189 protein-coding genes, 1 tRNA gene and 1 pseudogene are annotated in these 223,117 nt (G+C 38.5%); 68 read left to right on the top strand and 123 right to left on the bottom strand.

From position 1 onward, the window contains the following. Positions 1–552 precede the first annotated feature (552 nt). Positions 553–2,100, bottom strand: a complete 1,548-nt coding sequence (locus ACN9MR_RS27435) for an acyl-CoA mutase large subunit family protein (RefSeq protein WP_426327594.1) — start codon at positions 2,098–2,100, stop codon at positions 553–555. A 109-nt stretch (positions 2,101–2,209) separates the two neighbouring features. Then, positions 2,210–2,740 (bottom strand): hypothetical protein, encoded by a 531-nt coding sequence (locus tag ACN9MR_RS27430; protein WP_426327593.1) that lies wholly within the window; start codon positions 2,738–2,740, stop codon positions 2,210–2,212. Between the two features lie 92 nt (positions 2,741–2,832). Between ACN9MR_RS27430 and ACN9MR_RS27425 the strand changes: the two genes are divergently transcribed. Together ACN9MR_RS27425 and ACN9MR_RS27420 are read left to right on the top strand one after the other, a co-directional pair. After that, a complete protein-coding gene (locus ACN9MR_RS27425; protein ID WP_057931114.1) occupies positions 2,833–3,186 on the top strand; it encodes a HesB/IscA family protein in 354 nt (117 codons plus the stop codon). 102 nt (positions 3,187–3,288) lie between these two features. Further along, entirely contained in the window at positions 3,289–4,518 is a 1,230-nt protein-coding gene (locus ACN9MR_RS27420) for an ABC transporter permease (RefSeq protein ID WP_426327592.1), read from the top strand. Positions 4,519–4,835: 317 nt separating this feature from the next. Here ACN9MR_RS27420 and ACN9MR_RS27415 read toward each other — a convergent pair whose 3' ends face one another. The 5 genes from ACN9MR_RS27415 to ACN9MR_RS27395 are packed head-to-tail and all read right to left on the bottom strand — an operon-like array spanning position 4,836 to position 9,474. Further along, positions 4,836–5,573, bottom strand: coding sequence for a tyrosine-protein phosphatase (locus ACN9MR_RS27415; protein ID WP_426327591.1), 738 nt, complete (start codon positions 5,571–5,573; stop codon positions 4,836–4,838). 17 nt (positions 5,574–5,590) lie between these two features. Beyond that, positions 5,591–6,148: a hypothetical protein gene (locus ACN9MR_RS27410; protein ID WP_029275640.1), complete on the bottom strand. Its 558-nt coding sequence runs from the start codon at positions 6,146–6,148 to the stop codon at positions 5,591–5,593. Then, positions 6,149–7,171, bottom strand: a complete 1,023-nt coding sequence (galE, locus tag ACN9MR_RS27405) for a UDP-glucose 4-epimerase GalE (protein ID WP_426327590.1) — start codon at positions 7,169–7,171, stop codon at positions 6,149–6,151. Between the two features lies 1 nt (position 7,172). Next, on the bottom strand, positions 7,173–8,162 hold the full coding sequence (locus ACN9MR_RS27400) for a UDP-glucuronic acid decarboxylase family protein (RefSeq protein WP_057931119.1): 990 nt from the start codon (positions 8,160–8,162) through the stop codon (positions 7,173–7,175). A 1-nt stretch (position 8,163) separates the two neighbouring features. Beyond that, entirely contained in the window at positions 8,164–9,474 is a 1,311-nt protein-coding gene (locus tag ACN9MR_RS27395; protein WP_426327589.1) for a UDP-glucose dehydrogenase family protein, read from the bottom strand. 174 nt (positions 9,475–9,648) lie between these two features. Here ACN9MR_RS27395 and ACN9MR_RS27390 point away from each other — a divergent pair, with 174 nt between their 5' ends. Further along, positions 9,649–10,908 carry a 3-deoxy-D-manno-octulosonic acid transferase gene (locus tag ACN9MR_RS27390; protein WP_426327588.1) on the top strand — a complete coding sequence of 420 codons (1,260 nt, stop codon included), beginning with the start codon at positions 9,649–9,651 and terminating at the stop codon, positions 10,906–10,908. On the opposite strand, the gene ACN9MR_RS27385 is transcribed toward ACN9MR_RS27390, so the two are convergent. The 10 genes from ACN9MR_RS27385 to ACN9MR_RS27340 form a co-directional block, all read right to left on the bottom strand. Continuing rightward, a complete protein-coding gene (locus ACN9MR_RS27385) occupies positions 10,886–11,392 on the bottom strand; it encodes a gluconokinase (protein WP_426327587.1) in 507 nt (168 codons plus the stop codon). The two genes, ACN9MR_RS27390 and ACN9MR_RS27385, sit on opposite strands and share 23 nt — an antisense overlap. A gap of 7 nt (positions 11,393–11,399) precedes the next feature. Next, positions 11,400–12,410, bottom strand: a complete 1,011-nt coding sequence (gene hemH / locus ACN9MR_RS27380; protein ID WP_426327586.1) for a ferrochelatase — start codon at positions 12,408–12,410, stop codon at positions 11,400–11,402. A gap of 498 nt (positions 12,411–12,908) precedes the next feature. Beyond that, a complete protein-coding gene (locus ACN9MR_RS27375; RefSeq protein ID WP_426327585.1) occupies positions 12,909–13,583 on the bottom strand; it encodes a fatty acid desaturase in 675 nt (224 codons plus the stop codon). A gap of 148 nt (positions 13,584–13,731) precedes the next feature. Beyond that, complete coding sequence (locus tag ACN9MR_RS27370; RefSeq protein ID WP_426327584.1) at positions 13,732–14,583, bottom strand: 4-hydroxy-3-methylbut-2-enyl diphosphate reductase; 852 nt, start codon at positions 14,581–14,583, stop codon at positions 13,732–13,734. A gap of 17 nt (positions 14,584–14,600) precedes the next feature. Next, a complete protein-coding gene (locus ACN9MR_RS27365; protein ID WP_426327583.1) occupies positions 14,601–14,882 on the bottom strand; it encodes a Txe/YoeB family addiction module toxin in 282 nt (93 codons plus the stop codon). Beyond that, positions 14,864–15,070 (bottom strand): DUF2683 family protein, encoded by a 207-nt coding sequence (locus tag ACN9MR_RS27360; protein ID WP_426327582.1) that lies wholly within the window; start codon positions 15,068–15,070, stop codon positions 14,864–14,866. The genes ACN9MR_RS27365 and ACN9MR_RS27360 overlap by 19 nt, the downstream gene beginning before the upstream one ends. 32 nt (positions 15,071–15,102) lie before the next feature. Continuing rightward, the gene (locus ACN9MR_RS27355) at positions 15,103–15,777 is read right to left on the bottom strand and encodes a carotenoid biosynthesis protein (RefSeq protein WP_426327581.1); all 675 of its coding nucleotides are present in this window, start codon (positions 15,775–15,777) and stop codon (positions 15,103–15,105) included. Continuing rightward, a complete protein-coding gene (locus tag ACN9MR_RS27350) occupies positions 15,747–16,844 on the bottom strand; it encodes a glycosyltransferase (RefSeq protein WP_426327580.1) in 1,098 nt (365 codons plus the stop codon). Before ACN9MR_RS27350 ends, ACN9MR_RS27355 begins: the two co-directional genes overlap by 31 nt. Continuing rightward, on the bottom strand, positions 16,841–17,464 hold the full coding sequence (locus ACN9MR_RS27345; protein WP_426327579.1) for a 1-acyl-sn-glycerol-3-phosphate acyltransferase: 624 nt from the start codon (positions 17,462–17,464) through the stop codon (positions 16,841–16,843). The genes ACN9MR_RS27350 and ACN9MR_RS27345 overlap by 4 nt, the downstream gene beginning before the upstream one ends. A gap of 112 nt (positions 17,465–17,576) precedes the next feature. Beyond that, complete coding sequence (locus ACN9MR_RS27340; protein ID WP_426327578.1) at positions 17,577–18,083, bottom strand: phosphoribosyltransferase family protein; 507 nt, start codon at positions 18,081–18,083, stop codon at positions 17,577–17,579. 192 nt (positions 18,084–18,275) lie between these two features. Here ACN9MR_RS27340 and ACN9MR_RS27335 point away from each other — a divergent pair, with 192 nt between their 5' ends. Further along, positions 18,276–18,980 carry a head GIN domain-containing protein gene (locus ACN9MR_RS27335; protein ID WP_426327577.1) on the top strand — a complete coding sequence of 235 codons (705 nt, stop codon included), beginning with the start codon at positions 18,276–18,278 and terminating at the stop codon, positions 18,978–18,980. Between the two features lie 132 nt (positions 18,981–19,112). Here the strand turns inward: ACN9MR_RS27335 and ACN9MR_RS27330 are convergent, their stop codons facing one another. From ACN9MR_RS27330 to ACN9MR_RS27320, 3 genes are all read right to left on the bottom strand, one after another. After that, positions 19,113–19,526, bottom strand: coding sequence for a hypothetical protein (locus tag ACN9MR_RS27330; RefSeq protein ID WP_426327576.1), 414 nt, complete (start codon positions 19,524–19,526; stop codon positions 19,113–19,115). A gap of 85 nt (positions 19,527–19,611) precedes the next feature. Further along, on the bottom strand, positions 19,612–21,024 hold the full coding sequence (gene rlmD, locus ACN9MR_RS27325) for a 23S rRNA (uracil(1939)-C(5))-methyltransferase RlmD (protein ID WP_426327575.1): 1,413 nt from the start codon (positions 21,022–21,024) through the stop codon (positions 19,612–19,614). A 141-nt stretch (positions 21,025–21,165) separates the two neighbouring features. Then, a complete protein-coding gene (locus tag ACN9MR_RS27320; protein WP_029275619.1) occupies positions 21,166–21,276 on the bottom strand; it encodes a hypothetical protein in 111 nt (36 codons plus the stop codon). A 214-nt stretch (positions 21,277–21,490) separates the two neighbouring features. On the opposite strand from ACN9MR_RS27320, the gene ACN9MR_RS27315 reads away from it, so the two are divergent. From ACN9MR_RS27315 to crtD, 3 genes are read left to right on the top strand one after another with little or no spacing between them, the layout of a single operon-like run. Next, positions 21,491–21,949 carry a DoxX family protein gene (locus tag ACN9MR_RS27315; protein ID WP_057931136.1) on the top strand — a complete coding sequence of 153 codons (459 nt, stop codon included), beginning with the start codon at positions 21,491–21,493 and terminating at the stop codon, positions 21,947–21,949. A 44-nt stretch (positions 21,950–21,993) separates the two neighbouring features. Next, positions 21,994–23,697: a M28 family peptidase gene (locus tag ACN9MR_RS27310; protein WP_426327574.1), complete on the top strand. Its 1,704-nt coding sequence runs from the start codon at positions 21,994–21,996 to the stop codon at positions 23,695–23,697. A 4-nt stretch (positions 23,698–23,701) separates the two neighbouring features. After that, positions 23,702–25,189: a 1-hydroxycarotenoid 3,4-desaturase CrtD gene (crtD, locus tag ACN9MR_RS27305; RefSeq protein WP_426327573.1), complete on the top strand. Its 1,488-nt coding sequence runs from the start codon at positions 23,702–23,704 to the stop codon at positions 25,187–25,189. 223 nt (positions 25,190–25,412) lie between these two features. Here crtD and ACN9MR_RS27300 read toward each other — a convergent pair whose 3' ends face one another. The 5 genes from ACN9MR_RS27300 to ACN9MR_RS27280 are packed head-to-tail and all read right to left on the bottom strand — an operon-like array spanning position 25,413 to position 29,175. Continuing rightward, positions 25,413–25,913, bottom strand: coding sequence for a shikimate kinase (locus ACN9MR_RS27300; RefSeq protein ID WP_426327572.1), 501 nt, complete (start codon positions 25,911–25,913; stop codon positions 25,413–25,415). Between the two features lie 20 nt (positions 25,914–25,933). Next, on the bottom strand, positions 25,934–26,380 hold the full coding sequence (locus tag ACN9MR_RS27295; protein WP_426327571.1) for a DinB family protein: 447 nt from the start codon (positions 26,378–26,380) through the stop codon (positions 25,934–25,936). A 3-nt stretch (positions 26,381–26,383) separates the two neighbouring features. Then, complete coding sequence (locus tag ACN9MR_RS27290; protein ID WP_426327570.1) at positions 26,384–27,439, bottom strand: ABC transporter permease; 1,056 nt, start codon at positions 27,437–27,439, stop codon at positions 26,384–26,386. 2 nt (positions 27,440–27,441) lie between these two features. Then, positions 27,442–28,593 carry a BT_3928 family protein gene (locus tag ACN9MR_RS27285; RefSeq protein WP_426327569.1) on the bottom strand — a complete coding sequence of 384 codons (1,152 nt, stop codon included), beginning with the start codon at positions 28,591–28,593 and terminating at the stop codon, positions 27,442–27,444. Between the two features lie 36 nt (positions 28,594–28,629). Continuing rightward, positions 28,630–29,175, bottom strand: a complete 546-nt coding sequence (locus ACN9MR_RS27280) for a DUF1599 domain-containing protein (protein ID WP_426327568.1) — start codon at positions 29,173–29,175, stop codon at positions 28,630–28,632. A 99-nt stretch (positions 29,176–29,274) separates the two neighbouring features. Between ACN9MR_RS27280 and folP the strand changes: the two genes are divergently transcribed. Together folP and cdaA are read left to right on the top strand one after the other, a co-directional pair. Beyond that, positions 29,275–30,126 (top strand): dihydropteroate synthase, encoded by an 852-nt coding sequence (folP, locus tag ACN9MR_RS27275; protein ID WP_426327567.1) that lies wholly within the window; start codon positions 29,275–29,277, stop codon positions 30,124–30,126. Positions 30,127–30,344: 218 nt separating this feature from the next. Next, the gene (gene cdaA, locus ACN9MR_RS27270) at positions 30,345–31,136 is read left to right on the top strand and encodes a diadenylate cyclase CdaA (RefSeq protein WP_131532925.1); all 792 of its coding nucleotides are present in this window, start codon (positions 30,345–30,347) and stop codon (positions 31,134–31,136) included. Between the two features lie 387 nt (positions 31,137–31,523). Here cdaA and ACN9MR_RS27265 read toward each other — a convergent pair whose 3' ends face one another. The 10 genes from ACN9MR_RS27265 to ACN9MR_RS27220 all read right to left on the bottom strand — a co-directional run bounded on the left by ACN9MR_RS27265 (position 31,524) and on the right by ACN9MR_RS27220 (position 40,855). Continuing rightward, a complete protein-coding gene (locus ACN9MR_RS27265; RefSeq protein WP_426327566.1) occupies positions 31,524–31,934 on the bottom strand; it encodes a BrxA/BrxB family bacilliredoxin in 411 nt (136 codons plus the stop codon). 97 nt (positions 31,935–32,031) lie between these two features. Next, on the bottom strand, positions 32,032–32,526 hold the full coding sequence (locus ACN9MR_RS27260; protein WP_426327565.1) for a CCC motif membrane protein: 495 nt from the start codon (positions 32,524–32,526) through the stop codon (positions 32,032–32,034). 8 nt (positions 32,527–32,534) lie between these two features. Next, a complete protein-coding gene (locus ACN9MR_RS27255; RefSeq protein ID WP_426327564.1) occupies positions 32,535–32,855 on the bottom strand; it encodes a DUF2752 domain-containing protein in 321 nt (106 codons plus the stop codon). After that, positions 32,836–33,270, bottom strand: a complete 435-nt coding sequence (locus ACN9MR_RS27250) for a YkvA family protein (protein WP_426327563.1) — start codon at positions 33,268–33,270, stop codon at positions 32,836–32,838. The genes ACN9MR_RS27255 and ACN9MR_RS27250 overlap by 20 nt, the downstream gene beginning before the upstream one ends. 18 nt (positions 33,271–33,288) lie before the next feature. Continuing rightward, positions 33,289–34,173, bottom strand: coding sequence for a YARHG domain-containing protein (locus ACN9MR_RS27245; RefSeq protein ID WP_426327562.1), 885 nt, complete (start codon positions 34,171–34,173; stop codon positions 33,289–33,291). 22 nt (positions 34,174–34,195) lie between these two features. After that, positions 34,196–34,822 carry a DUF2306 domain-containing protein gene (locus tag ACN9MR_RS27240; protein WP_426327561.1) on the bottom strand — a complete coding sequence of 209 codons (627 nt, stop codon included), beginning with the start codon at positions 34,820–34,822 and terminating at the stop codon, positions 34,196–34,198. 384 nt (positions 34,823–35,206) lie between these two features. Beyond that, entirely contained in the window at positions 35,207–36,724 is a 1,518-nt protein-coding gene (locus tag ACN9MR_RS27235) for a GH3 auxin-responsive promoter family protein (RefSeq protein ID WP_426327560.1), read from the bottom strand. A 173-nt stretch (positions 36,725–36,897) separates the two neighbouring features. After that, a complete protein-coding gene (gene lptB, locus ACN9MR_RS27230) occupies positions 36,898–37,638 on the bottom strand; it encodes an LPS export ABC transporter ATP-binding protein (RefSeq protein WP_057931148.1) in 741 nt (246 codons plus the stop codon). Between the two features lie 88 nt (positions 37,639–37,726). Next, complete coding sequence (recJ, locus tag ACN9MR_RS27225; RefSeq protein ID WP_426327559.1) at positions 37,727–39,427, bottom strand: single-stranded-DNA-specific exonuclease RecJ; 1,701 nt, start codon at positions 39,425–39,427, stop codon at positions 37,727–37,729. A gap of 102 nt (positions 39,428–39,529) precedes the next feature. Then, positions 39,530–40,855 carry a sulfatase-like hydrolase/transferase gene (locus ACN9MR_RS27220; protein WP_426327558.1) on the bottom strand — a complete coding sequence of 442 codons (1,326 nt, stop codon included), beginning with the start codon at positions 40,853–40,855 and terminating at the stop codon, positions 39,530–39,532. A gap of 112 nt (positions 40,856–40,967) precedes the next feature. Between ACN9MR_RS27220 and ACN9MR_RS27215 the strand changes: the two genes are divergently transcribed. Continuing rightward, positions 40,968–41,735 (top strand): MBL fold metallo-hydrolase, encoded by a 768-nt coding sequence (locus ACN9MR_RS27215; RefSeq protein WP_426327557.1) that lies wholly within the window; start codon positions 40,968–40,970, stop codon positions 41,733–41,735. A gap of 323 nt (positions 41,736–42,058) precedes the next feature. Here the strand turns inward: ACN9MR_RS27215 and ACN9MR_RS27210 are convergent, their stop codons facing one another. Continuing rightward, positions 42,059–42,646, bottom strand: coding sequence for a YceI family protein (locus tag ACN9MR_RS27210; protein ID WP_426327556.1), 588 nt, complete (start codon positions 42,644–42,646; stop codon positions 42,059–42,061). Positions 42,647–42,964: 318 nt separating this feature from the next. Between ACN9MR_RS27210 and ACN9MR_RS27205 the strand changes: the two genes are divergently transcribed. Together ACN9MR_RS27205 and ACN9MR_RS27200 are read left to right on the top strand one after the other, a co-directional pair. After that, positions 42,965–43,414, top strand: a complete 450-nt coding sequence (locus ACN9MR_RS27205; RefSeq protein ID WP_426327555.1) for a hypothetical protein — start codon at positions 42,965–42,967, stop codon at positions 43,412–43,414. 46 nt (positions 43,415–43,460) lie between these two features. After that, a complete protein-coding gene (locus ACN9MR_RS27200; RefSeq protein ID WP_426327554.1) occupies positions 43,461–43,778 on the top strand; it encodes a DUF4157 domain-containing protein in 318 nt (105 codons plus the stop codon). A 589-nt stretch (positions 43,779–44,367) separates the two neighbouring features. On the opposite strand, the gene gcvP is transcribed toward ACN9MR_RS27200, so the two are convergent. Next, a complete protein-coding gene (gene gcvP, locus ACN9MR_RS27195) occupies positions 44,368–47,244 on the bottom strand; it encodes an aminomethyl-transferring glycine dehydrogenase (protein WP_426327553.1) in 2,877 nt (958 codons plus the stop codon). 340 nt (positions 47,245–47,584) lie between these two features. Here gcvP and ACN9MR_RS27190 point away from each other — a divergent pair, with 340 nt between their 5' ends. After that, a complete protein-coding gene (locus ACN9MR_RS27190) occupies positions 47,585–48,433 on the top strand; it encodes a hypothetical protein (RefSeq protein WP_426327552.1) in 849 nt (282 codons plus the stop codon). 236 nt (positions 48,434–48,669) lie between these two features. On the opposite strand, the gene ACN9MR_RS27185 is transcribed toward ACN9MR_RS27190, so the two are convergent. The 3 genes from ACN9MR_RS27185 to ACN9MR_RS27175 all read right to left on the bottom strand — a co-directional run bounded on the left by ACN9MR_RS27185 (position 48,670) and on the right by ACN9MR_RS27175 (position 51,163). Continuing rightward, complete coding sequence (locus ACN9MR_RS27185; RefSeq protein ID WP_426327551.1) at positions 48,670–49,233, bottom strand: hypothetical protein; 564 nt, start codon at positions 49,231–49,233, stop codon at positions 48,670–48,672. Between the two features lie 196 nt (positions 49,234–49,429). Next, positions 49,430–50,320, bottom strand: coding sequence for an EamA family transporter (locus ACN9MR_RS27180; protein ID WP_426327550.1), 891 nt, complete (start codon positions 50,318–50,320; stop codon positions 49,430–49,432). Between the two features lie 126 nt (positions 50,321–50,446). Next, the gene (locus ACN9MR_RS27175; RefSeq protein WP_426327549.1) at positions 50,447–51,163 is read right to left on the bottom strand and encodes a pyridoxine 5'-phosphate synthase; all 717 of its coding nucleotides are present in this window, start codon (positions 51,161–51,163) and stop codon (positions 50,447–50,449) included. A gap of 83 nt (positions 51,164–51,246) precedes the next feature. Here ACN9MR_RS27175 and ACN9MR_RS27170 point away from each other — a divergent pair, with 83 nt between their 5' ends. The 3 genes from ACN9MR_RS27170 (at position 51,247) to ACN9MR_RS27160 (ending at position 54,662) form a co-directional block, all read left to right on the top strand. Beyond that, positions 51,247–52,887 (top strand): ArnT family glycosyltransferase, encoded by a 1,641-nt coding sequence (locus ACN9MR_RS27170; RefSeq protein ID WP_426327548.1) that lies wholly within the window; start codon positions 51,247–51,249, stop codon positions 52,885–52,887. A 1-nt stretch (position 52,888) separates the two neighbouring features. Next, positions 52,889–53,269, top strand: a complete 381-nt coding sequence (locus tag ACN9MR_RS27165; protein ID WP_121287766.1) for a GtrA family protein — start codon at positions 52,889–52,891, stop codon at positions 53,267–53,269. Between the two features lie 412 nt (positions 53,270–53,681). Further along, the gene (locus ACN9MR_RS27160; protein ID WP_426327547.1) at positions 53,682–54,662 is read left to right on the top strand and encodes a polysaccharide deacetylase family protein; all 981 of its coding nucleotides are present in this window, start codon (positions 53,682–53,684) and stop codon (positions 54,660–54,662) included. 115 nt (positions 54,663–54,777) lie between these two features. Here ACN9MR_RS27160 and ACN9MR_RS27155 read toward each other — a convergent pair whose 3' ends face one another. Continuing rightward, entirely contained in the window at positions 54,778–55,119 is a 342-nt protein-coding gene (locus ACN9MR_RS27155; protein WP_426327546.1) for a DUF6370 family protein, read from the bottom strand. A gap of 302 nt (positions 55,120–55,421) precedes the next feature. Beyond that, entirely contained in the window at positions 55,422–56,738 is a 1,317-nt protein-coding gene (gene ahcY, locus ACN9MR_RS27150; protein WP_426327545.1) for an adenosylhomocysteinase, read from the bottom strand. 485 nt (positions 56,739–57,223) lie between these two features. Here ahcY and ACN9MR_RS27145 point away from each other — a divergent pair, with 485 nt between their 5' ends. Both ACN9MR_RS27145 and ACN9MR_RS27140 read left to right on the top strand, forming a co-directional pair. Then, positions 57,224–57,673, top strand: coding sequence for a hypothetical protein (locus tag ACN9MR_RS27145; RefSeq protein WP_426327544.1), 450 nt, complete (start codon positions 57,224–57,226; stop codon positions 57,671–57,673). Between the two features lie 237 nt (positions 57,674–57,910). After that, entirely contained in the window at positions 57,911–58,339 is a 429-nt protein-coding gene (locus ACN9MR_RS27140) for a CBS domain-containing protein (RefSeq protein WP_426327543.1), read from the top strand. Between the two features lie 50 nt (positions 58,340–58,389). Here ACN9MR_RS27140 and ACN9MR_RS27135 read toward each other — a convergent pair whose 3' ends face one another. Beyond that, positions 58,390–58,779 carry a bactofilin family protein gene (locus ACN9MR_RS27135; RefSeq protein ID WP_426327542.1) on the bottom strand — a complete coding sequence of 130 codons (390 nt, stop codon included), beginning with the start codon at positions 58,777–58,779 and terminating at the stop codon, positions 58,390–58,392. A gap of 5 nt (positions 58,780–58,784) precedes the next feature. After that, the gene (locus tag ACN9MR_RS27130) at positions 58,785–59,621 is read right to left on the bottom strand and encodes a M23 family metallopeptidase (protein WP_426327541.1); all 837 of its coding nucleotides are present in this window, start codon (positions 59,619–59,621) and stop codon (positions 58,785–58,787) included. A 254-nt stretch (positions 59,622–59,875) separates the two neighbouring features. Here ACN9MR_RS27130 and ACN9MR_RS27125 point away from each other — a divergent pair, with 254 nt between their 5' ends. Next, the gene (locus tag ACN9MR_RS27125; RefSeq protein WP_426327540.1) at positions 59,876–60,628 is read left to right on the top strand and encodes a hypothetical protein; all 753 of its coding nucleotides are present in this window, start codon (positions 59,876–59,878) and stop codon (positions 60,626–60,628) included. Between the two features lie 230 nt (positions 60,629–60,858). Here ACN9MR_RS27125 and ACN9MR_RS27120 read toward each other — a convergent pair whose 3' ends face one another. The 3 genes from ACN9MR_RS27120 to ACN9MR_RS27110 form a co-directional block, all read right to left on the bottom strand. After that, positions 60,859–62,307, bottom strand: coding sequence for a M20/M25/M40 family metallo-hydrolase (locus tag ACN9MR_RS27120; protein ID WP_426327539.1), 1,449 nt, complete (start codon positions 62,305–62,307; stop codon positions 60,859–60,861). Between the two features lie 247 nt (positions 62,308–62,554). Then, the gene (locus ACN9MR_RS27115; RefSeq protein ID WP_426327538.1) at positions 62,555–63,610 is read right to left on the bottom strand and encodes a TerC family protein; all 1,056 of its coding nucleotides are present in this window, start codon (positions 63,608–63,610) and stop codon (positions 62,555–62,557) included. Beyond that, the gene (locus ACN9MR_RS27110; RefSeq protein ID WP_426327537.1) at positions 63,610–64,581 is read right to left on the bottom strand and encodes a polyprenyl synthetase family protein; all 972 of its coding nucleotides are present in this window, start codon (positions 64,579–64,581) and stop codon (positions 63,610–63,612) included. Before ACN9MR_RS27110 ends, ACN9MR_RS27115 begins: the two co-directional genes overlap by 1 nt. Before the next feature lie 294 nt (positions 64,582–64,875). On the opposite strand from ACN9MR_RS27110, the gene ACN9MR_RS27105 reads away from it, so the two are divergent. The 3 genes from ACN9MR_RS27105 (at position 64,876) to ACN9MR_RS27095 (ending at position 67,185) form a co-directional block, all read left to right on the top strand. Further along, positions 64,876–65,871 carry an alpha/beta hydrolase gene (locus ACN9MR_RS27105; protein WP_426327536.1) on the top strand — a complete coding sequence of 332 codons (996 nt, stop codon included), beginning with the start codon at positions 64,876–64,878 and terminating at the stop codon, positions 65,869–65,871. Positions 65,872–65,930: 59 nt separating this feature from the next. Further along, the gene (locus ACN9MR_RS27100) at positions 65,931–66,575 is read left to right on the top strand and encodes a hypothetical protein (RefSeq protein ID WP_426327535.1); all 645 of its coding nucleotides are present in this window, start codon (positions 65,931–65,933) and stop codon (positions 66,573–66,575) included. A 97-nt stretch (positions 66,576–66,672) separates the two neighbouring features. Continuing rightward, positions 66,673–67,185, top strand: a complete 513-nt coding sequence (locus ACN9MR_RS27095; protein WP_426327534.1) for a hypothetical protein — start codon at positions 66,673–66,675, stop codon at positions 67,183–67,185. A 110-nt stretch (positions 67,186–67,295) separates the two neighbouring features. On the opposite strand, the gene ACN9MR_RS27090 is transcribed toward ACN9MR_RS27095, so the two are convergent. The 6 genes from ACN9MR_RS27090 to ACN9MR_RS27065 all read right to left on the bottom strand — a co-directional run bounded on the left by ACN9MR_RS27090 (position 67,296) and on the right by ACN9MR_RS27065 (position 76,356). After that, positions 67,296–68,261: a YpdA family putative bacillithiol disulfide reductase gene (locus ACN9MR_RS27090; RefSeq protein ID WP_426327533.1), complete on the bottom strand. Its 966-nt coding sequence runs from the start codon at positions 68,259–68,261 to the stop codon at positions 67,296–67,298. Between the two features lie 85 nt (positions 68,262–68,346). After that, complete coding sequence (locus ACN9MR_RS27085) at positions 68,347–69,759, bottom strand: MBL fold metallo-hydrolase (RefSeq protein ID WP_426327532.1); 1,413 nt, start codon at positions 69,757–69,759, stop codon at positions 68,347–68,349. Positions 69,760–70,133: 374 nt separating this feature from the next. Then, a complete protein-coding gene (locus tag ACN9MR_RS27080; protein ID WP_426327531.1) occupies positions 70,134–71,153 on the bottom strand; it encodes an asparaginase in 1,020 nt (339 codons plus the stop codon). A gap of 248 nt (positions 71,154–71,401) precedes the next feature. After that, positions 71,402–72,169: a TatD family hydrolase gene (locus tag ACN9MR_RS27075; RefSeq protein WP_426327530.1), complete on the bottom strand. Its 768-nt coding sequence runs from the start codon at positions 72,167–72,169 to the stop codon at positions 71,402–71,404. 221 nt (positions 72,170–72,390) lie between these two features. After that, entirely contained in the window at positions 72,391–75,288 is a 2,898-nt protein-coding gene (gene uvrA, locus ACN9MR_RS27070; protein ID WP_426327529.1) for an excinuclease ABC subunit UvrA, read from the bottom strand. Between the two features lie 111 nt (positions 75,289–75,399). After that, positions 75,400–76,356 (bottom strand): hypothetical protein, encoded by a 957-nt coding sequence (locus tag ACN9MR_RS27065; RefSeq protein WP_426327528.1) that lies wholly within the window; start codon positions 76,354–76,356, stop codon positions 75,400–75,402. Between the two features lie 456 nt (positions 76,357–76,812). On the opposite strand from ACN9MR_RS27065, the gene ACN9MR_RS27060 reads away from it, so the two are divergent. After that, entirely contained in the window at positions 76,813–77,457 is a 645-nt protein-coding gene (locus ACN9MR_RS27060; protein WP_426327527.1) for a hypothetical protein, read from the top strand. Between the two features lie 3 nt (positions 77,458–77,460). Here the strand turns inward: ACN9MR_RS27060 and ACN9MR_RS27055 are convergent, their stop codons facing one another. Both ACN9MR_RS27055 and ACN9MR_RS27050 read right to left on the bottom strand, forming a co-directional pair. Further along, positions 77,461–78,507 carry a 2Fe-2S iron-sulfur cluster-binding protein gene (locus ACN9MR_RS27055; protein ID WP_426327526.1) on the bottom strand — a complete coding sequence of 349 codons (1,047 nt, stop codon included), beginning with the start codon at positions 78,505–78,507 and terminating at the stop codon, positions 77,461–77,463. A gap of 256 nt (positions 78,508–78,763) precedes the next feature. After that, the gene (locus ACN9MR_RS27050) at positions 78,764–79,546 is read right to left on the bottom strand and encodes a lytic transglycosylase domain-containing protein (RefSeq protein WP_057931183.1); all 783 of its coding nucleotides are present in this window, start codon (positions 79,544–79,546) and stop codon (positions 78,764–78,766) included. 263 nt (positions 79,547–79,809) lie between these two features. Here ACN9MR_RS27050 and ACN9MR_RS27045 point away from each other — a divergent pair, with 263 nt between their 5' ends. The 4 genes from ACN9MR_RS27045 (at position 79,810) to ACN9MR_RS27030 (ending at position 83,858) form a co-directional block, all read left to right on the top strand. Continuing rightward, the gene (locus ACN9MR_RS27045) at positions 79,810–81,342 is read left to right on the top strand and encodes a pseudouridine synthase (protein ID WP_426327525.1); all 1,533 of its coding nucleotides are present in this window, start codon (positions 79,810–79,812) and stop codon (positions 81,340–81,342) included. 169 nt (positions 81,343–81,511) lie between these two features. After that, positions 81,512–82,621, top strand: coding sequence for a lactonase family protein (locus ACN9MR_RS27040; RefSeq protein ID WP_426327524.1), 1,110 nt, complete (start codon positions 81,512–81,514; stop codon positions 82,619–82,621). 18 nt (positions 82,622–82,639) lie between these two features. Beyond that, positions 82,640–83,134 (top strand): SRPBCC family protein, encoded by a 495-nt coding sequence (locus ACN9MR_RS27035; RefSeq protein ID WP_426327523.1) that lies wholly within the window; start codon positions 82,640–82,642, stop codon positions 83,132–83,134. 1 nt (position 83,135) lies between these two features. Next, a complete protein-coding gene (locus tag ACN9MR_RS27030) occupies positions 83,136–83,858 on the top strand; it encodes a phytanoyl-CoA dioxygenase family protein (protein WP_426327522.1) in 723 nt (240 codons plus the stop codon). A gap of 167 nt (positions 83,859–84,025) precedes the next feature. Here ACN9MR_RS27030 and ACN9MR_RS27025 read toward each other — a convergent pair whose 3' ends face one another. The 5 genes and pseudogenes from ACN9MR_RS27025 to tilS form a co-directional block, all read right to left on the bottom strand. Further along, on the bottom strand, positions 84,026–84,472 hold the full coding sequence (locus ACN9MR_RS27025) for a KTSC domain-containing protein (protein WP_426327521.1): 447 nt from the start codon (positions 84,470–84,472) through the stop codon (positions 84,026–84,028). 258 nt (positions 84,473–84,730) lie between these two features. Continuing rightward, the gene (bshA, locus tag ACN9MR_RS27020; protein ID WP_057931188.1) at positions 84,731–85,873 is read right to left on the bottom strand and encodes an N-acetyl-alpha-D-glucosaminyl L-malate synthase BshA; all 1,143 of its coding nucleotides are present in this window, start codon (positions 85,871–85,873) and stop codon (positions 84,731–84,733) included. 165 nt (positions 85,874–86,038) lie between these two features. After that, positions 86,039–86,340 (bottom strand): annotated as a pseudogene (locus ACN9MR_RS27015) (GxxExxY protein). A gap of 242 nt (positions 86,341–86,582) precedes the next feature. Beyond that, positions 86,583–87,071 (bottom strand): hypothetical protein, encoded by a 489-nt coding sequence (locus tag ACN9MR_RS27010; protein WP_029282618.1) that lies wholly within the window; start codon positions 87,069–87,071, stop codon positions 86,583–86,585. Beyond that, complete coding sequence (tilS, locus tag ACN9MR_RS27005) at positions 87,072–88,403, bottom strand: tRNA lysidine(34) synthetase TilS (protein ID WP_426327520.1); 1,332 nt, start codon at positions 88,401–88,403, stop codon at positions 87,072–87,074. 65 nt (positions 88,404–88,468) lie between these two features. Between tilS and ACN9MR_RS27000 the strand changes: the two genes are divergently transcribed. After that, entirely contained in the window at positions 88,469–90,904 is a 2,436-nt protein-coding gene (locus tag ACN9MR_RS27000) for an OstA-like protein (protein WP_426327519.1), read from the top strand. Between the two features lie 142 nt (positions 90,905–91,046). Here the strand turns inward: ACN9MR_RS27000 and ACN9MR_RS26995 are convergent, their stop codons facing one another. After that, on the bottom strand, positions 91,047–91,622 hold the full coding sequence (locus ACN9MR_RS26995) for a non-canonical purine NTP diphosphatase (RefSeq protein ID WP_426327518.1): 576 nt from the start codon (positions 91,620–91,622) through the stop codon (positions 91,047–91,049). A 72-nt stretch (positions 91,623–91,694) separates the two neighbouring features. Beyond that, positions 91,695–92,348, bottom strand: a complete 654-nt coding sequence (locus tag ACN9MR_RS26990; protein ID WP_426327517.1) for a hypothetical protein — start codon at positions 92,346–92,348, stop codon at positions 91,695–91,697. A 209-nt stretch (positions 92,349–92,557) separates the two neighbouring features. Between ACN9MR_RS26990 and ACN9MR_RS26985 the strand changes: the two genes are divergently transcribed. The 8 genes from ACN9MR_RS26985 to ACN9MR_RS26950 all read left to right on the top strand — a co-directional run bounded on the left by ACN9MR_RS26985 (position 92,558) and on the right by ACN9MR_RS26950 (position 99,069). Continuing rightward, entirely contained in the window at positions 92,558–93,040 is a 483-nt protein-coding gene (locus tag ACN9MR_RS26985) for a hypothetical protein (protein WP_426327516.1), read from the top strand. Between the two features lie 54 nt (positions 93,041–93,094). Further along, complete coding sequence (locus tag ACN9MR_RS26980) at positions 93,095–94,453, top strand: peptidylprolyl isomerase (RefSeq protein ID WP_426327515.1); 1,359 nt, start codon at positions 93,095–93,097, stop codon at positions 94,451–94,453. Between the two features lie 5 nt (positions 94,454–94,458). Next, positions 94,459–95,421, top strand: a complete 963-nt coding sequence (locus ACN9MR_RS26975; protein WP_426327514.1) for an AAA family ATPase — start codon at positions 94,459–94,461, stop codon at positions 95,419–95,421. 955 nt (positions 95,422–96,376) lie between these two features. After that, positions 96,377–96,862 (top strand): DinB family protein, encoded by a 486-nt coding sequence (locus ACN9MR_RS26970; protein WP_426327513.1) that lies wholly within the window; start codon positions 96,377–96,379, stop codon positions 96,860–96,862. A gap of 10 nt (positions 96,863–96,872) precedes the next feature. Continuing rightward, positions 96,873–97,460 (top strand): class I SAM-dependent methyltransferase, encoded by a 588-nt coding sequence (locus tag ACN9MR_RS26965; RefSeq protein WP_426327512.1) that lies wholly within the window; start codon positions 96,873–96,875, stop codon positions 97,458–97,460. Next, complete coding sequence (locus ACN9MR_RS26960; protein WP_426327511.1) at positions 97,457–97,960, top strand: hypothetical protein; 504 nt, start codon at positions 97,457–97,459, stop codon at positions 97,958–97,960. Before ACN9MR_RS26965 ends, ACN9MR_RS26960 begins: the two co-directional genes overlap by 4 nt. Before the next feature lie 258 nt (positions 97,961–98,218). Beyond that, on the top strand, positions 98,219–98,740 hold the full coding sequence (locus ACN9MR_RS26955) for a hypothetical protein (RefSeq protein ID WP_426327510.1): 522 nt from the start codon (positions 98,219–98,221) through the stop codon (positions 98,738–98,740). A 140-nt stretch (positions 98,741–98,880) separates the two neighbouring features. Continuing rightward, a complete protein-coding gene (locus ACN9MR_RS26950) occupies positions 98,881–99,069 on the top strand; it encodes a hypothetical protein (RefSeq protein WP_029280597.1) in 189 nt (62 codons plus the stop codon). 78 nt (positions 99,070–99,147) lie between these two features. Here the strand turns inward: ACN9MR_RS26950 and ACN9MR_RS26945 are convergent, their stop codons facing one another. The 5 genes from ACN9MR_RS26945 to cysS all read right to left on the bottom strand — a co-directional run bounded on the left by ACN9MR_RS26945 (position 99,148) and on the right by cysS (position 104,504). Beyond that, positions 99,148–100,032, bottom strand: coding sequence for a glycerophosphodiester phosphodiesterase family protein (locus tag ACN9MR_RS26945; protein WP_426327509.1), 885 nt, complete (start codon positions 100,030–100,032; stop codon positions 99,148–99,150). 226 nt (positions 100,033–100,258) lie between these two features. Then, entirely contained in the window at positions 100,259–101,116 is an 858-nt protein-coding gene (locus ACN9MR_RS26940; RefSeq protein WP_426327508.1) for a nuclear transport factor 2 family protein, read from the bottom strand. 89 nt (positions 101,117–101,205) lie between these two features. After that, positions 101,206–102,186: a M28 family peptidase gene (locus tag ACN9MR_RS26935; RefSeq protein WP_426327507.1), complete on the bottom strand. Its 981-nt coding sequence runs from the start codon at positions 102,184–102,186 to the stop codon at positions 101,206–101,208. A 139-nt stretch (positions 102,187–102,325) separates the two neighbouring features. Further along, positions 102,326–103,006 (bottom strand): aspartate/glutamate racemase family protein, encoded by a 681-nt coding sequence (locus tag ACN9MR_RS26930; protein ID WP_426327506.1) that lies wholly within the window; start codon positions 103,004–103,006, stop codon positions 102,326–102,328. Positions 103,007–103,043: 37 nt separating this feature from the next. Next, the gene (cysS, locus tag ACN9MR_RS26925) at positions 103,044–104,504 is read right to left on the bottom strand and encodes a cysteine--tRNA ligase (RefSeq protein ID WP_426327505.1); all 1,461 of its coding nucleotides are present in this window, start codon (positions 104,502–104,504) and stop codon (positions 103,044–103,046) included. A gap of 447 nt (positions 104,505–104,951) precedes the next feature. On the opposite strand from cysS, the gene ACN9MR_RS26920 reads away from it, so the two are divergent. The 4 genes from ACN9MR_RS26920 (at position 104,952) to ACN9MR_RS26905 (ending at position 107,982) form a co-directional block, all read left to right on the top strand. Next, positions 104,952–105,383, top strand: coding sequence for a GNAT family N-acetyltransferase (locus tag ACN9MR_RS26920; protein ID WP_426327504.1), 432 nt, complete (start codon positions 104,952–104,954; stop codon positions 105,381–105,383). Positions 105,384–105,563: 180 nt separating this feature from the next. Next, positions 105,564–106,457: a lipoyl synthase gene (lipA, locus tag ACN9MR_RS26915; protein WP_029278501.1), complete on the top strand. Its 894-nt coding sequence runs from the start codon at positions 105,564–105,566 to the stop codon at positions 106,455–106,457. Positions 106,458–106,570: 113 nt separating this feature from the next. Then, positions 106,571–107,122 carry an RNA polymerase sigma factor gene (locus ACN9MR_RS26910; protein ID WP_057931209.1) on the top strand — a complete coding sequence of 184 codons (552 nt, stop codon included), beginning with the start codon at positions 106,571–106,573 and terminating at the stop codon, positions 107,120–107,122. Positions 107,123–107,124: 2 nt separating this feature from the next. Continuing rightward, the gene (locus ACN9MR_RS26905; protein WP_426327503.1) at positions 107,125–107,982 is read left to right on the top strand and encodes an anti-sigma factor; all 858 of its coding nucleotides are present in this window, start codon (positions 107,125–107,127) and stop codon (positions 107,980–107,982) included. A gap of 155 nt (positions 107,983–108,137) precedes the next feature. Here ACN9MR_RS26905 and ACN9MR_RS26900 read toward each other — a convergent pair whose 3' ends face one another. The 3 genes from ACN9MR_RS26900 to ACN9MR_RS26890 all read right to left on the bottom strand — a co-directional run bounded on the left by ACN9MR_RS26900 (position 108,138) and on the right by ACN9MR_RS26890 (position 110,928). Continuing rightward, entirely contained in the window at positions 108,138–108,377 is a 240-nt protein-coding gene (locus ACN9MR_RS26900; protein ID WP_426327502.1) for a hypothetical protein, read from the bottom strand. Between the two features lie 220 nt (positions 108,378–108,597). Then, positions 108,598–109,299, bottom strand: coding sequence for an AIM24 family protein (locus ACN9MR_RS26895; RefSeq protein WP_426327501.1), 702 nt, complete (start codon positions 109,297–109,299; stop codon positions 108,598–108,600). Between the two features lie 132 nt (positions 109,300–109,431). Continuing rightward, the gene (locus ACN9MR_RS26890) at positions 109,432–110,928 is read right to left on the bottom strand and encodes an NAD(P)H-hydrate dehydratase (protein ID WP_426327500.1); all 1,497 of its coding nucleotides are present in this window, start codon (positions 110,926–110,928) and stop codon (positions 109,432–109,434) included. A 169-nt stretch (positions 110,929–111,097) separates the two neighbouring features. Here ACN9MR_RS26890 and yiaA point away from each other — a divergent pair, with 169 nt between their 5' ends. From yiaA to ACN9MR_RS26820, 14 genes are all read left to right on the top strand, one after another. Further along, entirely contained in the window at positions 111,098–111,505 is a 408-nt protein-coding gene (gene yiaA, locus ACN9MR_RS26885; protein WP_426327499.1) for an inner membrane protein YiaA, read from the top strand. A gap of 196 nt (positions 111,506–111,701) precedes the next feature. Beyond that, positions 111,702–113,015, top strand: a complete 1,314-nt coding sequence (gene eat / locus ACN9MR_RS26880) for an ethanolamine permease (RefSeq protein WP_426327498.1) — start codon at positions 111,702–111,704, stop codon at positions 113,013–113,015. Beyond that, a complete protein-coding gene (locus ACN9MR_RS26875; RefSeq protein WP_426327497.1) occupies positions 113,015–114,376 on the top strand; it encodes a glutamine synthetase family protein in 1,362 nt (453 codons plus the stop codon). Before eat ends, ACN9MR_RS26875 begins: the two co-directional genes overlap by 1 nt. Positions 114,377–114,497: 121 nt before the next feature. Beyond that, complete coding sequence (locus ACN9MR_RS26870) at positions 114,498–115,646, top strand: iron-containing alcohol dehydrogenase (RefSeq protein WP_426327496.1); 1,149 nt, start codon at positions 114,498–114,500, stop codon at positions 115,644–115,646. Between the two features lie 98 nt (positions 115,647–115,744). Continuing rightward, positions 115,745–116,452 (top strand): gamma-glutamyl-gamma-aminobutyrate hydrolase family protein, encoded by a 708-nt coding sequence (locus ACN9MR_RS26865; RefSeq protein ID WP_426327495.1) that lies wholly within the window; start codon positions 115,745–115,747, stop codon positions 116,450–116,452. Between the two features lie 82 nt (positions 116,453–116,534). After that, entirely contained in the window at positions 116,535–117,899 is a 1,365-nt protein-coding gene (locus tag ACN9MR_RS26860) for an aldehyde dehydrogenase family protein (protein ID WP_426327494.1), read from the top strand. A 3-nt stretch (positions 117,900–117,902) separates the two neighbouring features. Beyond that, entirely contained in the window at positions 117,903–118,292 is a 390-nt protein-coding gene (locus ACN9MR_RS26855; protein WP_426327493.1) for an STAS/SEC14 domain-containing protein, read from the top strand. 115 nt (positions 118,293–118,407) lie between these two features. Then, positions 118,408–119,016 (top strand): hypothetical protein, encoded by a 609-nt coding sequence (locus ACN9MR_RS26850; RefSeq protein WP_426327492.1) that lies wholly within the window; start codon positions 118,408–118,410, stop codon positions 119,014–119,016. Between the two features lie 364 nt (positions 119,017–119,380). Then, positions 119,381–119,614, top strand: coding sequence for a hypothetical protein (locus tag ACN9MR_RS26845; RefSeq protein ID WP_426327491.1), 234 nt, complete (start codon positions 119,381–119,383; stop codon positions 119,612–119,614). 33 nt (positions 119,615–119,647) lie between these two features. Then, entirely contained in the window at positions 119,648–120,292 is a 645-nt protein-coding gene (locus ACN9MR_RS26840; RefSeq protein WP_426327490.1) for a hypothetical protein, read from the top strand. A 335-nt stretch (positions 120,293–120,627) separates the two neighbouring features. After that, positions 120,628–122,577: a beta-N-acetylhexosaminidase gene (locus ACN9MR_RS26835; RefSeq protein WP_426327489.1), complete on the top strand. Its 1,950-nt coding sequence runs from the start codon at positions 120,628–120,630 to the stop codon at positions 122,575–122,577. Between the two features lie 14 nt (positions 122,578–122,591). After that, positions 122,592–123,062, top strand: coding sequence for a CYTH domain-containing protein (locus ACN9MR_RS26830; RefSeq protein ID WP_426327488.1), 471 nt, complete (start codon positions 122,592–122,594; stop codon positions 123,060–123,062). A gap of 228 nt (positions 123,063–123,290) precedes the next feature. Next, complete coding sequence (locus tag ACN9MR_RS26825; RefSeq protein WP_426327487.1) at positions 123,291–123,755, top strand: BON domain-containing protein; 465 nt, start codon at positions 123,291–123,293, stop codon at positions 123,753–123,755. 7 nt (positions 123,756–123,762) lie between these two features. After that, entirely contained in the window at positions 123,763–124,185 is a 423-nt protein-coding gene (locus ACN9MR_RS26820; RefSeq protein WP_426327486.1) for an SH3 domain-containing protein, read from the top strand. 51 nt (positions 124,186–124,236) lie between these two features. Here the strand turns inward: ACN9MR_RS26820 and ACN9MR_RS26815 are convergent, their stop codons facing one another. The 4 genes from ACN9MR_RS26815 to ACN9MR_RS26800 form a co-directional block, all read right to left on the bottom strand. Next, the gene (locus ACN9MR_RS26815) at positions 124,237–124,872 is read right to left on the bottom strand and encodes a response regulator (protein WP_426327485.1); all 636 of its coding nucleotides are present in this window, start codon (positions 124,870–124,872) and stop codon (positions 124,237–124,239) included. A 519-nt stretch (positions 124,873–125,391) separates the two neighbouring features. After that, positions 125,392–126,360: an FKBP-type peptidyl-prolyl cis-trans isomerase gene (locus tag ACN9MR_RS26810; protein ID WP_426327484.1), complete on the bottom strand. Its 969-nt coding sequence runs from the start codon at positions 126,358–126,360 to the stop codon at positions 125,392–125,394. Between the two features lie 201 nt (positions 126,361–126,561). Next, entirely contained in the window at positions 126,562–127,557 is a 996-nt protein-coding gene (locus tag ACN9MR_RS26805; RefSeq protein ID WP_426327483.1) for an FKBP-type peptidyl-prolyl cis-trans isomerase, read from the bottom strand. 44 nt (positions 127,558–127,601) lie between these two features. Then, positions 127,602–128,612: a DHH family phosphoesterase gene (locus tag ACN9MR_RS26800; protein ID WP_426327482.1), complete on the bottom strand. Its 1,011-nt coding sequence runs from the start codon at positions 128,610–128,612 to the stop codon at positions 127,602–127,604. A 242-nt stretch (positions 128,613–128,854) separates the two neighbouring features. Between ACN9MR_RS26800 and ACN9MR_RS26795 the strand changes: the two genes are divergently transcribed. From ACN9MR_RS26795 to ACN9MR_RS26785, 3 genes are all read left to right on the top strand, one after another. Continuing rightward, the gene (locus ACN9MR_RS26795) at positions 128,855–129,274 is read left to right on the top strand and encodes a nucleoside-diphosphate kinase (RefSeq protein ID WP_025144153.1); all 420 of its coding nucleotides are present in this window, start codon (positions 128,855–128,857) and stop codon (positions 129,272–129,274) included. Positions 129,275–129,476: 202 nt separating this feature from the next. Further along, positions 129,477–130,250 (top strand): FKBP-type peptidyl-prolyl cis-trans isomerase, encoded by a 774-nt coding sequence (locus tag ACN9MR_RS26790; RefSeq protein WP_426327481.1) that lies wholly within the window; start codon positions 129,477–129,479, stop codon positions 130,248–130,250. Positions 130,251–130,558: 308 nt separating this feature from the next. Further along, on the top strand, positions 130,559–130,732 hold the full coding sequence (locus ACN9MR_RS26785) for a hypothetical protein (RefSeq protein WP_426327480.1): 174 nt from the start codon (positions 130,559–130,561) through the stop codon (positions 130,730–130,732). Positions 130,733–130,829: 97 nt separating this feature from the next. Here the strand turns inward: ACN9MR_RS26785 and ACN9MR_RS26780 are convergent, their stop codons facing one another. Then, complete coding sequence (locus ACN9MR_RS26780) at positions 130,830–131,120, bottom strand: DUF721 domain-containing protein (RefSeq protein WP_230145835.1); 291 nt, start codon at positions 131,118–131,120, stop codon at positions 130,830–130,832. Then, complete coding sequence (gene recF, locus ACN9MR_RS26775; protein ID WP_426327479.1) at positions 131,113–132,216, bottom strand: DNA replication/repair protein RecF; 1,104 nt, start codon at positions 132,214–132,216, stop codon at positions 131,113–131,115. Before recF ends, ACN9MR_RS26780 begins: the two co-directional genes overlap by 8 nt. 120 nt (positions 132,217–132,336) lie before the next feature. On the opposite strand from recF, the gene ACN9MR_RS26770 reads away from it, so the two are divergent. After that, positions 132,337–132,729 (top strand): hypothetical protein, encoded by a 393-nt coding sequence (locus tag ACN9MR_RS26770; RefSeq protein ID WP_426327478.1) that lies wholly within the window; start codon positions 132,337–132,339, stop codon positions 132,727–132,729. Positions 132,730–132,854: 125 nt separating this feature from the next. After that, positions 132,855–133,520, top strand: a complete 666-nt coding sequence (locus tag ACN9MR_RS26765; protein WP_108197625.1) for a tetratricopeptide repeat protein — start codon at positions 132,855–132,857, stop codon at positions 133,518–133,520. Positions 133,521–134,184: 664 nt separating this feature from the next. Here ACN9MR_RS26765 and pth read toward each other — a convergent pair. The 3 genes from pth to ACN9MR_RS26750 all read right to left on the bottom strand — a co-directional run bounded on the left by pth (position 134,185) and on the right by ACN9MR_RS26750 (position 136,708). Further along, the gene (gene pth / locus ACN9MR_RS26760; protein WP_426327477.1) at positions 134,185–134,745 is read right to left on the bottom strand and encodes an aminoacyl-tRNA hydrolase; all 561 of its coding nucleotides are present in this window, start codon (positions 134,743–134,745) and stop codon (positions 134,185–134,187) included. A gap of 250 nt (positions 134,746–134,995) precedes the next feature. Next, positions 134,996–135,580 carry a 50S ribosomal protein L25/general stress protein Ctc gene (locus ACN9MR_RS26755; protein WP_426327476.1) on the bottom strand — a complete coding sequence of 195 codons (585 nt, stop codon included), beginning with the start codon at positions 135,578–135,580 and terminating at the stop codon, positions 134,996–134,998. A gap of 186 nt (positions 135,581–135,766) precedes the next feature. Beyond that, a complete protein-coding gene (locus tag ACN9MR_RS26750; RefSeq protein WP_426330246.1) occupies positions 135,767–136,708 on the bottom strand; it encodes a ribose-phosphate pyrophosphokinase in 942 nt (313 codons plus the stop codon). Positions 136,709–137,079: 371 nt separating this feature from the next. Between ACN9MR_RS26750 and ACN9MR_RS26745 the strand changes: the two genes are divergently transcribed. Together ACN9MR_RS26745 and ACN9MR_RS26740 are read left to right on the top strand one after the other, a co-directional pair. Then, entirely contained in the window at positions 137,080–140,106 is a 3,027-nt protein-coding gene (locus ACN9MR_RS26745) for a glycosyltransferase family 117 protein (RefSeq protein ID WP_426327475.1), read from the top strand. Between the two features lie 216 nt (positions 140,107–140,322). Then, complete coding sequence (locus ACN9MR_RS26740) at positions 140,323–143,364, top strand: glycosyltransferase family 117 protein (protein ID WP_426327474.1); 3,042 nt, start codon at positions 140,323–140,325, stop codon at positions 143,362–143,364. A gap of 272 nt (positions 143,365–143,636) precedes the next feature. On the opposite strand, the gene ACN9MR_RS26735 is transcribed toward ACN9MR_RS26740, so the two are convergent. From ACN9MR_RS26735 to ACN9MR_RS26700, 8 genes are all read right to left on the bottom strand, one after another. Next, entirely contained in the window at positions 143,637–144,599 is a 963-nt protein-coding gene (locus ACN9MR_RS26735) for an acetyl-CoA carboxylase carboxyltransferase subunit alpha (RefSeq protein ID WP_426327473.1), read from the bottom strand. 523 nt (positions 144,600–145,122) lie between these two features. Continuing rightward, positions 145,123–146,682 carry a S10 family peptidase gene (locus ACN9MR_RS26730; protein WP_426327472.1) on the bottom strand — a complete coding sequence of 520 codons (1,560 nt, stop codon included), beginning with the start codon at positions 146,680–146,682 and terminating at the stop codon, positions 145,123–145,125. Between the two features lie 157 nt (positions 146,683–146,839). Beyond that, entirely contained in the window at positions 146,840–147,241 is a 402-nt protein-coding gene (locus tag ACN9MR_RS26725) for a hypothetical protein (RefSeq protein WP_426327471.1), read from the bottom strand. Between the two features lie 431 nt (positions 147,242–147,672). Next, positions 147,673–150,012, bottom strand: a complete 2,340-nt coding sequence (locus ACN9MR_RS26720; RefSeq protein WP_426327470.1) for a family 20 glycosylhydrolase — start codon at positions 150,010–150,012, stop codon at positions 147,673–147,675. Between the two features lie 205 nt (positions 150,013–150,217). Then, positions 150,218–151,813: a SusD/RagB family nutrient-binding outer membrane lipoprotein gene (locus ACN9MR_RS26715; protein ID WP_426327469.1), complete on the bottom strand. Its 1,596-nt coding sequence runs from the start codon at positions 151,811–151,813 to the stop codon at positions 150,218–150,220. An 18-nt stretch (positions 151,814–151,831) separates the two neighbouring features. After that, positions 151,832–155,110 carry a SusC/RagA family TonB-linked outer membrane protein gene (locus ACN9MR_RS26710; protein WP_426327468.1) on the bottom strand — a complete coding sequence of 1,093 codons (3,279 nt, stop codon included), beginning with the start codon at positions 155,108–155,110 and terminating at the stop codon, positions 151,832–151,834. 188 nt (positions 155,111–155,298) lie between these two features. Beyond that, positions 155,299–156,366 carry a FecR family protein gene (locus ACN9MR_RS26705; RefSeq protein WP_426327467.1) on the bottom strand — a complete coding sequence of 356 codons (1,068 nt, stop codon included), beginning with the start codon at positions 156,364–156,366 and terminating at the stop codon, positions 155,299–155,301. Positions 156,367–157,328: 962 nt separating this feature from the next. Next, positions 157,329–157,883 (bottom strand): RNA polymerase sigma factor, encoded by a 555-nt coding sequence (locus ACN9MR_RS26700; protein ID WP_426327466.1) that lies wholly within the window; start codon positions 157,881–157,883, stop codon positions 157,329–157,331. Between the two features lie 155 nt (positions 157,884–158,038). Between ACN9MR_RS26700 and ACN9MR_RS26695 the strand changes: the two genes are divergently transcribed. After that, positions 158,039–158,539: an RNA polymerase sigma factor gene (locus tag ACN9MR_RS26695; protein ID WP_426327465.1), complete on the top strand. Its 501-nt coding sequence runs from the start codon at positions 158,039–158,041 to the stop codon at positions 158,537–158,539. A 1-nt stretch (position 158,540) separates the two neighbouring features. Continuing rightward, the gene (locus ACN9MR_RS26690; RefSeq protein ID WP_426327464.1) at positions 158,541–159,146 is read left to right on the top strand and encodes a hypothetical protein; all 606 of its coding nucleotides are present in this window, start codon (positions 158,541–158,543) and stop codon (positions 159,144–159,146) included. A 49-nt stretch (positions 159,147–159,195) separates the two neighbouring features. Here the strand turns inward: ACN9MR_RS26690 and ACN9MR_RS26685 are convergent, their stop codons facing one another. The 10 genes from ACN9MR_RS26685 to ACN9MR_RS26640 all read right to left on the bottom strand — a co-directional run bounded on the left by ACN9MR_RS26685 (position 159,196) and on the right by ACN9MR_RS26640 (position 176,942). Continuing rightward, the gene (locus tag ACN9MR_RS26685; protein ID WP_426327463.1) at positions 159,196–161,079 is read right to left on the bottom strand and encodes an alpha-amylase family glycosyl hydrolase; all 1,884 of its coding nucleotides are present in this window, start codon (positions 161,077–161,079) and stop codon (positions 159,196–159,198) included. 136 nt (positions 161,080–161,215) lie between these two features. Further along, a complete protein-coding gene (locus ACN9MR_RS26680; RefSeq protein WP_426327462.1) occupies positions 161,216–162,592 on the bottom strand; it encodes an MFS transporter in 1,377 nt (458 codons plus the stop codon). Positions 162,593–162,821: 229 nt separating this feature from the next. Further along, positions 162,822–164,504, bottom strand: coding sequence for an alpha-amylase family protein (locus ACN9MR_RS26675; RefSeq protein ID WP_426327461.1), 1,683 nt, complete (start codon positions 164,502–164,504; stop codon positions 162,822–162,824). 206 nt (positions 164,505–164,710) lie between these two features. Further along, a complete protein-coding gene (locus ACN9MR_RS26670; RefSeq protein WP_426327460.1) occupies positions 164,711–167,029 on the bottom strand; it encodes a glycoside hydrolase family 65 protein in 2,319 nt (772 codons plus the stop codon). A 69-nt stretch (positions 167,030–167,098) separates the two neighbouring features. Beyond that, the gene (pgmB, locus tag ACN9MR_RS26665) at positions 167,099–167,785 is read right to left on the bottom strand and encodes a beta-phosphoglucomutase (protein ID WP_426327459.1); all 687 of its coding nucleotides are present in this window, start codon (positions 167,783–167,785) and stop codon (positions 167,099–167,101) included. 86 nt (positions 167,786–167,871) lie between these two features. Next, entirely contained in the window at positions 167,872–169,806 is a 1,935-nt protein-coding gene (locus tag ACN9MR_RS26660; protein WP_426327458.1) for a glycoside hydrolase family 13 protein, read from the bottom strand. Between the two features lie 73 nt (positions 169,807–169,879). Continuing rightward, on the bottom strand, positions 169,880–170,890 hold the full coding sequence (locus ACN9MR_RS26655; RefSeq protein ID WP_426327457.1) for a SusE domain-containing protein: 1,011 nt from the start codon (positions 170,888–170,890) through the stop codon (positions 169,880–169,882). Positions 170,891–170,908: 18 nt separating this feature from the next. After that, positions 170,909–172,492, bottom strand: coding sequence for a RagB/SusD family nutrient uptake outer membrane protein (locus ACN9MR_RS26650; protein ID WP_426327456.1), 1,584 nt, complete (start codon positions 172,490–172,492; stop codon positions 170,909–170,911). A 15-nt stretch (positions 172,493–172,507) separates the two neighbouring features. Then, positions 172,508–175,495, bottom strand: a complete 2,988-nt coding sequence (locus ACN9MR_RS26645) for a SusC/RagA family TonB-linked outer membrane protein (protein ID WP_426327455.1) — start codon at positions 175,493–175,495, stop codon at positions 172,508–172,510. A 433-nt stretch (positions 175,496–175,928) separates the two neighbouring features. Continuing rightward, entirely contained in the window at positions 175,929–176,942 is a 1,014-nt protein-coding gene (locus ACN9MR_RS26640; RefSeq protein ID WP_426327454.1) for a LacI family DNA-binding transcriptional regulator, read from the bottom strand. Between the two features lie 286 nt (positions 176,943–177,228). On the opposite strand from ACN9MR_RS26640, the gene ACN9MR_RS26635 reads away from it, so the two are divergent. Beyond that, positions 177,229–177,588 (top strand): response regulator, encoded by a 360-nt coding sequence (locus ACN9MR_RS26635; protein WP_057931251.1) that lies wholly within the window; start codon positions 177,229–177,231, stop codon positions 177,586–177,588. 163 nt (positions 177,589–177,751) lie between these two features. Here ACN9MR_RS26635 and ACN9MR_RS26630 read toward each other — a convergent pair whose 3' ends face one another. Continuing rightward, on the bottom strand, positions 177,752–178,105 hold the full coding sequence (locus tag ACN9MR_RS26630) for a DUF6717 family protein (RefSeq protein ID WP_426327453.1): 354 nt from the start codon (positions 178,103–178,105) through the stop codon (positions 177,752–177,754). A gap of 65 nt (positions 178,106–178,170) precedes the next feature. Here ACN9MR_RS26630 and dinB point away from each other — a divergent pair, with 65 nt between their 5' ends. Continuing rightward, the gene (dinB, locus tag ACN9MR_RS26625) at positions 178,171–179,271 is read left to right on the top strand and encodes a DNA polymerase IV (protein ID WP_426327452.1); all 1,101 of its coding nucleotides are present in this window, start codon (positions 178,171–178,173) and stop codon (positions 179,269–179,271) included. 1,032 nt (positions 179,272–180,303) lie between these two features. Here the strand turns inward: dinB and ACN9MR_RS26620 are convergent. From ACN9MR_RS26620 to ACN9MR_RS26555, 14 genes are all read right to left on the bottom strand, one after another. Then, entirely contained in the window at positions 180,304–182,778 is a 2,475-nt protein-coding gene (locus ACN9MR_RS26620) for a glutaminase domain-containing protein (protein WP_426327451.1), read from the bottom strand. A 209-nt stretch (positions 182,779–182,987) separates the two neighbouring features. Next, positions 182,988–183,827, bottom strand: coding sequence for a PKD domain-containing protein (locus ACN9MR_RS26615; RefSeq protein WP_426327450.1), 840 nt, complete (start codon positions 183,825–183,827; stop codon positions 182,988–182,990). 12 nt (positions 183,828–183,839) lie between these two features. Further along, the gene (locus ACN9MR_RS26610; protein ID WP_426327449.1) at positions 183,840–185,285 is read right to left on the bottom strand and encodes a PA14 domain-containing protein; all 1,446 of its coding nucleotides are present in this window, start codon (positions 185,283–185,285) and stop codon (positions 183,840–183,842) included. 30 nt (positions 185,286–185,315) lie between these two features. After that, positions 185,316–187,019, bottom strand: a complete 1,704-nt coding sequence (locus ACN9MR_RS26605) for an alkaline phosphatase family protein (RefSeq protein ID WP_426327448.1) — start codon at positions 187,017–187,019, stop codon at positions 185,316–185,318. A gap of 30 nt (positions 187,020–187,049) precedes the next feature. Beyond that, on the bottom strand, positions 187,050–188,669 hold the full coding sequence (locus ACN9MR_RS26600) for a DUF5008 domain-containing protein (protein ID WP_426327447.1): 1,620 nt from the start codon (positions 188,667–188,669) through the stop codon (positions 187,050–187,052). Positions 188,670–188,701: 32 nt separating this feature from the next. Beyond that, entirely contained in the window at positions 188,702–189,451 is a 750-nt protein-coding gene (locus ACN9MR_RS26595) for a hypothetical protein (RefSeq protein WP_426327446.1), read from the bottom strand. 23 nt (positions 189,452–189,474) lie between these two features. Next, a complete protein-coding gene (locus ACN9MR_RS26590) occupies positions 189,475–190,998 on the bottom strand; it encodes a RagB/SusD family nutrient uptake outer membrane protein (RefSeq protein ID WP_426327445.1) in 1,524 nt (507 codons plus the stop codon). 11 nt (positions 190,999–191,009) lie between these two features. After that, positions 191,010–194,159: a SusC/RagA family TonB-linked outer membrane protein gene (locus tag ACN9MR_RS26585; RefSeq protein WP_426327444.1), complete on the bottom strand. Its 3,150-nt coding sequence runs from the start codon at positions 194,157–194,159 to the stop codon at positions 191,010–191,012. Between the two features lie 21 nt (positions 194,160–194,180). Then, a complete protein-coding gene (locus ACN9MR_RS26580; RefSeq protein ID WP_426327443.1) occupies positions 194,181–195,269 on the bottom strand; it encodes a DUF5007 domain-containing protein in 1,089 nt (362 codons plus the stop codon). 37 nt (positions 195,270–195,306) lie between these two features. Then, complete coding sequence (locus tag ACN9MR_RS26575; protein WP_426327442.1) at positions 195,307–196,416, bottom strand: fasciclin domain-containing protein; 1,110 nt, start codon at positions 196,414–196,416, stop codon at positions 195,307–195,309. Between the two features lie 11 nt (positions 196,417–196,427). Further along, on the bottom strand, positions 196,428–197,942 hold the full coding sequence (locus tag ACN9MR_RS26570; RefSeq protein ID WP_426327441.1) for a RagB/SusD family nutrient uptake outer membrane protein: 1,515 nt from the start codon (positions 197,940–197,942) through the stop codon (positions 196,428–196,430). Positions 197,943–197,976: 34 nt separating this feature from the next. Further along, the gene (locus ACN9MR_RS26565) at positions 197,977–200,991 is read right to left on the bottom strand and encodes a SusC/RagA family TonB-linked outer membrane protein (protein ID WP_426327440.1); all 3,015 of its coding nucleotides are present in this window, start codon (positions 200,989–200,991) and stop codon (positions 197,977–197,979) included. A gap of 538 nt (positions 200,992–201,529) precedes the next feature. After that, complete coding sequence (locus tag ACN9MR_RS26560; RefSeq protein WP_426327439.1) at positions 201,530–203,065, bottom strand: SulP family inorganic anion transporter; 1,536 nt, start codon at positions 203,063–203,065, stop codon at positions 201,530–201,532. A 152-nt stretch (positions 203,066–203,217) separates the two neighbouring features. Next, positions 203,218–204,276, bottom strand: a complete 1,059-nt coding sequence (locus ACN9MR_RS26555; RefSeq protein ID WP_426327438.1) for an SDR family oxidoreductase — start codon at positions 204,274–204,276, stop codon at positions 203,218–203,220. Positions 204,277–204,369: 93 nt separating this feature from the next. Between ACN9MR_RS26555 and ACN9MR_RS26550 the strand changes: the two genes are divergently transcribed. Continuing rightward, positions 204,370–205,158 carry an AraC family ligand binding domain-containing protein gene (locus tag ACN9MR_RS26550; protein ID WP_426327437.1) on the top strand — a complete coding sequence of 263 codons (789 nt, stop codon included), beginning with the start codon at positions 204,370–204,372 and terminating at the stop codon, positions 205,156–205,158. A gap of 126 nt (positions 205,159–205,284) precedes the next feature. Here ACN9MR_RS26550 and ACN9MR_RS26545 read toward each other — a convergent pair whose 3' ends face one another. Further along, a complete protein-coding gene (locus ACN9MR_RS26545; RefSeq protein WP_426327436.1) occupies positions 205,285–206,175 on the bottom strand; it encodes a helix-turn-helix domain-containing protein in 891 nt (296 codons plus the stop codon). 75 nt (positions 206,176–206,250) lie between these two features. After that, a complete protein-coding gene (locus tag ACN9MR_RS26540; RefSeq protein WP_426327435.1) occupies positions 206,251–207,069 on the bottom strand; it encodes an SDR family NAD(P)-dependent oxidoreductase in 819 nt (272 codons plus the stop codon). Between the two features lie 286 nt (positions 207,070–207,355). Between ACN9MR_RS26540 and ACN9MR_RS26535 the strand changes: the two genes are divergently transcribed. Continuing rightward, positions 207,356–207,970 (top strand): hypothetical protein, encoded by a 615-nt coding sequence (locus ACN9MR_RS26535; RefSeq protein WP_426327434.1) that lies wholly within the window; start codon positions 207,356–207,358, stop codon positions 207,968–207,970. A gap of 126 nt (positions 207,971–208,096) precedes the next feature. Here ACN9MR_RS26535 and ACN9MR_RS26530 read toward each other — a convergent pair whose 3' ends face one another. The 4 genes from ACN9MR_RS26530 to ACN9MR_RS26515 form a co-directional block, all read right to left on the bottom strand. Then, entirely contained in the window at positions 208,097–208,234 is a 138-nt protein-coding gene (locus ACN9MR_RS26530) for a hypothetical protein (RefSeq protein ID WP_426327433.1), read from the bottom strand. 1 nt (position 208,235) lies between these two features. Beyond that, on the bottom strand, positions 208,236–208,574 hold the full coding sequence (locus tag ACN9MR_RS26525) for an L-rhamnose mutarotase (protein ID WP_426327432.1): 339 nt from the start codon (positions 208,572–208,574) through the stop codon (positions 208,236–208,238). Between the two features lie 29 nt (positions 208,575–208,603). Continuing rightward, positions 208,604–210,121: an alpha-L-fucosidase gene (locus tag ACN9MR_RS26520; RefSeq protein ID WP_426327431.1), complete on the bottom strand. Its 1,518-nt coding sequence runs from the start codon at positions 210,119–210,121 to the stop codon at positions 208,604–208,606. Between the two features lie 547 nt (positions 210,122–210,668). Further along, positions 210,669–211,823 (bottom strand): aspartyl protease family protein, encoded by a 1,155-nt coding sequence (locus ACN9MR_RS26515; protein ID WP_426327430.1) that lies wholly within the window; start codon positions 211,821–211,823, stop codon positions 210,669–210,671. 241 nt (positions 211,824–212,064) lie between these two features. On the opposite strand from ACN9MR_RS26515, the gene ACN9MR_RS26510 reads away from it, so the two are divergent. Beyond that, on the top strand, positions 212,065–212,478 hold the full coding sequence (locus ACN9MR_RS26510) for a VOC family protein (protein WP_426327429.1): 414 nt from the start codon (positions 212,065–212,067) through the stop codon (positions 212,476–212,478). Positions 212,479–212,698: 220 nt separating this feature from the next. On the opposite strand, the gene ACN9MR_RS26505 is transcribed toward ACN9MR_RS26510, so the two are convergent. The 5 genes from ACN9MR_RS26505 to ACN9MR_RS26485 form a co-directional block, all read right to left on the bottom strand. After that, positions 212,699–216,235, bottom strand: a complete 3,537-nt coding sequence (locus ACN9MR_RS26505; RefSeq protein WP_426327428.1) for a chemotaxis protein CheB — start codon at positions 216,233–216,235, stop codon at positions 212,699–212,701. 507 nt (positions 216,236–216,742) lie between these two features. Then, positions 216,743–216,819, bottom strand: a tRNA-Asn gene (locus ACN9MR_RS26500). 195 nt (positions 216,820–217,014) lie between these two features. Then, entirely contained in the window at positions 217,015–218,583 is a 1,569-nt protein-coding gene (locus tag ACN9MR_RS26495; protein ID WP_426327427.1) for a SusD/RagB family nutrient-binding outer membrane lipoprotein, read from the bottom strand. Positions 218,584–218,601: 18 nt separating this feature from the next. After that, positions 218,602–221,829: a SusC/RagA family TonB-linked outer membrane protein gene (locus ACN9MR_RS26490; RefSeq protein ID WP_426327426.1), complete on the bottom strand. Its 3,228-nt coding sequence runs from the start codon at positions 221,827–221,829 to the stop codon at positions 218,602–218,604. 104 nt (positions 221,830–221,933) lie between these two features. Then, on the bottom strand, positions 221,934–223,094 hold the full coding sequence (locus tag ACN9MR_RS26485) for a TIGR03364 family FAD-dependent oxidoreductase (protein WP_426327425.1): 1,161 nt from the start codon (positions 223,092–223,094) through the stop codon (positions 221,934–221,936). Positions 223,095–223,117 lie beyond the last annotated feature (23 nt).

Raw genomic sequence — 223,117 nt, 5'->3', positions numbered from 1 at the left:
TGCGATTTCTATAATTTATTGGTTTACAGTGCCTATTCGAATTAAAGGGATGGTCCGTTTAGGGACTACGAATATTGAGAAAATTATCAACATTTTAAACAAAAATTTCAAATAAATCGTAACATACTGATAAGGAATATAGTAGCCCGCTTAACCTCAATTTTTTATGTTGATAACTATTTATTAACACTGGTTATCCACATTAACCATTATTTAACATCAATATACCCTCATCACTTCGAATTGCGGTTGAAAAAGCAAAATCTAAGCCATTTTAGGTACTAGTTAAGCGTTTTAGTCTTTTTTAATCTCGAATAAACTGAAAATCAAAGCCATAAGATAAATAAATTAATATTTAATTAAGTCGATCGCTTAAATTGATTTCTCATTATTTCATTATGCTTTGTTTTTGTATGAATTTTACGACACTCTAGCCCATTATTTTAAGATCAATGAACGAAGTATCTGTTCATTTTATCATCGTTTCATTAAAAGCAAAACACGTTTAATTTTAATCTGGAATAAACACAGAATCAAGGTGCTTAAACTCCTTTAGTAAACGCCAAAATTCCTCCTGAACACATCTGCAATTTCACCAAGAGTAGCATACTTTTCAACCGCATCTATAATCAATGGCATCAGGTTGTCTTCACCTTTAGCCACCTCATGTAATCTTTGCAATGCTTTTTCTACAGCGTCGTTATCGCGGCTTGTTTTTAAATCTTCCAGTTTTTCAGTTTGCAGTTTACGGATTGAATCATCAATAATAAAACCCTCTGTTAAGCCTTCTTCCTCCTGCGTAAACTTATTTACACCTACCGAGATCCTTTCGCCATTTTCAATTTCTTTTTGATATTGGTAAGCTGCATCAGCAATCTCATTTTGCATATAGTTGCTTTCGATGGCATTAACCGAGCCGCCCATTGCATCTATCCTTTCGATATAAGCCCAGGCAGCAACCTCTACTTCATCGGTTAAGCTTTCTACAAAGAACGATCCAGCCAATGGATCTACGGTGTCGGTAACGCCGCTCTCGAAGGCAATGATCTGCTGGGTACGTAAAGCAATTTTTGCAGCCGATTCGGTTGGAAGCGAAAGTGCTTCATCATAACCATTGGTATGTAAGGATTGGGTTCCGCCAAGAACTGCAGCCATAGCCTGATTGCTTACCCTGATTACATTGTTTAATGGTTGTTGAGCCGTTAAGGTCGAGCCTCCGGTTTGGGTATGAAACCTTAACATCTGCGCTTTTTCGTCTGTGGCCCCCAAATCTTTGGTAATTTTTGCCCACATCCGCCTTGCAGCCCTGAATTTAGCTATTTCTTCGAAGAAATTATTGTGGCAATTGAAGAAGAACGATAACCGTTTCGCAAACACATTAATATCCAAACCTTTATCTAAAGCGGCTTTTAAGTAGGTCTTACCATTAGCCAATGTAAAAGCAAGTTCTTGCACAGCGGTAGATCCGGCTTCACGAATGTGGTAGCCAGATATAGAAATGGTATTCCACTTCGGCACTTCCTTGCTACAGAACTCAAAAATATCGGTAATTAACCGCATGGATTGCTTTGGCGGATAGATATACGTGCCTCTTGCAGCATATTCTTTTAAGATATCATTTTGTATCGTCCCCGAAATCTGTTTTAAATCTGCACCTTGTTTTTTAGCCAGTGCAATATACATCGCCAGTAAAATTGAAGCTGTTGCATTAATGGTCATAGAGGTCGTGATGTCTTTTAGCTCAATACCATCAAATAAAATTTCAATATCCTTTAACGAATCGATAGCTACCCCCACCTTACCTACCTCTCCATCAGCCATTTCATGATCAGAATCGTAACCGATCTGTGTTGGAAGATCAAAAGCAACAGATAGGCCAGTTGTTCCCTGAGCCAATAAATAATGATAACGCTTATTTGATTCCTCAGCGGTTGAAAAACCGGCATACTGCCGCATCGTCCACAAGCGACCGCGGTACATATCCTTCTGGATTCCCCTGGTAAAAGGAAATTCTCCAGGCAGCTCTTCCATTGGCTTCGCCTCGGTATATAGTGCTTTTATTTCAATACCTGAAGTGGTGGTGTGCTTTTTTTCGCTCATAATTGGTTAGTTCATTAGTCCAGCTAAGTTGGGTAATTGTTGAAACTGGTTAATTGGTTAATTGTGCATGTTCCGTCTATCAATCTAACAATTAACCAGTTAACCTTCCTTAAAACAGCTTATGAATGTCCTTTTTAATCAACTCGATGGTTAAATCGTAAGGATTTTCATCAATACCCGCCATGTGCTGTAAAATTGCTTTACTCAACTCAATTCCATTTGCATCAGCAGGTAAACCTTGTACTGCATTATTAATCATGGCGATAGTATCGTCTTTTAATTTACGGACCACACTCCAGGTTACGCTATCTACATACAACTGTTGGGTAATATTATGTTGGTACTCTGAACGGATTTCATTTAAAACACCAGCCTGCAGCGTAGCAATGGCAATTCCTTGCTGGTGCAGGCGAACAAGCAGATTTGCAGGGTTAATACGATCGATAAATATGATTAGACGCTCGTGCGCCAGTAAGCGCAAAGGCAAAATATGTGCCCGGCTTTCTTTGTTCAACTCGATGGTTTTTAAGTTAAAGAAACGCTGGATATCGTTCTTTAAAATATAATAAACAGCCATTAGTGCCATGAAAATGCCTGCAAATAAGATCACTATATCAACTAAAATTTGTTGGGTATTCATAAGTATTGTTTAATTACGGTAATATTAACGGACCGTTAAAAGCAAAAATGTGCATTATTATTTATATTTGTAACAGATAAAATTTAAATAACATGAGCACAACAGTTGATACAGCATTTGCACCAGTTACTTTTTCGGAAGGAGCAGCTAAAGAGTTATATAAATTAAAGGATCAGCAGGAGATCAGTGAAGATTATGGATTACGTGTTGGCGTAGAAGGTGGCGGCTGTGCTGGCATGAATTACGTTTTAGGTTTTGATCAGAAAAAAGATGGCGATCAGGAATTTTTTATAGATGGTATTAAGGTTTTCATGAACAAAGCGCACCAAATGTACTTAATGGGCATGATGATCGATTGGCAGGATGGTTTAAATTCACGTGGTTTTACCTTCGTTAATCCTAACGCAACCAGTACCTGCGGTTGTGGCACGAGTTTCTCGGCATAAATAAAATATTATTGTAACATATAGTGCAGTCCCCTTGTCTAAACATCGGGACTTTTTTTATTTTTACAAGCTTTGCCCGCCAAACGCTTATCGCAATACTAAATGAATTACAGAGAAAACATCAGACTGGCATTAGAATCTATTAAAGCGAACCGCTTGCGTACTATGCTTACCGCCTTAATTATTGCCATTGGTTTAATGGCTTTGGTTGGGATTTTAACCACTCTGGATGCTGTAAAGAAAAGTATGACTGATGCTTTTAGTAGTATGGGGGCCAACTCTTTTACCATCAGAAACCGTGGTACGGGGATTAGAATTGGAAATGGCAAACGCCCAAAACCTTTTAAAGCTATCCGCTACGAAGATGCCGTTAAATTTAAAGATAGCCTGAATACACCTGCAACTGTTGCCGTAAGTGTGTTTGCCAGCGGTGGTTCTACCGTTAAATACGGGAGTTTAAAAACCAATCCAAATATTAATGTTCAGGGTATAGATGAAAACGGTTTAGCCTCTCAGGGATTAAATTTATCACAAGGAAGAAATTTTAGTGTCTCTGAAATACAACTCGGAAGCAACGTTTGTATTGTTGGAGGTGAAGTAGTTGAAAAATTATTTAAAGACTCCGACCCTCTGGACAAACTGATCAACGTAGGTAATAACCGCTTTAAAATTGTTGGCATATTAGAGAAAAAAGGATCGAGTATGGGCTTTAGCGGTGATAGGGCTGTCTATGTGCCTTTGCTAAAAGCCAAACAGATTAATGCTAATGCCAATCCATCTTACACCATAACGGTAATGGTACCCAGCAATGAGATGCAGGAAAACATTATTGGCGAATCTACTGCGCTATTCAGAAATATCCGCAAGGTAAAGGTGAACGAAACCAATAATTTCGAGATCACCAAGAGTGATGCCATTGCTCAAACTTTATTTGAAAATCTGGCCTTTGTGGCTATTGGTGGTGTTGCCATTGGAATTATAACCCTGATTGGAGCTTCAATCGGTTTAATGAATATTATGCTGGTTTCGGTTACTGAACGTACACGCGAAATTGGCATCCGTAAAGCTATTGGCGCAAACCCAAAAGTAATTCGCCGCCAATTCTTGATCGAGGCTGTGGTAATCTGTTTAATGGGTGGGGCCCTGGGTATTTTTCTGGGAATAGTTTTAGGAAACCTGATCTCCCTCGCTATGGGTGGTGCATTCTTAATCCCTTGGCTATTTATTATTGGTGGTTTTGTATTATGTGTATTTGTAGGAATCCTATCTGGATATTACCCTGCTAAAAAAGCATCAAAGCTAGATCCTGTAGAGGCATTGAGGTATGAATAGAGTTGGTTCACTATTTCATTGGTCAATGGTTCATTAGTTTCAATGGTCTAAGGAGTTAATTGTTCATTTGGTTGATGGTGTGTTGGTTCATGGTTGATAGCTTAAAGGGCTTAATTGATCATTGTTTGAATCGGTTACCTAAAAAAGTTAGCAGTTAGTCCATACTGGATTTACTCCGCTTGTAGATCCTGACCAGGTAGTAGCTACAAAGGCAATTGAAAATAATATTTATACTTGTAAAACAAGTTCAGGATGACGAAGCTTGTAATTGGCTACGAGCAAAAACCAATGAACGAATGACTAATGAACCAATGAACCTAAAGCAGTGCGTTATTCAATTGCGATTGGGTAAGTAATTGTTGCATTAATGGTGAGCTAAGGCTATCTTCAAGTGCCGCGGCATGTTTTAAATGGTGCATATCGCTTCCAACAAAATCGACCATGTGGTTTTCGACCATTTCTCCGGCTATTTTTTTTGCACCAGCACCATAATAACCTGTTAAAGCAATACCGTTCATTTGCAACAGGCAGCCGGTTTCTCTAATCTGATGATAGCTTTCGAAAGAATTGTAGTAGTAAGGGTAACGCTCAGGGTGCGCCAACACAGGTTGGTATCCGGCATCCTGCATCATCTTTATAAAATCGATCAGGTTCTGAGGCGCATTGATGTAAGATAGTTCGAACAAGAGGTAATTGTTCCCAAAAGTTAACACCTCCTTTTGCCTGATCTTCTTTTCAAGAGTTTCATCCAGGTAATATTCGGCAGCTGCATCAACTTCCAGATCCAGCTCGATTTCTTGCAAGCCTTTTCGCAATGTATCCAGGCCACGGTTGATGGTATCGGGCGTATTCCGAAAATAATCGGCCATGATGTGTGGCGTGGCAATTATCTTCTTATAACCCAAATCCTTAAATTTTTTGGCCAGAAGGAAAGAATCTTTAAGTGTTTGTGCACCATCATCAATCCCAGGAATAATGTGCGAGTGCATATCTGTGCCGATACCGGAGAAATTAAATTCGGGTGCTATTTTTTTCTTTTTAAATAATCCGAACATAATGGTAGATCATAGCTTTAACTTATCTCTTTTGGCAAATTGCTTGCCTCTGCTGCACCAGCTAATTTAGAGGAATAGATTTTATCGAGCAAATTATTTAAGTCTTCACTTAAATCAAACTGCAGGTCTTCGTGCAGTTTTTTGAATTTATTTATGGTTACCGCGACAGTTTTTAAGTAAAATATACTAAAAAGCATCATAAAATCGCGGTAACCAAAAATTGATTTCTTATAATCGAAAGGGATGGCATTGAGGATAAACAGCTTCAATTCTACTTCACCAACCGGATCTTTAGTCACTTTATAAAAATGATTAACGGAGGTGATCATCTTCCGAACCTTTACCAATGCCTCTTTGGCATTTAGTTTTTTCAGTTCCAGTACCTGTTCTTCCACGTCGGCTTTAATCCTTTCCTTCCGATCTTCCAAATCGGTTTCATCTTCTAACAATTTGTAATGAAGATGCTCTGTAAGCACTTTATCTTTGGCTACCAAACGCAGCAATAACTTGTCTTTTTCTTTGACAGGCAATTCTGTTATAGCAGTTTTTAGATCTTTATGCTCCGATAACTTCATTTAAAAAGGGTTAGCCTTGATGTATTTTTCCCATTCCCATGCAGAGCGCATCATCTCATTGATATCAAGATTGGCTTTCCAGCCCAACTCTTTATTCGATTTTTGAACGTCGCCATAAATCTGAACAATATCACCTGCTCTTCTTGGACCGATTTTATACTCAAGTTTTTCTCCGTTCACTTTTTCGAAAGCTGCAATAATTTCTAAAACCGAAGAGCCTTTACCGGTTCCGATATTGAAAACATCGTAATTACCGTTAGGATTTCCTTCTTCAAGTTTCTTAATCGCTGCAACGTGCGCTTTTGCCAGATCAACCACATGGATGTAATCGCGGATGGCAGAACCATCAGGAGTATCGTAATCGTCGCCATAAACCGTAATCGGACCACGTTTGCCAATAGCCGATTGAGTGATGAACGGAACCAGGTTGGCAGGAACACCATTTGGCAATTCGCCGATCAAAGCGGTTTCGTGCGCTCCAACAGGGTTGAAATAACGCAAAGCAATAACATTTAAGCTAGGAGTTACTGCAGCAGTTTCTGCCAATATTTCTTCGGCAATCTGTTTGGTATTTCCGTAAGGCGATTCGGCTTTCTGTACTGGTGCAGCTTCGGTTACCGGTAAAGTTTCTGGCTGACCATAAACGGTACAAGATGAAGAAAACACAAAATTAATCTTCCTGTTAAACGAAGTTAATAGGTTAATTAAACCGTAAAAATTGTTTTTATAATACTTTAAGGGTTGTTCTACCGATTCGCCAACAGCTTTTGATGCTGCAAAATGGATAATGCCATCAATATCAGTATTGTTTTCTGCAAATTCCTGAACTGCTCTATCATCCTGTAAATCCATTTCATGAAAATCGAACCATTTGCCGGTGATAGCATGAAGCTGGGTTAAAATTTTGATGTTCGAGTTAGAAAGGTTATCTACAATTACGACTTCGTATCCTGCGTTGTGTAACTCTACTGCTGTGTGCGAACCTATGTATCCTGTTCCACCAGTAACTAATATTTTTGCCATTTTAACGGTTAAATGTGGTAAAATCTTTATGATCTATCTTTTCCAAAGCCTCTGCAGGCAATGATTTAAAATATTCGTATGTAATTTTCAATCCTTCAGCACGGCCTACTTTTGGCTCCCATCCCAATATCGCTCTTGCTTTGGTAATATCCGGCCTGCGCTGTTTAGGATCATCCTGCGGAAGTTCTTTATAAACAATTTTCTGAGTGGTGCCCGTAAGTTTGATAATTTCCTCACAGAACTGCTTGATGGTAATTTCATCCGGATTACCAATGTTCACCGGCTGTGCATAATCGCTCATCAACAAACGGTAAATCCCTTCAATCAGGTCATCAACATAACAGAAAGAACGTGTCTGACTTCCGTCACCAAAGATAGTTAAATCTTCGCCTCTTAAAGCCTGTCCGATAAAAGCAGGTAAAACACGGCCATCATTCAGGCGCATTCTAGGCCCATAAGTATTAAAAATCCTCACGATCCTCGTTTCTACCCCATGAAAAGTATGGTAGGCCATGGTGATGGCTTCCTGAAAACGTTTGGCCTCATCGTAAACGCCACGCGGGCCAACCGGATTTACATTGCCCCAATATTCCTCTGGCTGAGGATTTACATTTGGATCGCCATATACTTCAGAAGTTGAAGCAATCAGCATCCTTGCATTTTTATTTCTGGCAAGACCTAAAAGATTATGGGTACCCAACGAACCTACTTTAAGTGTCTGGATCGGAATTTTAAGATAATCGATCGGACTTGCAGGTGAAGCAAAGTGTAAAATGTAATGAAGTTTGCCCGGAATATGTACAAATTTGGAAACATCATGGTTATAAAACTCAAAATTCTCCAGTTTGAACAGATGTTCGATATTTGCCATATCGCCCGTAATCAGGTTATCCATCCCGATAACATGATAGCCCTCTTTCACAAAACGATCACAAAGGTGAGAGCCTAAAAATCCGGCGGCACCTGTAATCAATATTCTCTTTTGACCCATTTTAATCTATTAGTTTTCTACCTATGCTGTTATAATAATAGCCAAGATCGATCATTTTTTGCAAATCGTACAAATTTCGACCGTCGAAAACCACTTTATTTTTTAAGATGTTGTCGATTTTGTCAAAATCAGGGTTACGGAAAACCGACCATTCTGTTGCAATCAACAGTGCGTCAGCACCTTCTAAAGCTTCGTATTGGTTTTTAGCATAGTTTACCTGATCGCCGATAACGTTTTTAACATTTGTCATCGCCTCTGGATCGAATACGGTAACGGTTGCGCCGTTCTTAACCAATGCATCGATAATATACAAGGCCGGTGCCTCACGGATATCGTCGGTTTCTGGTTTAAAAGCCAATCCCCAAAGCGCAAAGTGCTTGCCCTTGATGTCGCTTTTGTAATATTTAAGCACCTTATCAACCAGAATTGTTTTTTGTCTTTCATTAACCTCCATTACCGATTTCAGGATCTGAAAATCGTAAGCATAATCATCAGATGATTTTACCAGTGCCTGAACATCTTTCGGAAAACACGAACCGCCGTAACCTACCCCTGGAAAAAGGAAACGTTTACCGATACGGTCATCAGAGCCTATGCCCCTTCTTACCGAATCAACATCAGCACCTACCAGTTCGCAAAGGTTGGCAACCTCGTTCATGAAAGTGATTTTGGTAGCAAGGAAAGAGTTTGCCGCGTATTTAGTCAATTCAGAAGAACGCTCATCCATAAAAAGAATTGGGTTCCCCTGGCGTACGTAAGGGCCATATAGTTCAGTCATCAGCTTTTTCGCCCTTTCGCTTTTAGTTCCTAAAACTACGCGATCTGGTTTCATAAAATCGTCAACCGCTACACCTTCCCTTAAAAACTCGGGATTGGATACCACATCTACTTCAATCGAAGTATTTTCGGCAAAAACAGCCTTTACCTTATCGGCCGTTCCAACCGGAACAGTTGATTTATTTACGATGACCTTATACTCGGTAATCAGTTTTGAAATATCCTTTGCAGCGCCTAAAATATAAGAAAGATCAGCAGCACCATCTCCACCTGGAGGCGTTGGCAAAGCCATAAAAATAATCTGCGCATCTTTTACAGCATCTGCAAGGTTTGTGGTAAAAGTTAACCTTTCTTGTTCTATATTTCTATGGAACAAAAGATCTAAACCAGGCTCGTAAATCGGCACCTCGCCAGCCTGCATTTTTTTTACCTTCGCTTCATTAATGTCAACACATATTACATCATTTCCTGTTTCTGCTAAACAGGTTCCGGTAACTAAACCTACGTATCCGGTACCAATAACGGCTATCTTCATCTGTTAATTTATTAAACAATTAAATTGTTTTTCATCGGTTTTAATGAGCTCGCAAGCTCGGTTATTTTAGCTGCAATGGAGCAATCATAATCTGTCTATTTATTGTATTGAATGATAGGCCAAATTGCGATGACTCCATATATTTTTAAGCTTTTTAAATATATTCGTTTTATCTTGGCACGAAGATATGAAATTACACTAATGCTTTTGCTTTACATAATCGGAATTCGGCTTTACACTTTGCTTATCAGGATATTTTCATTATTCAATCCTAAGGCTAAACTGTTTATAAATGGCCGTAAAAACGTCTATACACAAATTGCCCAGAAAATTAATCCGAGCGAAAAACACATATGGTTTCATTTTGCTTCTTTGGGAGAATTTGAACAGGGCCGACCAGTTTTAGAAAAACTAAAATCGCTTTATCCGGCTAAAAAAATCGTAGTTACTTTTTTCTCCCCTTCAGGATACGAAATCAGAAAAAATTATGCCCTGGCCGATGTATTTTATCTCCCCATTGATACCGCAGCCAATGCCAAACGTTTTATCGCAAGCATTAATCCCGAAATGGCCATTTTTACCAAATACGAATTTTGGCATTTCTATTTTAAGGAATTAAAAGATCAGGGCATTCCTTTATATGTGATTTCAGGGATTTTCAGAGAAAGTCAGGCATTTTTTAAATGGTACGGTGGCTTTTACCGCAATATTTTAAAATCTGTTACTTACTTTTTTGTGCAAAATAAAGAAAGTGAGGATCTTTTAAAATCGATCGGGTTAAATAATGTCACCATAAATGGCGATACCCGTTTCGACCGTGTTTACGAAAATGCGCAATCGCCCAAGCAGCTTAACCTGATCGAAAGCTTTATTGGCAACGCCCCTACATTGGTTTGTGGAAGTACCTGGCCTGAAGATGAAAAAATATTATTGGCTTTACCTGAAAAATATTCCAGCTGGAAGTTTATTATTGCACCACACGAAATCCACGAAAGCCATATCGAAAGTATCGAGAAGCAGTTTCCAGTTGGCAGTATGCGGTTTTCAATTTTTAGTTCGTCTAATCAAGCGCCAAACGCCGAACACCAAACCCTCATCGTAGACAACATAGGCATGCTTTCTTCTCTCTATCAATATGGAAATGTAGCCTATATTGGTGGCGGTTTCGGAACGGGAATACACAACACTTTAGAAGCTGCTGCGTTTGGCTTACCTGTAATTTTCGGCCCGAAATACGATAAATTTCAGGAAGCGAAAGACCTAATCGCCATTGGTGCAGCCAAAAGCATTTCTACTACTGCAGAATTGATTGGTGCTTTTGAGGGTTTTGCAGAAAACAAAGATGCTGCGGAGCAGGCCAAACGATATGTTGGGGATAAAAAAGGGGCGACAGATCAGATTATTTCGATGATTACGAAATCAGATCAGCCTTAGCAATTTCTTCCACAATTTCGGGAATACCCTGATCAATCGAAACCGTTATCACATCTCGTTCATCAGCCTGAGGCTCTTCCAATGTTTCAAACTGGCTTTTCAATAAGCTGCTCGGCATATATTGATGAGAACGTTTAACAATCCGATCGTGGATTAAATCGAAATTTCCTTTTAAATAGACAAAGTGGATTGATGCATTATCAATTCTCAACAGATCACGGTAAGATTTTTTAAGTGCAGAGCAAGCAATAATGCAGCTTGTACCATGGGCAACATGTTCGCGACCAACTTTTGCAATCAATTGAAGCCAATCTAAACGATCAGCATCTGTTAACGGAATTCCGGCGGCCATTTTATCTACATTACGTTGCGAATGCAGGTTATCGCCATCTATAAATTCAGCATTTATTCTCGGAGCTAAAGCTTTACCAACTACAGTTTTACCACTTCCCGAAACGCCCATTAAAATAATAAAGCTCGCCATATTTAAACTATTTAACCATCCCGGCCAAAGCCTCGATAAATATAGGACTATCATTTAAACTTTCTACCAGCTGAACATGTTCGCCACCTAAAGCCTTAAACTCTTCGTGGTACTCTACAGTGATTTCGTAAAGCGTTTCCAAGCAATCGGCCACAAAAGCAGGACTAAAAACCAAAAGACGTTTTTTGCCTTCACCAGCCAATTTCTTCAACACATCGGTAGTATAGGGTTGCACCCATGGCTCTTTCCCTAAACGCGATTGGAAACAAACGGTATATTGATCTTTTGAGAGATTTAATTCTTTTGCAATTAATCTGGCGGTATCATGTCCTTGGGCAGAATAACAGAATTTATTGGTATCGTTTAATGTCTGGCAGCAATCGGCACTTTTTAAACAGTAACTTCCAGTATGATCGCATTTTAACAATTGACGCTCAGGTAAGCCATGGAAGCTGAACAAGACGTGATCATAACTTTCTACATGATGTTTTTTGGCATTTTCTGCAAAAACTTTAATCATCAACTCGTTATCATGGAATGAATTAATAAACGAAATTGGCGGAACCGTTGGCCATTTGCTCACCAGTTCCATTACCAGTTGCATTACTGAGCCGGTACTGGCAGAAGCATATTGAGGAAACATTGGGATGACCTGTATACTTTCTACTAAGCCTGCCTTTAAGTTTGCCAATGCCGATTCGATTGATGGGCTTTGGTAACGCATGGCAAGTTCTACATGATAATCGCCGCCCAATCTTTCCTGAAGCATTTTAGCCTGTAACCTACTGTAATACAATAGCGGTGAACCATTTTCATTCCAGATTTCTTTATATAATTTTGCTGTTTTAGGGCTACGGAAAGGAACAATAATACCTTTAACCAATAATGTCCTTTTCAATTTCGGGATATCGATTACCCGCTCGTCCATTAAAAATTGATCTAAGTATTTTCTAACATCTGCCGTCGCCGGACTATCAGGTGTTCCTAAATTTACCAGTAAAATTCCCTTTTTGCTCATCTATAAAGAATATGTTTCGTGGCGTAAATATCGCCTTTTTATTGTTTTTCCCTATGCTTAAAATGTGATTGCAAACATTTTTTAGTCAAAGAAGTGTTATTTCATACTTCCAAAGGCTATTGAGGAATAGCGTGTGAATCCATAGTGAAAGCTTCCGGTCATAAGTAGTTCAAATCATAAGCAATTATTAAAATTGAACTTTAATTCGCATCAATGTGCTGTCAGATGTTGCCATCTGATAGTTAAATCAAATAAAAATTATATGGAAATTAGTCAGTGTCGGATGGTAACATCCAACACCACGGATATTGAGGAATAGTGTGTGAATACATAGTGAAAACTTCCCGCCATAAGTAGTGCAAAATCATGAGCAATTATTAAAATTGAACTTTAAATCGCATCAATGTACTGTCAGATGTTGCCATCTGACAGTTCGAACAAGTAAAATATTATTTGAAAATTAGTGTCGGATGGTAACATCCAACACCACGACCACCACTATCGCTTCATTTTATGCAGCTGCCACCAGGGCATGCCTGGTTTTTGGTGATGTTCTAAATGATAGCCAAAAAAGTAGCAGGTAATGAAAGCAATAAAATGATTTTTCTGTAAGGTAGAAGAATGATATTCATTATTGTGCTCCCCTTTGTGTGGCAAATAGGTCCCGAAATAAAATAATTGAAAAGTGCTTAATAAGGATGGCAGTACCCAAAACAACAGCAGGTTCCTTTCATCGACCCAAATTTTAAAAACATTATAAGCTATGGCCATAATCACCAATTGGATTACCGTGACATAATTCAGCATGAAACGGAAATACCATTTCCAAAAGCCATGTGGTGCAAAATCCGGATCGTTTTCGGTATGTACATGACGGTGGTGCTGATGATGTTTCGCATACAAACGGTTATAAAAAAAACCTGCGTAGAGAAAAACGGAAAGATAGCCAATAAAATTATTTGCTTTTGGGTTCGGCGATATCGTTCCGTGCATAGCATCGTGGGCGGTGATAAACAGGCCTGTGTATAAATGCATCTGAACAACAATCATCAGATAAACCAAAGGATTGCTCCAGGTAAAATTCCATGTAAGCAAGAAATAAAGAGAAACAAACCAACAGGCAATTACGGTTAACGCAACCAGAATTCCGATATATGGATTTATAGTTTTCAATGCTTCTTTTAATTTATTTCGTCATGCTGAACTTGTTTTACAAGTAGAAATATTATTTTCAATTGCCTTGTAGCTACTACGTGGTCAGCATCTTTACTCGATGTATAGCCCCTGAACTAAATTCAGGGTGACGACTCATCAGAAAAACCTAGTATTTTTCCAAAGCAGCTTTAACCTTTTCCATTAGCCACATTGGTGTAGATGTAGCACCGCAGATGCCAACTTTATCGTTTTCGTTAAACCAGGCTTGATCTAACTCTTCAACATTCGAAATGAAATAAGAATTATCATTATGTTTTTTACAAACATCGTACAGCACTTTCCCGTTAGATGATTTCTTGCCCGATACGAAAACGATTTTATCGTAATGACTTACAAAATCTTCCAATTCTTCGTAACGGTTAGATACCTGCCTGCAAATGGTATCGTTAGCCTTAACTTCATAACCACGGCTCAACAATTCGTCTTTAATGTGATAGAATTTATCGGTGCTTTTGGTAGTTTGACTGTATAAAGTAAATTTAGCTGGTAATTCTACATTGTCTAGCTCAGCCAAATCCTGAAAAACGATTGCCTTACCATCGGTTTGTCCTTGTAGTCCGATTACTTCAGCATGGCCATGTTTACCAAAAATAAGTACTTGCTCATCATCGTCATGAGAGTTTTTGATCCTGTTTTGCAATTTCAGCACAACAGGACATGAAGCATCTATTAAAGTCAGGTTATTTTCTAGAGCCAGTTGATAAGTCGACGGCGCCTCACCATGTGCCCTGATCAAAACCTTTTCGTCCCTTAAGTTTTTTAATACTTCGTGATCGATGATTTTTAATCCGCGATTGGTTAAACGTTCCACTTCTTCATCGTTATGTACAATATCACCAAGGCAATATAAATAGCCTTCATTATCCAGAATATCTTCGGCCATTTCTATGGCATATACTACGCCAAAACAAAAGCCTGATGATTTATCGATGTTGACCTGTAAGTTTAAATTGCTCATTTTTTTCTTAGGATTAGTTATTTATCGTGGTAATGTCCCTTTGCAGAAATTACAAATACAGTAATAATCTCTTCATCGATTCTATAGACTAACCTATCTTTTTTATTTATTTGTCTTGACCAATAGCCTGAAAATCCAAATTTTAATTTTTCAGGTTTACCTATACCGGATGCCGGATGAATGCTTAACTCTATAAAAATTTGCTGGAGTTTTTTAATGGAAGCTTTATCTCCTGATTTATGTATTTCAGCCAATTGTCTTTTAGCTTGATCCGTAATGTCTACAAAATACTTTTCCATATATTTTGAACATCCTTAACCCTTGTTAAACGTCCATTTTTCACATCATCTTCCCCTTTAGCTATTTCATTTATAAATTCAGGGCTATAGCTTTTTTCTTTTTTAAAAGTTACATTCAAAGCCTGTAACACAGCCTCAACTGCCAAAAGTTGCTTTTTATTTTTAGGCTGTACGATTAGTGTTTCCATGCTATAAAATTAATTAAAATAGTATCACAAAATTAAGCAAAAATATTTGTTCCAGTTGTCATGTATAAGACAACAAAAAAGATTAGCTGCGAAGCAAACATAGTAGCCCCAATATATTTTTGTTGTTTTAAGCCCAAAGCATAGTAAAACTTTAACAATATTACCGAAACAATAAACCAGGCTACATAATTCTGAACAGGGATTTCATGCCAGTCCCACTGCCAGTAATTAAATTTCATGGCTACTGGTTCCAAAAAGAAATCGAACCCTATCAGTGTAAAAGCACCAAGAACCGAAGCCAAAATACTATGCCTTATTTTCATACTTTTCATCATTTGCCCAACACTGAAAATAAGGATCACCCAATTTACCCCCATTAGTAATGGAACTGCAGCAACTTTATACCCCAAGGTATCGCCGTAATAATAACTACCAAATATTTTTCCGGTATGCACGCCTAATACTTCCACTAAAAAGCCACAGAGAAACACACCCGAAACCAGTAACAATAAGCGTTTCACATCACCATTGTACGAAAAAACAATTACGGCAAACATCAGCAACAAATGAAAGGGTACCAGTTTGATAAAATAAGGCTGAGCAGCTGGGATTAAGAAACCAATCAAGCCCACCACATGAAAAACGATAATTAGTGCTAACGCAATCCTTTTAACTTTTAAATCGTTTTGATCGTTCTGCCCTTCCATGTGCTCGTTTTAAAAATATGTTTTTTTATAGAAATAAATGAAATTATTAAGAAGAACAACATCTGTAAGGGATGTAAAATCAGGTTTATCAAAACATTTTGTCCGGATAAATAAGAGATCATCATTCTACTTAGTACTATTAAAGTTAATGGTAATACAAGTAAAGCAACATTAAAGTTTAAGATTAAAATTACAGGCCCTACAGTTACCAAAAGCTGGTAAAGTAATAATATTATGATGTTATTACCAAAACCTGCCAGTAAATTTTTACTAAAACCGTTTAAGCTTTCGCCTAAATTCTTGTACATCCTGCAATAGATCAGTCCGTTGGCCAAAAGGGCCTCGGCATTAAATTTTTCCTGTTTTACCAATTTCATAATCTCCACATCTTCTACAACCTGGTGTTTAACCCGCTCGTGCCAACGGTTTTCTTTGTAATTATTGGCATTAAAAAACATACATTGTCCGCTTGCCGCTGCAAATGCCGGGTTTTTCGAAAGTTTAACCAATCGCAAAGGCAATAAATTTAGCAGTATAAAATGCATTAAGGGCACCGTTAACCACTCGCCTATCGATTTTATAGTTTGGTTGGTAAAAACACTTAACAAAGCCAGACCTCCGATTTCCATCCGGTTGATCAGGCTATTGATCAATCCTCTTTTTACTGATTCGTCTGCGTCGATAAACAAAAGATATTTCCCTGTAGCCAATTCACTAAGCTGGTGGCAGGCATAATTTTTCCCAAGCCAATTTTGAGGTAACTCTTTACCGCTTACCACTTTAAATTGCGGATTTGTAAGGCAAAAATTTTCGACTAGCCCGAATGTATTATCATCGCTGTTATCATCTAAAACAATAACCTCATAATTACTGTAATCCTGATTTTTTATAGAAACGAGTAATTCTAAAATATCTGCTGCTTCATTCCTCGCGGGAATTAGGATTGAAACCTTATCATGATAGTGTTTAACCACTCTAGGCAACTTCGGGTTAGAAAGAAAATTGAAAACAGTAACCGAAAACCTGATGACCAGGAAAATTAAAACGGCGTAAATAAAAATTGTCATTCAATTAGCTGAGTTTGTTTAATAACCGATTGATCGTAATGTTTATTATAAGCGCTTTTTAGTAATTGTAAACTTACATATTCTTCATTCTCCCAGTGCTGTAAATAAGTATAAGCAGAGGGCTTTCTTTTTGCAAAATAATCGATAAAGGTGGCGGCAAAAATAATATTGATTTTTTTTTGACTGGCATTAATCATCTGCATCACTCCTTTTTCGAAACTGATATTTTTTAGATGGTTCGAATATAATTTACCCTGGGGGAATACAAGTACTAAGTTTGCAGGATTATCTAACAGTTGGCCTGCATAATTAAGCGTTTCCAAAACATCTTTACCTTTATTTTCGGCAGCAAAAGCACCAAGATACTTTAGAAAACCAACTTTAGTATAGTTTTCGGCATTTACTAAAACGTGGAATTGCTTCTTAAATACTTTTTTATTGATGTAAAAGAGGAAAAAACCATCCCACCAGCTAAAATGATTGGCCAAAATCAATATGGCAGTATCTTGTTTAATTTCCACCTCGCCATAGTTAAAAGCCGAAAAATCTTTTTTGATGATAAACTGGATGTACCAGGAGAAAAAGCTAAAGATCAAATTATTTTTTCTGGGCTGATACATTTTGGGAAATTGCAAAAAATTGGGGTGAATTGCAAATTTAGTGGTTATAGTCCTCGTTTGTAACGAGGATTAGCGAGGTCCACATTTGTAATGTGCTATTATCTCTATTATTTTAACTCAAATATACCCGATCTTCTTCACCTTCCACATCCATTACTACATCTACATGCTCTTTTAAGATGGTAGCCAGTTCAAGACCAACAAAATCGGTGGCAATAGGGAAAATTTTATGGCTTCGATCAACCAAAACTACGGTGCGGATTTTTTTATGTGGGGTATTTAAGAAAACACCTAAACCATAAGCAAGCGTTTTACCACTGTTCAATACGTCATCAACAATAATGATCACCTTGTTTTTCCAATGGCTTTCATCCAGATCTGTTGAAGCAACCAGTTTACTGCTTTCCTTTTGCAGGTCGATACGCAATAAGGTGATCTTAAAGGCAGAAATTTTTTTAAGCACTTTTTCTAACCTTAACGCTAATTTGTAACCACGGTCCCAAATACCTGCAAGCACCACTTCTTTCTCGTTCAGGTTATCCTCTAAAATCTGATAAGCGATACGATCTATTTTCTGCTGAATTTGTTTCTTGTTGAGAATAAGTAATTGCGATGCCATTGTATAAAAGGATTGAATACAAAAAGAACGATTTTAAGGCTGAAATTCAAACTATTTGAAAAATAATTTCGATTGTTTGCAACGTTTTCATCAGAGATGCGTCTAATCTATAACCAAAACACAAAATCGAAGCCATCGTTGCCTAAATGCTGAGTAATGATCGCTTCAGAATCATTTAACGAAAAAACGACTATGAAAACCCTTATCAAATCATCCGCCATTTTATTTATTGTAGTAACCAGCTATATGGCTAAAGCGCAGGAAACTAAAAGTTTCACGGTTAAAAACTTCAATAGTATTGGAGTAAGTAGCGGTATCGATCTGTACCTCACCCAAGGTGGCAGCGAAAGTGTGAGTATAAAGTCGGATTCGGAGACATTAAAAGATATTGTTGTAGAGCAGAGTGGCAGCAATGTGACCATAAAGTTTAAAGATGGCATCAATTGGAGCGGCCTATTTAAAAACCGTTCCATTAAAGCTTATGTAAGTTTTAAAAGCCTAAGTGCAATAGCAGCATCGGGAGGATCAGATGTTTTTACACAAAATCAGATCAAAACAGATAAACTTGCTATTCGCTCGTCTGGTGGGTCAGATTTAAAATTGACGGTTGTATGCAACGATCTATCCATTCAATCAAGTGGTGGCAGCGATCTCGATTTAAAAGGCAAAGCAGAAAATATGACCATTCAATCTAGTGGAGGTAGTGATATCGACGCTTATGAATTAATTACAGATTATGCAAAAGTGCAGGCATCTGGTGGTTCTGATGTAAATCTTTATGTAAATAAAGGCTTAGAGGCCAGCGCAAGTGGTGGTGGCGATGTAAGTTATAAGGGAAATGCTTCACTTAAGAAAACATCAAGCTCAAAAAGTGGAGATGTACACCACGTAAATTAAAAGTTTAGTTTAGTTAATAATAATGCGCTGCTTTGTGGATACAAAGCGGCGTTTTTTATTCTGTGACTGCACAGATTAATAGATTACACAGATTCTGATCATTAAAGGCTAAGCAAGAAACCTTCAGCCTTTTTATCCTCTACTTTTTTTGTACGGGTAGTAAATAAAGTTGGCACCTTCCGGAACAATTACGAATACGCACATAAAATCCTCTGGTTTTTTATACACCTTTAAGAACGGCTCTTTTTTCTCCTTGCTGATGATTCCTTTTTGTACAAACTCTTCTAAAGTAGAAGCTTGTATTGTCCAATCGGTGTTAAGTTCTTCTTTGTTTAAGATAAGTTCGCCAATGTTCACCTCATGCTGATGTGCAATAAAAATTGGGTAGGCAGAGATGCCTTCAACCATAATCTCGATTGCAACTTCTTTAATCGCATCAGCATAGAACTCCAGGTCTTTTTCTAAACTTACCAGCGGACTTTCCTGCTTTTTTTGTGGTGTTCCGTTCTCTTCGGGCGTTGCGCCTAATAATTCTTCTCTATCCATTTCAAGGTAAAAGGTTTATGGTTTAAGGTGTAGGGTTTAATATGACAACATTTGATTTTAAGGCTATAGCCTTAAACCTTTTGCCTTACGCCTTCAACCTTAACAATACTACGTTCTCTACGTGCTGCGTGTGCGGAAACATGTCCACAGGTTTAATGCGCACCACCTCGTATTTCTCTTTCAGTAACTCTAAATCTCTTGCCTGTGTGGCTGCATTACAGCTTACATAAACAATTTTTTCAGACTCCATTTCAAGCAATCTCTGTACTACATCTGCATGCATACCAGCGCGCGGCGGATCGGTAATGACCACATCTGGTTTACCATGCGCCAGGATAAATTCTGAAGTAAGAATATCTTTCATATCTCCAGCATAGAAAATCGTATTATCGATGCCATTTAACGCTGAGTTAAACTTTGCATCTTCAATAGCGGTTGGCACATATTCTACTCCTACCACCTGCTTCACATTTTTTGCAATAAAATTTGCAATTGTTCCGGCACCAGTATATAAATCATAAACCAGTTCATCGCCTTTAAATCCAGCAAAATCCCTGGTAATTTTGTATAGTTCGAAGGCTTGTTCAGAATTGGTCTGATAAAAAGATTTCACCCCAATTTTAAAACGGATGCCATCCATTTCTTCGAAAATATGATCACGGCCAGAGAAAATCACTACATCCTGATCGAAAATAGTGTCATTCTTTTTTTGGTTAACAATATACAGCAAAGAGGTAATCTGTGGAAACTCATTTTTAAGAAAAGCCATCAAACCATCAACCTGTGCCTGTTCGGGATAAGCAAATACTACCGCAACCATCACCTCTCCTGTGCTAGAAGTACGGATAATCAGGTTACGCAAAACGCCTTCATGGTTACGCAGGTCGTAAAACGAAAGATCGTTTTCTAAAGCATATTTACGAACAGCGTTTCTAATCGAATTAGAAGGCTCATCCTGTAGATAACAATGCTCGATATCTAAAATTTTATCGAAACGCAATGGTACGTGAAAACCCAGTGCGTTCATATCAAAATCTTCATCGCGTTCTACATCGGTTTTTTCTAACCAACGTTTGTTTGAAAAAGTAAATTCTAATTTATTTCGGTAATATCTGTTTTTTTCTGAGCCTAAAATCGGTTCCGTTCCTGAGGTATCTATTTTACCTAAACGCTGTAAAGCCGCCTCAACATTTTTCTGTTTAAACTTTAATTGAGCATCGTAACCCATATGCTGCCATTTGCAACCGCCACAGGTTCCGAAATGAGGGCAAAAAGGATCAGTACGCAATGCTGATTTCTCATGAAGCTGATCGATTATTGCTTCAGCAAAATTCTTTTTCTTTTTGGTCAACCGAACATCTACCACATCACCAGGAACGGCCTTATCAACAAAAATGACCAATTCGTCAGCCTTACCAACACCTTTTCCCTCTTCAGCAATATCGATTATATGTACGTTTGGAACAATAGTTACCGTACCAGGTTTTCTTCTACTCATTATTTTGCAAAGATAGAAAAAAGAGGTTAAAGGTAGAAGGCAGAAAGGTGGAGGGTTTAAAACCCGGTTAATCAAGAAAGATTAGGCAATACTGTCTTGTTCGAACGAGGATTGTTCGTTAAGAAAAATTAGATTTCAAAATTATTTTCCAAAAAATTTAAATGCCGCGCCCCAAAAGCCATCTAACCAATTAAATTTCAGGTCAAATTTTTCATCCACCAGTACAGAAAATTCTAATATTTCTTTGCTCATGATAAAAAAACCTATCTATTTTAAGCAATAATACTAAATTTATACCAAAAACTAAAACGGTATAAATTAATTTTATGTTAATTTTACATCAAAAGGTTAAACCGCTCTTTTACAACAACCACAATCGCGATCGATTGATTTTCAGTCCCTTATTTGATAACTAAATAAAAATCCGTAACTTAAAGTATCATTCACATAAAAATGGAGGTTCATTATGAACGTTATCCGTAAAATTGAACATTGGGGAGATGTTCATCACTCAAAATGGCTAGATTATCTTAGGATCGTACTTGGCCTGATCATTTTTGGAAAAGGTGTTTCTTTTGTTAGCGACACGTCGGTTCTTCAGAACATGATTACACAAAACAACGTATTTGGTTTTTCGGGCATGCTTATCAGTGTCGCCATTCATGTTGTTGCATTTGCGCATTTAGTTGGGGGTGTTTTAATTACTTTAGGTTTAGTTACCCGCTTTGCTGTTGTAATTCAGATTCCAATCTTATTGTTTGCGGTGTTTTTTGTTAACCTTACGCCGGGCTTCTCCACACCGAATTCGGAATTGTGGTTTTCGGTATTGGTACTGTTTCTGCTTATCATGTTTTGGGTAGTAGGTTCAGGCCCGTTATCGGTTGATGAAGGGTTGAAACGCAAAACTGGCAAGCGGTACGCCTAGACAAGATTAAATATTCTTAGTATCTTTCGCTTTTACTAGCGATCATGAAAACGAAGATATTTTTTGCACTGCTTTTTGCGGGATTAGGATGTTATGCACAAAATTCCACAGATGAATATTTCAAGCTAACGCGGGCTGGTTTCATAGACAAAAACGCCTACGAAACTACCGCTTTTGTAGAAAAATACTTCCGTGTACCTGGCAATACAGGCTTTAATGCCAGTATCCATTATGTAGAAAATATCCTTAAAAAGGCTGGTTTTGTACAACAGAAGCAGAATGAGTTTGAAGCTCCTTTAACTTATCGCATCGAAAAAAGAGCGATGAAAAACAACACATGGGAGCCCGTTGACGCCAATATAGATATTGTTGGGGAAACAAAACCGCTCATTTCTTACAAAACTAACCGCAATATGATTCCAATCAATTGCGGATCAACAATTACAGGAGGTGTTACAGCTAATGTGGTTTACATTGCCAAGGTATTGCCTGCCGAAATAGAAAAAATGGATCTGAAAGGGAAAATCCTATTTTCTGAGAGCAGCCCATCGCGGCTGCTTCAAATAGCCACAAAAGCGGGAGCGATTGGCGTGTTGGGCTATTCAATGCCAAAGTATACCCAACCAGAGGTACACCAAACTTCAATCCAGTTTGGGAGCATGAAAGCCAATAGTGAGGTATGGACTTTGCTTTTATCTTACGCAGCCAAAGAAAAGTTAAAAGCAGCCTGCTTAAAAGGCGAAACCAAATTAAAGGTGAATATTCAGACTAAAATTTATCCATCAGAAGAATTAACCATCATCGCAAATGTTAAAGGAAGTATAAACCCTAATGAACGTTTTGTGTTCAGTGCCCATGTTCAGGAGCCCGGCGCAAACGATAATGCAAGCGGCGTTGGCACATTAGCCGAAATGGCAAGATTAACAGCAACATTATATCAATCAAAAAAGATAAGCCCGAAGCGTACCCTTACTTTTTTATGGGGCGATGAAATTGTATCAACAAGAAGATATATTACCGAAGATACCACCCGGGCCAAAGGCATTATGTGGGGAATGAGTTTGGATATGGTTGGCGAAGACACTAAAAAAACCGGCGGCTCATTCCTGATTGAAAAAATGCCTGATCCATCGGCCATCTGGACAAGGGGAGCGGATAAACATACCGAATGGGGCGCAGGTGATGTTGCTGAGAAAGATCTTTTTCCACATTATTTTAACGATTTCATCTTTGATATCTGTAAGGCTCAGGGCAAATTTGCCAACTGGACGGTTAACTACAATCCGTTCGAAGGTGGCAGCGACCACACACCTTTCTTACAAAATAAAATCCCAGGATTACTGATGTGGCACTTTACCGATGTGTTTTACCATACGGACAATGACAGGATTGATAAAGTATCGCCAACCGAGATGAAAAATGTTGGGATAAGTGGTTTAACTGCAGCCTATACTTTAATTTCTGCAGACGAAAATACTGCGATAGCCACTGTTTCGAAAGTTAAAACCGATGCTTTAACCCGCTTAAAAACTGAATTTGAACTGAGCAAAAAAGCCATCGCCGAAGGAAAAGCGGTTACTGATGAAAAACACATTGTTGAAGTCTGGTGCAAATGGTATGTAGATGCACTGGCAACGATTAAGGAAATGCCAGTAAAACCTGAAACCACCAGAGTTGGTTCGGCCATTAAGTTTGCTACCAACGAGATCGAAAAACAAACGAAGGTATATTTAGAGGGGTTAAAATAGATTGATGCCTAAACCAAAAGCAATAGTTATCGGCGCCGGAATTGCGGGCATTGCATCGGCAATTCGTCTTTCCGTAAAGGGTTATGAGGTTGATGTTTTTGAAGCTAATTCAAAACCTGGCGGTAAGCTGGCAGAAATAAAAATGAACGGTTTCAGGTTTGATGCCGGACCGAGCCTCTTCACCATGCCACAATATGTAGATGAACTTTTTAAACTTGCGGGTAAAAACCCTACAGATTATTTTGAATACATCAAACTAAAAGAAATTTGCCGTTATTTTTACGAAGATGGTTTAAGATTAAATGCAAACGCAGATCTGGATAAATTTGCAAAGGAAATACAGGAAAAAACAGATTCAACGGTGAAAGAGGTTGAGCGCTATTTAAACAAAAGCAAAACCATTTACGATGTTACCCACCGTGTATTTTTGGAAAGAAGTTTGCATAAAATTAAAAGCTATCTGCACTGGGACACCTTAAAATCTATATTCCGCTTTGGCCAGATTGATGCTTTTAGAACACAGGCAAAAGCAAACCGATCGTTCTTTAAGGATGATAGAATAGCACAACTTTTTAACCGTTACGCTACCTATAATGGTTCCGATCCCTATCAGGCACCGGCCACATTAAATATAATTCCACATTTCGAGTACCACTATGGAGCCTTTCTTCCAAAGAACGGGATGTACAGTATCGTTACTGCCTTAGTAAAATTAGCTGACGAGTTAGGAATCAGATTTCATTACAGCCAAAAAGCTGAAGAAATTATATATGCTAATGGGCCTAAACCCAAAGTACAGGGCGTAAAAGTTAACGATAAATCCTATAAGGCTGATGTTGTTGTTTCGAACTTAGACATCTTGTTTACTTATAAAAACCTGCTTAAAGGCATAGCTCAACCTAAAAAGTTATTAAGCCAGGAACGCAGTAGCTCTGCTTTGATTTTTTACTGGGGCATGGATGGAAATTACAGCAATATGGGCTTGCACAACATCTTTTTCGCTGAGGATTACCATAAAGAGTTTAACGCCATATGGAAAGATAAAACCATCAGCAACGATCCGACAGTATACATCAACATCAGCAGTAAACATATCAGGGGTGATGCACCTGCAGACAGTGAAAACTGGTTTGTAATGATAAACGTTCCGGCTAATAACGGTCAAAACTGGGATGTGTTGATTAAAGAAGCCAAGACAAATATTATCAAAAAGATCAGCCGTTTGTTAAACAGAAATATTGAAAAAGACATTATTTGTGAGCAGATTTTAGATCCCAGAAGCATTGAAAGCAAAACCGGTTCTTATCAAGGTTCTCTATATGGTAACAGTTCCAACAATCAGTTTTCTGCCTTTTTAAGGCATTCCAATTTCAGTTCGAAAGTTAAAAATCTATACTTCTGTGGAGGCAGTGTGCATCCGGGCGGAGGAATTCCTCTTGCATTGTTATCGGCTAAAATAATAGATGATGAAATTAATTTAGTAGTTCATTAGGCAATGGTTCATTGGTCAATAGTTTAATGGCTTATGGTTGATAGCTTATCAGTACAATAGTAATTGGTTAAAGCGATCGCTAAACCTTAATTTTTCTTAACTTCTTAATGATCAAACTACAGGCAAACCGTTTATTGGCTTCTGACCTCGAATTACAGACTTCCGAATATTTGATTGTGAATTATTTAATCGGTGAATTGAATCCAAACCCCAGCCTCCAAACTCAGCTCCTGTTAATCGCTTCTTCCAACTTTTCGCCATCAAGATCAAAAGCATCTACGATTATTTTAGCCTGGGTATAAAAAGGATCGCGCTCCTGGAGTTTCTCTTTTATAAAAACTAGGAGTTGCTCATCATCCAGATCTTTAATCAGGGGGCGTTTTTGTCGGTTATGTAAACGCGACACAAGAGCTGCAGGTTCCATTTGCAGGTATACCGTTACTCCATGCGCATTCATCCATTCCATGTTATCGAAGAAACATGGCAATCCGCCTCCAGTGGCTACCACACAGGTTTCTGGATAATCGAAGGTTTTAAGCATTTCGCTTTCATACTCCCTAAAGCTACTTTCTCCAAATTCGGCAAAATATTCGGCAATGCTTTTGCCTGTTTTTGAAACAATTTCGGCATCAAGATCAATCACAGGGCATTCTAAACGATGTGCCAGCTGTTTAGCTTTTGTACTTTTGCCGCAGCCCATATATCCGATAAGGAAAATTTTCATGTGTGTTCTATTTAACCGACCTAAAGTAAGTGATCGCGTTTTAACATAATATAATCGGTTACAGGTGGCGTAAAACCTTCTTTTTTCAATAAAGTTACAACCTGTCCGCGATGATAGGTAGAATGATTAAATAAATGAAATAAAATTTCATCTAATCGGTTTTCGTACTGAACACCTTGCATGTTGCTGTACAAAATCTTTTTATCTAAAGCACTCTCTTTCAATACCGCTCTAATCAACTTAAAATTTTCAGCCGCAATAGGTTCAAAATTTTCCTTATGATGAATATCCCAAACACCATAAAGTGGTTTCTTGCCTGAAATCCGTTGCGCCCATATATGCTGCGCATTAAGTACATGGCTGAACAATCGTTCTGCATCAGGCATTTCAATTGTTGCGAGCTTAAATATTTCGATAATACGTTGATCGGCAAGCTCAGTATAATTTATAATTTCTTCCTCGTGCATAACCTAATTTAATTTAACTCTTGGGTCAACATAAGCATATAAAATATCAACTAGAATATTGATGACTACAAATACAAAAGCGATAAAAAGAATAGATCCCATCACCACAGGAAAATCAGACATTTCCAATGCGGTTACCGTTGTTCTTCCCAATCCATTGTATCCAAAAATATATTCTACAAAAAAAGAACCCGCCAATAAAGAGGCAAACCATCCCGAAATAGCCGTAATTACCGGATTCATTGCATTTTTTAACGCATGTTTATAAATTATGGCATTTCTACTTAAGCCTTTAGCCCTTGCAGTCCTGATATAATCCTGCGCCAAAACATCCAGCATTGCGCTTCTGGTTAACTGTACAATAATAGCCAAAGGCCTCAACCCAAGGGTAATCATCGGTAGCCATAGGTTTTTTAAGGTTAATACTTCACCATTAAAGGGATCGTAAGAATATAAGCTGCCGCTCATTTTTAGGCCTGTATAATTGCTCAATACAAAACCGAATAACCATGCAATAATAATTCCTGCAAAAAAAGAAGGAGCTGATATACCTAAAATAGCAAAGGCGTTGGCCGATTTATCAATCCACGAATCTTTATAAACTGCTGAAAGCACACCCAAAAACACACCGATTATCGTTGCAAAAATCATCGCTGTTAAAGCCAGGATAAAAGTATTCGGTACCGTTTCTGAAAGGATAGCTGTTACATCGCGTTTGGTCTGGTAAGAACTGCGGAGATAAGGCCATTTTATCACCAGCGCCTTTTTCTCAAAGGTCATCAGTTTCGCATAATGATATTTCTGTTGATTGGTACTATCGTTATCCAGAATGCTAATCGGCGATAAATCGTTAATATATAAAACGAACTGAATAGGTTTGGATCGGTCTAAACCAAATTCTTTACGAACGGCTTCGAGCGATTGTACATCGGCCCTTTGCCCCATCGTCATCCGTGCAGGGTCGCCAGGCAAAATATTAAACAGCACAAAAACAACCAATATTACACCGCCCATTACCAGCAGTCCATACATCAGTTTTTTTAGTGCGTATCCGATCATATCTATTTATCGAAATATTTTCGACTGAGTTGGTCGAAAGTGGGTACGTTGTGAAAATGCCATTTATTGATTACCACTCCGTTCTTCATCAATAAGACACCGGGATTTGCCCTAACCATACTTTTTAAAGGTACAGCATCGGCATAAAAAACCTCCGAAAACAGATTATTCTTTTTGATAAAGGCCTGTGCATCCTGAGCCGAATTGGACGTAAGCAATACCGTACGGATATTAAACTGCTGTGTAGCGTTTAAAGCCAAGGCGTTTAGTTTACCAATAGCGGCCTCGTTTGTAGCATGAAGATCGTAAGCTACAAAGATCAAATTATAATAAGGGTTTTCGATCAGTTCCTTGGTATAATCGGTGCCCGAAGCATCTGTAATATTCAGGTCTTTGATTTTAGGTTCGAAACCTTTTTTAACCAATTTTTTTGTGGGTTCGCCGATAATTTCCCAGTTATTGTCCTTCCAGATTTCAGTTTTAAGATAGGCTTTATCGCTCATATCTTTCTCTTCATTGGTTTTCTTGTTTTTTAAGTGATACATGATCTCAAATTCATCTGGTTTTTCTCCAGGAGGAATAACCATTAATGATGGAATATGTGCACCAACTTTATAGGGCAGAAAATCGATAATCGGCAAAACATTGTAAGTGTACAGTCCAAAACCTAAAGATATGGCTGTTACTGCAAGCGCAATATTTCTTTGAGTAGCTTCTTTTTTGAATAAAGGCTGGATCAGGTTCTTGTTTAAGAAAATAACAATGATCAGCGCTAAAAGAATCAGATCTTTACTGAACGACTGCCATGGGGTAAGCGGAATAGCATCGCCAAAACAGCCACAGCTGGTAACTACTTTGAACGCTGCAGATATAAATGTTAGCAGGGTAAAAAAGATAATGAGAAGCAATAAACCCCAAGCTACCTTTTTACTCCAGAAACCCAAAAGCAATAAGGCACCAAGAACAATTTCTAAAGTACAAAGTAAAATGGCAATACCAGTAGCCATTCCACTAAGGAAATTCATGTGAAAAACTTCAAAATATTCCTGTAGTTTATAGCCAAAGCCAAGTGGATCGTTTGCTTTGATTAATCCTGAAAATATGAATAAAGCACCGACAAAAATCCTGGAGAATCTTAAAAGTATGTTTTGCATCTGTATGTATCTGTTTTTTAAAGGCTATTACGTTATTTACTTAACGCCAAGTTTGATCAGTGCAAAAACCGAATAGTTCAACATATCCTGATAATTCGCATTAACCCCCTCCGAAGCCAGGGTTTGCCCTTCATTATCTTCTATCTGTTTAACCCTAAAAATTTTCATCAAAATCAGATCGGTTAACGAGCTAATACGCATATCGCGCCAGGCCTCGCCATAATCATGGTTTTTGGCAAACATTAAATCTTTGGTTCCTGTTACCTTTTCTTCAAACCGTTTTTCAACTTCGGCATAAGGCATCTCATTCGGGTCGCTTTCGGTCAGTTCGAGCTGTATCATAGCGATAATACAATAGTTTACAATCCCGATGTATTCAGATATCACACCCTCTCCTACTTTACTTACTTTTTTTTCTTCGAGGGTACGAATGCGTTGTGCTTTGATAAAAATCTGATCGGTTATCGAACTTGGTCTTAAAATCCGCCATGCAGTGCCATAATCTTTAGTTTTTTTTAAAAATAATGATCTGCAAACTGCAATCACTTCATCAAATTCGGTAGAGGTATTTGTTTGTGCCAAAGCCAATAATTATTTAGTTTTTAGTGTATTTTTGTCCTGAAAAAACAAAAGCTAAAGATACATTTTTAAAGCGAAACCCAAATCCCGAAAGGGTTTATTATGGCAGAAAAAAACTTTTTTGAGCCCAAACAAAGCTTAAACATTAAAGGTAAGCTTATTGATTTAAGCCGCCCAAAAGTGATGGGTATTTTAAATATCACCCCCGATTCTTTTTATAGTAATAGCCGCACAAAATCAATAGACGAAGCTTTAGCCAAAGCAACCCAATTTCTACACGAGGGTGCTACATTTATTGATATCGGCGGATACTCATCTAGGCCAGGGGCTAATGATATTTCTACCAGTGAAGAGGTCGACCGTTTGGTGCCTGTGGTAGAAAGTTTAGTAAAAGCATTTCCAGAAGCGGTCATTTCTATCGATACCTTCAGGGCAAAAGTAGCAGAGGAAACGATTTCTGCAGGCGCGCACATCATTAATGATATTGCAGCTGGAGATATGGACGAACAGATGTTCGAAACCGTGGCTAAACTACAGGTACCCTATATGATGATGCACATGAAGGGTACACCCCAAAATATGCAGCAAAACCCTGTTTATGGCAATGTGTTATTGGAAGTAATTGATTACCTGGCGAAAAAAGTTGCAGCGCTTAAGGCGCTTCATGTTCACGATGTAATTATTGACCCTGGTTTTGGATTCGGGAAAACAATCGAGCATAATTACGAACTGCTTAAACAGCTGGAGGCCTTTAAAATTTTCAAACTTCCCATTTTAGTGGGCTTCTCGCGTAAAGGAATGATTTATAAAACACTCGGAACTTCAGCAGCAGAGGCCCTGAACGGAACTTCGGTACTCAATACCATTGCGCTACAAAAAGGAGCCGGCATTTTAAGGGTACATGATGTTAAGGAGGCGGTGGAATGTGTGCGGTTGGTAGGTATGTTGAATTAAGCTGCTGCTATAAGAAAATCACCATTGGATAATTATTTGTTATTAGATCCTGAAGTGAATTCAGGATGACGCCTCCACTTAGATTCGTCCTGCTGAACTTGTTTCAGCATCTTCGAGTAAAGACCCTGAACTAAATTCAGGGTGACGATCATTAATAACCAATTTAAACAGTTAACCTAGTATTGTAAACTGAAAACCGTTTTGCTATCTTGCCATTGATGAAAGGATTAGATTTTGATTTCGTAAAATTCACCATTACCGACGTGGTAGACATCGTGCTTGTGGCACTTTTAATCTATTACGTTTATACCCTAATCCGCAATACCTTAGCCGTCAACCTGCTGGTTGGGATGCTGATTATCGCTATATTCTACCGTATTGTTGATGCCTTGCACATGAAGCTGCTTACGGCTATCATCGAGAAATTTATGAGCGTAGGGATTATTGCATTGATTGTAATTTTTCACCCCGAGATCAGGCGTTTTCTCTTACTGATCGGAAAAAATGCTTTTTTACAAAAGAATAAAGCCTGGTGGGGATATTTATTTGGCAGAAAAGAAATTGAAAGGAATAATTTAACCCGCATAAAACCAATTATCGACGCCTGTAAAAGCATGAAGAAAACGCGTACAGGAGCATTAATGGTGTTTGTTAAATTTTACGATGAACAGTTTTTCGCGAATAGCTGTGAACTTGTTGACGCCAAAATATCGAAACGTTTGCTGGAAAGTATCTTTCAGAAAAACAGTCCGCTGCATGATGGTGCAGTGGTGATTTCGGAAAACAAAATTAAAAGTGCAAGTTGTATTTTGCCTTTAACGGATAACGATCAGTTACCCTCACAGTTTGGCTTAAGGCACCGTGCAGGTATTGGTGTTTCTGAAACGACCGATGCCGTTGCCGTAATTATATCAGAAGAAACCGGAGAAATATCGTACGCCAAACAAGGTAGGGTAAGGATGAATGTTTCGTTTGGGGAGTTGGAGAAATTGTTGAATAAAGATTTTTAGTAATCACAGATTTTGGGATTTTAGGTGATTACACAGATTTGGAAAATTGTTATACTGAGTGCAACAAATGATCCCTCACCTATGAAATGCTGAACTTCCGATTAATGGAACAAACACCATTCAATAAAGATCTTTCGACTACGCTCAAGATGACGAACTCTCTAGTCTTAGCGTCTCGCTAAGACTTCTAAATTTATTTAATGTTCTTCAAGTTTCCGTAACAAAAAACCAAAGTCTTAGCGAGACGCTAAGACTAGATGATTGCATTCAGGATGACAAATTAACGAAACTCTTAAACGCAAAAATGGTGAATGTTTCCATTCACCATTTCATTATCATTTAAATCACCTTTTATCGGTGTAATCCTTCAATCTGTGTAATCAATCTTTAGCAGTATTGTTCAAAAGCACCGATCAGGTTATCAGCGATCATTTGTGCCGGACGGCCTTCAATCTGGTGACGCTCGATCATGTGAACCAATTTACCATCTTTAAATAACGCCATTGCCGGAGAAGATGGAGGAAAAGGCATCATGTAATTTCTAGCCTGATCTACCGCTTCTTTTTCCATTCCTGCAAAAACGGTAACCAGTTTATCAGGGTGTTTTTCGTGTGCTGCTGCTGCTCTGGCCGCCGGACGTGCATTTGCTGCTGCGCAACCGCAAACCGAATTTACTACTACCAACACAGTTCCTTCGCCCTTAATAGCTTGATCTACGTCGTCTGCGTTTTTTAATTCTTGAAACCCCACATTGGTTAATTCCTTACGCATGGGTTCTACTAAATATTCTGGATACATTATCTTAGTTTTTTATTTACAATTTCAATGCTACAAAAATAAGAAAATCGAATGGCATGCACCATCCGATTTATATTTTTAAGGTAAAATTAATGACCTATTTCATCCCTTTGATAAAATCATCAAATAGCTGAGGATTAGTGATCGCTCCGGCTATAATTAAAATAACCATCACGATAAATAGTGCACTTAGGATGGTCGCAATCATTCCGCAAATTTTGCCGGCTTTTGCATTTTTATAGGATGATTCTGTATATAATCCTGGATTAAGCTGATACTTTTTCATGTCACCTGCTCCTAATATCCAGGCAATAATACCGAATATCAGACCAAATATGCCATAAAAACAGCAGGCTGGAATAGCTAAAATACCCAGCACAAGAGAAGCTGTAGCGTTTGGCAAGTTCTGTTGACCAAAACCTCCTCCAAACTGACCAAATGGTGGTGGCTGCTGAAATGGCGGTGGTTGTTGGAAAGGTGGTGGCGTTACAGGTCCCTGATTAAGCGGTTGAAAAGGTGCTGGTTCGGGATTTTGATTCTTTGAAAGATCAATCGGCTTATTTTCCTGGGGAGTTTCCTGTTCTTCTGACATAGTTATATTTAGATCAACTGGTGAGTGTATATTTTGTAAATGTAATTGATTAAAATAATTACTGCAACACATGCAAATACGATTTTTATCAGCTGCGCTCCAAACTTAAAATCGACCTTAAGATGAACTATAGTAAATAACATCACAAAAATGAGTGGAATTGTTGCAGGATAAAACTTAATGGAAGCCATTAGATCACCCCGAAATAAAGCCAAAACCGACCGCTGTAAGCCACAGCCCGGGCAATCGAATCCTAAATAAGCTCTAAACGGACAGGTAAATAGATGCTCGCCTATCCAATCAAGAAAACTATGTTGCGGTTGAGCCATCTATATCGCTAATAAATTTGATCTGTGCATCTTTCCAAGCTTTATATTTTTCCAGGTCTTTAAGCACTTGCCTATACACCAGATTTAAGATGTAAATATCATCAACAAATCCTAAAACTGGTACAAAATCCGGAACAACATCTATCGGAGACAAGAAATATACCAGGCCACCCAAAATAGCAATGATCGATCTTTTCGGAATTTCCGTATAATCACCATTCACATAATCTTTTGATACGGCAAACAACAACACCAGTTTAGCCCAAACACCTTCCAGATCACCTTTATTGGTTACTGCCTTTCCCAATGCGTCTTTAATCGTATTGCTGGCTTTGGTCTTATCACTTAAGATTACCGAAGCTTTGCTTTGCGACTTTTTAAAGAAACCCAGTATTTTCTCCCTATTCAATTTCATAGTTAATTGTATTACAAATTAACGGCCAAAAGCATCGTAATTGTCTTCAGCATACTTGGTAAAGCGATCCAATAGCTTAATATTTTTGTTCTCGATAGCTGTTAAATCGTTATCAACATTGTTTTTAATAGGAACATACCATTCTACAGGATCGAAAAAATTTCTGAAAGTCTGTTTTTTAAAGGCATAACCATGTCTGGCGAAAATAGTGTTTTTTATAATCTGCAGATCAAGCTTTCTTAAATTCTTTACATCTTCTTCTTTAAGTGCAGTAGTTGAAGCATTTAATTTAAAAATTTGGTCGGATGCGCTTCTGTAAAAAGTATTAGCCCCTAACGAATCTATACTTCCATCTTCAAGGGTATCTAACCGCTCTACCATTTTGTGATCGCTCCAATCTACATATTCCATTTCCGTTGGCAACATAAGGTTGGCATTATATTCAAAAGCTTTTTTTAACAGCTTAAATTCTTTTCCAGGCCATTTCAGTTCCTTTTTATAAGCGTTCCATTTACCAATTAAGGTGTCGCCAACAAGGGTAATTTCAAATTTCCCATCGTATTTATCTGTACCGGGTTCATCCAGAACGAAGGTGATTTTACCACCATCTTCTGATATTTTACCCAACAATGGGCGGCTGTTGCCAGAAACCACACTTTGTGCAATTACTGTATCTTTAGTTATTTTTTTTATGTTGATATTCAGTTTTTTAACAGCATCAGACATATCTCCTTCGTACTCCAACTCATCTGTTGTATAAAAATCGCCTACCCAAAAGCCATAAAGTTCTTTGTGGATTTCCTGCTGCGCAATGCCAGTTACTTTTTCTTTTTTTGTTTTTTTGGTGTCTCTGCATGATAGCATCAAAAAGGGAATGAGCGCGAATAATAAGATTTTTTTCATCGGTATATAATATATGTTAAGGTCAAATAAATTTCTTTTTAATCAGCCATTCGGCAACTAACAAATTGGGTATCCAGCCTAACCAGGCGATAATCTGGTAAACATCCATTGGGGCCGGATGAAATAAATATACTAAAATAACTTTCCATAGCCTTAAAGTTATCGCAGAGCTTGCCAAAGCAAAATTACGGTACATAAACTTTTTATGGGCTATTATTTCTCTTTTTAAAATAAACAGAATCGCCCTTAGGGTAAACCAGAACCACAAAATGCCTAAAATAATAAATGAGGTTTTAGCCATTAATCCCCCATTTGCAAACCAACCTATAAAAATACCTGAAGGTGCGGCAAGTAACAATACAAAGCCTGCATACAAGTAGCCCAACCATTTATGTATTTTGGGATATTTAGCTAAAATTTCAGGATTAAACTGCGTAAAACCAGCCAGTAGTACAAATATGGCACTGTAGACATGGATGTAAAATATGGGAAGATAGGCTTTGATTCCTGATACTTCAGTCTGTTTGATCTGCAGAAAAGAAACTTCACTGCTCATCGGGATATACCGTAAAGTAATCTGAACCATTAACATAAAGAAATAGGCAAAAAACAATAGCCAGGCCACACGTTTATAGCTAAAGCTTTTCATCTATTTTTTATTGAAGAGTAACTCATAATCCTAAGAATAAAAAAAGATGAGGATGTTTTTCATTGTGAGTAACATTAATAATATAAAAAAAATGTCAAACTGAGCTTGCAAATTGCCTTAAAGGTTCTAAACATGCTAACATTGACAGATTTCAATAGAATAGTCGTCATCTCGACTGTAGCACAGCGAAATAGAGATATCTATGTACCAAATTATTGAAATCAACTTTGAAAGATTTCTCCTCCGAAGGAGTTCCTTTGGAACACTGTGGTCAAATGACGATACTTCGAGCCCATTCACCTTCTTTATCTATCTGTCATTCAAATTGATTTTATATAATAAATTATCCCTAAGACTGACACGCCCAAATGAGATTTATTAAATTTAAGAAGACTTCATCATCTCCAAAATATCATCAACATATTTACGCTCATTGGCTAAACGTGGTACTTTATGCTGTCCGCCTAGTTTATCTTTTGCCTTTAACCAATTATAGAAAGTATTTGCGGGCGCATTATGCACTTTGGGACGGGCTAAAGCCATATCTTTAAAACGTTTAGCATCGTAATCGGAATTCACCGCACGTAGTGTGTTGTCCATAATATCTACAAACTTTTCAAAATCGTTAGGTTGTTTGTCGAATTCTATGATCCATTCGTGCCCCCCTGCTTTTTCATCTTTAAAGTAAATCGGTCCGGCGGTATAATCTTTAATTTCGGCACCGGTTTCCTGGCAAGCTTTGGTTAAGGCTTGTTCTGCATTGTCGATAATCACTTCTTCGCCAAAGGCATTGATGAAATGTTTGGTACGTCCGGTAATTTTAATGCGGTAAGGAGAAAGTGAGGTAAATTGAATGGTATCGCCGATCATATAACGCCATAAGCCACCATTTGTAGAAATAACAATGGCGTAATTTTTATGCAGTTCTACTTCGCCAAGCATTAATGCTTTAGGGTTTTCTTCACAGATATTCTCCATCGGCACAAACTCATAAAAAATACCATAATCCAGCATCAATAACATTTCTTCTGAGTTATCCTGATCCTGAATACCGAAAAATCCTTCTGATGCATTATAGGTTTCGAGATAATACATGTCGTCGGACGGAATCAGCTGTTTAAATTGCTCACGATAAGGTGCGAAGTTTACCGCACCATGGATATACAATTCGAGGTTTGGCCAAACTTCCAGTAAATTTTGCTTTCCGGTAAGTTCGAGCACCTTTTTGGCCAGTACAATAGTCCATGTGGGCACACCTGAAATGCTGGTTACATTTTCGTTGATGGTAGCCTCGGCCATTCTATCCATCTTAATTTCGTAGTTGTCCATTAGGGCGATAGACATATCAGGCGTACGGTAATATTCAGCCCAGATTGGCAGGTTTTTAATCAGCACGGCAGATAAATCACCATAAAAACAATCTTCGTTTAATTGGTTCACCTGATGGCTTCCACCTAAAACCAAACCTTTTCCGGTAAACATCTGGTTATCAGGACGGTTATTGCAATAAATAGAAAGCATATCCTTTCCTCCTTTAAAATGGCATTCTTCCAAAGATTCTGGAGAAACAGGAATAAACTTACTCCTATCACTTGTAGTGCCCGATGATTTTGCAAACCACTTGATATCTGATGGCCAGAGAATATTTTGTTCTCCATTAAGCATACGCTCAATATAAGGTTTTAAGGTATCGTAGTTTTGGATCGGAACACGTTCCTGATATTGTTGTGGGGTTAAAATTGATTTATAATCGTACAGTTTGCCCCATTCGGTATTTTCGGCACTATCAATCAAGTTATGAAACCACTCTTCCTGAACATCGTAAGGATATTTCATAAAAAGCTCGATCTGGTGGATCCGCTTTTTCATTAACCAGGTAAAAATTGAGTTTACAAATGCCATTTTTAAATGTTAAAATTAATGAGCTTCATTTTACCACAGATTTTCACAGATAAGCACAGATTTTTATACGGCGTAAATAATTTTATAGCAGATTGTTTTAACATCGCGATTAGGCAACACACCAAATTAGAATTTGTTTGTTAGCAGAAATACTTTTGTTTGTGATTAAGTTATTAAACATCAAATTTCTTACGTTTCAGTACAAAGTTCGATCCAAGATAAACTTTTCTTACCATCTCGTTCTCAGCCAACACCTCTGGTACACCCTGCTCTAAAATTTTACCTTCAAAAAGCAGATATGCCCTATCGGTAATCGACAGTGTTTCCTGTACGTTGTGGTCGGTAATTAAGATTCCTATGTTTTTATGTTTCAGTTTAGCAACAATACTCTGGATTTCCTCTACCGCAATTGGGTCTACCCCTGCAAAAGGTTCATCCAATAAGATAAAATTAGGGTTTGCGGCTAAGGCACGTGCAATTTCGGTACGGCGGCGTTCACCTCCTGATAATAAATCGCCGCGGTTTTTACGCACTTTATGTAAACTAAACTCGTTTATTAATTCTTCGAGTTTATCTCGCTGTTCTTCTTTGGTCAATTTGCTCATTTCCAAAATGGCCAGGATATTATCTTCTACGGTAAGTTTTCTAAAAACAGATGCTTCCTGAGCTAAATAACCGATTCCTTTTTGCGCCCTGCGGTACATCGGATCTTCGGTAATATCTTCTTCTTCCAAGAAGATACGGCCTTCGTTTGGTTTAATTAAACCAACAATCATGTAAAAGGAAGTTGTTTTTCCGGCACCGTTTGGGCCTAAAAGACCAACAATTTCCCCTTGGCTTACATTAAAAGAAACATTGTTTACAACAGTACGCTGTTTATATTTTTTAACCAGATTTTCGGCTCTTAATATCATATATTGATTGCTCCGTCATCCTGAATTTAGTTCAGGATCTTTCTAATCAGATGTTGAAACAAGTTCAGCATGACGATTTATTTTATAGTTAATTAACTTTTATTCCTTTAATATTTAATTGCAAACGTTTCTTATCACGCCACACGTTTTCCTCTAACGTATAACAAACCGAAAAAGGTACCTTTGGTTGTAAAAGATTTTGAAACTCGGCCAACCCAAATGCAATGCCTTCAAAAATAGGCGAATTTTGTTGTTTTATGTTAATTTTTAAATGATTTGCGCCAACAGCCATGGCTTGCTGTGCGAGATATACATTATGGGTAACAAATATAGGCGCCATATTTTCTGGTCCGAAAGGTCCCATCTGTGATAAAACACGATAGAATTTACCATCTATCTGCGCCAGCTCGATTTCGGCATCAATCCTGATCATCGGCGTAAGCAATTCATCTGTGATACTGGCCGATACAATTTCTTCAAACTTATCAGCAAAGGCATCTACATTATGCTGTTGCATGGTTAAACCTGCAGCAAATTTATGCCCTCCATATTGATCCAGTAAATCGGCACAACCGCTTAAAGCTTCATACAAATCGAAACCAATTACCGATCGGCAGGAACCAGCTACATGTCCGTTAGATTTTGTTAATACGATTGTTGGGCGATAATATTTTTCAGTTAAACGCGATGCCACGATACCGATTACCCCCTTATGCCAGTTTTCGTTAAACACAACGGTAGTTTTTTTGTTGATCAGGATATCGCTTTCACCAATTAAAGCCAAAGCCTCACGGGTAATGTCCTGATCGTAGGTTTTACGCTCAGTATTTTTAAGGTTGATGAGTTCACTTTGCTCCAATGAATTTCCATCTACCTGGCAAAGCAACATAGCAACTGCATGTTTAGCATGATCTATCCTTCCGGCGGCATTAATCCGCGGACCTAAGGTAAAAACAACATCGGTAATGCTGTAATTTTCAGTTTTGCCCGACACTTCCATCAGGGCGCGCAAACCTTCGCACGGATTGGAATTTAATTTTTTTAAGCCGTAATAAGCTAAAATCCTATTTTCGCCAACTACAGGAACAATATCAGCGGCAATGCTTACCATTACCAAATCTAAATATTGCAGATAAGTTTCTTTAGGGAGTTGATGTTTTTGCACATAAGCCTGCGCAAGTTTAAAACCAATACCGCAGCCTGCAAGTTCTTTAAAAGGGTATGCACAATCAGCACGTTTAGGATCTAAAACGGCAATAGCCCGAGGTAGTTCATCTCCGGGCAGATGGTGATCACAGATAATGAAATCGACACCTAAAGTGTTGGCGTAATCAATTTTATCGATAGATTTTATTCCACAATCTAAGGCAATAATCAAAGAAAATCCATTTTCATTTGCATAATCAATCCCTGCGGTAGAAATGCCGTAACCTTCCAGATAGCGATCGGGAATATAATATTCTATGTTTTTAGTGAGCTGAGAAAAGAAGCTGAAAGCCAATGCAACCGAAGTTGTACCATCTACATCATAATCGCCATAGATCAATATTTTTTCGTGATTGGATAATGCAGTTTCAATGCGGGCAATAGCAACATCCATATCCTTCATTAAAAAGGGATCGTGAAGATGGTCAAGATCTGGCCTGAAGAAATCTTTGGCCTGATCGAAATCGCAAATATTCCGCTGTACGAGTATTTGTGCAAGTGAGCGATCTATATTAAGTTGTTCTGCTATTTTATTTACCGTAGCATCATTGCAATCTGATGCCAGCACCCATCTTTTTTCCATTTATTCTGTCTCCGAACAGTAAATATACATTTTAATTGGATATGATGGAGGCAATATCTAATGGGTTGACGAACAAAACCTTTAAAAACAAAAAGTTAAATTTTACTTTGAATTTCCGGGATAGGCCTCATAAAGCTTCATCAAATGCGCTTTCTGATCGGCATACTTTGCATCGTCAATTAAATTCACACGTTCTGCCGGATCCCACGATAAATTGTACAGCTCGGTAAGTTCTTTATTGTCTTTTTTGGTAATCCTCAGTTTCCAATCGCCATCTTTTACACCTTCTAAAACATAATTGTGGTAATAGATCGGTCGGTGAGGCTTAGTATTGTTTTTACTGGTTAGCAAGGTTGAAACTGATTCTCCATCATACACTTTTTGAGGTAATTTACTTTTGGTCCATTCAGCCAGTGTAGGAAAAACATCCAGATTTGAAATGGGCTTGGTTAACTGAGTATTGTTAAGGGTATGCCCTTTCCAATATACAATAAAAGGAACGCGATGGCCACCTTCGTAAGAGATCCCTTTCGAACCTCTAAAAATTCCTGCAGAACCAACATGGTAAAATTTGGTAAAACCATCTTCATACATTCGCTGTGGTGCATTTATCCACGGACCGTTATCGCTGGTGAAGATAAAAATGGTATTATCTGCCTGTCCTGAAGCAACAACCTGCTTCCAGATTGCAGCTAAACCGGCATCCATATCTTCGATTACATCGCCAAGTTCTCCGCCTCCTGAAGGTGTTTTTCTACTTTTTTGTGCTGCAAAAGCAACAGGCAAATGAGGCATATTTTGCGCAAGGTAGAGAAAAAACGGTTTCTTAGCTGTAGCACTTTTTTTAATAAACTTAATCGATTCGCGGGTGTAAGCACTTGTTAAAATACTATCGTGCGGTTTATAGATCTCTGGCTTGGCATTTCTAAATATCTTGATCGTTGTATCGGTTTTAACATAAGGCGCTCTATAATCGTGACTATATAAAAGGCCATAAAACTCATCAAATCCCTTTTTGTTAGGCAACGAAACACCATGATCGCCCAAATGCCATTTACCAACCAAAGCGGTAGCATAACCTGATTGTTTAAGCAGCTGTGCAATCGTAATTTCATCTTCAGGTATGCCACGTTTATCGCCCGGACCTATTGGCCAGGGCAGGTCCATTCTACTACAGTATCTTCCTGTAAGCAACGATGCCCTTGATGGCGTACAGGTTGGCGAGGTGGTAACGAAATTGGTTGCTTTTACTCCTTTCGCAGCCATTTCATCCAAAAATGGGGTTTTGATCAGCGGACTTCCATAACAGGAAATATCAGCATACCCCATATCATCAGCCAATACAATAATTACGTTTGGTTTTTGCTGTGCTTTTAATTGCATCGAAAAACTGCAAGCCAGTAGAAAAATTAAGATTCGGAGATTCATGCTGGAAATTTAAGCATCATATTTTACAAAAAAAGGAAGTATCCAAGCTTTTACCAAAACAAATAGTAATGATTAGATTGTTACCTTTGTAGAAACATTAAAGATCTACATTTTGCAAGTTCACACCCTATTTGAAGGCACCTATTCTGTTGATGCAACGAAGAAATTTGTTCCTTTCGACCCCGCCATACATCATTTTAAAGACAGACCAGCATCACTATTCGTTAACGTTCAGCCTTTTTTGGTTGAGTTAAAAAACGACCTTGTTCTTTTTGATACTGGCTTAGGATTTAGTGATGACCATGGCGAACTGATTTTGCACAAAAATATCCGTAATGCAGGTTTTGATCCTACCGATGTAACCAAGGTGTTAATGTCGCATTTACACTACGACCACTCTGGAGGCATGATCCACAAACAGGGCAATGATAAAGTTGAACTGAGTTTCCCTGATGCAGAATATGTAATTAACCGTGGCGAGTGGGAAACGGCATTTAGCAGCACTTCATCTTCTTACCATACCGATATTTTCGATTTTGTTCAGCGTAACGCACAATTAAAATTTGTAGAGGGCGATGGCGCATTGGATGAAACCATTGCTTACGAATTTACAGGCGCACACTGTCCCAACCACCAGGTTTTCCTTTTAACAGAAGGTAAACAAAAGATATTTTTTGGTGGCGATGTACTGCCTGAACCTGAAGAACTGGTTAAAAATTTTATTGCCAAATATGATTTCGACGGCCGCAAAGCGATGGAATTACGCAAAGAATTTGGTAAAAGAGCAGCCGAAGAAAACTGGGAATGTTTGTTCTACCATGGCAAAAGCACAGCAACTGGTTTTGTTGATGCTGTTGAAGGTGGATTTAAGATAAGATAAGTCTACTCGTTTTTTACCGCAAAGCACACAAAGAGGAAACGCAAAGTACGCAGCGTTTCTTTGTTTACCGCAGAGTGTACAGAAAGAGGCAATAAACACGCATAGTTAGGTGCATTTAGTACCAGGATTTCCCGCAAGATAGATCCTGAAATGAATTCAGGATGACGTTTGTAAATTAATTCGGTGTTCTAGGTGTTAGTCTTCGACTCCGCTAAGGCTGACGTAACTTAGCGCTCCTTCGGGTCAAACTTCGTGTACTTTGCGGTTAAACAAAAAAAGCCCAGACCAATGCCTGAGCTTTAATTTTTCCGAGACGGAAATAATTATTTTTTAGCTACTAATTTAACAGCTAATTCAAAGTTATCATCAATTGCTTTGTCGCCAATGCTATCGAAGAATGATTTAGAACCATATTTGATGTCATATTTAGTTCTATCAACAACGATTTTACCTGCTAAAGCCGAAGCTGTACCATCTGCATTAACTGTTACAGTTGCAGGGAAACTTAGAGGCTTAGTGATGCCTTTGATGGTTAAATTACCTGTTACAGTTACGTTTGCACCTGAACCAGCAACTTTAGTAATTACGAAAGTTGAAGTTGGAAATTTAGTAGTACCAAAGAAATCGTCTGCTTTTAAGTGACCTTCTAATTTAGCGCTTCCATCAGCATCTTTAATTGAAGTCATATCGATAACAAAAGTACCTCCAGTTACACTTTTACCGTTAACGGCTAAAGTACCTGATTGTAAAGCGATTGTTCCGTTGTGTGAACCTGTTACTTTTTTACCAACCCAAGTAATGGTTGATTTTGCTGCATCTACAGTATAAGTTACTGGTTTAGTTGGGTTTTTAAAAGCTGACAATGCTACTACTGCCACTAATAAAAAAATTGAGCTAATTTTTAATTTCATTTTCTGGTTTTTTAAAATTTGATACAAATATAGACTAACTGCCGATTTACTGTTGTTGACCTATGTTAAGTTTTTCAAAAATAATCGGAATTATTTAAAATCATTCTATTGACTGCACAATTATGGGTAAGGTTTAATTTGTTTACTTTTTTATGTGAATAAAGGAAGGTAGAAAGCGGAAGGTTTAAGGTAGAGGGTTTCCTTAGCATTGCCTAAAAAATGTAAATATTTACTACCTACCTATTATACTTAATTTTATTCTATACTGTTCATAGAAAAAATAATCTTCTATATTTAGAAAATAATATTAAATGCTCCATGAAAAATAGAATTTACGCCTCATTATATTTATTCAGCTTATTATTTATTGCAACAGGCTGTAATTTCAACAGCGCTTATTTAAACCGCGAGGAAGATAAAAAAGATGCGGAGAAAGTAGCGGATCAATTTTATACTTTAGTTGAGAAAAATGATTTGAAAAATCTAGGCCCTCTCCTCAGCAATCAATTTAAAGCAGTAACCAGTGCACAAAAATTAAATGATTATTTAACCGGAACGGCCAACAAACTAGGCGATATAAAAAGCAAAAAACTAGATCACTGGGAAACGAAAGTAATCAGAGGCTCAAACCCAGCAGCAAAGTATGTACTATATTATGTTGTAGAAAGGGCAAAATTTCAGGCAAAAGAAACAGTTACCTTAACAGCAGAAAACGACCAGATTAAAATTTTAGGATACAATGTAAATTCTGAAGGTTTATTAAAATAAGAAGAACCCTTGATCTATAAAAGGCATTGAAATCAGCAACTAAATCATGGCCAAGAATAACTTACCCGATAATTTAAAAAAAGGCATTGAAGCGCTTTCAGGTATTTCAATGGATGGAGTGAAAGTACACACGAATTCGGATCGACCTGCACAATTAAATGCATTAGCCTATGCGAATGGTACTGATATTCATTTAGCTGCCGACCAAGAAAAACATTTACCGCATGAAGCATGGCATGTAGTACAACAAAAACAAGGCAGGGTTAAACCAACAACACAATTAAAATCCGATATAACAGTTAAAGACGATCCTGATTTAGAAAAAGAAGCCGATGAAATGGGATCGAAGGCAGCCGATCTTTAAATTATAAATAAGACACCCGCTATTTATATTACTGCGCTTGGCTTTTATATTACTGCATCCGCTTTTTAAAATAACGCACCTTGTTTTTATAATAACGCACCCGCGATTTATATTAGGGCACCTGTAATTTATATTACTGCATTCGGACTTTATATTATCGCACCCCGTTTTTACAATAATGCACCCGTTTAGTTTAAATACAGTATCGCTTAATTGGTTTACCGCCCAGTCCCCTCCTTCCTAAACAGTAGCGAAAATCCTTTTGTTTGCACTTACAGTAAAAGATTGCTTCATTGTTCCTCAGCAATGACGATAATGGGTAATCCACAAAACAAAAAGATTGAAGCGAATTGCAGGGCTGCAGCCTCCGATGGAAAACTGGCATTCATTTCCAAAAAAAAATCTGCAAGCCTTATGAAATAAATCCATAAAACTTGCAGATCAATATGTTCGTGAAGACACGAACCTAGGCATTTATAATTTATCTAAATAGATTGCCACGTCGTTCCTCCTCGCAATGACGATCGGGAGTAATTAAGGCGATGGAAAAGAAAACCCTAAACCCTCAACCTTCCCGCCTTTTACCTTACTAAGGAACGATCTCTTCCAAATAACTCTCTACTGGCGGACATGCACAGATCAATGATCTATCGCCATGGCTATCGTTAACACGACCAACTGATGGCCAGAACTTACGTTCTAACACATAAGGAAGTGGGAACGCAGCTGTTTGACGGCTATAAGCATGATCCCATTCATTGGCAGTAATTACCGAAACCGTATGAGGTGCATTTTTTAATGGGTTATCTATTTTATCTAAAGTACCATTTTCTACCGCAGTAATTTCGTTTTTAATCGCGATTAAGGCATCACAAAAACGGTCTAACTCGTGTTTAGGCTCCGATTCTGTAGGCTCAACCATTAAAGTACCTGCAACGGGGAACGAAACTGTAGGTGCATGGAAACCATAATCCATTAAACGTTTTGCGATATCGGTTACTTCAATTCCGAAAGCTTTGAACGAACGGCAATCTAAAATCATCTCGTGTGCACAACGGCCCTGAGCACCTGAATAAAGTACCGGATAATGTTGCTCTAAACGCGCTTTCATGTAGTTTGCGTTTAAAATAGCATATTTTGTAGCGTTGGTTAATCCCTCAGCACCCATCATGGCAATATAAGCGTGAGAAATGATCAAAATCGAAGCTGAACCCCAAGGTGCAGATGAAACTGCAGAAATAGATTTTCCTTTATCGATATCAACCACAGCATGACCTGGAAGATAAGGAACCAGGTGTTTCGCCACACCAATTGGCCCCATACCAGGACCACCACCACCGTGAGGGATACAGAAAGTTTTGTGCAAGTTTAAATGGCAAACATCGGCACCGATATTGGCCGGACTTGTTAAACCAACCTGTGCATTCATATTCGCACCATCCATATATACCTGTCCGCCATTAGCGTGGATGGTTTCGCAGATTTCGATAATGCTTTCTTCGAACACCCCGTGGGTAGATGGATAAGTTACCATCAAACACGATAAGTTGTCTTTGTGTAATTCTGCTTTTGCTTTTAAATCTTCAACATCGATGTTACCGTTTTCTAAAGATTTCACTACAACAATTTTCATATCGGCCATGGCTGCAGAAGCAGGGTTTGTTCCGTGTGCCGAAGCAGGAATTAACGCTACATTACGATGAAAATCTCCTCTATCGTGGTGATAAGCACGGATAACCATTAATCCTGCATATTCGCCCTGAGCACCGGCATTTGGCTGTAAGCTCATTGCGGCAAAACCAGTGATTTCGCTTAACCATTTATCCAGTTCATTAAAAACCGAATAATAACCCAATACCTGATCGGCAGGTGCAAACGGGTGGATGCGACCAAAGTGAGACCAGGTAACCGGAATCATCTCTGCAGTTGCATTTAATTTCATGGTACAGCTACCCAAAGCAATCATCGAGTGGCAAAGTGATAAATCTTTTGCTTCTAGTGATTTGATATAACGCAACATCTCATGCTCTGAATGATGCGAGTTAAAAATTGGGTGGGTTAAATAAGCCGAAGTACGTTGCAAAGCAGCCGGAATAACGGTTTCTACATTTTCTATCACTTCAACCTGATCTGCTGCCACAGCTTTAACTTTAGCAAAGATTTTAGCAATTAAGGCTACATCTTCGAAAGTACTGGTTTCGTCGAACGAAATAGTTGCAACGTTACCAACATAATTTAAGTTGATTTCGTTATCGATACATCCTGAATGGATACCGCCTTTTAAATCGCCTAAATCGAAACGGATCGTATCGAAATAAGCAGAATTTAACTGCTCAAAGCCTAAACCTTTCAACGTAGAAGCTAAACTGATGGCCAAACCGTGTGTACGTTCTGCAATTGCTTTTAATCCTTTCGGACCGTGGTAAGCAGCATAAAAACCAGCCATAATGGCCAATAATGCCTGTGCGGTACAGATGTTTGATGTTGCTTTATCTCTACGGATGTGCTGCTCGCGGGTTTGCAAAGCCATACGTAAAGCATAATCGCCATGACTATCAATAGTTACACCGATAATACGACCTGGGATGTTACGTTTATATTCTTCTTTAGTTGCAAAAAATGCAGCATGTGGTCCACCGAAACCCATTGGGATACCCAAACGTTGGGTAGTTCCAACTACCACATCAGCTCCCCACTCGCCTGGAGGCGTTAACAAGGTTAAGCTTAAAATATCGGCAACTACAGTTAATTTAATATTTTGGTTGTGCAATGCAGATGCGAAGTCTTTGTAATCGAAAACTTCACCGTTTCCTGCCGGATACTGAACAATTGCCCCGAAGAAATCTTCAGTAGCTACGAAATCTAAATGACTTCCAATAACCAGTTCAATGCCATAAGGGTTAGCACGTGTTTTTAAAATATCGATCGTTTGAGGGAAAAGCAATTCAGAAACAAAGAACTTTTTAGCCGCCTGATTTTTACGCAAGCTATATTGCATAAACATCGCTTCAGCGGCAGCAGTACCTTCATCCAATAAAGATGCATTTGCAATTTCCATTCCGGTTAAATCGATAACCATCGTTTGGAAATTTAACAAAGCCTGCAAACGGCCCTGTGCAATTTCTGCCTGGTAAGGCGTATATTGTGTGTACCATCCTGGGTTTTCGAATACATTACGTAAAATTACACCCGGGGTAATGGTATCATAATAACCTTGTCCGATAAAGCTTTTGAAAACTTTATTCAACAATGAAGTTTGTTTTAAAGCACCAAGATATTCAGTTTCTGATTTCGCTGCAGGCAAGTTTAAAGGTTGTTTTAACCTAATTGCCGTCGGAACAGTTTGTTCAATCAGCTCATCAATAGAATTTACGCCAACAGTCTGCAACATTTCGGCTGTATCTGCCTCATTTGGTGCAATATGGCGATTTTGAAAATCTTCCTTGTAGTGGATATTTAAGCTCATGCGGTATGAATAATAAATTTGCGTGCAAAGGTAGCAAAAACGAAGCTGTATTTCACTATCAATCAGTGTAAAAAAGGCGTCTTATTCACACTTAAAAGCGACAAAATTGGTAGATTTTGTGCACAAACAAGAAGACAAACGTTTGTTCATTTTTAAACGGATACCCGATTATTTGGAAAGCAGGACATGTACTGAAATTAAAATCTGTTTAGCCCATCAACTTCGATCTTTTGTAGTCTGTTAGGCTGAGGCACGAAACATCTCCAATGTAAAATAGAAGCTACCAAAGGAAAGAAAAAAAGCATTTGCATAAATTTGAAAGCATCTACTCCTCGTTTTTATGTCAAAATATAAAAATAACGTCGCACTTTTAGTTCATGCCTGCGATAGTTATGAATTTCTTTATAAAGGTTTTGATTATACTTTCTCAGAAAACTGGGATTTTGAAATACCATGCAATTATTATTTCGCCACAGAAGAAAAAACCGCAGATGTGAATGGCTTCGCAAACATCAAATCGGGCAAAGGCGAATGGGCCGATCGCCTGGTAACGCTGTTGAGTAATATAAACGAAGAATATGTACTCTACTTCCAGGAAGATATGTGGTTAAGCAAACCCGTAAATTCTAAGTTCTTTACAACACTGTTCGAACAGGCAATTGAAAACGATTGGCAACAGGTTAAACTCCATAGTTCTAATGTTTACAAAACTAAAGAAACCACTAATTTTATTGAAGGATTTAATATTGCGGAGATCGATAATGAAGCGTCACTTTTTTTAATGTCGCACCAAATTACCCTTTGGAAAAAAGATTTTCTGCTTGCGCAACTTTATAAAAAAGAACATCCATGGAGGAATGAGCGTAAAGGTACAAGGAGGTTGAAGAAATTAAATCCTTTGATCCTTCATATCGATTGCTTTGCAGAAAACGGCGCGGAGGAAAACAATAAAAATAAAAACCCGTTTGAACGAAGCGAGTACTATGCCGTTTCGTTTAACAGCACCTTAAATCATAACGCCATTCGATTTATCGAGATATTAAGGTCGGGCAGTCAACCTCAAAAAGATTATGCTGCTAAGCTGCTAAACCATTACGATAACAATTTAACCCATGATGGCAAGGAAAGGCCGAAAAAAGAAGATTTGTTTAAAAAGCTTAAAACCTATCTGTGGAAAAAGAATTCGTAATTAATTTGGCATATCATACGGTTTGAAAAGCAATGGCTGTGCTAAAATTCAGGTTTGTTCCTGCCATCCGCTACAATCTTTTTGCTAATTCCTGGTTATACTGAAGGTTGCTGCAAACAAAAAGGATTTTCGCTTCTGTCGGGTTTAAAAACAATGGAAACTGCAAGGAACAAAGGCTGTATGGCGCAATAGGTATTACGCTTTTACCTTTGGTCTTTCGGCATTAGTCTTTGAATCTACTTCTGTACTTTCCAGCCCTCATCTTTACTCAACTTTAATTTATAGGTTTTGGTAATGAAGTTGCTGTTTTTATTGGCGTCTTTATCAAAGGGTTCGAAATCGGTGGTATTCATTTTAAGTGACACGGTAACCTTTGCAGTGCTCGAATTTACCTGAGAAAAATCTACAGGCTTTTCATCGGCTAAAACATATTCTACAACTTTTACAGTTGCTTTATCACCCTCCTGTTTCAACACCAACGGACTTGCCTTATCGGTTAAAGTGATCTGATAAACATAGCTGCTATCTTTTGATAAAAATTTTTTCTTCGCCTCTTTTAAACTTAATGAAACCAACCCTTTACTTGCTAAGGATTTATATTTTCCTAGCTCGAACATATCGTTTGTGCTGTTGAATTTGATCTCCCCAAAATTAAACCTGGCGGTTTTATATTCCGGATTAGCTTTTAAATAATCGGTAATTACCTCAGCAGCCTCATCCTGATTGATGGTAGTTTTGGTCTTACACGCGGTTAACCCAACGATGATAAAAGATAAAATATAAATAGTAAGTTTTTTCATGTGTATATGCTTTATGCTTTTTAAAGATATTTATTTTTAGTTTAACCACAAAAAACGCGAAGTTTTAATCTTTAAGGCTTAAACCACAAAGGCGCTAAGAACGCTAAGTTGCATTCAAGGCCAACAATAAATTCCAAAAGCCCTGCTTTGCGCCCTCTGCGTCGTCACTCTGTGAACTTTGCGGTAAAAAACTAGATTAATCTCGCTTTAAATATTTAAGATTTGGCAAAACCATCGCCGATAAAATTACCACAACACCAACCCATCTTAAAAACGATACCTGCTCTTGTAACACAAAACCTGCCATCATCACGGCAACAGGCAACTCTGCAGCGCTTAATATCGAACTTATGGCTGTTCCAATTCTGGGCACGCCTTCTGCGTAAAATAAAGGAGGAATAACCGTACCGAAAACTGAGATAATCAATCCCCATTTTAACAAACTACCATTTAAAGCACCGTTAAATAAGAATGTTGGCGGAAAAATAATGAATATCAGTATACAGGCACCGGTAATCATCAAGGCACTTTTTTGCAATGGAGCATATTCATTTCCAATTCTACCACTCAATAATAAAAAGCCGGCATAACAAATTGCAGCCAATAAACCGAAACCTATCCCTTTAAGATCCATACTTTCGATACTTGTTTCGGCCATCCCACTTGCTAAAACCGTTCCGCCCAAAACCAAGAGAATTGCCAAAAGCTGTAAACCTGTTGGTTTCTTTTTAAAAATTAGGTATTCCATTAAAATACTCATCCAGATGAACTGCATTAGCAAAATAATCGCCACCGAATTGGGCACCAACTTTACGCACTGATAATAAAAGATACTCACCAAGCCTGTACATGTTCCTGCGATTATCATTTTCCACCAAGCTGTTTTAGGCACAATAGCTTTAGCTTTATAAGTTGCTGTTCTACTTTGGAAGAAAAATAACACCCATAAAATTACGGCACCAAAGAAAGCCTGCGCCCCTGTAACATCGCCTAAAGTATAACCTTCGTGGTAAGCCAGTTTAACAAAAGTAGATAGGATGCCAAAACTACAGGCACCGAAAAAAACAAGGAGAATTCCTTTTAACATATAGTTTATTGTTTAACCGCAAAAGGCACCAAGGATTTCGCATAGAAGCGCAGCGCTTGATTAAACCGATGCACCTAACTTTGCGTTCTTTGTGCCCTTTTTCTTTGCAGTCTTTGCGGTTAAAAACTAGGCCAATTGTTGTAAATATTTCTGAATGGTGGTTTCCAAACCTAAATAAAGTGCATCGCTGATTAAAGCGTGACCAATTGAAACTTCCAATAAACCAGGGATACTTTGCGCAAAATAATGCAGGTTATGTAAATCAAGATCGTGTCCTGCATTAATTCCCAGACCTAATCTGTTGGCATGGTGTGCTGCCGCAATATAATTCACTATTGCCTTTTCGCGATCGGCAAAATAGTTATGAGCATAAGCCTCTGTATACAATTCAATGCGGTCTGTTCCGGTTTCTACGGCTCCCTCAACCATCTCTACAACCGGATCTACAAAAATAGAAACGCGGATACCTTCCTTTTGGAAAACAGCAACCATTTCTTTCAGGTAGTCTTTGTGTTTAACCGTATCCCAACCGTGGTTTGATGTAATCTGACCTTCGGCATCAGGCACCAAAGTAACCTGCGCCGGTTTGTTAGCCAATACCAGATCAACAAATTTATCTTCCCTACAATTTCCTTCAATATTAAATTCTGTCGCAATAACAGCCTTTAAATCGTAAACATCCTGGTAACGGATATGGCGTTCATCGGGCCGTGGGTGCACGGTAATTCCCTGCGCGCCGAAACGCTCGCAATCTAGTGCAACCTTAACCAGATCAGGATTATTACCTCCGCGACTGTTGCGGAGTGTAGCAATTTTATTGATATTAACCGATAACTTTGTCATGAAGCAAAGATAGGGCTTTGCCTCTGTTAATCTTAAACCTTAAAAAAATTTGACTTTTTTTTGCTCATATTTGCTTCTTGTAAATGAACTTAAAAGATACAACACTATATAAATTCCTGATCGTTTTACTTGCAATTGCGAGTATACCGGCACTTTTTGGCGGCGTGATGGAACCCGATGGCGCATTGTATGCTTCCATGTCTAAAAACATCATCCTGTTTAAAGATTGGTTTAACCTTTATGGCCGTGGGGCCGACTGGCTGGATAAACCGCACCTCACTTTTTGGATTTCTGCAGCATCCTTTAAAATTTTCGGAATCTCATCCTTCGCCTATAAATTACCATCATTTCTGTTCGGTTTACTGGGTGCGCGGTATTTATACAAATTAGCCAAAGATATATATGATGAAAAAACCGGATTGATCAGCGCAGTTATTTTTCTGAGTGCTTTACATATCATCACCTCTACTTTTGATGTTAGGGCCGAAATTTATATTACCACCTTTACATTAGCATCTATTTATCATTATTATAAAGCACATCAAAATTCTTTCTGGCACATTGTAGCAGGTTCATTTTTTGCAGCCTGCGCGATATTGATCAAAGGAATTTTTGTATTAATTCCTGTATTTGCTGGTTTTATCATCTACTGGTTGCTTACAAAACAGTACCATCAGCTTTTAAAACCAAAATGGTATATCGCTATTCTTTTGATTTTTGTTTTCATTACCCCTGAGCTGTATTCGCTTTACACGCAATTCGATCTGCATCCTGAAAAAATTGTTTTTGAAAGAACCGGCGTTTCGGGCCTAAAATTTTTCTTTTGGGACAGTCAGTTTGGGCGGTTTTTTAACAACGGGCCAATTAAAGGCAAAGGGGATATTTCGTTTTTTCTACACACTACTCTTTGGGCATTCCTTCCCTGGTCTGTACTATTTTATACGGCCGTAATAAATCTGTTTAAAAGAAAAAATAGAATTGCTTTAGCCCCCGAAAGCATTATGATCTGGGCAAGTGCAGCGGTTACTTTTCTGATCTTTTCGCTTTCTAAATTTCAGTTGCCGCATTATATACTGATTATCTTTCCTCAGTTTTCGATCATCACAGCCTTGTACCTGAGAAAGCTTAGCAGCAAAGGTTTAAAAACCTTCTTTATTATCCAGAACATCATTTTCATTTTAGTTATTGCCTTACTTTCCATCTTAACCTTCTTCTTTGGATTCGAAAACCCGTATTTAATTATCGGTATCCTGATTGTTGTTCTCGCCATCTCTTTCTTACTATTTAAAGGCATTTTATTGGAAACCATCATTGCCAGAAGTGCATTTTTGTCTGTCGGATTAATGATATTTCTCTTCATTTTTTTCTATCCGGCCCTTTTAAAATATCAATCGGGTATGCAGGCAGGTAATTGGTTAAAGCAAAATTATCCTACTGCTAAGCCTGCAGTATTAAATTATATAGATGCATTTTCTTTTGATTTTTATGCCCCTGGTGAGGTAAAATATTTTCATAATTATACCGATCTCGACAAATCAAAAAACCTAAAAGACTTGGTTATATACATTCCAGAACAGGAATTGGCAAAACTAAAAAGCGAGTACCATGCTGAAATTCTAAAATCGTTTGAATATTTTCATACCACGAAACTGACAGGTAAATTTTTAAACGAGAAAACACGCCCTCAGGTTTTAGAGCAATTTTATTTGGTTAAAATACATTAACATGGATTTATTCTTCCGCATCTTAAAATTTGGACTAACGGGTTTTCTCGGGATGGCGATTGATTTTGGTGCAACCTGGTTGTGTAAGGAGAAAATCAAAATAAACAAATACATTGCCAATGCAATTGGATTTACGCTTGCCGTAACCAATAATTACCTGATTAACCGGATTTGGACATTCCAGAGCACCAATAGCCACTGGGGAACAGAATTTAGTAAATTTTTGGTAGTGAGTTTAATTGGCTTGGGATTAAATACTTTTATCATTTACCTTTTTCACCAAAGGAAAAACGGCACCAATTTTTATGTAGCCAAGTTCTTCGCGATTGTAATTGTTTTTGTGTGGAATTTCTTAGCAAATATGCTGTTTACTTTTAGGTAATTTCCCTTTCGCCATTAAGAAATTAAGGTCATTAAGAAAAATAAGCGTAATCTAAGTCATTCTATAGTAGTCACCTGAGAATATCTATGCTTCAAGCCTCAAGAAAAGATTACAAAATAAAGTCCTGAAACAAATCCGATAGCTATCGGATCAGGATGATGGTCGGCCCAAAATTTTCATGCAATTCGCGAAGACTAATGAGCTAATGACTACTGAACGAATGAACCATTCAGGTAACGTTTTTACCAATAAAATAGAACACAACAAGCCATATTAATCCTTTAATCAGGAAGAATAAAAACCCAACTAGCCCCACCCGCTTAAACCATAATTTTACTTTTTCTTTGTTCATGGCGATGTTTGTAAAGATAATTGATTTGACTTAAATTAGAAAGATTTTAAATAAGGAAATATGAAGTTATCTAAACCTTTGCTCCTCACTTTTTTTTATATCTACTTTTTCAGTTTAAAAATTTTCGCGCAAAATTTTGATGATATTAAGCGTTACAAGGTGAACTTTGCGACCGCCGCCCGCGCTAATGAAAAGCTAATTGCAATTAGAAGTTTTTCCGCAAATAATCAAAAATATTTATTGCTGGTGAATCCAGAAACTTTAGATACTAAAGTAGACCTAGCCAGTAATTATACCACAAGCAGCTTACAATTTCAAAACGTATTGGCGATTTTCAAAAATACAGCCTATGTTAAATCAATAGAAGCCGCGGCAGCTAAAGATTTGCAGCTTCAAAATGCGGGGATTGATCATGCCATTCCAAACGAAAAAGGGATTACCTTAACGATCGATCTTTGTCCATCGCATAAGGCTTTAGACAGGATTATTTTTCAATCTGTTTTTGATGAATTTAAAAAGATAGAACAGCCTGCGCCGCTCGCGGTTTCTGTTTCTGGTAAATGGATGCTGAAACATCAGGGTGATTTGAACTGGCTGAAAAGTTTGGTAGAGAAAAAGGAACTGAATATTACCTGGGTTAATCACACTTACAACCATGAAGTAAATAAGTTACCATTATCTGAAAACTTTCTATTGGCTCCAGGTACCAATTTAGATATAGAAGTATTGGAGAATGAAAAGCTGATGCTTAAAAATGGATTAACCCCATCGGTATTTTTCCGTTTCCCAGGTTTGGTATCGGATAAGGCGATTGTAGAAAAAATTGAGGCTTACGGATTAATCCCGGTTGGAAGTGATGCCTGGCTCGCCAAAGGCCAACAGCCCAATGCGGGTAGTATTGTATTGATACACGGCAACGGAAATGAAGAAATTGGGGTGAAAGATTTTATTCAGTTGCTAAAAACCAAACAGACAGATGTAAAAAGCAAACAATGGCTACTTTTTGATTTAAGAGAGGGCTTGGAAAAGGAATTTGAATAGCCTGCTTTTTAACCGTAAAGGAAAGGCGCGGAGCACGCAAAGCTTGGTTCAGATAGTTTTAAATCAGCCTTAGTGCCTCTTTGCGAAAAACTTTGCCCTCTTCGCGGTAAGACAACTATTTCTTAACCGGTAATAACTTTATTTCTTTGGCTTTAAAGCGGTTGTTTACAATTTCGCCGGTAACTTCTGCTTTGCTTACGGCATTGCAAAAACCATGTTCGCTATGGGCATCGCCAAAATCATCAATACCTTTTCCATCAACAAAATAAGATTTACCATCTATTTTCACAGCTAACTCGCAATCTTTACCTTTCATTTTAAACTGACATTCGCCACAAGCAATATCTACTGTTTGTTTAGTAATTACTTTTGCTGTTTCAGCTTTTTTAGGAGCAGTTTGAGCATTTGCAGAAACTACAAATACACCAAGAACTAGTGCAAATATTAATTTTTTCATCTCTTTTCTTTTTTCAAATGTAAGTTTTCAGCAGCAAAAGAACTACAATTCCCTGTAAAATAAACCTGATGGGAACGAACATCCCGATTCTTCCATCGGGATAAAGTGTACAGCAGGACTGATTTCTCCGATGAGCACTGAACTAACGTTTTCAAATATTCAAAAAAGATCATTTGCTCATTAGAAACACCCCATCCTACGGACACCCTCTGGGAGAGGGGAATGAAAAAGGGACATGCATATTGCATATCCCTTCAATATTATGATATTAGTTAGCTGCTAACTAAAAACGGTAAACTGAACTAGTACCTGTATGTATCTGCTTTGAACGGACCTTCTACCGGTACACCGATATAATCAGCCTGGTGCTGATCCAAAACATCTAATTCTACTCCGATTTTTTCTAAATGTAAACGGGCAACTTTTTCATCTAAATGTTTAGGCAAAGTATACACTTTGTTTTCGTAAGCAGCAGTGTTTGTCCAAAGCTCCAATTGAGCCAAAGTTTGGTTGGTAAATGAATTACTCATTACAAAACTTGGGTGGCCAGTTGCGCAGCCTAAGTTAACCAGACGACCTTCGGCCAGGATAATTACATCTTTACCATCAATGGTGTATTTATCAACCTGAGGTTTAATTTCTACTTTAGTATCACCATAAGCGCTATTTAACCAAGCCATATCGATTTCGTTATCGAAGTGACCGATGTTACAAACAATCGCTTTATCTTTTAATGCCCTGAAGTGTTGCTCGCGAACAATATCACAGTTACCAGTAGTGGTTACCACGATATCAGCTTCTTTAATGGCATTAGCCAGTTTTTTAACTTCATAACCTTCCATTGCAGCTTGCAACGCACAGATCGGGTCAATTTCGGTAACAATAACACGTACACCTTGCGAACTTAACGATTCTGCAGAACCTTTACCTACATCACCATAACCACAAACAACAGCCACTTTACCAGCCATCATTACGTCAGTTGCACGACGGATCGCATCAACCAACGACTCGCGGCAACCGTATTTGTTATCAAATTTAGATTTGGTAACCGAATCGTTAACGTTAATTGCAGGTAAGTGCAATGTTCCGTTTTTCATTCTTTCGTACAAACGGTGAACACCAGTAGTAGTTTCTTCTGATAAACCTTTAATTCCAGCAATTAGCTCAGGGTATTTATCAAAAACCATATTGGTTAAATCGCCACCATCATCCAAAATCATGTTTAATGGTTGTTGCTCAGGACCGAAGTGTAAAGTTTGCTCAATACACCAGTCGAATTCTTCTTCATTTAAACCTTTCCAGGCGTAAACCTGAATACCAGCAGCAGCAATTGCAGCCGCAGCGTGATCTTGTGTAGAAAAAATATTGCAAGATGACCAGGTAACTTCAGCACCCAGTGCAGTTAATGTTTCGATTAATACAGCCGTTTGGATGGTCATGTGCAGACAACCTGCAATGCGCGCACCTTTTAACGGTTGTGTTGGACCGAATTCTTTACGTAAGCTCATTAAACCTGGCATTTCTGCTTCGGCTAATTCGATTTCTTTACGGCCCCATTCTGCCAGTGAAATGTCCTTAACTTTGTAAGGGATATAAGAAGTCTCTACTGATGACATAATTATTTGTTTTAAAATGAAATGCAAAGTTACCACATCCCTTTGTGAAAGCCAAATAATTAAAAGTGCAAGCAGGTTTACAGATTGTAAAATCTCTTAGGGATTATGGTAAGAATCTCATTCCTAAGCAGAAACACATTAAAGAGATAATGGTTGATTTGAAAAGCAAAACCAGCAGTTCTTGGGTCAGGTTCAGCCCTGCCATCCACTACAGCTCCGATAGAAAACCTGTGAAACAAGCAAGCACACAAACAAAACACAAACTGATGCTCAAATCGGAGGCTGCCGTTCCTGTCAGGTTTAGATTACATAAAATTGTGCTTCGTTTGTAAAGCTGAGAGCAACATAAAATAAAAATTGATTTACAGCGAATTAAGACAAATGGAAATTTAAAAAGAAAATATAATAAACCAAGTATCGGAAGAATCGATAATGAATTCCTAGTCAGCTTTGGATTAGCCAGTAATTTATGACTAATTTTGGACGTGAAAAAAATATTAACGCCGCTCTTAATTGCAGTTTCTCTATTCGGCTGCAAAAAATATCCGAACGAATCAAGTTATGTAACTATAGCTTACGAAGTTGAAGTTGGGTACCTTGATGGACAAAACAACTGGGTACAACCAACATCCCTGCCTGAAAATTTCGAAGCTGAAATAAGTTTTACCAAACCAGATGGATCAACTCAAATCGAGAAAATTTCTGGTAGCAATCTTGGTGCTGGGGAACAATTAGATTTCGACAAAAATGGGCCTGTCAAAGATTTAAAGCTTACTTGGACCTCTAATTTTGCAGCTTCAAGATTCAGATTTAATAGCGTTATCAGGAGATCTTTCTCAGTTGGTAAAATTACAACAGGACGTCTAGCTTCAGCTAAGAATTCGTCCAACGGTTCTCTGCAGACCACTATAGATGCAAAACCACTTAAATATTGATAAAATATTTATTATTAGTTGGATAAAATATAATTTGAAAAGCAAAACTAGCAGTCTTCAGGTTAGCTTGGTTCTGCCATCCACTGTAGTTCCGGTAGAATAAATCGGAGGCTGCCATTCCCATAAGGTTTAGATCACATTAAACTGTGCTGCGTTTGTAAAGTTGAGAACAACCTAAAATAAAACTTTGATTTACAGATAATTATTTCTTAAATTGTTATAACCAAATTAAGTTTTATGAAAAGCGTAAAACACTTATTAGATACCAAACAGGTACGGATTATCTCGGTATCAGAAAATATTTCTGTTTTAGATGCCTTAAAGGTAATGACAGAAAAGAACATCAGCGCGGTATTGGTCATGGAAAACGATCGGCTACACGGTATTTTTACAGAACGCGATTATGCCAGAAAAATCATCCTTCAGGGTAAATCATCAAAAGACACCTTGATTAAAGAAGCGATGACTGCCAATCCAATCACCATTAGTTTAAGCGACAGCATTGATTATTGCATGGAGCTGATGACAGATAAACACATCCGCCATTTACCGGTTGTAGAAAACGATGAGGTAAAAGGAATGGTTTCGATCGGCGATGTGGTGAAGTTTATCATTGCAGACCAGAAACAGACCATTTCGCAATTGGAAAGCTACATTAGTGGTTAATACTGAGTTGGATTATGTTGGTTGGTGAGGCACCAACCAATAGCTGAGGCCTACGCTTTCACCGCTACTTTATCTTCCGTTTTACCCGATTGGTGCATTTCGAGTTTTCCATTGTATTGTGCGCCTAGCTCAATTTCAACGGCCTCTGTTTTAATGTCGCCATTAACCCTGCCCGTCTTTTTTATTTCCAGGTTTTGAGCTTTTACATTTCCGTTAACGGTTCCGTATATAATGGCCGAACCTGTTTGAATGTCGCCTTTAATCATCCCTTTTTCACCTAAAACAACACCGCCTTCAACATTTACGTTCCCGATTACGGTTCCGTCGATCCTGATTACTGCTTTCCCTTTTAGCTCGCCGGTAATGGTAAAGCCAAGGCCAATCAGGGTTGAAATTTCTTGTTGGCTCAGGTCTTTAATCTGGTTGTTTTTCTTGAACATATTTCTTATAAGGTTAAAAAGGATCTTGGATTTATAACTTTACCATTTTTATGCACTTCATAATGTAAATGAGGCCCGGTTGACCGCCCTGTTGAGCCCGCTTTGCCAATATTATTACCAGCAATTACATTTTCATCAACCTTTACTAAAATTTTAGAGAGGTGGCCATAATAAGTTTCGAATCCGTTGCCGTGTTTAATCACAATACAATTGCCATAACCACCCCGTCTCCCTGCAAAAACCACTTTACCATTTGCTGTACTTTTAACAAAATCGCCATAATTGGCCCTGATATCCAACCCCTTATGCGTCTCCACATTTTCACCACTGAAAGGATTTTCGCGATGCCCATACCCGGATGTGATTGTACCTGAATGTGGATATCCCATAGGTGTATAGGCCACGTTATAGGCAATTTTACTCAGGTAGTTGTCGTAAAATTCGCCGATTTCTTCAGCCGATAAAATATCATCGCTTTGTTCTCCACCTTCATTGCCCGTTAAAATTGGCTTTAACCCTCTTGCCTTTAAGTATTTGTTTATGGTGAGCAGTTTTTTATCGATTGATTGGTAATGCTTTTTCAGGGAAGAAGTATCGATAACAGATAGTTTGTCTTTACTTTTTAAAAGTGCCAGTTCGAGTTTACTCTTGGCTAATTCTGCACTCGAATTACTGCGGATCAGGTAAAATAAACTGAATATAAGTATTAAGAATAATCCTAAAACGCCTAAAATATACTTTTTCCAATGTACAATGTATCCTGTTGGAACTTGAATGGGCTTGCTTGAACTTTGATTTTTATTTACAAAAATTACGGTTGTTCTGCTCCGTTTTCTGTTCATTTTTACTCCGATTTTTTGTTTGGGACTAAAACAAATATATGATTAACAACTACATAGTCAAAAACTAAGCTCAGATTTAACACTTACAGGAATAAAAATCACAACGTATTAACATCGAATTAACCCACACTTCATTGCCCACGCTAGTTAAAAGACAGATTTGTAACATTTAGGTGGTTTTCTCTGTAAAGCCATTTAAGCGATCGGCACAACCAATACTATTAAAAAACTATATTCGTAGACAAAATATTTTAATGAAAGCCCTAATTTATCCGGCAGTCGCACTCCTATTCAACATTATTCTCTTTAATAGTTTCCCCATGGCCGGTGGTGGCGTAAGTATAGGGGCATTATTAACCATTCCAGTCATAGGCCTAATCTCACTTTTACTTACGCTCACCCATTACATATTACGAAGAAAAAAGATTACCAGAAAATATTTTCAACCCATTGGGATCACCTTAACCGTTTTGATCAGTTATTTTTTATTTATTACCGATAAAGGCAACACCCCAATTGATATTATAGGCAGGATGATTAAAACAGCAAGAAATTACAACAATATTAAGCTGACTGATTTCTACTTATACCACATTCCATCCAATGCCGAAAAGATATTAGCAGCAAAGAAAAAGTTTAAAGATCATATTCCTGATACGGCATATACTATTAATGTTTTTAAACCCAACGATTATAAAACAATAGAAACCTTCGGTATTTTTTATAAAAATGGGAAACCTATAGCTGTAAATGAGAATGTTAAAATCAGGCAAATAAACAGGACGGCAATTATGCTCACAAGAATTTTAGGACAGGATAGTTTAAGTTTTGTTCTATCGCCATTGGCAATAAAGGAAGGAGAAAGCAGGATAAATGGTTTTTCGGAAGAAAATCCTAAAAGAAAGCCAGAAGAATCGTTAAGACAGGCTGACATTAACCCTGTTAGTAAAAGAACAACATTAGACCGGCAATTCTTCGCTTACAAAGTGTTTTATTGGTTGCTTTAACAGCAAAATTTAATCGTCATTTCGAACAGAGCCGAGAAATCTTTTAAGGCAGTCTCGCAAAGATTTCTCCTCCGAAGGAGTTCCTTTAGAACACTACGGTCGAAATGACGAATTATCTTACGGGAATTAAGGATATAAAAATCTGTGCAATCCCTACATCTGTGTAATCAACCCGCAGGCAACATCAGTGTAATCAATCCGTAAGAAAAGAGGCAAGAAAATCCATGAATTTATTTCCATCTCCACTCACCAGCAATACTCAAGGGCTCCTTTAGATTCTGCGATTCTAAGAAAGCCCTTAATTCTTCTTCGCCCTGAACACCAACCGGAATTTTCGGTGTATTGGCTAAAGCGTAAGTTAACATGGCGCTGTAACGCACTGTATTTTTAAGTTCCTGCTCATCAACCAGTTTAAAACTATCGCCATCTGAGTGATAGAACGGACCTGAGTTATTCGGCAGTTTACCACCAAAACCACCTCCGGTAGGAATACCTTCTAACATAAACGGTTGATGATCGCTATGCAAACCTGCGCCTGCATTAAACAGATTTTTGAAACCGGTATCAATTTTTACAATATCAGCACCCCAGGCCGTAAATAAATCTTTCATTTCTGCTCGTGAAGTAGAGAAACCTTTCGGATCGTTGGTCATGTCGTAGTTCAACATAAATTTAACCTGGCTTAATGTTTTGTCTTTCTTAGCCTGATCGATGTAAGCTTTAGACCCCAATAAACCTTGCTCCTCGCCCATAAACAGCACAAATTCTACGGTACGTTTGGTTTTTAAATTTAGCTTCTTAAAGGTACGTGCCATATCCATAATAGCAAAAGAACCAATTCCATTGTCGATTGCTCCGGTTGCTAAATCCCAGCTATCTAAATGTCCGCCGACTACAATTTTATCCTTAGGCCACTCGGTTCCTTTAAAAGTTGCCACTACGTTTCTCGCTTTAATCAAACCCGAGAAATTGGTCATGGCAATATGCGCGATCTGTGGCTGTGATTTAATTTTTTCCTTTAAAGCTGTACCGTCTTCCAGTCCAATACAAATAGCGGGAATGGAGATCAACTTACCCGTTACCGAAGCTGTTCCGGTTAAAAGTACACCATCTTTTACGGTGTTAATAATGATCACCCCAATTGCTCCATATTTTGTGGCAATGGCTGTCTTTTCAGAGCGGTGCAATGATTTTGTTCCAGCCGGAGAACCTGGTAATACACCAAGATAAATCAGTGCAATTTTACCTTTAAACTTCTCGGGATTGGCCTGATAATCTGCTTCAAGTCCATTACCTGCATCTACTATTTCACCAGTAACGTCTGCGCTAACCGGCGAATGCGCTAGGGTAACGGCCTTCATTTTGGTCAGACTGTTTTTATCGGCCCCAATTTCCACGCTGATTGTTTTTCTTGCCCAGCTTTCTACTTTGAAAGGTTGAAACTTCACTTCACAACCGTAAGATTTTAATAAATCGAAAGCATACTGCTCTGCTTTTGCGCCATTTGTAGAACCCGTTAAACGATGACCAATGGTTTCGGTTTCATATTTGAGTGTTTGATAAGCTTTTGAATTTTGCTGTACGTCAGCGTTGATCTTGGCAAAAACATCACCAAATTTATCCTGGGCATTTACAAATAAAGTAGTACAAAGTAGCGCTGAAGCGAAAAGATATTTCATTAGGAATAAAGTTTAGTTGCTGAAAATACAAATTTTAGCCAGAGATTGCTAGCTGTAACGTATATTTTGCTCAATTGAGTCGTCATACTGAACTTGTTTTACAAGTAGAAATAGTATTTTCAATTGTCTTGTAACTACTACGTGGTCAGTATCTATTCTGCTGATGCGTTGTCATTAAGACCATGAAACAAGTTCAGGGTGACGATTCGCGTATAGAACGCTGTAAAATTACTATTGCTGATAAAAATTACAGCTTTACTTGCGCCTTTTTCTTCGGAAAAACCAGTGAAGCCACTATACTAATCACTAAGATACTCAGAATCACGATCAAAGAATGCTCGGTAGTAAAGCCCCATTTCTCCAGATAAGTATGCCCCAACATTTTTATCCCGATAAATGCCAATAATACGGCTAATCCGGTTTTTAAATAGTGGAATTTATGGATGATATTCACCAATAGGAAAAACATAGAACGCAAACCCATAATGGCAAAAATATTAGAGAAAAATACAATGTAAGGATCTTTTGTTACCGCAAAAATAGCCGGAATAGAATCGACAGCGAATAAAAGATCGGTAAACTCAACAATCAGCAGCACCAAAAACAAAGGCGTTACCAGTGTTTTATGGTTAATTTTTACGAAGAATTTTTTACCCTCATACTTTGGATGGATAGAAAATATTTTCGAGGCCCATTTTACCACAGGGTGATTTTCGGGATCAATCTTATCATCTTCATCTTTGCTAAAAAACATTTTTACACCAGTAAAAACAAGGAAAGCGCCAAACAAATAGAGTATCCATGCAAATTTTGCAATTAGTGCTGCACCAACAAAAATGAAGATGAAACGCATAATAATGGCACCCAAAATACCCCAGAACAATACGCGGTGATAATATTTTTCTTCAACGGCAAAGGCTGAAAAAACCAGTACGATAACAAAGATATTATCTACAGAAAGTGCATACTCAATTACATAACCGGTTAAAAATTCTAAGCCGAGGTTTTGTCTATAAATTGCTAAACTTCCTTCAAAATCATTAGGAATTAGTTTAATGTGGTGCTGGTGTCGCGTTACAATTTCTTGCAGGTATGCAAAATTCTTTATCCCATGAAGCTGATGCCCTTCGGTTAACAGGATAAAGTAAAAACCGATAGCCAAAGCCACCATAATCAAACTCATCACCCCAGCTTGTTTTAAGCTCACCACATGCTCTTTCCTGCTAAATAGACCAAGGTCTAAAGCAAGAATCAACGCAATAAAAAGAAGAAAACCTAAGCTAAAAAGTAATTCGTTACCCATTATTTTTTACGTTCAGTGGTGTACAGTACAAGTTGTTCTAAACCCGTTCGTGCTTCGCCTGCCTCAAAGCTGTGCAGAATATTAAATGCCTCCTTCTGGTACTCCAGCATTTTCTGGTTCGCGTAATACACACCTTCGTGGGCATTTACGAAATCTATAATCTGCTGAATTTTAACCGGATCGTCCTGATGATTTTTCACCAGGTTAATTATTTTCTTACGTTCAGTTTTTTCGGCTTTATTCAAAGCATAGATTAAAGGCAGCGTTACTTTCTTCTCTTTAATATCAATACCCAAAGGTTTGCCTACATCATCTGTCCCGAAATCGAAGGTATCGTCTTTAATCTGAAATGCAATTCCTACTTTTTCGCCAAACAGGCGCATTTTTTCTATCGTTTCATCATCAGCACCTGCCGAAGCAGCCCCGGCTGCACAACAAGAAGCAATTAAAGAAGCTGTTTTCTGTCGGATCACATCAAAATATAAATCCTCCGAAATATCCATCCTCCTCACCTTTTCTACCTGCAATAATTCGCCCTCACTCATCTGTTTCACCGCTTCCGATACAATTTGTAACAAACGGTGTTCGTTATTGTTTACAGAAAGCAACAATCCTTTTGCCAACAGGTAATCGCCAACTAAAACTGCAATCTTGTTTTTCCATAAAGCATTGATAGAGAAAAAGCCACGGCGCTCGTAAGCATTGTCTACCACATCATCATGCACCAAAGTAGCGGTATGTAAAAGTTCTACCAAAGCAGCGCCGCGATGGGTTGATTCTGTAATGCCACCACATAGTTTAGCAGCAAAAAATACGAACATCGGCCGCATTTGTTTGCCTTTTTGCTTTACAATATAATGGGTAATCCTATCCAGCAACGGTGCGTCGCTATGCATAGATTCTTTAAAGGTTTTTTCAAACGCTTTAATATCAGCAGCAATAGGTGTTTTTATCTGTTCGATTCCCGGCATTAAGTCGAAAAATTTTGATTGCAAACTTAAGCTAATTTCCCATAAAAAGGTAATGTGCAATCGTATTATTAAGGATTTGAAAAGCAATAGCTTAATCTTTAATATCTTTTGCTCCTGTTATTGCCCATAGTCCTCGCCCTCATGCTTCGGGCTGTGGGCTATTTGGTGCCATCAGGTTTAACATTCTGGGGTAATGCAAACAAAAGCCCCTCCATACGATAATTAATTCCTCAGAAATATTAGCTTTATTTAATTTCAAATTTTACATTTAAACCAATATTAGCTGAGCCATAGATGAAAAAACGCTACAAAGTACTTATCGGCCTTTCGGCATTAATTGTTGCAGGCTACTTATTGGGGCCAAAACCTAAAAAGCCGGTTTACAACAAAGAACTTACCCAGGTTCCTGATCTCGAAGATTTAGACCGTTATGTGGCCAGTATCGAATCGATGCACAAAATAAAACCGGGTAACGAAGCCGAAATCATCTGGGCAGATTCCCTGCACAAGCAAACCGAGTATGCCATTGTTTACCTCCATGGTTTTTCGGCATCAAAAACAGAAGGCAATCCGGTCCATATAAATTTAGCCAAAGAATTAAATGCAAATTTATACCTCGCCAGGCTGGCCGATCACGGCATTGATACGCTTGCCCCTATGCAATATTTTACTGCCGACCGCCTTTGGGAAACCAGTAAACAGGCTTATGCTATCGGTAAAAAACTGGGCAAAAAAGTAATTTTAGTGGGCACTTCTACAGGTGGGACCGTCGCTTTAAAACTAGCGGCAACCTATCCGGAGATTAACAGTTTAATTTTATTGTCGCCCAATGTCGCCATTAACGATAAAAATGCATGGCTTTTGAATAACCCCTGGGGTTTACAAATTGCCAGAAAAGTAGTGGGTGGTGATGAACGTAAAGTAGACGATCGTACCGACGAATATAAAAAATACTGGTACACCAATTACAGACTTGAATCGTTAGTAGAGCTGGAAGAATTTATCGAGAGCAGTATGGTAAAAGCAACTTTTCAAAAGGTAAAGCAACCCGTTTTAATGCTCTATTACTATAAAAATGAACTAGAGCAAGATCCTGTAGTGCGTGTAGATGCTATGCTAAAAATGTTCGATGAACTGGGCACACCGAATAATTTAAAAAGAAAAGTAGCTATCCCCAACGCAGGAAATCATGTAATGGGATCTTATATTACCTCGAAAGATCTGCCGAGTGTAGAAAAGGCTATTGAAAGTTTTGTGGGGATTACGTTGACAATACCTGTTAATCATTAAACTTATGAAATGATAATCAACTTTTTAAAGGCGCGAAGATTTAAGAAAGACATACGAAAATGGAAGAAAATATTGTCATGTTGTTAGCAAATGATTTTCCTGAGGTAGCAGATAATTATCTACATTGGACATTCAGCACAGCAGGGCAGCTTGCAAATAAAACAATATATATTTTACATCAAAGCACGGATAATTTCTATTATGAGCGAAACAGAGCGAAACATAAAAAACATTTCTTTTTAACAGGGGTTGAAGTATTGAATAAACAAACAGGAGCTTATATTCCAATAAGATTAACAATTTCCTATAATCTCATTCAAGATATCTCCCTACCACTTAACACAACACTAAGAAGTGAGTATGAATTATCAGAACTCAGGATTAATAACTTGCATAAAGAAGATTTCATCTTAAAAAACACTGAAGAAAAAAAACTTAAAAAAATCCTTTCTAATGTTAGTGAAGAGCAAAAAAAATTATTAGAAATTGAAGATACTATAGAAATTGAGCTCGACGAAAAATATTATTATACAATTATAGATATGGAGGATGGAAACTATATTGCCGTTAACAAAAGGGGGAATGTATTCAGATTAATCCATGATCATGAAGAACCAGCAAAAAAAATATTTCAAAATGTTCAAAAATTGATGGAATCATATTCTGGAGATAAATATGAGTTGCAAAAATATTTAGAACAATAATCATCGTCACTTCCTATTTACTAATAAATAGGAGCTGAAACAAGTTCAGCATAACGGCTAATATATATTTATTAAACAAATCTAAATCTCGCTCTTTATGAAAAACAAACCATTGTTGCTGGAAATTTTATGGATTTTAGGCTGTACCATATTTACAACAATTATAGGTTTTGCTCTTTTTGGAAAAACAATTTTCGGCGACTATGTTGATCTAAATCTGCACGACACTTATTTTGTTATTGCGAACCAGCACTTTTTAATCTGGTTTTTTATTGTTTTCTCTTTTATAGTCTATTTTACTAAAGAAAACAGGCATTCTTTTAAACGAAGATTACCATTTCTTATATTTTTAATCTTGGGTTTAGGATTCAGCATATTAATTGCTAAAGCAAGTCCTTTTTTTCTTTTTTTGCCTGAGATAGGCAAAAATGGATGGACAGTTTATCCTCCATTATCAGTTCATAATAGCGCAACAACGGATATTCTGCCACAGGAAGGATTCTTTTCTATGCTTTTAACGCCAATCAATTACCTTATTTTATTGCAAATTATAGTTATCGCACTAATGTTATTTGCGGCATACAAATATGGAAAAAGTAGTAATAATTAACTAAGAAATCTAAAAAACAAGAGCGAAGAAGGCTTCAGAAGTTTTAACTTGGGTGTAAAGACTTACGAAGTTATTCCATCGCTTATCCCCTGGCTAAACTTCGTAAGAAATTAACTCAAAATATTCTTCACAATCATTTCGGCGTGCACCCTCGAGTTTTCGATAAAAAGTTTGTGCGTATCCAGCCCGCCACAGACTACACCCGCCAGATACAAACCTTTTACATTGGTTTCCATGGTTTCTTCGTTATAAACCGGACAAAGTGTTTCGGGCAGTTCGACACCAAATTTTCTTAACATACTAAAATCTGGTTGGTAACCGGTCATCGCAATTACAAAATCGTTCGGTATTGTTTTTATTCCTTCGGGTGTTTTAATATCTACTTCACCTGCTCTTATTTCAATCAGCTCGGAGTTAAAAAGTGCTTTAACTTCTCCCTCTTTAATCCTGTTCTGAATATCCGGACGTACCCAATATTTCACATGAGGGCCAAGATCGTTACTACGAACAACCATGGTTACATTTGCGCCTTTCCGATACGTTTCTAAGGCAGCATCAACGCCTGAGTTATTGGCGCCAACCACTACCACATTTTGAAATGCATATAAATGCGGGTCTTTATAATAATGCGTTACTTTTGGTAAATCCTCTCCTGGAACGTTCATCAACAAAGGCACATCATAAAAACCCGTAGCCACAATTACATTATTGGCCGTATAATTAGTTTTAGAGGTGTTGATTTCGATAACATCATGATCGTTTTTAACAACTTGTTTTACGCTTTCGAAAAGGTGGATATTTAAATCGAATTTTTCGGCCACGCGGCGGTAATATTCAACCGCTTCATTACGGTTAGGTTTCGGACTGATGGTTACAAAAGGCACACCTCCAATTTCTAACTTTTGAGAAGTAGAAAAGAAGGTCATAAATACTGGATAATTGAACAGACTGTTCACTAAAGCACCTTTCTCTACAATTACATAGCTTAAGTTTGCTTTTTGCGCTTCTATTGCGCAAGCCATGCCTATTGGGCCAGCACCGATAATTAATACGTCGTAATGATTTTGATTTGCCAAATGGTTATATCTTAGATTGTCATTCTGAGCCTGTCGAAGAACCTTAATGGCATTTCAACAAGCTCAATGTGACAATTGCTTGTTATTAAACTTTCATTGCTTTACTTGGGCAGGCGAAATCGGTTCTTTTTAATCCGGTATTTTTAATTGCGCCATAACCGCCTGCAACATCAATCACATTTTCTACCCCACGCGATTTTAAGATGGAAGCGGCAATCATCGACCGGTAGCCACCTGCACAGTGAATGTAATAGGTAGCTTTTGGATTGATCTCGCCAGTCCAGTCGTTAATAAAATCTAACGGACGGCTCAGTGTAAATTCCAGATGCTCTGATTCATATTCACCTGGTTTACGCACATCAAGGGCTGTAATTTCCCCATTAAGACTGGCTTTTTCAAACGCCTCTGCAGAGATTGATTCAATGGTATCGATTTCCTTACCAGCGTCTGTCCACCTTTCAAAACCACCATCCAAATAACCAATGGTACTATCGTACCCTACACGGGTTAAACGGGTTATGGTTTCTTCTTCCTTACCTTGATCGGTAATCAATAAAATTGGTTGCTGTAAATCGGTAATCAAAGCACCAACCCAGGGTGCAAACTGTCCATTAAGTCCAATATTGATCGAATTTGGAATAAAACCTTTGGCAAAAACCTGTGGATCGCGGGTATCGAGCATAATCGCTCCTGTTTGGTTTGCAGTATCTTCAAATTGCTGCGGAGTTAAAGCATTTAATCCCTTCTCATAAACCTCATCAATACTTTCCACCCCACCTTTATTAATGGCAGCATTTTTAGCAAAATATTGTGGTGGTGGCAAAATGCCATCTGTTACTTCGGCAATAAACTGCTCTTTTGTTTCGGCTTTTAAAGCGTAATTTACTTCCTTTTGGTGCCCCAAAGTATCGAAAGTTTCTTTACTCATGCTTTTGCCACAGGCAGAACCTGCACCATGTGCCGGATAAACAATTACATCATCAGCTAAAGGCTTTATTTTTTCATTTAATGAATCGTAAAGCATTCCGGCTAAATCTTCCATGGTTAAATGACCTTTCTGTGCTAAATCAGGTCGGCCAACATCGCCAATAAATAAGGTATCGCCACTAAAAATGCAGTGATCTTTTCCATCTTCATCGCTTAGTAGATAAGTAGTCGATTCTAGAGTATGCCCAGGAGTATGTAAAGTGGTCATGGTTACGTTTCCAATTTTAAACTGCTCGCCATCTTTAGCAATGTGCGATTTAAATTCGGTTTTAGCGGTTGGGCCATAGATGATTTCGGCACCAGACTTCTCTGCCAGGTCTACGTGTCCGGAAACAAAATCGGCATGAAAATGCGTTTCGAAGATATATTTAATGGTTGCCCCTGCTTTTTCGGCTTTCTTTAAGTACGTTCCAACCTCTCTTAGCGGATCAATAATTGCAGCCTCGCCATTACTTTCGATGTAATAAGCGGCTTCTGCCAGGCACCCTGTATATATTTGTTCTATTTTCATGTTATTTACTCAGCGTCGCCCTGAATTTATTTCAGGGTCTTTGAGATGCTGAAACAAGTTCAGCATGACGAATCTACTATAGCAAAAATAGCGCTAAATACCGATAACCGAAATGATGTTGCTCATAATTGCAGAAGTTTTACTTATTCTAGTACAGCGCGCTTAGGTTTCGGAAGCCTGTAAGGTTTTGAAAAGGTGGGTTTTGCGTTAGGGATTGTAAGGGTTCAGTGCCGATCCTTCATCGGCACCGGAGCGAAGCGCAGCCCTGAAAAGCCCGACCCTTGCGTAGCTTGGGTAACGCCCAAATCAGTTTGTAATTGGCAATTTACAGTTTTCGGGTTTAAACTTTTTCCAGGCCTCGCAAGTTTGCTACATTAATCTTTAGTCAGCTCACCTCTTAACGATTCTTCCATCAGTTTGCGGCTTTCTTCTATCGACAAGCCTAAGCCCATAACGAACATTAATTTGGTTACCGTAGCTTCGAAAGTTAAATCATAACCACTTAAAATGCCCATTTTCAGTAATTCTCTGCTGGTTTCGTAGCGACCAAGCTGGACTGATCCTTTTTTACATTGAGAAATGTCGATTATAATCTTTCCATTCAAAATAGCCTGACGTAAACTATCTAAAAACCATTGTGCGGTTGTGGTATTACCCGAGCCAAAAGTTTCTAAGATAATGGCATCTACTTTAGAATCTGTTATCGCCTGAACAGCCTGTGGCGTAATTCCGGGATATAATTTCAGTACACCAATGTTCGAATTAAAATTGGTGTGCAATTTCAATTCTCCTTTCGGTGCTTTAAGAATATAATTTCTGTAAAACTGCAGGTGAACGCCCGCTTCGGCAAGTATGGGATAATTTGGTGAACGGAAAGCTTCGAACTTTTCGCTGTTGTACTTTATAGAACGATTGCCCCTAAATAACTGAGAATCAAAATAAATGCAGACCTCTGGAAAAAGTGCTTTACCATCTTCTTTGGTCGCTGCAATCTCTAAAGCGGTAATTAAATTCTCTTTGGCATCAGTCCTGATTTCGCCAATAGGTAGTTGCGAACCGGTTAAAACAACTGGTTTATCCAGGTTTTCGAGCATAAAGCTCAATGCCGATGCGGTAAAAGCCATAGTATCAGATCCGTGGAGGATCACAAAGCCATCGTATTGATCGTATTTATGATAAACAAGTTCGGCCAATGTTTTCCATATTTCAGGATCCATGTTTGAAGAATCCAATACCGGATTGAAGGAATGCACATCTAAATCATAATCTAAACGGCTTAATTCAGGAACGTTTTCTTTTATCTGCTGAAAATCAAATGGAATTAACATCCCATTTGTAGGATCGTTAACCATACCGATGGTACCGCCGGTATAAATTATAAGTATTTTGGTCATTTGGTTGGGTGAAGGTTGCTCACCGCAAAGAAACTAAAAAATTACAAATGATCAGCCTGTATTTTTAAATTAACAATAAAAAAGCTAAAAACCGTTAATATATTGCCAATATAATAAATTTTAAGCTAATATTTTACAATACAAGAAATCCGCTATAGTAATCATCCTGAACTTGTTTCAGGATCTTAACAATCGACTAAATAGATTGCTTCGTCGGCCCGAAAAGGACTTCTCGCAATGACGATCTCTCAAACCCCAAAAACCTTTTTCGAATTCTCTGTGGTTACATCTGCAATTTCTTCAATAGGAACTCCATAAATATCGGCCAGTTTTTGGGCAACATAGATTAAATAACTGCTCTCATTTGGTTTGCCACGGAAAGGAACCGGAGCCAAATAGGGCGAATCTGTTTCTAAAACTAAGTTAGCCAAAGGAATCTCTGACAATACCAGATCCAAACCTGCTTTTTTATAGGTAACCACACCACCTATTCCTAAATAGAAATTTAAATCGATGGCCTGTTTGGCCTGTGCCACATTGCCAGTAAAGCAATGAAATATTCCCCGTAATTTTTCATCTCTTTCACTTTCCAGAAGTTCGAAAACCTCATCAAAAGCCTCGCGACAATGGATTACAATCGGCAAACCCAAATCTTTTGCCCAGCCGATCTGTTTACGAAAAGCATCTTGTTGAATGGCCAAAGTAGTTTTATCCCAATACAGATCTATCCCGATCTCACCAATGGCATAAATTTTCCGACCAGAAATGCTATTGTAGATTTCGTCTAGTTGTGCTAGGTAATCCTCCTTCACATCACAGGGATGTAAACCTGCCATAGCAAAACAGTTTGCCGGATATTTCGCCACCAGATCATCAATCATAGTAATCGACTTTACATCAACATTCGGTAAAAACAAACGGTTAACATTATTCTCAAAACAGCGTTCTATTAACTGCGCTTGTTTCTCAGCATCCTGCTCGTAATATAAATGGGTATGGGTATCGGTGAAAAGCATTGTTTTAAAATGTAATATGGGATATTTAAAGTGTTCGTTATAAATCACGTCTCGATTTTGTCACGTTAAGCTTGTCGAAACGACTTAATATAAATTTAACCAAGTCCTTCGACAGGCTCAGGATGACAAATTTATTTGTACATAAAGCTCCTGAACCAAGTTTAGGGTGACGATCGCTTAAAGCCTCTGTAACTTCGGTCTTTCTGACCTCCAACCTCGTACTATTTCTTCTTCTTAGACGCTTTGACCTCCGACTTCGAACTACTGAGCTCAGATTCCAAAGCCATTTCCTTTTTCAAAAACTTCCCGGTTAAACTGATCGGATTTTGGATTAAACCTTCTGGAGTACCTTCGAATAAAATCCTTCCGCCACCGGCACCACCTTCTTCACCTAAATCGATCACCCAATCGGCCACTTTAACCACATCTAAATTATGTTCGATTACCAAAATCGTATTTCCTTTATCAACCAGTTCTTGCAATACGCCTAAAAGCACATTAATATCTTCGAAATGAAGTCCGGTGGTAGGCTCGTCTAAAATATAGAAGGTTTTACCGGTATCTTTTTTAGAAAGTTCTGTAGCCAGTTTAACCCGCTGCGCTTCACCACCTGATAAAGTAACCGATGATTGTCCTAAAGTGATATAACCTAAACCAACATCCTTTAAAGTTTTAATTTTTCTATAAATGATCGGGATATTTTCGAAGAAATTACAAGCATCTTCAATACTCATATCCAAAACATCACTGATCGATTTTCCGCGGAAACGGACCTCTAAAGTTTCCCTGTTATATCTTTTTCCGCCACATTCTTCACAAGGCACCTGCACATCAGGCAAGAAATTCATTTCAATTACCTTTAAACCGGCACCCTGGCAGGTTTCGCAACGGCCACCTTTTACATTAAACGAGAAACGGCCTGGTTTATAGCCACGTATTTTCGCCTCGGGCAGTTGCACAAACAGATTTCGGATATCAGAAAACACTCCGGTATAAGTAGATGGGTTAGAACGAGGTGTTCTGCCAATAGGTGCCTGATCGATTTCAATCACCTTATCTATTTCTTTTAATCCGTTAATTTTCTCGTAAGGTAAAGGTTGTTTTTTCGCCCTAAAGAAATGATGATTTAAAATCGGATATAAGGTTTCTGTAATCAAACTCGACTTACCACTGCCCGAAACCCCGGTTACGGCAATAAATTTACCTAAAGGAAAATCTACTGAAACCTCTTTTAAATTATGTCCGGTGGCTTTAACAATCGATAATTTATGTCCATTGCCCTTTCTGCGGGTTTTTGGCGTTTCAATTTTCTTTTTGCCGTTGAGGTAATCTGCAGTTAGGGTATTCGATTTCAGGATCTGTGCTGCCGTTCCTTCTGCAACTACCGTTCCGCCATGGATACCCGCCCCCGGGCCAACATCAATTACCCAATCGGCCTCCAGAATCATATCCTTATCGTGTTCTACCACCAAAACGGTATTTCCAAGATCACGGAGATTTTTAAGTGCATTGATCAAACGTTCGTTATCGCGTTGATGCAAACCGATACTTGGTTCATCGAGGATATACATTACATTCATCAACTGTGAACCGATCTGTGTAGCCAAACGAATGCGTTGTGCCTCACCACCTGAAAGTGTACGGGCTGTACGATCTAAGGTTAAATACGTTAAACCTACGTCTGTTAAGAAACCTATCCTGGCTTTAATCTCTTTTAAAATTTCCTTTGCAATAATATTCTGACGGTCGCTAAGGCGTTCATCTACTTTTTCGAACCAGATATTCAGGTTGAAAATATCCATTGATGACAGTTCGAAAATATTCTTCCCATCAACTTTGAAGTGCAGGCTTTCCTTTTTAAGTCGCGCGCCGTTACATTCAGGGCAGGTTTTCAGTTTACGGAAAGTTTCCATATCATCAACTGCTGCCTCACCCCGTTTTTCGTTCTGCTCTTCGAGCATTTTAATAATACCATCGAAAGTGATATTATAATTCTGAACGTTCCATTTATTGTACTCAACAGCCACATTGATCAGATCGTGTGTACCGTTTAAGATAATATTGATCACTTCATCGCTCAGTTTTTCAATTGGGGTAGAAAGCGAGAAATTATATTTTTTAGCCAGCGCTTTTAACACCTGGAACATCCAGATGTCTCTATATTCACCCAGGGGCGCTAAACCACCGTTTAAAATACTCAGCTTGGGGTTCGGAATCACCGATTCTTTATCTACCACGAAGATATAGCCTAAACCATCGCAACGTTCGCAGGCACCATAAGGCGAGTTGAATGAAAAACTGTTCGGTTGAGGTTCATCGTAAGAAATACCTGTGGTTGGGCACATTAAAAACTTACTAAAATGCGCAACGTTATTATCTTTATCGCTGATTTTGATCACGCCCTTACCCATTTTCATCGCAATCTGTAACGAATCCAGCAGGCGTTTTTTATCCTTCACATCAATGATCAATCGGTCGATCACCACTTCGATATCATGGATTTTATAACGGTCTACCTGCATTTTAGCGGAAATATCCTTTATTTCTCCATCCACACGAACTTTTACATAACCCTGTTTACGGATCTGCTCGAAAAGTTCGCGGTAATGCCCCTTTCTACCTTTAACAACAGGTGCAAGAATATTTACGGCAACGCCATCAAATTTATTGAAGATATTCTGCAGGATCTGGTCTTCACTCATCCGCTCCATCTTCTCGCCAGTATTGTATGAGTAGGCATCGGCAACACGTGCATAAAGCAAGCGCATAAAATCGTAAATCTCTGTAATGGTACCTACGGTAGAGCGCGGGTTTTTGCTGGTGGTTTTTTGCTCAATGGCAATAACCGGACTCAATCCCGAAACCTTATCTACATCAGGGCGTTCCATCCCTCCCATAAACTGGCGGCTATAGGCACTAAAGGTTTCCATATACCGGCGCTGTCCTTCCGCGTAAATGGTATCAAAAGCCAATGATGATTTACCGCTACCACTTAACCCTGTTATAACAACAAGTTGGTTGCGCGGAAAACTAACATCTATATTCTTTAAATTATGTACCCTCGCACCATATACTTCTACATCTTTTTGCTCGCCGAGGTCGATAGATTTATTGCTCATATTTATTAAAAGTTGGAGGCAAAATTGAGCCTTTAAAAAGACAAAATTTCAATCCGCAAAAATGCTAAAAATTTTATCAAAATGAAAGTCAAAACCAATCTTGATTAAGGATTAATTGTCATAATGTCGACTTCTATTTCGTAGGAAACCAGATGATAAGCCAAAGCGGACATAACCGTAATGATCCTGAAAATAGATATTGTAATTATCTTCACCATAATAGCCTACCGCAGCCATCAGAAATACGTTATGCATAAAAGGAAAGCTATAATTAAAATTAATTTCGGCATTTAACCTTTTCTGCGCATTAACCAAGTTTTTAGATGGAATTTTATTTACTGCATAAGAAAGCTCGGTATTTAAACGCCAGGTTTCTTTTTCTGTTTTAACTTTCGGTTTATACTTCGCTTTTTTTTCGATCTCGTCGTATTTTCGCCAGGAGAAGTTATACAATACCCTTGTAAAGCCAAAACCTTCATTTAATGCGGGCTCATACCTAAAGAATTTATACCATTGCAATCCGGCCCGGTGATTAAATGAATAATAACTTCCATCGGCATTGGCTGGCGTTAAATCACCAAATCGATAGGATAAGGTTAAATAATTGGCATTGAAATTCCCAGTTCGGGTATTGATGGTGCCGTCAGGGTTATATGGGGAAGCATCCTGCCCGTTGGAATGATGTGTAAAAGCAAGCTCTCCATATTTATAATGTTCAGGATCGGGATTTAACCTTACATAAAGCGCTCCGCCTAAACGATAGCTTGGCGTGCGGACAGCAGCCGAAAATTCTGTTCTTACACGAACAGTAAAATCCGGAATGACGGAAAATGCAATTGGCGATTTATAACTTCCCAAAAGCACATAAGCGGTAGTAAGCCGACCATTAATTGCATATTTTGAAGGGGCGCCCAACTCTCCACCAGGAGCTGTATAAGCCAGATCGGCATTTTCCTTATAAAGATGAATATACTCCTTATTGGCAAACTCTCTCTTTAAAGCAACTGAATCCTGAGCGAAAGACCGTAAACAGAGGCAGGTTAATAGCGTAAAAAAAGTTTTCGTCATACCAGATAAACGCTGATAATGAGATTACGGTTTTGTATTTTTATAGAAAAGGAATATATTCATACCAATAATCCTAATCTCCAGAAACCCAAGCATAAAAATAGTTAAATGCCTGTCTATATTGATCATATATACCCATTGATCGTTCCTCAAAATTATTATTCGGCGGAGACATGGGATCTTCCCCATCATAATTTAACAGCAGCATAGTTTATTCTAACATAAATAACAAATGAGGCAAAAACATTATACTTATAATAATTTCTAATGAAAACGACTCGAAACAAATATCATCTCTTAAATTATGTTTTTATTTTCTGCTTAGTTGTCCTTTTTGTCAATGATCACTATATCAAGTTCAACTATTCTGGGTGGCTTAGCGGAAAGCTATCAGATGCAGCGGGGATTATCATATTACCTTTAATTTTAGCTTACATCTTTCCCAAAATCGGCAAAATGGCTGTAATTGTTAGTGCTCTATTATTCTTGTTTTGGAAATCGGAGTTTTCTCAGGCACTAATTGATCTTTATAATCAATACAGCTTCGTTGAAACTTCAAGAATAATTGATTATTCCGATCTAGTGGTTTTCGTTTTTCTGCCAGTCCCTTACTATATCATAAACAACATCAATCAGCTGGATTTTATTAAAGTTAATCAAATAAATCCTCTGGCTATTCTTATCCCATCATTTGCAGTATTAATTGCCACCTCTCCTCCCGCCAGCTATTATTATAATAGAAGCGATGCAAATTTAACCTGCTACAACTGCTCTATCAAGGTTAATTATACCCAGGCAGAAATCATCAATAAATTAAAAATGCAGGATATTGTTATTGATAGCATTAAACCATTAGAAAAATCAAGGCTTAGCAAAAATCAAGAAGTTAATTTTTATAAACTAAATCAGCTGATTATTGAAAGGGACACACTCAAAGACTTAGAATTTACGATGCGAACTTTTCAGAGTGGTAAAACTAAAATTTATTTTAAAGGAATGCACATTGCAGACAAAGTAACTGATAGAAAACTTGAGAAAACCTTAAGGGAGTATTATAAAAAGCTATTGTTTAATGATATTAAAAGCAGGATGAAAAAATAGATCCTACCACTCTATCGTTGTTCCGTTCTCTGTCGGATGTCCAGTACAAACCAAAACCCTACCCCTTTCCAACTCCTCATCAGTAAGCACCTCATTATAATCCATCCTTACGCCACCTTTGGTACAGTTGGCCACACAGGTACTACATACGCCACCACGACAACTATAAGGCAGTTTGATTTTATTTTCCAGCGCAACATCTAAAATTCTTTTTGGCCAGGGCACTTCGAGGTTATAAGATTCCCCTCTAAAGTTTAAAATTACAGAATAGGTATTTTTATCGACAAGCTTTTCTGCCGAACCATCATCCTCATCCACCTCATCTTCCGGTAATACAAAAGTTTCTCTTTTAATCTGTTTGATATCGAAACCCATTCCCAGCAAGGTGATCCGGCATAAATCCATGTAAATTATCGGACCACAGCTATAAAACAGCGCATTATTCCGATCAAAATGCAAATGTTCTTTGAGTAGCTTTTCGATATAGAATTTGTTTAGGCGGGCCGTCATTAGATTTTTGCTATTGCTAAAAACCCAAACAATCTTTAATCTATCCGGATATTTCTTTTGCCATTCGTTCAGCTCATCATAAAATAATGCATCCTCCATTGATCGGTTACTATATATCAGTGTAACCAACGATTTTTTCTCGCGCACTAAGGCCGTTTTCAAAATCGAGAATAATGGCGTGATTCCTACCCCAGCAGCGAACAGAAAAAGATCTCTTTCTAAGTTTTCTTCTGGCAAATAACTGAACATCCCTTGAGGCTCCAGAGCCAGGAGAATATCATTTACCGAGGTTTTATGGTGTAAAAATCTCGAAATCTCTCCATTTTCTACCCTTTTCACTGTAATCGCCAAAGGCTCATCCACATCGGGCGAGCTATTAAAAGAATACGACCTTCTTATCTCCTTATGTTTCCCCTGAAAAACCAACGAAATAAACTGACCAGCTAAATACCTTGGGTATGGTTGATCAACTTCCTCAAATTGAAAAGTAATATTATCGCCTGGTTGATTTATTATTTTATTAATGCGCAGTTCGAACATAACACAAAGAAAGGAAATTGATTTATTAGTTCAATCGTTCATTGGTCATTAGTTGTCGTTCACGGGTTCATTAGCCATTGGTTCATTGGTTGGCGTGATGCGGAGAAAATTCTCGCATCAATCAATAACTCCTAAAAAACGTTTAGGGGTTAGCGTTTAGTAAAAAACAAATCTGTGTAATCACTTTCAAAAAAAAGCGTCCCGATTTAAAACCGGGACGCCTTACCAAATGCTTGTCTTTATCTTAATTATTATATTATTCGGCGTTATAGGCCAATAATACTCTCGGTTTTTCGTAACCGTAACGTTTCGGGTGCTCCATAATCTGTTTCATCGAAATCACTTTATAAACATAGCCTCCGGTTTCGCGGTTCAGCTTCATTTTGTAGTAATTATCCTGATTTTGATTATTGATCTGCTTGCGCAGGCGTCCGTCGCCAACATTGTAAGCCGCAGCTACCAATGTCCAGCTTTCTAAACCTTTATACATTTCTTTAATGTATTTGCAGGCAGCAATGGTCGATTTACGCAGATTATAGCGTTCATCAACATTTCCGTTTACTCTTAATCCATAGGTACGGGCTGTGCCAGGCATAAACTGCCAGATTCCGGCTGCACCTTTTGGAGAAACTCCTTCCGCCATTCCAGATTCGACCAAGGCCAAATACTTAAAATCGTTGGGAATTCCGTACGCAGCGAGAATAGGTTCAATTACCGGAAACCACTTTGCTGCTTTTGCATGCAATTTATTGGTTTGTGTATTTCCGTAAGTGTGTGCTGCAAGGATTTTTTTCATTTTGCGTTCTACCTTTTTATCGCCTAATGGCAGGGTTTCTTCTGCAAAATTTAACTGTGCCATTAAAGATAGCGGCTTTTCCGCATTTTCAACTTCCAGGCTATCAGATTTGGGTATTGTAGTGTTTAATTTTTCTTCTTTTAAAAGACTTTTTTGTGCTAAGGGCATTTGGTAAGCGAACACTTTTGCCAAGATAAATAGTGTTGCCACTACCGCAAATGGTACGATGTGTTTCTTTAACATTTTCCTCCTTTTTTTGGTGAACTTATATAAAAACGTTGGCAAAGGTAAAAAATAATGATCACATTATCAAATAGTTACAAAAATACCCCTAAAAACCGGCCCTTAAAGTGCTTTAAACGTGGATTTTAAATTTTGATTTTCAGGCAAATTTTCCTATTTTAGAGGCTATTTTTTTATCTAATTTTTCCGCTCTTAAAATTGTTATATTCATCAATTTTTCATAAATTTGCAACCCGCATTTTTAATGTGGTTAAAAGCGTATCATGATAAATAAAAACAACAGGAACAGTCGGGATGACAAGTCCAAATCAGGCAGTCGGAAAACAGAAGGCAGAAGTAGTTCGGCCGGGTCTGATAGAAGAAGATCAGACGATAAAGACAGCAAATTCAAAAAATCATCCGATTCTAAAGACGGCTTCAAACCCAGAAGCTCAGACGGTAAAGATTTCAAATCAAAATCTTTCGGAGACAAAAAAGACTTCAGGCCAAGAACTGGAGATCGTGATTTTAAATCGAAAGATGGAGAATCAAAAGGGTTCAAATTTGGAGACCGCGAGTTTAAATCAAAAGATAACAACTCAAAATCAGAAGACCGCAGCTTCAAATCTAGAGAAGGTGGATCGAGAGATTACAAACCAAGAACTGGAGACCGCGATTTCAAACCGAGAGAGGGAGGGTCAAGAGACTACAAACCGAGAACAGGAGATAGAGATTTTAAACCAAGAGAAGGTAGTGCAAGAGATTATAAGCCAAGAACAGGAGAACGCGATTTCAAATCTAAGGATGGAGATTCGAGAGATTTTAAACCGAGAACTGGCGACCGTGACTTTAAACCTAGAGAAGGCGGATCAAGAGATTACAAACCAAGAGAAGGCGGCTATAAAGATTACAAATCAAGAGGCAAATCAGATGATTTCAAGCCAAGTGCTGGAAGTTCAAGAGATGTAAAACCCAGAGAGCCGAGGGAAGGCGACACCCGTCCGTTTAGAAAACGCGAGGATGCACAGCCAAGAGATACAGAATTTAACCGCCCAGAGCGCACTGTAATTGCCCAAGGCCGCAAAACAAATGAAGACAAAGGCTTAATTCGCCTTAACAGATATATTTCAAATGCAGGTATCTGCTCTCGCCGTAAAGCTGATGAGCTAATTGCTGCCGGCATTATTACCGTAAACGGAGAAGCCATTACCGAATTAGGGCATAAAGTTGATCCTGCAAAAGATTTAGTACGTTATAACGGCGAGCTATTGAAACGCGAGAAAAAAGTTTACGTTTTATTAAACAAACCAAAAGATTACATCACCACTACCGACGATCCGCAAGAACGCCGTACGGTAATGCAATTGGTTGACAAAGCGAGTCGCGAGCGTATTTACCCAGTTGGCCGTTTAGACCGTAATACAACAGGATTATTGTTGATGACTAACGATGGTGATTTAGCAGATAAATTATCACATCCTAAAAACGGTATCACCAAAATTTACAATATTGAGTTGGATAAAGCTTTATCACAAGGTGATTTAAACAAAATTGCTTTTGGTTTAGAGCTGGAAGACGGATTGATTAAACCGGATAACATTTCTTACGTTGCTGGTGGAACCAAAAAAGAAATCGGCATTCAGATCCACAGCGGTAAAAACAGAATTGTTCGCCGTATTTTCGAACACCTGGGTTACAATGTAGAAAAATTAGACCGTGTAGTATATGGCAATTTAACCAAGAAAGATTTGCCTCGTGGTAGATGGCGCTATCTTGAAGATCATGAATTGATCCAGATTAAACACTTAATAAAATAAGATATAAAAGGCAACCAATGGTTGCCTTTTTTTGTATTGCTATTTTTTACCACAAAGTGCGCAGAGTCCCCTCCCATCGTCTTCGGGCGATAATTAAGAAACATGTTCCATGTTTTCTGGGCTTCCGTGGCCAACTTTCTTTATATTTGTTAATCAACACCATATTTTCATGAAAAAACTCAGTTCATTGCTTATACTTTCTATATTTTCGACCCTTAGCTTCGCTCAAAAAACCAACTATAACCTAATTGTAGGTACTTACACTGCACCAGGAAAAAGTGAAGGAATTTATACCTATAACTTTGATGCTGCGACCGCTGCAACAAGCATAAAAAGCATTACAAAAAACACTGCGAATCCTAGTTATGTTGCCATTTCACCTGATAACAAATTTATTTATGTGGTTAATGAAACCGGAGCAACAAGTACGGTAAGCGCATTTAAATATGATGCCAAAACAGGCGATTTAACTTTTTTAAACAAAGTTGACAGTCACGGTGCTGATCCTTGTTTTATTACCGTTGATGCCAAAAATGTAATTGTAGCCAATTATAGTGGGGGCAGTTTAGCGGTATTCGCACGCAAGGCTGATGGCGCCTTAACCGAAGCTTTACAAACGATCAAGCATACTGGAAAAAGCATTGATCCTAAAGGCAGGCAAGAAAGCGCACATGTACATATGGTTAAATTTACGCCAGACCATAAATATTTAATTGTTAACGATTTGGGTGAAGATCAAATTTATATTTACAACTACAACCCTGCCTCAAAAGAAAAGATATTCACCGTTAAGTCGGTAATTAAAACCACTGCAGGCACTGGCCCGAGGCACATCACCTTTAGTCCAAATGGAAAATTCGCCTATTTAGCGCACGAATTTAATGGCAGCATAACAGTTTTCGCTTATTCGAATGGAAGCTTAACCAAAATCCAGGAAATTGGTACTACGCCGAAAGATTTTAGTGGAAAAATTGATGGTGCCGACATCCATGTTTCGGCTGATGGAAAATTTCTTTACGAAACCAACCGCGGTGATGCCAATAGCATTTCTACCTTTTCAATTCTGCCGACTGGAAAATTGAAATTTATAGAAACAGTAAGCACACTCGGCAAAGGACCAAGAAACTTCACGATTGATCCGACTGGAAAATTCCTATTGATCGGCCATCAATACACCAACAACATTGTTATTTTTAACCGGAATAAAACCACTGGCAAATTAACCGATAGCGGTAAACGCATTGATGTTGGCGCGCCAGTTTGTTTGGTTTTCAATTAATCACCTAAAATTAAGCCAATGGAAAACTTCGATTGGACCAGATTCACCATCAAAATTGCTATCAAAGCAAAACTTGAGGAGATGTACAATGCCTGGACAAAAGCCAGCGAAATTGAGAAATGGTTTTTAAGCGAAGCGGAATTCTCTGACGAGAACAGCGTATTGCTCAACAAAACGCAAAACGTATTGAAAGGGGATAAATACAAATGGATCTGGTACCTGTATGATGATATTGAAAAAGGGAGCATAACTGAAGCTAATGGCAAAGATGAGCTTCAATTTACTTTTGCAGGCGGATGTTTGGTCGATATTAAACTCAGAGAAGAGTTTGAGTATGTAGTTGTAGAGTTGACGCAAAAGAACATCCCTTTAGATGAAAATTCAAGAAGAAATATTCGCTTGGGTTGTCATAATGGCTGGAGTTTTTATTTGGTTAATCTAAAATCTGTTTACGAAGGCGGATTGGACTTAAGAAATAAGGACAACCGCTTTAAACCCATGTTGAATAATTGACATGATGGATTTAGTGGTTAAGGGAAGAGAAATTCAGGAATTAGGATTTTCGGTGGTAGATCATGTATTTACAGATCAAGAAGTTGAGGATATCCTCGCAGCGATTAACAGGACAGATTCTACAAAAGAAACCTTTAGAAAATCGGACGATCTTTTTGCAATACGCCAGTTTTTAAAAGAAGTTCCGGAAACAATCGATCTTATTTTCAATCACAAACTCAAACATATCGTAAAAGAGCTTTTTGGCGAAGATTATTTTCTTGTCAAATCGATCTATTTCGACAAACCCGAAACTTCAAATTGGTTTGTTTCCTATCATCAGGATTTAACAATTTCAGTTAATCAGAAAGTGGAAATAGCTGGTTTTGGACCTTACACTAACAAACATAATCAGTTTGCCGTACAGCCTCCGCTTGATATACTCGAAAGCAATTTCACCATCCGCATTCATCTCGACGATACCAACGAGGAGAACGGTACATTAAAAGTAATTGCCAATTCGCACAGTAAAGGTATTTACCGCCCGGAAACCATAAACTGGAGCATAGAAAAAGAAATGAGTTGCAATGTAGAAAGAGGCGGTGTGATGATTATGAAACCACTATTGCTCCATAGTTCGAGCAGAACAAGCAACAATAAAAAAAGAAGGGTAATTCATTTAGAGTTTAGCAACAAAATATTGCCAAAAGAATTAAAGTGGTCGGAATATTTGAGTTTAATGTGATAGATACTGAAACAAGTTCAGTACAGTAGAACTCACCCAGCGATCGTCATCCTGAGTTTAACTCAGGATCTTATAACCTGATAGATACTGAAACAAGTTCAGTATGACGACCCGAAAAAAAAATGGCCCCGATTTTATCGGGGCCATTCAAATATTATATTCGCTTATTATGCAGGTTCTGCAACTTTGGCTACGTTGCGATATGGGAATTCATTAAAGATGTGTCTGCGGGCAAAACGGCCCGGAGAATCGGCATTAACCAATTTCACGTAGATTGCTTTTGGCACATCGAAATATTCGTAAGCACTTCCATCAAAAAACTGGATATTTAAAACCTGTTGTTTGTATTCGAAATCCTGAATATTCGATAATGTTGTAGTTTGCGTGTACGTTTCAATATTCTGTTCGCGTGTTTCTGGCGCAATACTTACCAGGAAATGGTAAGCTTCGATAATTTCTTTACTTCTGGCTTCTGCATCTAATTTCTCTTCTTCCTGCTGAAATTTATCAGGGTGACAATCTTTCATCAATGTGCGGTACACAGATTTAAGCTCTTTTAATTCAGCATTTTTATCTACGCTCAAAAGCTTTCTGTAATCAACTATTTTCTTCATTTGGGATAACCTATTTTTTAATTTTGTCGAAATGATTTCAGGAATCTTTATCTGCAAAACCGTTTCAAGCCGCAAAGATACGATTTATAATCATTTGATTTTGAGAAAGTTTACATTTGTTAAATATTGCTGATACGCATCATCAACTAATGAAATTCAATAAATCCCTTAATGCTCAAATTATCTATACACAAAAAAAGTTTTGCTATGCAAGCACGGCAAAACTTTCTTATAAATTAAATATGGACTAATTAGCGGCTAATATTTAGCTTGTAATGAGTTTTCGATTACTTCCTTATAATAGTTAACATAAACAGGTAGGATCTTTTTCAGGTCAAAATCTTGTGCCCTTGCAAAAGCATTTTCTTTGAAACGATTCAGGGTTTCATCATCTTTTAATATTTCAATGGCATGAGCGGCCATCGCGTCTACATCCCCAACGTTGCTCATGTAGCCACAGAACCCGTCAACGTTGAGCTCAGGTAAACCGCCTGCATTTGTAGTAATTGCCGGCACTTTACAGGCCATGGCCTCTAATGCGGCCAAACCGAAGCTCTCCGATTCTGATGGCATTAAGAAAAGATCTGAAACCGATAAGATTTCTTCTACCGCATCTTGTTTACCTAAAAACCTTACGTTTTCACAAATATTCAATGATCTGCAAAGCTGCTCATCATAAGCACGCTCAGGTCCGTCGCCTACCATTAATAGTTTTGAGGGAATAACCGCTTGTACTTTTTCGAAAATCCTAATCACATCAGCCGTACGTTTTACTTTCCTGAAATTACTGGTGTGGATTAAAATCCTTTCGTTATTTGGCGCTATTGCTTTTTTGAAGTGACCTTTTGCCTGTAAACTGAAGCGCGAAAAATCTATAAAATTCGGGATTACCTTAATTTCTTTCGTAATCTCAAAATGGTTGTAAGTATCTTCTTTTAAATCTTCTGATACTGTAGTTACACCATCGCTTTGATTAATAGAAAAGGTAACCACAGGTTTATAAGTTGGATCTTTACCCACCAAAGTAATATCAGTACCATGCAAAGTAGTTACCACTGGAATATGAATGCCATAACTTGCCAAGATCTGTTTCGCCATAAAAGCAGCAGAAGCATGCGGAATGGCATAATGAACGTGTAATACATCCAATTGTTCAAAACGGACAACATCTACCAGTTTGCTGGCCAGGGCCGATTCGTAAGGAGCGTAATCAAAGAGCGGATAATCTCTTACCGAAACCTCGTGATAAAACAGGTTGGCAGAAAAGAAATCGAGCCTTGCGGGCTGACTATAAGTAATAAAGTGAACCTGATGTCCCTCGTTGGCAAGTGCTTTACCAAGTTCTGTTGCAACTACTCCACTACCGCCAAAAGTGGGGTAGCAAACAATTCCTATCTTCATTGTACATGTATTGTTGTTATCGCAAATGTACCCGATTTTAATCTATAATGCGTGTCGGCTTATTGCAATAAAAACAGATAGCTTTTTGAGAACAATTGCCGCAGATTCGCAGATTAATTTCAGTTCGAAAATTGAAGCTTAATAGCTTCTAATGATTTTCTTGTACTACAAAGATTTCTCATTAAAATTAATTAACAAACCTATTCCTAGTTTTGATATTGCCAGATAATTCAAAACTTGTGCATAATGTCCATTTATCAACTCAGATTTAGATTTCACCTCGATAATAACATTATATCGACAACAAAATCAGCATAAAATTTATGTTTAAGTATAGTCCCTTTGTAATTTACAGAAAATTCTTTCTCTCTTTCATACTTGATATTTCTATTCCTAAGTTCGAATTCTAGCGCATCTTTGTAGACAATTTCTGAAAATCCTTTCCCCAAAATACGATGTATTTCCATCATAATTCCAATTAACAAATAACATTCTTCCTGAAAAGGATAATCAATATCACTATATGAATCTCCCATAAATATAAGTTTATTTAATCTGCGAATCTGCGGCTAAAACATCTTCCTTTATATCAGCAAACTTTCAATTAAAATGCCAAATCAAAAAACCTCATGTAACCTTTAATAACAGGCAACATAGAAATCACTAAAATGTAAGATGGGGAAAATTGAGGAAATTTCTCCTCAAATAATTATTTTAGGTTTCTCATTTCCTCTTTTATTACAAGGAAAAGTTCGTTGGGCCTTTGGGTACCGATAAAATATTCCAAGCCATCGCGATCGGTTAAAACAACCGCATCTTTACCCGATGAATAAAAACGGATCGTACCTTTTGTGTGCAGGTTATAAACCGGATTATTGAAAAAATAACGACTATAAGTAGCCTTACGAACATCAACGATACTGTTCAAGTCAATCTTAACACGTTTGGTCGTCCAAAGACCATCCAAAATCATGCTACCATTATCTACCACAATTTTGTACTGGATAAGGAAAAGCAAAAGCATAGAAACACCGATGATCCCGAAGCCTACAACAAGAAACAAATCTTGCGTATTGTCGCGATCGCGCTCATAAACGTAGGCGGCAAAACAGAACGCAGCCATAATAAGCCTAATGAAAATACGAACATAATCACGGCCGATGTATTGTTTTTCGATATAGGCGTATTTGCTTTCCACTTATTTAATTTTGAGTTCGAATATAGCAACTTTTTTTGTTGCTGTAGTTAATTTATATCGGTTATCCTGCCGCATACCAGCAATCCAAACAATTTCACCATTTCCGTTAACCAAAATCGGTGTAACGCTTTTCAAATGCAGGGGAACTTTCTCGTCGATAAAATAATCGCTCACTTTTTTGGGATTACGCATACCCAACGGAATAAATTTATCTCCATTTTGCCAATTCCTCAACACCAAAGGGAAAATTAATTTATCAGCATTTACAAACGCTTTATTCGAATTAATTTCGAATTTCAATTCATCTATAAACGTCAACGAAATTTCATCATTAGCAAAAGCAATGTTTTCTGTGGTTGGGTGGATAAACTGATTAGCCGTAACCGATGTATTTTTTTCAACAATAACCAGATCACTTCTATTGATAATGGCCTGATGTGTGGCGCTAAAAAAATGTGTACCACTTAAAGCCCTTAAACTGTCTAAAATTTCCTGCACTACATTTTCGCCAAAATTAAAAGGCTTAAGTAACTCGTAAAGCAAGAGCTTTTGCGGGTTTAATTTCGAAACCTCTTCCAAAGGGATATAAATGCCATCATTCCTTTTATTTAGGATTTTATTTGCGAGTTTCTGAACCTGGATATTTAAAAAAGTCTCCAATTCAGCAAAGCGTGATATATTTTCGGCAAATGTTTTTTCGAGGTTAGGGTTAATCTCCTGCAAATGCGGCACTACCTGTAGTCTGATTTTATTCCGTGTATAATTCGTACTTGCGTTCGAACTATCTTCTACAAAATCGATGTTATTAGTCCTTACAATTTCATCAATCTGCTTCCGGTTTAAAAATAATAAGGGTCTGATCAATAAATCACGTTTAGGTAAAATGCCATGCAATCCGCTTATGCCTGTGCCACGGGTAAGGTTAATGAGTACGGTTTCTACCGCATCGTTCTGGTGTTGGGCCAGGGCTATATAATCGTAGCCTTCTTTACGCCTAATTTCTTCAAACCAGTTATAGCGCAGATCGCGCGCTGCCATCTGGGTAGAAATTTTATTTTCGGCTGCATATTTTTTGGTATCAAAATGCGTTACATAAAAAGGTAATCCTAAATTTTTGGCCAGTAGCCCAACAAAACTTTCATCGCGTTGTGCCTCATCAGCCCGTAAATTAAAATTACAATGTGCCACACCAATATCAATGCCTATTGCTTTAAACAAATGCAACATTAATACCGAGTCTTTTCCCCCGCTTATGGCCAAAAGGATCTTGTTAGCCCGAACAAACAGCTGTTGCTGTTCAATAAAATCCTGAAATTGTTTTACGGGTAACATCCACCAAAAATATTTAATTTTAACTGGTATTCCGAACGTTCGGAACAAAAAACTAACTTTGTAGTGTGCAAAAACTATTTGTCTTTTTATTTCTTTTAATCAGTCCTGTATTTTTATTCGGTCAGCAACCTGCTTCGAAGATTAAAATTGTTTCATTTTCCAAGATAACTGGTGATACCAAGAAAAAAATCAGCTACTTGCGAAACCCTGTTTTTCAACAAGATAATGCAACTTTAAGCTGCGATAGTGCCGTATTTTATAGCGAACGAAACTATTTTGAAGCTTTTAAAAATGTACACATTAACCAGCTTACCACCGATATTTATTCCGATCAATTGGAGTATGATGGAAATAAAAAACAAGCACATTTAACCGGAAATGTCAAGATGATTGATCCCACATCGATTTTGACGACCAACATTTTAGATTATAATACACTTACCAAAATAGGAACTTATACCAGTGGCGGCAAAATTGTAAATAAGGATGTAACCCTTACCAGTAAAAACGGTTATTATTTTAGCGAAAGAAACGTAGCCTACTTTAAATATGATGTGGTAGTAGTTACACCTCAATCGGTCATAAAATCGGATACGATGAGCTATAATACCCAGGATAAATGGACCTACTTTTATGGCCCTACCAATATTAAGGGAAAAGACGATAATCTTTACACCGAAAATGGTCAGTATAATACGATGACTGAGGATGCTTTTTTCGGAAAGAAGAACCTATATACGCAAGGCACCAGATCGCTAAAAGGAGATAGCTTATACTATTATGGTAAGAAAGGGGTTGGCAAAGCAGTAAAAAACATTGTTTTTTCTGATACAAAAGATAAGATGAAAATGTTCGGCGATTTGGGCTATTACTATAAACTGGATCAAAGGACATTGGTTACACGTAATGCATATCTTGGTATAGGCACTGAAGATTCTATAATGGTTAAGAACAAAAAAAGACCTGATAGTTTATGGATGGGCGCAGATACTTTGGAAACGCAGATGGTGCTGCAAAAAACCTTAAAGCTAATCCCTAAAATTTCGATTAAAGCCGACAATCAGGTTGGCGAAGACGATGAAGATACCGGAGAAAAGAAAGAAAAAGGTGAGCCAAAATATAAACCAGAAGCTGAGCCTACCCAAAAAGAAGACAGGAACAAACGTAATTCTAGGAATAACAAGGCCGATAAAAAGAAAAAGAATAAGGGCGGTGCCGAAACGGAAGACCTGCTTAACCTCAAAGATAAAGGCATTGATAGTTTAAAATCGAAAGTAGACTCACTTGGCAAAGGGCTGCCCAAGCTTAACCTCGATAGTTTACAGAAAAACAATCTTTTAAAGAACAAGGCTGATTCCATTATCAAAAACCTGCCTAAACTTAAAACCGATAGTCTGAAAAAGCTGGCTGATAAAGCCAATTCGATAGTGAAAGATGTATCGAAAACAAAAATCGATAGTTTGCAAAAAAAGATTGCCGATAAGGCTTCTCCTATTGTAAAGGACATATCAAAAACAAAAATCGATAGCCTGCAAAAAAAGATAACAAAATCTGGCGCTAAAGATAGTTTAACAAAGGTTTTGGGGAACTTAAAAGCCGGCGCTTTAAAGACTGATACAGCCAAATTTAACCCAGCTGACACCGTTCAAACCCGTATTATTAAGGCTTACCACGGCGTTAAGATTTTTAAAACGAATATACAGGCCAAAACCGATAGTTTGTTTTATACCAGTGCCGATTCTACTTTACGTTGTTACAGTAATCCGATCATCTGGTCGGAAGGCTCGCAACAGGTTGGTGACACGATATTTGTTCAGTTCAAAAATAAAAAACTAAATAATTTACAGGCTTTTAGAAATGCATTTTTAGTAAATACCCCAAAAGATTCGTTAAGGTTTAACCAAATAAAAGGCCGGTTGATGACAGGTTTCTTTACCAATGGAAAATTTAAGAACCTATATGTAGATGGCAATGCCGAAAGCATTTATTATACCCAGGACGACAGCACAAAGGTGTATAAAGAAATGAATCAAACCCTAAGTAGCAGGATAAAGTTCATCTTCAAGGATAAGGAAAATGCAATTGAGGAAATTGTTTACATTAAAGGAATAGAAGGGGCTTTGAATCCCGAAAACACGATTGCAAAAGATCATGTATTAAAAGGATTTTCGTGGAAACCTACTGAACGCCCAAAATCAAAAAAAGATGCCATTGGCTCATCGGGAAAACCTAAACCCAAAGCAAAGGCCAAAACAGTTGCGGGTAAAACTGTAGCTGGTGCTAAAACCACAGCCCCAACAAATAAACCATTAACAACAGCACCTGTGGTTAAGCCGAAAATCACATCAGAAAAAGATAGCTTAAACGTTGATAAGAAATTGCCTCAAGCTAAACCAGCAGATACAGCCAATTTTGGCATTAAACCCATCTTACCGAAAAAGGACTCAGTACAAGTGAAAAAAGATTCTGTTCAGGCGAAAAAGGTAGTTGGTAAAATGTAGTTTCCTTTAACTTTATGCTGAACTTGCTTCAGCATCTATTTAGACACTTTAAGACCCTGAAATGAATTACCTTCGGTGAGCTCGCTAATGCTCGGTTCAGGGTGACGACCTGGATAGATTAATATTTAAAAAAAGATTTTCGTCATTCTCCCTTCAAAAAATCCATCATTTTTTTAAGAGCGATGGCCCGGTGACTGATGTTATTCTTCTCGGCCATATCCATTTCGGCAAAAGTAATATTATAACCATCCGGCTGGAAAATAGGATCGTAACCAAAACCCTTCGAACCTGATAATCCTGTCCTGATTGTCCCCTCTATTATACCTTCAAAAATATGGTTTTTGCCATCTTGCATTAAGGAAATCACTGTTTTAAACCTCGCTTTTCTGTTGGGATTTCCCTCAAGTTTAGCTAAAACCAATTGAATATTGTCTAAGCTATCCCGACTTCCCGAATATCGGGCAGAATAAACTCCTGGTTCGTTATTCAAAGCATCTACCTCTAAACCGCTATCATCTGCAAAACAGTCCAAACCAAAATGTTCAACCACGTAGCTGCTTTTTAAGGTAGCATTTCCTTCAAAGGTATCTGCAGTTTCAGGAATATCAACCAAACAGCCAATATCTTCCAGATTAAGCACCTCATATTTACCTTCAAGGGCAGCACGTATTTCTTCGGTTTTATGTTGATTATTGGTAGCAAATACAAGTTTTTTCATTAGGGTGTAGGGTGTAGGGTGTAGGGTGTAGGGTGTAGGGTTTGAAAGATTAACCGTTTCTTTGTTACTCGCTTATTTAATTTTCTGAAGATGTCCCCAAAGAGTTTTCTTAGCGGTTAAATCGCTATCCAGGTGATGGAGATTCGGAGCAAAGATAATTTTTGTGCTTTCGTGAACGATGATTTCATTCTGCCAGGCAAGGTTTAGTTTCAGGTCGGCAATCTCTACTCCAAAAGATAACATAATAGCAGGTTTAAAAAACCGCTGCAGTTCTGCATAGTCAGTTCCGCTATAATTTGCGTAATTTAAAATAGCAAAATCGGGTGTACCCAAATCTACTGCCTTCACAATTTTCCGCAACAGTTCCCTACCCTGCTCGGTACTTACATCATGCTCATTATCATTAACCAAAATCAACACTGATTTTTTATTTCCACCTAAAAATTTAAACGTTTTTTCAGGAGCTGGTTCGGCCACAATATGCGGAATTTCAGGCGCTTGCGGATAAACTTTAGATACATTTGTAGCATTAATCCCAGGAATTTGTATTGTTTCTGGTTTTAAAACACTTTCTTTTTCTTCAGTAACAGAAACATTTTCGACGGCCAAAACTGGCTCTGGATTACGTAAAGGCAGAATTTCTACGCTTTCATCCTTTACCAAAAAAACCTCTTCAGTAAAAAATAAACGTAAAGCATTCGCATTGTTGGTAACCTGGTTTTCCATTCGTATTTTTGCTGGATAATAATTTCTGTTAAAATTAGTTAAATATCTTATAATAGCGTCGCTAATTGTTACTTTTATCCCTTAAAATTTATAGAGTGCTCTGCGTGAGGAAAGCTTACTGCTTATTTGTTTTCAGCTTTATTTGTAGCATTTCGTTTGCACAAAACGTGGCTGTGGTAAACGGTAAATCAATAAGTACCAAAGAGTTTATGTGGGCATACAAAAAAAGCCACAATGGAAACATCAGCGCTGCATACGATACTTTGCAAGCTTATTTAAACTTGTACATAAATTTTAAACTTAAAGTTTTGGATGCCCGTGAGATGGGCTTGGATAAAAACACAAGCTATCAGGAAGAAATCAAAACCTATGAAGATGCATTAACCACACATAAAAAAGTTGGGGTCAGCAATAAAGACCGCGATTTTTTATTGAATGAATACCGTGAAGGTGTTTTAATGTTCAATGTTTCGGAACAAAAAATTTGGAACAAAGCACAGGAAGACGAGCAGGCGATAAATGAATTTTACACAAAAAACCAACAAAATTACAATAAACCTTTAAGCGAAGTTAAAGGAGAGGTAATTGCCGATTACCAACTAAGTTTAGAAGAAAAATGGCTAAAAAGCCTAAAACAAAAATATCAGATCAAAATTAACGAAAACGAGTTAAAAAAGCTTGCCAAGTTATAACCAACCTGATTTTTTTGACCATAAGTATTAAATTTGCAAAATATAACAAATAGAATGAAGAAAGTTTTTTTAGTAGCAACCGCTTTAATTTGCCTGTTTTTAAACAGTTTCGCGCAAAAGCATACTGTAGACAAAGTTGCTGCTGTTGTAGGAAATAATATTATCCTGCTATCGGATTTAAACCAACAATACACGCAATACCTATATCAGGGAAACCAGCCCAACAATGATATTAAGTGTAAAATATTACAACAAACTTTAACGCAAAAACTGCTTAAGCAACAGGCCGAAATCGATTCGGTAATGGTTGAAGATGGTGCTGTTGATGATGAAGTAAACAAGCGTATGCGTTATAGCATGCAGCGTGCAGGCGGCCAGGAGCGTTTAGAGCAGTTTTTAAACAAATCTGTTCTGCAGTATAAAGATGAGATCAGACCATCGGTAAAAGATGAGCTGATTGCTCAGAAAATGCAACAAAAAATCACCGAAAACATTAACGTTACACCAATGGAGGTCGAAAAATATTTCAAATCTTTAGGTGATAGCATCCCTGAATTTAATACAGAAGTTGAAGTTGGTGAAGTAATTTTAAACCCACAGTTAACCAAAGCAGAAAAACAAAAATTCCGCGATAAAATTGAAGCCCTTCGTTTAAGGGTTAAAAGTGGCGAGGATATGGGTGTGTTAGCTAAAACCTATTCTGAGGATCCAGGTTCTGCTGCCGATGGTGGTGATTACGGTTTTATCGACAGAAATACCATGGTTAAAGAATTTACTGCCTGGGCATTTAAACTGAAAGCCGGAGAAATTTCACCAGTATTCGAAACCGATTATGGTTTCCACTTTTTACAGGTTTTAGAACGTAGAGGTGAGCAGGTACACGTTAGACATATTTTAATTATGCCTAAAACTACACCAGAAAGCTTAACCCGTTTAAAATTGCATGCAGATAGTATTTACAACAACATTATCGGTAAAAAATTAAGTTTCGCCGCTGCTGCAAACCTTTATTCAGATAATAAAGAGAGTAAATACAACGGTGGGATGATGCTTAATGCCGAAAATGTTCAGGCAAGAAGCACCTTTATTCCTGTTGATAAATTAGATCCTTCGGTGTTTTTGGTAATCGATAGCATGAAAATTGGCGGTATTTCTAAACCAGATTTATTCACTGCAGCTGATGGAAAACAGGGATACCGCATTTTATATTTAAAATCTAAAATCCCACCGCACAAAGCAAACTTAGCTCAAGATTTTCCAAAAATCAGAGATGCGGCACAAAGTGATAAAATTAATCGTACTTTAAGCGAATGGTTTGAAAAACGTCGCGAAAGTACTTACATCAAAATCGACGATGAATTTAACACTTGTGATGAATTAAAAATTTGGACTAAAACCACAGCCGCAAAATAACACCAATGCAGTATAAGAACGAAGTAGAAGCTGTTGATGCACTTCATCAATCTTTCAACAACATTAAAGCCGAAATAAGCAAAGTAGTAGTTGGACAAGATGACATCATAAAATCTGTTTTAATCGCCATTTTTAGTAACGGACACTGTCTGTTGGTTGGCGTACCTGGATTAGCCAAAACTTTACTTGTACAAACGGTAGCTTCTGTTTTAGACCTCGATTTTAACCGTATCCAGTTTACACCCGATTTAATGCCAAGCGATATTATTGGCGCAGAGATTTTAGGGGAAGACAGACACTTTAAATTTATAAAAGGGCCTGTTTTTTCTAATATTATCCTCGCTGATGAGATTAACCGTACTCCACCAAAAACTCAGGCTGCCTTACTAGAAGCCATGCAGGAGAAGTCGGTTACCGCAGCCGGGCAAACCCATGTTTTACCAAAACCGTTTTTCGTTTTGGCTACACAAAACCCTATTGAGCAGGAAGGGACTTACCCCCTACCCGAAGCTCAGTTAGATCGTTTCATGTTCAATATTCAGTTAAATTACCCTGCCTTTGCAGATGAATTGAACATTGTAAAAAACACCACTAGTAATAAAACCACGCAACTGCAGAAAATTATCCATGCAGATGATATTCAATATTTCCAGAAATTAATCCGCGATATTCCTATTACTGATAATGTTTTGGAATATGCCGTAAAACTGGCCGCTAAAACCCGCCCTAATAGCGAGTTTGCTACGGATGCAGTTAACAAATACATCAGCTGGGGTGCTGGCCCCCGTGCCTCGCAGTTTTTGGTTTTGGGCGCAAAATGTCATGCCGCCGTAACAGGAAAATACTCACCAGATATTGAAGATGTTAAAGCTGTAGCTGAGCCTATTTTACGTCACCGCATTGTGCGTAACTACCGTGCAGAGGCCGAAGGTTTATCGATCGAAAAAATTATTAAAGATTTATTGTAATAGCTGATCGGAATTTCTAATCCCGACCTACCAGAATCGTCACCCTGAACCGAGCCTTAGCGAGCTCACCGAAGGTAATTTATTTCAGGGTCTATTCATTAAAATTACAGATTCCTGTGAATTACCTTTCTTTAAAAAATAACACCAAATATTAGACTTTGGTTACCTTTTTTACATTCCGGGCATTAAGAATAAAAGAGGTACATGGAAATCGTAAATCCCATCCTTACATTTATATGGCGAAGGATAATTTCATTAATATTCTTAGTTCTTTATATCGTTAGCTGGATATATACTTTCATATTTTTTCATACCCTGCCGGTAAGTACAAAACTAAGATGCGGCATGCCCGATTTTGGTATGATTGTAGGCATCCTATCTCTCACTTTTATCTACTTTGTCACTTTCCTGATCATCACCCTGGTGAGTAAAGGCCGGTCGAAAAAAGAATTCATGGTGATTTCAGCAATTATTCCTTTACCAGTGTACATAGGAATAATCGATATACTGACTTGAATCTTGCTTATCGGGACTACAAATCACGACCAACAAACAAAACCGTCACGTCGATCCCATAGTTATCGGATGAAATACAGCGGAACAGAGATTCTTCGACTTCGCTACCATTTACAGACTCTAAATAAAAACCGTCATCTCGACTGAAACGCAGTGGAATGGAGAGACCTATCTCGAGGTGAGATTTAGCTGCGCTGAGCACTTCGTGGTTCTCGACTTCGCTATGCTCCGCTCGAAATGACGGTAACCTTTAGGAGTTATTTACGTTAACGTGTCTGTCGCTCATATTGACTTTTATGCAAATAAATTATTCCGCCGGTCGGGATTTGTAATCCCGTCTAACGAACTAAGGATTTGAAATCCTTTTATACACCGGTTGGGATTACAAAATCCCGATTAAAAAACAAACTCATCATAAAGCATTATATTTGAGTTAACGATGAAAGACAGTAACCTTACAGGCGCTATAGCTGCGCTGATGGATGAATATAAAAAGGCAGTTGACGAACTGATTGTGGTAATCGAACCAATTAGTCAGCACTTACTAACAAAAACCATTGAGCCAGAAAGTTCAAATACAGATTGTATTTCCATCCAGACTATTTTAACACATGTAACCGCATCGATGTTCAGTTATGCAGTTTATATCGAAAATTCTATTGGATTGAAAACAGTCAGACCGGAACGATTGCAGTTTGACCACATCACACCTTATATCTCAAGGCTCCGGGAAGCACTTAAATATAACGAAGACTTTTTCACCAGATATCCCAACATCACGATGGAAGAGTTCGATCAATCGAAAAAGATAAACACAAGATGGGGACAGAAATACGATGTAGAACAAATGTTAGAGCATGCCATCGTTCATATTTTAAGGCATAGGCGGCAGATTAAAAATGCTTTAATTCAATTTAATTCTTAAAACTAAAAAATTGAGCGCTCAAACCAATTTCTATAACCGGTTTTCATTTTTATATCCACTGGTCGATGTTTTTCTTAAACCTCAAAAGGAAAAATTTTTCAATGAGATTAATCAACTGCCCTATGGAAATCTGCTCGAAATCGGTGTCGGTAATGGATCTCATTTCCCGCTCTATAAAAACCACAAAATTACCGGGATAGAAATTTCTTCTTCGATGTTAAATGTGGCTAAAAAAAATGCAACAAACGAAATAGAATTATTCCAAATGAATGGCGAGGAACTCGAATTTGCAGAGAATAGTTTCAACTATGTCGTGTTATCACATGTTATTGCCGTTGCAGATCAACCCGAAAAATTACTTATGCAGTGCCACAATGTTTTAAAGCCAGGTGGAAAACTTTTAATTCTAAACCACTTTACGCCAAATAATTGGCTAAAATACCTGGATCGCATATTCAATTTAGGCTCTGGCTTATTTCATTTAAAATCATTATTTTACATTGAAGATATTAAGGCGATGGAGCAGTTTAAACTTGAAAAAGAAATCGCTTTAAAACCACTTTCCTATTTTAAAATTTTAACTTTCAGCAAACCTTGAAAAAACATTATTGGTATATTTTCTTTGCCTTGATGACAAGTCTGTTCATATATGTATTTTACAGGACTGATAAAACCTTGGTAAACCAGATCATCATTCAGTTGATCTCCTTCAAAACCTACCAAAGTTTGAAACAGGCCATCACAGCAAACTTACCATTAAACGAGTACCTGATCTATTCACTTCCTGAGGGTTTATGGGTTTTCTGCATCACCTTAACCTCAAAGGAATTTTATTTTGATCTTTTCAAAAAACGCATCAATTGTGTTTTCATTCCACTTTTATTCGTTGTATCACTCGAACTGTTTCAATTATTCCACATTACCAATGGCCGTTTCGACTTTTTCGATATTGGCATTTCATTATTTTTTTGGTTTATAGCAGCTAAAATTATCGATACGCAACAACGTTTAGAAAATCTGTTCCATTCGTTAAATTATAATAGTGCATTTTGTTTATTGAGTTATTGTATCATTTATCTCGCGCACGTAATCCATTAGAAATTTTATTTTAAAATTTGCAATTCACTGAAAATAAATATCTTTGCAACATAATTACAGAAATGCTACGTCAACTACATATCCAACAATTAAGCTTTAGCCCGTCTTGTGGCATAAAGGGCTTGGGTATTGACTTAAATTTCCTTCCCAACCCTTAACGCGGTTTTACGTTTCAACAAACAAAACCCAAATTTAAAAATCAATTTATTACGCATTTGATAAGCATTTAACCGCTCATCAAAATTAATTATATCCGTTATGGACATTTATACCACTGTAGAAGAAAAGTATCTACAGGCCATTGAAGAACTGCACTGGGGGGAATTACCCAAGGCACTTCAGTATTTTAACGAAATTATTGTTTTCGACCCTGATTATGCCAGAGCTTATTTTCAGTTGGGCGATATTTATCAGAATCATTTTAAAGATTATAAAACCGCAGGCTATTATTACAAACGCTGCATTGGGCTGGATCATGACTTCCCAGAGGTTTACAAACCCTATCTGGAACTTGTGATTACACTTAAAATGCACAAATTGGTGAAACAGGTTGCAGAAAAGGCGCTACTTGTACCTGGTGTTTGCGAAGCACACATTTATGAATGTTTGGGCCTACATGCCGAGCAACAGCAAAATTTTACAGAAGCGGCAAACTATTTTAAAAAAGCAGAATTGTTTAATGCCATTCAGGATGAGCAAAGCACTTTACTGGAGCACCAAAACCGTATTAAAAGTAAAATGAACAGCACCAAAGCAATGATTTACGATTTGCAGGGATAAAAGGTAATACCTTTTATCCTTTTTAACTAACCGGTTAATCTTAAAATACAATTCACTGAATTGCCCTTGTTATTTTAATTTTGTTACTATCTTTACCGCACAATTACAAAGCATAAATCTTTAAATCAAAAATATTCGATATGTCAGCTCACGATTCACACGCACCGGTTCAGCAAACAAAAGGCATTTGGGCTTTACCATTAACGGCATGGATTCTGGTTTTATTATTGGTTGTTTATTTCACCAGACCAATCTTTAACCACGAAGAAGCACCTGCTCATCATGAAAAAACTGAAGCAGCGCACGAAAAACCAGAAGCACACCACTAGGATTTTCCAGTTATAAAAGCATAAAAAAAGCGTTCCGATTTAAATCTGAACGCTTTTTTTTGCACCCCTTATTTCTTGCTACTTAAGTTGCCCCATGATGTTTGGAAAATCGGTAATGATGCCGTCTACCCCAAGGCTCATAAAATAATTCACTTCCTTTACCGTATTCACCGTCCAAGGGATAATTTTAATACCCATTTCGTGGCAACGGTCTACCAACCCCTTACCAACCAAAACCGAGTAAGGACTATAAATAGTCGGTTTAAAACCTAGTTTATCAATATAATCTTCAAAGGGTTCTTTTTCATCAATCAACAATGAGGTTTGTACTTTTGGGTATTTCTCGTGCAGATATTGCAGCGTACGCATATCGAAAGATTCGATAATAACTCTTTTGGCAAGTTTTTTCGAATTAATTACATCCATAATCAGCTCTACAAATTCTGCTGGCTCCGGATGAAATTCATTATCACCATTTTTAATCGTTTTTGTTTCGATGCTATATACAGGTTTGGCCAGTTTGTGTTCTTTAACATAAGCCTCAACCGCATCTATTGTTTCAGAAAGCAGCGGTTTATAAGCTTTAAACTTCATCTGCCCAGGAAAACGACTATGGACTTTGCTGCCTACATCAAACTTTTTAATCTCCTCATAATCCATCTTGTAGATGTTATAATTCTTTTGGTCTTTTAAAGTAATCGGCTTACCGTTGGGTAGCAAAGAAATCTCGTTGTTAAAGTAAGGCTCCTGCGAAAGCACCACCTGTTTATCTTTCGAAATCACGGCATCCATTTCTAAGGTAGTAACGCCTAAATCTATAGCTTTTAACATCCCTTCAATGGTATTTTCGGGCATGATACCGCGTGCACCAGCTTTACCCTGCACATCGAATTTCTTTTTTTGGGCTGAAACATGAAAAAACAATAAAATTAGGGTTGAGAGCAGAAGTAATTTTTTATGCATGAATTTTAAACGTAAAATGAATAGTTTTATTGGTGGTAATAATTTTTTTGAGCACAAAAACCGTGCTTCTATTTAATGTTTGTTCCTGCTTTCCGCTATGCTTCAAGGTGCCACTCCATCCGATAACTATCGGATCAGGCTAGGTCGGACCGTAAAGCAAGCAGAACATAGAAATAAAAAAAGGGCCTCTTTTTATGGAGAGCCCTCTTTAATTCACATTTGTTATTTATCTTTCTGCTGGTACAAAGGCCTGCACAATTAAGTTCCAGCTTGCATCAGCTCCCTTTTCATAAACGAAAACATAGTTAAAACTTTCACGTAAATCAGCTTTGTAATCGATAGTGGCAACACCATAGGTATAAGCCAAATCGCTCCCGATTGCTTTATCTACGCCAGTTGTCTTCAAGTTAATTTTGCTGATCATTCCGTTATAAAAAGCAATAATTTTTCCTTTTCCATCAATGGCTTCGTTACCTGGGAAAAGTAAACGTGCATCGTTGGTTAAAAAACCTCCAAATGCTGCAATTCCATGCGTTTTTAACAAAGTATTTAATGTTTTCTCGGTGGTTAAGATAATTTCTTTCCCAGCCTTAATTTCTTTTTCATTTAAGAACTTTGGCGCAACATGATCTTTAGGTTCAATAAACTGTGGCGTAACTTTAGCCAAAGGTTTATTGCTTTCCGTTCCTAAATCAATGGCTAATTTCCATCTGCCGTTTTCCGGCTTCCAGATCGATAAGTATTGACCGTATTTTTTCTCTGAAGTACCAACTTCATATGGCCCTGTAGTGAAACCTAAATCGCCACTACGTGATACTTTTGCCAGGTTTGGGGTCCATGTTACATCATTTTCAGCATTTGCCTTAGCCGCGTAAAACGTTTTGGCATTAACCGGGTTTGGCCTGAACACTAAAGTGCTCGTTGATGAATAATCTATAAAAGCTTCTTTATCTCCATTTTTGGCAATTGACTTAGCAAAATCCTTTTCAGCATTTACTAAAGATTTGGTTGTTCCGTCACTTTTTTGGGCAAAAGCACTTAGGGCTAAAAGCGAAGCTATTGCAGTTGAAAATAATTGTTTCATTATTAATTAATATAATATTGTTTGGCGAATATAAAATTTTCTTTGGTGTATGGTCTTAAAAGTAATTAACAATTACACATTAAGGCCACTTATTTTTCTCTATAAATGGTTTCCAAAACAGTTTGCCCGGTGGCCTTCAACGTATTTTTATCAATATTGGCTAAATTATCCAATTGCGTGTGCCAATTGATATAAAAACCACTGTTATCGTTGTAATGGATAATATCAATAGAAGGAATGCCTGCTTTGTTCATCCAAAAATGATCATCAACCAATTTTCCGCTCGGAATTTTCGTAAAGTAAGAAGCATAACCAATTTCATTACCAATGTCCCAAACCTTGTTTACTACGTTTGGAGCAGCTTGACGCGAGATTTCATCCTGCGTAAACTGCGCGCTACCGCCACCAACCATATCAAGATTAATGCCGTACAAAGCTTTATATCCTGTTGCCATTGCTTTTTTAGCCCAATACTGAGAGCCTAAACACCATGTGGTTTCATCCGGTGTTTCATCATTAGCCTTTCCATAATCTTCTAAATCCCACAACACAAAATCAACCCCAACATCTGGCTGTTTCTGCTGGATCTGACGTGCCATTTCCAAAATTACTGCCACCCCACTCGCGCCATCATTTGCCGCATCGAAAGGTTTCGCATGATTGGTAGGGTCGGTATCCTGATCAGAAAACGGACGGGCATCCCAGTGTGCCGTAATTAAAACCCTCGTTTTTTTACCTGGATTAAAAGCGGCAGCAATATTTTTCAGTTGAAAGCTTTTACCGTCATAAGTTTGTGTTTTCTCACCCTGAATACTTACATCGGCGCCGAACGATTTGAGTTTAGCCACTAAATAATCGGCGCATTTTTGGTGCGCTTCCGTTCCGGGAATTCTTGGTCCAAAATCTACCAGTGCTTTAGTATAGGCATAAGCACTATCAGCATTAAAATCAGGAGAAGCTAAACGCAGAGGCTTTTCTCCATTTTCATCGGCATTTTGGTTTGTTTTATTCTGACATGCCTGAAATGCGATTAATGCGAATAAAGGCAATATTAAAAGTTTTTTATTCATTGTTTAATCTAACGGTAAATTGTTTGAAGTAGTGTAATTATTTCTCATCCCCCTTTGCCCCCCTGACAAATTAATTGCTAGAGAATAGTCCATTCCCCTTTTGAAGGGGGCAGGGGGATTGTAATAAATGCGATCTTAGCTACGAAAGAATAAAATCCACAATTGCCTTGCAATGAATTTTGGTAGTGTCAAATACCGGAACATCAAAGTCAGCCTGACTGATCAGCATTGGAATCTCTGTACACCCAAGGATTATGCCTTCTGCACCATCCGCGATTAGATCATTAATCATTTTGATATATTGCGCCCTGGTTTCTGCCAAAATTAATCCCCTACCCAGTTCTTCTTTAAGTGTAAACTGGATGTAATCGCGGGTTTCTTTTTTTGATGGCACCAATACGTTTAATCCATTGTCTTCGAGCTTTTTAATATAAAATTCCTTTTCCATGGTAAACACAGTCCCCAATAAAGCCACCATTTTAATTCCTGTAGCATTTATGGCTTTAGCAGTTTCAGTACCGATATGAATAATCGGTAATGCAATCTTTTCCTGAAGCTGATCGGCAAAAAGATGGGCGGTATTGGCACATAACACAATGGCTTCTACACCACTGCGCTTTAAACTCTCGCAAGCAGCGAGTAAAAGGTCAAATGATCCCTCCCAGGTTTTATTCTGAACATCACCAAAATTAAGGGAGTAAATTAAACACTCAGCAAAATTTAATCCGCCCAACCGCTCATTTACTCCCTCATTTATAAAACGATAATAATCTATTGTCGATACCCAGCTAATGCCCCCTACTAAACCAATTTTTCTCATTCTTAAAATCGACTTATGACTACAGACTCAAGATTAATTAAGATTTACTCCAGGTGGTTCCCTCTTTGCCATCTTTAAGTTGGATCCCCAACTCTTGTAAGCCAATACGGATACGATCAGAAGTGGCATAATCTTTATTCGCTTTCGCCTCAGTCCTTAAATTAATCACCATATCCAGAACGCCATTTAAGTCGTTACCTCCGGCATCTTCATCTTTCAGTCCCAATATATCAAATACGAAATCGTTAACCAGTTGCTTTAACTTTTCTAATGCTTCTGCGGAGATTTTACCCTTACCATCGTAAACAGTATTGATAATCCTTACAGCTTCAAACAATTCGGCAATCAGAATCGGACTATTAAAATCATCATTCATCGCGTGGATGCATTTCTCTTTCAATGCATCAATATCGAAATCGTTTTGTTCAGAAACCGTTAATTTATCTAATAAACCAATGGCAGCCATCAAGCGGCGGAATCCTTTTTCCGAAGCATCTAAAGCTTCATTCGAGAAATCCAATGTACTGCGGTAGTGTGCCTGCAACATGAAAAACTTAACCGTCATCGGGCTGAAGCCTTTTTTCAATAAAGGATGATCGCCGGTAAATAACTCTAAAGGAAGAAATCCATTACCGGCCGATTTAGACATCCGCGTACCGTTTACAGTAAGCATATTGGTGTGCATCCAATAGCGGGCAGGCTGTTTATGACTGCAAGCCTCAGATTGTGCAATTTCGTTGGTATGGTGCGTTGCCGCCAAATCCATTCCACCACCGTGAATATCAAATTCGGCACCCAAATATTTCGCGCTCATGGCGGAACATTCGATATGCCAGCCCGGAAAGCCCATGCCCCAGGGCGATTGCCATTGCATCAGGGTTTCTGGTTTCGCTTTTATCCAAAGCGCAAAATCTAACCTGCCACGTTTCTCATCCTGTCCACCCAGTTCGCGGGTATTGTTCAGCATATCTTCGAGATTGCGATTGGTTAAAATCGTATAATTATATTCTTCGCTATATTTTTCTACATCAAAATATACGTTTCCATCAACTTCGTAACCGTAACCATTGGCAATTATGATCTTGATCATTTCGATCTGTTCGATAATGTGGCCTGTAGCGGTAGGTTCGATACTTGGAGGCAGCGTGTTGAACATGCGCATTACATCGTGGAAACCCAGCGTATACTTCTGCACAATTTCCATTGGCTCAAGCTGCTCTAATTTTGCACGTTTTGCAAACTTATCGTCGCCCTCGTCCCTATCGCCCTCTAAGTGGCCCGCATCGGTAATATTACGTACATAACGCACCTTATAACCAGCATATTTAAGATACCTGAAAATTAAATCGAAAGATATAAACGTGCGGCAATTACCCAAGTGCACGTCACTATAAACAGTAGGACCGCAAACATACATCCCAACATTGGGTGCATTTAAGGGTTGGAAAAGTTCTTTTTTGCGCGAAAGCGTATTATAAAGCTGTAAGCCAGTATTCATATTGCAAATGTAATATTAAGTTAGAAAGTTAAAACGTTAAAAGTTGCAATGTTTCGCTTATGATTTTTAACTAACATTTATAAATGGTATCCGTGCTGTCAGATGTTACCATCTGACAGTAAACAAAATTTTAATCATTAAAATTGTAATATCAATTTTCCCCAAATATTAGAAAAGGTGCATTACTGCTCATCGGTTAGGGCAGCCCCTCTTTCCCTGTAGCTTCGCCGAAGGGGCTCAGGCTGCCGCTTCAATAGGGTTTAGATTGGTTATTTCTGTGCGTTTGGCATGAAAACCAGCGCTAAACTTGCGAAGTCTGCCAGCCACTGGCCTTGTGAGACTTCGGAAGTTGATCTGGCAAGCGCTGTACCGTCAGATGTTATCATCTGACGGTAAAAACAAAATTTAATCTTTAATTTGTTTCATCTATCAAAACATCGGTAAAAAATGGTTCAGATCAGAGAAATTTTGGAAAAAGATGCCGAAAGCGTAGCCGCACTTTCTACACAACTGGGTTACGAAAGCGACATCAAGCAAGCATCAGCAAGGATTAAACGCATAAATAACAGTAACGAAAACTGCGCATTTGTTGCTTTAATTGATGGCATAGTAGTAGGCTGGATTCACGGTTTTTACACCTTAAGGGTAGAATCCGATCCATTTGTAGAAATTGGAGGCTTAATTGTGGATGAAAATTACCGAAACCTAAAAATCGGGAAGCAGTTAATTGAGCACGTAAATTTTTGGGCAAAAGCGCATCAGGTAAAAAAACTAAAGGTAAGGTGTAACATTAAACGCACCGAAAGTCATCGATTTTACACACAGATTGGCTTTAAGGAAAATAAACGACAGATTGCATTCGAAATGAATGTGGTTTAATTTTTCAATAGCGTCAGATAGAAATATCTGACACCACAAGCAGGTCCTTGCTAAACTTGTGAAGTCTGGTTCCGCCCCTGCCAATTAGCCAACCCACAATTAACCAATTCACCTCAATTATTACAACCTTCAAACATTTCTGCATTGTAACATTTCAATCCTATTCATTAACTTTGTACCATGATTGATTTACCGGTAGTACCTGCTGTAACTGAAGTAAAACGTAAACCAGATTGGTTACGTGTAAAATTACCCGTTGGTAAAGAATATGCACAAGTTCGCAGTTTAGTAGACACGCACAAGCTCCATACCATCTGCGAAAGCGGAAATTGTCCTAATATGGGCGAATGTTGGGGTGCAGGTACGGCAACATTCATGATTTTGGGTAACATTTGTACCCGCAGCTGTTCTTTTTGTGCGGTTGCAACCGGCCGCCCTTTAGCGGTTGATGTTGATGAGCCTAACCGCATTGCCGATTCGGTAAGATTAATGGGTGTTAAACATTGTGTAATTACTTCGGTAGATCGCGATGATTTAAAAGATGGCGGCTCAATCATCTGGGCAGAAACCCTGCAGGCTATCCGCAGAGAAAGTCCAATTACCACTTTAGAAACCTTAATCCCCGATTTCAAAGGTCAGTGGGATAATTTATACCGCGTATTAGAAGAAAGACCAGAAGTGGTTTCGCACAATATGGAAACGGTTAAGCGTTTAACTAAACAAGTACGTATCCAGGCTAAATACGACAGGAGCTTAGAAGCTTTAAAAAGAATTTCAGAATTTGGTTTAAGAACAAAAACAGGTATTATGCTTGGATTGGGCGAAACCGAAGAAGATATTTTCGAAGCCATGGACGATTTGGTTGCCAATGGCGTTCATATCTTAACTTTAGGCCAATACTTACAACCTACACGTAACCACCACCCTGTAGTAGATTGGATTCATCCGGATACTTTCGCGATGTATAAAGAAGCTGGTTTAGCAAAAGGTTTGAAATATGTAGAAAGTGGTCCGCTGGTACGTTCATCTTATCATGCAGAAAAACACCTTTTTCCGATTGAAGGAATTGCATAATTCGCTCATATAAGTAGGGATTTAAAATATTTTTAATCGTACTCCTTGGCGGAATGCGTTTAAAAAACATTTTTTTGCTTTTACTGTTCTGTATTGTATCTTAGTAACCAATAGTGACTGCATTAAAAAAATTAACCCTAACTGAGCCTGAACTTGTTCAAGCGCTGCAATCGAAAGATCCCGCGGTTCTAAAAACACTGTACAGCATGTATTCGTCAGCACTTTATGGCGTTATTTCGCGCATTATCACCCACACAGAGCTTGCTGAAGATGTACTACAAGAAACTTTTGTAAAAATCTGGCAATCTGCTGCACACTATGATAATACCAAAGGACGTTTATTTACGTGGATGATGAACATTGCCCGCAATTTATCAATCGACAAACTACGTTCTAAAGACTTTAAGAATTCACTCAAAAACCAAGATATAGAAAATAACGTAAGTTTCGTTGATGAACAAAACAAGGTAACGTTTAATCCTGATATCCTTGGAGTTAAGCAACTTGTAGATAACCTTAAACCGGATTTACAAGCAGTTCTTGATTTAGTTTATTACAAGGGTTTCACCCATGTGGAAGCCGCAGAAAAGTTAGATCTGCCATTAGGTACGGTGAAAACCCGGATCCGGTTGGCTATTATTGAATTGAGAAGGAATTTTAATTGAGCGTGGAAAATTTAAAAGCATATATCGAATCTGGAGTACTTGAACTGTACGTTTTAGGTGATTTATCACCTGAAGAAGCGTTGCAGATTGAGGAAATGGCATCTCAATACCCTGAGGTAAGAGATGAAATAGCTGCCATTGAGCATGCTATGGAGCAATATGCTATGCAAAATGCTGTAGAGCCATCTGCAGATGTAGAAACAAGACTATTCGAAAAGTTGGGGTTAAGTGAAGTTGAAGAGAATGTGAATGTTCAACCCGAACCAATTTATACAGAAGAACCAAGAATTATACGTTTAGATGGAAGTGACGCCAAAGTAAGAACTTTGCGTTATGCCTTAGTTGCTTGTATAGCTTTATTAGTAATAAGTACTGCAGCATTGTTTATTACCTATAACAAGTTAAATGCCGCGCACGACCAAATTGCAAGTTTAAACCTGGATAAACAAAAATTTGCTGGTGTAGTAAGCAAGTTAGAGTTCGAAAACCAGGGTTTAGATAATATGGCTGCAATGGCCGACAGCAAAGAATGGGCAACCATCAGAATGGCTGGTCAGGCTTTCAGCCCGAACTCGAAAATGAAAGTTTACTGGAACAAGAAAGATAAAAGTGTGCTGATCAACTATGTGGCCATGGATTTACCAAAAACTGATGCAGCACATCAATATCAGTTATGGGCTTTGGTAAACGGGAAACCGGTAAGTTTAGGCGTATTCGGCAAAACGGATTCTACCAATAATGAAGCATTGGTAAAAATGCAGGCCATTCAGGAAGCACAGGCTTTTGCAGTAACGATAGAGCCTATGGGCGGAAGTGTTAACCCAACAATGGAAAAACTAACCGTAATGGGCGGTGTTTAAGTAGAAATTATTTAGTCAAAATATTAAATCCCGACATTGTTAAAATGCCGGGATTTTTTGTTTTTATAACATTAATTTCTCTTTGATGTTTATATTAGAAAACGAACAGTTCCAACTCCGTAGGTGCTGCAGTCCCGTTATACACTCCAATCTTTTTATTGCAAATTAAATACGTCAGGCAATACGTTTAGTCTAATCCATTTTAAGCAATAAAAAGGATTTCCGTTACTACCGGGTTTAGGAAAATGGGGCTGTGGGTTTTGACCTTTCGACTGCCCTTTGTAGGCAATAGTTTTGCGCCCTGCAGCCCTAAATAGGATGAATGACCACGCCTCATAAACCTGATAAGCGGTAAAGCGAATGGCAGGACTATCGTTACCAAAATGCTTCTGCATGTGCTTTCCAAAAAGAGGGCTTATATTATATACTAAGCATAAATCTTGTTGACCAGAGTGAACGAAATGGAGAAGTACGTCATTGCGAGAAGGCTTTTTCAGCCGACGAAGCAATCTTACAACAAGCTACAGCATTAAGATTGCTTCGTGCCTCGCAATGACGAATTTACTAGGTTAAGATTTCAATGCCTTGGTTCGTTTTTCCATAACCCAAGAATTATTAAGATTTCGCTGCGTATTTCACCTCTTCGTAAGGCTGTACCAAAACCCATCCCTCGCCAAAAAATTCTAACTGGAACGATTCACCACTTCCTCTTCCGATAAATGAACCGAAAGTTAAATTGGTTTTAATGTTCGGCGTTAAGTTTTCAGACCAGGCTACCGTAGCATTCGGATCAGTGTATACAGGTTGATTGCCAGTAACCCTTAATAAAATCGGTTCGCCATGTGTGGTAATGGCAATATAGCCACTGCCCGATAATTTAACCTGGAATAAACCACCACTCATCATCCCAGCAATGCTTTTCAGCATTTTTATTTCGTTTTTAATATTCTCTTCTAAAGCCAAAACATCATTACCATTTACAAAAACCGCTTCGTTTTGAAGTTTGATGATCTTTACTTTCTTACCCTCATCGGCCAAATAAAGTTTTCCTGTTCCTGTGGCATGCATCAGTGAGGTGCCCTCGCCAGATATGGCTTTCTTTAACAAACCGCCCAAACCTTTGCTCAGTAATCCTTCTCTTTTAAAATCGATATTCCCGATGTAAGCAACCATCGAACCTGCTTTTGCCAATATTTTTTGATTTTTCAGATTTACCTCCAGCATGGCAGGTTTCTCTAATTCGAAAAAATCGTTTTCACTTGGATTCTCTGCCGATTCCTGAATTAATTCATTCAGTGTGTACTCTTTTTGTGCCATAATAATTTTTTTCCGTTTTTAAGATATCTGTTATTTTAAATATTCCCTTAAACTATAAATTATAACTAGAAGAATAGTAGGTTAATGCTGTTTTTTTTCCACAATTGTGGCTAACTACGCATAACAAACAAACTAATTGGATATGAGCACTTTAATTTCTTTTGATATCCTTTCCGTAACCTGCGAGGCGGTAACCACAAAGTGTTCGTGCGCTAAATGGTCGCCCGCTTTTCCATGAATGTAACAAGCCAAAATAGCGGCATCTGTTGCGGTATATTTCTGTGCTACAAAGCCTGCAATAATGCCAGTAAGAATATCGCCCATCCCCCCTTGCGCCATTGCCGGATTACCTGTAGGATTGATGAACACCTTACCTGTTGGCAGACAGATAAAAGTATACTGGTTTTTAAGCACGATAACGATCTTAAGCTTTTGGGCTTGTTCTGTCGCCGTTTGCACCCTGTCCCACCAGCTGTCATGCTCACCGAATAAGCGATCGAACTCCTTCATATGTGGGGTGATAATGCTATTTGCAGCAAGTTTATCGATTAGATCGGGCCTTTCGCCCAAAATATTTAAAGCATCCGCATCGATGATCATTGCCTGGTTCGCCATGATCAAGCTTTCGAGCAGTTTTTCATTTTCAGCTTCGGCACCTAAACCAGGGCCGATAGCAATTGCCTGATATTTTTTTGGGTCCTCTATCCGTGTATATTCGCCTCTTGGCAGCGCCATTACTTCAGGCAAGGTGGTGTTTAAGGCAGTTAATCCGCTCTGTGGGATACAGGCTGTAGTTAATCCCGCTCCTGTGTGTAAACAGGCCATCGAAGACAGTAAAGCCGCACCCATGGTATTGGTATTTCCAGCAATAATCAGTGCATGGCCATAGGTACCTTTATGGCTGAACAATTTTCGGGGCTGCAGGATCTTTTCAATATCAGGTTCTTCCACTACATAGAAATCTGCCTCTTGTTTTTGGATAAAAGCCTCATCCAGATCAATATCAACCACCTCATATTTTTCAGTCGCCATGGCCGACTCGGGGAAGAAAAAGTTAATCTTCGGCCGTTGGAAACAAATTGTTTTATGGGCTTTTATACCGTTGTAATCTTTAGGTAGCCTACCTTCAGCAAAAAAACCGGTAGGTACATCAACAGCATACACTTTTTTATTCAGCTTGTTAATGGCCTGAACCAGCTGTTCATAATCTCCACTTAAAGGTTTATTTAAACCAGAGCCTAAAATGGCGTCGATAATTAAATCAGCTTTCAGGTTCTTTAAGTCAGAAACCTGGTTGATGATCATTTTTTTGCATCTCGTTTCTTCAATCCGCTGTAGGTTGATGGCAAAATCGTCGCTTTGTTTTTTACTGAAGTTGATGATGTAAACTTTTATATTCTCATATCCATTAGCAATAAGCAAATGGGCAATGGCCAGTCCGTCTCCTCCGTTATTTCCTTTCCCGCAGAATATAGCCACGCTTTTATTGGTATCGAACTCATCTCTTAAAAAAGTTTGAACAAAAGCCCTCGCAGCTTTTTCCATCAGATCTATAGAAGCAATGGGTTTATTAGCAATCGTAAACTGATCGGCATTACGCATTTGGGCAGAAGTAAGCAATGTTCGCATATAACTAAGATAAGATTATACAGCTATAATGCAAAAGATGAGCTTTTGTTTGATTTTTTATACCCAAGGTGCTAACCTTTCAAAATAATTTAAGCTTCTGTCTTTTAATTTTAATACCTTTTGCCAATCTTTAGCGTTGTCTATTGAATTAAATTAAATCTCAAAAACAATGAATCAAAAACCATCGAATGCATTCGTGGCTGCCGCCTGGATTGCATTAGGTATCGGAATGATTGGCTTTATTGTAGGCCTGTGGCGTTCTGATATGCTTCTCAATGAAAAAGGATATTATTTTACCGTATTGATGTTTGGCCTTTTCGCTGTAATTTCTTTACAAAAAGCTGTTCGTGATAAACTGGAAGGAATTCCTGTTACTGAAATTTATTATGGCCTGAGCTGGTTTTCTACCCTCTTAACCATCACTTTATTGGTAATCGGTTTGTGGAATGCTACTTTGTTGCCCAGCGAAAAAGGGTTTTATGCCTTTGCCTTTTTACTCTCGCTTTTTGGCGCCATTACGGTGCAGAAAAATACGAGAGACAGCCAGATTGTGAATAAGAACCGTGATCCGGAATAGCCAAAACAGCATATTCTTAACGAATTTTATTGAAACCAATGCTCAGGCATTGGTTTTTTATTTTTAACCAAAAACGAAATATATTATCTCCTTAACTAAAAAATAATTACTACTTTAAACATCAGATACCGAAGCAAATAGTTTATCATTTTCGAGCAAATCATATAAACCTATTCAAATCTTATATATCCTGCCAATGGAACAAAAAGATAGCTTTAAAAAAATACTTACCCCTTTTATGTTATGGGGTCTTGGTGTAGGATATGTGATTTCGGGAATGTATTTCGGCTGGAATTTAGGTCTCGAACAAGGTGGTACCCTGGGCATGGCCATTGCAACCGTTGCCATTATCGTGATGTATGTAACCTTTAGTTTCAGTTATGCCGAACTGGCCTGCGCTATACCGAAAGCCGGTGGTGTTTTCGATTATGCCAACGCGGCACTCGGTAAAAATATCGGTTTTATTGCCGGCATTGCCCAAATGGTCGAATTTATATTTGCACCGCCAGCTATTGCATTTGCCATTGGTGCTTACTTTAATGCCTTCTTTCCGCAGGTACCTATTCTTAGTAGTGCCATTGCGGTGTACTTTATCTTTACCGCGCTAAATATATATGGGGTAAAAGCCGCAGCTTCGTTCGAAGTGATTATTACCATTTTGGCCGTAAGTGAACTGTTATTGTTCTCTGGCATTACATTGCCTAAATTTCATGCAGAAAATCTGGCCCACAATAACTTTCCAAATGGTTGGAGCGGTGTTTTTGCAGCTATCCCTTTTGCCATCTGGTTTTTCCTGGGCATTGAGGGCGTTGCAAATGTAGCAGAAGAAACCAAGAACCCACAGCGCGATATCAGCAAGGGCTTTGGCTGGGGCATATTTACTTTGGTTGTTTTATGTGTTTTGGTTTTCATATCAACTATTGGCATTGGCGGCTGGGAAGCCATAGTATATAAAAACGGAAAATCGGGCGAAACCTCTGATTCGCCTTTACCACTTGCCCTTTCGATGATCACAGGTGATAACCACCTGATGTATCATTTACTCATCACGGTTGGATTATTTGGTCTGGTCGCCTCCTTTCATGGATTGGTTTTAGCAGCTGGCCGTTCTACTTATGAGATGGGTCGTGTAAATAGTATCCCAGCTATTCTTGGAAAAATTTCTCCTAAATTTCAAACACCCGCAAATGCATTAATTGGAAATATGGTGATTGGCATCATCGCACTTTTATCAGGTAAAACGGCCGAAATTATTATCATTTCTGTATTTGGCGCATTAACTTTATACATCATTTCGATGATTTCGGTAATGGTGCTACGGAAAAAGAATCCCGAAATGGCACGGCCTTTTAAAACACCGGTTTATCCCTTATTTCCCATTATTGCCTTAATTATTTCCTGTGTTTCTTTCATCGCAATGCTGATTTATAATCTTAAATTAGGTTTAATTTATTCGGGCATTGTTTTAGGCATATTTCTTCTATATAAAATCTTTAAAAAGGCAGATTAATGATTACGAGCAAAGAAATTCTGGATTACGTTAAAAATCATCCCTCTGGAAAAGTAAAATTAGCCGTTGCCGATATCGACGGTATTTTAAGGGGGAAATATGTAGCTGCCGAAAAATTCGCATCCCTGGTTGAAGGCCGATTGGGTTTCTGTGATGTTACCTTTGGTTGGGATGCAGGTGATTTGGCTTACGAAAACGGAATATATACAGGTTGGCATACTGGTTATCCTGATGCACAGGTTAAAATCGATCTGACAACATTCCGGAAAATCCCCTGGGAAAATGACGTACCTTTCTTCTTGGGCGATTTTATTGACGATCAGGATCAGGCAAATTATGTCTGTCCGCGACAATTGTTAAAAAAAATCATTGCCCAGTGCGAAAGTGAAGGGTTTTCGCCGCTTTTCGCACAGGAATTTGAATGGTTCAATTTTTTGGAAACACCAGAGACAATACAGGAGAAAGGTTTCGTTAATTTAAAACCTTTAAGTCCGGGCATGTTCGGCTATTCCATTTTGAGGAGCACCTACCGAAACGAATTTATGAGCGATCTGTTCGAACTACTAAATAAATTCGATATCCCGATTGAGGGTTTACATACCGAAACCGGGCCCGGGGTTTACGAAGCAGCCATCAAATATGCTCCTGCCTTGCAAGCTGCAGATCAGGCTATACTATTTAAAACAGCAGTAAAAGAAATTGCCTATAAACACGGTATCCTCGCTACATTTATGGCTAAAATAAGTGAAAATTTACCTGGATGCAGTGGTCATGTGCATCAAAGCCTATGGGATGCAGACAAAAAAATCAACTTGTTCTACGATGAAAAAGATGCAAATAAAATGAGCGAAACAATGAAAAGTTATATCGCTGGTCAGCTGCATTGCCTCCCATACCTTTTACCAATGATAGCTCCTACCATAAACAGTTACAAACGTTTAGTTGAAGGTGCATGGGCACCCACTACAGTAACCTGGGGAATCGATAACCGTACAACGGCATTACGCGCACTACCAGGAAGTAAAAAGGCTTCGCGTTTAGAAACCAGGATAGTGGGCTCAGATACAAATCCTTATCTGGCACTTTCGGCCTGTTTGGCTGCTGGAATGTACGGTGTTAAGAATAAATTAAAACTCGAACAGCCAGCCACCAAAGGAAACGGATATGCCGATTTATCGAACGGCACGCTATCGCGTAATTTGTTTGAAGCAACGCAAACGATGAAAAATTCTGATCTGGCCACAGCATTATTGGGCGGAGATTTCGTTGATCATTTTACGATGACCCGCGAATGGGAATGCAAACAATATGCTAAAGTAGTAACCGATTGGGAATTGAAAAGGTATTTAGAAATTATTTAACAATAGAGTCGTCATTCCGAACTTGGTTCAGAATCTTTTGCAGAATAGATGCTGATCCCCCGATTAATCGGCCAGGACGACGCGAACTTGAGAAACAAAAGGTAACAAAAAAACAATTGTCATGATATTTGATAAAATCCATCAGTTTAATTTCCCTACAACCATCCGTTTTGGCGCTGGCGCAGTAAAAGAGTTGCCCGCCTACTTAAGTAAGAACAATTTAAAGGCACCATTAATTGTAACCGACCCTACTATCGCACAACTTCCCTTTTTTAAAACCATCGTTGAAGATTTAAAGGCAAAGGGTATTGCAGTTGAGGATTTTAGCGACATCCACAAAAATCCGGTAAAAAGTGATGTTTACAAAGGTACTGATGTTTGGGATGCCACCAATCGCGACAGTATTATTGGTATTGGTGGTGGTGCTGCTATAGATGTTGCACGCGCAATCGTACTCCGTGTTAATCACCGTGAAGATTTATTCAAATATGATGATTTAATCGGTGGCGATATTTATGTAACGAACGATGTTCCGCATTTTATCACCATCCCAACCACATCTGGTACCGGAAGTGAGGTTGGCCGTAGCGCAATTATTGCCGATGATGAAACCCACCAGAAAAAAATTCTTTTCTCACCAAAATTAATGGCGCAGATCGTATTTGCAGATCCGGAACTCACCATGGATTTACCTCCATTTATCACTGCGGCAACAGGTATGGACGCATTGACACATAATATGGAAGCTTATTTGGCCAAAAATTTCCACCCGATGTGTGATGGAATCGCACTGGAAGGAATTTCATTGATCAAAGATGCTTTGGAACGGGCAACCAATAATCCTGATTTAGAGAGCCGCAGTAAAATGTTAATGGCTTCGATGATGGGTGCCATTGCCTTTCAAAAAGGTTTAGGTGTAGTGCATTCTTTGGCGCATCCGCTTTCGTCGCTTTTAGATACACACCATGGTTTAGCCAACGCCGTAAATATCCCTTACGGCATGCAGTTTAATATTGCGGGTTTTGAAGACCGTTTTAAAAAAATTGCCCGTACATTGGATCTCAAAGATGAAAATGGTGAAGCTGTTGTAAAATATCTGTTCGATTTAAATACAAAAGTGAATATTCCGCATAAACTGAGTGATATTGGCGTTAAAAATGAACATATCGAAACACTTGCCGATTTAGCCTTTGCAGATTTTGCACATCCTAATAATCCTAAACCGGTAAGCAGAGAAGATTTTAAACAATTGTACTTAAATGCACTTTAAAATAGGATTAAAAGATAACAGGATTTTAGGATTACTAGACCATTAAAATCAGTGTAATCACCTCAATGAAAAAAAATAAATCAGTGGAATTAATTAATATGTCTGATAAAATAATAATTGGTGTTACCGACTGTAGCAAATTCGACATCTATCGCGATTGGGTTTTATCTTACAATAAAAGTGTGGAGGTAATCCGACTCGGGTACAAGCTCAACAATTTCGAAGACATCAAAAAATGTAACGGCATTGTTTTAACCGGAGGGGAAGATGTTCATCCTCGCTTTTACAACCAGCCTGAATATTATCCTTATTGTTATGATGATGATATTGATGAAAAGCGTGATGAGTTTGAATTTAAGGTTTTAACCTATACTGAAGCCAAGTCGGTTCCTGTTTTGGGCATTTGTAGGGGCATGCAGGTGGGTAATGTGTTTTTCGGCGGAACTTTGATCCCTGATATCCCAACCTGGGGAAAATTCGATCATTCAAAAATGCACGATAAATCAGACCGTTATCACGAACTCATCATCAATCCATCCTCATGGCTAAACCAGATTGTGAATACCGATAAGGGCCTTGTAAATAGCAACCACCATCAAAGCACCGATAAAACAGGGAAAGGTTTGGTGGTGAGCGCAATATCGCCAGACGGTGTTACTGAAGCAATGGAGCGGCTGGAACCCGAAGGGAAATCCTTTTTATTATTTGTACAATGGCACCCTGAAAGGTTAAAAGACCAACAGGGTCCCTTTAGCAAAAACATACATAGTGCATTTATAAATTCAATCGTTAACCACAATAAATAATCACTCGGAGACAATGGCTAGCACGGAGTAACAATTATTTTCCGTGATTTATGTGTTTCCGTGGCAATAATCAATAGGAAAAATGCAGATCATTAACCCAGCAACAGAAGAAGTTATTACCAGTTTAGCGGAAGATAACTCATCTACGCTTCAACCCAAATTTAATACTTTAAAAAAGGCTCAACCTCAATGGGCTAACAAAAACCTTAGCGAAAGGATTTCGGTTATCGCTCAGTTTAGTAATTTATTAGAAGTTAAAATTGAAGAACTTGCCTCAGTGCTCACCAGTGAAGTAGGCAAACCGCTCCAGCAATCGCGCAACGAAATTAATGGTGCAAGAGCCCGTATCAAATGGATGTTGGCCAATGCCGAAAAGTATCTGGCCGATGAAGTGATGGTAGATGAACCGGGGATCAAGGAAATCATTAAATACGAACCGCTGGGTGTGGTTTGTAATATCTCAGCCTGGAATTATCCTTATCTGGTTGGTGTAAATGTTTTTATCCCAGCTTTACTGAGTGGAAATGCTGTAATGTATAAACCTTCAGAGTATGCCACCTTAACCGGAATCGAGATTGAAAAATTATTAAAAAAAGCAGGGGTGCCTGATGATATTTTCCAAATCGCTATTGGCGCAAAAGAAACGGGAACAGCATTATTAGCAATGGATTTTGATGGTTATTTCTTCACTGGCTCCTACAAAACTGGGAAATTTATATACGAGAAAGTAGCATCGAAAATGGTTCCCTGTCAATTGGAGTTAGGTGGAAAAGATCCATTATACATTGCCGATGATGTAACCGATGTTGCTTCTGCTGCTATTGGTACTGCCGATGGTGCTTTTTATAATAATGGACAAAGTTGTTGTTCAGTTGAGCGCATTTATGTACACGAGAAAAATTACGATAACTATTTAAATGCCTTTGTTACCGAAGTTAAGGGCTGGAAAACGGGCCAACCAACAACCGATGGCGTATATATTGGTGCTTTAACACGGAAAGAGCAGATTTTGGTATTGGAAAACCAAATTAAAGATGCCTTAAATAAAGGTGCAAAATTATTAACAGGCGGAAAGGCCATTGCGGGAAAAGGTTATTATTTTGAACCAACGGTTTTAACTGAAGTAACCAATGATATGCTGGTGATGCAAGAAGAAAGTTTCGGTCCGATTATTGGCATAATGAAAGTGAAAGATGATGCCGAAGCCTTAAATATGATGAAAGATACAGATTATGGCTTAACGGCATCAGTTTATACAGCCGATCAGACAAGGGCTGAAAAAATACTTTCTCAGCTTGACACGGGTTCGGGTTATTGGAATTGCTGCGATCGGGTAAGCGCAGCCCTACCATGGAGCGGAAGAAAATATTCTGGTATTGGCGCTACCCTATCACACCAGGGATTAAGGGCCTTTACTAAACCAAAAGGCTATCATTTAAGGGGATAATAAATGGGAAGCGACAGCGATAATCAACTTATTGAAGGCGAAATTGCCGATTATTTATTAACTGACGATGGAATACTCATTTCTTACAGTAAAAGCGTTTTACGTACTGTAGAAAATATTTCGGCCAATGTTGCACTGGTGAAGAAAATTACGGGGAATAAGAAAGTCCCACTGTTAATTTACTTAAAAAATTCTCCGGTTCCGGACAAAGAAACGCGAAAGTTTTCTACGGAGCAATTGCCGCAAATTTATACAGCTATGGCGATGGTTTCGAAACCTGGTTTGGCGCAATTGATTATGAAGATCCTATTTAAGTTTCAAAACCCACCTATCCCGATAAAATCATTCACTGATGATGAAAAAGCTATGGAATGGTTGAAAAAGTTTTTGTAATTTAAACTTTAATAATATAATTTACTTTGGTTAATTACCTTGGTTTCTACAACAAAAAACAATATTTTCAAGGCGTTTAATGCTATTTTATTAAATTCACCGCTAATTAACGCTCATGAAAAAAAATATCGCATATTGTCTTTTAATCTGTACCGCATTTTCCTGCCAAGATGTAGAAAGGCCCACAAAAAGTAAAGATGATACCCCTACTGCACTGGCAGAAGAAGAATCTTATAATATCGTTTCGAAGCGGGGCAGAGAAGACCTGATCGACAACCTTTATGCTGAAATAATAGCTAAAGATTTAGTATTAAAAAAAGTTGATGATAACATTAGGGAAATTGAAGATGGCAAAAACGACTCCTTAAAAAAATTCAATAGCTACGACGAAAAAAACCAAGATTATTTTTTCTCAGCAAATGCCCATGTAAAAGAAATTCAAGACTCCGTTTTAAGAAAAACCTTAACAGCTTTAATCGCTAAAAACATGGAAGCATATAAGGTAAGAACTCTTCAATACAAAAAATTAGCCCGTTCAATTGATACTAAAACATCATCACTTAACGACTTGTCGCTAGCTTTAAAAATTTCTAGAACACTACCATTAATAGAAAAATATCAGAAAGAAAATCTACCGGATAATAAATCTATTTTAAATTTATCATCAAAAATTGATCAAACCATTAAACTTGCCGATACACTTTACAAGAAGAAGACACAATGATCCCCTTAGAAGACATCCGCAAAAACTATGAAAAGTATGATGATGTACAATTCTAAAAATTATTTCAGGGGCTAAAGGGTTACGAAAAGAAGTTGTAGCCTTATTGAACGATGAAATCATAAAAAGGAATTTAGATACTAAACTGATCAAATTTGTAGAAGAAGAAACTGACTCTTACGAGGGAGTCGAAAGGAAGAACTTAATTAATGAGATCAAGAATTCTGTTTGTACCCATTGTAACAATGAAAACGAATTATATGGCTATACCTTTAATACGATAATATCCTACCTGATTTGGTATAATCATGAACAAAAAGTTCAGATCATATGTTCAACATGTGCAAAAAGTTTTCGTTTAAAGAGCATGCTCACTACACTTGCATTGGGCTGGTGGTCGAGGCCAGGCCTTTTTGGTACGCCTGCCACACTTATTTCAGATCTCATAGAAATCTTCAGAAAGGAAAAGTACAGCCAGCGGGTAATCGACTATTTCATTGATGAAAATACTGGAAAAATCAGACGTATGGAAAAAGGAAAAGGTATGCTAACAGCTCTTATTAAGAAATTTAACCAAAAAAAGGTAGAATCAGAAGACTAAAATTTGCTATTACACTATTAATAAATTTAATGCATGATCACTCCAGATAGCAATCAGAAGAATTGGTTAATTAAACAGAGCTATTTTGATCGAAAGCCTAAAAATTTATCATTTACGCCACAATCAATACTATTTGGCAGTCAAAAATTATCAGTCCCCACAATAACTGATTTATCTAAAGAAGAGCCGTTAGAATACCGTTTTGGAATTACATGGATTAGAGGATTTGAATTTATCGTAGGAAGAAAGTATCAATTATTGATTAAGAACAGCGATGGGGAAATGATCAAAATAAGTTTCGGCTCTTATTATGGCATCAATAAAGTCCATTTGTATAATCAATATGCCGAAATATTAAACCAATTATGGGAAAGCTATTTCGATGGGTTAGTGGACCATTATTTAGCACTGTTTAGTCAAAAAACACCATTCATTCTGGCAAATGTGACTTTCGAGGAATCTGGCATCAAAATTAAATCCGCAAACTTTATTAAGGAAGAAGAAAAATCGTTGCTTTGGTCTGATGTAGGCACCAAAAATTACCGTACCTATTTTGCCATCTTTTCAAAACAAAACCCATCAAATATCAATAAAGGATATAGTTATTTAGATGATTGGAATACGGGAGTTTTATACAGTGTTATTGAAACGATATTAAAAGGATTTGAGGCAAAATAGTCTCAAAAAGGAACCAATAAAACAACACTATTTATTCTAAAAGATTCTTCACTGCGTTCAGAATGACAAAAACATTTATGTGTCTTCACGAACCATCGTAAACTTAGCTTATCACCTAGCAATACAACCCATTTGTATTTAAGTCTTCGACTCCGCTCAGACTGACAAATCTCTAATTATGGCATAAATTCAATCACGATTTTTATCCAAACCAAACGCTATGTGCTCAGCGCTTTGCTTCTTGAACATTTCCCTCTACACAAATACCTCCAATTAAATCTTTTTTAATAAATTGCGGATTATACTTATTCGGTTAACCCGTTTTAATTATTTTAATGAAAAAAATATTCCTGATTATCTTCTGCTGTTTTTTTGCAGCCAATACCTTCGCCCAATCTATTGTTACAGAAACCGAAATCGGTGATACTGAAAGCGCAGTTGCACAAACACCTCTCGCCATCATCCCCGAGCCGGTATCCTTAATGAAAAAGGCAGGTACTTTTACCTTACCTGAAAATGTAACGATCCAGGCTGTTAAAAGTGGAGAATTAAAACAATCAATCGCATATCTTTCTGACCGGATTACTACTGCTACAGGGAAATTTGTAAGCGCAGTGAGTAATTCAAGTCACCCAACTATTAAACTAATTTTAAATACGCAAGAAGATGCTCAACTCGGCAAAGAAGGTTACAAACTAAATGTTAATCCCACCCAGGTTGTCATTACAGCTAACCAGCCAGCAGGGATTTTTTATGGTGTTCAGTCATTGCTTCAGCTTTTTCCGGCCGAAATAGAAAGTAAAGAACAAATAAGCGGCATCAAATGGAAAGCACCTTGCGTTGATGTGGTAGATTATCCGAAATTAGGGTGGAGAGGTTTAATGTTCGATGTTGCCCGTCACTTTTTCACCAAGCAGGAGGTAAAACAGTTTATTGACGACATGGTACGTTATAAATTTAACCTGTTGCATTTGCACCTCGCAGATGATGAAGGCTGGAGAATCGAGATTAAAGGCTTACCTAAATTAACCGAAGTGGGTGCATGGAGTGTTAAAAAAATCGGGACCTTTGGCGATTTTACACCACCAACGACAGATGAGCCTCGTACTTATGGTGGCTTTTATACACAAGAAGATATTAGGGAACTTGTTCAGTATGCACAAGAACGTTTTGTAAACATATTACCAGAAATAGATGTTCCGGGGCATAGTTTAGCTATTATCGCTTCTTATCCTGAATTATCCTGCACGCCCGATGCAGTTAATTATAAAGTGCGTTCGGGCGAAAAAATTATGGATTGGAGCCGTGGTGCCCCACCAACAGCTTTGGTTGATAATACGCTTTGTCCGGCAAACGAAAAAGTTTATGTGTTCTTAGATTCGGTACTTACCCAGGTAGCTAAACTTTTTCCTTTCGAGTACATCCACATGGGTGGCGACGAAGCCCCTCATAATTTCTGGGAAAAGAACGATCAGGTTAAAGCTTTAATGCTTCGCGAAGGTTTAAAAACCATTCCCCAGGTTCAGGCTTATTTTGAAAAACGTGTAGAACAGATCGTGATTTCAAAAGGTAAAAAGTTTATGGGCTGGGATGAAATCCTTGAGGGTGGTGTATCGCCAACAGCTGCCGTAATGAGTTGGAGAGGGATGAAATATGGCATCCAGGCTGCCAACGAAAAACACAATGTGGTAATGAGTCCCACTGATTTTGCATATCTGGATTATATGCAGGCAGATCCGATTACCGAACCAAAAGTTTATGCCTCATTAAGGTTAAATAAGGCCTATCAGTTTAACCCTATTCCAGCGGGCGTAAATGCGCAGTACGTTATTGGTGCACAAGCCAACCTTTGGACAGAACAGGTATTTACTTTCCGCCAGGTAGAATATATGGTTTGGCCACGTGCATTTGCCATTTCAGAATCGATCTGGAGTCCGATTGAAAAGAAAAACTGGACAAATTTTGTTGATCGTACACAACAGCATTTCAAACGATTAGATTTCGCAGAGATTAAATACTCCCCTGCTATTTACGATCCGATTTTTACGGTAAAACGCAGTGCAGATAAACAGTTAATGATCGAATTAACTCCAGAAATAGATGGTTTGGATATCTATTATAGCTTCGACAACTCCACTCCCGACCGCTTTTATCCGAAATATACAGCCGCATTACAGGTACCAAAAGATGCCAGTATGTTACGTGTAATTACTTATCGAGGCAAACAACCCATCGGAAGATTGATCAGTATGCCTATTGCTGATTTACAGAAAAGGGCAAGATAATACAACAAATTACAATGGGTAAAGAAATAGAGCGTAAATTTTTGATCGATCAGCAAAAATGGGATAACCTGAGCAAACCGGAAGGAAAACTTTTTAGACAGGGTTATTTACTTAGCGATAAAGATAAAACCATACGTGTAAGGGCAACAGAAACCAAAGGCTTTTTAACCATAAAAGGGCAAACGATTGGTGCTACACGGATGGAATACGAATATGAAATCCCGGTTGCCGAGGCTACAGAATTATTGGATAATTTTTCTTTATCTGAGCTTTCGAAAACCCGTTACGAAATCCCGTTTAACGGCAAGCTTTGGGAAATAGATGTATTCTTAGGCGCTAACAAAGGCCTGGTTGTTGCCGAAATTGAACTTAACAGTGAAGACGAAATATTTGCCTTGCCAGATTGGGTAAGCAGAGAGGTTACCGAAGAAGAAAAATATTACAATTCCAACCTGACGATTAACCCATTTAAAGATTGGATTTAAAACATTTAAGACCTTGCAGGTTTTAAAACCTGTAAGGTCTGTTAGTGGATTACAAATCTAGACAAATCAACTATTTAAAATTTATTCAGAAAATAATTAAAAAATTCAGTTTCTAGTTAAACGCATTTCATATATTAGCTTTATCGAAGTCATCCCACCGATAAAAAGGAGATTATTTTAATTTCTAAGCATTGTATTGTCAAATAATATCAATATAAAACCAAAAGGATGAAAACAACTAAATTATTAATGAGCATGGTTATTGCAACTACACTATTTTTTGTGGGCTGTAAACCAAACGACGCGGCCATCCAAGCTGCAATTCAAGCCAAAGAAGCGGCAGGCATTACGGTCGCCGTTACTAAAGGCGAGGTAACTTTAACTGGTGAAGTTGATGATGAAGCCACAAAGACCAAAGCAGAAGAAATTGCAAAGGCAGAAAAAGGAGTAAAATCTGTAATTAACAATTTAACGGTGAAACCAGCAGATGTACCAGTGGTAATTGCCGAAGACTCCGCTTTAATTAAAAATGTTGCTGATGCGACCAAAGATTTCCCAACGGTGAAAGCTGAGGTTAAAGACGGTGTAGTTCTCTTAACCGGCGAGATTAAAAAAGCCTCTCTAATAACTTTAATGCAACATTTGAGTGCATTAAAACCTAAAAAAATCGACAATAAATTAACCGTTAAATAACCTGACCATGGCATTAGCAGATAAATATAAAGCACTAACTGACGCAGCAACTGCGGCAGGCATAGCAGATTTAGCAGTAAGAGAGCAGGATGGGATTTTATACATAGATGGAACTGCCGCCGATGGCGCAACTAAAGACCACCTTTGGGAAGTTTATAATCAGATTGACCCCAACTTTACATCAGGCGACTTGGTTCTGAATGTAAATGTGGCCATTGATGTAGCGGTTACACACGCAAAAGTTATCACAGAGAGCAGTAATCTAAATATCCGTAAAGGTCCGGGAACCGATCAACCAATTGTTGGTAAGGCTGCCCATGGCGAAGTAATTACTCTCGTAAACAGAAGCAACGATTTATGGTGGCTGGTACGAACTAACGATGGCGAAGAAGGCTATTGTTATGCACAATATTTGGAAGCGCAAGCTTAAAATACGAACAGACCCCGCAGGTTTCTGAAAACTCTGAGGTCTGTTTTAAAATTAAATCAGCTGATGTTCGTGCGCAAAATTCAGTAGACCAACAATTGATTTTACACCAGTTTTACGCCAGATGTTTTTACGATGGGTTTCTACTGTATGTTCCGAAATAAATAACATCTTGCCAATATCAGCAGAAGTGTATTCTTTGGCAATCAACCTAATAATTTCAACTTCTCGGGGTGATAAAATATTCACTTCTTCTGTATGGTTTTCACGCTGGTAACCATTAATAAATTTAGCTGTAATGGAATTTTGTATATAGGTTTCGCCAAGCATGACCTTATTAATGGCTTTATTTAGTTCATGTAACTTTACATTTTTTAAAAGATAGCCAGTTGCTCCAGACTTGATCATTTTCGAAATATTGATAAAATCATCCTGCATAGAAAGTACAATGACTTTAATTTTGGGGAATTCTCTTTTAATCAATTTAGTTAAATCAGCCCCTACCTTCTCACAAGCGCTAACATCAGCAATCACAATATGTGGCGTTTTTGTCCTGATCACTTGCTCGGCAAGTGCAGCAGAATTGGCCTTACCAACAACAACAATACTTTCAGAATCACTTAGAATGGATTCAACATTATCTATTAATGCGTCATAATCGTGAATTAAAAAGACCTTGATCTTCTCCATAAAGTTTATTTTAAACGTTAACCATTTTCACCAGAAAGCCAGGCAAAACACTTTGAAGAGATTTTAAACAAAGGTTAATCTCTATTCAAAACCTACCCAATATTCTATCAAAAGCTTTAAATTTTATGTTTTTAACTAAGGTAGGTTGCAATTTTTCTTTGGTTTCTTCAAATAAATTAGCGCACTGTTTTTGTATAGCGGCTAAGTGAAGCCATTGGGAAATACTGTGGTTGTTCTTATTTTGTGTAGAGTAACCATACGAAGCCTTTGCATGGTTGTAATATCCGTCCTTTATAAACAGAATGAAAAATATGCTAAACAGCATTAATTTCAGGCCCAGAAACATAATAGTACTGTTTGAGCACATAGTGATAATAAGGATGATTAATTGTTTTGTTAATCTAATTTAAACAAAAATTTTATTTTGCTACTATAATTATCAATTTCTTAATATAAAAAAAGCGCAAGGCCAGTATTATAATTTACTGATCCTTGCGCTTTTATATTATGGTAAGTATTTTACTTGCTTAGCGGTGTTGCCGCATTTGGTTTAATAATACCTTTCAGTTCTACATCAAATACCAATGGCGTAAATGGATTAATTGGTCCGCCCCCATTTTCACCAAAACCCAATCTTGATGGCAAAATCATTTTGATCTTACCGCCCACACCAATAAGTTGGATACCCTGAATAACGCCTTGCGGCAATTGCCCTAAAGGTAGGCTGCGCGGTACATATTGTACACTTTCTGAGAAGATCCCGGCTTCTTTTGCGATTTTAGCATTCGAAGTATCAAAAACATTTAATGTTCCGTTCGATTTTTTATTGGTAAACTGGCCTGTGTAGTCCATTAATACCGTATCGGTTAATGCTGCTCTTTCCGAGTTTCCTGGAGCAGAAATTACATACTGCAATCCAGATGGCGCAGTAGTTACCTTTAAATCATTCTCGGCAATATATTTGGCAATTTTAGCAGGCTCTACTACTTTATTTTTTTCATTTAGTGCTTTGTACTCCGATTCAAAGAAAAGTCGTTTCTTCGCTTCGAAAATAGAATCGGCATCTTTGCCTTTATGTAATACCTTCTCAATTTTAATGGTGAAAGAAGCAATGTTTGTTTTTAGTCCTTTTGGTTTGGGCTGACCTGAATATTTCTCCATAGAATCCAGGTTCAATTTAAAAACAGCACTGTCTCCTTCTCCAAGCAGTTTCAATCCAGAAGCTAAATCGCCTTTAAACATCGATTTGCTAATGGCAAAGAAAGCAGGACGCTCATTATCGTATGTATTTACCATTACCGAATCGGGATTGGTATTGGTTTCTACCGTTTGAACACCGTTTAACTTTACATAATCGCCATCCTGAATTTTCGGCTTACCTTCACTTTTATAGATCTTGTAAGTCATATCTCCTTCACCCTTTTCGAATTTGTTACAGGCAGACAGGCCTAATGCCGCCGCCAAGAGAATAATAATTCCGTTCCTCATTTAAATTTTATTTATTAAAAAACAGTAGTTATATCTTTTTTTCAAAACGCCTACTATTTTATTAGATCACTACAAAGATAGGTTATAATAAGTTTTTATAAATCTTTGAAACGTTTTATTTCTTAGCTCAGTATTAAAAAATTACAGACAAAAAAAATCCTGCTTAAATAATAAGCAGGATTTTAAAGTATTTTTAAGAAATTATTTTTTAACTACCGGAGCAGGCATTTGAACTGGAGCTGCTGCAGCTGGTTTTCCTTTGATAATATCTTTGATTTCTAAATCGAAAGCAATTGGGCTGAAAGGCATGATACCTACCTGAGGTGCACCTTGCTCGCCATAACCTAAGTTAGAAGGGATAATCACTTTAATTTTACCACCTTTACCAATTAACTGCAAAGCTTCAGTAAATCCTGGGATGGTGCCGCCAACTGGCATTTTTTGCGGGCCGTAAGGTTTGCCTGGTTTAAATTCGTTTTCTGCTTTAGCCAGTTTCTCATCACTTGTATCGAAGATTTTATATTTACCATCTTTACCTTTTTTAGTTACTCTACCAGTATAATCAATTAATACGGTATCGCCTAAAGCTGGTTTTTCTGCACTTCCTGGTTTTTCTATAATGTAGTGTAATCCACTTGCAGTAGTTTTGGTTTCTAATTTAGTATCATCTAAATATGCTTTAAGTTTAGCAGGTTCAGCAGCTTTCTTTTTTTCCGAAGTAGCTTTATAATCGGCCTGGAAAAACTCCTGTGCTCTTTTGTTAAAAGTAGAATCAGCTTCGCCTGCTTTTTTCTTGAACACTTTTTCGATTTTCACCGTAAAAGTGATGTATTTATCATTTTTGAACTGCTCTGGTTTAGGTTGTTTACTATGAACTGCCATAGTATCTAAGTTTACTTTAAAAGTTGCGCTATCGCCTTCTCCAAACAATGTTAAAACATCGTTCATATCACCGGCATACATTTTTTTCTGTGCAGGAAATACTGCAGGAGTTTCGCTATCGAAAGTGCTTGATAAAACTGAATCTTTATCGTTTTTCTGGATAAAATTCATTTTAACGATATCGCCTTCTTTGATTTTCTCGTTACCTGCCGAGTGGTGAATGGTATACAATAACCCACCGGCTCCCTTTTTCTCTTTGTTACATGCCGCTAAACCTAAGGTGGCTGCCGCTAGAATAATAATTCCCTTTTTCATTTATTTAATTTGACTTTTTTAAGTTTATTGTTTTATTTCTTGTGTTAAGCAATCAATTGTTCTTTATATTCTGCTAATATCGTTTTAAATTCGGCTACGACATCAGCTAAAGGTTTTTCTGCTGCGCCACCTGCTGCATTTCTATGGCCACCACCATTAAAATACTTTTTACAGATTTCGTTGGCCGGAAAATCACCTGTTGACCTCACCGATAATTTAACCTTATCCGGACGTTCAACAATTAATGCGGCTAAACGGATCCCGTTAATTGATAATGCGTAGTTTACCACACCTTCAGTATCACCGGTTGCGCTATGGTATTGTGCCAGTTCTTCTTTTGTAACCGAAATAATGGCGGTATTGTATTCTCTTATAACTTCTAACTTGTTTGACAGGCAATAACCCAAAAAGCGCAAACGGTTTTCGCTCGCGTTATCGTATACCAGTTGATGGATTTTCCAATGCTCTGCACCAAGGTCTATCAGATCAGCTGCGATACGGTATACATCGGCCGTAGCTGAGGGAAAACGGAAAGATCCAGAATCAGTCATGATACCGGTATACAAACAGGCAGCAACATCTTTATTAATGCCAGCTTTATCTTCCAATTGATTAACTATAAAATCGTAAACCAATTGCGCAGCAGCACAGGCGTTAATATCCCAGTGACGGTAATCATCAAAATCCTCGGGTTCGAGGTGATGATCGATCATGATTTTTTTTGCTCCTGCTGCTCTAACCAATTCGCCTAGTTCATTAATCCGGCTTAGGGTATTAAAATCAAGGCAAAATATGAGCGAAGCTTCATCCACTAACTTGGCCGCCTTTTCTTGTTCTTCTGTAAAAATTATTACATCACCATTATTTGGCATCCAATGCAGAAAAGTAGGATAATCTGTTGGTGTGATTACCTTAACATGATGGCCTTTTTGAATTAAATATCCATATAACCCCAGAGATGAACCCATCGCATCGCCATCGGGTTTGTGATGCGTGGTGATCACAATTCGTTGTGGCGTAGCCAATAATGTTTTTAATTCAGTTAGTGTAAGCATATATTTTTTGCGCTGCAAAGCTAAGTAAATTTAGATTAGGATTAAAGGATTTTAGGATTAGTAGGATCATAGTTTTAAAAGAGATGGAGATTAACAGGATTATACAACATAAAAAAAGCTCAGTTAGCCATTTGAAGCCTAATTATCCAATACTAATCTCGATTCGCGGCCGAAAAACAATGTTTATTGATTATTCATCAATTAAAACGTATTTTTGCAAAAAAATTGATATCAAAAGCACAATGAGCACTAACAGAACTTTTACCATGATCAAGCCTGATGCAGTAGCAAACGGCCATATCGGATCAATCATTAACGACATTACTAATGCTGGTTTCAAAATCATCGCATTAAAATATACTAAACTTACAGATGAAACTGCTGGTCAGTTCTATGCTGTTCACGCTGAGCGTCCTTTTTATAAAGATTTAGTAAGCTTTATGTCTTCAGGACCAATTGTTGCTGCTATTTTAGAAAAAGACAACGCAATTGAAGATTTCAGAAAGTTGATCGGTGCTACTAACCCAGCTGAGGCTGCAGAAGGTACAATCCGTCAGAAATATGCAAAATCAATCGATGCTAACGCTGTTCACGGTTCAGATTCTGATGAGAATGCAGAAATCGAAGGCAACTTCTTCTTCAAGGCAGACGAACGTTTCTAGTTCCCGACACAAAAAACTTACAATAAAACCCCGAACGTTCGGGGTTTTATTGTTTTATCTATTTTGTATCTTTCGGCCTTAAAATATAATCCGCCATTTTAAACCTGCTGGAATTAATTACACAAAAAATAACCAATGAAACCATTATGATTTACAAATAAATCATTATAGCTTCATCACAAATGAAAACAATTTAATACGAATGAAAAGATTATTTTTAGCGGTATGTCTATCCGGTATCGCTGCTGCATCTTATGCACAAACCAAAACGGCAGCAAAGAAACCTGTTGCTAAAAAACCAACCACAGCTGCAAGTAAAACATCAACCGTTACTACAGGTTTAAAATCTACATTAGATTCTACCAGTTATGCTTTCGGTACTTCAATTGGTGCCGGTTTAAAAACAACTGGCCTTTCTACCTTAAATTACGAAGTACTGTTAAAAGGCTTGAAAGATGCATTTACAGGCGGCAAGGTTATTTTAACCCAGCAGCAGGCACAACAATGCATCAATGAGGCATTGGCGAAGGCATCATCAGTAAAAAATAAAGCTGAAGAAGCAGCAAATAAAATTAAATACGCACCAATTATGAAAGAAGGACAAGATTTCTTAGAACAGAACAAAAAACGTGCAGGTGTACAAACAACTGCAAGTGGTTTACAATACGAAGTTTTAACCGCTGGTAACGGCGTTAAACCACAGGCTACCGATTCGGTTTTGGTACATTACAAAGGCACATTATTAAATGGAAAACAATTCGACAGCTCTTATGATAGAGGCGAACCGATTTCTTTCCCCTTAAATCAGGTAATTAAAGGCTGGACAGAAGGTGTGCAATTAATGCCTGCCGGTTCGAAATATAAATTCTTCATTCCGTACAACCTGGCCTATGGTGAACGTGGTGCAGGGCAGGATATTCCTCCTTACAGCACTTTAATCTTCGAGGTTGAATTGTTAAAAGTGAACGGGAAATAAAAATTTCTATTCGTGCAGTCAGATGTTACCATCTGACTGTTAATGAAATTAAATGACAATTTTTAAGATAAATGTACAGCCAGGTGTTACCATCTGGCTGTTTTTTTGAACTGATATTGAAACAGTTCCTTCAAAAAGCATGTTGAATACCGTGTCAGATGGTAACATCTGACACCACAAAAAAGTAGATTTGGCTATTGCGAAAGATGGTAACATCTTACACCGCAACCAGGACGATTCCAGGCAAATAAGTCATTTACCAAAACTTTCTTCAGTATTCAATGTTAGCTATTACAAATAACATGAATATGAAAAAAGCATTCCCTTTAGCACTGATCGCATTTTTATGCACTACCTTAAGTAGTTGTGAACTAGTAGAAGGTATATTTAAAGCCGGCGTTTGGGTGGGCGTAATTGTAGTTGTAGTAGTGGTTGCACTGCTGATCTGGATTTTGTCGAAGATATTTGGAGGAAGAGGCTAGTTTAGTCCTGAGTCTATAGTCCTTAGTCGGGAGTCTTAGTCCTCATTAAAAAAAATATTAAGGGTATAAGTGAAAATCTTATGCCCTTTTATTATGCTTATAAAAAGATCATATCGGTAATCACCTCGGCGCCAGCGTGTTCGTTCAGTTTTTGGATAATACCCTGGCGCACCATAACCAATTCATTTTTGATTACCGAAGATTCGATACGCAGAAATAGTTTTTTATCGTGGATGTAGATCTGCTTGGTCCTGTTGGCAATAGCGGTGCCCATAATCTCCGGCCAGATGGACAAGATCGAAGTTTCATCGAATTTACGGCGCAAACGGTATACATCCAGCATTTTGCTGATGGCATCTTTTACTGTAACATCATTGGGTTTACGCATTTTGTATAGTTCCGTTATCTACTTCGAACAAAGTTACATCAACTTCTATTTTTTCAAAAATTGATTTTACCCTTTCTCTTCCTGTATCTGTAATAAATATCTGCCCAAAATCATGGTGGGAAACCATTTGCATTAGTTTTTGAACGCGGTTATCATCCAACTTATCAAAAATATCATCCAACAAAAGCAAAGGTTTAAATCCTTTGTTTTTGGCGAGGTATGCGTATTGGGCAATCTTCAAAGCAATTAAGAAAGATTTCTGCTGACCTTGGGAGCCAAACTTCTTTAAAGGCATTCCACTAATCACAAAAGCCAGTTCATCTTTATGGATACCAGTTGTAGTTCGCTCCAGTACACGGTCTTTCTCTACCGATTTCTTTAATAGCTCTTCGAAAGTAGCCTCATTCAATTGTGATTGATAATTCAGCTCTACAATTTCCCTGTTTTCGGTAAGATAGGTATAATATTGGTTAAAGAGCGGAATAAACTCATCCATAAAGGCCTTACGGATTGCAAATATCTTATTGCCGGCCATAATCAATTGCTCATCCAAAATTTCGAGCAGTGTAGGATCGTACTTTCTGGTAATCGCAATTTGTTTTAACAAAGCATTCCGGTTTAACAGAATGCGGTTATAGGTGATCAGCTGATCCAGATAATGTGCATCTGTTTGTGAAATAACATTATCAATAAACTTTCTCCGCTCCTCGCTGCCCTCCATAATCAGGTTTACATCATAAGGAGAAACCATCACTACAGGAAAAAGGCCAACATGATCTGCCAATTTATCGTATTCTTTTTTATTGCGTTTGAACTGTTTTTTTTGGTTGCGTTTTACCCCACAGGAAATTTTTTCGTTTTTTTCGTTACGATCAAAATCGCCCTGGATCATAAAAACCTCTTCATTGGTTTTGATCTGCTGGCTATCGATGGGATTAAAGTAACTTTTACATAGACAGAGATAGTGAATAGCATCGAGCATGTTCGTTTTACCAGAGCCATTATTACCCGTAAAAACGTTTACCGTTTCCGAGAAATGGAGATCTGCATCGGTATAGTTCTTGAAATTTAGAAGGGTAATATTTTTTAACCACATAAATATGTCACAAATTTACCGTTTTTTAGCCTCTTAACACCCATTGTTTAAAATAAACGTTAATAACACTTAAAAAAATTGTACTTTCATAGCAAGGAAAATTAGATGGTTGCACAAAAAATGTTAGAAGGAAATGTTCTATGGTCTTACGATCATGAACTAACCAATGAGGAAAATTCGAGCTGGGTTAAAAAAATAGCAGGCTTATTTTCGTTTTTAAAGCCAATTCACAATCACGAAGGCAATATCCTATTGGCCTCGAATGGTCTTTTTATTACAGGAGACGAACAATTGGAACTTCCCCTATCACATATAGAAGAAGTTTATATGGGCTTCGACGATTTATTTCCAGCTTCATCGGCAAAAAACTTCGGCGCATTCTGGCAGCCCATCAGAATTAAATCTACGGTGAGCCGCTCCGAAAGTCAAACGGTGTACCTGGTGATTAACCACACTGGTATTTTTAGCGACAACCAAACCTGGTTTAACACACTGATTAGCTTGTTACGCTAATTATCATGACGATTTTACAATCTCTGCACGCCTAAATAACTAATGTTTAATCAAATACTTCAAAATAAAGATTGATACTTTGATTGAAAAATGTATTTTTGCAATCTTAAATTTTTTAAACAAACATGTCTACAACAGATAACCAGACAATTCAACCAACTAAAAAAGGTTCATTTTTACAAGAGAATAATAAGAGCTTACTGTTTATTGCAGGTGCTGTAGTTTTATTAGTTTTAATATATCTTTGGTATCAAGGCGTGTATTTAAAAGGTCGTGCTGAAGAAGCCGCTAGCAAAATGTACAAAGCAGAACAATTTGTTGGTGTAGATTCATTATCGAACAGAGCTGTTAAAGGCGAAGGTGGTTACCCGGGCTTAGAGCAGATTGCTAAAGAATACGATAACACAAAATCTGCAAACTTAGCTAATCTTTATTTAGGTGGTATTTACTTACGTAAAGGCGAATATAAACAAGCTATAGAAGCATTAAGCAAATATAGTGCTACTGGCAGCCCGGTTGCGGATCCACTGGCTTTAGGCTTATTAGGTGACGCTTACAGCGAATTGAAAGACTTTAAACAAGCAGCTACTTACTATAAAAAAGCGGCAGATAAAGCAAGTAAATTTACTTCGCCAATGTTTTTAAAGAAATTAGGATTGGTTAACGAAAGCCAAAATGATTTTAAAGGTGCTGTTGAAGCTTATACTAAAGTAAAAACACAATATCCTGAGAGTGCAGAAGCACAGTTAATTGATGCTTACATTGCCAGAGCTCAAGAAAAAGTTAAATAATCATTAACTAAAACATATTTATGAAAAGATCATCGAAAGATGGTCTTTTTTTGTTTAGTATCTTTTCGTCATTTCGACTGAAGCGCAGCGCAACGGAGAGATCTATGAAGAGCAGTCGCTACATTCCTCCACTACGGCCTTATGACGACCAATCTAATACTGTGGCTCACCTAACGATAGACGAGCTATTCTACTAATCATTGTTTTTTTGGGGAAATCAGGGACAGCTATTTTTTGGATGAGACAGCCCCGCTTTACGCTTTACTCCGTTGCACTTCGTGTTCGCTTCAATCGGGTTTAGGTGGCGCAGCCGGCAATGCTATTGGGGGCTGTATGACGCAGAAAGTGGAAGCCATCACTCCTTTGATTCGCCAGATCAGATAGGCTGAGAGGACACAAACCATGGCTCGAAAAGGAAATCTATATAAAACTATGCTATTCAATCTTTAATAACAGCAAAGACACTGCCCATTAAACCTGATTGAAATGGAAAGCCCGGAACCCGATCCTTTATCGGCTGAGGACTTGCAATGAAAAGCAGGACGAACATTAAAAAGAACTTCTGCAATTGCTTTCCAAAAAACCGTCTTAATCTGATCAAAGCAGATTACAGTATAGATGCTGATCCCGAAGCTTCTGGACAGCAGACGATTCTTATAAAAAATTACTTATTAAAAGCTGTCATGGTGTGGGCAGGCCCAACGGTTACAAAACTTTTAATCAGTTCTACGCTTTTATCAATCAACGCAGGGAGTTCTAATTGCTCATTCTTATCAAATAAGCCCAAAACAAAATCCACTTGTCTACCTTTCGGGTAATCGTTACCAATACCGAAACGGAGGCGCGCGTAGTTTTGTCCGCCACAAACCTCTTCTATACTTTTTAAGCCATTATGGCCAGCGCTAGAGCCCTGTAACTTTAACCTCAACTTACCGAGAGGCAATGCAAGATCGTCAACAATGACCAGGACATTTTCCGGTGCTATTTTTAACTCCTTCATCCAATAGTTTACGGCTTTACCACTTAAGTTCATAAAAGTAGTTGGTTTAATTACGTGGAGTTTACGCCCTTTGAAGCTTACCTCCGAATAATATGCCAAACGGATATTCTCGAAACTTCCATCTAAATTTTTAACCAGTTCATCGGCAATATCAAAACCAATATTATGTCTGGTATGTGCATAATCTGGTCCGATATTTCCTAAGCCAACTATAAGATATTTCATGGAGCAAAGATAATAAAAAGGTTGAGGGCAGGAAGGCAGAGCGTTGAAGGTGAAGACTAAAAAGTCCGGAGTCCGAAGTCGGGAGTCTATACCACGAATTTAATTCATTCATTTTCAAACAGCTTCTTAATGAATAGCGGAGTGGTTAGCGTTAGGCGATTAGCGGATTAACATTGGTATAAATAAAAAAAGCGTTCCGAATTAAATCGAAACGCTTCATCTTGAAATCAAGAGATCTTAAGAATCCTGATTATTTTTTACCTTTAGCAGCTTCAGTTTCTGCTTGTTTTAATGCTCTAGACATTGCAACAGAAACGATAGTATCTTCAGGAGTGTTAGTAATTACGTATTTATCACCTTTAAGGTCACGAACACGGAATAAACTACCTACTTCTAATTTCTCTAAGCTTACTTCTACGTTTTGTGGCATATTAGATGGTAATGCTTTAACACGTAATTTACGTAATTTCTGGATTAATTTACCCCCCATTTTAACACCTGGAGAAGTTCCTGTTAATTTAACCGGGATCTCCATAACAATTTCTTTCTCATCGAATAACTGAAGAAAATCGATGTGCATTAATACGTCAGTAAGTGGGTGAAACTGGGTGTCTTTTACGATAGCTTTAGTTTTAGTACCGTTTAAATCGATCTCCACAAAGTTCACATCCGGGGTATAAATAACATCTCTTAAGTCAGCAATAACTACAGCGAAGTGTTGTTGCTCTTTTCCACCATACAATACCGCCGGAACTTTACCTTCGTAACGAAGTTCCTTGGCATCGCGTTTCCCTACGTTCTCTCTTGGAGAACCGCTAATTGCGATTGTTTTCATTTTATTTTTATTTTATATTTATTAGTAGTCAGTATTAAGTATCGAGTATCAAGACCTTAAGCCTTCAACCCGCTACCTTCAACCTTATTTAAACTCTCTTTTTGTTTAACTGGTTAATTGTTGTAATTGGTTAACTGACGGCAAATCTTCAATTAACCGGTTAACCAGTTTATACGATTAACCTCACTATACCCTAAACAGATCACTAATTGAGCCGTGCTCGTTTACATTGGCAATTGCCCTTGCGAATAAACTGGCTGTGCTTAGCACCCTAATTTTCAGACTTTCCTGTTTTAATGGAATTGTATCCGTAACGATTAGTTCGGTTAATACCGAATTTTCTACCGTTTCTATTGCTTTGCCTGATAATACAGCATGCGTACAAACCGCCCTAACACTTGCTGCACCGTTTTCCATAATCAAAGCCGCAGCTTTTGATAAGGTTCCGGCAGTATCGCAAATATCATCGATCAATACAACATCCTGTCCGGTCACATCACCAATAATAGACATCGATTCGATTTCGTTGGCACGTTTACGGCGTTTATCGCAAATAATTACCTCAGCATTAAAAAACTTGGCAAAAGTACGTGCCCTGTACGAACCGCCCATATCAGGCGATGCGATAGTTAAATTTTTTAAGCCTAAGCTTTTGATATAAGGTACAAAGATTACCGATCCATCTAAGTGATCAACCGGAATATCGAAGAAACCCTGTATCTGAGCAGCATGCAAATCCATCGTCATGATGCGGTGGATACCTGCTGATTTTAATAAGTTAGCCACCAATTTGGCACCGATTGCTACACGCGGTTTGTCTTTTCTATCCTGACGGGCCAAACCATAATATGGAACAACTGCTGTAATATAATGTGCTGATGCTCTTTTAGCAGCATCAACCATTAGCAAAAGTTCCATTAAATTATCGCTGGGCTGATAAGTAGATTGGATTAGAAAAACATCACTACCACGGATTGACTCATCAAAAGAAGGCTGAAACTCTCCATCACTGAATTTGTGAATGGTTACGCTACCAAGTGGCTTGCCGTAGTGTTCGGCAATCTTAAGTGATAATCCCTTAGAACCTGTTCCGGAAAAAAGCTTTACCGGGTTAAACTGCAATGGCATGGGTTCGTGTAGTTTACGGTTAAAAAAAATCGGATCATGTCTATTTAAAACATGATCCGACATTAAATTTTAGTTGTCCGACCTGGATTCGAACCAAGACAAACGGTACCAAAAACCGTTGTACTACCCTTATACTATCGGACAAAAACTTCTCAAGGATATTCTCCTCGAAAGGGAATGCAAATGTAGGAACCTTATTTTAAATATGCAAGAGTGATTTTAAAATATTTTTAATTTCTTTCCCGCTGTTCCTGTTTGCGATGCAAAGATAAAAAAATCATCATATAGCGTGCAACATTTTCTTTTTTTATGCGACTTTTTTTTACTACGAACCACTTAAATCATTTATTATCAAAGACTAAAATTAAACTATGAATTACTCAAGGATCAATACCATTGGAGGCTGGCTCTGTTTTATCGTTGCCGCGTTCACCTATATCTTAACTTTAGATCAATCTGTAAGTTTCTGGGACTGTGGCGAATTTATTTCTTCGGCTTTCCGAATGGAGGTAGTTCACCAACCGGGCGCTCCAATAGTTTCCATGATCCAAAGGTTGTTTTCGGCACTCGCTTTTGGCGATAAAACCAAAGTGGCCTATTTTGTTAATATATCTTCGGCACTTGCAAGTGCAGGCACCATCCTGTTTTTGTTCTGGACCATTACTGCACTGGCCAAGAAAACAGTCGTTAAAAAAGGGGAAGAAATCACCAATCAAAAAATCATTGGTATTATGGGCGCAGGTTTTGTTGGGGCTTTGGCCTATGCCTTTTCTGATAGCTTTTGGTTTTCGGCTGTAGAGGCAGAGGTTTACGCCATGTCGTCGCTTTGTAGTGCTATCGTATTTTGGGGAATATTAAAATGGGAATCGCAGGCTGACGAACCAAAGTCAGACCGATGGTTACTTTTTGTGGCTTACATTATGGGGATTTCTATTGGTGTACACATCTTAAACCTACTTACCATCCCTGCCTTGATATTTGTTTATTATTTCAAAAAGACCCCATCGCCCAACTGGCAAAGTATTTTAAAGGTATTTTTTGTTTCGATTGCTGTTCTGGCAGCCGTGCAGTTTGGCATTATCCAGTATGTAATATCTTTTGCTGCAGGCTTCGATTACTTTTTTGTAAATACCATGGGCTTAGGCTTTGGAACCGGCATACTGTTCTTTGCGGTTCTTGTTATAGGGAGTTTGGTTTATGGCATCCGTTATTCCGTTCTTAAAAATAAAAGGGTTTTAAACCTGGCCATGTTGTTTACCGTTTTGCTACTTTTTGGGTATAGCTCTTTTGCATTGCTCATTATCAGGGCGCAGGCTAAACCAAACTTAAATAACTATAACGTAGATAATGTATATTCTTTTTCGAGATATGTTGGTCGCGACCAATACGGTGACAGGCCGCTACTTTATGGAGAAAACTACAATTCAGAAAAAATCGACATTAAAGAAACAGGCAAAATTATCCGTAAAGGCGAAAAAAAATACGAGCTTGCCGGAACAAAATCGGAATATGTTTTTGCCGATAAAACTTTACTGCCACGTATGTACAGTGACAAACCTGAGCACATTAACTTTTACAAAAGCTACATGGGTTTTGATGATGAGCACAAACCTACCTTGATGGATAACCTGAAATACATGTTCTCTTTCCAGACCGGACAAATGTATATGCGTTATTTTATGTGGAATTTTGTGGGCAGGCAGGACAATGAAGATGGGCAGTTTGGTGGAAAAGATGGCAATTGGCTTAGTGGCGTAAAACCATTGGATGCAATCAGGCTTGGTAGTCAAAAAAATCTTCCACCCTCAATTGTAGAAAATAAAGCATACAACAGATTTTTCTTTTTGCCTTTAATTATTGGTCTAATTGGTGCCGTTTGGCATTTTAAACGCAACCAGAAAGATGCAGGAATTATCGGTTTACTCTTCGTATTCACCGGAGTAGCCATTGTTGTTTACCTCAATTCTGTTCCTATTGAGCCACGCGAAAGAGATTATGCCTACGTAGGCTCTTTTTACGCTTTTGCGATCTGGATAGGTTTAGGCGTATTTGGTTTAAAAGATTTTATTTTCCAAAAATTGACGCCTAAGCGAGCTAGTATTTTCGCATCAGTTATTGCTTTGTTTGGAGCACCAATTATCATGGCCAACCAGGGATGGGATGACCACGATCGCTCTGATAGTCACCTAACGAGGGATATGTCTGTCAATTATCTAAAATCATGCGCACCTAACGCCATCTTATTCACCTATGGCGATAATGATACTTATCCGGTTTGGTATGCACAGGAGGTAGAAAATATCCGTCCGGATGTGCGCGTGGTGAATTTAAGTTTATTCACTGCCGATTGGTATATAGATGGGATGCGAAAAAAACAAAATGAATCTGCTCCCCTGCCCATCACCTTAAAACACGAGCAATATGTTGAAGGTACGAGGGATATTATGTACTATCAGGATTATAAGATTGCACAGCATATCGAATTACAGGAAATTTTAGATGTGCTCCTATCCGATCATGATGAAGATAAAGTAACCATGACAGATGGTTCTAAATACAATGTGCTACCCACCAAAAATCTTAAACTGGCGGTAAGTCCGCAACAGGTTTTGGATACAGGAACCGTACCGAAAGAAGATGCAGGCAAAATTGCCAGCAGTATGGAATGGACTTATAATTCGAATTTTGTAACCAAAGGCACCCTGGCTTTATTTGATATTCTGGTGCATAATAATTGGGAGCGACCGATTTATTTTAGCGGCGCAATGCCAAATGAGCAATATGTAGGGCTTAACAAATACCTCTATTTGGAAGGCTTAAACAAAAGGTTACTGCCCTTAAAACCCGACACCGCGATTACGCAAGATTATGACCGTGTAAACCTAAAGCCGATGTACAACAATCTGATGAATGTGTACAGCTTTGGCAACATTAGAAATGCCAACCATTTAGATAGGCAATCTGCTGATGATGTAACCATGTTTTCGAATATGTTTAACGGTTTGTTAAATGGCTTGATAAACGAAGGCAAAATTACCGAAAGCAAAAAAGTGGCTAATAAATATTTTGAGGTAATTCCTGCTAAATTTTACAGTATGCGCCAGGTAATGAGCACTTATTATTTCACCGAAAGCCTTTATCGTTTAAATGATTTAAACCGTGCAAATGCCATGATCAAAAAAACGGCCGATTATGTGGACAGGGAGTTAACCCACCTGGCTGATGTTTCGGAAAGCAAAAACCAGCTATCATCTGAGCAGGATGTACGTTTCTACCTTGGTTATTTAGGCCAAATGGTAAAATTAACCGAGGTTTTTAAACAGGCTGAGCTAAGCAAAAGCCTTGAAAAAAAATACAACGATCTGATTGTAAGGTTTACCCCATTTGCAGCGGGCTAAGCAAAAAACATTCTAAATTTTAACCCATAGGCAGATTTTACTTTTCTGTTTATGGGTTTTTGCTTCTCTGATAAATTAAAATCCTTTATGTTAAAGGCCTTAAGCCGTTAAAAATTGTTAAATCAATCCAAAAATTTACCTGTTTTATCGACTAGAATAGTTAATTTCGGCAGCATTTTTATGTGAAAACAATTTTTAATATCATTAAACAAACCAATGAATTATTCAAAAGTTAATAATATAGTAGGCTGGATCTGCTTTTTAATTGCTACACTAACTTACGTTTTAACCTTAGAGCCTTCTGCTAGTTTTTGGGATTGCGGCGAATTTATCGCATCGGCATTTAGAATGCAGGTTGTTCACCAGCCTGGTGCGCCTTTATTCTTAATGATCCAACGTTTCTTCTCCATTTTTGCTGCAGGAGATTTAACCAAAATCGCTTACTGGATGAACGTAGGCTCGGCTGTTTCGAGCGGGGCAACTATCTTATTCTTATTTTGGACCATCACCGCATTGGCTAAAAAAACAATATTAAAAGCTGGTGAAGAACTAACAACTGGTAAACTGATCAGCATTATGGGTGCAGGTGCCGTTGGTGCTTTGGCTTATACTTTCTCTGATAGTTTTTGGTTTTCGGCAGTAGAATCGGAAGTTTACGCACAATCATCTTTATTCACAGCGATTGTATTCTGGGCTATCCTTAAATGGGAAGCACATGCCGATGAGCCGCGTGCCGATCGTTGGTTATTGTTTATTGCCTATATTATGGGTTTATCAATTGGTATCCACTTGTTAAACTTGTTAACCATCCCAGCTCTTGCTTTTATTTATTATTTCAAAAGAACCGATAAAGCAACAACATCGGGAATTATTAAAACCCTTATTGTTGGTATTTTAATCTTAGCGGTAATCCAATATGGCATTATCCAATACCTGGTTTCGTTTGGTGCTTATTTCGATTTATTCTTTGTTAACACATTAGGTCTAGGTTTTGGAACCGGTGTTCTATTTTTCGCTATTTTATTAATCGGCGCCCTGGTTTGGGGAATCCGTTATTCGATCAAACACCAAAAGAAGTTATTAAACTTAGGTTTAATCTCTACCGTATTAATCATTTTCGGTTATGCATCTTTCTCCATGATTATCATCAGGGCAAAAGCAGACCCGAACTTAAATAACAGTGCACCTAAAGATGCTTTCTCTTTCTTAAGCTACTTAAACCGTGAGCAATATGGCGATAGGCCATTGGGTTACGGTCCTAATTATAACTCTGAAAGAGTAGGCGTAACTGAAGGAAAAACCATCTGGAGAAAAGGAAAAGACAAATATGAGGTAGCAGGTAAAAAAACCGATTACGAGTATAATAACAACACTTTACTGCCTCGTATGTATAGCGATGATCCTAAACATGCAGCTTTTTATAAAGAATGGATGCGCTTAGATGATGCTAAAAATCCTACTTTGGTAGATAATGTTGGTTTCTTGTTCAGCTACCAGATTGGCTATATGTACATGCGTTATTTCATGTGGAATTTTGCTGGCCGCCAGAATGACGAACAAGGACAGGGTAGCGGACATGAAGGCACCTGGATTAGCGGGATTAAACCAATTGACGCCATGCTGAGAGGCAATCAAAGCAATCTGCCACCATCAACTGTTGATAATAAAGCATATAACCGTTTCTTCTTTTTGCCGTTAATTTTAGGCGTTATTGGAGCACTTTGGCATTTCAAACGTAACCAAAAAGATGCCGGAGTTGTTGCATTATTATTCTTCTTTACCGGTATTGCTATCGTATTATACTTAAATCAAAAACCATTAGAGCCCCGCGAAAGGGATTACGCTTATGTAGGATCGTTCTATGCCTTTGCGATATGGATCGGGCTCGGGGCACTCGCCATTAAAGAGTGGTTGTTTAAAAAACTAACGCCAACTGCCGGCGCCATCGGCGCAACAGTGATTGGTTTATTGGCTGCACCAGTAATAATGGCTGAACAGGGATGGGATGACCATGACCGCTCTACAAAAATGGTTCCGCATGATATTGCTTTGGATTACCTACAATCTTGTGCACCAAACGCCATCTTATTTACTTATGGCGATAATGATACCTACCCGCTTTGGTATATCCAGGAAGTGGAGAATGTGCGTCCGGATGTTCGTATTGTAAACTTAAGCTTGTTTGATACGGATTGGTACATTAACGGTTTAAGACAAAAACAAAATGAATCGGCGCCATTGCCTATCACGATGAAACCTGAGCAATATGTACAGGGCGAAAGGGATGTAATGCCATACGATGATTACAAAATTGCCGGTAGTGTTGAGCTTAAAAACGTAGTTGATTTATTGCTATCAAACGATGAGAGCGATAAAGTACCGATGCAGGATGGATCAAAATCTAACTTCTTGCCAACTAAAAACCTTAAAATCACAGTAGATCCGCAGCAAGTAATCAGCACAGGAACAGTACCTGCAGCTGATGCTTCAAAAATTACTACCACAATGGATTGGAAGTTTAACAAAGGTTATGTTACTAAAGGAACTTTGGCCATGTTCGATATCCTTGCACATAACAACTGGAAACGTCCGATTTATTTCGCTTCTACAGTGCCTTCTGAGCAATATAATGGCTTAGATAAGTATTTATACAGTGAAGGTTTAGCTATGCGTTTATTACCGCTTAAAGCTGATACTACAGCATCTGAGGATAGACCAGAGCAATTGAATACGCCTGTATTGTACAATAATGTGATGACTAAATTTAAGTGGGGTAATATGAAAACCGCTAAATATTTAGATCCACAGTCATCAGATGATACTTTCATTTTCACCAATCTCTTCAGCAGTTTAACGAGCAGCTTAATTAAAGAAGGTAAAATTGCTGATGCCAAAAAAGTAGTAGATAAATATTTTGCAGTAATGCCTGATAAATTCTTCGGCATCCGCACGGTGGTTGTGAAATTCTACATGGCTGAAAATCTATATAAACTTGGAGAAACTGCCAGAGCTAATGATATTTTAGACAAATCAGGCGATTATATCAATAAAGAGTTAAACTACCTGGCTGATATTTCACAATCAAAAGGTTTAACCGGATCGCAGAACATTCAAACGGGATTATACTACTTAGACCGAATGATTAAAACAAGTAAGGCTGCAGGTCAGGATAAATTGAGCGATAAGCTGCAGAAAACATTTAACAGTTTAGAAAGCCGCCTGTCGATGTTTTTCCCACAACAGGGGCCACAACAATAATAAGCGGGATCTGAAAATAGCTTACAAAGCAGCTGCATTAATTTGTAGCTGCTTTTTTTGTTGACCAAACCTATCAGGCTTAAACAGGTCGTCATTTCGAGCGGAGTGCAACGCAGCCGAGAAATCTATCAAGATAGATCTCTCCACTCGCTGCGCTTCAGTCGAGATGACGAGAAGTCTAGGGACGATCCGTAATAAACCCTTCGGATTTATCAACAAAAAAATCCCGTTCAGCATTGCCAAACAGGATTCAAATTTATTTTAGTTAATGATTATTCGTTTACAACACCCATCGCGCAGAATTTATCAATCCGCTGTTCGATGAGTTTATCGGTTTTTAGTTTACCTAAAGCAGCTAAATCTTTAACGATATAATCTTTTAAAGTTCTGCCCATTAACTCCGGATCCTGATGTGCACCTCCAAGTGGCTCCGGAATAATGCCATCGATTAATTTGTTGCCAAACATATCATCAGAAGTCAACTTTAAGCATTCAGCAGCTTTCTCTTTAAAATCCCAGCTTCTCCATAAAATAGATGAGCAAGACTCAGGAGAGATTACCGAGTACCAGGTATGTTCTAACATGTAAACTTTATCGCCAATACCAATACCTAGAGCACCTCCAGAGGCTCCTTCTCCAACTACGATACAGATAATCGGCACACGAAGAACAGACATTTCCAATAAGTTTCTGGCAATAGCCTCACCTTGTCCACGTTCTTCGGCCTCTAAACCTGGGTAAGCCCCCATGGTATCGATAAAAGAAACAACCGGTTTATTAAATTTCTCAGCCAAACGCATTAAACGCAAAGCTTTACGGTAACCTTCAGGATTGGCCATACCGAAATTGCGAAATTGACGCTCTTTGGTGTTTTTACCCTTTTGGTGACCGATAACCATTACCGTTTGACCATTTATAGAAGCAAAACCGCCAATAATCGCTTTATCATCTTTAACGGTTCTATCGCCATGCATTTCAATAAAATCATCGCAGATCATATTGATATAATCGAGTGTTTGCGGGCGATCGGGGTGACGGCTCATCTGAACCTTGTTCCAACCAGTTAAATTTTTATATAAATTATTGGTAGTTTCATCTAATTTACCATCAAGCTCGTCTAAAGTGGCAGACATATCTACCTTAGTTTTTTCGGCAACTTGCTTAACCTTTTCTATCTGCTGAACTAAATCGGCAATAGGTTTTTCAAAATCGAATGATGTTTTTATTTGCTGCATAATTGAACCACAAAAATAAGTAATTATTTTTAGTTTGCAGTGAACAGTTTTTTGTTTGCGTTTTTGAGGGGATAAATCGCTTTAGCAAAGCTGATAGAAGAGCTTTATAAATACGTTTTTTTTTTGAAAAGCAATTGCAGTGGTGCTTGGGTTGGGTTCTCACCCGCCATCGTTTCTGTTCCGATGAAAAATCGGGAACATCCACTAAGTCGGGTTTACGTTACAGCTTTTTCTGCAACTATGAAGGGTTTCCGTGCCCCCGTCCTAACCTATCTAGCCCTGATTGCAATGAAAAGCCCGCAAGCGAGGTATCCCGATTCATCGGGACGGACTTGTAATGAAAAGCAGGACGAACGATAATTATTGCAACGCAACTGCGCTCCAAATAAAACCCGAAGAATTAATTTATAAGCGTGGATAACTGATTAGCGCGGTGCAGAGAAATCTTTGAGCGATTTATTTGGATTCGACTCAAAGATTTCTCCATTTCGCTGCACTTCAGTCGAAATGACGACCAAAGGAACTAAAACTTTGCGGCCTCGCCAGCTTTTGGTAATGCTTTTTTAATAAATTCGCGGATATGGTTATTCGCCATTTTCAGATCTTCTTTACGCAAATACATCATATGCCCGCTGCGGTAACCTTCCCAACTCATACGATCTTGCAGCTTACCTGCAGCATCTAACTGCCACATGCTGTATTTCGCGTTGAAATAATCGCAGGCCCCGTCGTAATAACCCGATTGCACCAATAAATGCAGATATGGATTCTGCGCCATGGCCTGACGAAGGTTATCGCCGGTTTGATTGCCCGTTTGATCCCATGGGTAAACAGAGCCGAACATATTGTATTTTAAATCGGTTTTATAATTCAGCTCGTTGCGGATGTACATATTGATGGCTGGCGTAAATGAATGCAGCCAGGAAGTTAGTTCGGCATTATAATCGGGTGCTTCGCCGGCACTCATTTTATCGATACCACGATAGCGCGAATCTAATCTACCAACAGTAAAACCTTTATCTCTCAGTAGTTCTTTCCAAAAGAAATCAGTAGGTACATTAAGATTGTAATCTAATATCACTTTTTCTGAAAGACCCGAGTAACGGGCCATTTTTGTGGCAATGGCTTTCTTTTTATCGGCACTCAACGTCCCACCCTGCGAAATAGCAGGGATTAATTCATTAATGGTAAAACTTTCAACTTCAGGAAGCATGGCTGTTAAATCTTTGCCTTGTAAATCGGCAGCAAGCGCCTTATGGTACCAGGCTGTAGCTGCAAAATATGGTAAACGCAAAGCTGCATCTACCGGGCCGCTACGTTCAATACCAAGTTCTGTTGGCGAAACCAATACCACGCCGTTTAAGTACATCCATTGACTGTTCTGCAGCTCTAAGGCCAAACCCGAAACGCGTGTGGTACCATAACTTTCGCCAATTAAAAATTTTGGAGAGGCCCATCGGTTATTACGGGTTACAAAAGTATTGATCCACTCGGCCAGGTATTTGATATCGGCACGCACCCCAAAAAACTTATTGGTGGGAATATCTTTACTTACCGCCCTTGAATAGCCAGTATTAACCGGATCGATGTAGATAATATCGGCAACATCTAAAATAGAATATGGATTTTCTTTATAACCATAAGGCTGCACTGGATAACCTTCGTCATCAATATTCAAAACCACAGGACCGGTGTAGGCGATGTGCATCCAAACTGAAGCTGAACCTGGACCGCCGTTAAAAGAGATTACTAAAGGTCGCTTATCGCGATTTTGCACATCACTACGTTCGTAATAAGTATAAAACAAACCCGCAATCGGTTTACCATCTTCATCCCAAACCGGTAATGTACCTGTAGTGGCTTTATACGGAACAGCCTTGCCATCGATATTAACAGTGTGATTGGTAACTACCGAGCTCTCCACTTTAATAGTCCTCTCGTTTGCTGAAGGTTTAGGTTCGTCTTTAACGGTAACCTGGGTAGTGGTTACGGTTTCTTTAGATTGGCTTTTTCTTGGTTCTTGTTGTGCATATGCAAAAATGCCCATGCTTAAAAATGTAGCGAGTATAAATCTGAATTTCATTGTTTTGGTTTGGTTTCTAAATATCAAACTATTGTGGCGTTTATCAAAAAGCGCATTAGAAATGTTACCATAAAAAAACCAGCACTGCTTTTGGCAATGCCGGTTCTGCAAAAAACTGCTGCTATGAAGCAGTAGACTCTTTATTTAGGGCTGCAATTTAAATAACAACAGCTTCGGCGCTTGTATCTGAAATTTGCCAGCCTATCGTCGGGTTTCCGGTAACCAATACATCTACAAAATATTCATAATAAGATCCGGCTTTGTACCCTTCAAAAGCATCGGCGTAAATCGGGCCTGAGGAATGGGATACCGAGGTTAGCGGAACGTTTCCTTCTCCTGCTATACTTACTGTAATGCTCGAATAAACCTGCCCGGTAGTATACTGAAGTGTTGCTACTGCAGCCAGGCCATTACTGGTCGTGAAATTTTTTGTAACCGTAACTACACTCCGGGGCATAACCTTTTTAGGGGAAAGGGCTACTTTTTTGGGCGTAAAACTACTGAACAGACAAACCGTAAAAGCTAAAGAAGCGACTAGTAAAGCAATTGTTTTTTTCATTTTCTTTGGTTTAAATTGGTTAAATATTAATTAAAAATCATTTGTGTATTGCGCCAGAAAATACAACTACAATTTTACTCTGGTAGTTAAAATAAATAAACATTAAATTACATGGTGATATCGTAGCCTATTAATTAAAGATAATGGTTTGCAGCGGAAATATTTTTCAGAATCAACGCGCAAACGTTTGATTAATAAGCTAATACTAAACCACAAAAATAACTAAATCAAATAGCTGCGACTGTTTAATATTACAGCATGAATCTACTTTAGGCCTAAGAAAACAAAGTCGCAAACTGGCACAGCACAACCGTTTGCTTAAAATATAGTATTCAAAGTATGGGGAATAAAAAAAGCCGACAATCATATTGCGATTGTCGGCTGGTAAAAACTAATTTAATCGAGACGGGTTATTGTTTAGTTCTTTTTTATCATTTTAAAGCCAGAATCTCTTCATCCGATAATACCTTGTTCCAAACTTGTAATTCATCTATCTTTCCTTTAAATCCACCTACTGTTTGAAGCGGAAAAAACAAAGTTTCCGATTTACGTATTTTCGTTTTGTCTTTATCTGTAAACACGATCCAGTTATCGTACAATCGTTTTTCTAATTTACCATTTACATAAAGACTGGTGCCTTTATTGGTTCCGGTTATCACTATATGTGTCCAATTGTTTTCAGCCAAAGCATATCCAAAATCGATATCATAACCTTCCCTCGAAAACCCAAGTTTACCTGTACCTGTCTGTTTTAATTTTACAGTAGCGTTAGGCGATCTGAATAACATTGCACCATCCGGGTTGTTACTTGCAGGATTTACCCAAAAAGAAACCGTATAGTTATATCCAATTTCAGTATAAGGTAACCTGGCATAACTATCTTTTCCTGAAAATGATAAAGCATTTTTTGAATATCCTTCAGTGTAAACAGCGCCCGTGGTTTTAATTTGATCGTCTTTTTTATCAAAGTTAAACCGGGCTGTAAATGGCACATCATTTTTAGATAGCTTGCCACCGATGTTTAAAGACGGGCCTTCTCCTATCTTTTTGCTCAAAACGTTAAAGTCGTCGAATTTTAAAGTTGTATTGCTTCCTCCCCACATTTTTTGTGCTAATACCTGCATGGCGGGAAATACCCTGTCGTGTACATCTTTTTCTGTAATTCCATTACCTACAATATCATTCCACACGGCAAAAGAACCACCTAGTATAGTAGGATCGCCAGGTGTAAACTGGACATTTCCGATCATTGAAGGGGTCCATTTATTATAAAGGTTTTTAATATTCAGGTAATCGTAATAGTATCCTGCTGCAGGTACAATATACAGCCATCCATCAGGCGTACTGATTTGCTTATATCCTAATTTTTTCATTTCAATAGGGTTAGCATAACCGTTATACCAAGTATTCATCACTACATTTTCTATCTTAACGGGAGTAGTACCTTTAGCATGTGTTAACGCTCCCCAAAGCCTAACATCTTTTCCAAACCCCTCTACATATTTAATCATTCGATCGGTAAAAGCCCTAAAAACTTCTGCATCTTTTTTAGCATATTCATCTGTACCAATGTGAACCGCCTTACCCGTAAATACTGGTGTATTACCAGAAATGTATTCTTTAAATACGTTTTCCATAACCGTATAACTAAGGGGGTTATGGAGATCGAGATGGTCCATACCATATGTTTGACTGCCAATTTCGGGAACTACCTTGGTAAAGGCCAGCGCATGTGCCGGTGCATCAATTTCTGGAATAATGCGAACTGCATAGTTATCGGCCAACTGTTGTAAGGCAATAAATTCCTTTTTGGTATAAGAACCATCTTTTGCCGTCAGCCCTGGATAGGTTGTATTTTCTAAACGGAAAGCCGAATAGGTATCAGCCCAATTATCATTGAAATATTTTTTAAAACCATTGTCATTTAAGTGGATCTGAAAATCATTCAATTTGTAGTAAGACATGAATTTTACATAATCTCTTAAAAACTGTATAGTAAAGAACTTACGACCTACATCGAGCACAAATCCGCGTACTTTAAACTCAGGATAATCTCTCGCTAATCCTTTTGGAATAGCATTTTTTTGTTCGAGTAGTTGCAATAAAGTTCTGGTTCCCCAAAATAATCCCTGGTATTTTACTGCACTAATGGTAACATAGTCCTCTATATTAAAGTAATATCCCTCTTCGCCAATGCTTTTATCATTTGCGTTTAAGGTTAAAAAAATATCGCCTTTTTTAGGCTTGCCTTTCATAATTAACAGGTTAAAACCCAACTGATCTTTCAGCTCTTGTTTTAATATACTGGCAGCGGTTTGCAACTGTTTTTCATTCGCTGTATTCAAAACGATTCTGCTGGCTGCAGTTAAAGAGAATTCACCTTTACTGCCATGCCATTCGCGTAAAGCAGGAATTACAAAAGGCTGTGGGTTAACACCGCTGTCTGAAAATTTCCCGGGCACAACAACCTGCCTGGATACATCGTATTTTATGGAATCGCTTGCCTGGCTAATCAGCTCGAAATATAAATTGACATTTGTTGCAACCAGCGGCGTTGTAATATCGCCAGATGGATTTACAATTGGTTCACGATTACTTCCCTTGAATACCAAGGAATAACCTTTCGGGCTTTCGGGGAAAATAACTTTCTTATCGCCAGCCTTTATTTCTTTAATGTTAGGTACCGATTGAAGGACCGTGCTGTCTGTTTGACCAAATAAAAGACCCTGAGTAACTATAACGAAACCAAGAGTAAATAAAATACTTTTCATGTGTTAATGATGAATTATTATAATTAGCACATTACAGTTTTAATACTGAAGATGATGCACTTATGAGTTAAAGATAAACTAAACTTCTTTATACGCTCAAGTAAGTTTTGCGCAAACGTTTGATGAAAATGCAATAGAACAATGGAACAAAAAAGCCGACACTGCATAAGCAATGTCGGCTAGTAAAAAACCGGGATGATATAAATTATTTATCCCACCAAACTCTACCTGCAAGGTTATCGCCACCTGGTACAGCTGCAGAAGCGGCCTTGTAGTTAACTCCATTTTTAGCTGCTTCCTCTACTGGATAAGGGAAACGACGGGGAATAGTTCCGTTAGTAGCATTTCCCGGATAAACTACAGGTGTTAAAATCGGGAATCCTGACCTGCGCCAATTAGACCATGTTTCGTAAAAATCCAACATGGTGCATGTATGTAACCAATATTGGGTATTAATCATTTCCAAACCATTAGCTGCGATGTACGGATTAGCGGTCGCATAAGTATCGGCTACTGTGCTTGATATTGCCAGACTGGCATCGTATTGAGATAAGAAAGTGATACCAGCAGATAAACCATTGGCGTAGTGGGCCGCGGCTGATCCACCAATTGCCCATCTTTGTGCAGCTTCTGCCAATAATAATTCACTTTCGGCATAGGTTAGGATAAAAGTGATACCATCCTTCTTAATCATTGCTGGGTTAGGTGATGAATAAGCAGGGAAAGTTGTATAAGAAGCATCTTGCCTAACATCTCTACCAGCAATACCACTTAAATCTTTCCCATTAGGCATTCCTTTTTGAACAACTGGATCGGAGCTGTAATTAGGATTTTGCGTCTTGGTATTTTCATCAAGGAAAAGTCCTGTGACAGCAACCTTTCCTAAACGTGGATCGTTCGCTGATTTTAATTTGTTAATAAAATTTTGTGACCACTTAACATAATAATTTTCTTGTCCGCCGTCGCCAGCCAATACCTGACTGTTGCGGTTCTGAGTAACCCTTGCACCTGATACATCGTGTTTAACGAAGGCATTATCATCATTACTGGTCATGGTTTTACCAATTACCTTTTGCGCATAGGTTTTAGCTGTATTTTCATCTACTTTGGTTAAGCGCATAGCTATACGCAATAATAAAGTGTTACCGAATCTTTTCCATTTATTGATATCTCCTTTGTAAATAGCATCTCCAGTAACCTTATCACCATTAACATCCAATGCATTAGTTGCTTCTTCTACCTCTTTTAATAAATCGATATAAATTGCCTGTTGTTTATCATATTTAGGTGCTAAATTACCGGTATAATAACCTTGTCCTGCTTCCGAATAAGGTACATCACCATACAGATCTGTAATACGCTCAAAAATTAAAGCTTTCCATAAACGTGCAACCTGGCGTACATTATTATACTTAGAAGATCCTTTTGTAAATTCAACAATATCAACAATAGGTTTAACCTGTTCTACATAAGCACCAACAGATGTACTGCCCCAATAAGCTGCAGTATAACCTTCATTAAGCAGATACTTATCTCCTGCCCAATAGCTTATAACAGTAGAAAGCCCCTGCATCATAGTAGATGAATAAATCAAATTCCCTCTCCAGGTGTCATAAGCGAAATCGATGCTTCCAGTGTAGGTAAGCTGAGCGGTAGTTAAGGTAAAATTAGGATCGAAAGTAGCCGCCCCATATGCAGAAGGGTTGGTATTGATATCTTCGAAATCTTTGGTGCAACCAGAGATTATTAACATGCCGATACAAAGTAACAGGCTATATTTTTTTAATATGTTAGTTTTCATTGTTCTTTCTGTTTAAAATTAAAGCTTCACACTAAGGTTTACGCCAAATGTTCTAACCGGCGGCACACCACCTAGTTCCAATCCCGGAAAAGTAGCATTGTAACTGGATTCGGGGTCAATGTTATCCGTCTTTTTCATCAGAATAAATAAATTTCGACCGACAAGGCTTACGTTTAACCCATGTATCTTGTTATTGAACATTTTGGCTGGAAAGTTATAACCTAGGGTCATCTGCCTGAACTTTATGAAACTAGCATCCTGAACAAATTTATTTGATACATTATCCGCAGAAAGTTGATAGTAAGTTGCTGCGGTATTACCCAAAGCCTCACGATTTTCTAGTGTAGCCTGATGTAAACCAAACACATAGCCATAATAATCAGTAGCAGAAAATAATTTCCCTCCCCATTTACCATCAATCAAAAATGATAATGTTGCACCTTTATAATTAAACTCGTTGTTCCAACCGGCAAACCACTTATTGTAGGCAGAGCCGTATGCAACAAGATCACCTCGTTGAGGTGCACCGTTTGCACCAAGCATGACTTTTCCTGTTGCATCATATTTATAATCGTATGCCATTACCTGAGAAGCTGCTTTGCCTGGGATGTTCTGTAAAAAGCCAACACCTGGACGTGAGGTTGCTATAAGATTTGAGGTTACGCCATCAGCAAGAGAAATTACTTTATTATCGTTATAAGATCCGTTTAAAGATGATGTCCATACAAAATCCTTGCTTTTTAAAACCTGTCCAGATAACAGTAATTCAACACCTTTGTTTTCGATCTTACCAGAGTTTAGAACCGCTCCACTATAACCAGTTGATGTTGATGTAGTAACAAAAGTGATTTCATCTTTAGAGGTTTTTTTATACCAGGTAAGATCGAGGTTCAAGCGATCTCCTAAAAAACGCATTTCGGTACCAACTTCCAGTTCGGTTGCTTTTGATGCTTTTAATGCTGAATTTGGAATATTTACATTAGAAATAGTGCCCAATGGCAAACCATTTAACACTTCGCTTCTTAAGCTATAAGTTAATAAAGTTTGATAAGGATCTGTTGCCTGACCAACAACTGCGTATCCGGCCCTCACTTTACCAAAACTTAAGAAAGATGGTTTCCAAAGTTCGGAGAAAACAAATGAGCCACTAACCGATGGGTAAAACACACTCAATTTATTGTCTTTACCCGGTGTTGCTAACGTTGAGAACCAATCGGTACGACCACTTCCTGTTAAATAAAAAATGTCTTTATAGGCAAGTTCTAAAGTACCGTATACAGACTGGGTTTCAGCTACAGATGCTACATAGGCTACAGATTTATTCTTGGCATTTAGAATATTATAAACACCGAAAACGGCAAAATCTGCACCACTGTTTGTTGTCTGATTTACATTTGTTCTACGGTAACTGGCCCCAACATTCGGCGTAATGGCAAAATCTTCATCTATTTTAAAAGGTTTGCCTACCAAAACATCCACATTCACATCCGCAAACTTAGTAGCCTGTTCTACAATTTTACCGGGTGCATAATAAGCGGTACCTGATGGCACCACATTTTTATAGCTATCGGTATAGGCGTCACGTCCGGCACGCCCCTGTAAGAACAGCCCATTATCAAAAGTATATTTAGCACTAAACGAACTGATTAAACGATCGCGTTTGGTATCGTTTATAAACTCGTTTGCAGCGAACCAGGGATTGGTTGCATAAGCATTACCTTTATTGTATTGGATCTCATTACCATTCGCATCTTTCCATGGCTTAAGATCATTTACACTTACACTTGTTGGTAAAAAAGCAACATTGTAATTGGCATTACCTGCACCGTCAGAAACCATTGGCCTGTTTTTCGCCTGCTCTAAAATGTAATTCATGCGGGCATCGATAGTTAAGCGTTTAACCGGATTAAAAGTGCCTGTAAAATTAAAAGACTGTCTGTTTAAGCCTGAGTTTGGAACTACCGAATTATTATGAACATCGTTAGCTGATAAGCGGATGGTACCACCATCAAAACTTTTGTTCAATGCCAAAGTGTTAGACCACGTACCTCCAGTACGATAAAAATCTTCGATGTTGTTTTTCTGTGCGGTATAAGGTCTGGAAACACCGTCAAACTGGACTACATTAGATCCATCTAATTTTGCTCCCCAACTGGAACCGCCTACTTGTGCCGCTGCAGCGGCATCAGCGGGTTTTACACCATTGGCACCTTGTCCATAGACATATTGCCAGTTGGTTCTGTCCATAACCTGTTCTGCTACATAATTACTATTAAATTCTATGCTGTTTCCCTTTCCACTTTTTGTGGTAATTAAAATTACACCTGCTTTTGCACGATAACCATACAATGCCGATGCTGCTGCACCTTTCAGCACTGAAATACTTTCAATATCATCAGGATTTAGGTTACCAACAGCATCTCCCAAATCTGGAGCATTATCGTATTGACCACCTGAGTTACCATTGCCATTGAGATTATTTAAACCTACTGGTTTATTCTCCATAGGTACGCCATTAATTACATATAAGGGTTGATTAGTTTGACTTAAGCTAGAAACACCGCGGATGGTTACACTGGTTGCTGCTCCCGCACCACCAGATGTAGAACTAATATCCAGACCAGCCACTTTACCAACCAAAGAGTTGGCCACATTATTTTCCCTCGCTTGAGTTAGCGTTTCACCACTTACTTGCGTAACCGAATAACCTAAGGCTCTTCTTTCTTTTTTGATGCCCAAAGCCGTAACCACCACATCAGTAAGCTGTTTGGTATCTTCTGACAATACAATTGCGATACTGGTTTGCGATCCAATTGAAATTTCTTTCGTCTGAAAACCTGCATAAGAAACTACTAAAACGGCGTTTTCGGGCGCATTTAATGCAAATTTACCGTTCACATCGGTAGAAGTACCAATGCCTGTTCCTTTAACCCTAACACTTGCGCCTGGTAAAACCCCTCCAAGGGCATCTTTAACTGTTCCTGAAATCGGGACTTCTTTATTTTTGCTAATTACGATCAAGCCACCAGCCGAAACAGAATATTTCAGGTTCGTTCTGTTTAAAATGGCTGCCAATACATCAGTAACCAAAGTATTGGTTACAGTAATGCTTACATCCTTATTTACCGGAACGTAAGAAGAGCTGTAAACAAAATGGTAACTGCTTTGCTGCTCAATAATCTGTAATACCTTGGCTAACTTTGTTTTCTTAACATCTAAAGAAATTTTTTCCTGAGAAAAAACCGATGCCGAAACATTAAGACAGGTAATGAAAACCATAATACAGGCTAGTTTCATTAGCATAATGAATTTTAGAAGCGCTTTATATTTTGGGCGCCCTTGCAGTAAGTAATAATAAATCATATTTTTGTTTTTTTTTGGTTGCATAAGTTCTTGGCAGCAATCTGTTTGCGCATAAACTGCCATTAATTAATCAAAAGAGAAATTTATGAGGGCGGTGCTCCAACACCGTCCTTTTTTTCTTTCTATTTCGAGATGGTTACCTGTTTTCCTTTTATCTCATATTTAAAATTATTTTCAGTGTCTTTTAAAGCTTGTAAAACCTGTTCGATACTCTCATTTGTTATTGTTGCTGTGAAGCGGTATTTTTCTATTGAAGGATCTGTAAATTTGATTTCTACATTGTACCATTTTTCCAAAACATTCTTAATCTCATCAAAATCCTGATCGTATATTTCAATCCGGTTCTGTGTCCACGCGGTTTCTACAATGGTGCTGTCTTTAATCTTTGTATAATGGTTAATGGTAATTTCGGGCTGTAAGGCTGTAGGTTTAAGCAATTTACTTTTTTGTTGCGGAGCAACGCTCTTGTAAAAAGTAACCTTCTGACTTGGTTTTAAAGTAATGGTTCCGCCATTTCCATTTACAGCTTCCATGGTAATTAAGCCACGGATTAAAGTTGCCTCTGATGTTGTTTCATCTGGGTATGCTTTCACATTAAAAGCAGTACCCAGTACATTGATGTTAAAATCAGCTGTGTGTACTTTAAAAGGTTTATTTTTATCGTGGGCTACATCGAAAAAAGCCTCGCCTGTTAAGGTCACCTCCCTGCATTGATCGTTAAAACCTTTGGTTACTGATAAAGAACTTTTTGCGTTTAATAGCACCGACGTTCCATCCTGAAGTTTAATTTTTTTACGCTCACCACTTTTTGTGGTAAAAGTATAAACCTCTTGTAAAGCATTTTTCGTATTGTTGTATTTAAAGTATGTGTTATAAACCAATACTGAGCCAATCACTAAAACTAATGCTGCTGCAATTTTAAGCCATAAATAACGGTTCAGTTTAACTACTTTTTCTTCCGAAAACATACTTTCCTTTAAACTTTCTGTCTGTTTATTCAATGGGCGTTTATTCCCGCTCAATATCACATAAAGTTTTTTTGCTTCTGCAATTACTGCAGCCTGCTCGGGGTGGGCATTAATGTACTTCTCCCAATATCCAATACAAAGCTTATCGGTTCCAGCACAATACTGCTGAAAAGTGCTATCGACAAGAAAATCTTCTGTATTGAATTTACTTCTATCAACCATTCTAATTTGCCTTTTATATATCAGTGCCCAAAAACTTTATTTTTTCCTAAGGAAATTTTAACTTTTTTTTAACATGGCAAAATATGTGCGCTGAAAGTAGATTAAATGAAGAAATTTAATTTGCAGGAATAGTATTTTAAAAGTTTATAAAGGCTCGGGCAAATATTTTTTCTACTTAAATAATTCAAGTTTTTTCTGGGGGGAAAGCAATTGCAGAAGCAATGGGGAACGATAGTCCTGCCATTCGCTTTACCTCTCTACGTTCGGTGCCCGCTGCTGTCAGGTTTAGGTGGCGCAGCCTGTATTACTATTTGGGAATGCAGGTGCAGAACAGGTATTAGGAGCATAAAGCTTTCTATTCTTAAATCCGGTAGTAACGAAAATCCTTTTTATTGCTTAAAAAATATTTAACTATAATGTTTATATGCAATAAAAGATTGGAGTGCATAACGGAGCTACAGCACCTACGGAGACAGGAATGTTCGTTTTCAAAATATAAAACCAACTATCCCAAACTGGCAGACTATGAGAATAGAAAGACTTCAGAAGTTTAAGTTGGTTATCATCTAACGAGCTCAGGATGACACCAAAAGGATGCCGCTACTATCGCTAACGCGTATGCGGCGCTTAATTCCAAAGTTTATAAAGTTTAACTTGCAAGACAGGTGAAACTGTAAGTTTTTATACAATTTGCAGGGGCAGGCCGTTGTTAAATAAACCCGACAGAGCGGGTAGCCCACAGTAAAGCGTAGCGGAAGGAGGACTACAAGCGATGGCGGGGCTACAGTACCCACGGAGACAGAAATGTTCGTTTTCCAAATAAAAAAAACCATCAAGCTGGCTGAAATTGCGAATGGAAGGCTTTCGAAAATTTAAGATGGGTTAAGTGGCCGTAAAAGATCTCTCTATTCCGCTGCGCTGCATCCGATAGCTATCGGATCGAGATGACGAAACGCGAAGATTTATGCATTAAATTCCTTTCTCAGGATTTTAAGCGCATCGTAAATGGTATTATAGGCCGTTTTAATAGTCTGATTGCTCTGCTCCGCAATCTGTTCATAACTTAGTCCCTCAAAAAACTTTAAATGAATAAGCTGTTTTTGGCGAAACGTTAATTTTTCTAAAGCATTTTTGAGCTGATGTTGCACCAGTTCATCGCTTTGCACCTTAACAATAAACTCTTCGTAACTCATTTCCATCCAATCGCCATCGGCTCCTGCATTAAAGAGTGCATCGTTAATTTTGCGCTTTCTTTCTAATATCCTGAGCAGTTTGCGCTTAAGGAAGGTACGCAGATAGGCTTCAACATTATCAACACGTGTTAGGCTTTCGTGTTTCTCCCAAATGGTGGTAAAAACAAGATCGGTAGCTTCACTAGCAGTATCAGCGTCGGCACACACCCTGATCCCGAAATTTACGAGCGGGTAATAAAGTGCCGAATAGAGGTCAAAAAACGCATCTTTATCGCCAACCCGTAACCGTTCCCATAATAAGTGATGCGCTAATTTGTTCTCCATTAAATTGTTAGTTGTTATCACAATATTAACTAAAAACAACAAGATTATTAGGTACTGATTTTGAGCAATATAAATTTCTCTGTGTATTTGCATAAAATTTTTCATGACCGTAACATTTTTTCGAAATGATATACTTATCAATCAAAAATTAGATTTTGAAAAAGACAGATTTAGAAATAACATTCGAAACACAATTAAAAGATTATAAACTTTTGATTTATAAAGTTTGCCGGATGTATGCAAATAACCACGAAGATATCCAGGATCTGTACCAAGACATTATCATACAGCTTTGGAAATCGTATCCAAAATTTAGGGGCGAGGCTAAATTTAGTACCTGGCTGTACCGCATCGCCATCAATACTGCACTTACCAATTTCCGCAAACAGAAACGCAACATTCAAACTAGCGATGTAGAACTGCAGAGCATCCAGATCCCCTATGAAGAAGACATCGGACTGAAGGAAGAACAGCATCAACAGATGTATGCCGCCATCCAGCAATTGAACGATGTTGAGAAATCGATCGTGATGCTGTACCTCGAAGATAAATCTTACGATGAAATGGAAGAAATTTTAGGCATTAGCAACGCTACACTCCGAGTAAAAATGAACCGCATAAAAGACAAATTAAGAACCTTTACCAACAACAAATAAAATGGAACTAGATCACTTTAAAAATAGCTGGAACAGTATCTCGGTTGATTTAAGCCGCAATGAATTTGATATCGTATCTACAATAAAAAAAGAAATGGAATCTCCTTTGTCCGATCTAAAAAGGGCATCCAGAAGGCAGGTTTTAATTTTACCGTTACTTTTTGCCTTTCTGGTTGTGATGACCTCCATTATACCGGACATGAAACATAATTTATTGGTTTGGATGGCATTTATTGTGCTGCCATTAACTTCAATATACTATTATTTAAATCTCAAACTAATCAATAATCTAGAAGAAAAAAATGGCTCGGTAAAAAACGACATTCAAAGAAAAGTAAGGCAGTTGATTAGCAACAATAATATTTACCTTAATGTTACAAGGGTGTTAATCTTGATCCTAATTGTTGTAACAGAACTATTAATTCAAAATAACAGGATTAATTTGATACCCGAATTTGAAATTATTAAATCCATTATACTGCCTTTACGTTTCTTGATATATGCAGGTGTAATTGGAATACATTACTTTTTGAGCAGATATACTTTTAATTTATATTTCGGGAAATACCTAAACCAGCTAAAAGGATTACTGGCAGAGATGGAGTAGTTTAGTATAGACCTCGCAGGTTTTAAAACCTGCGAGGTCTATAAATAAATTATTTTAAAGCCGTTTTACTAAAAATATGATATTCACCAGGGGCCAATGTTTGCGTATAAGCACTGGTTGAAAGGTTAACGCTGTTTCCAACTGCATCCACCCAAGTTCCTGACGAACCAAAATCGATATTGGCCGACTGGCTCACCACATCGAAATTACCAATCACTATAACCGTATTCGCAGCTTCAGTTAACTTAATATATTTAATTCCACCAGCAAGGTTATAGCTTGAGTTTGTGGAATTAAAAATACTGTTGTTCTTTTTCAACCTGATAAATTTAGCATAGGCATCATATAGTGTTTTACGGTTTGGATCGGTATAATAATCCCATTTAATCGGTTTTTCTCCCGTTCTTCCATTAAAATCGATGCTGATGTCGTAACCCAATTCTCCAAACTGCCAAATCATTTTTGGGCCGGGAATGCTGAATAAAAAAGCAGCGACAAGTTCTTCTCTTTTTAGCGATGTAGCCAGGTTTCCTTTAATTACATAACTTCCAGATGCATTACCATAAGTGATGTTTTTAAAGTTCAATCTTTCCTCATCATGACTTTCGCCATAACCAACCAAATTCTCAGACCTGGCAAAACCATGATTGGTATAAAAGCCCCATTGAAAATTAGAGCCACCTAACCAGCCCATTGTGGCTTCGTTCATATCATGGTTCAGGTTATTCCAAAGCATCATGCCATCATCGGCCAATACCTTTTCTTCTGATTCTTCTGTAAAATGTTCTAAAATCACATAAAAATTAGGATCTATACTTTTAATATAACTGTTATAATCTTTCCAAATGGCAATGCGGCTGGCATCGTACAACCTGAACTGTGCATCATCAGTAGATTGCTTTTGGGTGAAACCTTTTGAAAGATCGAAACGGAAACCATCAATTTTATATTGCTGCATCCAGAATTTCATCACATCTTTAGAAAACTTTTTAGTAGCCAAACTTTCGTGGTTAAAATCATAACCCACATTAAATGGATGTTTGGCATCAATATTAAACCATGGACTAGTACTGGTTGGTTTAACCCCATCAAAATACAATTGCACCATAGGCGATTGACCGAAAGAATGGTTCAGCACCATATCTAAAACCACAGCAATACCACGACCATGGCATTCATCGATAAAATTCTGCAAAGCTGTTTTGGTACCATAATATTTGTCGGGGGCAAAATAAAACGAAGGATTGTAGCCCCAGCTTAAATTTCCTTCGAATTCGTTTACTGGCATTAACTCAATGGCGTTTATGCCCAACCCAATTAAATAATCAAGTTTGGCCAATGTTGAGGCATAATTGTGATCAGTGGTAAAATCGCGGATGAGCAATTCGTAAATTACCAGGTTATCTTTAGCCGGACGGGAAAAACTGGTATTTTTCCAGGTATAAGTTGGCTGATTAGCCTGCATTACACTTACAATGCCAGTAGTTTTACCGGTTGGATAAGCTTTTAAATTTGGATACGTTGCTGCAGTAATGTATTTATCATTATCCGGATCGAGTATTTTCTCGCAATAAGGATCGGCAACTTTTAAGTTTCCATCTACATAAAACTGATAGGCATATTCTGTATTGGGGTTTAAATTATCTACTTGAGTCCACCAATAATTTCCATCAGGTGTATTTTTCATTGGCGCTGTTGTTGTAGACCAATCGTTAAATTCGCCAATCAGGGAAACTGATTTTTTGCCTGGCGCATGTAGGGTTACAATAGCCGATGTTCCGTTGTTGATAAACACCACCCCATCTTTAGCCCCTGCTGGTAAAGCTGCTGTTTGGGTTGTTGGTGCTGGTTCTAGGCTAACATCTGTAGATGCTTTTTTACAGGCGCTATTAAGCGTTATTGCCAATAGCAATAGATAAATTATTTTTTTCATTTGGTTAGATTATTATTGGTTTTACCACAGAGAACACTGAGTTTTCCACGGAGAAGATAATATCTCATACCAACTCTGTGCCCTCTGTGCATTTACGCTATGTACTCTGTGGTTATTTTCTGTTGGTAGAGATACTTTAAACTGATCTATTTTCTTCTACTCCAAGTTTAGAAGCCAAGACTTCGTCTGTTTTCTTTGGTTCGCGGATAAATACATAACAGATTATAGCAGCGAGAATCATTAAACCACCACCCAGTTGAACCGCCAAAAGCCTATCGTTATTGAGTACGTTACGCATTAACCAACCGAAACCTAAGGAGGCAATAATCTCTGGCAGTACTATAAAAAAGTTGAAAATACCCATGTAGATTCCGATTTTATCTTTTGGTAAAGATCCACTTAACATGGCGTATGGCATAGAAAGAATACTGGCCCAGGCAATACCAACCCCTGTCATACATAAATATAGCATATTTTTATCGTGCACCCAGGCTACACTGATTAAGCCAATTGCCCCACAAATTAAGCATAAAGCATGTGTGGTTTTTCTCCCCAATGCATCTGCAATTTTTGGCAGCACCAGTGCGAAAAGAAAAGTAATAACACTGTAGTACGCAAGTGTTAAACTTCCAAAATCTGCACCATGCGCATAAACCGGATCGGCCGCATCTTTACCACCAAAAACATTTACAGCAACGGCTGTGGTATAATAAAACCACATTAAAAACAAACCTGGCCAGGTAAAAAACTGAACCAACGAAACAATCTGCATTCTTTTAGGCATATTCCTTAAGGCATGAAAAATTTCCCTTGCACCACCCCCAAAACCTTTATTGCTTTCTTTTACTTTTTCTTTAAAATCTACATCCTGCGGAGGATATTCTTTAGTGGTAAGCACCGTCCACAATACAGCAGCAAAGAAGAAAAAAGCGCCGATATAAAAAGAGAATTTTACGTTTTCTGGAATACTCCCCTGTTCGGCGGTATTGGTTAAATGGAATACATTGTTCATAATCCATGGTAAAGCCGACGCTACACTGCCACCCAAACCGATCATCATACTCTGCATGATGAAGCCTCTGTTAACCTGACTATCGGGCAATTTATCAGTAACAAAAGCACGAAAAGGTTCCATTGCAATATTCCCAAAAACATCCAGAATCCAAAGTAAACCAGCTGCCATCCACAGCACACAACTGTGCGGCATAAAGATTAAAGCAATGCTACTCACAATGGCCCCGATCATAAAATATGGTCTTCTTCTACCCCATTTTGGATGCCAGGTACGGTCGCTCAGGTAACCAATAACCGGCTGTACCAATAAGCCTGTTAAGGGCGCGGCTAAAAACAATAACGGAACCTGATCGGGATTGGCACCCAGGTTTTCATAAATACGGCCCATGTTTGCACGCTGTAAGTCCCAACCGAACTGAATCCCAAAGAAACCAACGCTCATGTTGATGATCTGTGCGAGTGTTAATTTTGGGTTCTCGAATATTGTTTTTAAACTCATTGTATTTGGTTTAAGCGTCAAGCGCGTGGCGCATGGCGTTATTTTCTATCGCTTTAATAATTCTGCGCTAACTAGCACTCATTTTTTACCACAGAGAACGCAGAGTTTTAACACAGCGTACACAGAGAGATATCCTCAGTGTTTCTTTGTGCTTTTTCCTTAGTGTACTCTGTGGTTAATTATTTTATTTTCACACTAAGCGCGTAACGCAAAACGCTTAGCAAAACCTTTAAAATTCAATCACCTGCGCGCTAACGGGTGCAAGGGTTACGGGTATACTTGTTCCTGCGGGGATATTTAATTTCCTATCTGTTAACAGATCTGTAACCGGAGATGAATGTTTAACCTTTAAAATCCGATCAGGGATTTCGATATTGGCAGCTAAGGTTTCTGTCCGATCAAAATTGGCCACTACCAATAAACGCTGTTTGCCCGAGTAACGGATAAAAGCATACATGTGCTTATCCATATTCCCTGTAACAGGTACCTCATAAATCTCACCATTTATTACCGCATCGCTTGTTGAAGTAACTTTTAACAACTGCTGGTAGTAAGCGCGTAATTTTTGCTCGTTTTCACTTAATTGCTTACCATCAAAAGCGCCATTATTCATCCATTTTTGGTGGCTTGGCACACCCCAATAGTCGAAAATGGTGGTCCTGTTGTCGTCGCCGCCAAATCCTTCCTGACCTTTTCCGGGTTCGCCAACTTCCTGACCGAAATAAAGCATTACGGGCCCCGAACCTAGTGTTGCCGAAATAACCATTGCAGGTAAAGCGAGTTCGGCTTTCCCTGCAAATCCTGCTGATGCAATGCGTTCTTCATCGTGGTTTTCTAAAAAGCGCAACATGTGTTTGCCAAAACCAGCACTTTCTACCTGCCATACGTGTTTAATCGCGGCTACATCTGCAGTTGGTTCATTTCTGATCAGTTTTTTAAGTCCATCGTACAAACCCACTTTATCGTACAGATAGTCGAATTTACCTTCGTCTAAATATTGTTTGTAAACTTTTGGATTATAGGCTTCTCCCAAGAAAATTAAATCAGGGTTAACTTTTTTAACCTGTGGAATTACCCAGTTCCAGAAAGCAATAGGCACCATTTCGGCCATATCACATCTGAAACCATCAACTCCTTTATTGGTCCAGTAGGTTAAAATATCGCGCATTTTTAACCAAACCGGCGGAATGGGATCAAAATACTGCTTTTCGCCGTTCTGATAGTCTATGCCGTAATTCAGCTTAATGGTTTCGTACCAGTCGTCATATTTAGGCTGGGCAGAAAATACATTGTTACCAGTAGCTTTTGCAGGGTTTTCATTAAACTTGCCATCCTGTAAAACGGAAATCGGTGTTTGCCTTGCCCCACTTGTTGGCGCTGCAAATGGCTGACCAGGGTTATAATAAAAATCGTTCCTGGCACTAAAAGCTTTGGTTACATCATCTTGAGCGCCAAAATCGATTACATTTTTTGGTTTCGCATAAGAGTGGTAACTTCTGGCTACGTGATTGGGCACAAAATCGATCAGCACTTTTAAGTTTTTGGCATGTGTTCTTTTCACCAGCGCTTCAAACTCCTTCATTCTGTTTTTAACATCAACAGCCAGATCGGGATCTACATCATAATAATCGCGGATGGCATAAGGAGAGCCTGCTCTACCTTTTACCACATCTGCGTCGTCAGGTTTAATTCCGAAGGCAGAGTAATCGGTTAAACTTGCGTGGGCAAGTGCACCTGTGTACCAAACATAATTAACACTGAGCTCTTTTATACCATCTAAGGCTTTATCGGTAATATCATTAAACTTACCTGAACCATTTTGCTCGATGGTACCGTAAGGAATATTTGTGCTGTTTTTATTCCCAAATAAGCGGGGTAATAACTGATAAATAACGATCTGCTTATCGTTCATTTTTGTACGCTGTTTTTGTGCAAAGGATGATGATGAAATAAGTAAAAGGAAAACATACAATATGCAGGTCCTCCTCCTGCCCTTCCGATGTAAAATCGGAATAGACACTCCCAAGGGAGACAAAAATAGGGCTAAAAAGTTTCTTCTAATTATGGAAAATTGAGATTTAAACCCTCTACCTTCAACCTTTAGCCCCTCTACCTTTCTCATACCAACTCCGCGTTATTTACTTCAATTTCGGCATTTCCGGCCAATTTATAAAGCTGGTTTCTAATGCCGATTTCTAAATCAATCGCTGCATTATTTTTGATGCTGATACCGTTCTCGGTAATATTGATCTTTAAGGTAGCTCCTCTGAAACCAATGGTAAATGAAAAAGATTTCCATTTGCCCGGCAAGAAAGGATTAAACTGCAATTTGCCATCACGCACACGCATCCCCGCAAAACCTTCTACCACACTCATCCAGGTGCCTGCCATCGAAGTGATGTGCAAACCATCTTCGGTATCGTTGTTATAATCATCAAGATCTAAACGGGCAGTACGCAGATAAAATTCATAGGCACGTGCTTCGTCATTTAATTTTGCCGCTAAAATACTGTGTACGCAAGGCGACAATGAACTTTCATGTACGGTACGTGGCTCATAAAAATCGAAGTTGCGTTTCAAGGTATCCAGATCGTAATCTTCTTCAAAGAAATATAGCCCCTGTAAAACATCGGCCTGTTTAATGAAACAAGAGCGTAAAATCCTGTCCCAGCTCCATTTTTGATTAATCGGACGTTCACTAGCGGGAAGATCTTTCACCAAAGTTTGTTCTTTATCTAAATATCCATCCTGCTGTAAGAAAATGCCCAGTTTTTCATCATGCGGATAGTACATCTTTTCGATAATATCTGCCCAATCAGTAAATTCCTTTTGATCGAAATTTAAGCTTTTTAATAGACTGTTGTATTTTTCAGGCTGCTGTGTTTTCACAATTTCCGCAGCTTCGGTTGCATATTTCATACACCATGTAGCCAATATGTTGGTGTACCAGTTGTTGTTTACATTGTTCTCGTATTCGTTTGGTCCGGTTACGCCAAGCATTACATATTGCTGTTTATCGTTGCTCCAGTTAACGCGTTGTTTCCAGAAGCGGGCGATTCCGATCAACACTTCTAAACCAAAATCAGCAAGATAACTTTCATCGCCAGTATAGCGGATGTAATTGAAAATAGCAAAAGCAATTGCGCCATTACGGTGGATCTCCTCGAAGGTAATTTCCCACTCATTATGGCATTCCTCACCGTTCATCGTTACCATTGGATACAGTGCTGCACCAGCTGCAAATCCTAATTTTGCTGCATTTTCTATCGCTTTGCCCAATTGTTTATGGCGATACACCAACAGGTTTTTACTTACTTCCTGCGGAGCAGTTGCCAGATAAAACGGCACACAATAAGCCTCAGTATCCCAATAGGTTGAGCCTCCATATTTTTCGCCTGTAAAGCCTTTCGGACCAATGTTCAATCGGTCATCTTTACCGGTATAGGTTTGAAAAAGCTGAAAAATATTGAAACGAATGGCCTGTTGAGCCGAAACATCACCTTCGATAATAATGTCGCTTTCTTCCCATTTGCTTGCCCAGGCTTCACTTTGTTCTTTTAACAAGGTGTCGAACCCTTTAGCAGATGCTTTGGCAATTACCGATTTTGTTTCTTTTAAAAGTGATTCCTTTGGGTAATTTTCTGAAGATAAATTCGCCGCGATTTTAACCAAAGTGATCTCTTCATTTGCTTTTACCTCAAGAGAAAAAGTTTGTCCCACAAATTTCTCTTTGCGGACAGCCTCTAGGTTGATGTCTAATTTCTCCGCATTTTTATACAGTTCGATATTACTCCCTGTACAAACTTCAAATTCTGTTTTCTTTGTTCTTAGTTTGATATAAGCTTCCGTTCCAGAAATTTCATCTGCAATTTTATCCCAGAATTTTTCGTCGTAGTTACTATCCTGATTTTTAACATCACCATCAATAAAAGGCATTAATGTTAATTTACCATCGAAATTTAATGGCGTAATGCTATAGCGGATGGCGCCCACTTCATCATCAGCGATGCTACAAAAACGGGTTGATTTAACTTTTAGGGTTTTACCGCTTTTTAGCTTTGCCGTGAACGTACGCTCCAGATATCCCGCATGCATATTCAGCACGCGTTTAAAATCGCTTACCTCAGCTGTTGCCAGATCAAGGATTTCATCATCTATTTTCACTTCGATACCAACCCAGTTTGCTGCGTTCAACACCTTTGCAAAATATTCCGGATACCCGTTTTTCCACCATCCCACTCGGGTTTTATCTGGATAATAAACACCTGCAACGTAATTTCCAAGTAGGGTTTCTCCTGTATAAGTTTCTTCAAAATTGGCTCGCTGGCCCATACGGCCATTACCCAAGCTGAAAATACTTTCCGAAATTTTATTTAAATGTGGATCAAAGCCTTCTTCGATAATATTCCACTCATCTGCTTTAATGTAATTTTTCATAATCGAGTATTGAGTAGCGAGATTTGAGATTTGAGACATACCCTCAACCTTAAACCCTACACCTTAAACCTATAAATTCTCTAAATCTTTAACTGTTAATTTGTCTAATCCGCTTACTACCACATCTGCCTGGCTAAGCACACTTTTTTCACCGATACCGATGGCTTTCATTCCGCCTCTTTTTGCAGCTTCTACCCCAGCAACAGCATCTTCAAAAACCACACATTCATCAGGTGCGAAACCTAAAAGTTCGGCTCCTTTTAAAAATACTTCAGGATCTGGCTTTGATTTTGTGACCATATTTCCATCAACTATTTCATCGAAGAAATGAGCAAGGTCTGTCTTCTCTAAAATAATTCCCGAGTTTTTACTTGCCGAACCTAAAGCCAATTTGTAACCGGCTTTGTGAATTGCGGTCAAGAAATCAACCGTTCCGGGTAAAACTTCGGCCGGTGTCATTTTAGTAATCATATCTACATACCAGCTGTTTTTTAAACTGGCGAGTTCTTCTTTTTCGGCATCGGTTTTATCAACTCCACCCCAGGCAAGAATCTTATTTAAACTTTCTACGCGACTTACGCCTTTTAGCTGTTCGTTCTGCTCTTCTGTAAAATCGAAACCCATGGTATTGGCCAAACGTTTCCAGGCTTTATAATGGTAAACGGCAGTATCTACAAGTACGCCGTCGAGGTCGAAAAGACAGGCTTTTATTTGAGATTTGGGATCTGAGATTTGAGATTTGAGATTTTCTTGCATCCTTCTTATAATTTAGTATCGGGTTTTAGGCATTAAGTATTGAGATATAAAGCCCTACACCTTAAACCCTCAACCTTTTACCTTTTCTATCTTAGCTCAAGCACCAAAGTGGTCTTGGCTGGTACTTTAATGTCTTTGAATTCGATGTTTTCGCCGGTAATTACGTTTTTAGCGGAAGTAATTCCTGTTGTTCTTTCGGCAAAACGATCGGTATTTAATGTTTTTTCTTTCTCTGTATTATTTACAATAACCATTACTGTTCCTTTTGGTTCTGCATTGTAGCGGAAATAAACATAAATATCATCTTGCGGTACAAACTGCATCAATTTACCGGTTTGTAATGCTGCGCTTTTTTTACGGAAATTGGCCAATGTTTTAACAAAATTGAAAGCTTCATTTTCTTTGCCAGTGCGGCCATCGGAAATAAATTTATCCTTTTTATCACCTTCCCAGCCGCCAGGAAAATCAGAACGGATCAATCCATCTGGATTGGAAAAGTTTTTCATTAAAATTTCCGTTCCGTAATACATCTCGGGAATACCCCGCATGGTTAAGAGAATACTCATTCCCATTTTGTATTTATCTAAATCTTCGCCAACCATCGAATAAAAGCGGCTCATATCATGATTGTCTAAAAAGATGCAGTTGGTATTTGGGTTTTTATAAAGAAAATCGTGTGCTAAGGTGGCATACAAACGGTTAATTCCGTCTACCCAGCCGTTTTTACCGTTTATTCCTTCGTAAATAGCATCTTTTAAAGTAGCATCGGTAATGCCTTGCAAATGGGTATCAAAACCGCGGTTAACCGTATTGCCACCAGTAAAAAAGGCCTGATTGGCTACTGCGGTTACCAATGTTTCGCCAAAAACAGATAAGTGCGGGAATTCTGCCTGAACTTTTACAGCCCAATCGGCCATATAAACCGGGTCATTATATCCGTACGTATCCAAACGCAAACCATCAATACCAGCATATTCGATCCACCAGATGTGATTTTGGGTCAGGTAATTCTGCACATATGGATTGGTCTGGTTTAAATCGGGCATTGAGGGTACAAACCAACCATCTAACATCTGTTTACGATCTGCCGCAGAGGCGTGTACATCCATAACGGTCTGATCGCGGTAACTCGTTTGCGTATATTTTGGCCATTGGTTTAACCAGCTTTTCATTGGTAAATCTTTATAAAACCAATGTTGAGTGCCAATGTGGTTGTGTACAATATCTTTAATCACTTTTAATCCTTTGGCATGGGCAATCTCTACATACTTTTTGTAAAGTGCATTTGTTCCATAACGTGGATCTATTTTATAATGATCGGTTACTGCGTAGCCATGGTAAGAAGCCTGTGGCATATCGTTTTCTACCTCTGGCGTCATCCAAACTGTAGTTACGCCCAAATCCTTCAGATAATCGAGGTGGTTAATTACCCCTTGTATATCGCCACCATGACGGTAGTACATGCTATCGCGGTTTAATGCAGTTTCGGTTAAGCCCTGAACCACATCGTTGCTTTTATCACCGTTCGAAAAACGATCGGGCATGAGCAGGTAAATAAAATCTCTGTTGGTTACGCCCTGAATCCTGCCCGCACTTTTATCGCGGTTTTTTAATTCGTAGGTGTAATCGAATATCTTTTTGCCGTTAAAGGCAAAATTAATCGGGAATTTGCCGGCCTTGGCTGATGGAGCAATTGTTAAATCGAGGAATAAATAATTTGGGTTTTCAACTTTGTTAACCTTTACGAGTTTTACCCCTGGATAGGTTAATGAAACCGAGCTTGAAGCAATGTTTTCGCCATGAACAAGCAATTGCAATTTTGGGTTGTGCATGCCTGTAAACCAGAACATCGGTTCTACCCGCTCTAGTTTTTGGGCAAAAAGATTAATGCTGCTGAACAGCACAAGGAGAAGAAGGAATATTTTTTTTAATCCAGGCGCATTTGCATGGATTTTAGTTTGAGCATTAAAGGGAGAAGGAATAACGGAAGAAAAGGTAGCTGAGGTAAGCGATTTTATCATGCCAAAACTTGTTAATGTTTTTAAAAATCCTGCAGAGATTAAAAGATCTCTACAGGAATAGTTTAGTTAATGATTAAATTTTAACCATGGTGTAAGCACCTGTTTTACCATCGGCATTAAGTGTTAAGGTTAGCTTATATGTACCAGCGACAGTAACATTAATATCTGCACCATTGTCACCAATACTGGTTCCCCAATCATGATTTCTTCTGAACTTAAAGGCACCTGGAGTTAAAGCAACTGTTCCGATCCATGTATTTTTGCCATCATTTACCGGACTAAGGTCGGTATCAACAGACCAGTTACTTCCGGGAATTGCATTACCAATAATTGACCAGTAATCTGCATTGGCAATGGTGTAGACATTCGCATTAAGATCGACAGTTAGCAGTTTAAAACCTGCCGAAACGGAGCTGATATCGCCACCTGAAGTGCTGAGTTTACCACCTCCTGCGTCGCCATAAGCTAAGTCCCACTTCTTAGCAGCAGTAATCTTAAAATTACCACCATCGAACTTGATAATTCCGGCATAAATACCATTCCCGGTGATCGAAACCAAGCTATCGGCTGTTACCGGATTCCATCCCTGATATGCCCCAGGAACGTAAACCCAGGAAGTTAAAGGGAATGGCTTTGCACTTATAGAAACTACATTGCTGTAAACCGGAGCTACCGCATTAGAGATGGCTGCTTTTACCCTGATTTCTACATCAGAATTTACAGCAGTAGATAAATTTAAAGAAAGCAGTAAATTATTAAAATCCAATCCATTGTAACTTTTAGTAGTCACATTTGGATCAATAATTACTTCTTTTGTTTTATCTGCGGCAAAATTTGCTCCTTTTGGAGACAATTGTAAAGTATTGGTAACCGCAGCCTGATATCCAAAACTGGCATTGCTTAGAGTAAAAGTAACCACATTGGTAGTAAGCATGCTTTTATCCAAAACTACCGACGTAGCTGAACTTTTTAAAGAACCTCCAGTACCTGCATTGGCTATGGCACGGGTTTCGTCTTTTTTGCATGACCATAGCGATAGCGCAATGAAGCTAAGGGCTAAGGATTTAAAGAATATTGATTTCATCTTTATAAAATATTAAGATTAATAACCTGTGTTCTGAACCAAATTCGGATTAGCGATTAAATCTGCTGTCGGAATTGGATATAAGTTACGGTAAGCTGGTAAACTTGCTCCTGCTTTAACACCACCTTTGAATGGCCACAAATAAGTAGAACCAGTAAATTTTCCATAACGGATTAGATCGGTACGACGATGTGCTTCCCAATACAATTCACGGGCACGCTCGTCTAAAAAGAAATCTACCGATAGGGTACTTACATCGCCACTGTTATTACCATAAGCACGGCGGCGTAGGTTATTCACATAAGTAAGTGCCTGTGCAGTACTACCGCCCGAACCACCACGCATTACGGCTTCACCATAAATTAAGTATTGCTCCGCTAAACGGAATAATGCAAAATCCAATGAACTGAATGTGCCGTTTAACGATGCAGGTGTAATACCTCCAGAGGTAACATTTTTAAATTTGGTTACCCTTAATCCATCTGTAAATACACCAATGTCATCTACGTTGCTTTTTGTACCAAAAAATATACCGCGTTTATCTGCCGTTCCATTAGGATCAGGAAATAATGCGGGTAAATTTTGACGGGTTCTGTTACCACCCCAACCACCTGAAGGAACTCCATATGATGCAGGGCTCATGTCTGCATTAATTGCCGCATTAATCAAAAAGGTAGTTCCGCCGTAATTTGTTCCTCTAACACCGTCGTAATTGATCGTTAAAATGTTTTCTGTGTTATTTAAATTATTATCGGCCAAAAATAAATCTTTGTAATTGGCTTTTAATGAATAACCAGCGTTGATAACCTTAGTTGAATAGGTAATGGCTTCAGTATATTTTGCAGTTCCGATGTAAACCTGAGCATTTAAATACAATCTGGCTAACAATGCCCAGTCTGCTCCTTTATCTGCACGACCATAATCGTTAGTACGAGGATCGGCCAAATCACCTTCAATGGCTTTTAATTCTGATTCTATATAAGCAAATAAAGCTGCTCTTTGAATTTGCTTAGGATTCGTTTTGCCAATTGCATCATCTTCTGTTACGAAAGGGGGATTCCCGAAACCATCTAATAAAACCCAATATTGAAATGCCCTTAAGAAACGGGCTTCGGCACGATAACGTTGAATGGCTGAAGCGTCGGCACCAGTAATATTGCGACTTGCCAACTTCTCTGGTGTACTTTCACGAAGGAACTCATTGCAAATGGTGATTTGCAGAATACTTTTAGAATACAAACCTCTTAAAAATTGATTATCTGTATTCCAGGTTGCGTAATCTAATTCAGGAATACCTGTATCTCCCCAGGCACAAATCGCTTCATCGGTTACCAGTTCCTGAGAGGTCCAGAATAACCTGAAGAAGTCTGCAAATCCAGAATTCAGGCCGCCAATATCACTATTATCCGATCCTGTTGGACTGGTTAATGCATAAGTAGCGTATAATTTCACCAGCTCTTGTTTGTATCCGGCAGGCGTAGCATATACCGCGTCGGCAGTTACATCATTCGTAGGCTTTAAATTTAAGGCATCTTTCTTACAAGAATTTAAAGAAAGTAATAAACCTGTGGTTGCCAATATTATTTTAAACGAATTTTTCATTTCTCTTTGTCTTTATTAAAAACCAACATTTAAACCTAAAGTGTATGTCCTTGGTCTAGGATATAACTTGAAGTCGATACCATCTGTTAACTCAGGATCTACCCCTTTATATTTAGAGATTACAAACACATTCTGGCAATTGGCAGTAATCCTTAAATTGGTGTTGCTATTTTTAAATAACTTACCGGCATCATAAGCCAGGCCAAGGTTATCCATTTTTAAGAATGAAGCATTTTTAACATAATAATCACTCAAATACTGACTTGTAGTGAAGTTGGTGTTTAAGAAATCTACACCGGCATTGTTAATTAAGCCTGCCGCACTAAGGATATTGTTTCTGATACCAAAGTTTGATGAAACGTTATCATAAACATAATTGCCTAAGTTAGCTCTCAATACCGTACTAATGGTCCATTTTTTATAGCTGAAGGCCGTGTTGAATCCCAAGGTAATTTTAGGATCAGGTGACTTATAAAAATACTGATCGTTTGAATTAACCACACCATCGCCATTTGAATCTTCATATACGCCTTCCAGCGGCTTACCAGCGCTATTATATACTTGTTTATAAACAAAGAAGGCACCAGGAAGTTGATTTACAGCATTGTATTTAATGGTAATCCCTGTTCCGCCAGAAATGTCACCAGCACCTTGCTTGCTTCCCGGATCAGGATTTAAGGTTAAATTGGTTACCTTTCTTTTGTTATAAGCGGCATTAAAACCAAAATCCCATGAAATATTTTCTGTTTTGATAGCTGCAAAATTCAAGCTAAACTCCGCCCCTCTTACATCCATATTACCCACATTGGTAATCAAATTATTGTTAAAGTTTGTTCCTACAGGAATGTTCACAGTAGCCAATAAATCTTTTGTTTTTTTATAGTAAACATCTAATGCACCGTAGATTCTTCCTTTGAAAAAGCCATAATCTAAACCAGCATTATAGGTTGTTGTGGTTTCCCACTTTAAATCCGGGTCATAGGCAGAAGGTGCGTAATAATCGTAAAAAGTATCGCCTATCTGGTACTGGCCCGTATTACTATTAGCGTAATATTTAGCTAAATAACTGTAATCGCCCACGGTATCCCCATCTTTATTACCTGTTTCACCGTAACTTAACCTCAGCTTTAAATCGGAAACTGCCTTACTTTCCTTTAAGAAGTTTTCGCCCACAATTCTCCAGGTAAAACCAACTGAAGGGAAATAACCCCAACGATTTTCCTCGGCGAACCTTGATGATGCATCTGCACGCATGGTTCCTGAAAGGATATATTTATCAGCTAAAGTGTAAACCAACCTTCCGTAATAAGATAACAATTTGTTGCGATCAACAGAGAATGGAAACTTAGGCGTTGTTCTTAATACGCCTGTAGCACTATATTCGTTAAAGCTATAGTTTGTTTTAGCATTATCATAATAACCATAACCCGCAGTTACGTCAAAACGACTTTTGATGCTGGCCACATCTTTAGCATAGTTTAAATAAAACTCTGATACCTTATTGTTGGATGTATTCAGAGATTGAGTAGAAGATCCGTTAGTTGAAAAGCTTGTAGCGGCAAATGCCGGAACAAAAACTTTTCCAGAACCTTTAGAAATGTCATAACCTAAATTTAAGTTAGCATGTAATTCTGGTAAAAAATGGAAAGAATAATCAAATCTCACATTTCCAAAGCTTCGCGCTGCGTTTCCATTATTATCTCTTAACATGATCTGTGCTACAGGGTTCCTTGGTGCATTAGGATTTAAGGTTCCATCTGCTCTTAACCATTCGAAATAATTTCCAAACTGATTATTTGCGGTAACCGATTGCGTAGGATCAAATTGGATTGCATTGGCAATGGCATTATTATTATCATTCGCAAAGTGAGATTCAGTTAATGTCCCTTTCAGGCTTAAATCAATTTTTAAGTGATCGGTGAATAATCTTGGAGAAATCGTTATGGCCCCTGTAGCCCTGTTAAACTTGTCGGTAATTAACAAACCTTGCTGATCTAAGTAACCTGCAGATACACGATAAGGAACCCCATGAAATTTACCTGCAATACTGAGGTTATTATCAGTAGCAAAAGCATTTTGAAAAATTTCATCTTGCCAATCAGTATTTGCTTTTCCTAAAAGCGAAACAAATGTTTTGCCTACATCATAGGCTGCAGTTGGATTGGCATTTACAAAAGTACGGATTTGATCTGCCGAGAGTACATCTACCTTTTTTGCAATGGTTGCAACAGAATTATTTGTACTGAAATTAATTACAGGCGCACCCGTACCACCTTTTTTAGTGGTAATTAAGATTACACCATTAGATGCCCTCGAGCCGTAAATTGCTGTAGCATTTGCATCTTTCAATACGGTAAAGGTCTCTATATCATTCGGATTGATCAATGATAAAGGACTAGGTGCATTATCGATTGATTTTCCACTGAAAGGAACTCCGTCAATAACAATTAAAGGGTCGTTACTAGCATTTAAAGAAGCTCCACCACGGATGCGAATCTGACTACCAACCCCTGGCTGACCGCTGCTGCTGATAATGTTAACCCCCGCTACTTTACCCTGAATTAACTGTTCAGGTGTTGTAATCGTTCCTTTTTGGAAATCTTTGGCACCTACTGTAGTGATAGATCCCGTTAGGTTTTTCTTTTCTGCAGTACCGTAACCGATTACCACAACTTCATTCAGTTTTTGTGCATCGGGTACCAATTGAAAATTAACAGTAGCATTTGCTGAAATGCTTACGGCTTTATCAAGGGTTTGATAACCGACAAAACTTGCAGATAATGTTATCGAACCATTCGATAAACCTGCTAGTTTATAATTACCGTTCTCATCAGTTGATGTACTTCTTGTAGTTCCTTTTACAACTACGGAAGCACCAGGTAATGGTAGGCCGGTTTCATCAAGCACCTTACCAGACACCGATCCGGTTTGTGCTTTTACCATTAATGCTGAAAAAACTAACAGCACCAAAAGCCCCTGTTTTAACAGGTAAAATACTCTCATATTTGAAGCTCGTTTAAGTATAAAAATTTGGTTAAATATTATAGTGATTTACACATAGGCCTAATTTACAGCTGTTAATGATATTTCAAAATTTATTTAAAAAATATATTTATAACCAAAATTGCAGCAGGAAAATCAACATAAAAATTAGCTTTTTGGCACCAGTAAAAATCTACATTAAATAATTGTTAAATTTATAATTGTCTTATAATCAATAAATTATAAATGTTAAATTTTAATTTAAAGTGTAATTATTACACTAAGCTATTTTTAGGGCTTTTTTCGGGAACGTTCCCGAAAAAATTAGATCAAAATTCAACCGATTTTCGGGAACGTTCCCGAAAATCGGTCAGAATTCTGCGTATTTTACACTAAGTGAAGATTTTTTTTGAAAATTTCAGGCTAAAAATGAGCTCGTTTTTAGGGCCATTTTTTACCCGTTTATGGTAGAATTCCGCTTGATAATTTTAGACTCCAAAACCACCTCATTGGGGAGGTTTTTATCGGCATGATCATCCAAAATAGTAAACAATAATTTAGCTGCTTCCTCTCCTATTTCGGTAGCGGGTTGAGTGATGGTAGTGAGTGAGGGATTTAACAAAGGAGCAATTTCCAAACTCGAGAAACTGATCACCTTTAAATCTTTGGGAATATTGATATTGAGATCGTAACAAGCATAGTAAGTGGCGAAGGCCAAACGTTCTACCGAGGTAAAAATACCATCTGGTTTTAATTGCGTTAAAGCATCTTTAATAATAATGCTATTTTCTTCGTAACTGTTACTACAATCTACTATCAGGTTTTCTTCAAAAGGAACCTGGTGTTTGGCCAGTGCATCAAGATAACCCTGCATACGGGTTTTACCTATCGATAAACTTTTATTTACCACCAGGTAGGCAATTCTACTGCAGCCCTGCTCTATTAAATGCTCAGTTGCCAGAAAACTGCTGTTATAATCATTTGTAATTACCCTAGGGGTATCAATGTCTTCATAAATCCGGTCGAAAAACACTAACGGTAATCTTTTGCTACCAAATTTATTGAGATAATTATGATCGTTGGCTTCTCCGGAAACCGACATTATTATGCCATCGGCCCTGCCGTTGTGCAAATGGCGGATAAAAGTTACTTCTTTTTTATAATCATCATCCGTTACATAAATTAGAATATGGTAACCGTTTTCTCTTGCTACGCGCTCAATACCATGAATGGCCTGCGAGAAATAATTATTGGCCAATTCGGGTACAATAACGGCAATGGTTTTACTTTTTTGTTCTCTTAAATTACTGGCGTAATGGTTGGGTTGATAATTTAATTCTTTTGCCTTGGCTAATATACGCGCTTTGGTAGCGCCATTAATGTCACTATTATCCCTAAAAGCCCTCGAAATTGTAGAAGTAGATAAATTTAATGCTTCTGCTAACTTCTTAATATTAATACTATCCATTTTTGGCTATTAAACCCAATTAATTTGAATAAACGCTGTAAATATAAAATATTAATGCACGAATATCTGCCTTGTAAAATAATTTATCAGTTAATTCACTATTGCGGGAATAAAAGAACCGCACTTTATCAATTGACATTTGTCAATATTTTTCATAAAATTATTTAAATAAATATTCTTTTTTTTAAAACAAAAAGCATCTTTACCGCTTTAATAATTATACGCTTTTAATCATCTTCTCACTTACCGGTTTGCAAAACAAAACTATATGAAATAAAATTACAAAATGGGAAATAAAAAAATACTCATTGCCGATGATGATGAAGGAATTGTTGATGCTGTGACGATGATTTTGGAAGTGATGGGTTATGATGTTGAATTTACATATGATGGCGGGGCAGTAATAGATGCGGTAAAAAATAGGCCAGATTTGATTCTGCTTGACATTTGGATGAGCGGTCATGATGGAAGAGATATCTGTAAACAACTAAAAAATGATCCTGAATTTAAGGAGATCCCTATTTTAATGATCTCGGCTAGTAGAGACATCAGACAATCTGCGCTGGATGCAGGTGCAAATGATTTTATGGAAAAACCGTTTGAGATGGATTCTTTACTGAATAAGGTAGAGGTATTGTTGGATTAGATAAAAGATGTAAGGCATAAGGTTTAGGCTGCATGGCGCTCCGAAACGATCGTCATCTCGACTGACGCGTAGCGAAATGGAGAGATCCAGAACAGATTTCTCGACTGCGTTACACTCCGCTCGAAATGACGAACTTTAGGAATAATATTCTTAATGATTACACTTAACTAATCTCCTTAAAATAAATCCTTTCGGGCAATTGCTTAAAAACAAACTCCGTTACATGGCAAAGCCAAAGTTTATGGTTCTTAAATTCTCCTCTAAATTTTTCTAACAGATAATCGCCACCACCCCCCAAATTCTCTTCGCGGGTATAAACAAGATCTAAAATTTCGGCATCTTCAATAGGTGCATCAGCCATCAGTAATTTGCATTCATCCGCGGCAACAGCTATCCAGCTTAATAATTCATCGGCACCTTCTACCATCTGCAAATCGGCTATATCTCCGCTCCATTCCGGTATATCAGCATACCATTCGTGCTTTGCATTTTTATAAAAACGAATTGCTCTCTCCATATTTTGTAAAGAAAAAAAATCTAGATCAATAATCCTGATAAAAATCACGAAATTTAGATCATTGCATGTCTGATTCAACTCCAACGGTTTTAAGAAAAATAATTCATATCGATATGGATGCTTTTTATGCATCTGTAGAGCAGCGTGATTTTCCTGAATACCGGGGAAAGCCTTTAGTGGTTGGTGGCAAGCCCGACAGCCGTGGCGTGGTTTCCACAGCCAGTTATGAAGCCCGACAATATGGAATCCGATCGGCAATGCCGAGCAGTAAAGCTTACCAGCTTTGCCCAACAGCCATTTTCGTATACCCACGTTTTGATGCATATACTGCGGTTTCGAAAGCGCTTAGGGAAATTTTTAGTCGGTACACCGATATTATAGAACCCCTCTCATTGGATGAAGCTTACCTTGATGTAACAGAAGACAAGCTCGGGATTGGATCGGCTATTGACATAGCACAATCGATTAAAGATGCCATTAAAAATGAGTTAAACTTAACGGCTTCGGCAGGAGTATCGATCAATAAATTTGTAGCTAAAGTAGCTTCTGATATGAACAAACCGGATGGGTTAACCTTTATCGGTCCATCAAAGATCGAAGCTTTTATGGAAAAACTCCCCGTTGAGAGGTTTTTTGGCGTGGGTAAGGTTACAGCGGCAAAAATGAAGGCTATGCAGGTGAATACAGGTGCAGATTTAAAAAAATTGACTGAAGCCCAGCTTGTTGCCCAATTCGGGAAATCGGGAAAGTTTTATTATAAAATTGTTCGTGGCATTGATGAACGCCCCGTTCAGTCGTATCGCGAAACCAAATCAGTTGGTGCAGAAGATACCTTTTCGGAGGATACCAATGAAGATTCGGTGATGCACGATCTCCTAAAACAGATCAGTGAAACCGTAGCCAAACGTTTGGAAAAATATCAACTGAGCGGAAAAACGGTAACCCTAAAAATCAAGTTTGCCGATTTTAAACTCATTACGCGCAGCCGCTCTTTTGCTACACCGATAAACAAAGCTGAAATAATTTATACTGAAGCGATTAAACTTTTGGAAGAGGCAGCTATCGGCATAACACAGGTGAGGCTTTTGGGCATTACCTTATCGCGGTTTTATGATGATGTTGAATCAGAAAGGCCAGAAAGTAATCAGCTGGAGTTTGAGTTTTGAAAGATAAATAGCTATCGGATGTGACAAGGCCTATTCAGCCGACAGCCTGCCCCGATTTTCGGGGAAGCAATCTTACAACAAACGACATGTCTACCTTTTCTTAAATTAAAAGCCAATTTCTTTGGAGCGCAAGGCTAGTACAAATCAATAAGTTTCTTCCCGTTTTACGCTTATACGCTTCGCTGCCTCGTACCTCGTTGCTGCAGGGTAACGCTGCAACCGGGGCTATTTGGCCAAAACAGCATCTCATTTTTAAGGTTACATAGCGCACCAACCATTGTTCCTAAACCTGATTGGAGCGAACACGAAGTGCAACGGAGTAAAGCGTAAAGCAGGACTAACGGCCTCCAAGAACCACAGGCCAGTCATTTTCTAATTCTAATAGCTACTCAAATAGCTTTCTTTGCTTGTGTAGATCGGTCGGGGAGACACCAACCGATAGGATAAAGCTATTTTTTTGGAGCGCAAGGCTAGTACAGGTCAATGAGTTTCTTCCCGTTTTGCGCTTATACGCTTCGCTTCCTCGTACCTCGTCGCTGCAGGGTAACGCTTCAACCGGGGCTATTGGGCCAAGACAGTGTTTCATTTTCGGGGTTGCTGGGTGCAGAAACCATTGTTCCTAAACCTGATTGGAGCGAACACGAAGTGCAACGGAGTAAAGCGTAAAGCAGGACTAACGGCCTCCAAGAACCACAGCCCAGTCATTTTCTAATTCTAATAGCTACTCAAATAGCTTATTTTGCTTGTATACATAAGCTGTTTATTCGGTTTGTGAGAACACAGACTAAGGAATAGATTGCTATGGCCAACCCTACATTAAGTTTATGCATTTTTCCATTCGTGCCGTCACCCTGAATTCATTTCAGGGTCTTTATAGCGGGAAAGATGCTGACCACGTAGTAGCTACAAGGCAATTGAAAACACTATTCTACTTGTAAAATAAATTCAGCATGACGATCGCGCTCTTATCAAACAATCAAAGGCGCTGCAATAACTGCAGCGCCTTTGATTGTTAATTTTAAGGGTTAATATTTATTTGCCTGCTAATTTATCGGCAAGCATTTTCATGTAAAAACCGCCCACTACACTCCGGGCTTTAAAGTTATCGCGGATACCGGTATTTGAATCGTAAAAATCGTTCAGGGGCACTCTCGATTCTGTTTCAATGGCGTGTTTGTATACCGGATGCACCAAAGCCTCGAATTCGCTTTGTGTTGGTGCAAAAGTAGCGGTCCACAAAATCCAGTCATTTTTAGTATAGGCCTTTCTGCTATCCAACGGAATGCCGTATTTATTTTGCTTGGTCAGGTAATATTTGGTTTCGGTTTCGTATATTTTTTGAGGGAACAGGTTTAATTTTAATACCTTATCCCAAACCAGGTTATACTTCTGGCTCCATGTATTTTTATTATCAAAAGTTAAGGCGTAGTGATCGCCGGCATCGGCCATTTCTATCCATTTTGGCACCATACTTTCAGCAATATCCCTATATTTTTTAGCCACATCATCATAACCTAATGTTTGGGCCATCTGGGCATAACAGGCTATACCTACAATCGCTTTTACCGATAAGTTGGCATTACGGGCGAGGTGACCTGCAAAATCATCGGTACATAACTGTGTTTTTGGATCTAAGCCCTCTTTGGTTAAATAATCAACCCAGGTGGTTAAGGTTTTCCAATGCGCTTTGGCATAATCGGCATTTCCCTGTGCTTTGGCAATTGCTGCAGTTAAAATAATCATATTGCCCGATTCTTCAACCGGCATTGGCTCCCCATAAGTTTGTCCGTTTGCTAATGGGTAAGTTCCTAAATCGTGAGCTGCCCAAGGGTGGGGATATTTTCCACTTTCGCTGAAATAGAAAATACCGTTCAACATGCCCTGTAACAGTTCAGGATTATAAATCAGGTACAACGGTGCCGAAGGGTAAGTTACATCAACGGTATTGATAAAACCACCACTGTTGTTTTCTTTAGACAACCATAAAATTTCACCTTGCGGGCTCTTTACCAAGGTATGTGCTGCAATGCTCTGGCGATAACCTAAAACACATAAATCTGCATATTCTTTACCGCCTGATTTTAAAGCATCGGCATACAAAGTTTTGTTAAAAGCCTCACATTTCTGAATCACGTTTTTATATTCATCAGCCGCAGCGGTTAACTGTGCTTCGATGGTTTCTTTACCCGAGGTGTTCCACCATGGCCTTAGATTTTTATTGAAATATTGTACGGAATAAATTTCATCATAACCCAGTTCAACATATTTTTCTACTGCAGCTTTACCTACTGGCCCAAAAGGGATAACAGTATTCAATGCGAGCATTTTGCCCTGTTTAGCAGTTGAAGCAGAATTGCCTTTTCTAAAAGCATCGGCAGCATCTTTTTCGGCTGTTACAAATTGGATGGCATTGCTTGTTTTTGGCGCAGCCACATAAAAGTAGCCCCAATCAATCCGCATATCATCACTTGCTTTTTGAAGAACTGGTTGTTCTACCGTACCCGTTTTTAATACGGATAATTTAGCCGTGCTGTATTTGCTTGCGGTAACTTCTTGCGTAGGACGGTAAACCGCAATGTTTGACGATGCACTCAGGTATACTTTTACCTGGTGGGTTTTACCGTCATTTGCTTTTACCTGATAAGAAACGTAAGAAACCGGACGTGCAAATAAACCCAAATCGTTCATTAACAAAGGAGAGGTAAAAGTTAATTTTAAATCAATCTTGCCGCAGGTAAAGTTATAAATGGTTTGTGTGGCATTCATATCAACACTTTTTTGCCTGGCTAGCTGTACTTTTTCGGCATTGTCTTTTAACTTTTCTACTAAACCAAAATCGAGGAAACGGCCACCAGCAGTGTTGATTAAATGGATGGCAATTACATTCGATCCGGCTTTTAAAGCATTTTTATCGCTATTGCTTAAGGCAATATATTGGAAATTATTGGTCCAGCCTTCTTTGGTATAGATCTTCTTTCCGTTTAGGTAAACCTCAATATTATCATCGTGGTTTATCTTTAAAAACAGTTCGTTTATTGATGCCGGGTTAGCTACGTTAAAGGTTCTTCTTACCCAGATATCGTGCGATTTCCACAATGTTTTCACATTTTTGGCATCATCTCCTATTGGTGCATTACCTGTTTGCCAGTTGCTGGCCATGTAATTTGCGGCCTTCCAATCGCCCTGAGGTTCGGTTTCTGTATATTTTACTTCGTAAGCTTTTTCATCTGAAGCAGGTACAACCGTTTTGTAAGTAGTGGTTTCTTTACCTAAAAAACGATAAATACCACCATCAACATTAATCATTCCTAAAAGAGAGTGATCGGCACCCGTCCAATGTTGAGTAGCAGATTCGTTTAGCTTATCCGTGTTAGACCAAATACTAAAATAGGTATTGTGCGTAATTAAGGGATAAGCTGGCGCCTTTCGCTCTTGTGCTTTTAGCAAGCCGCCTGCAAACATGCAGCCCAGTATGCCTAAAAACTTTAAAGTGTTGGTTTTGTTCATAATTTGTGTGTGTATTGAAATCTGAATTTATATTATGGTTAGATTTAACGCTAGTTAAACGTTTTACTAATGTATAAAATATAATTTACTTTTTGCAAGGGAAGTTGATTTTTAATTGTCTAAATGACATTTAAAATCAATCCTCAAAAAAATACATGAAGTTTTTAAGCTCCATGTATTTTTCAAATTGTGCATAAACCTCTATTAAACTAAGGCTGTTTTTTGTTGATTGTCCACTCGGCCAATTGAAACACACGGCTTCCTCTGTTAGATTTAATGTAAAGGCGGTAAAATTTGTATGCAATGTAGTTATCGAAGTGGAAAAGTTTAGTCTGTTTTCTGCTGCTATCATTATTCTCCCAAGGACAAACGGTTACCGTATGCAAATCGGTATATTGGATTCCATCTAACGAGCCCTGCAAAATCCAAAATCTTGGATCGCGATCTGGTGCATCATTACCCGAGGTTAATGTATACGCGCCCACTACCTGTGGTGTATTTAGCTCAAAGGTACATTTTTGCGTACCATCGAAACCCGCTTGTAGAAATTTCGTATTAATATCCTGATCGACCAATTTTTTGGAGCCTTCACCAGAATCGGCACCCGCACCAGCTTCAAGGTTAACTGAATATTTACCGCCAATGGTTTTTATGTAATTTTCACCACAAATGGAGTAATTTATGGTCGGATCGACCACATTAAGCACCACTTCTTTTGCTGCAGTATAACCCTGACCATTCCTTGTAGTTAAGGTTACCTTATATTTCCCAGGGAAACGGTAAGTATGTTTTGGGTTTACCTCAACAGAGGTACTGTCATCGCCAAACTGCCATAATAAATTTCTATAATTTGTAGCGCTTCCGGTAAACTGGTACTCTAAAAATTTCAATGTATCGGGTTTTACAAAGGTAAAACCAGCCGTAGGCTTTGGCTCTTCTACTTCTGGAACAATCTCTTCGACTTTGTCTTTTTTACATTTCACTGTTAACACCACAATGAGTAGTAAAAGTGAACATATACCCAATAATCTTTTCATGTTACTTTTCATATCTATTCAAGTTTAAGGAGTTGGAAATAATTGTGTTCTTGGTACTGCACGTTTACCTGTTATACCTGCTGATGGAACTTCATATTCGAGATATGCCTGTTGTCCGCCAACATTTTCGCGGTGATGTGCTTCAATTTTATATCTGATACCACGTTCTAAACGAATGGTTGCTTTTCGCTCTGGTTTATCCCACTGTGTGGTATAATCGTCGATAATGGCTTTTCCATTAATAAATAGTCTTGATCCATCATCCCAACGCGTTTGATAGAAAATATAGTCGCCCCTTACTGGTGCCAAAAATTCACCAACCCATTTGGTAGCGAAGTTATCTCTGCTCAAAGAAGTACCAGCAGCATTTTTTACATTATCTGGCCAACCATCGCCCGAGAATTCGATTGTGCCATCTACCCGCGTGGCAAAAGGCTCACGGCCGTCGTCTGGCGCCAATTGTGTATTGGTGTAATATTTGGCAATCAAACCTGTACCATTTCCAATAATCGGCGAATTGTTATCCAGGTTTACACTTGGATCAACCACCACAATTACTTTTCCTTTTGTAGGATGGATAACATGATTGGTATTATCGCTCAAGCTTAAGGCAAAGGCGAATTTCTTATTGGCCACAATATTAGCATCGAACACAGGCCATGGAATAGATAATCTCACAACAGCATTTGTTGCGCCTGTATTAAATCTCACTAAGGTATCGATGGTAAAATCTTTAGCGGCCAGGTGAATCGCATTTGCGGGCAATACCCCGCTTGATACCAGGGTGGCAATAGTATCTACATTATCCCTAATTTTCACATTAAACGCTGTTGAAGGTGCATTATCCAGACTGATAACGAGGGGGATAATAACACCTGCAGGCCCTACCTGATAATTGGGGCCCTGAGTTACGGTATAGATTCCTCCACCCTGAAAACTTAAAAAATGGATATCGGTAGATTTTAACAATTCTTCGGTATTGATGATGACCAGGATGTTTGATTTGCCATTGGCAATTTTATTGCCTTTACCCGGCGCTGAAAGTTTTAAGGCAAAAACCACTTTTTTACCAAAATAACGCTCCAATACTGACCGGCGAACGATGGCTATTCCTTCGGCATTATCTGTTCCGTACGATACATTAATTACGTTTGGATATTCTACAGCAGCTGAGGGCATGAGTACAGCATTGGTTAAACCACCATTATTAATTAATTGTGTTACCGTATCGTTATTTAAGGTTAATCCAACCTGAAAAGCTTCTTCAGCTGCTCCCGAGAGCGAAATTTTGAACGGCACTTTAACAAACTGATTATCTATTGATACATTGCCCACAACAATTCCTTCGCCAGTAATACTTCTGCTTGCCGCAGGCGGTAGATCCAAATCGTCTATTTGAGATTCTTTACAAGAATAGGCAACAATCATGATTGTTAAGCCCATTAATACTGTGTATATAATTTTTTTCATTTTCGATATTTAAATTATCAATATTCTTGTTTATTGGTCTAACCAAACCCTGCCATCAAGCGCCCATTGCTGGTTATTGGCAATTTTTAACCAGTTAACCATTTGTGCCGGTATATCAGTTGTTTGCGGAACCAGGAGTGCCAGGGAGCTGGTAGAAGGTGGACAGATTAAATCGTTAAAATTTTCCCAAACGTATGGTCCTTGCAATTTAAAATCGCGGGCCTGTGAAGAAAGATCGATCATCCTATCGCCATTGCCATCGGTAGCGGGCCAGTAACCTACTAAGAAATTGTAAGAAGGATGGCTCTGATCGATGGATGTTTCGCAAGAATATTGTTCAATTACACCATCTGGTACAGCTAGCTTAAAGAAACGGATATCTGTTACGTAATAATCAGGCTCTCCATGCCCCTGGCCGTTTAAATAACCAAGTTTCAGTGCATTTAAATTGGCTAAAGAACCAGACCCGGTGATTTCTAACTCGTTGTTAAATTTTCCGTTGGTATATGTGCGGATAAACCTTTGGTTGCCACGCTGCTCTAATTTAACCGAAAGATTTTCCCATCTGCCCTGAACAATATCGGCACCTCTGCATTGACGGTAATCGCCATCTTTTGTGCCTCTCCATTCGAAATACCAATAACGGTCTTCTAAATAAATAACCCAGCCCACACTTGGGTGGCCGCTAGACCACTCATTCCTTTTACCTAAAATACTCGGGTATGAGATCTGCTCTTTATTCTTTTTAACTTTAAGCTCGATGGTCATTTTGGTGGTATCGTCTATATTGTAAACACCTGCATCTTCGCTAGCCACTTCAGCCCTAATTTCGGTACCCGTCATTTTTACGGTTTTGCCCAGATATCTGTTACCTGTAAAAGGCTTTACCAGAATCCGTTTATTATAACTAGCGCTATAGTAAATGATAAAAGCATTGTTTGCCGGTTTACTAAAAATCGTTTGATCGTCTGTATTGGGTGGAAGGGTAAATGCACCACCATCACTCGAAGCGATAATAACCAACCAATCTTCGTTAATATAATTTGGCCGTTTTTTTAATGCAGCCATAATCTCGCCAACACCGGTATCAAATTTTTCTATTGCAGATTTATAGTTCGGGAATGAATTATCGTAACCATATTGCGTACCGGCTTTATCTACATCGGTAAAATGGCCTAAAATTACTGAGGCGGTATCGGTATTTAAATCGTTAATTACCGCAGCTTTAACCTGATCATCGCTGCTTACCAATGTACTAATATCTGCACTGGTTGTTAGCGTTTTAAAAACTGTAGATGAGGTATGTGCCACAATTTTGGTTTGTGGCCTGCTCTCTTTAATCCTTTTAAATATTACAGGGTAATTCTGCAGGTTGTTATTGGTCAGGTTATCATCATTTACCAGGTGTTTCGCCTTTTTTACACCGGTTAACATGCTTGCCCAGTTACTGGCATTCTGTGTAGCTTCTGGCTCATTTAAGCTTACCCAACTGTAAACTGAATGTGGTAAAAGTGCCGTAATATTTGGAATATTGGCTGTTGCTACCGATTGCCCTCTTGCACCATCAACAACCAAGTATAAAATCTTACGGCTTCCGTATCTTACTTTTGTAGTGTCGGTACCATCTTTATCTGTAAGTTTTCTATCGAAATCTTTATTGCAGGAAAATATGGCTGTTGTAATTACGATGGCTATTAAACCCAACAGTAATTTATATTTTTTCGTCATGCTCATCTTGATTTATATTTAATTGGCTTCTGGTTATTATTCGATAGTTACCCTAACGATGTTATAGAAAGGTTGGTTATCAAAGCGGTTGAAACCTCCGATTAATAACAGTGCTTTTTTACCGTCTGCAGATTTTGTTTCAATCACATCAGAAAGGCCGCCCGAAAATGGTCCGGTTGCATTATAGCCGGGAGCAAGTAGCCCTGTGGGTGTTAGCACCATAAAACCGTTTCTGGTTACGTTGTTGTACTTTTTAAAACCACCGCTTACTACAATTAACCCGTTCGAAATCTGGCGTGCAAAATAAGGGTAACCGCCTTCAAAGAATTTAGCGGTAAAAGACTCATCCAGGCTGCCATCTTCATTAATTAGTGCCATCCCGTATACAGGTTTACCGTTGTATTTTGTAAATGCTCCTGTAATCAGGTATTTTCTGGTAATGGCATTGTAGGTAAGTGATGTTATTCCATTGTCTACACCACTGCCCGGGTTAAAGCTTGGATCTTTAGTACCATTGGCGTTTAACCTTAAAATACGTACAGCAGGCTGATCATCGAAGGTGCTAAAGTTTCCAAATACCATTAATTTTTCGAGGTTGGCTGCATCGGTATGCATATAGGTATCGATAGGGCCATTTGCACTTACATTACCTTTATTGGTTGCAGTATTAAAACGATAGGTTTTATCTAAAGAACCATCTAAATTGAACCTTAAAATCTGGCGGATTTCGGTACTATCCAGAATTACGGTATCTCTGGTAAAATCGTAATTGTCTTTATCGTAAGTTCTTTTTACGTAATATCTAAAATTACCAGTCGCTAATATTTTGCCCTGGTGTGGGTAAATGCGGTTAATATAGTCGTTGGTACCACCATTAAATTTAGGAAACCATTTTTGGGTAACGGTATCAGTTACGGTTGGTTTACGTTTGGTTTGGATTTTAATGGTATCGATAGCCCCATTAGGATATAAACTGGTTATATTACTGATATTTTCTGTACGCTGGTTGTAGCCGCTAAATCCACCGGCGATGATAAAACGCCCGCCAATTTCAATTACTCTCGATAGCGAGCCATTGGCTCCTCTACCTGTTCTAAAAGTACGGTCGTAATCGCCATCTAAAGAAGTTCTGGCAATTCTATTAATCGGTGTGATTAACCCTTTATTATCATAGTTGCTAAAACCACCCAATACAAGTGCCCTTCCATCAGCCATTTCGTAAAACTGGCTTACGTAGCCATTTGTTCCGGCTGTTGCCTTAAAAGTGATATCGTTTTTGATCAGCCCTGACACAGTAAACTGTGGACCCAAAATCAGCTGATCGCCTATAGCGATTGAGGTGATCCCTGTACTCCCGGCTTCGGGCACCTTAACTACAATAGTAGATTCGGTAACGCTAAGCACTTCTGCTTTTTCGCCGTTAAACATAAAGGTTAACTTATCTTTAAAGGGCATTAAACCTTTGGCTTGCACGGTTACGGTAGTACCCACAATCCCTTCTGATGGAACAGGTAATAAAGTTTGGCTAATGGTTATGTCCAGTGGTGCCTTACCATCCGCATATGGATCTTCGCCCAATTCTTCTTCTTTCTTACATCCCTGTATAACTAAGGAGCATAGAAAAAAAACGATTAGCATGTATTTTATTTTTTTCATGATTCTATTCTTTTAAAATTATAACAGGCTAATTATTTATTACTTGGCGTTAAACCAGTATTATATACATCATTAAAAAACTCATATAAATTAAATCCCAGGTATGAACCCTGGTATCGTAATGTGTGCACCATTCCGTTGGTTGGTTTAATATCCGATGATGCGACATAATTTGGATACCAATTATCGTTCGGTTTTGATACATCGGGGATATAAGAAAGTACAAGCTGCCTGTAACCGATATATTTAATTCCGTTGGCATCGTAAAAAACTACCCCAATATTGGCTACATCGTTATTATAATCGTAGTGAATGGCGCCGGGATAAATACTTCTCAGGTTAAGATCGATCTGCGGATAATCTTTTAACATGTTTACACCTTTAAACATATAACGTTGCAGGTATTTCCGCCAAATGGCCGGACTGATCTGATCGAGGGTTTTTACCGTATCTCTTCCCGATTCATAAAGCAATTGATTTAAGGATTCGAACTTTGGATTTCTATCTGTTTCGTTGGTGTGAATATTACCGATTGTTTTCCGTACTACGTCATCATCAAAAGCAAAAAAGGTGAAATTCTCCGAACTGAACTGCTGCTCCATACCGGCCAGTTTTACAATTTGGGCAACGGTATCAAAAGGAATTTTTTTGGCCTGCAGGTACTGCATCATATTTCCATCAAACTCTGCTTTCGCCTTACCTCCATCTATATAATACTCATCACGCTTACAGGCATTTAAAACAAGTAAAAGTGCTGCACATGCAATAATTAGCTTTTTCATATCTTGTATAATTTCTATTTAAATTAATTACCACCATTCACCCAATAATCGTTTAACCGCATAAACGGATTGTTATTTAAGGCATTTCCGCTTATTGGCCAGGTCCATGCACCACGGATAAATTTATCTGAGGTAAGTACGTTGTACGACCATTGGCTGCTTAAAATCCTCTTGGTGCGCACCAAATCGAAATAATGGTGCCCTTCGCCTATTAACTCTCTAGATCTTTCGTAAAAAATAAAGTCTTTTAGGGTTGAGCCTCCGCCACCAGCATACTTTGATGCCTGCGCCCTGTCTCTTACCATATTTACCAGCTTAATGGCTTCGGTATCTTCTCCTAAATCGGCAAGTGCTTCGGCTGCCAGTAAAATTTCACCGCCATACCTAAAAATCATAAACGTGTTATCAGGGTTGGCATCTTCCTCGCCTGTAGAGAAAGAATTCTGTGCAAATTTTAACATCATAAATTTTCCGTTATCGGCAAAAATATCTTCGTTAAACCAGCTGGTAATCCGCTTATCGCTACCATCCTGAAAAATTTTCTGCATGTACTCTCCCCTGAAATAAGCAAAACTTACACGGTGGGTATATTCTGGTCTTTTGTATGGGTAATGCAAAAACATATCGGCCACTGGTGCTGTATTGGTATTTTGATCGCCATAGTTTATACTGCGGTAAAATTCGAACAAGCTTTCGTCCGATCTTCCTTTAATTACGGTAGCCCATTCGGTAATTGGCAATAACCTGTATGCGCCGCTGGCAATCATTTCGCGTCCTAAATCGGCAGTTTCCTGATAGTATTTCTTCGAATTGTTTGCATCAAAACCGGCATTCCACATGTTCATTTCCATAATTAAGGCAATAATGCTTCCGCGGCTGGCCCTCACTCCTTTTAAAGATGGATCGGTATAAGTCCATGGAATCTGATTTTTATGGGTTTTAAGATCAGCTATACATTTGTTTAATACGGAAACAAAATTTTCGCGTGGCAAAGGTGTTGAATGGAATGCGTCTGTATAATACACTACATCGCCATATAACCTTACCATAACAAAATAGCTTAACGCACGGATAAATGCAGCTTCGGCTTTATACTGGTTTTTCTGCACATCGGTAAGTCCGGGTACACCTTCATCCAGCTTCGCCATTAAAATGTTGGCACCTTGTATGGCACGGTAATAATCGGTCCAGTCGGTAATTCTATTGAAATTGTAAAAATCCCAGGGACGATTGCCTGACAATAAGCCTAACAGGTTGTTTTTACCCAAAATCTCAACAAACTCACGGGCCGGGGCTAAATCAGACTGGCTTTCGTATAATACTTCGCCAGAGCGGTACTCGCCTGTTGCGCCTATAAAATGTGTTTCGTTAAACTTACCGAAAACAATACGCGATAAATCGTAAATATTTGCTTCTACATCTTCTTTAGATTGAAAGAAGTTATTTCCTGACAACTTATCTAAAGGTTGTATATCCAGAAACTTTTTACAAGCAGGCAATGAAAACGATGCTGCTAAAATCAAAGAATAAATGATAAACTTTTTCATAATAATATCTATTAATTGCCTGTATTAAGTTCTAACTGGACGCCTAGGTTATAAGTACGCGGAACAGGATATCCTGTAGAAATATCACGCCCCAATGTGGTTACGTTTTCAGGGTTTGGCCCGGTATACTTAGAAAAAGTAATCAGGTTATCTGTAGAGGCGTAAATTCTTAAACTGCTCATTCCGAAACGTGCGATAAACTTTTTATCGAACATGTAAGAAAGGGTTACATTGCTTATTTTTAAATACGTTCCGCTTTCTTGCCAAAGTGTTTGATCGGCTCTTAAAGGCTGAATCTGATCAAATCTTTTGTAATCATACGGATAAGGGTATTTTGCAATATCACCAGGTTTGGTCCAGATATTAAGGTCGTTTAATGGTACCACCGATTTTAGTGAATAGGGATCGCGCATAATGGCTATCCTATCGGCCAGGGCATTATTTAAAATGGTTCTGTCGGCAGTGTAAGTTGCATAAACATTTAAGCCCCACTTTTTATACCTGATGTTGGTAGATAGACCACCCGTCATTAATGGTTGCGAATTACCGGTAACTTCGTAGTCACGGCCATCTAAAATATAATCTCCGTTTACATCTTTCATAATCGGATCACCTCCTAAGAAAAACTGCCCGTTAGATTGATATCTCTTACCCGTTACAGGATCGGTTGGCACATCGGCATCTGTTCGATAAACACCCTGGTTTATCCTTAGGTAGTTAGACAGTGTGTTTCTACCTACGCGGTAAACGTTGTGCTGCAAGTAACCAGAACCATCAAATTTAATGAACTGCCCGTTATACTCTGCCGGAAGTTTTAACAGTACATCGCGGTTAAGCGCACCATTTACTGAAACCGAAACATCAAAATCTTTGCTTGCTACCGGCCTCACGGTAATCATGATCTCTGACCCATAATTGGCAATACCTAAATCGTTACTCGCCAATTTATTAAATCCGGTAGTATTCGATAATAGCCTATCAAACAACAAGTTATCAACCTTTTTAAAATAAGTATCGAAGTTTACTGAGATTTTATCGTTAAATAACCCCAGATCGAAACCTAAATTGTACTGACTTGTTGTGGTTGGTTTTAAGTTAGGATTTGGAATAATATCATAATCGATTCCGATGGTTGGGTTGTTGTTAAAATTATTGTTCAGGTTATAAATACCATAAATACTTTGGAGATTACCCGTTGGCACAATATTTTGTCCCCAGGTTAACCTCAAGCTACCATACGATAACCATTTCATATCGGCCAGCCAGTTCTCTTTGTTAAAGTTCCATCTTAAACCAATTGAAGGGTTTTTAGAATATGGATTTTCCAGTCCGCTGGATGAAGTACCATCTAAACGATAAGAAAACTCTGCTACGTATTTTTTATCATAATCGTACGATACCGAACCTGCGAACGATGCAATGGTAGCGTTTTTATAATTAGACAATACACCTCCACCACGTGAGTAGTAAGCATCGTACCCCAATGGCCCCTGTAACTGATCGTTAGGTGTTCTTTCCTGGCGTGTAATGCCGGCCTGGGCACCTTGTTTATAAATTTCATTAAAAGTGTTAACAAAAAAATTATGTTTTTCTCCAAAACTTTTGGCATAAGTAATACCATTTCTATTATATAACTGGAAATTTCTTCCTACATAATCGTATACTTTAGCAAACTGGCCGTTTGCCGCTGCGGGCGTAAAGGTAGATTCGGTATCGGAAGTATAATCGTAACTTAAAGTAGAAGATACTGCCAAACCAGGAATAAACTCGTAACGTGCCTCTACGTTTGTTCTTAAGTTTCGGGAGTTATTATCGTTCAATGTTTGCAATGCCGATAAAACCCCTCCCGATGCCTGATAGAAAGATGGTGGCGGCAATAAGGTAGATACCTGACCATTTGATGCTACACCCGATTGTAAAAGCCCTACGCCATTTCCTTTATTCTGCTTTCCTACGGAGCCATTAATAAAACCAAAAAATCTAAATTTATCGTTTGGCTTAAATTCCATATTCATATTGAGGTTGTAACGGTTATAGCCCGTATTCTTGATCACCCCTTTTTCGGTATAATAACCCAGGTTGGCCTTGTAGTTAAATCTAGGGTCTCCACCATCTAAAGCCAGGTTATGGCTCTGGTTGTAAGTATTCTGGAAAAATACATCCTGCCAATCTGTAGAGTTGTTCCAGTATGCATTTAAACTATCGGCAAGGAACGAAGTATTAGAAATCCTCCTGATATCATCAACATTTGAAGCATTTAAAATAATCTGCTGGATTTTTAATGATCTTTCCGAATTACCACCCAAAGTTTCGCGAAGTTTTGGCGGGGTTTTAACAAAAAAATTGGATACATATCTAATTCTTGGAACTTTAGAGTTACCTCTTTTGGTGGTGATGATAATTACCCCGTATGCCCCTCTCGAACCATACATGGAAGTTGCCTGTGCATCTTTTAAAATCTGGATGTCTTCGATATCTTCCTGAGGAATTAACGATAGCGGACTCACACCCGGCCCCTGACTCTGAAAACCAAACTCTGCAGCTTTATCGGCATCTAACGGAACACCATCGATAATATATAGCGGTGATGTTGGCTGTAAAAATGATTCGTTACCGCTGCCCGAGATACTTAAACTTGACAATCCGCGAACCTGTACCGAACCCCTAAAACCTGGTGCACCGGTATTGTTCTGAATGTTTAATCCCGGCACTTTACCTTGTAAAAGTTGCTCTACATTAGAAACCGGTATATCCTGAACCTCTTTAGCCTGAATTAAAACCGAAGACCCGGTAGTGGTTTGTTTAGACCTTTTCTGGTAAGCTACAATAACAATCTGATCCAGCTCTTTTCGGTCTTCAGAAATGGTTACAGTGATATTATTCTGATTGGTAATTTTTACACGCTGTGTGTTGTAACCAATAAACTTGAATATTAAAGTAGAACCCTCGGGTACGTTAACCGAAAATTTCCCGCTACCGTTGGTTTGGGTTAAACCTTTATTGGTGCTTTCTAAAATAATAGATACACCCGGAACGCCCTGTTTTGTTTCTTTATCAACAACGGTACCATTCACAAGGTTAAATTTCTCTTGCGAAAAAGCACTGGTGCCAATCATTATACACACTACAAGTAATGTATAAAAAAGTATATTTCTTTTCATAATATTAGCTTTAAATATTGCTTATTCGCTGATAAACTTTGGATTCTCTGTTTTGAAGTGGAATACAATTTCCCAATCGCCGGCCTGATAAATGGCAAAATCGACCCCGAAATTGGCAATGATACGCCCCCCACCAAAGGCGCCTCTCGAGTAACTCAACTGCGCTTTTGCTCTCGAACCTCCTGGTGCGTAAAACGTTGGGATTTCTACCAATGGAATCGGATAGGCTACATCATACTGAACGTATTTATCCGTTTTCTGCATGTTAAAACCATGTATCATTTTGTCCCAAACGGTTTCGTTAAAGGCAGCAGGATTAATCTCTTGAGAATCTTTATTTAATACTTTAATGCGGAGCGAGTGGCCATTACCACCTGTAAATGGGCGGATATACACTACTACATCTTTTTGATCGTTGTTACTAACCAAATTTTTATTTGATTCTGCACCAATAACATTGTTTAAGTATGGACGGATGTAATCTCTTAGATTTTTATCTAAAGGAAATTTAGGATCAGGAGCAGGCAAACCGGTGTAAGCATTAAAATCGTTAGAAGGTTCATACGGTCTTTCCCTGAAAGGTCTGATCTGCAGGTCTCGGATCAAACGTTCTCCACCGGTATTTTTTATTTTTACATCAAAAAAACGGGTATCCTGAGAGAAATTTGTACTGTCAGCCGGCCTTGGTTTAATTAATTGATTGGTAGATGAGCCCCAAAGTATAAACTCTCCCGATGAACGTACCTCAAACAAAGAGTGCACCTCTATCTTTCTTTTAGCCTCAATTTCTGCAAGGCTTTTTTCTAAGCCAGTATATGGAGCAGTAAACACGTAAGTAGGTACTTTCTGAAAAATATCGGTAACCGGTTTACCATCTCCAAAACGTGCATTCACAATTTCGAAGGTGATAGGTTGCGTAGAATTATCGCCATTAAAACCTCCCATTAGATTGTTTCTGCCAATAATCGGTTCAAGTACTTTATTGCTAAAGTTTACATTATTACTCAGGTAATCTTTTTCTTCTGGCAGGTCGTACAGTTTTTTGCATCCGCTTAAAGCAATCAATGCAAACAAAACCACAACCATTTCTATTTTTACGATTGACTTCATAAGTTTCGTTATTTTATTTTTTCTATGTCCCATCACCTTATTTCGATTTGTTTATAGTCCATTCTGCAAGCTGGAAAGTACCACCGCTTCTGAGCTCGGTAATATTTACGCGGTAATAGAGGTACGCTGTGGTGTTGGTACATCTAAAAACTTTTTGCTGATACCTTTCTTCAAAAAAGAAATTGGTCACCCGGTGCAACTCGGTCCAGTTAACACCATCCTGCGAGCCTTCGTAAGTCCAGGCTTTTGGATCTCTTTCTACAGCATCATTTGCCGAGGTTAAGGTGTAAACAGAAGATACCTCAGGGGTTTTCAGTTTGAATTGCATGGTTAAAAAGCCTTGCAAATCGCATAAAAATTTGGTATGGTCGTCTCCATCAATAACTTTTTTAGAGTTTTCTCCACTGGTTGGTCCACCGCCGTTTTCACGGTTGGCAGAGAAAGTACCACCCACAGTAACCATTAAGTTTGGCGGAGGTGGAATAAAAGTTAAACGGGTAACAAAGCCATCGAAACCGAAAATATGATCCGGACTGATTACATGCACAATACCATTTTTGGTTTTGATGTTATTTGAAGCAGTTGTACTTGTAGACCAATTTCTGATAAATTTGCTCTTTTTGGTGTTGCTAAACTGAATCACTTCCGGACCGGCCCCCACCTCGCCCGAGGCAGAGCCCCGCACCGATTTGGCATGCATGGGATAGGCTACTTTAACACTGGTTAAATTAAGTCCATCCTGCAATTTTAGAGAATCAGATGGTTTTATTCCCCTGATGATGTAGTAAGAAACCATGGTGTCCAACTGTATTCCATCAATGTTCGATAAAAACAACGGGTCTTTATCAGATTGCTTTCTTAAGGTATTTAAGTTCCTTAAGGCCAACTGAAAACTAGGATTGGTAACTGCAAAAAGCGTTACGTTGCTATCGGTAAGGGTTTTCTTCAAGCCCATCCGATCAACCGCCACAATTAACGAGTCGTATACCCCTGGTTTACTTTTTAGATATTCATATATGTTTCCATTAAATGGTGCTGCGGTATCTTCTACATCATAGTAGCCCCCATTCTTTTTACAAGCCGAATAAATGACGGTGAATAACAAGAGTATTGTTAGCACACCAATATATTTTATAAAATTTTTCATATCAATATTATTTAGCGCCAGTAAGGATTCTGAGTTAATAAACTGTTTTGAGAGATTAGCCTGCGCGATATTGGCCAGTAGATCCCTCCGGAATTGATCAGGTTCATAAACTTGGCATCGTTCTGCTTAATTTTATTGTATCTGATTAAGTCGTACCACCTATGCCCTTCTCCCAATAGTTCGCGGTGTCTTTCTTCAAATATGATTTTGATGATATCATCTTTGCTGAAATCGAATTTAATTTCAGTATCTTGAGGTAAACGCCTGCTCATTACCTGCTTTAACTCATCTGTTGCCCCTTGTTGATCGCCTAAAACAGATAGTGCTTCGGCCCTTAACAGTACAATATCTTCTAAACGGGTAAAGATTAATGCACTAGTAAAATACCTGAAGTTTGGATCGGTACCACCACCTTGAATAACCTTGATTTTACTGAAAATTGGGTATTTACCATTTAAATTGATGAAATACCTATCAAATTTCGATTGGCCCAACGTATCGATTGAGAATCTTTCATCTTTCGCCAGATTGAAATATTTTAAGATCGAATCTTTTGGCAGGTAGATATCAGGAACCGACTTGGTAATAATGGGTTCGGCCAAGGTTAGTTCCTCAATATGCCCGGTTGATGAACCATCGATATGCCCATAATCTGAATTAAAGCCAAACATTTGTCGGGTATTTTTATTGTAGAAAAACCCATTTGAGTTGCTTAAATCGGTAGTTGAAGTAAACCCACCCCCGCTTCTGCTATAATTATCTTCAACAAATTTGGTGTACTTGGCAACACTGGCATAATCTGCATTCCACGCTGCAACGTGCGAAAGCACTGCATAAGCAGTAACCTTAGTTGCTAAGGCGCCGCCCCATCTTCCTCCGTTTTCGTTATAATAATCGCCCGGCTGCTGAATATCGTTTCCACTATAAATAAATGGCAGATCGGCCGCAGCCCTTAACATTTCCGATTCTACCCAGGCTAAAACCTTAGCTTGTTTTTCTCTGGCTTTATTTTCGAAAACACCTTCATTTGAAGAGATAATAAAAGGAACATCGCCCCAGATACGTACCATGTAGAAATAAGCAAAAGCCCTTAAAAACCTGGCTTGGGCAATATCTACCGTCATGTTGTTATCCGAGTAGCGTTTATCGGTTGCTTTAACGTGTGCAATATTTTCCAGAAAAACATTAGCGCCATTAATAATGGCATAAAACCTGGTCCAATCAGAAAGCGACTCTACCACAGGATAAGATGCATTTAAGTTGTTGCTGATAACCGCTTTTAAATCCTGTCTTTTCGGACTTGTAAACTCGCCTGGTCTTACGTCACCATAAATCCAGTGGCTGTTGTTATCAGAAAGTGCAGCTCTGGTTAAGGCATAAACTCCCAGAATTCCGGCACGGGCATCCTCTACCGTATTCCACATATTTTTTTCGCCAACTACCCTGCTCGAGTCGGTTTCCAATGCCTTATTGCAGCTGGTTAAAGCCGCTACAGCAAACAGAAATGCATATAATATATTTTTCATCGTTATTGATGTATTTTTAGTAGCTATTTCCATATTATAATTCCATTTTTACGCCTAAAGTGTATGTTCTTGGTATCGGTTGTCCATAGCCGGTATCTACGCCATCATAGCTTACCAGCTCCGGATCTTGCCCGGTGTACGGCGTAATGACAAACACATTACTTACCGCGCCGTAAACGAAGAATTTATTAATCTTTATATTTCTCTTTTTCAACAGGTTGCCGAGTTCGTAACCTACTGACACCGATCTTAATTTCAAGAACGAGGCGTTTTCTAAGAAAAGATCCTGATCTACACGGTAAGGAATAACGGTGCTCCATGGATTGTATAACGGATATTTGCTATAGTCGCCACGTTTCTCCCAAAAAGTAATTTCTTTCACCGAGCTTACATCGGTATTACCTTCGCGGTTAACAAAATCGAAGCGGCTGGCCATTTCCTGGTTAATCAGCTTCCTACCCAGATTGAAATATAAATTGGTGCTCAAACTCCAGTTGCCATAGGTAAAAGCGTTATCAAAACCACCAGAGAGTGTTGGCAATGAGTGCCCTTTCAGTACTTTGTCTTTTTCGTCGATTACATTATCACCATTTTGATCTTTCCATCTCGGATCGCCGGCTTTTAATGCCTGTCCGTTATACTTTAAAGGCTGACCATTTACTACAGGAACTTGTGCCGTAGCAGTATAGATGCCCTCATTTTCCAATAACCAATATTGATCTACCGGCTCGCCCACTCTTAATAACCTGTTTCCGATTATAATTTCATTTAAGCCTCTTGGCAATGCTTTTAAGGTGTTGCTATTGTGGTTAAAATTCAATGAAGAATTCCATGAGAATTTATTTTTAGCCATTACCAATGCGTGGATGGATAAATCGACACCGGTATTGCTCACATCCATTCCGCTTTCTATTGATTGTTTGTAACCATATTCTGCGTACGATGGAATGCCGATCAACTGGTTTTTATCAGCTTTAGTGTAAAAATCGACCGAAGCATGCAGGCGATTTTTTAACATAGCTACATCAGCTCCGATATTTAACTGATCTGAATAAGCCCATGGTACGCCATAACCCACCCAGCCAAACGAATAGGGTCTGGTTAACACTCCGAAGGCATTGTATCCTGGCACGGTTAAATTGCCCGTATAACCAACTGATGCAGTATACTGTGGCCCCTGAGCGTAATTATCGTAGGTAAATGTTCTGCCTAAACGACCAACACTTGCCCTTAAAACTAAATCATCAACTAATCTGGTATCTTTTAATAATTCGTTTTTAACATTCCATGCACCTGAAATTACCGGAGAATAAAACCAGCGTTTGGTTGGCTGTGCATTAGATGACCCATCTAAGCGTAATGTTCCGGATAAGAAATACTTATCATTATACGAGTAGTTTACTTTACCATAAAAGGACAACAGGTTATCTTCCGTTTTATCTAAAAAGCGATAAGTAAGTTCTCTTGGAAATGCTCTTGGTACCAGGTAGTTAGGATTATCAGCCCCATTTGGTAATTTTGGATCAGAATCCAATAAATTAATTTTGATATAATCATTGGCGCCTTTATACGCATAAGCATAGTTATACTTATAAATATCCCACATCATCGATTGGCCTAACTCCACATGAAAATCATGTGCGGTATTCAGCTTGAAATCGTAAGCTGCTTTATTATCCATCATTAACCGTTGGTTAAAACCATAATAGTTTGAGGCATAGCTATTGCCCTGCAACAAGGTTCTGGCGTAAAATATATCCCGGTAACCTTCATTATAATCTACATTAAAAGCCGATGATAATTTAACCTTGCCCAGTGTAGCCACCAATTTGGCGTAGCCCTGGATCAGGTTGGTTTTATTATCATCAAAACCTTTGCGGTATTCATTTAAATAAGTACCATAATAATCTTTATTGGGCGCAGGTGGGGCGCTCAGATCGGGGAAGTAATTAATCTGTGCAAACCGGTCCCTAAGTGTTCTGTTCCGGTCGCGGTTTAACCTGTTCCCGTTAATCATGGCTGAGAAAAGTAACCATTTAACCGGGCGCATGTTGATGTTGAACATGGCGCTGTAACGGTCTAAGCCTGTACCATCGGCAACACTCTGGCTTTTAGCATTCCCTAACGAAAATCTAAAATTCGCACGGTCCGATCCGCCGGTTAAGCCAAAATTTATACCGTATATCAGTGCGTTTTTATAGTACAGATCGGTCCAGTTCGATTTACCACTGTATACATTATTAAGCGAATCGCTTAAATAAACAGGATACTCTTCATCATCAGAATACCTGCCATTGGTGGTATAAATATCATAAAACCGTTGTCTGAATTCATTTTCATATTTACCATTAATGGTATTCACCGTTGGTTTTTGCACCATACCGATATATGAATTAAAGCTAATACTCCTCGAATTGCCCGAAGCCGCTTTTGAGGTTAACACGATAACACCGTTTACTCCCCTGGGGCCATAAATGGATGATCCTGCCAAATCGCTCAATACTTCTACAGATGCAATATTATTGAGATCAATTCCGGCAAGGAGATTAGTGGCCGGACCAATTCTGTTAAAATCGTACTGTTGAATATCGAAGGCAAAAGGATGCTCCCCGATTAACGGGATTCCATCCAGTACCACCAGTGGCTGTACGGCATATACATCCTTCTTTGAAAGCAGTGGCGCAGCAGCACCTCTAATGATCATATTCTGAATAGAGCCGGGTTCGCCCGATGGTTCTTGTACATATAAGCCCGCGTAATTTCCCTTCAGGTTTTGCTGTAAGGAAATGGCAGGAAACAGTGAAAGATCTTTAACATCTTTCTGTACACCACCTGATAATTTACGGTAAATTGTTTTGAGCTTAATTTGTTCTAAACTGTCTTTCCTCAAAGAGTCTTTTGGCGATACATACTTAATTTTAGTTGTATCCTGCAGAACAAAAAGATTTGTTGTTAGGCCTTTATGAATTTTTCTGCCTGCCGAAAAAACAGGTAAAACGTTTAATGTAAACGCGGCAAAAAAAACAAGGCACGCCCATAAGTATCGCATAGTTAATGGATCTTTAATTGGTAAAAAAATGATTTCTAAAACTTATTTTTTCGGAAACGGCAAGGTATGGTCTAGGATAAAGAGACTGGTACTTCGGTAGTAATAGTTAGGAGTTCTCATAAAATTTAGTATTTGGTTAACTCAAATATATACTATACTAAAACGTTTTAATAACAAATTGTCATTTTTATGAAATTTTTATAAAACACCACAATAATATTTAATTATATTAAAATAATTGTCAATCAGACAGGTAAAAAAACAAATATTATCAGAATATCTTAAAAAATTAACATCCTATAAAACAGTCTATAAGGACATTTTTAGCTGGCAATAACAATAAATCGAACAATTTTATGTTGCTATTTTCTTAGATCACTTAAACGTTTTAGTAAAAAAATGAAAATAGATAGTGCGCTAAAGATTAAACCAACAATAATTATTTAGGAATGAGGATAGCCATTACCATATTATAACTTTTAAGATCAGCTTCGATATAATGGTATTTTATACCATAAATAGAAAGCATAAAATTAATTTATTTTTCGGTGGCCACCCGATAGGTAGGATCTTCTATAATGTTTACTGTTATAATCTGATCTGCATTTTTCAGCAAGCGCTTACAGTCGTTGCTCAGGTGCTTTAATTGAAGTTTTTTATCAGCCGCGCGGTAACGTTCGGTTAGTTTATTCAGCGCATCAATACCCGACATATCAAAAACACGGCTATGCTTAAAATCAATAATGATATGCTGAGGATCATTAGCCACATCAAACAGTTCATTAAAATTAGCAATCGATCCAAAAAACAAGGGACCGAATACTTCGTAAGTCTTTACGCCACTGGCATCGATATGTTTACTGGCACGTATTCGTTTAGAACTTTCCCAGGCGAAAACAAGTGCCGAAATAATTACACCTATTAATACCGCAAGGGCCAGGTTATGCAGCCAAACTGTAATTACAGCTACCAGAATCCCGATGATAATATCCTGCGAAGGCATTTTATTAATTACTTTAAAGCTCATCCATTCAAAAGTACCAATGGCTACCATCATCATTACACCAACCAGGGCCGCCATGGGTACACGATCGATTACCGGAGCGCCTACCAAAATAATAACCAATATAGTTAAGGCAGCAATAATGCCCGATAGCCTTGCCCTGGCACCTGCCGAAAGGTTAACCAGTGTTTGGGCAATCATTGGGCAGCCACCCATCCCCGTAAAAAAGCCATTTGCAATATTGGCAATTCCTTGAGCAATACTCTCTCTGTTCCTATCCCCTTTGGTTTCTGTAATTTCATCAACCAGATTCAAGGTAAGTAGGCCTTCGGTTAAGCCCACACCTGCCATAATAAGTGAATAGGGAAAAATGATTTTCAGCATATCCAGACTCAGCGGCACTTCCGGAATATGAAAGGGAGGAAAACCTCCATTTACTGAAGCAATATCCTTAACCAGTTTAGTATTAATTCCAAAACATAAAACGATAAGAAAAACCACAATAATAGCCACCAGTGAGGATGGAATGGCTTTGGTAATTTTAGGAAGAATGATCACTATTGCAACAGTGAGTAATACCAAAGCCAACATGATATATAAAGGAGTACCACTCAACCATTCTACTCTGCCATTAACAAGGGTTTTGAACTGTTCCAGCTGCGACATGAAAATAATAACAGCCAAACCATTAACAAAGCCGAACATTACGGGCTGCGGAACCAGCCTGACAAATTTCCCAAGTTTAAACAGCCCAACTATAATCTGGATTACGCCCGCTAAAGCCACTGCCGCAAAAACATACTCTATACCCTGGGCTTTCATTAAGGCGATGAGCACAATTACTGTTGCACCTGCCCCACCCGAAACCAAACCTGGCCTGCCACCTAAAACAGCTGTAACCAACCCCATAATAAAAGCAGCGTATAAACCTGTTAAGGGAGGGAAACCCGCAAGGATAGCAAATGATAATGATTCGGGGATCATGGTCATGGCCACCGTTAAGCCTGCAAGAATTTCAGTTTTATAATTTATTTTCTTAGAAAAATCGAAAAGTTGCAGGTAGGGCTTCATCAGTTAAATTATTTGCAATTGCAAATATCCAATTTTATTGGAACATTAATTCTATAATAAAAATGGAGGCTGAATAAGTCAGCATGAGCAGGCAAATAAATATTTATAAATGGGTTACAAATCCTGATTAATAATAATTCCAGATCTGAAAACTAGTTCGGTATAACTTTTTTGCGTTTAAGCTCGTCAAACAGATCAAAAAACATTTTTTCAGTATCGATATACTCGTGGAAACCCAATCGCCTTGCTTTGGTACCATCCGAGAAGAAATCGTAATCCCAGGAAAAAACAAAATCGCCAAAGGCCCAAGAAGATACTTCTTCATAACTGTGTTTGACTAGGTTATGTTTTTCTTGCATCTGTGTCCACAAATTCGATTTATCGGCCATTACGGTTTGCAAAGGCATCTGAAGTGGAGGGGCAGTATCCATTTTAAAATAGGCTGCAATTTTAGGCCAAAGATCATTCCAGCGGACCAGATCACCATTGGTTATATTAAAAGCTTGATTGGCACATGCGGGGTTGGTTGCCGCCCATACTGTTGCTTTTGCCAATAATCCAGCGTCAGTAATATCTAAAAGCTTATCATAAGCCCCTAATTTGCCCGGGAAACGCAAAGGCAAACCCAGTTCTTTCGATATGGATGCATAAACTGCAATTACAGAAACCAAATTCATCGGATTGCCCAATGCAGTACCCGCAACTACAGATGGCCGGAGCGCAGACCAATTCCATTCTTTACCTTTTTGCTGTGCCTCAAGAAACTGTTGCTGATCTACATTAAATTCTGGAGGCATATGTCCACCGTCGCTTTCTTTTGCTGGTGTTTTAAAAGGACCGTAATGCGCCCCGTACACTTTATAGCCCTGCATTAAACTGATGTGCTGTAAGTTTTTTGCAATACCTTCAATGGTATTAACCACATTTACAAGCATCGCCAAATTAGGTGCAACCAGCTCTGCCCATGTAGGTTTATCTTGATACGCGGCATAAAAAATATGTGTTACCATAGTTAAAGGGCTCAATTGTTTCTTACTCTCTTCTGGGTCGAGCAGGTTTACAGAAATGTACCTGGTTTTACCTGTGTCGAGCCCACCCCGACGCGATAAACCGATAATATCCCAATCGCCGAGATTTTCCAAATGGCTGATTAATTTACTGCCAATTACACCATTTGCGCCCACAACCAATGCTGTTTTACTGTTGTTCATCTCCTTTGATTTAAATTGATTCATGTAAAGCAAAGATCCTGACAAACCGGAGATATGTTTTTGTAAAATAGTATGATAGATTTGTATAAACCTATGATGAAGCGATACGTCCAATTTCAACCAATTGTTATTTCAGAATTTGAAGTAAGCAAATGGCAGCACCCTGTACACCGGCACAATCATTACGAACTGATATACATTAAAAATGGATCTGGCAATCATATCATTAACGAAATCCCAATTGTTTACGAAAAAGGGAATCTCTTCTTAATTGGTCCGGATGATGACCATCGTTTCGAAATTAATGAAAAAACACATTTCATTTACATCAAGTTTACTGATCTGTACATCCATCAAAAAGAGATTGGTTCAACAGGCTTACAATACTTAGAATACCTGATCAAAAGCCGGGAAACACATTTTCTAAGTTTTAACTTTACTGCCGATGATCATTTGATTGTTGAAAACATCATTGCGCTCATTCTATCACTTAACATAAACATGTTGCAAAATGAAGCTTTAATCTGGACACAGATTTTAATGCTTTCCACTATTATGCAACGCAATATGCCTGAAATTAAAAGCAGTACAAAACGATCAAAAGACATTCAAGCCATTTTCTGTTACCTGCACAAATATATTTACCAGCCTAAAAATTTAAAGGCGAATGTAATGGCGGTACACTTTAATCTTTCAGAAGACTATATAGGCCCCTATTTTAAAAGAAATACAGGCATAACCTTACGTCAGTATATCCACAATTATCGTCAGCATTTAATTCAACAGCGAATAGAAAGCGGAAGATTTGGATTGAAACAAATTGCCGTAGAATTTGGCCTTGTTGATGAAAGCCATGTAAGTAAACTGGTGCGAAAAGTCTGAAGCCCGAAGCTAAAGGATGGAAAATGTAAGGTGTGTGATGGAATTGATTCTGCACTCATCCTTTAGATCTGCGGGATAAATAATTAAAAACGAATTGCAAATCCTGACCAACAATAGTATGAAATATCAATTCAGCAACTGCTTTTTAAATGTATTCGGGCTAATACCAACCTCTTTTTTAAATAAACGCGAGAAATAAGAAAGGTTCTCAAACCCCAATGCATAAGCAATCTCCGAAACCGACCTATTTTCACCGATCAAACGGTTTTTTGCTTCACTTATCAGGTAAATATGGATATGTTCTAATGCTGTTTTTCCGCTTTCCTGTTTTAAAACATCTGTTAAATAACCTGCCGAAATGTTTAAACGCGCCGCCATATCATGCACTGATGGCAAACCTTTAGTAGCCAGTAATCCATTAGCAACATATTTATTTATTTCTTCATTAAACCTGGTTACTGTTTTGCCCGAAATTTCTGTGCGGTTAAGAAATTGCCTTTTGTAAAAACGTTGACTGTACTTAAGCAAAGTATCTACATTGGCCAAAATCAATTCGCGGCTATATTCATCCTGGTTATTGTGGCATTCGGTTTCAATTTTATGATACAGCTCCCATACTGTGCTTTCTTCACTGGGCGATAGATGCAGCGCTTCGTTGGTTTCGTAATCAAAGTAGTGGTATTTTTTGATTGTATCATGCAACATATGTCCGTTCAAAAAATCTTCGTGAATAAAAATCAAAAAACCGTCTTCATCCATCTCCAGGTTTTTCATTTCGATTACCTGATGGGGTTTAAAGAACATCATCGAACCACTCTCGTGGTCGTATTTTGTACGTCCATAAAGGATTTGTCCGGCAATAATCTTTTTAAAACCGATCATATAGAAATCGCTTGTAAACTCCCGGTCGCCCATGCTACACATGTGGTCGCATTTGTAAATGCTAAACAATGGGTTCTCGGGCGGCGGAAAAGCATTTTCCCGGTGTAATTCGGCCAAATTTTTATAGTGTTTCATCCCTTTGCATAGTAATTAACCACAAGCTACACAATTACCCTGTACAGCTTGTAGTTAAAGGTTTTAAATGATTTATTAATGACCGTGTGCACTGGTCGCTACTTCAGCCCACTCATCAAATTCGGCCAAACGTTCTGCATAAACCTGTTTAACACCTGGGAGAGCCACTTTACCCAACAAGAAGTGTAAAGGAGGTTTAGGACTGTCGATTAATGCCAATACAGCGGGTACCGTTGCTTCTGGTTTGCCCCAACTATCGGGTGTTGAAGCATCAAAAAATGCTTTTTTAACTGGAGCATATGCTTCTAGCGGCTCCGTTTGGAAAGCTGAAGCACCCGACCAATCGGTAGAAAAACCATTTGGTTCGATTAAACTTACATTAATGCCAAAACCTTTTACTTCCTGTGCAAGCGTTTCACTTAAGCCATTTACAGCATATTTAGATGCATTGTATAAGCCCAGCACAGGAAAACTTACCAAGCCCAGGAAGCTCGAGACCTGGATAATGTGCCCGGCTTGTTGTTCGCGCATTACCGGAACAATTGCTTGCGTTACCCATAACAGCCAAAAAAAATTGGTTTCCATTTGTGCACGGGCCTGTTGTTCGGTCGTTTCTTCTATAGCACCAAATAAACCAAATCCCGCATTATTGATCAATACATCTATACGGCCAAAGTGCTGCTTAACTTTTTCAACTACTGCAAAACAGGCATCTCTATCGTTTACATCCAGTTGAAGCGGAAACACCGCATCACCATAAGCTTCTACCAAATCATTTAAATCTGCTGTATTTCTTGCAGTTGCAGCTACTTTATCACCGCGCTCTAAAAGGGCCTTTGCCCAGATTTTACCAAAGCCACGTGAGGCACCGGTAATTAAAATTATTTTCGACATTTTTTCTTTGTTAAATATTGATAACAAAGGTATTGTGGAGCGCTAAGGCCGATTTATACAAAACACGGGAGTATTGGTACATTTTAAGGTTTAGCTAAATTTGTGCGAATATTTAATAATAACCAGCGCATTGAGGCATACAGATTAGGTAATTATTTCATTGCCAAATCAGGATTTTCGGTAACCAAGTGCTTAAATAGGCACGGCACAAAACTTTCAATATCTTGTAGCGTCTATCGGTATCTTTACGTTTTATAAGGAACCATTATCTAAAAACTAACCACCTATGAAAAACCTACTTTTTCTTTTTGTAGCCTTTGCACTTGTTTCTTGTAAAAAATCGGAAAGATATGGTCCGCTGAATTTAAAAAACGGACAGGAAGTTGAACTGCTGGTAAGCCCTCGTTATGCTGCAGATAATGATGTGCTTTTAAAGTTGCCAGGCAATGTAGATGCTGGTGCTTCGCTATGGGGTTTTGATCAAAGGGAACCTGGTTATTCTTACCACGTTAAAGCCAGATTCAACCGCGATAAAGAGCCACTTCAAGATGGGCCTGAATACTACTTTATTTTCGAAAAGATAATTAGTAAAGAGCAATACAAAGGAACGGAATCTTTTCCTGTTCAGCTGATTACTTCATATGTACCTGGCGGACCAGCAATAAGACTGAGCAAAACAGGAAATGACTATTATCTGATTCCAGATAAGTTACAGCTCACTTATGCAAACAGTACTGTACAGAACGAACTTGAAGAAATATGGCTAAATGTACAGGAAATCCGTGCAAACTGGCAAAAAGGACAACGGCCAAAATGGAAGGCCATTAAAGCTACAGTAGTACACGATCCGCAGAAGTTTGGGAAGGCCTACTTAGTACAACAGATACAATTCATTGATTAACATAAAATACAAAAGGAGAATGATTTTCGTACATTCTCCTTTTTGGTTTTAAGTAAAGCCTAATAATCTAACTAAAGATCATTGTAATTAAATGATTCAGTTTCAATTAATCCAGGGTGCTGCATTTCAGTCCAAAAGGCTAAGGGCAGCTCTTTTGCGGCAAGGGCAAATCACCTTCCAATCTTTTGCCCTTACCCCCACGAAAGATACCAAACCAGCTGACTTTAGCCCTGTTCTGTGCATGTGCCCGTTGGTTTTTTTCATATCACAATTCGTTTAAGTTAAATATATTTTTCATCAGCAACCACTTTTCTCCAGGCTTTGCCAAGGGTAATGCCTGCTGATATTTCCACATCAGTTCCTCCCACTCTTTCACCTTAGGGTTAGCCACATCCATCGCTGCTTTTTTTTCAAAACTGAAATCATCCTCAGTTTCCATGATCATGAACAAACGGTTCGAAATGCGGTATATTTCCATTTCCAAAACCCCCGATTCGATAATGCTCCGCTTAATTTCAGGCCAACCATTAATGTGGTAAGCTTCATACTCCGCAATGAGTTTTGGATCATCAACGAGATCCAGTGCAAGGCAATATCTTTTCATTTTCCACTTTAAAATTTGAGCAGCTCTTCCTATTTTTTGAATTCTATTTTGAAACCGGTTACCAACCAGGCCGGATAATCTGCGGGTTTGGTAATTACAAGGGCATCATCTTCCTGCACCCACCTTAATTTACTTTTACTGCCCAGCATCGTAACCGAATTGATGGGCTTCTCCAGGTATTTCGATTTGCGCCCAAGTAAGGTCATCCTGATGCTTTCATTTGGCACATTTAAACAGAAAGCAAAAAGATTGCCCTCCTTCGTGGTATACCTGATATCGGTAGATTGATATTCACCGGAATCGGTTAAGCCACCAAAGTGACCCTTTTTCTGGTTTGATTTAATAGTAGAAGGGCCTTCTCCATATACTTTCCATGGTCTCGATGCATAAATACCTTCTCCATTCAATTTGGTCCAGTCGCCAATTTCTGTAACAATTTTAACAACATCCGGCTCCAAGTCTCCCTCTGGAGTCTGTACAACATTGATCAAAAGATTTCCGTTTTTACTTACAATATCGATCAAAAGCTGGGCAATTTCATTTGCACTTTTGTATTTCTGCCCGGTTCTGTAATACCAATCTCCTATCGAAGTATCGGTTTGCCACGGAAATGGGCTGATCGAATCCAATACTCCGCGTTCTACATCTTGTGCCCATTTACCTTCAGATGGCTCTTTTGGTGTATATACTGCCTCGAGTTTACCTTTATTTTTGGCCATATCCTGATTATAATAGTGAGCAACCATTGTACGCCCTATATCTTCAAAAGGAAGTTTACTATCCGAATAAAGCAGATCAGGATGATAATTATCCACTAGTTCGTTAACATTTTCCAACCATTGTTTATGCCAGCCCTTGTTATTGGTTAGCCACTCTTTCATATCGGCCGAATCAGCAGGTAAATGATAAAGATCGGAATATTTCGGATCGCGCCCATCATAGGCAATCCCTGCAAATTGCCCTGTTTTGTCTGCGCCATGACTTGGCTGAAACCAGTTAAAACTGGCCGCAAGATGCTCGGAAACGCCAAAACGGAGTCCTTCTTTTTTGGCTGCTTTTTGCCATAAGCCCACTACATCTTTGCGTGGCCCCATATTTACCGAATTCCATTTATGGATTTTGGAGTTCCATAGAAAGAAATTATCATGATGCGAGCCCATGGTTACAAAATATTTGGCCCCTGCCTTTTTATATAAGGCCATCAACTGTTCAGGGTTCCATTTCTCTGCCTTCCATAAAGGAATAATATCTTTGTATCCAAATTTAGATGGTGTACCATAAGTTGCTACATGATACTTATTCTGCGCACTACCCTGAACGTACATATTCTTGGCATACCAATCGCCCTGTCTGGGAACTGCCTGGGGGCCCCAATGCGACCAGATCCCAAACTTGGCATCCCTGAACCAGTCTGGATATTTATATTGCTTTAAAGATTCATCTGTAGGTTTAAAAATCCCCTGTTCTACCTTATCTGTTTTTTGTTGTGCCTTGAGGCTTAAGCCTAAGGAACAAGCCATAAGACCAACTAATATTATTTTTTTCATTTCCCTTATATTTGGTTTTAATCAAAAATAAGTAACTCATCCGCTCAATTCTTGAAATAATTAGACTATTTGTTGTAAAAATCCGACATTTAGGATATGATAAAAAACATTACAGCGCACCTTTTCCTTGCTGAATTGTAGATCATGAACTCAGCCCCGCCGATTGATTTATTCAGAAATTGCAACTCAAATCCGTCTTTATTCTCTTTCTTAATTTCAATCTCATCGCTATCGCCACATACTAAAAAAACCAACTGGATAGCGTAGGTAAAGGACGGGTGATTAAAATGAAGATGGGCATAAAAGGATAGATCTCTCCATTTCGTTGCACTTCAGTCGAGATGACGATCAAATGCTGCGATCTTTGCGCCTTCACTTTGTGATCTTTGCGGTTAAAAATGGATAATGCAAGATGGATGATTGACGTAAAAGCCACACTTTAAAGATCTCCCTCCCGAAAATTCGGGATTGCACTCCAGACGAGGACGACCTAACGCTGTGTTCTTTGTGACTTCACTCCGTGATCTCTGTGGTTAAAATGGAGATATTAAATCTTTTCATCTGCATAGGCAACATCATAGAGATGGTTTGGCTTTAAATAGATCACATCATTTTGAAAATCAAAAACCGTATTAAATCTTTTCAGAATATCGGTTCCCAGATAATGAACATTAACGCCTGGCATAGGTTTATTTTGTTCCATAACCTGAGCTGGAACATTTTTCAATTCAAAATTACCGATCTTCAAACTTTGCAGTTTTACCGTGGTTACCGGTACCTCGTTACCCCTTATACCACGCATAATTACCTTTTTGATCACTTCCATCTTCTCTGTTGGAAAGTGCATTTCCCGCAACAAATCGTTATCAAGCATAGCGGTACGCTGATAACCTAAATCGAAGAAAAACAGGCTTTTATTTTTGGTTCCGCTTTGCGAAATTTCACTTTCTATAAAAGGTTTGTTTTTGATATAAGTGATCTTAAACCTGGTGTATTGTTTATCCTGTAAAATCTGCTTGGGCATGGTAGAATGCACCATCATTTTGTTCTGATCATAATCCAACGCTACAATCATACCATCGAATATATCCCATCCCAATAGGCCATCGGTTTCATTCCCTGCCAGTTCAATATCATAAATTTTGCTCTTGTAGGTATGGTTTCCAATTTTAACACCATAATCTGTGTTATAAAGCTTGAGTTTCGACTTCACTTTTTTCGCCAGTGCAGCGTTGGTAAGGTCTATATCATTTGCTCCCGAATCAAAATTCAACAACAGAGAGTCAGTACCGTTAAAGACAACCGGTAAGAAATTCGTGTTGTATTTATTCACAAAAAAAGGTATTGAATCGTGAATTTCGGGCGACACCTTACTGAAGTTTTTTAGCACAGGAGCGGAAATTTGAGTGAGGCACGAATCTTTGCCATTTAACAACACAATGAATTCCTTTTTCTGCCCTGGGCTGATATTAAAAACGATCGAATCAATATCTGTTTTGAATTTTATGCTTTTGGATTTCGTGAACTTACCGGTTGTAAAAACATCCAGTTTTATTTTGGGATTGATATACCAGTTCGATACTGCGTTATCCTGTTCGTAAATTTTTGCCTGGCCAGCACCAGCCTTCACAATTGGTAATTTCTTTTGAGCTAAAACAGAAAAGGGAAGCAAGACTGTTACAATGAGTAATATTCGTTTCATGAGCGATTAATAGATTTAAAGGTTTAAGCAACCATCGGAAACCAGAACTAAAGATATAAACAATTACAAATCGTTATAAGGCGCTATGCATTTAAAATTTTTGGGCGTTTAACTTGAAGCAAGCATCTCAAATTAGTTAGCCATCACATAAGTCGCGTTTAACCCCTTAACTTGTCGTTTTTGCACATTAATACCTACCTGGCTTTATTGTACTTTTGAATATACTAAATTAGAAAACAATATGGCAACTCAAATTTTTGTGAACTTATCCGTTAGCGACCTTAACAAGTCGGTAGCGTTTTTCACCAAACTTGGTTATACTTTTAATCCACAGTTTACCAACGAGAAAGCAACCTGCATGATCATCAGCGATACCATTTATGTAATGCTGCTCACCAAACCCTTTTTTCAGACTTTTACCCAAAAAGAAATCATTGATGCGCACAAAGCAATAGAAACCTCCATTGCCTTATCGGCCGACAGTAAAGATGCCGTTAACGAAATGGTAGATAAAGCGGTAGCGGCCGGTGCCACAATACCTAATCCGGCTACCGATTATGGCTTTATGTATCAACATAGTTTCGACGATCTTGATGGCCACCATTGGGAATATGTATGGATGGATCCAAACGGTGCACCTGAGCACCAGGGGTAATTTATATTTAACGTTAATAAAAAGGGCAAGCGACGGTTTTTTCGTGTTTGCCCTTTTTGTTTTGCGCTTCATTATTTTTGCAGGTAATTTTAGTCATGGAAGCAAGGGTAATATGGAGTATTATCGCTTTACCTCATCTTCAACATCTTCTGAAAGAAGTATAGGCCGAAATCCAAACCGATTTCCTTGCCAGCCATTAATGTGCTTTTACGTTTTGTATTTAATTGAGAGGAAGGCTAAAACAGAAAGCAGATCCATTTTCCTCATTGCCCTCTACCCATATTTTGCCTTTATGTTGCTGGATGATCTCAGCAGAAAGATAAAGACCAAGGCCAAAGCCCGGAACTTTTCTAGTTTGAACATTATCTACCCTGTAATAACGGTCAAAAAGTTTGTCCCTGTCCTTTTCCATAACCCCAGCACCCTCGTCTCTTATGCAAACAGTTACCGTACGATCTTCCAAAGCCTGGGTGGATACCTTCACAACTGTTCCAACAGGTGAATATTTTACCGCATTGCTTAAAAAGTTGGTTACCACCTGACCAATCTTGTCTCTATCTGCATAAACGCTAAACACCGGTCCGGGCAATATGATAATGGTATGTTTTGCAGAAATAAATTTTACTTCATCCACAATTTCTGACAATAGTTCACCTATCCAGAAAATTTCCTGGTTAAGGCTGATCTTACCTGCTTCGAAACTAGAGACGTTTAGAAACCCATTGATCAGCTTGGACATCTTTTTAACCTGTGCATTCGATTTCTCCAGAGCGGCAATTACGAAATCATCACCACCCTTTTTCGCCCTTGAAGCAACAAGTTGCATATAGCCCTGAATGGTAGTTAAAGGTGATCTGAGTTCATGGCTCGCCATGGCAATAAAATCATTTTTACGTATCTCGTCCTGCTTGTGGATCGTTATATCATTGATAACACCTGTAAAATAATTTGGGTTGTTATCCTTGCCGTATGAAATATTACCGATGGCCCTTACCCATCGGCCCTTGTGCTCCATATGGCTCTTAAGGGGATATTCTATATTCAGTTTTTCACCCTTTAAGATACAGTTCTCCACCGCTGAAGTGAACAGTAACTGGTAGTCTTGCTGAATTTTGGAAACAGCCCCGTCAAAGGACATTTCTTCACCGGCAGTGAACCCAAAAATCTCTTTAAGCCTACCAGAGGGAACAAATTCACGGGTATTGATATTGATGGAATAGGTACCCATCTCTGCAGCATCAATAGCCATAGCTAACATTTTACTGCTGATATCGAGTTCCTGCTGAACCCTTTTGAGTTCGGTTATATCATTAAAGGTTACAATTGCACCACTATTTCTCTGATCCGATTGCTGCACATAGGGCATGGTCATCACCTGGTACCACTTACCGTTGTTGGTCTCTATTTCCTTTGTAATCAGGCAGCCATCTACCAGCACCTGTTTGATGTCTTCAATAATGGTCTCAAATTTTATATTGGTAGTAATGTTGCTCAGTGGTCTTCCAATATCAGTTTCTAACAGGTTAATCTGTTTCACCGTACCGGGCGAAAACTTCATCAAAAGCAGGTCGTTATTGATAAAAAGCTGGCCGTTAATATTGCTCCTAAAATAATTGTTCAGGTCATCGTTAATATCAAGCAGCTCCCTATTTTTGAGCTGGTATTCCGTATTAATCGTATCAAGTTCTTCATTTACAGACTGCATCTCTTCATTGGTACTCTGCATTTCTTCATTGGCAGAGATCATCTCCTCGTTAAATGACTGCATATTTTCATTTGAAGCATCAAGTTGCTCGTAGGCTGTTTCAAGCTGCTCTTTTAGCTCCCGAACTTCTTCTTCAAGGTTAAGCGTATATTCATTATGATAGATTTTTTCGTTAAACTCTGGCTCATCCGGCAATGAAGCCTCGAAGGTTTTATCCTCCGTAAAAGTTACCATAATCAGTTTCTGCTCACTACCTTTCAGCTCCATCGGCCTGAGGCTCAGATTTACCCGCATAAGGAAGCCGTTATGTTTAATCTTGATTTGGTTAAGTGAAGCTTTTTGCCCCGTCTTGAGCACATTATTGCTCATAGTACGGAATATCATACCCAGTTTCTGAGGCAGCAGCTTTTCGATATTGGTGGTAAAATGCTTTGCAAGCAGGAATTTAGCCGTATTCCCATATGATTTTACAACATTATTATGCTCATCAATACAGAGGGCAAGATAATCCATATCTTCTGCCAGATTTACCTGCATCATTTCTGAGAGCGTATCTCCTAAACCAGGATCCCTACTTTCACCAGAGACAAAGGTTGGCCGCTGTTTTACTTCCAGCATGTCTGGCATTGAAAAAGCATCGAAACTGAAAACCTTTTTTGATTTGATGTTGCGGTATATCTTATATTGTTTACTGCTGATCTCAAGGTTCTGGATAATGGGCATAGGATTTTCACTCGAGCCCAAAAAGAGATAGCCATCCAGCTTCAGACCGAACAGCAGCATTGAAAACACCTTTTTCTGAAGTACCGGAGCCATGTAGATCAACAAGTTCCGACAGCTGATGAAATGCATGTTACAGTATGGTGGGTTCTTGACCAGGTCGTGCTGCGCAAAGATGGCCATTTTCCGGAGTGATGGCCTGACCCGGTAACTTTCACCTTCCTTGAGGAAATGCGTGCCCAGCCGTTCCTTACTAACATGTTTTAAAGTATCGGGATGATAAATTCCCTTGCCTGCATGGATTAGCGCGGCACTATCAATGTCGGTGGCAAATATTTTTACTACAGTATGGATACGATCACCCGTTAACTGTTCTGCAATAAGCATGGCCAGGGAATATACTTCCTCCCCTGTGGCACAACCTGCAACCCATAGTTTAAGTTCTTCATTAGGAGCCAGTTTTTTTAAAATCCCTGGAAGAATGTTTTTCTGTATATAATCAAAAGCCTCTTTATCTCTAAAAAAAGTAGTTACGCTGATCAGAAAATCTTTTGAAAGTGCCTCAACTTCTTCAGGAGAAGTTTTCAGGAAATCATAATATTTTTTCAGTGAAGTAAAGTCATGGTATGCTGCCCGTCGTTTTGTTCTTCTGAGTATGGTAGAAATTTTATAGTCCGAAAAATCAAGCGGTGAACGCTCCTTGATCAGATCTACAATTGCCGCCAGATTTTTTTCATCGTCAAGCACTTCAGCTTTATGGCCGCCTTCATAATTCACATAATCTTCAATAGCTCCCGGCATTGAAGAGGGTTCCAGTATAAAATCAACCATGCCTGTGGCTATTGCTTTTGCAGGCATACTAGAAAACGGAGAGGTTTCAGGGTTTCTGACCATTACCATCCCACCTGCCTTCTTTATTGCAATAAGTCCCTCTGATCCATCACTACCTAATCCTGAAAGTACAACGGCAATTGCCTTTCGTCCACATTCAAGAGCAAGCGAATTAAAAAAGGTATTGATAGTTAGATGCGGGCTTTTAGCTTTGTCCTTGTTCTGAAGGTACAACCTGTTTTCCCTGATGGTCATGAACTTATCGTGGGGAATCAGGTAAACATGATTGGTCTCAATGATCAGTCCTTCCGTAGCCTCTTCTACCAAAAGCTTACTGTGCTTCGCAAGTACCTCCGCCATCCTACTCTTGAAGTCGGCGGAGAGGTGCTGCACTACAACATAGGATACCCCGTCTAATGGGGTGTGATCAAAGAATGAATTAATCTCTTCAAGTCCACCTGCTGATGCGCCAATGGCAATAATATACTCCGGCTCGTTCATTCTTCTTGTAATAAAATTTACTGGTAAAGATCACTGTATTTGCAAATACACCACTGGGATGCTGATTGTGATGGGAAAGGTAGTATTAAAAGAAAATATTATTAAAGGTACACATTAATACGCGTATATATACCACTCTTGAATTTCAGCACTTTGAGATTGGTTATTAAAGAATTTAGGGTAAGTTATATCAAGCCCGAATATTGAAGGCCATTGTTAACTTGTATAGCAGCTTAGCCCTACTTCCCAGCACCCCTCTGATTAATCCCGAGGCATAAGCCATGAAGTCTTTCATTTCTATATAAATCGTAAATAAAAAGCTTGCTCCCATTGCTGAGCTCCTCCATGTAAAATCCGGACAGACTTCTCGTCCAGCCCCAAACGCAAAAAACCCACAAATTCGTTGCAGGTTTTGGCTCCCTCTGCCGGGCTCTCTTTGTCTGCGCTCAGGATAAACTTCTCGCCCAGCCCCAAACGCAAAAAACCCACAACTTTCGTTGCGGGTTTTGGCTCCCTCTGCTGGGCTCGAACCAGCGACCCTCTGATTAACAGTCAGATGCTCTAACCAGCTGAGCTAAGAAGGAGTGCTGGTCATTCCCTAAAACGAGGCCTATTTACACTTTGCAGTTCAATACCCTTGTTCGTTTTGGGAGTGCAATATTAGCGCTTTTAAACTATTTATGCAAAAATTAATTTAATTATTATTTAAGAAAACGATCCTCCCTTTACGGCAGAGGATCGTTTTGCAAATTTCAAACTGAATATCAGACCATTAACAATTATGGTTTAACAATCCACGGCGCCAGATTAATATCGTCAGTTCCGTTATATTGACGAAGTAAAGCCTGTTTTAGGTTTTCGCCGTTGGTTGTTCTTTCAATATTAGGGTACTGAAAACGCTTAGGAATTCTGTTACTATTGCCTACGCCCGGACCGATATCGAAAGTTGGCACACCAGTTCGGCGGTACTGATAGTAAGCTTCGAAACCCGAATTACGGAAATAAGCCAGGTATTTCTGTGTCAGGATCTGCTTTAAACCATCGGCTGTATTACCGGCGTATTTAACCGCAGTCTGCGAATAATAATCGCTTTCGAAAGAGAAATTAACATTAAAGTTTTCAAATTCGCCCAGCTTCCCATCTTTTTTCAAGAAGGTGACCACATTAACACCATCTTTAATACCATAGAAACCGATAGAAGCCTGAATCCCTTTTTTATACCAGCTTTCGGCATCGCCAGTAGCCCAACCGCGGTTAATGCCCTCTGCTTTGATAAAACAAAGCTCAGGATAAGCAATGATAAAAGTATTTTCGGCTGTATAACCACTATAATAGCGATAACGGCCAATCAGCGAATACAGCCCCTTCTGCACCTTATCCAACATCACCCCTTGATCTTCACCTGTAGGTGCACCAATAAAATTGCGGTAATCGGTAATAGCGTAACCATTGGCTTCTGCTATGCCCCTTGCCGGCTCAGCTACCATGTAAGCCCGAGGATCTTTAAGGCTCGAAAGCGTATTTAAATACGTACCCGCCATATTGTAACGCAAGGCATCATTACCAAAATTATCTTTATTGTTCGGATACTTGTTAAAACTCTCGTTGTATACAAACTGCAGGTTATCGGCCATACTCTCCATGACCGGATATTTGGTTGTGTTGCCCAATACCGCAGCAAATTGCTGTTTTACCTGCAAGTCAGCATCATCCGCTTTTGTGCTCAAATTGATCAAAGTCCGTAATTTAAAGGTATTTACCACCTTTTGCCAGGCAGCCAGGTCATTTTTAAGGTAGATATCGCCTTTTAATTCTTTGTTGCCTGCAGTAATTAAAACCGACAAATCGTTGTTCGATTCTTCTAACCAGGTTAAAGATTGTTTAAAAATATCTTTTTGGGTATCGTACTTCGGTGTTAAGTTGGCAAAACCTTTTAAGGCTTCAGTCATTGGTAAATCGCCTACTTTCAAGCTCATTTTCACAAAATAATACGCTTTAAAGAATTTAGCCAGTGCCAGGTAAGGTTTAGCTACCGCGCCACCCAAACGGTTGGCTTCTTCTTCCATTTTCACCACATTTTTCAAAGTCGTGTAATCTAATGAAGCACCTGTCCAGTCGTAGTTATTGGTTGCGTAATAGAAATAGTTGGCTGCAGTGTACTGATTCCATCTTTCTGAGCTCGAAAAAGGTGCTTCGTACATATCGAACAAAATACCGTTCAATAATAAGTTTGGTGGAACGGTTTCGGCCTGGTTCGGATTTTTAAAATTTTCTTCAAATTCTTTCTTACATCCGCCACAAACAGCAACGATGATGAAGAGGAACAGGATTTTATATATTGATTTCATAATGCTTATTGCTAAAGGTTAAAAAGTAACATTCAGGTTAAAACCTACACTTCTTGTGGTTGGTGTTTGCAGCGTAGAAGTACCTTCCCTACCCGAATACTGATCTACATCCACATCGTTATAAGTAGAATTGATAAAGTACAACAGGTTACGTCCCACTACCGAAATATTGGCCGATTTGATAAACGTGCGCTCCAATAATTTTTTAGGCAACTGGTAGCCAAAAGTTACTTCTCGCAATTTGGCATAGGTACGGCTCATCATAGTATTTTCTTTGGCACCATAAAAAACACCCAGGTAATCCTGCAACAACTGCGGAGTTGTGTTTGGCGTAAAAGAAAGGTCGCCATAATTGGTAATTACACCGGTAACAGGATCGAAGTTAAGTTTACCGCCATTGGCAATCACTACCCCATCGCCTACCCATGTACCTTTGTAAGTTGGATCGTTTACACGCAGGTAATCCTGATATCTGGCTTCGCCCATTTTACCCTGAATGGTTTCGATCTGACGACCGCCCTGGAACGATTTTAACCTCACATAATCCTGCATCACCCCACCCACTTTACCATCTAACTGGAAACTGAAAGAGAAATTCTCATACCTGAATTTGTTACCGATACTCCATACCCAGTTTGGATCGGCATGACCTAGCAGCTGGTTAACCGGCAAAGAAACCGGTGTTCCACTTGAAGTATGGATTACTTGTCCGCTTGGCGTTTTAGCTAAAACAGAGCCATAAATATTATCGATACGATCGCCAGTTTTAAAGAACTGATCAACAGATGTTTCGCCTGGGGCAAGCTCTTTATAAATCTGTTTATAGGTAGACCAGTTGATCATTACATCCCAACCAAATTTATCGGTCATGATAGGTGCGCCCGATAAACTTAACTCCACACCACTATTCTGCGTTTTACGGCCGTTAATGGTATTGGTTTGGTAACCTGTAGCTGCCGAGATATTTTGCCTGATAATTTTTGGCCCGTCGATGTACCTGAAATATGTAGCTTCGAAACCTAGCCTGTTTTTCAAAAACTTCAAATCGATACCGCCTTCATAGTTGGTTCTGCTCTGCGCTTTTACCGCATTCAGGTCAATCAGGTTATTGGTGTAGTAGGCACCAGTTTGGTTGTTATAGGTTGGCCTAATGCTGTACGGCGAAGACAGGCCATACCCCGGGCCACCATAAGAGGAGGTATATTCAGCTCCATAACCTATCGGATAAGTTTGTAATGGCGTGGCACCAATATATTCCTGTGTACCCAAACCTGGGTCTTTAACATTGGCATACGATGCCCTTACTTTTGCAAAAGAGATAAAAGCAGGCATTTTTACATAATCAGAAACTACCGAGCTTAAAGAAACCGAAGGATAGAATGCCGCGTTATTGCCAGGAGGAAGCGCAGAGTTTTTATCTACACGACCAGTGGTATTGATATTCAGATACTTTTTAAAGCTTAAATCAACCGAATAAAAAGCACTTAACACCAACATTTTAGAATTGAAATCGAATGCTTTTACCGGGTTTTTAGAGTTAGAGAAGTTATATACATTCGGAACGTTCAAGTAATCGGTTGTGGTAAAACTAGAGTTATAACTAAAGTTACGGGCGTTACCTCCACCAAAAGCACTGATTTCGAATAAATCACCAACGTTTTTGTTGTATTTTAAAATTAACTGTGTATTGTTTTCGAACATGCTGCGGCGGTCTTCCCTGTAATCGCCTAGGCCTTCTTCACGTCCGTAAGGGTGGGCAGAAAATGGCATTTTCTCGGTCCTTAATTGGTCATAGGTCGAAATCTGTGTTTTTAACAATACATCCAATCCTTTGCTTACATTATAGTTTAATGAGGCATAACCGTTAATATCGTTCTTTTTATGCCCGCGCAACCATTCGTACGACATAAAATAAGGATTGTGGTAACGTTGATATTCTGCATAGATAGACTGGATGCCTTCTTTGCCCGGCTGCCAGTAGTTTTTCATATCATCGATATTCCAATCGGCACCACCCCAAAGTGTCATGTTATAAATTACGCTGTTCGGACCATAGTTTACATCTGGAATATTATCTGAAAACTGGCGACTATAATTAATATAAGCTTCGGCTCTTAATTTCGGGCTGATGTTATACGAACCACTCACATTAAAGTTGTTGATATTTAATTGTGTGTTCGGTATAATTCCTTTTTGGTAATTATTGGAAATAGAAACCCTTAAATTATACTTATCAGTAGCAGAAGATAGAGCAATGTTGTTTGCAGAAAGTAATCCAGTTTGGATAAAACGCTTTAAGTTGTCCTTTCCGCGGGCTACCCACGGTGTACCCTGGCGCACGCCGTTTACAATCGGACTATCATATTGAGGAATCAACTGACCGTCGAATTTTGGTCCCCAGATATCATAATCACCATCATTTAAGCCACCACCTTTTCCATCACCAAAAGCATAGGCACTGTGTTCACCTGGCCCATACTCGTCCTGGCTTTTCGGCAAAGCAATAAATCCTTTATTAAACTGCGTGCTCGAATTTAGTTCTACAGTAAAACCTTTGTCGCTCAGTTTACCTCTTTTAGTAGTAATTAATAACGCACCATTATAAGCCTGATAACCATAAAGTGCCGCAGCTGCCGGGCCTTTAAGCACGGTATAAGTGTCGATATCGTCGGGATTGATGTTCCAGGTATCCGAATTGATCGGCACCCCATCTACCACTACCAAATTAACATCATTACCGCGAAGGTAAAGCGACGAACGGCCCAAAAGCTCTGAAGATACACCAACAGTTAAACCGGCAACCTTACCCACCAATCCGTTTACCGGATTAGCTTCCCTGGCTTTTACCAGATCGGCACCTTTTACTTCCTGAATGGCATAACCCAGGTTTCTTTTCTCTTTACGGATACCGAGGGCGGTAACCACTACCTCGTTTAAATTTTTCGAGTCTGTTTTTAAAGTTACGGTCAGGTTTGCACCCGTAACCTGAACTTCTTGCGGAAGAAATCCGATCGAACTAAAAACAAGTGTTTCGCCTGTTTTGGCATCGAGGGTAAAGCGGCCCGATAAATCGGTGGAAGTAGCTTTTTTAGTCCCTTTTACCATTACGCTAACGCCCGGGATCGGCTGTTGCGCATCGTCTTTAACCAGACCAGCAATTTTTGTTTGTGCCCAAGTAAAATAAGGCGTGATGCACAGTAACAACAAAGCCACCATGAACATCTTCATCTTGTAGAGATGTTTCATTTATCTATAATTTTTTAGGTTTTATAGATGCAATGATAAGATGTACATGTTAGCCTAATGCCAACTTTTAGTTAACAAAAACCCCTATTTCTGTTTAGTATTTGTTAACTAAATATTTTCTTAATGCTTTCTGCGGCATAACCTGCACTGGCAGTCATTCCTTTACCGCCAATAGCCGTACGGATGTGGATGCGATCGTCGAGATCGTAAGTTACAACATGTTTTGTTGCATGCTGCGGATAAAATCCGGCCCAGGTACTTTGAAGTTTGCGTACATCGAAATCAACTATACGGGCGGCTTCTTTGAGCATGAGCTCATTAATGTGGTGACTTAAATCGAAACCAAGATCGTCGAAATGGTTTACATCGGCATATACATGCGAATCGCCAATAATGATCGTATTATCTGCTGCTTTTTTAAACAGGATATGGATACCCCATTTTTTGAGTTCTTCGTAATGCTCAGGGGTTTTAATGCTTCTGAAAGAAGGGCAGTAGTGCTCAAAACTCTCGTAACGCCTGGTGGTTAACCCGGTTAAAATATTACCTGCCAATGCTACTTCTGGCATAGGAATACTGCGCATCATCTGCAGTTTACTTACCACAATACCACTTTCGCTAAACAGTTCGGGATAAAGCAATTTAAATTCGTAACCATTACAGATAATGGCTTTCTCTGCCGTAAAAAGTTCAGTATTATTTCTTAGACCTACTTCAACACCAGTGCCTTTGCTTTCGCAGGCAGTAACCGGACTGTTGTATTTAAGTGTGTATTGTGCAAACTTGGTCTGCATATATTCGTGCAGGCGGTAGATCATTTGATCTGGTGCTACACTAATTTCCTGAGGAAAAAAGATGGCTTCTTTAGCGTAAGAAGATTTAATGGCAGGATATTTCCTTAAAACCGCTTCCTGACTAAGCAATTCGGCTTCATAACCAATGGTATCGTAATGTGCTTTCAGTTCGTGAATTAAGGTCTGCTCATCGTTATCTGATGCGATGTACACACTACCATTTTGCTGCACGGAAATATCGAATTCCTGCTGAATGGATTTGTAAATATCTAAACCAGCAACACCGTATCCGAACCACTCGGCTTCCATACCCGAGGGTACCACCTGACCAAAATTGCGAACGGTAGCACCTACCGGAAAATTGTCTTTTTCGAGCTGCAATACCGATTTACCAGAAAGTAAAGCATGGTAAGCATGGAATGTTCCTAAAATCCCTCCACCAATTACAATAAGATCGAAATGTTTATTCATTGTTTATTTTTTTGTGAGATGCT

Source organism: Pedobacter sp. R-06 (assembly GCF_049913135.1).
Classification (GTDB): Bacteria; Bacteroidota; Bacteroidia; order Sphingobacteriales; family Sphingobacteriaceae; genus Pedobacter.
Note: the sequence above shows the minus strand (reverse complement) of the source record. Positions and strands in the feature narration are given on the sequence as shown.

Coding starts and splice junctions, on each gene's coding strand:
- ACN9MR_RS27435 (WP_426327594.1), bottom strand. CDS start 2,100: ATGAGCGAAAAAAAGCACACCACCACTTCAGGTATTGAAATAAAAGCA.
- ACN9MR_RS27430 (WP_426327593.1), bottom strand. CDS start 2,740: ATGAATACCCAACAAATTTTAGTTGATATAGTGATCTTATTTGCAGGC.
- ACN9MR_RS27425 (WP_057931114.1), top strand. CDS start 2,833: ATGAGCACAACAGTTGATACAGCATTTGCACCAGTTACTTTTTCGGAA.
- ACN9MR_RS27420 (WP_426327592.1), top strand. CDS start 3,289: ATGAATTACAGAGAAAACATCAGACTGGCATTAGAATCTATTAAAGCG.
- ACN9MR_RS27415 (WP_426327591.1), bottom strand. CDS start 5,573: ATGTTCGGATTATTTAAAAAGAAAAAAATAGCACCCGAATTTAATTTC.
- ACN9MR_RS27410 (WP_029275640.1), bottom strand. CDS start 6,148: ATGAAGTTATCGGAGCATAAAGATCTAAAAACTGCTATAACAGAATTG.
- galE (WP_426327590.1), bottom strand. CDS start 7,171: ATGGCAAAAATATTAGTTACTGGTGGAACAGGATACATAGGTTCGCAC.
- ACN9MR_RS27400 (WP_057931119.1), bottom strand. CDS start 8,162: ATGGGTCAAAAGAGAATATTGATTACAGGTGCCGCCGGATTTTTAGGC.
- ACN9MR_RS27395 (WP_426327589.1), bottom strand. CDS start 9,474: ATGAAGATAGCCGTTATTGGTACCGGATACGTAGGTTTAGTTACCGGA.
- ACN9MR_RS27385 (WP_426327587.1), bottom strand. CDS start 11,392: ATGGCGAGCTTTATTATTTTAATGGGCGTTTCGGGAAGTGGTAAAACT.
- hemH (WP_426327586.1), bottom strand. CDS start 12,410: ATGAGCAAAAAGGGAATTTTACTGGTAAATTTAGGAACACCTGATAGT.
- ACN9MR_RS27370 (WP_426327584.1), bottom strand. CDS start 14,583: ATGAGCAATTTAAACTTACAGGTCAACATCGATAAATCATCAGGCTTT.
- ACN9MR_RS27365 (WP_426327583.1), bottom strand. CDS start 14,882: ATGGAAAAGTATTTTGTAGACATTACGGATCAAGCTAAAAGACAATTG.
- ACN9MR_RS27360 (WP_426327582.1), bottom strand. CDS start 15,070: ATGGAAACACTAATCGTACAGCCTAAAAATAAAAAGCAACTTTTGGCA.
- ACN9MR_RS27355 (WP_426327581.1), bottom strand. CDS start 15,777: ATGGAAGGGCAGAACGATCAAAACGATTTAAAAGTTAAAAGGATTGCG.
- ACN9MR_RS27350 (WP_426327580.1), bottom strand. CDS start 16,844: ATGACAATTTTTATTTACGCCGTTTTAATTTTCCTGGTCATCAGGTTT.
- ACN9MR_RS27345 (WP_426327579.1), bottom strand. CDS start 17,464: ATGTATCAGCCCAGAAAAAATAATTTGATCTTTAGCTTTTTCTCCTGG.
- ACN9MR_RS27340 (WP_426327578.1), bottom strand. CDS start 18,083: ATGGCATCGCAATTACTTATTCTCAACAAGAAACAAATTCAGCAGAAA.
- ACN9MR_RS27335 (WP_426327577.1), top strand. CDS start 18,276: ATGAAAACCCTTATCAAATCATCCGCCATTTTATTTATTGTAGTAACC.
- ACN9MR_RS27330 (WP_426327576.1), bottom strand. CDS start 19,526: ATGGATAGAGAAGAATTATTAGGCGCAACGCCCGAAGAGAACGGAACA.
- rlmD (WP_426327575.1), bottom strand. CDS start 21,024: ATGAGTAGAAGAAAACCTGGTACGGTAACTATTGTTCCAAACGTACAT.
- ACN9MR_RS27320 (WP_029275619.1), bottom strand. CDS start 21,276: ATGAGCAAAGAAATATTAGAATTTTCTGTACTGGTGGATGAAAAATTT.
- ACN9MR_RS27315 (WP_057931136.1), top strand. CDS start 21,491: ATGAACGTTATCCGTAAAATTGAACATTGGGGAGATGTTCATCACTCA.
- ACN9MR_RS27310 (WP_426327574.1), top strand. CDS start 21,994: ATGAAAACGAAGATATTTTTTGCACTGCTTTTTGCGGGATTAGGATGT.
- crtD (WP_426327573.1), top strand. CDS start 23,702: ATGCCTAAACCAAAAGCAATAGTTATCGGCGCCGGAATTGCGGGCATT.
- ACN9MR_RS27300 (WP_426327572.1), bottom strand. CDS start 25,913: ATGAAAATTTTCCTTATCGGATATATGGGCTGCGGCAAAAGTACAAAA.
- ACN9MR_RS27295 (WP_426327571.1), bottom strand. CDS start 26,380: ATGCACGAGGAAGAAATTATAAATTATACTGAGCTTGCCGATCAACGT.
- ACN9MR_RS27290 (WP_426327570.1), bottom strand. CDS start 27,439: ATGATCGGATACGCACTAAAAAAACTGATGTATGGACTGCTGGTAATG.
- ACN9MR_RS27285 (WP_426327569.1), bottom strand. CDS start 28,593: ATGCAAAACATACTTTTAAGATTCTCCAGGATTTTTGTCGGTGCTTTA.
- folP (WP_426327567.1), top strand. CDS start 29,275: ATGGCAGAAAAAAACTTTTTTGAGCCCAAACAAAGCTTAAACATTAAA.
- cdaA (WP_131532925.1), top strand. CDS start 30,345: ATGAAAGGATTAGATTTTGATTTCGTAAAATTCACCATTACCGACGTG.
- ACN9MR_RS27265 (WP_426327566.1), bottom strand. CDS start 31,934: ATGTATCCAGAATATTTAGTAGAACCCATGCGTAAGGAATTAACCAAT.
- ACN9MR_RS27260 (WP_426327565.1), bottom strand. CDS start 32,526: ATGTCAGAAGAACAGGAAACTCCCCAGGAAAATAAGCCGATTGATCTT.
- ACN9MR_RS27255 (WP_426327564.1), bottom strand. CDS start 32,855: ATGGCTCAACCGCAACATAGTTTTCTTGATTGGATAGGCGAGCATCTA.
- ACN9MR_RS27250 (WP_426327563.1), bottom strand. CDS start 33,270: ATGAAATTGAATAGGGAGAAAATACTGGGTTTCTTTAAAAAGTCGCAA.
- ACN9MR_RS27245 (WP_426327562.1), bottom strand. CDS start 34,173: ATGAAAAAAATCTTATTATTCGCGCTCATTCCCTTTTTGATGCTATCA.
- ACN9MR_RS27240 (WP_426327561.1), bottom strand. CDS start 34,822: ATGAAAAGCTTTAGCTATAAACGTGTGGCCTGGCTATTGTTTTTTGCC.
- ACN9MR_RS27235 (WP_426327560.1), bottom strand. CDS start 36,724: ATGGCATTTGTAAACTCAATTTTTACCTGGTTAATGAAAAAGCGGATC.
- lptB (WP_057931148.1), bottom strand. CDS start 37,638: ATGATATTAAGAGCCGAAAATCTGGTTAAAAAATATAAACAGCGTACT.
- recJ (WP_426327559.1), bottom strand. CDS start 39,427: ATGGAAAAAAGATGGGTGCTGGCATCAGATTGCAATGATGCTACGGTA.
- ACN9MR_RS27220 (WP_426327558.1), bottom strand. CDS start 40,855: ATGAATCTCCGAATCTTAATTTTTCTACTGGCTTGCAGTTTTTCGATG.
- ACN9MR_RS27210 (WP_426327556.1), bottom strand. CDS start 42,646: ATGAAATTAAAAATTAGCTCAATTTTTTTATTAGTGGCAGTAGTAGCA.
- ACN9MR_RS27205 (WP_426327555.1), top strand. CDS start 42,965: ATGAAAAATAGAATTTACGCCTCATTATATTTATTCAGCTTATTATTT.
- ACN9MR_RS27200 (WP_426327554.1), top strand. CDS start 43,461: ATGGCCAAGAATAACTTACCCGATAATTTAAAAAAAGGCATTGAAGCG.
- gcvP (WP_426327553.1), bottom strand. CDS start 47,244: ATGAGCTTAAATATCCACTACAAGGAAGATTTTCAAAATCGCCATATT.
- ACN9MR_RS27190 (WP_426327552.1), top strand. CDS start 47,585: ATGTCAAAATATAAAAATAACGTCGCACTTTTAGTTCATGCCTGCGAT.
- ACN9MR_RS27185 (WP_426327551.1), bottom strand. CDS start 49,233: ATGAAAAAACTTACTATTTATATTTTATCTTTTATCATCGTTGGGTTA.
- ACN9MR_RS27180 (WP_426327550.1), bottom strand. CDS start 50,320: ATGTTAAAAGGAATTCTCCTTGTTTTTTTCGGTGCCTGTAGTTTTGGC.
- ACN9MR_RS27175 (WP_426327549.1), bottom strand. CDS start 51,163: ATGACAAAGTTATCGGTTAATATCAATAAAATTGCTACACTCCGCAAC.
- ACN9MR_RS27170 (WP_426327548.1), top strand. CDS start 51,247: ATGAACTTAAAAGATACAACACTATATAAATTCCTGATCGTTTTACTT.
- ACN9MR_RS27165 (WP_121287766.1), top strand. CDS start 52,889: ATGGATTTATTCTTCCGCATCTTAAAATTTGGACTAACGGGTTTTCTC.
- ACN9MR_RS27160 (WP_426327547.1), top strand. CDS start 53,682: ATGAAGTTATCTAAACCTTTGCTCCTCACTTTTTTTTATATCTACTTT.
- ACN9MR_RS27155 (WP_426327546.1), bottom strand. CDS start 55,119: ATGAAAAAATTAATATTTGCACTAGTTCTTGGTGTATTTGTAGTTTCT.
- ahcY (WP_426327545.1), bottom strand. CDS start 56,738: ATGTCATCAGTAGAGACTTCTTATATCCCTTACAAAGTTAAGGACATT.
- ACN9MR_RS27140 (WP_426327543.1), top strand. CDS start 57,911: ATGAAAAGCGTAAAACACTTATTAGATACCAAACAGGTACGGATTATC.
- ACN9MR_RS27135 (WP_426327542.1), bottom strand. CDS start 58,779: ATGTTCAAGAAAAACAACCAGATTAAAGACCTGAGCCAACAAGAAATT.
- ACN9MR_RS27130 (WP_426327541.1), bottom strand. CDS start 59,621: ATGAACAGAAAACGGAGCAGAACAACCGTAATTTTTGTAAATAAAAAT.
- ACN9MR_RS27125 (WP_426327540.1), top strand. CDS start 59,876: ATGAAAGCCCTAATTTATCCGGCAGTCGCACTCCTATTCAACATTATT.
- ACN9MR_RS27120 (WP_426327539.1), bottom strand. CDS start 62,307: ATGAAATATCTTTTCGCTTCAGCGCTACTTTGTACTACTTTATTTGTA.
- ACN9MR_RS27115 (WP_426327538.1), bottom strand. CDS start 63,610: ATGGGTAACGAATTACTTTTTAGCTTAGGTTTTCTTCTTTTTATTGCG.
- ACN9MR_RS27110 (WP_426327537.1), bottom strand. CDS start 64,581: ATGCCGGGAATCGAACAGATAAAAACACCTATTGCTGCTGATATTAAA.
- ACN9MR_RS27105 (WP_426327536.1), top strand. CDS start 64,876: ATGAAAAAACGCTACAAAGTACTTATCGGCCTTTCGGCATTAATTGTT.
- ACN9MR_RS27100 (WP_426327535.1), top strand. CDS start 65,931: ATGGAAGAAAATATTGTCATGTTGTTAGCAAATGATTTTCCTGAGGTA.
- ACN9MR_RS27095 (WP_426327534.1), top strand. CDS start 66,673: ATGAAAAACAAACCATTGTTGCTGGAAATTTTATGGATTTTAGGCTGT.
- ACN9MR_RS27085 (WP_426327532.1), bottom strand. CDS start 69,759: ATGAAAATAGAACAAATATATACAGGGTGCCTGGCAGAAGCCGCTTAT.
- ACN9MR_RS27080 (WP_426327531.1), bottom strand. CDS start 71,153: ATGACCAAAATACTTATAATTTATACCGGCGGTACCATCGGTATGGTT.
- ACN9MR_RS27075 (WP_426327530.1), bottom strand. CDS start 72,169: ATGCTTTTCACCGATACCCATACCCATTTATATTACGAGCAGGATGCT.
- uvrA (WP_426327529.1), bottom strand. CDS start 75,288: ATGAGCAATAAATCTATCGACCTCGGCGAGCAAAAAGATGTAGAAGTA.
- ACN9MR_RS27065 (WP_426327528.1), bottom strand. CDS start 76,356: ATGACGAAAACTTTTTTTACGCTATTAACCTGCCTCTGTTTACGGTCT.
- ACN9MR_RS27060 (WP_426327527.1), top strand. CDS start 76,813: ATGGCTGTAATTGTTAGTGCTCTATTATTCTTGTTTTGGAAATCGGAG.
- ACN9MR_RS27055 (WP_426327526.1), bottom strand. CDS start 78,507: ATGTTCGAACTGCGCATTAATAAAATAATAAATCAACCAGGCGATAAT.
- ACN9MR_RS27050 (WP_057931183.1), bottom strand. CDS start 79,546: ATGTTAAAGAAACACATCGTACCATTTGCGGTAGTGGCAACACTATTT.
- ACN9MR_RS27045 (WP_426327525.1), top strand. CDS start 79,810: ATGATAAATAAAAACAACAGGAACAGTCGGGATGACAAGTCCAAATCA.
- ACN9MR_RS27040 (WP_426327524.1), top strand. CDS start 81,512: ATGAAAAAACTCAGTTCATTGCTTATACTTTCTATATTTTCGACCCTT.
- ACN9MR_RS27035 (WP_426327523.1), top strand. CDS start 82,640: ATGGAAAACTTCGATTGGACCAGATTCACCATCAAAATTGCTATCAAA.
- ACN9MR_RS27030 (WP_426327522.1), top strand. CDS start 83,136: ATGATGGATTTAGTGGTTAAGGGAAGAGAAATTCAGGAATTAGGATTT.
- ACN9MR_RS27025 (WP_426327521.1), bottom strand. CDS start 84,472: ATGAAGAAAATAGTTGATTACAGAAAGCTTTTGAGCGTAGATAAAAAT.
- bshA (WP_057931188.1), bottom strand. CDS start 85,873: ATGAAGATAGGAATTGTTTGCTACCCCACTTTTGGCGGTAGTGGAGTA.
- tilS (WP_426327520.1), bottom strand. CDS start 88,403: ATGTTACCCGTAAAACAATTTCAGGATTTTATTGAACAGCAACAGCTG.
- ACN9MR_RS26995 (WP_426327518.1), bottom strand. CDS start 91,622: ATGAAAAAACTTGTATTTGCTACCAATAATCAACATAAAACCGAAGAA.
- ACN9MR_RS26990 (WP_426327517.1), bottom strand. CDS start 92,348: ATGGAAAACCAGGTTACCAACAATGCGAATGCTTTACGTTTATTTTTT.
- ACN9MR_RS26985 (WP_426327516.1), top strand. CDS start 92,558: ATGTGGGCATACAAAAAAAGCCACAATGGAAACATCAGCGCTGCATAC.
- ACN9MR_RS26980 (WP_426327515.1), top strand. CDS start 93,095: ATGAAGAAAGTTTTTTTAGTAGCAACCGCTTTAATTTGCCTGTTTTTA.
- ACN9MR_RS26975 (WP_426327514.1), top strand. CDS start 94,459: ATGCAGTATAAGAACGAAGTAGAAGCTGTTGATGCACTTCATCAATCT.
- ACN9MR_RS26970 (WP_426327513.1), top strand. CDS start 96,377: ATGAAAGACAGTAACCTTACAGGCGCTATAGCTGCGCTGATGGATGAA.
- ACN9MR_RS26955 (WP_426327510.1), top strand. CDS start 98,219: ATGGACATTTATACCACTGTAGAAGAAAAGTATCTACAGGCCATTGAA.
- ACN9MR_RS26950 (WP_029280597.1), top strand. CDS start 98,881: ATGTCAGCTCACGATTCACACGCACCGGTTCAGCAAACAAAAGGCATT.
- ACN9MR_RS26945 (WP_426327509.1), bottom strand. CDS start 100,032: ATGCATAAAAAATTACTTCTGCTCTCAACCCTAATTTTATTGTTTTTT.
- ACN9MR_RS26940 (WP_426327508.1), bottom strand. CDS start 101,116: ATGAAACAATTATTTTCAACTGCAATAGCTTCGCTTTTAGCCCTAAGT.
- ACN9MR_RS26935 (WP_426327507.1), bottom strand. CDS start 102,186: ATGAATAAAAAACTTTTAATATTGCCTTTATTCGCATTAATCGCATTT.
- ACN9MR_RS26930 (WP_426327506.1), bottom strand. CDS start 103,006: ATGAGAAAAATTGGTTTAGTAGGGGGCATTAGCTGGGTATCGACAATA.
- cysS (WP_426327505.1), bottom strand. CDS start 104,504: ATGAATACTGGCTTACAGCTTTATAATACGCTTTCGCGCAAAAAAGAA.
- ACN9MR_RS26920 (WP_426327504.1), top strand. CDS start 104,952: ATGGTTCAGATCAGAGAAATTTTGGAAAAAGATGCCGAAAGCGTAGCC.
- lipA (WP_029278501.1), top strand. CDS start 105,564: ATGATTGATTTACCGGTAGTACCTGCTGTAACTGAAGTAAAACGTAAA.
- ACN9MR_RS26900 (WP_426327502.1), bottom strand. CDS start 108,377: ATGCAGAAGCATTTTGGTAACGATAGTCCTGCCATTCGCTTTACCGCT.
- ACN9MR_RS26895 (WP_426327501.1), bottom strand. CDS start 109,299: ATGGCACAAAAAGAGTACACACTGAATGAATTAATTCAGGAATCGGCA.
- ACN9MR_RS26890 (WP_426327500.1), bottom strand. CDS start 110,928: ATGCGAACATTGCTTACTTCTGCCCAAATGCGTAATGCCGATCAGTTT.
- yiaA (WP_426327499.1), top strand. CDS start 111,098: ATGAATCAAAAACCATCGAATGCATTCGTGGCTGCCGCCTGGATTGCA.
- eat (WP_426327498.1), top strand. CDS start 111,702: ATGGAACAAAAAGATAGCTTTAAAAAAATACTTACCCCTTTTATGTTA.
- ACN9MR_RS26875 (WP_426327497.1), top strand. CDS start 113,015: ATGATTACGAGCAAAGAAATTCTGGATTACGTTAAAAATCATCCCTCT.
- ACN9MR_RS26870 (WP_426327496.1), top strand. CDS start 114,498: ATGATATTTGATAAAATCCATCAGTTTAATTTCCCTACAACCATCCGT.
- ACN9MR_RS26865 (WP_426327495.1), top strand. CDS start 115,745: ATGTCTGATAAAATAATAATTGGTGTTACCGACTGTAGCAAATTCGAC.
- ACN9MR_RS26860 (WP_426327494.1), top strand. CDS start 116,535: ATGCAGATCATTAACCCAGCAACAGAAGAAGTTATTACCAGTTTAGCG.
- ACN9MR_RS26855 (WP_426327493.1), top strand. CDS start 117,903: ATGGGAAGCGACAGCGATAATCAACTTATTGAAGGCGAAATTGCCGAT.
- ACN9MR_RS26850 (WP_426327492.1), top strand. CDS start 118,408: ATGAAAAAAAATATCGCATATTGTCTTTTAATCTGTACCGCATTTTCC.
- ACN9MR_RS26845 (WP_426327491.1), top strand. CDS start 119,381: ATGCTCACTACACTTGCATTGGGCTGGTGGTCGAGGCCAGGCCTTTTT.
- ACN9MR_RS26840 (WP_426327490.1), top strand. CDS start 119,648: ATGATCACTCCAGATAGCAATCAGAAGAATTGGTTAATTAAACAGAGC.
- ACN9MR_RS26835 (WP_426327489.1), top strand. CDS start 120,628: ATGAAAAAAATATTCCTGATTATCTTCTGCTGTTTTTTTGCAGCCAAT.
- ACN9MR_RS26830 (WP_426327488.1), top strand. CDS start 122,592: ATGGGTAAAGAAATAGAGCGTAAATTTTTGATCGATCAGCAAAAATGG.
- ACN9MR_RS26825 (WP_426327487.1), top strand. CDS start 123,291: ATGAAAACAACTAAATTATTAATGAGCATGGTTATTGCAACTACACTA.
- ACN9MR_RS26820 (WP_426327486.1), top strand. CDS start 123,763: ATGGCATTAGCAGATAAATATAAAGCACTAACTGACGCAGCAACTGCG.
- ACN9MR_RS26815 (WP_426327485.1), bottom strand. CDS start 124,872: ATGGAGAAGATCAAGGTCTTTTTAATTCACGATTATGACGCATTAATA.
- ACN9MR_RS26810 (WP_426327484.1), bottom strand. CDS start 126,360: ATGAGGAACGGAATTATTATTCTCTTGGCGGCGGCATTAGGCCTGTCT.
- ACN9MR_RS26805 (WP_426327483.1), bottom strand. CDS start 127,557: ATGAAAAAGGGAATTATTATTCTAGCGGCAGCCACCTTAGGTTTAGCG.
- ACN9MR_RS26800 (WP_426327482.1), bottom strand. CDS start 128,612: ATGCTTACACTAACTGAATTAAAAACATTATTGGCTACGCCACAACGA.
- ACN9MR_RS26795 (WP_025144153.1), top strand. CDS start 128,855: ATGAGCACTAACAGAACTTTTACCATGATCAAGCCTGATGCAGTAGCA.
- ACN9MR_RS26790 (WP_426327481.1), top strand. CDS start 129,477: ATGAAAAGATTATTTTTAGCGGTATGTCTATCCGGTATCGCTGCTGCA.
- ACN9MR_RS26785 (WP_426327480.1), top strand. CDS start 130,559: ATGAAAAAAGCATTCCCTTTAGCACTGATCGCATTTTTATGCACTACC.
- ACN9MR_RS26780 (WP_230145835.1), bottom strand. CDS start 131,120: ATGCGTAAACCCAATGATGTTACAGTAAAAGATGCCATCAGCAAAATG.
- recF (WP_426327479.1), bottom strand. CDS start 132,216: ATGTGGTTAAAAAATATTACCCTTCTAAATTTCAAGAACTATACCGAT.
- ACN9MR_RS26770 (WP_426327478.1), top strand. CDS start 132,337: ATGTTAGAAGGAAATGTTCTATGGTCTTACGATCATGAACTAACCAAT.
- ACN9MR_RS26765 (WP_108197625.1), top strand. CDS start 132,855: ATGTCTACAACAGATAACCAGACAATTCAACCAACTAAAAAAGGTTCA.
- pth (WP_426327477.1), bottom strand. CDS start 134,745: ATGAAATATCTTATAGTTGGCTTAGGAAATATCGGACCAGATTATGCA.
- ACN9MR_RS26755 (WP_426327476.1), bottom strand. CDS start 135,580: ATGAAAACAATCGCAATTAGCGGTTCTCCAAGAGAGAACGTAGGGAAA.
- ACN9MR_RS26750 (WP_426330246.1), bottom strand. CDS start 136,708: ATGCCATTGCAGTTTAACCCGGTAAAGCTTTTTTCCGGAACAGGTTCT.
- ACN9MR_RS26745 (WP_426327475.1), top strand. CDS start 137,080: ATGAATTACTCAAGGATCAATACCATTGGAGGCTGGCTCTGTTTTATC.
- ACN9MR_RS26740 (WP_426327474.1), top strand. CDS start 140,323: ATGAATTATTCAAAAGTTAATAATATAGTAGGCTGGATCTGCTTTTTA.
- ACN9MR_RS26735 (WP_426327473.1), bottom strand. CDS start 144,599: ATGCAGCAAATAAAAACATCATTCGATTTTGAAAAACCTATTGCCGAT.
- ACN9MR_RS26730 (WP_426327472.1), bottom strand. CDS start 146,682: ATGAAATTCAGATTTATACTCGCTACATTTTTAAGCATGGGCATTTTT.
- ACN9MR_RS26725 (WP_426327471.1), bottom strand. CDS start 147,241: ATGAAAAAAACAATTGCTTTACTAGTCGCTTCTTTAGCTTTTACGGTT.
- ACN9MR_RS26720 (WP_426327470.1), bottom strand. CDS start 150,012: ATGAAAAGTATTTTATTTACTCTTGGTTTCGTTATAGTTACTCAGGGT.
- ACN9MR_RS26715 (WP_426327469.1), bottom strand. CDS start 151,813: ATGAAAACTAACATATTAAAAAAATATAGCCTGTTACTTTGTATCGGC.
- ACN9MR_RS26710 (WP_426327468.1), bottom strand. CDS start 155,110: ATGAAACTAGCCTGTATTATGGTTTTCATTACCTGTCTTAATGTTTCG.
- ACN9MR_RS26705 (WP_426327467.1), bottom strand. CDS start 156,366: ATGGTTGATAGAAGTAAATTCAATACAGAAGATTTTCTTGTCGATAGC.
- ACN9MR_RS26700 (WP_426327466.1), bottom strand. CDS start 157,883: ATGGAGAACAAATTAGCGCATCACTTATTATGGGAACGGTTACGGGTT.
- ACN9MR_RS26690 (WP_426327464.1), top strand. CDS start 158,541: ATGGAACTAGATCACTTTAAAAATAGCTGGAACAGTATCTCGGTTGAT.
- ACN9MR_RS26685 (WP_426327463.1), bottom strand. CDS start 161,079: ATGAAAAAAATAATTTATCTATTGCTATTGGCAATAACGCTTAATAGC.
- ACN9MR_RS26680 (WP_426327462.1), bottom strand. CDS start 162,592: ATGAGTTTAAAAACAATATTCGAGAACCCAAAATTAACACTCGCACAG.
- ACN9MR_RS26675 (WP_426327461.1), bottom strand. CDS start 164,504: ATGAACGATAAGCAGATCGTTATTTATCAGTTATTACCCCGCTTATTT.
- ACN9MR_RS26670 (WP_426327460.1), bottom strand. CDS start 167,029: ATGAAAAATTACATTAAAGCAGATGAGTGGAATATTATCGAAGAAGGC.
- pgmB (WP_426327459.1), bottom strand. CDS start 167,785: ATGCAAGAAAATCTCAAATCTCAAATCTCAGATCCCAAATCTCAAATA.
- ACN9MR_RS26660 (WP_426327458.1), bottom strand. CDS start 169,806: ATGATAAAATCGCTTACCTCAGCTACCTTTTCTTCCGTTATTCCTTCT.
- ACN9MR_RS26655 (WP_426327457.1), bottom strand. CDS start 170,890: ATGAAATCAATATTCTTTAAATCCTTAGCCCTTAGCTTCATTGCGCTA.
- ACN9MR_RS26650 (WP_426327456.1), bottom strand. CDS start 172,492: ATGAAAAATTCGTTTAAAATAATATTGGCAACCACAGGTTTATTACTT.
- ACN9MR_RS26645 (WP_426327455.1), bottom strand. CDS start 175,495: ATGAGAGTATTTTACCTGTTAAAACAGGGGCTTTTGGTGCTGTTAGTT.
- ACN9MR_RS26640 (WP_426327454.1), bottom strand. CDS start 176,942: ATGGATAGTATTAATATTAAGAAGTTAGCAGAAGCATTAAATTTATCT.
- ACN9MR_RS26635 (WP_057931251.1), top strand. CDS start 177,229: ATGGGAAATAAAAAAATACTCATTGCCGATGATGATGAAGGAATTGTT.
- ACN9MR_RS26630 (WP_426327453.1), bottom strand. CDS start 178,105: ATGGAGAGAGCAATTCGTTTTTATAAAAATGCAAAGCACGAATGGTAT.
- dinB (WP_426327452.1), top strand. CDS start 178,171: ATGTCTGATTCAACTCCAACGGTTTTAAGAAAAATAATTCATATCGAT.
- ACN9MR_RS26620 (WP_426327451.1), bottom strand. CDS start 182,778: ATGAACAAAACCAACACTTTAAAGTTTTTAGGCATACTGGGCTGCATG.
- ACN9MR_RS26615 (WP_426327450.1), bottom strand. CDS start 183,827: ATGAAAAGTAACATGAAAAGATTATTGGGTATATGTTCACTTTTACTA.
- ACN9MR_RS26610 (WP_426327449.1), bottom strand. CDS start 185,285: ATGAAAAAAATTATATACACAGTATTAATGGGCTTAACAATCATGATT.
- ACN9MR_RS26605 (WP_426327448.1), bottom strand. CDS start 187,019: ATGAGCATGACGAAAAAATATAAATTACTGTTGGGTTTAATAGCCATC.
- ACN9MR_RS26600 (WP_426327447.1), bottom strand. CDS start 188,669: ATGAAAAAAATAAAATACATGCTAATCGTTTTTTTTCTATGCTCCTTA.
- ACN9MR_RS26595 (WP_426327446.1), bottom strand. CDS start 189,451: ATGAAAAAGCTAATTATTGCATGTGCAGCACTTTTACTTGTTTTAAAT.
- ACN9MR_RS26590 (WP_426327445.1), bottom strand. CDS start 190,998: ATGAAAAAGTTTATCATTTATTCTTTGATTTTAGCAGCATCGTTTTCA.
- ACN9MR_RS26585 (WP_426327444.1), bottom strand. CDS start 194,159: ATGAAAAGAAATATACTTTTTTATACATTACTTGTAGTGTGTATAATG.
- ACN9MR_RS26580 (WP_426327443.1), bottom strand. CDS start 195,269: ATGAAGTCAATCGTAAAAATAGAAATGGTTGTGGTTTTGTTTGCATTG.
- ACN9MR_RS26575 (WP_426327442.1), bottom strand. CDS start 196,416: ATGAAAAATTTTATAAAATATATTGGTGTGCTAACAATACTCTTGTTA.
- ACN9MR_RS26570 (WP_426327441.1), bottom strand. CDS start 197,942: ATGAAAAATATATTATATGCATTTCTGTTTGCTGTAGCGGCTTTAACC.
- ACN9MR_RS26565 (WP_426327440.1), bottom strand. CDS start 200,991: ATGCGATACTTATGGGCGTGCCTTGTTTTTTTTGCCGCGTTTACATTA.
- ACN9MR_RS26560 (WP_426327439.1), bottom strand. CDS start 203,065: ATGAAGCCCTACCTGCAACTTTTCGATTTTTCTAAGAAAATAAATTAT.
- ACN9MR_RS26555 (WP_426327438.1), bottom strand. CDS start 204,276: ATGAACAACAGTAAAACAGCATTGGTTGTGGGCGCAAATGGTGTAATT.
- ACN9MR_RS26550 (WP_426327437.1), top strand. CDS start 204,370: ATGATGAAGCGATACGTCCAATTTCAACCAATTGTTATTTCAGAATTT.
- ACN9MR_RS26545 (WP_426327436.1), bottom strand. CDS start 206,175: ATGAAACACTATAAAAATTTGGCCGAATTACACCGGGAAAATGCTTTT.
- ACN9MR_RS26540 (WP_426327435.1), bottom strand. CDS start 207,069: ATGTCGAAAATAATTTTAATTACCGGTGCCTCACGTGGCTTTGGTAAA.
- ACN9MR_RS26535 (WP_426327434.1), top strand. CDS start 207,356: ATGAAAAACCTACTTTTTCTTTTTGTAGCCTTTGCACTTGTTTCTTGT.
- ACN9MR_RS26530 (WP_426327433.1), bottom strand. CDS start 208,234: ATGAAAAAAACCAACGGGCACATGCACAGAACAGGGCTAAAGTCAGCT.
- ACN9MR_RS26525 (WP_426327432.1), bottom strand. CDS start 208,574: ATGAAAAGATATTGCCTTGCACTGGATCTCGTTGATGATCCAAAACTC.
- ACN9MR_RS26520 (WP_426327431.1), bottom strand. CDS start 210,121: ATGAAAAAAATAATATTAGTTGGTCTTATGGCTTGTTCCTTAGGCTTA.
- ACN9MR_RS26515 (WP_426327430.1), bottom strand. CDS start 211,823: ATGAAACGAATATTACTCATTGTAACAGTCTTGCTTCCCTTTTCTGTT.
- ACN9MR_RS26510 (WP_426327429.1), top strand. CDS start 212,065: ATGGCAACTCAAATTTTTGTGAACTTATCCGTTAGCGACCTTAACAAG.
- ACN9MR_RS26505 (WP_426327428.1), bottom strand. CDS start 216,235: ATGAACGAGCCGGAGTATATTATTGCCATTGGCGCATCAGCAGGTGGA.
- ACN9MR_RS26495 (WP_426327427.1), bottom strand. CDS start 218,583: ATGAAATCAATATATAAAATCCTGTTCCTCTTCATCATCGTTGCTGTT.
- ACN9MR_RS26490 (WP_426327426.1), bottom strand. CDS start 221,829: ATGAAACATCTCTACAAGATGAAGATGTTCATGGTGGCTTTGTTGTTA.
- ACN9MR_RS26485 (WP_426327425.1), bottom strand. CDS start 223,094: ATGAATAAACATTTCGATCTTATTGTAATTGGTGGAGGGATTTTAGGA.